General features: G+C 66.6%; 225 protein-coding genes, 4 tRNA genes, 1 other RNA gene and 2 pseudogenes (2 of these 232 running past the window's edge). 89 read left to right on the top strand and 143 right to left on the bottom strand.

The annotated features are described in order from the left end of the window. Together truA and ACZ45C_RS11260 are read right to left on the bottom strand one after the other, a co-directional pair. On the bottom strand, positions 1-16 hold the 5' portion of the coding sequence (gene truA / locus ACZ45C_RS11265) for a tRNA pseudouridine(38-40) synthase TruA (RefSeq protein WP_460562590.1). It extends 944 nt beyond the left edge of the window; the window shows 16 of its 960 coding nt (coding positions 1-16); it begins with the start codon at positions 14-16; its stop codon lies off the left edge, out of view. Beyond that, positions 13-480 carry a universal stress protein gene (locus ACZ45C_RS11260; protein WP_460562592.1) on the bottom strand — a complete coding sequence of 156 codons (468 nt, stop codon included), beginning with the start codon at positions 478-480 and terminating at the stop codon, positions 13-15. Before ACZ45C_RS11260 ends, truA begins: the two co-directional genes overlap by 4 nt. Before the next feature lie 871 nt (positions 481-1351). Here ACZ45C_RS11260 and rdfA point away from each other — a divergent pair. Then, complete coding sequence (gene rdfA / locus ACZ45C_RS11255; protein WP_460562594.1) at positions 1352-1963, top strand: rod-determining factor RdfA; 612 nt, start codon at positions 1352-1354, stop codon at positions 1961-1963. A gap of 155 nt (positions 1964-2118) precedes the next feature. Beyond that, entirely contained in the window at positions 2119-4077 is a 1959-nt protein-coding gene (locus ACZ45C_RS11250) for an archaea-specific SMC-related protein (RefSeq protein ID WP_460562596.1), read from the top strand. Positions 4078-4158: 81 nt separating this feature from the next. Here ACZ45C_RS11250 and ACZ45C_RS11245 read toward each other — a convergent pair whose 3' ends face one another. Beyond that, positions 4159-6675 (bottom strand): heavy metal translocating P-type ATPase, encoded by a 2517-nt coding sequence (locus ACZ45C_RS11245; protein WP_460562598.1) that lies wholly within the window; start codon positions 6673-6675, stop codon positions 4159-4161. A 72-nt stretch (positions 6676-6747) separates the two neighbouring features. After that, on the bottom strand, positions 6748-7506 hold the full coding sequence (locus ACZ45C_RS11240) for a helix-turn-helix domain-containing protein (protein WP_460562600.1): 759 nt from the start codon (positions 7504-7506) through the stop codon (positions 6748-6750). Between the two features lie 252 nt (positions 7507-7758). Between ACZ45C_RS11240 and ACZ45C_RS11235 the strand changes: the two genes are divergently transcribed. Beyond that, positions 7759-8526, top strand: a complete 768-nt coding sequence (locus ACZ45C_RS11235; protein ID WP_460562602.1) for an IclR family transcriptional regulator — start codon at positions 7759-7761, stop codon at positions 8524-8526. Between the two features lie 392 nt (positions 8527-8918). Here ACZ45C_RS11235 and ddh read toward each other — a convergent pair whose 3' ends face one another. Continuing rightward, positions 8919-9857 (bottom strand): D-2-hydroxyacid dehydrogenase, encoded by a 939-nt coding sequence (gene ddh, locus ACZ45C_RS11230; protein ID WP_460562604.1) that lies wholly within the window; start codon positions 9855-9857, stop codon positions 8919-8921. A 158-nt stretch (positions 9858-10015) separates the two neighbouring features. Here ddh and ACZ45C_RS11225 point away from each other — a divergent pair, with 158 nt between their 5' ends. From ACZ45C_RS11225 to ACZ45C_RS11215, 3 genes are all read left to right on the top strand, one after another. Continuing rightward, positions 10016-11626, top strand: coding sequence for a thiamine pyrophosphate-requiring protein (locus ACZ45C_RS11225; protein ID WP_460562606.1), 1611 nt, complete (start codon positions 10016-10018; stop codon positions 11624-11626). A gap of 129 nt (positions 11627-11755) precedes the next feature. Further along, positions 11756-14014: an NADP-dependent malic enzyme gene (locus ACZ45C_RS11220; RefSeq protein WP_460562608.1), complete on the top strand. Its 2259-nt coding sequence runs from the start codon at positions 11756-11758 to the stop codon at positions 14012-14014. Between the two features lie 220 nt (positions 14015-14234). Beyond that, entirely contained in the window at positions 14235-17198 is a 2964-nt protein-coding gene (locus ACZ45C_RS11215; protein WP_460562610.1) for an FAD-binding and (Fe-S)-binding domain-containing protein, read from the top strand. 244 nt (positions 17199-17442) lie between these two features. Here ACZ45C_RS11215 and ACZ45C_RS11210 read toward each other — a convergent pair whose 3' ends face one another. Both ACZ45C_RS11210 and ACZ45C_RS11205 read right to left on the bottom strand, forming a co-directional pair. After that, a complete protein-coding gene (locus ACZ45C_RS11210) occupies positions 17443-18648 on the bottom strand; it encodes a CaiB/BaiF CoA transferase family protein (RefSeq protein ID WP_460562612.1) in 1206 nt (401 codons plus the stop codon). After that, complete coding sequence (locus ACZ45C_RS11205; protein WP_460562614.1) at positions 18645-19427, bottom strand: enoyl-CoA hydratase/isomerase family protein; 783 nt, start codon at positions 19425-19427, stop codon at positions 18645-18647. Before ACZ45C_RS11205 ends, ACZ45C_RS11210 begins: the two co-directional genes overlap by 4 nt. A 109-nt stretch (positions 19428-19536) precedes the next feature. On the opposite strand from ACZ45C_RS11205, the gene ACZ45C_RS11200 reads away from it, so the two are divergent. Further along, positions 19537-20592, top strand: coding sequence for an isocitrate/isopropylmalate dehydrogenase family protein (locus ACZ45C_RS11200; RefSeq protein ID WP_460562616.1), 1056 nt, complete (start codon positions 19537-19539; stop codon positions 20590-20592). A gap of 279 nt (positions 20593-20871) precedes the next feature. Here the strand turns inward: ACZ45C_RS11200 and ACZ45C_RS11195 are convergent, their stop codons facing one another. After that, positions 20872-21303, bottom strand: a complete 432-nt coding sequence (locus ACZ45C_RS11195) for a universal stress protein (protein ID WP_460562618.1) — start codon at positions 21301-21303, stop codon at positions 20872-20874. Between the two features lie 50 nt (positions 21304-21353). On the opposite strand from ACZ45C_RS11195, the gene ACZ45C_RS11190 reads away from it, so the two are divergent. The 4 genes from ACZ45C_RS11190 to ACZ45C_RS11175 all read left to right on the top strand — a co-directional run bounded on the left by ACZ45C_RS11190 (position 21354) and on the right by ACZ45C_RS11175 (position 24949). Beyond that, positions 21354-21500, top strand: a complete 147-nt coding sequence (locus ACZ45C_RS11190; RefSeq protein ID WP_460562620.1) for a hypothetical protein — start codon at positions 21354-21356, stop codon at positions 21498-21500. Between the two features lie 124 nt (positions 21501-21624). Further along, positions 21625-22764 carry a Bug family tripartite tricarboxylate transporter substrate binding protein gene (locus ACZ45C_RS11185; protein ID WP_460562622.1) on the top strand — a complete coding sequence of 380 codons (1140 nt, stop codon included), beginning with the start codon at positions 21625-21627 and terminating at the stop codon, positions 22762-22764. A gap of 76 nt (positions 22765-22840) precedes the next feature. Continuing rightward, positions 22841-23449: a hypothetical protein gene (locus ACZ45C_RS11180; protein WP_460562624.1), complete on the top strand. Its 609-nt coding sequence runs from the start codon at positions 22841-22843 to the stop codon at positions 23447-23449. After that, positions 23450-24949: a tripartite tricarboxylate transporter permease gene (locus ACZ45C_RS11175; RefSeq protein ID WP_460562626.1), complete on the top strand. Its 1500-nt coding sequence runs from the start codon at positions 23450-23452 to the stop codon at positions 24947-24949. 446 nt (positions 24950-25395) lie between these two features. Here the strand turns inward: ACZ45C_RS11175 and ACZ45C_RS11170 are convergent, their stop codons facing one another. Further along, positions 25396-26226: an IS5 family transposase gene (locus ACZ45C_RS11170; RefSeq protein WP_460562628.1), complete on the bottom strand. Its 831-nt coding sequence runs from the start codon at positions 26224-26226 to the stop codon at positions 25396-25398. A 455-nt stretch (positions 26227-26681) separates the two neighbouring features. On the opposite strand from ACZ45C_RS11170, the gene ACZ45C_RS11165 reads away from it, so the two are divergent. Both ACZ45C_RS11165 and ACZ45C_RS11160 read left to right on the top strand, forming a co-directional pair. Continuing rightward, a complete protein-coding gene (locus tag ACZ45C_RS11165; protein WP_460562707.1) occupies positions 26682-27854 on the top strand; it encodes a thiolase family protein in 1173 nt (390 codons plus the stop codon). Then, on the top strand, positions 27851-28177 hold the full coding sequence (locus ACZ45C_RS11160; protein WP_460562630.1) for a Zn-ribbon domain-containing OB-fold protein: 327 nt from the start codon (positions 27851-27853) through the stop codon (positions 28175-28177). Before ACZ45C_RS11165 ends, ACZ45C_RS11160 begins: the two co-directional genes overlap by 4 nt. Positions 28178-28244: 67 nt before the next feature. Here ACZ45C_RS11160 and ACZ45C_RS11155 read toward each other — a convergent pair whose 3' ends face one another. Beyond that, positions 28245-28631, bottom strand: a complete 387-nt coding sequence (locus ACZ45C_RS11155) for a VOC family protein (protein ID WP_460562632.1) — start codon at positions 28629-28631, stop codon at positions 28245-28247. A 103-nt stretch (positions 28632-28734) separates the two neighbouring features. Between ACZ45C_RS11155 and ACZ45C_RS11150 the strand changes: the two genes are divergently transcribed. Further along, positions 28735-29718, top strand: coding sequence for an NADPH:quinone reductase (locus tag ACZ45C_RS11150; RefSeq protein WP_460562633.1), 984 nt, complete (start codon positions 28735-28737; stop codon positions 29716-29718). Positions 29719-29731: 13 nt separating this feature from the next. Here ACZ45C_RS11150 and ACZ45C_RS11145 read toward each other — a convergent pair whose 3' ends face one another. From ACZ45C_RS11145 to ACZ45C_RS11130, 4 genes are all read right to left on the bottom strand, one after another. After that, complete coding sequence (locus ACZ45C_RS11145; protein WP_460562634.1) at positions 29732-30988, bottom strand: CaiB/BaiF CoA transferase family protein; 1257 nt, start codon at positions 30986-30988, stop codon at positions 29732-29734. A gap of 55 nt (positions 30989-31043) precedes the next feature. Further along, entirely contained in the window at positions 31044-32315 is a 1272-nt protein-coding gene (locus tag ACZ45C_RS11140; RefSeq protein WP_460562635.1) for an MFS transporter, read from the bottom strand. A 106-nt stretch (positions 32316-32421) separates the two neighbouring features. Next, positions 32422-33183, bottom strand: a complete 762-nt coding sequence (locus ACZ45C_RS11135) for an IclR family transcriptional regulator (protein WP_460562636.1) — start codon at positions 33181-33183, stop codon at positions 32422-32424. Between the two features lie 425 nt (positions 33184-33608). Beyond that, on the bottom strand, positions 33609-34976 hold the full coding sequence (locus ACZ45C_RS11130) for a glycerate kinase type-2 family protein (protein WP_460562637.1): 1368 nt from the start codon (positions 34974-34976) through the stop codon (positions 33609-33611). A 157-nt stretch (positions 34977-35133) separates the two neighbouring features. Here ACZ45C_RS11130 and ACZ45C_RS11125 point away from each other — a divergent pair, with 157 nt between their 5' ends. Together ACZ45C_RS11125 and ACZ45C_RS11120 are read left to right on the top strand one after the other, a co-directional pair. After that, complete coding sequence (locus tag ACZ45C_RS11125) at positions 35134-36483, top strand: nickel pincer cofactor-dependent isomerase, group 22 (RefSeq protein WP_460562638.1); 1350 nt, start codon at positions 35134-35136, stop codon at positions 36481-36483. A 309-nt stretch (positions 36484-36792) separates the two neighbouring features. Then, positions 36793-37581, top strand: coding sequence for an SDR family oxidoreductase (locus ACZ45C_RS11120; RefSeq protein WP_460562639.1), 789 nt, complete (start codon positions 36793-36795; stop codon positions 37579-37581). A gap of 166 nt (positions 37582-37747) precedes the next feature. Here the strand turns inward: ACZ45C_RS11120 and ACZ45C_RS11115 are convergent, their stop codons facing one another. Then, positions 37748-38521 (bottom strand): enoyl-CoA hydratase/isomerase family protein, encoded by a 774-nt coding sequence (locus tag ACZ45C_RS11115; RefSeq protein ID WP_460562640.1) that lies wholly within the window; start codon positions 38519-38521, stop codon positions 37748-37750. 111 nt (positions 38522-38632) lie between these two features. Continuing rightward, the gene (locus tag ACZ45C_RS11110) at positions 38633-38854 is read right to left on the bottom strand and encodes a hypothetical protein (RefSeq protein ID WP_460562641.1); all 222 of its coding nucleotides are present in this window, start codon (positions 38852-38854) and stop codon (positions 38633-38635) included. Between the two features lie 120 nt (positions 38855-38974). On the opposite strand from ACZ45C_RS11110, the gene aroC reads away from it, so the two are divergent. Continuing rightward, positions 38975-40162 carry a chorismate synthase gene (aroC, locus tag ACZ45C_RS11105; protein ID WP_460562642.1) on the top strand — a complete coding sequence of 396 codons (1188 nt, stop codon included), beginning with the start codon at positions 38975-38977 and terminating at the stop codon, positions 40160-40162. Positions 40163-40226: 64 nt separating this feature from the next. Here aroC and ACZ45C_RS11100 read toward each other — a convergent pair whose 3' ends face one another. From ACZ45C_RS11100 to ACZ45C_RS11090, 3 genes are all read right to left on the bottom strand, one after another. Then, positions 40227-40436, bottom strand: a complete 210-nt coding sequence (locus ACZ45C_RS11100) for a hypothetical protein (RefSeq protein ID WP_460562643.1) — start codon at positions 40434-40436, stop codon at positions 40227-40229. Positions 40437-40487: 51 nt separating this feature from the next. Next, positions 40488-41357, bottom strand: coding sequence for a ZIP family metal transporter (locus ACZ45C_RS11095; protein WP_460562644.1), 870 nt, complete (start codon positions 41355-41357; stop codon positions 40488-40490). An 85-nt stretch (positions 41358-41442) separates the two neighbouring features. Then, the gene (locus ACZ45C_RS11090; RefSeq protein WP_460562645.1) at positions 41443-41988 is read right to left on the bottom strand and encodes a TIGR04206 family protein; all 546 of its coding nucleotides are present in this window, start codon (positions 41986-41988) and stop codon (positions 41443-41445) included. Between the two features lie 134 nt (positions 41989-42122). On the opposite strand from ACZ45C_RS11090, the gene aglM reads away from it, so the two are divergent. Next, the gene (gene aglM / locus ACZ45C_RS11085; protein ID WP_460562646.1) at positions 42123-43466 is read left to right on the top strand and encodes a UDP-glucose 6-dehydrogenase AglM; all 1344 of its coding nucleotides are present in this window, start codon (positions 42123-42125) and stop codon (positions 43464-43466) included. 67 nt (positions 43467-43533) lie between these two features. Then, positions 43534-44427: a DUF7847 domain-containing protein gene (locus tag ACZ45C_RS11080; RefSeq protein ID WP_460562647.1), complete on the top strand. Its 894-nt coding sequence runs from the start codon at positions 43534-43536 to the stop codon at positions 44425-44427. 91 nt (positions 44428-44518) lie between these two features. Here ACZ45C_RS11080 and ACZ45C_RS11075 read toward each other — a convergent pair whose 3' ends face one another. Then, positions 44519-45862: an alkaline phosphatase family protein gene (locus ACZ45C_RS11075; protein WP_460562648.1), complete on the bottom strand. Its 1344-nt coding sequence runs from the start codon at positions 45860-45862 to the stop codon at positions 44519-44521. A 212-nt stretch (positions 45863-46074) separates the two neighbouring features. On the opposite strand from ACZ45C_RS11075, the gene ACZ45C_RS11070 reads away from it, so the two are divergent. Beyond that, positions 46075-47046 carry a phosphoadenosine phosphosulfate reductase family protein gene (locus tag ACZ45C_RS11070; RefSeq protein WP_460562649.1) on the top strand — a complete coding sequence of 324 codons (972 nt, stop codon included), beginning with the start codon at positions 46075-46077 and terminating at the stop codon, positions 47044-47046. Between the two features lie 118 nt (positions 47047-47164). Then, entirely contained in the window at positions 47165-47665 is a 501-nt protein-coding gene (locus ACZ45C_RS11065) for a metal-dependent hydrolase (RefSeq protein ID WP_460562650.1), read from the top strand. Between the two features lie 102 nt (positions 47666-47767). Here ACZ45C_RS11065 and ACZ45C_RS11060 read toward each other — a convergent pair whose 3' ends face one another. Next, entirely contained in the window at positions 47768-48559 is a 792-nt protein-coding gene (locus ACZ45C_RS11060) for a PHP-associated domain-containing protein (RefSeq protein WP_460562651.1), read from the bottom strand. A gap of 148 nt (positions 48560-48707) precedes the next feature. Between ACZ45C_RS11060 and ACZ45C_RS11055 the strand changes: the two genes are divergently transcribed. Then, positions 48708-49004 (top strand): DUF7565 family protein, encoded by a 297-nt coding sequence (locus tag ACZ45C_RS11055; RefSeq protein ID WP_460562652.1) that lies wholly within the window; start codon positions 48708-48710, stop codon positions 49002-49004. Between the two features lie 19 nt (positions 49005-49023). Here ACZ45C_RS11055 and rocF read toward each other — a convergent pair whose 3' ends face one another. Beyond that, entirely contained in the window at positions 49024-49929 is a 906-nt protein-coding gene (gene rocF, locus ACZ45C_RS11050; RefSeq protein WP_460562653.1) for an arginase, read from the bottom strand. Positions 49930-49958: 29 nt separating this feature from the next. Here rocF and ACZ45C_RS11045 point away from each other — a divergent pair, with 29 nt between their 5' ends. From ACZ45C_RS11045 to ACZ45C_RS11035, 3 genes are all read left to right on the top strand, one after another. Further along, positions 49959-50081: a hypothetical protein gene (locus ACZ45C_RS11045; RefSeq protein WP_460562654.1), complete on the top strand. Its 123-nt coding sequence runs from the start codon at positions 49959-49961 to the stop codon at positions 50079-50081. After that, complete coding sequence (locus ACZ45C_RS11040) at positions 50078-50332, top strand: hypothetical protein (protein ID WP_460562655.1); 255 nt, start codon at positions 50078-50080, stop codon at positions 50330-50332. Before ACZ45C_RS11045 ends, ACZ45C_RS11040 begins: the two co-directional genes overlap by 4 nt. Before the next feature lie 67 nt (positions 50333-50399). Next, on the top strand, positions 50400-50933 hold the full coding sequence (locus ACZ45C_RS11035) for an Rrf2 family transcriptional regulator (protein WP_460562656.1): 534 nt from the start codon (positions 50400-50402) through the stop codon (positions 50931-50933). Between the two features lie 219 nt (positions 50934-51152). On the opposite strand, the gene ACZ45C_RS11030 is transcribed toward ACZ45C_RS11035, so the two are convergent. From ACZ45C_RS11030 to ACZ45C_RS11005, 6 genes are all read right to left on the bottom strand, one after another. Further along, positions 51153-52334 carry an NAD(P)/FAD-dependent oxidoreductase gene (locus ACZ45C_RS11030; protein ID WP_460562657.1) on the bottom strand — a complete coding sequence of 394 codons (1182 nt, stop codon included), beginning with the start codon at positions 52332-52334 and terminating at the stop codon, positions 51153-51155. A 58-nt stretch (positions 52335-52392) separates the two neighbouring features. Then, positions 52393-53235 (bottom strand): nucleoside phosphorylase, encoded by an 843-nt coding sequence (locus ACZ45C_RS11025; RefSeq protein WP_460562658.1) that lies wholly within the window; start codon positions 53233-53235, stop codon positions 52393-52395. Positions 53236-53366: 131 nt separating this feature from the next. Beyond that, a complete protein-coding gene (gene cdd / locus ACZ45C_RS11020) occupies positions 53367-53771 on the bottom strand; it encodes a cytidine deaminase (RefSeq protein ID WP_460562659.1) in 405 nt (134 codons plus the stop codon). A gap of 69 nt (positions 53772-53840) precedes the next feature. Further along, positions 53841-54449 (bottom strand): trimeric intracellular cation channel family protein, encoded by a 609-nt coding sequence (locus ACZ45C_RS11015; RefSeq protein ID WP_460562708.1) that lies wholly within the window; start codon positions 54447-54449, stop codon positions 53841-53843. A gap of 130 nt (positions 54450-54579) precedes the next feature. Further along, entirely contained in the window at positions 54580-55170 is a 591-nt protein-coding gene (locus ACZ45C_RS11010) for a GNAT family N-acetyltransferase (RefSeq protein ID WP_460562660.1), read from the bottom strand. A gap of 62 nt (positions 55171-55232) precedes the next feature. Then, on the bottom strand, positions 55233-56468 hold the full coding sequence (locus ACZ45C_RS11005; RefSeq protein ID WP_460562661.1) for a pyridoxal-phosphate dependent enzyme: 1236 nt from the start codon (positions 56466-56468) through the stop codon (positions 55233-55235). Positions 56469-56628: 160 nt separating this feature from the next. Between ACZ45C_RS11005 and ACZ45C_RS11000 the strand changes: the two genes are divergently transcribed. Then, positions 56629-57552: a Vms1/Ankzf1 family peptidyl-tRNA hydrolase gene (locus tag ACZ45C_RS11000; RefSeq protein WP_460562662.1), complete on the top strand. Its 924-nt coding sequence runs from the start codon at positions 56629-56631 to the stop codon at positions 57550-57552. Positions 57553-57607: 55 nt separating this feature from the next. Here ACZ45C_RS11000 and ACZ45C_RS10995 read toward each other — a convergent pair whose 3' ends face one another. From ACZ45C_RS10995 to ACZ45C_RS10985, 3 genes are read right to left on the bottom strand one after another with little or no spacing between them, the layout of a single operon-like run. Then, positions 57608-58003: a rhodanese-like domain-containing protein gene (locus ACZ45C_RS10995; RefSeq protein ID WP_460562663.1), complete on the bottom strand. Its 396-nt coding sequence runs from the start codon at positions 58001-58003 to the stop codon at positions 57608-57610. Beyond that, entirely contained in the window at positions 58003-58329 is a 327-nt protein-coding gene (locus ACZ45C_RS10990; protein ID WP_460562664.1) for a cupin domain-containing protein, read from the bottom strand. Before ACZ45C_RS10990 ends, ACZ45C_RS10995 begins: the two co-directional genes overlap by 1 nt. Positions 58330-58359: 30 nt before the next feature. Continuing rightward, complete coding sequence (locus ACZ45C_RS10985; protein ID WP_460562665.1) at positions 58360-59358, bottom strand: alpha/beta fold hydrolase; 999 nt, start codon at positions 59356-59358, stop codon at positions 58360-58362. A 329-nt stretch (positions 59359-59687) separates the two neighbouring features. On the opposite strand from ACZ45C_RS10985, the gene ACZ45C_RS10980 reads away from it, so the two are divergent. The 3 genes from ACZ45C_RS10980 (at position 59688) to ACZ45C_RS10970 (ending at position 62455) form a co-directional block, all read left to right on the top strand. Further along, positions 59688-61262, top strand: coding sequence for a sulfatase (locus tag ACZ45C_RS10980; protein ID WP_460562666.1), 1575 nt, complete (start codon positions 59688-59690; stop codon positions 61260-61262). Further along, a complete protein-coding gene (locus tag ACZ45C_RS10975) occupies positions 61262-61684 on the top strand; it encodes a GtrA family protein (protein WP_460562667.1) in 423 nt (140 codons plus the stop codon). Before ACZ45C_RS10980 ends, ACZ45C_RS10975 begins: the two co-directional genes overlap by 1 nt. A 63-nt stretch (positions 61685-61747) precedes the next feature. Continuing rightward, positions 61748-62455, top strand: coding sequence for a DUF2270 domain-containing protein (locus tag ACZ45C_RS10970; RefSeq protein ID WP_460562668.1), 708 nt, complete (start codon positions 61748-61750; stop codon positions 62453-62455). 49 nt (positions 62456-62504) lie between these two features. Here ACZ45C_RS10970 and ACZ45C_RS10965 read toward each other — a convergent pair whose 3' ends face one another. Beyond that, on the bottom strand, positions 62505-63206 hold the full coding sequence (locus ACZ45C_RS10965) for a TVP38/TMEM64 family protein (protein WP_460562669.1): 702 nt from the start codon (positions 63204-63206) through the stop codon (positions 62505-62507). A 160-nt stretch (positions 63207-63366) separates the two neighbouring features. Between ACZ45C_RS10965 and ACZ45C_RS10960 the strand changes: the two genes are divergently transcribed. Both ACZ45C_RS10960 and ACZ45C_RS10955 read left to right on the top strand, forming a co-directional pair. Next, positions 63367-63708, top strand: a complete 342-nt coding sequence (locus ACZ45C_RS10960) for a 4a-hydroxytetrahydrobiopterin dehydratase (protein ID WP_460562670.1) — start codon at positions 63367-63369, stop codon at positions 63706-63708. Positions 63709-63808: 100 nt separating this feature from the next. Continuing rightward, complete coding sequence (locus ACZ45C_RS10955; protein WP_460562671.1) at positions 63809-64291, top strand: hypothetical protein; 483 nt, start codon at positions 63809-63811, stop codon at positions 64289-64291. A 39-nt stretch (positions 64292-64330) separates the two neighbouring features. On the opposite strand, the gene ACZ45C_RS10950 is transcribed toward ACZ45C_RS10955, so the two are convergent. From ACZ45C_RS10950 to ACZ45C_RS10940, 3 genes are all read right to left on the bottom strand, one after another. Beyond that, complete coding sequence (locus ACZ45C_RS10950) at positions 64331-65269, bottom strand: ATPase (protein WP_460562672.1); 939 nt, start codon at positions 65267-65269, stop codon at positions 64331-64333. Next, the gene (locus tag ACZ45C_RS10945; RefSeq protein WP_460562673.1) at positions 65266-65589 is read right to left on the bottom strand and encodes a DUF5827 family protein; all 324 of its coding nucleotides are present in this window, start codon (positions 65587-65589) and stop codon (positions 65266-65268) included. Before ACZ45C_RS10945 ends, ACZ45C_RS10950 begins: the two co-directional genes overlap by 4 nt. 74 nt (positions 65590-65663) lie before the next feature. Further along, on the bottom strand, positions 65664-66815 hold the full coding sequence (locus ACZ45C_RS10940; RefSeq protein WP_460562674.1) for a KaiC domain-containing protein: 1152 nt from the start codon (positions 66813-66815) through the stop codon (positions 65664-65666). 168 nt (positions 66816-66983) lie between these two features. Here ACZ45C_RS10940 and ACZ45C_RS10935 point away from each other — a divergent pair, with 168 nt between their 5' ends. Both ACZ45C_RS10935 and ACZ45C_RS10930 read left to right on the top strand, forming a co-directional pair. Next, positions 66984-67808: an NAD(+)/NADH kinase gene (locus ACZ45C_RS10935; RefSeq protein ID WP_460562675.1), complete on the top strand. Its 825-nt coding sequence runs from the start codon at positions 66984-66986 to the stop codon at positions 67806-67808. Between the two features lie 52 nt (positions 67809-67860). Beyond that, the gene (locus tag ACZ45C_RS10930; RefSeq protein ID WP_460562676.1) at positions 67861-68544 is read left to right on the top strand and encodes a TVP38/TMEM64 family protein; all 684 of its coding nucleotides are present in this window, start codon (positions 67861-67863) and stop codon (positions 68542-68544) included. Positions 68545-68831: 287 nt separating this feature from the next. On the opposite strand, the gene ACZ45C_RS10925 is transcribed toward ACZ45C_RS10930, so the two are convergent. Continuing rightward, positions 68832-69521 carry a DUF4382 domain-containing protein gene (locus ACZ45C_RS10925; RefSeq protein ID WP_460562677.1) on the bottom strand — a complete coding sequence of 230 codons (690 nt, stop codon included), beginning with the start codon at positions 69519-69521 and terminating at the stop codon, positions 68832-68834. 1 nt (position 69522) lies between these two features. Further along, positions 69523-69834, bottom strand: coding sequence for a hypothetical protein (locus tag ACZ45C_RS10920; RefSeq protein ID WP_460562678.1), 312 nt, complete (start codon positions 69832-69834; stop codon positions 69523-69525). A gap of 358 nt (positions 69835-70192) precedes the next feature. Between ACZ45C_RS10920 and pth2 the strand changes: the two genes are divergently transcribed. From pth2 to ACZ45C_RS10905, 3 genes are all read left to right on the top strand, one after another. Continuing rightward, positions 70193-70531 (top strand): peptidyl-tRNA hydrolase Pth2, encoded by a 339-nt coding sequence (gene pth2, locus ACZ45C_RS10915; protein WP_460562679.1) that lies wholly within the window; start codon positions 70193-70195, stop codon positions 70529-70531. 3 nt (positions 70532-70534) lie between these two features. Further along, complete coding sequence (gene truD, locus ACZ45C_RS10910; protein ID WP_460562680.1) at positions 70535-72121, top strand: tRNA pseudouridine(13) synthase TruD; 1587 nt, start codon at positions 70535-70537, stop codon at positions 72119-72121. 172 nt (positions 72122-72293) lie between these two features. Next, positions 72294-72848 (top strand): GMP synthase subunit A, encoded by a 555-nt coding sequence (locus ACZ45C_RS10905; protein ID WP_460562681.1) that lies wholly within the window; start codon positions 72294-72296, stop codon positions 72846-72848. Between the two features lie 51 nt (positions 72849-72899). Here ACZ45C_RS10905 and ACZ45C_RS10900 read toward each other — a convergent pair whose 3' ends face one another. The 7 genes and pseudogenes from ACZ45C_RS10900 to ACZ45C_RS10870 all read right to left on the bottom strand — a co-directional run bounded on the left by ACZ45C_RS10900 (position 72900) and on the right by ACZ45C_RS10870 (position 75329). Further along, positions 72900-73343 carry a universal stress protein gene (locus ACZ45C_RS10900; RefSeq protein ID WP_460562682.1) on the bottom strand — a complete coding sequence of 148 codons (444 nt, stop codon included), beginning with the start codon at positions 73341-73343 and terminating at the stop codon, positions 72900-72902. Positions 73344-73399: 56 nt separating this feature from the next. Further along, positions 73400-73597 (bottom strand): HVO_0649 family zinc finger protein, encoded by a 198-nt coding sequence (locus ACZ45C_RS10895; protein ID WP_460562683.1) that lies wholly within the window; start codon positions 73595-73597, stop codon positions 73400-73402. Positions 73598-73735: 138 nt separating this feature from the next. Next, complete coding sequence (locus ACZ45C_RS10890) at positions 73736-74011, bottom strand: DUF3194 domain-containing protein (RefSeq protein WP_460562684.1); 276 nt, start codon at positions 74009-74011, stop codon at positions 73736-73738. 6 nt (positions 74012-74017) lie between these two features. Then, the gene (locus ACZ45C_RS10885) at positions 74018-74401 is read right to left on the bottom strand and encodes a prefoldin subunit beta (protein WP_460562709.1); all 384 of its coding nucleotides are present in this window, start codon (positions 74399-74401) and stop codon (positions 74018-74020) included. Between the two features lie 241 nt (positions 74402-74642). Beyond that, a pseudogene (locus ACZ45C_RS10880) lies at positions 74643-74888 on the bottom strand (KEOPS complex subunit Pcc1); the annotation flags it as partial. Positions 74889-74923: 35 nt separating this feature from the next. Beyond that, on the bottom strand, positions 74924-75058 hold the full coding sequence (locus tag ACZ45C_RS10875; protein WP_128904311.1) for a DNA-directed RNA polymerase subunit P: 135 nt from the start codon (positions 75056-75058) through the stop codon (positions 74924-74926). Positions 75059-75062: 4 nt separating this feature from the next. Next, complete coding sequence (locus tag ACZ45C_RS10870; protein WP_086220860.1) at positions 75063-75329, bottom strand: eL43 family ribosomal protein; 267 nt, start codon at positions 75327-75329, stop codon at positions 75063-75065. 159 nt (positions 75330-75488) lie between these two features. Here ACZ45C_RS10870 and ACZ45C_RS10865 point away from each other — a divergent pair, with 159 nt between their 5' ends. Then, on the top strand, positions 75489-76424 hold the full coding sequence (locus tag ACZ45C_RS10865) for a thiazole biosynthesis protein (protein ID WP_460562685.1): 936 nt from the start codon (positions 75489-75491) through the stop codon (positions 76422-76424). Positions 76425-76549: 125 nt separating this feature from the next. On the opposite strand, the gene ACZ45C_RS10860 is transcribed toward ACZ45C_RS10865, so the two are convergent. The 3 genes from ACZ45C_RS10860 to ACZ45C_RS10850 all read right to left on the bottom strand — a co-directional run bounded on the left by ACZ45C_RS10860 (position 76550) and on the right by ACZ45C_RS10850 (position 77795). After that, a complete protein-coding gene (locus ACZ45C_RS10860; protein ID WP_460562686.1) occupies positions 76550-77161 on the bottom strand; it encodes a translation initiation factor IF-2 subunit beta in 612 nt (203 codons plus the stop codon). A gap of 212 nt (positions 77162-77373) precedes the next feature. Next, a tRNA-Met gene (locus tag ACZ45C_RS10855) sits at positions 77374-77448 on the bottom strand. 125 nt (positions 77449-77573) lie between these two features. After that, on the bottom strand, positions 77574-77795 hold the full coding sequence (locus tag ACZ45C_RS10850; protein ID WP_460562687.1) for a hypothetical protein: 222 nt from the start codon (positions 77793-77795) through the stop codon (positions 77574-77576). Positions 77796-77918: 123 nt separating this feature from the next. Here ACZ45C_RS10850 and ACZ45C_RS10845 point away from each other — a divergent pair. After that, positions 77919-79531 (top strand): annotated as a pseudogene (locus ACZ45C_RS10845) (long-chain-fatty-acid--CoA ligase). On the opposite strand, the gene ftsY reads toward ACZ45C_RS10845, so the two are convergent. The 11 genes from ftsY to ACZ45C_RS10790 form a co-directional block, all read right to left on the bottom strand. Further along, complete coding sequence (gene ftsY / locus ACZ45C_RS10840; protein ID WP_460562688.1) at positions 79532-80638, bottom strand: signal recognition particle-docking protein FtsY; 1107 nt, start codon at positions 80636-80638, stop codon at positions 79532-79534. It lies immediately after the preceding pseudogene. 9 nt (positions 80639-80647) lie between these two features. Further along, a complete protein-coding gene (gene pfdA, locus ACZ45C_RS10835; RefSeq protein WP_460562710.1) occupies positions 80648-81112 on the bottom strand; it encodes a prefoldin subunit alpha in 465 nt (154 codons plus the stop codon). Beyond that, positions 81112-81288 (bottom strand): 50S ribosomal protein L18Ae, encoded by a 177-nt coding sequence (rpl18a, locus tag ACZ45C_RS10830; RefSeq protein ID WP_460562689.1) that lies wholly within the window; start codon positions 81286-81288, stop codon positions 81112-81114. Before rpl18a ends, pfdA begins: the two co-directional genes overlap by 1 nt. A 145-nt stretch (positions 81289-81433) precedes the next feature. Next, positions 81434-82099, bottom strand: coding sequence for a translation initiation factor IF-6 (locus ACZ45C_RS10825; protein ID WP_460562690.1), 666 nt, complete (start codon positions 82097-82099; stop codon positions 81434-81436). A 1-nt stretch (position 82100) separates the two neighbouring features. Continuing rightward, the gene (locus ACZ45C_RS10820) at positions 82101-82379 is read right to left on the bottom strand and encodes a 50S ribosomal protein L31e (protein ID WP_460562691.1); all 279 of its coding nucleotides are present in this window, start codon (positions 82377-82379) and stop codon (positions 82101-82103) included. Further along, entirely contained in the window at positions 82380-82532 is a 153-nt protein-coding gene (locus tag ACZ45C_RS10815; protein WP_004050128.1) for a 50S ribosomal protein L39e, read from the bottom strand. A 132-nt stretch (positions 82533-82664) separates the two neighbouring features. Next, the gene (locus ACZ45C_RS10810; RefSeq protein WP_460562692.1) at positions 82665-83783 is read right to left on the bottom strand and encodes a M20 family metallopeptidase; all 1119 of its coding nucleotides are present in this window, start codon (positions 83781-83783) and stop codon (positions 82665-82667) included. Further along, a complete protein-coding gene (locus tag ACZ45C_RS10805; protein ID WP_460562693.1) occupies positions 83780-84403 on the bottom strand; it encodes an NfeD family protein in 624 nt (207 codons plus the stop codon). The genes ACZ45C_RS10810 and ACZ45C_RS10805 overlap by 4 nt, the downstream gene beginning before the upstream one ends. A 115-nt stretch (positions 84404-84518) precedes the next feature. Further along, complete coding sequence (locus ACZ45C_RS10800) at positions 84519-84773, bottom strand: DUF7312 domain-containing protein (RefSeq protein WP_460562694.1); 255 nt, start codon at positions 84771-84773, stop codon at positions 84519-84521. A gap of 76 nt (positions 84774-84849) precedes the next feature. After that, a complete protein-coding gene (pyk, locus tag ACZ45C_RS10795; protein ID WP_460562695.1) occupies positions 84850-86607 on the bottom strand; it encodes a pyruvate kinase in 1758 nt (585 codons plus the stop codon). A 106-nt stretch (positions 86608-86713) separates the two neighbouring features. Further along, the gene (locus ACZ45C_RS10790; RefSeq protein ID WP_460562696.1) at positions 86714-87478 is read right to left on the bottom strand and encodes a 4-phosphopantoate--beta-alanine ligase; all 765 of its coding nucleotides are present in this window, start codon (positions 87476-87478) and stop codon (positions 86714-86716) included. Positions 87479-87580: 102 nt separating this feature from the next. Between ACZ45C_RS10790 and ACZ45C_RS10785 the strand changes: the two genes are divergently transcribed. Next, entirely contained in the window at positions 87581-87826 is a 246-nt protein-coding gene (locus ACZ45C_RS10785) for a hypothetical protein (RefSeq protein WP_460562697.1), read from the top strand. Between the two features lie 48 nt (positions 87827-87874). Here the strand turns inward: ACZ45C_RS10785 and ACZ45C_RS10780 are convergent, their stop codons facing one another. The 8 genes from ACZ45C_RS10780 to ACZ45C_RS10745 form a co-directional block, all read right to left on the bottom strand. Continuing rightward, entirely contained in the window at positions 87875-88345 is a 471-nt protein-coding gene (locus tag ACZ45C_RS10780; protein WP_460562698.1) for a universal stress protein, read from the bottom strand. 63 nt (positions 88346-88408) lie between these two features. Continuing rightward, positions 88409-89944 carry a TrkH family potassium uptake protein gene (locus tag ACZ45C_RS10775; RefSeq protein ID WP_460562699.1) on the bottom strand — a complete coding sequence of 512 codons (1536 nt, stop codon included), beginning with the start codon at positions 89942-89944 and terminating at the stop codon, positions 88409-88411. Between the two features lie 75 nt (positions 89945-90019). Continuing rightward, complete coding sequence (locus ACZ45C_RS10770; RefSeq protein ID WP_460562700.1) at positions 90020-91528, bottom strand: TrkH family potassium uptake protein; 1509 nt, start codon at positions 91526-91528, stop codon at positions 90020-90022. Positions 91529-91531: 3 nt separating this feature from the next. After that, complete coding sequence (gene trkA, locus ACZ45C_RS10765; protein ID WP_460562701.1) at positions 91532-92869, bottom strand: Trk system potassium transporter TrkA; 1338 nt, start codon at positions 92867-92869, stop codon at positions 91532-91534. Between the two features lie 74 nt (positions 92870-92943). Beyond that, positions 92944-93834: a mechanosensitive ion channel family protein gene (locus ACZ45C_RS10760; RefSeq protein ID WP_460562702.1), complete on the bottom strand. Its 891-nt coding sequence runs from the start codon at positions 93832-93834 to the stop codon at positions 92944-92946. Beyond that, on the bottom strand, positions 93834-94079 hold the full coding sequence (locus ACZ45C_RS10755) for a YhbY family RNA-binding protein (RefSeq protein WP_460562703.1): 246 nt from the start codon (positions 94077-94079) through the stop codon (positions 93834-93836). The genes ACZ45C_RS10760 and ACZ45C_RS10755 overlap by 1 nt, the downstream gene beginning before the upstream one ends. A gap of 548 nt (positions 94080-94627) precedes the next feature. After that, a complete protein-coding gene (locus ACZ45C_RS10750) occupies positions 94628-95329 on the bottom strand; it encodes an HD domain-containing protein (RefSeq protein ID WP_460559156.1) in 702 nt (233 codons plus the stop codon). A gap of 107 nt (positions 95330-95436) precedes the next feature. Continuing rightward, entirely contained in the window at positions 95437-96885 is a 1449-nt protein-coding gene (locus ACZ45C_RS10745) for a DUF7289 family protein (protein WP_460559146.1), read from the bottom strand. Between the two features lie 229 nt (positions 96886-97114). Here ACZ45C_RS10745 and ACZ45C_RS10740 point away from each other — a divergent pair, with 229 nt between their 5' ends. The 4 genes from ACZ45C_RS10740 (at position 97115) to ACZ45C_RS10725 (ending at position 101495) form a co-directional block, all read left to right on the top strand. Then, positions 97115-98065 carry a cation diffusion facilitator family transporter gene (locus ACZ45C_RS10740; RefSeq protein WP_460559144.1) on the top strand — a complete coding sequence of 317 codons (951 nt, stop codon included), beginning with the start codon at positions 97115-97117 and terminating at the stop codon, positions 98063-98065. 67 nt (positions 98066-98132) lie between these two features. Then, complete coding sequence (locus ACZ45C_RS10735; protein WP_460559142.1) at positions 98133-98816, top strand: YqjF family protein; 684 nt, start codon at positions 98133-98135, stop codon at positions 98814-98816. A 151-nt stretch (positions 98817-98967) separates the two neighbouring features. Then, on the top strand, positions 98968-99432 hold the full coding sequence (locus ACZ45C_RS10730) for a PH domain-containing protein (protein ID WP_460559140.1): 465 nt from the start codon (positions 98968-98970) through the stop codon (positions 99430-99432). Beyond that, positions 99429-101495, top strand: coding sequence for a PH domain-containing protein (locus tag ACZ45C_RS10725; RefSeq protein WP_464374318.1), 2067 nt, complete (start codon positions 99429-99431; stop codon positions 101493-101495). Before ACZ45C_RS10730 ends, ACZ45C_RS10725 begins: the two co-directional genes overlap by 4 nt. Before the next feature lie 36 nt (positions 101496-101531). On the opposite strand, the gene ACZ45C_RS10720 is transcribed toward ACZ45C_RS10725, so the two are convergent. Continuing rightward, positions 101532-102677, bottom strand: coding sequence for an acyl-CoA dehydrogenase family protein (locus tag ACZ45C_RS10720; RefSeq protein ID WP_460559136.1), 1146 nt, complete (start codon positions 102675-102677; stop codon positions 101532-101534). A gap of 190 nt (positions 102678-102867) precedes the next feature. Between ACZ45C_RS10720 and ACZ45C_RS10715 the strand changes: the two genes are divergently transcribed. Then, a complete protein-coding gene (locus ACZ45C_RS10715; protein ID WP_460559134.1) occupies positions 102868-103935 on the top strand; it encodes a phytoene/squalene synthase family protein in 1068 nt (355 codons plus the stop codon). 47 nt (positions 103936-103982) lie between these two features. On the opposite strand, the gene ACZ45C_RS10710 is transcribed toward ACZ45C_RS10715, so the two are convergent. The 3 genes from ACZ45C_RS10710 to guaB form a co-directional block, all read right to left on the bottom strand. Next, positions 103983-105941 carry a DEAD/DEAH box helicase gene (locus tag ACZ45C_RS10710; protein ID WP_460559132.1) on the bottom strand — a complete coding sequence of 653 codons (1959 nt, stop codon included), beginning with the start codon at positions 105939-105941 and terminating at the stop codon, positions 103983-103985. Positions 105942-106045: 104 nt separating this feature from the next. Further along, positions 106046-106630, bottom strand: a complete 585-nt coding sequence (locus ACZ45C_RS10705; protein WP_460559130.1) for a HalX domain-containing protein — start codon at positions 106628-106630, stop codon at positions 106046-106048. 128 nt (positions 106631-106758) lie between these two features. After that, positions 106759-108243, bottom strand: coding sequence for an IMP dehydrogenase (guaB, locus tag ACZ45C_RS10700; protein WP_460559128.1), 1485 nt, complete (start codon positions 108241-108243; stop codon positions 106759-106761). A gap of 308 nt (positions 108244-108551) precedes the next feature. Between guaB and ACZ45C_RS10695 the strand changes: the two genes are divergently transcribed. The 4 genes from ACZ45C_RS10695 to ACZ45C_RS10680 all read left to right on the top strand — a co-directional run bounded on the left by ACZ45C_RS10695 (position 108552) and on the right by ACZ45C_RS10680 (position 110393). Further along, positions 108552-108758, top strand: a complete 207-nt coding sequence (locus tag ACZ45C_RS10695) for a DUF8099 family protein (RefSeq protein WP_464374317.1) — start codon at positions 108552-108554, stop codon at positions 108756-108758. Beyond that, positions 108759-109787: a DUF5794 domain-containing protein gene (locus ACZ45C_RS10690; RefSeq protein ID WP_460559126.1), complete on the top strand. Its 1029-nt coding sequence runs from the start codon at positions 108759-108761 to the stop codon at positions 109785-109787. An 87-nt stretch (positions 109788-109874) separates the two neighbouring features. Further along, the gene (locus ACZ45C_RS10685; RefSeq protein ID WP_460559124.1) at positions 109875-110099 is read left to right on the top strand and encodes a DUF5795 family protein; all 225 of its coding nucleotides are present in this window, start codon (positions 109875-109877) and stop codon (positions 110097-110099) included. Positions 110100-110218: 119 nt separating this feature from the next. Next, positions 110219-110393 (top strand) — tRNA-Trp (locus ACZ45C_RS10680). A gap of 119 nt (positions 110394-110512) precedes the next feature. Here the strand turns inward: ACZ45C_RS10680 and ACZ45C_RS10675 are convergent. The 4 genes from ACZ45C_RS10675 to ACZ45C_RS10660 form a co-directional block, all read right to left on the bottom strand. Continuing rightward, the gene (locus ACZ45C_RS10675; RefSeq protein ID WP_460559122.1) at positions 110513-110698 is read right to left on the bottom strand and encodes a hypothetical protein; all 186 of its coding nucleotides are present in this window, start codon (positions 110696-110698) and stop codon (positions 110513-110515) included. Between the two features lie 59 nt (positions 110699-110757). Continuing rightward, the gene (locus ACZ45C_RS10670) at positions 110758-111969 is read right to left on the bottom strand and encodes an LEA/WHy family protein (protein ID WP_460559120.1); all 1212 of its coding nucleotides are present in this window, start codon (positions 111967-111969) and stop codon (positions 110758-110760) included. A 51-nt stretch (positions 111970-112020) separates the two neighbouring features. Further along, positions 112021-112218, bottom strand: coding sequence for a DUF5800 family protein (locus tag ACZ45C_RS10665; RefSeq protein ID WP_460559118.1), 198 nt, complete (start codon positions 112216-112218; stop codon positions 112021-112023). A gap of 116 nt (positions 112219-112334) precedes the next feature. Further along, complete coding sequence (locus tag ACZ45C_RS10660) at positions 112335-112517, bottom strand: DUF5786 family protein (protein ID WP_095635995.1); 183 nt, start codon at positions 112515-112517, stop codon at positions 112335-112337. 169 nt (positions 112518-112686) lie between these two features. Here ACZ45C_RS10660 and ACZ45C_RS10655 point away from each other — a divergent pair, with 169 nt between their 5' ends. Then, complete coding sequence (locus tag ACZ45C_RS10655; RefSeq protein WP_460559116.1) at positions 112687-113751, top strand: polymer-forming cytoskeletal protein; 1065 nt, start codon at positions 112687-112689, stop codon at positions 113749-113751. A 42-nt stretch (positions 113752-113793) separates the two neighbouring features. Here ACZ45C_RS10655 and purM read toward each other — a convergent pair whose 3' ends face one another. From purM to ACZ45C_RS10640, 3 genes are all read right to left on the bottom strand, one after another. Further along, complete coding sequence (purM, locus tag ACZ45C_RS10650) at positions 113794-114828, bottom strand: phosphoribosylformylglycinamidine cyclo-ligase (protein WP_460559114.1); 1035 nt, start codon at positions 114826-114828, stop codon at positions 113794-113796. A gap of 97 nt (positions 114829-114925) precedes the next feature. Continuing rightward, a complete protein-coding gene (locus ACZ45C_RS10645) occupies positions 114926-115594 on the bottom strand; it encodes a metalloprotease (RefSeq protein WP_460559112.1) in 669 nt (222 codons plus the stop codon). Then, positions 115591-117390: a TraB/GumN family protein gene (locus ACZ45C_RS10640; RefSeq protein WP_460559110.1), complete on the bottom strand. Its 1800-nt coding sequence runs from the start codon at positions 117388-117390 to the stop codon at positions 115591-115593. The genes ACZ45C_RS10645 and ACZ45C_RS10640 overlap by 4 nt, the downstream gene beginning before the upstream one ends. A gap of 119 nt (positions 117391-117509) precedes the next feature. Between ACZ45C_RS10640 and ACZ45C_RS10635 the strand changes: the two genes are divergently transcribed. The 3 genes from ACZ45C_RS10635 (at position 117510) to ACZ45C_RS10625 (ending at position 119353) form a co-directional block, all read left to right on the top strand. Next, entirely contained in the window at positions 117510-118253 is a 744-nt protein-coding gene (locus ACZ45C_RS10635) for an ArsR/SmtB family transcription factor (RefSeq protein WP_460559108.1), read from the top strand. A 93-nt stretch (positions 118254-118346) separates the two neighbouring features. Then, positions 118347-118799, top strand: coding sequence for a bifunctional nuclease family protein (locus tag ACZ45C_RS10630; protein WP_460559106.1), 453 nt, complete (start codon positions 118347-118349; stop codon positions 118797-118799). A 53-nt stretch (positions 118800-118852) separates the two neighbouring features. Beyond that, a complete protein-coding gene (locus ACZ45C_RS10625) occupies positions 118853-119353 on the top strand; it encodes an acyl-CoA thioesterase (protein ID WP_460559104.1) in 501 nt (166 codons plus the stop codon). Positions 119354-119374: 21 nt separating this feature from the next. Here the strand turns inward: ACZ45C_RS10625 and ACZ45C_RS10620 are convergent, their stop codons facing one another. From ACZ45C_RS10620 to ACZ45C_RS10580, 9 genes are all read right to left on the bottom strand, one after another. Continuing rightward, complete coding sequence (locus ACZ45C_RS10620; RefSeq protein WP_460559102.1) at positions 119375-119884, bottom strand: GIY-YIG nuclease family protein; 510 nt, start codon at positions 119882-119884, stop codon at positions 119375-119377. Beyond that, complete coding sequence (locus tag ACZ45C_RS10615) at positions 119881-120315, bottom strand: DUF393 domain-containing protein (RefSeq protein ID WP_460559100.1); 435 nt, start codon at positions 120313-120315, stop codon at positions 119881-119883. The genes ACZ45C_RS10620 and ACZ45C_RS10615 overlap by 4 nt, the downstream gene beginning before the upstream one ends. Positions 120316-120382: 67 nt before the next feature. Next, a complete protein-coding gene (locus ACZ45C_RS10610; RefSeq protein ID WP_460559098.1) occupies positions 120383-120667 on the bottom strand; it encodes a DUF7545 family protein in 285 nt (94 codons plus the stop codon). 56 nt (positions 120668-120723) lie between these two features. Next, entirely contained in the window at positions 120724-121836 is a 1113-nt protein-coding gene (locus tag ACZ45C_RS10605) for a metal ABC transporter permease (RefSeq protein ID WP_460559096.1), read from the bottom strand. Continuing rightward, a complete protein-coding gene (locus tag ACZ45C_RS10600) occupies positions 121836-122576 on the bottom strand; it encodes a metal ABC transporter ATP-binding protein (RefSeq protein ID WP_460559094.1) in 741 nt (246 codons plus the stop codon). The genes ACZ45C_RS10605 and ACZ45C_RS10600 overlap by 1 nt, the downstream gene beginning before the upstream one ends. Positions 122577-122745: 169 nt before the next feature. Next, the gene (locus ACZ45C_RS10595) at positions 122746-123780 is read right to left on the bottom strand and encodes a metal ABC transporter substrate-binding protein (protein WP_460559092.1); all 1035 of its coding nucleotides are present in this window, start codon (positions 123778-123780) and stop codon (positions 122746-122748) included. Between the two features lie 82 nt (positions 123781-123862). Beyond that, the gene (locus tag ACZ45C_RS10590) at positions 123863-124348 is read right to left on the bottom strand and encodes a YbaK/EbsC family protein (RefSeq protein ID WP_460559090.1); all 486 of its coding nucleotides are present in this window, start codon (positions 124346-124348) and stop codon (positions 123863-123865) included. 98 nt (positions 124349-124446) lie between these two features. Continuing rightward, entirely contained in the window at positions 124447-125172 is a 726-nt protein-coding gene (locus ACZ45C_RS10585) for a ribosome assembly factor SBDS (RefSeq protein ID WP_460559088.1), read from the bottom strand. A gap of 116 nt (positions 125173-125288) precedes the next feature. Beyond that, a complete protein-coding gene (locus ACZ45C_RS10580; RefSeq protein WP_460559086.1) occupies positions 125289-125489 on the bottom strand; it encodes a DUF7576 family protein in 201 nt (66 codons plus the stop codon). Between the two features lie 168 nt (positions 125490-125657). Between ACZ45C_RS10580 and ACZ45C_RS10575 the strand changes: the two genes are divergently transcribed. The 3 genes from ACZ45C_RS10575 (at position 125658) to ACZ45C_RS10565 (ending at position 127514) form a co-directional block, all read left to right on the top strand. After that, complete coding sequence (locus ACZ45C_RS10575; protein WP_460559084.1) at positions 125658-126050, top strand: YlbF/YmcA family competence regulator; 393 nt, start codon at positions 125658-125660, stop codon at positions 126048-126050. Positions 126051-126117: 67 nt separating this feature from the next. Then, on the top strand, positions 126118-126810 hold the full coding sequence (locus ACZ45C_RS10570; protein WP_460559082.1) for a MinD/ParA family ATP-binding protein: 693 nt from the start codon (positions 126118-126120) through the stop codon (positions 126808-126810). A 68-nt stretch (positions 126811-126878) separates the two neighbouring features. After that, complete coding sequence (locus ACZ45C_RS10565; RefSeq protein ID WP_460559080.1) at positions 126879-127514, top strand: RAD55 family ATPase; 636 nt, start codon at positions 126879-126881, stop codon at positions 127512-127514. Positions 127515-127595: 81 nt separating this feature from the next. Here the strand turns inward: ACZ45C_RS10565 and ACZ45C_RS10560 are convergent, their stop codons facing one another. Further along, entirely contained in the window at positions 127596-127856 is a 261-nt protein-coding gene (locus ACZ45C_RS10560) for a hypothetical protein (RefSeq protein ID WP_460559078.1), read from the bottom strand. Between the two features lie 59 nt (positions 127857-127915). Further along, positions 127916-128836, bottom strand: coding sequence for an FKBP-type peptidyl-prolyl cis-trans isomerase (locus ACZ45C_RS10555; protein ID WP_460559076.1), 921 nt, complete (start codon positions 128834-128836; stop codon positions 127916-127918). Between the two features lie 165 nt (positions 128837-129001). Here ACZ45C_RS10555 and cyaB point away from each other — a divergent pair, with 165 nt between their 5' ends. Beyond that, the gene (gene cyaB, locus ACZ45C_RS10550; RefSeq protein ID WP_460559074.1) at positions 129002-129595 is read left to right on the top strand and encodes a class IV adenylate cyclase; all 594 of its coding nucleotides are present in this window, start codon (positions 129002-129004) and stop codon (positions 129593-129595) included. Between the two features lie 21 nt (positions 129596-129616). Here cyaB and ACZ45C_RS10545 read toward each other — a convergent pair whose 3' ends face one another. Next, a complete protein-coding gene (locus ACZ45C_RS10545) occupies positions 129617-130147 on the bottom strand; it encodes a MaoC family dehydratase (protein ID WP_460559072.1) in 531 nt (176 codons plus the stop codon). A 149-nt stretch (positions 130148-130296) separates the two neighbouring features. Between ACZ45C_RS10545 and ACZ45C_RS10540 the strand changes: the two genes are divergently transcribed. Together ACZ45C_RS10540 and ACZ45C_RS10535 are read left to right on the top strand one after the other, a co-directional pair. Further along, complete coding sequence (locus ACZ45C_RS10540) at positions 130297-131166, top strand: HpcH/HpaI aldolase/citrate lyase family protein (protein ID WP_460559070.1); 870 nt, start codon at positions 130297-130299, stop codon at positions 131164-131166. A gap of 142 nt (positions 131167-131308) precedes the next feature. Continuing rightward, positions 131309-132562: a Glu/Leu/Phe/Val family dehydrogenase gene (locus tag ACZ45C_RS10535; RefSeq protein WP_460559068.1), complete on the top strand. Its 1254-nt coding sequence runs from the start codon at positions 131309-131311 to the stop codon at positions 132560-132562. Positions 132563-132593: 31 nt separating this feature from the next. On the opposite strand, the gene ACZ45C_RS10530 is transcribed toward ACZ45C_RS10535, so the two are convergent. Further along, entirely contained in the window at positions 132594-133307 is a 714-nt protein-coding gene (locus ACZ45C_RS10530; RefSeq protein ID WP_460559066.1) for a diphthine--ammonia ligase, read from the bottom strand. A 69-nt stretch (positions 133308-133376) separates the two neighbouring features. Next, the gene (locus ACZ45C_RS10525; protein WP_460559064.1) at positions 133377-133976 is read right to left on the bottom strand and encodes a hypothetical protein; all 600 of its coding nucleotides are present in this window, start codon (positions 133974-133976) and stop codon (positions 133377-133379) included. A 114-nt stretch (positions 133977-134090) separates the two neighbouring features. Here ACZ45C_RS10525 and ACZ45C_RS10520 point away from each other — a divergent pair, with 114 nt between their 5' ends. After that, positions 134091-134609: a halocyanin domain-containing protein gene (locus ACZ45C_RS10520; protein ID WP_460559062.1), complete on the top strand. Its 519-nt coding sequence runs from the start codon at positions 134091-134093 to the stop codon at positions 134607-134609. 70 nt (positions 134610-134679) lie between these two features. Here the strand turns inward: ACZ45C_RS10520 and ACZ45C_RS10515 are convergent, their stop codons facing one another. Then, positions 134680-135198: a hypothetical protein gene (locus tag ACZ45C_RS10515; RefSeq protein ID WP_460559060.1), complete on the bottom strand. Its 519-nt coding sequence runs from the start codon at positions 135196-135198 to the stop codon at positions 134680-134682. 174 nt (positions 135199-135372) lie between these two features. Between ACZ45C_RS10515 and ACZ45C_RS10510 the strand changes: the two genes are divergently transcribed. Together ACZ45C_RS10510 and ACZ45C_RS10505 are read left to right on the top strand one after the other, a co-directional pair. Next, the gene (locus ACZ45C_RS10510) at positions 135373-135648 is read left to right on the top strand and encodes a cytochrome C oxidase subunit IV family protein (protein WP_460559058.1); all 276 of its coding nucleotides are present in this window, start codon (positions 135373-135375) and stop codon (positions 135646-135648) included. A 105-nt stretch (positions 135649-135753) separates the two neighbouring features. Then, positions 135754-136503 carry a GNAT family N-acetyltransferase gene (locus tag ACZ45C_RS10505; RefSeq protein ID WP_460559056.1) on the top strand — a complete coding sequence of 250 codons (750 nt, stop codon included), beginning with the start codon at positions 135754-135756 and terminating at the stop codon, positions 136501-136503. A gap of 113 nt (positions 136504-136616) precedes the next feature. Here ACZ45C_RS10505 and ACZ45C_RS10500 read toward each other — a convergent pair whose 3' ends face one another. The 3 genes from ACZ45C_RS10500 to coxB all read right to left on the bottom strand — a co-directional run bounded on the left by ACZ45C_RS10500 (position 136617) and on the right by coxB (position 140167). Beyond that, complete coding sequence (locus tag ACZ45C_RS10500; protein WP_460559054.1) at positions 136617-136757, bottom strand: hypothetical protein; 141 nt, start codon at positions 136755-136757, stop codon at positions 136617-136619. Between the two features lie 144 nt (positions 136758-136901). After that, positions 136902-139400 carry a cbb3-type cytochrome c oxidase subunit I gene (locus ACZ45C_RS10495; protein WP_460559052.1) on the bottom strand — a complete coding sequence of 833 codons (2499 nt, stop codon included), beginning with the start codon at positions 139398-139400 and terminating at the stop codon, positions 136902-136904. Beyond that, positions 139397-140167, bottom strand: coding sequence for a cytochrome c oxidase subunit II (gene coxB, locus ACZ45C_RS10490; protein ID WP_460559050.1), 771 nt, complete (start codon positions 140165-140167; stop codon positions 139397-139399). Before coxB ends, ACZ45C_RS10495 begins: the two co-directional genes overlap by 4 nt. 191 nt (positions 140168-140358) lie before the next feature. Between coxB and ACZ45C_RS10485 the strand changes: the two genes are divergently transcribed. Further along, the gene (locus tag ACZ45C_RS10485) at positions 140359-140811 is read left to right on the top strand and encodes a hypothetical protein (RefSeq protein ID WP_460559048.1); all 453 of its coding nucleotides are present in this window, start codon (positions 140359-140361) and stop codon (positions 140809-140811) included. Positions 140812-140961: 150 nt separating this feature from the next. Here ACZ45C_RS10485 and ACZ45C_RS10480 read toward each other — a convergent pair whose 3' ends face one another. Next, positions 140962-141162 carry a VNG_1110C family protein gene (locus ACZ45C_RS10480; RefSeq protein ID WP_460559046.1) on the bottom strand — a complete coding sequence of 67 codons (201 nt, stop codon included), beginning with the start codon at positions 141160-141162 and terminating at the stop codon, positions 140962-140964. A gap of 170 nt (positions 141163-141332) precedes the next feature. Between ACZ45C_RS10480 and ACZ45C_RS10475 the strand changes: the two genes are divergently transcribed. After that, positions 141333-142442, top strand: a complete 1110-nt coding sequence (locus tag ACZ45C_RS10475; RefSeq protein WP_460559044.1) for an OBG GTPase family GTP-binding protein — start codon at positions 141333-141335, stop codon at positions 142440-142442. A 9-nt stretch (positions 142443-142451) separates the two neighbouring features. On the opposite strand, the gene ACZ45C_RS10470 is transcribed toward ACZ45C_RS10475, so the two are convergent. The 3 genes from ACZ45C_RS10470 to ACZ45C_RS10460 all read right to left on the bottom strand — a co-directional run bounded on the left by ACZ45C_RS10470 (position 142452) and on the right by ACZ45C_RS10460 (position 144735). Then, positions 142452-143402 carry a calcium/sodium antiporter gene (locus ACZ45C_RS10470; protein WP_460559042.1) on the bottom strand — a complete coding sequence of 317 codons (951 nt, stop codon included), beginning with the start codon at positions 143400-143402 and terminating at the stop codon, positions 142452-142454. A gap of 88 nt (positions 143403-143490) precedes the next feature. After that, positions 143491-143685, bottom strand: a complete 195-nt coding sequence (locus ACZ45C_RS10465) for a DUF7333 family protein (RefSeq protein ID WP_460559040.1) — start codon at positions 143683-143685, stop codon at positions 143491-143493. Between the two features lie 105 nt (positions 143686-143790). Further along, positions 143791-144735, bottom strand: a complete 945-nt coding sequence (locus ACZ45C_RS10460) for a PhzF family phenazine biosynthesis protein (protein ID WP_460559038.1) — start codon at positions 144733-144735, stop codon at positions 143791-143793. A gap of 122 nt (positions 144736-144857) precedes the next feature. Between ACZ45C_RS10460 and ACZ45C_RS10455 the strand changes: the two genes are divergently transcribed. Beyond that, positions 144858-146204, top strand: coding sequence for an alkaline phosphatase family protein (locus ACZ45C_RS10455; RefSeq protein ID WP_460559036.1), 1347 nt, complete (start codon positions 144858-144860; stop codon positions 146202-146204). Between the two features lie 59 nt (positions 146205-146263). Beyond that, positions 146264-146851 (top strand): DUF7097 family protein, encoded by a 588-nt coding sequence (locus tag ACZ45C_RS10450; protein ID WP_460559034.1) that lies wholly within the window; start codon positions 146264-146266, stop codon positions 146849-146851. A gap of 111 nt (positions 146852-146962) precedes the next feature. Here the strand turns inward: ACZ45C_RS10450 and ACZ45C_RS10445 are convergent, their stop codons facing one another. Then, positions 146963-147703 (bottom strand): hypothetical protein, encoded by a 741-nt coding sequence (locus tag ACZ45C_RS10445; protein ID WP_460559032.1) that lies wholly within the window; start codon positions 147701-147703, stop codon positions 146963-146965. A 292-nt stretch (positions 147704-147995) separates the two neighbouring features. Between ACZ45C_RS10445 and ACZ45C_RS10440 the strand changes: the two genes are divergently transcribed. From ACZ45C_RS10440 to gltB, 3 genes are all read left to right on the top strand, one after another. After that, positions 147996-151088: a PGF-CTERM sorting domain-containing protein gene (locus ACZ45C_RS10440; protein WP_460559030.1), complete on the top strand. Its 3093-nt coding sequence runs from the start codon at positions 147996-147998 to the stop codon at positions 151086-151088. Between the two features lie 120 nt (positions 151089-151208). Then, complete coding sequence (locus ACZ45C_RS10435; RefSeq protein WP_460559028.1) at positions 151209-151388, top strand: HEWD family protein; 180 nt, start codon at positions 151209-151211, stop codon at positions 151386-151388. Positions 151389-151732: 344 nt separating this feature from the next. Then, positions 151733-156412: a glutamate synthase large subunit gene (gene gltB / locus ACZ45C_RS10430; RefSeq protein WP_460559026.1), complete on the top strand. Its 4680-nt coding sequence runs from the start codon at positions 151733-151735 to the stop codon at positions 156410-156412. Positions 156413-156424: 12 nt separating this feature from the next. On the opposite strand, the gene ACZ45C_RS10425 is transcribed toward gltB, so the two are convergent. The 4 genes from ACZ45C_RS10425 to ACZ45C_RS10410 are packed head-to-tail and all read right to left on the bottom strand — an operon-like array spanning position 156425 to position 160911. Then, the gene (locus tag ACZ45C_RS10425; protein ID WP_460559024.1) at positions 156425-157285 is read right to left on the bottom strand and encodes an ABC transporter ATP-binding protein; all 861 of its coding nucleotides are present in this window, start codon (positions 157283-157285) and stop codon (positions 156425-156427) included. 2 nt (positions 157286-157287) lie between these two features. Continuing rightward, on the bottom strand, positions 157288-158508 hold the full coding sequence (locus ACZ45C_RS10420; protein ID WP_460559022.1) for a FecCD family ABC transporter permease: 1221 nt from the start codon (positions 158506-158508) through the stop codon (positions 157288-157290). Next, positions 158501-159769: an ABC transporter substrate-binding protein gene (locus ACZ45C_RS10415; RefSeq protein WP_460559020.1), complete on the bottom strand. Its 1269-nt coding sequence runs from the start codon at positions 159767-159769 to the stop codon at positions 158501-158503. Before ACZ45C_RS10415 ends, ACZ45C_RS10420 begins: the two co-directional genes overlap by 8 nt. Then, positions 159766-160911 (bottom strand): ABC transporter substrate-binding protein, encoded by a 1146-nt coding sequence (locus ACZ45C_RS10410; RefSeq protein WP_460559018.1) that lies wholly within the window; start codon positions 160909-160911, stop codon positions 159766-159768. Before ACZ45C_RS10410 ends, ACZ45C_RS10415 begins: the two co-directional genes overlap by 4 nt. Positions 160912-161037: 126 nt before the next feature. Here ACZ45C_RS10410 and ACZ45C_RS10405 point away from each other — a divergent pair, with 126 nt between their 5' ends. Both ACZ45C_RS10405 and ACZ45C_RS10400 read left to right on the top strand, forming a co-directional pair. Then, complete coding sequence (locus ACZ45C_RS10405) at positions 161038-161547, top strand: SRPBCC family protein (RefSeq protein ID WP_460559016.1); 510 nt, start codon at positions 161038-161040, stop codon at positions 161545-161547. 103 nt (positions 161548-161650) lie between these two features. Next, positions 161651-161722, top strand: a tRNA-Ala gene (locus ACZ45C_RS10400). 214 nt (positions 161723-161936) lie between these two features. On the opposite strand, the gene ACZ45C_RS10395 is transcribed toward ACZ45C_RS10400, so the two are convergent. From ACZ45C_RS10395 to ACZ45C_RS10385, 3 genes are read right to left on the bottom strand one after another with little or no spacing between them, the layout of a single operon-like run. Next, a complete protein-coding gene (locus ACZ45C_RS10395) occupies positions 161937-162182 on the bottom strand; it encodes a hypothetical protein (protein WP_460559014.1) in 246 nt (81 codons plus the stop codon). 24 nt (positions 162183-162206) lie between these two features. Then, positions 162207-162473: a type II toxin-antitoxin system HicB family antitoxin gene (locus tag ACZ45C_RS10390; protein ID WP_460559012.1), complete on the bottom strand. Its 267-nt coding sequence runs from the start codon at positions 162471-162473 to the stop codon at positions 162207-162209. Between the two features lie 56 nt (positions 162474-162529). After that, complete coding sequence (locus tag ACZ45C_RS10385) at positions 162530-162892, bottom strand: DUF5518 domain-containing protein (RefSeq protein WP_460559010.1); 363 nt, start codon at positions 162890-162892, stop codon at positions 162530-162532. 440 nt (positions 162893-163332) lie between these two features. Here ACZ45C_RS10385 and ACZ45C_RS10380 point away from each other — a divergent pair, with 440 nt between their 5' ends. After that, entirely contained in the window at positions 163333-163629 is a 297-nt protein-coding gene (locus ACZ45C_RS10380; RefSeq protein WP_460559008.1) for a hypothetical protein, read from the top strand. A 373-nt stretch (positions 163630-164002) separates the two neighbouring features. Here ACZ45C_RS10380 and ACZ45C_RS10375 read toward each other — a convergent pair whose 3' ends face one another. The 3 genes from ACZ45C_RS10375 to ACZ45C_RS10365 form a co-directional block, all read right to left on the bottom strand. Beyond that, positions 164003-165070: a type II glyceraldehyde-3-phosphate dehydrogenase gene (locus ACZ45C_RS10375; protein WP_460559004.1), complete on the bottom strand. Its 1068-nt coding sequence runs from the start codon at positions 165068-165070 to the stop codon at positions 164003-164005. A 140-nt stretch (positions 165071-165210) separates the two neighbouring features. Beyond that, a complete protein-coding gene (locus tag ACZ45C_RS10370; RefSeq protein ID WP_460559002.1) occupies positions 165211-166803 on the bottom strand; it encodes a tryptophan--tRNA ligase in 1593 nt (530 codons plus the stop codon). A gap of 71 nt (positions 166804-166874) precedes the next feature. Then, positions 166875-167171, bottom strand: a complete 297-nt coding sequence (locus ACZ45C_RS10365) for a hypothetical protein (RefSeq protein ID WP_460559000.1) — start codon at positions 167169-167171, stop codon at positions 166875-166877. A gap of 426 nt (positions 167172-167597) precedes the next feature. On the opposite strand from ACZ45C_RS10365, the gene ACZ45C_RS10360 reads away from it, so the two are divergent. Together ACZ45C_RS10360 and ACZ45C_RS10355 are read left to right on the top strand one after the other, a co-directional pair. Continuing rightward, the gene (locus ACZ45C_RS10360; protein ID WP_460558998.1) at positions 167598-167783 is read left to right on the top strand and encodes a hypothetical protein; all 186 of its coding nucleotides are present in this window, start codon (positions 167598-167600) and stop codon (positions 167781-167783) included. An 85-nt stretch (positions 167784-167868) separates the two neighbouring features. Next, positions 167869-170472, top strand: a complete 2604-nt coding sequence (locus ACZ45C_RS10355) for a PAS domain-containing sensor histidine kinase (RefSeq protein WP_460558996.1) — start codon at positions 167869-167871, stop codon at positions 170470-170472. Between the two features lie 40 nt (positions 170473-170512). On the opposite strand, the gene ACZ45C_RS10350 is transcribed toward ACZ45C_RS10355, so the two are convergent. After that, complete coding sequence (locus tag ACZ45C_RS10350; protein ID WP_460558994.1) at positions 170513-170911, bottom strand: OsmC family protein; 399 nt, start codon at positions 170909-170911, stop codon at positions 170513-170515. 132 nt (positions 170912-171043) lie between these two features. Between ACZ45C_RS10350 and ACZ45C_RS10345 the strand changes: the two genes are divergently transcribed. Continuing rightward, a complete protein-coding gene (locus tag ACZ45C_RS10345; protein WP_460558992.1) occupies positions 171044-171907 on the top strand; it encodes an aldo/keto reductase in 864 nt (287 codons plus the stop codon). Between the two features lie 16 nt (positions 171908-171923). Here the strand turns inward: ACZ45C_RS10345 and ACZ45C_RS10340 are convergent, their stop codons facing one another. Next, entirely contained in the window at positions 171924-173276 is a 1353-nt protein-coding gene (locus tag ACZ45C_RS10340; RefSeq protein WP_460558990.1) for an adenylosuccinate synthase, read from the bottom strand. Positions 173277-173618: 342 nt separating this feature from the next. Between ACZ45C_RS10340 and ACZ45C_RS10335 the strand changes: the two genes are divergently transcribed. Beyond that, positions 173619-173924: a hypothetical protein gene (locus ACZ45C_RS10335; protein ID WP_004595838.1), complete on the top strand. Its 306-nt coding sequence runs from the start codon at positions 173619-173621 to the stop codon at positions 173922-173924. A gap of 77 nt (positions 173925-174001) precedes the next feature. Here ACZ45C_RS10335 and ACZ45C_RS10330 read toward each other — a convergent pair whose 3' ends face one another. Further along, the gene (locus ACZ45C_RS10330; protein ID WP_460558988.1) at positions 174002-176227 is read right to left on the bottom strand and encodes a DUF7527 domain-containing protein; all 2226 of its coding nucleotides are present in this window, start codon (positions 176225-176227) and stop codon (positions 174002-174004) included. Positions 176228-176320: 93 nt separating this feature from the next. After that, positions 176321-176794 (bottom strand): NUDIX hydrolase, encoded by a 474-nt coding sequence (locus ACZ45C_RS10325; RefSeq protein WP_460558986.1) that lies wholly within the window; start codon positions 176792-176794, stop codon positions 176321-176323. Between the two features lie 89 nt (positions 176795-176883). Here ACZ45C_RS10325 and ACZ45C_RS10320 point away from each other — a divergent pair, with 89 nt between their 5' ends. Next, entirely contained in the window at positions 176884-177366 is a 483-nt protein-coding gene (locus ACZ45C_RS10320; protein ID WP_460558984.1) for a cupin domain-containing protein, read from the top strand. A 54-nt stretch (positions 177367-177420) separates the two neighbouring features. On the opposite strand, the gene ACZ45C_RS10315 is transcribed toward ACZ45C_RS10320, so the two are convergent. Next, positions 177421-178392, bottom strand: coding sequence for a transcription initiation factor IIB (locus ACZ45C_RS10315; RefSeq protein WP_460558982.1), 972 nt, complete (start codon positions 178390-178392; stop codon positions 177421-177423). A 314-nt stretch (positions 178393-178706) separates the two neighbouring features. On the opposite strand from ACZ45C_RS10315, the gene ACZ45C_RS10310 reads away from it, so the two are divergent. Both ACZ45C_RS10310 and ACZ45C_RS10305 read left to right on the top strand, forming a co-directional pair. Next, positions 178707-179888, top strand: a complete 1182-nt coding sequence (locus ACZ45C_RS10310) for a M24 family metallopeptidase (protein ID WP_460558980.1) — start codon at positions 178707-178709, stop codon at positions 179886-179888. A 112-nt stretch (positions 179889-180000) separates the two neighbouring features. Beyond that, positions 180001-181185, top strand: coding sequence for an MFS transporter (locus ACZ45C_RS10305; protein ID WP_460558978.1), 1185 nt, complete (start codon positions 180001-180003; stop codon positions 181183-181185). 35 nt (positions 181186-181220) lie between these two features. Here the strand turns inward: ACZ45C_RS10305 and ACZ45C_RS10300 are convergent, their stop codons facing one another. The 8 genes from ACZ45C_RS10300 to ACZ45C_RS10265 all read right to left on the bottom strand — a co-directional run bounded on the left by ACZ45C_RS10300 (position 181221) and on the right by ACZ45C_RS10265 (position 186476). Beyond that, positions 181221-181457: a hypothetical protein gene (locus ACZ45C_RS10300; protein WP_460558976.1), complete on the bottom strand. Its 237-nt coding sequence runs from the start codon at positions 181455-181457 to the stop codon at positions 181221-181223. 50 nt (positions 181458-181507) lie between these two features. Further along, positions 181508-182110 (bottom strand): CDP-alcohol phosphatidyltransferase family protein, encoded by a 603-nt coding sequence (locus ACZ45C_RS10295; protein WP_460558974.1) that lies wholly within the window; start codon positions 182108-182110, stop codon positions 181508-181510. Then, positions 182107-182703, bottom strand: a complete 597-nt coding sequence (locus ACZ45C_RS10290) for an adenylate kinase family protein (protein WP_460558972.1) — start codon at positions 182701-182703, stop codon at positions 182107-182109. The genes ACZ45C_RS10295 and ACZ45C_RS10290 overlap by 4 nt, the downstream gene beginning before the upstream one ends. Next, positions 182700-183794, bottom strand: coding sequence for a histidinol-phosphate transaminase (gene hisC, locus ACZ45C_RS10285; RefSeq protein WP_460558970.1), 1095 nt, complete (start codon positions 183792-183794; stop codon positions 182700-182702). Before hisC ends, ACZ45C_RS10290 begins: the two co-directional genes overlap by 4 nt. Positions 183795-183877: 83 nt before the next feature. After that, complete coding sequence (locus tag ACZ45C_RS10280) at positions 183878-184060, bottom strand: DUF7511 domain-containing protein (protein ID WP_460558968.1); 183 nt, start codon at positions 184058-184060, stop codon at positions 183878-183880. 125 nt (positions 184061-184185) lie between these two features. Then, positions 184186-185004, bottom strand: coding sequence for an imidazole glycerol phosphate synthase subunit HisF (gene hisF, locus ACZ45C_RS10275; protein ID WP_460558966.1), 819 nt, complete (start codon positions 185002-185004; stop codon positions 184186-184188). Between the two features lie 92 nt (positions 185005-185096). Next, positions 185097-186107 (bottom strand): glycosyltransferase, encoded by a 1011-nt coding sequence (locus ACZ45C_RS10270; RefSeq protein ID WP_460558964.1) that lies wholly within the window; start codon positions 186105-186107, stop codon positions 185097-185099. A 96-nt stretch (positions 186108-186203) separates the two neighbouring features. Further along, the gene (locus ACZ45C_RS10265) at positions 186204-186476 is read right to left on the bottom strand and encodes a MarR family transcriptional regulator (RefSeq protein WP_137784247.1); all 273 of its coding nucleotides are present in this window, start codon (positions 186474-186476) and stop codon (positions 186204-186206) included. A 226-nt stretch (positions 186477-186702) separates the two neighbouring features. Here ACZ45C_RS10265 and ACZ45C_RS10260 point away from each other — a divergent pair, with 226 nt between their 5' ends. Then, positions 186703-187473 (top strand): class I SAM-dependent methyltransferase, encoded by a 771-nt coding sequence (locus ACZ45C_RS10260; RefSeq protein ID WP_460558962.1) that lies wholly within the window; start codon positions 186703-186705, stop codon positions 187471-187473. Positions 187474-187517: 44 nt separating this feature from the next. On the opposite strand, the gene ACZ45C_RS10255 is transcribed toward ACZ45C_RS10260, so the two are convergent. From ACZ45C_RS10255 to ACZ45C_RS10245, 3 genes are all read right to left on the bottom strand, one after another. Continuing rightward, positions 187518-187943 (bottom strand): TRAM domain-containing protein, encoded by a 426-nt coding sequence (locus tag ACZ45C_RS10255; RefSeq protein WP_460558960.1) that lies wholly within the window; start codon positions 187941-187943, stop codon positions 187518-187520. Positions 187944-188052: 109 nt separating this feature from the next. After that, positions 188053-188364, bottom strand: an RNA gene (gene ffs / locus ACZ45C_RS10250) — signal recognition particle sRNA. A gap of 76 nt (positions 188365-188440) precedes the next feature. Continuing rightward, positions 188441-188854, bottom strand: a complete 414-nt coding sequence (locus tag ACZ45C_RS10245) for a DUF7548 family protein (RefSeq protein ID WP_460558958.1) — start codon at positions 188852-188854, stop codon at positions 188441-188443. A 102-nt stretch (positions 188855-188956) separates the two neighbouring features. On the opposite strand from ACZ45C_RS10245, the gene ACZ45C_RS10240 reads away from it, so the two are divergent. Continuing rightward, positions 188957-189415 carry a hypothetical protein gene (locus ACZ45C_RS10240; protein WP_460558956.1) on the top strand — a complete coding sequence of 153 codons (459 nt, stop codon included), beginning with the start codon at positions 188957-188959 and terminating at the stop codon, positions 189413-189415. A gap of 28 nt (positions 189416-189443) precedes the next feature. Here the strand turns inward: ACZ45C_RS10240 and ACZ45C_RS10235 are convergent, their stop codons facing one another. Then, the gene (locus ACZ45C_RS10235) at positions 189444-190469 is read right to left on the bottom strand and encodes an aldo/keto reductase (RefSeq protein ID WP_460558954.1); all 1026 of its coding nucleotides are present in this window, start codon (positions 190467-190469) and stop codon (positions 189444-189446) included. Between the two features lie 84 nt (positions 190470-190553). On the opposite strand from ACZ45C_RS10235, the gene ACZ45C_RS10230 reads away from it, so the two are divergent. Together ACZ45C_RS10230 and ACZ45C_RS10225 are read left to right on the top strand one after the other, a co-directional pair. Beyond that, positions 190554-191252, top strand: a complete 699-nt coding sequence (locus tag ACZ45C_RS10230; protein WP_460558952.1) for a haloacid dehalogenase type II — start codon at positions 190554-190556, stop codon at positions 191250-191252. 72 nt (positions 191253-191324) lie between these two features. Further along, entirely contained in the window at positions 191325-192065 is a 741-nt protein-coding gene (locus tag ACZ45C_RS10225) for an SDR family oxidoreductase (RefSeq protein ID WP_460558950.1), read from the top strand. A gap of 176 nt (positions 192066-192241) precedes the next feature. Here the strand turns inward: ACZ45C_RS10225 and ACZ45C_RS10220 are convergent, their stop codons facing one another. The 4 genes from ACZ45C_RS10220 to ACZ45C_RS10205 form a co-directional block, all read right to left on the bottom strand. Then, a complete protein-coding gene (locus tag ACZ45C_RS10220) occupies positions 192242-193414 on the bottom strand; it encodes a pyridoxal-phosphate-dependent aminotransferase family protein (RefSeq protein WP_460558948.1) in 1173 nt (390 codons plus the stop codon). An 88-nt stretch (positions 193415-193502) separates the two neighbouring features. Continuing rightward, on the bottom strand, positions 193503-195491 hold the full coding sequence (gene thrS / locus ACZ45C_RS10215) for a threonine--tRNA ligase (protein WP_460558946.1): 1989 nt from the start codon (positions 195489-195491) through the stop codon (positions 193503-193505). Between the two features lie 58 nt (positions 195492-195549). After that, positions 195550-195972, bottom strand: coding sequence for a CoA-binding protein (locus ACZ45C_RS10210; protein ID WP_460558944.1), 423 nt, complete (start codon positions 195970-195972; stop codon positions 195550-195552). 74 nt (positions 195973-196046) lie between these two features. Continuing rightward, a complete protein-coding gene (locus tag ACZ45C_RS10205; RefSeq protein WP_460558942.1) occupies positions 196047-196649 on the bottom strand; it encodes an RAD55 family ATPase in 603 nt (200 codons plus the stop codon). A gap of 210 nt (positions 196650-196859) precedes the next feature. Between ACZ45C_RS10205 and ACZ45C_RS10200 the strand changes: the two genes are divergently transcribed. Then, positions 196860-196934: transfer RNA gene (locus tag ACZ45C_RS10200), tRNA-Arg, on the top strand. Between the two features lie 70 nt (positions 196935-197004). On the opposite strand, the gene ACZ45C_RS10195 is transcribed toward ACZ45C_RS10200, so the two are convergent. After that, positions 197005-197535: a nicotinamide-nucleotide adenylyltransferase gene (locus tag ACZ45C_RS10195; RefSeq protein ID WP_460558940.1), complete on the bottom strand. Its 531-nt coding sequence runs from the start codon at positions 197533-197535 to the stop codon at positions 197005-197007. 170 nt (positions 197536-197705) lie between these two features. On the opposite strand from ACZ45C_RS10195, the gene lonB reads away from it, so the two are divergent. From lonB to ACZ45C_RS10180, 3 genes are all read left to right on the top strand, one after another. Then, positions 197706-199961: an ATP-dependent protease LonB gene (lonB, locus tag ACZ45C_RS10190; protein WP_460558938.1), complete on the top strand. Its 2256-nt coding sequence runs from the start codon at positions 197706-197708 to the stop codon at positions 199959-199961. Positions 199962-200008: 47 nt separating this feature from the next. Beyond that, the gene (locus ACZ45C_RS10185) at positions 200009-200791 is read left to right on the top strand and encodes a CBS domain-containing protein (RefSeq protein ID WP_460558936.1); all 783 of its coding nucleotides are present in this window, start codon (positions 200009-200011) and stop codon (positions 200789-200791) included. A 100-nt stretch (positions 200792-200891) separates the two neighbouring features. Beyond that, on the top strand, positions 200892-201125 hold the full coding sequence (locus ACZ45C_RS10180) for a hypothetical protein (RefSeq protein ID WP_460558934.1): 234 nt from the start codon (positions 200892-200894) through the stop codon (positions 201123-201125). A gap of 92 nt (positions 201126-201217) precedes the next feature. Here ACZ45C_RS10180 and ACZ45C_RS10175 read toward each other — a convergent pair whose 3' ends face one another. The 5 genes from ACZ45C_RS10175 to ACZ45C_RS10155 all read right to left on the bottom strand — a co-directional run bounded on the left by ACZ45C_RS10175 (position 201218) and on the right by ACZ45C_RS10155 (position 206194). Continuing rightward, positions 201218-201910 (bottom strand): MogA/MoaB family molybdenum cofactor biosynthesis protein, encoded by a 693-nt coding sequence (locus ACZ45C_RS10175; protein WP_460558932.1) that lies wholly within the window; start codon positions 201908-201910, stop codon positions 201218-201220. A gap of 75 nt (positions 201911-201985) precedes the next feature. Further along, complete coding sequence (locus ACZ45C_RS10170) at positions 201986-202402, bottom strand: DUF7124 domain-containing protein (RefSeq protein WP_460558930.1); 417 nt, start codon at positions 202400-202402, stop codon at positions 201986-201988. A 45-nt stretch (positions 202403-202447) separates the two neighbouring features. Further along, positions 202448-202657 carry a hypothetical protein gene (locus ACZ45C_RS10165; RefSeq protein ID WP_460559154.1) on the bottom strand — a complete coding sequence of 70 codons (210 nt, stop codon included), beginning with the start codon at positions 202655-202657 and terminating at the stop codon, positions 202448-202450. Positions 202658-202744: 87 nt separating this feature from the next. Continuing rightward, positions 202745-204901 (bottom strand): PAS domain S-box protein, encoded by a 2157-nt coding sequence (locus tag ACZ45C_RS10160; protein WP_460558928.1) that lies wholly within the window; start codon positions 204899-204901, stop codon positions 202745-202747. Between the two features lie 54 nt (positions 204902-204955). Next, positions 204956-206194: an NAD(P)/FAD-dependent oxidoreductase gene (locus tag ACZ45C_RS10155; RefSeq protein ID WP_460558926.1), complete on the bottom strand. Its 1239-nt coding sequence runs from the start codon at positions 206192-206194 to the stop codon at positions 204956-204958. Positions 206195-206409: 215 nt separating this feature from the next. Between ACZ45C_RS10155 and ACZ45C_RS10150 the strand changes: the two genes are divergently transcribed. Both ACZ45C_RS10150 and ACZ45C_RS10145 read left to right on the top strand, forming a co-directional pair. After that, entirely contained in the window at positions 206410-207006 is a 597-nt protein-coding gene (locus tag ACZ45C_RS10150) for a DUF6149 family protein (protein ID WP_460558924.1), read from the top strand. A 60-nt stretch (positions 207007-207066) separates the two neighbouring features. Next, positions 207067-208107, top strand: a complete 1041-nt coding sequence (locus ACZ45C_RS10145; protein ID WP_460558922.1) for an AI-2E family transporter — start codon at positions 207067-207069, stop codon at positions 208105-208107. 100 nt (positions 208108-208207) lie between these two features. On the opposite strand, the gene hpt is transcribed toward ACZ45C_RS10145, so the two are convergent. The 3 genes from hpt to ACZ45C_RS10130 form a co-directional block, all read right to left on the bottom strand. Next, on the bottom strand, positions 208208-208777 hold the full coding sequence (hpt, locus tag ACZ45C_RS10140) for a hypoxanthine/guanine phosphoribosyltransferase (protein WP_049982181.1): 570 nt from the start codon (positions 208775-208777) through the stop codon (positions 208208-208210). A gap of 96 nt (positions 208778-208873) precedes the next feature. Then, on the bottom strand, positions 208874-210313 hold the full coding sequence (gene cofH, locus ACZ45C_RS10135; protein WP_460558920.1) for a 7,8-didemethyl-8-hydroxy-5-deazariboflavin synthase subunit CofH: 1440 nt from the start codon (positions 210311-210313) through the stop codon (positions 208874-208876). A gap of 154 nt (positions 210314-210467) precedes the next feature. Next, positions 210468-211496, bottom strand: coding sequence for an HFX_2341 family transcriptional regulator (locus ACZ45C_RS10130; protein WP_460558918.1), 1029 nt, complete (start codon positions 211494-211496; stop codon positions 210468-210470). A 215-nt stretch (positions 211497-211711) separates the two neighbouring features. On the opposite strand from ACZ45C_RS10130, the gene ACZ45C_RS10125 reads away from it, so the two are divergent. Further along, positions 211712-214825 (top strand): right-handed parallel beta-helix repeat-containing protein, encoded by a 3114-nt coding sequence (locus tag ACZ45C_RS10125; RefSeq protein ID WP_464374316.1) that lies wholly within the window; start codon positions 211712-211714, stop codon positions 214823-214825. A gap of 56 nt (positions 214826-214881) precedes the next feature. Here ACZ45C_RS10125 and ACZ45C_RS10120 read toward each other — a convergent pair whose 3' ends face one another. The 3 genes in view from ACZ45C_RS10120 to ACZ45C_RS10110 are tightly spaced (each overlapping or abutting the next) and all read right to left on the bottom strand, a layout consistent with a single transcriptional unit that may run on beyond the window. Further along, positions 214882-216654: a Na(+)/H(+) antiporter subunit D gene (locus ACZ45C_RS10120; RefSeq protein ID WP_460558914.1), complete on the bottom strand. Its 1773-nt coding sequence runs from the start codon at positions 216652-216654 to the stop codon at positions 214882-214884. Next, complete coding sequence (locus tag ACZ45C_RS10115; protein ID WP_460558912.1) at positions 216651-218840, bottom strand: cation:proton antiporter; 2190 nt, start codon at positions 218838-218840, stop codon at positions 216651-216653. Before ACZ45C_RS10115 ends, ACZ45C_RS10120 begins: the two co-directional genes overlap by 4 nt. Continuing rightward, positions 218837-220080, bottom strand: the 3' portion of a protein-coding gene (locus ACZ45C_RS10110; protein WP_460558910.1) for a proton-conducting transporter transmembrane domain-containing protein. It continues 370 nt past the right edge of the window; the window shows 1244 of its 1614 coding nt (coding positions 371-1614); the start codon falls outside the window, past its right edge — the gene reads right to left on this strand; it ends in the stop codon at positions 218837-218839. Before ACZ45C_RS10110 ends, ACZ45C_RS10115 begins: the two co-directional genes overlap by 4 nt.

Genomic DNA, 220080 nt, shown 5'->3' with positions numbered 1-220080 from the left:
CTGACCCGTCGGTCACGTCGCGTCGTCCGAGCGTCCGGCCTCCGACTCGTCCGACCCGCGGATCGGCACGGTGACCACCGGCACCGGAGAGACGCGGACCACTTTCTCCGTGACGCTCCCCAAGAGCACGCGCTGAAGCCCCGTGCGCGTGTGGCTCGGCATCACGACGAGATCGGCACCGCTGTCGTCTATCGCGTTCTCGATCACATCGAGCGGCTCGCCGCGGATGACGTTCCCGACGACCTCGACGCCCGCCGCCTCCAACTCGCCCGTGACGGCCTCGACGCGCGCTTCCGCCGCGTCCTCGACGCGCTCGGCGAACGCGCCGGCCTGCGGGCCTCGCAGCGTCTGTGCCACGGTGTCGATAGCGCTCACGACGTGTACGGTCGCGTCGTAGCGCTCGGCGAGGCTCGCCGCGTGCGGGACCGCGTCGTTCGCCTCTCCGCCCGGCGCGACCGGGAGCAGGATGACATCGTACATACGCGACAGTCGTCTCGCCGGACGCAAAACGATACCGGCCGTGCTCACGCTCACGGACGGGGAGAAGCCACGAGGTCGACCGCGGGCCACTGACGCGAATTCAGACGAGTTCGAATACACCTATGTAAATTGGTAAGAATAGAAAAATAACGAATATTTGTTAGTATCGAACCGGCCGATCGACGCCGTGTACCCAGGGTCCCCGCCGCCGATTGGACGGGGCGATTGCCACGGTCTGGACACCGTAACCGAGATACCCGTGCGAGCCGCGCTCTCGGCGCTATCGCCCTCGTCGTCGAGGAACGTCGTAGTGAGGCGATCAACGGGCTGGGTGGCCAGAGGCGATCAACGGGCTGGGTGGCCAGAAACGTTCGTCGGATCCTGCGGACAGCTGGCCGTCGGTCCGTCGGGTCGATCAGTTCATCCCCCTCGTCATCTGAACTGAGCTCTGTCCTCACCGATCCGTTTTCGGCCTTGTACGGGGCTGTTACGCGAGACGGTCGATCGTCGAGCCGACTCGACAGATGATGTCTCGGGGTAGACTGTGTGCTCCGACCAGCGTCTCGCTGGAGAGTGATTCTGCGAACCCAACTGCACACGCGACGCCGAGACGACTAGAAACATATAATAAAAAGATATTGTATCTAAAACATAGACATTTGGCGAATAGTGCAACCGCCTGTGGCTCAGCATCAATCGCGGTGGAACATCTCGCCTTATACGCTCTGACCGAGATCGTCTACCAGTCGATAGACCGGAGAGGTCGATCATCGATCATGGTGGAATTCACCGTTTCACCGTTCATTCGTTGTGTAGGCGCCGGGTGTTGTTACACCGCTATTTTTGTAAAGCCGGGGCACCAAGTGGGGCTATGACCGATACGTCGTCGCGGCCGAACAGCAAGGTTGCGCGGGTGATCGAGGCGTACGACTTGGCCGGACTGGGCGCGCAGTTGGAACGGCAGTGGACGGGGGCGGACGGCGACCGGACGAGCCTGCGCGACCTTGCGGACGTGTTCAACCGCCGCGTCTTGGAGGCGGCGATGCGCGACGCCGGCTCGTCGGCGGTGGAGAGCGACGTCGCGAGCGCGTACGCGGCGCTGACGGACGAAGAGACCGGGAGCGCAGACCGGATGCGCAAGCGGCGCGACCTAGAGCAGGCCGGCATCGACGTCGACGCGGTCCTCGACGACTTCGTCACGCATCAGGCCGTTCACACGTATCTCACGAGCTACCGCGAGGCGGAGCTTCCCGACCGGTCCGAGGGCCGCGTGGACCGAAAGCTGGAGACGTTAGAACGCCTGCAGGGTCGGACCGCCGCCGTCACGGAGTCGACCGTCGAGTCGCTCGTCGAAGCCGGCGAACTGACCGATCACGACTACGAGCTCCTGATCGACGTGCGCGCGATCTGTCCGGACTGCGGATCCGACTACGCGGTCAGCGACCTGCTTCGCTCCGGCGGCTGTGACTGCGGAGAACCGTAATCGTGTGAACTCGCCGAACTGCGCCGCGTTGTCGATCTGTGCGGAACCGTCGATCTGTAGCGAAGTACGCGCCATTTCCGCGGCTGGCGACGTGACAGTTCGTGATCTTGTATTTACATAACAATTATATCTATCGCGCCGGTACCACTCTGGTAATGGAGTCGACGATGCTTTCGGAGTCGCCCGTCCGCGTTCATGCGAGCAACGTGGGAGGGATAGACGAGACCGAAGTCGAGATTCAGCCGGGGGTGACGGTCCTCAGCGGCCGAAACGCCACCAACCGAACGTCGTTCTTACAAGCTCTCATGGCCGGGCTCGGCAGCACACGCCCGTCGTTGAAGGGTGACGCGGCCGAGGGACGAGTCGAACTCACGGTCGGCGGCGAGACGTACACGCGAACGCTCACCCGTCAGGGCGACACGGTCGCGTTCGGCGGCGACCCGTACCTCGCCGATCCGGAACTCGCCGACCTGTTCGCGTTCCTCCTCGAGAACAACGAGTCGCGTCGCGCTGTCGCCCGCGGTGACGACCTCCGCGAGATCATCATGCGACCGGTCGATACCGATCAGATCGAAGCGGAGATCCGGGAACTGGAGGCCGAAAAAGACGACATCGACGATCAGATCGCCGATCTGGACCAACTCGAATCCACCCTGCCAGACCTCGAGACGAGACGCGCCGAAATCGACGCCGAACTCGAGGAGGCCCGCGCGGATCTCGCGGACGCGCAGGCGGCCATCGACGAACTCGATGCGGACCTCGAGGAGAGCCGCTCTCGGAAGGAGGAACTCGAAGACGCGTTCCAACGGGTCCGCGAGGCCCGCTCCGAGGTCGAGGATCTCACGTTCGAGATCGAGACCGAAGAGTCCACGCTGGCGGAGCTTCGGTCGGAGCGCGCCGATCTGGAGGCGACCCTCGAGGACTCGGAGCCGCCCGAAGAGGATCCGGAACGGATCGACGGCCGAATTGAGGAGCTTCGTGAGCGGAAGCGCGCGCTCGACGAGACGCTGAACGAACTCGGGAGCGTCATCAGTTTCAACGAGGAGATGCTGGAAGGCGACGGGCTCGACGTCGCCTTCGATCGCCGCTCGAACGGCGACACTCCCGATTCGGAGTCGGCGTCCGTCACAGACGAACTGCTCGGCTCCGAGGAGGTCGTGTGCTGGACCTGCGGGTCCGAGGTGGAGCGCGACCACATCGACGACACCGTTGACGCACTTCGGGACCTCCGGGGCGACAGGCTGGAGGAGCGAAACGATCTCCGAGACCGCATCTCCGATCTCACGTCGAAGCGGTCGACCCTCCGACAGCGACGGGCCGAGCGGCGGCGAGCCGAGGAGCGCCTCGAAGCGGTCGAAACGGAGATCGAGGACGTGACGGACCGGATTGAATCGCTCGAAGCCGAGCGCGAGGCCGCCGAAGCCCGCGTCGAAGAGCGCGAGGCCGAGACGGAGGACGTCGGAGCCGGCGAGTACGACGAGGTGATCGAGCGTCACCGTGAGGCCAACGAACTGGAACTGCGGGTCGACCGGCTGGAGTCGGACCTAGCGGACGTCGACGCGGAGATCGCCGAGACGGAGTCGAAGCTCGACGAGCGCGAGACGCTCCGCGAGCGGCGCGAGGCGGCGGCCGACGAACTGACCGACCTCCGCACGCGCGTGGACCGGATCGAGGCCGACGCCGTCGACGCGTTCAACGAGCACATGGCCGCGGTGTTGGACGTGCTCGGGTACGACAACATCGATCGGATCTGGATCGAGCGACGCGAGACGGAGGTCCGCGAGGGGCGGCGCAAAGTCTCTCAGGCGCGGTTCGACCTCCACGTCGTGCGGTCGGGCGACGACGGGAGCGCCTACCGCGACACCGTCGACCACCTCTCCGAGAGCGAACGCGAGGTGACGGGGCTCGTGTTCGCCCTGGCGGGGTACCTCGTTCACGACGTGTACGAGACGCTCCCGTTCATGGTGTTGGACTCCTTGGAGGCGATCGACTCGGACCGCATCGCCGCGATGGTGGAGTACCTCCGCGAGTACGCCGGCTATCTCGTCGTCGCGCTGCTGCCCGAGGACGCGGCGGCGATCGACGGCGGCCACCACACGGTCGAGTCGATCTGACGGGGTCGACCCGGCCGGCGCGTCCACCCGACCGTCGAACCGATCTGCGGTTGTCGGTGCGAGTGTCGATCCGTCGACAGCTCACTCGTACCGCTTCGGATCGATGCCGGACAGCCGCATCGCGTTGCCCGTGACCCCGAGGCTCATCCCCATGTCGCCGACGACGACCGCCATGGCGACGCTCACCAGTCCGAGCGGCACCCCGAGCGCTAGCAGGAACTTCACGGCGAGGCTGGCCCAGACGTTCTGACGGATGACGCCGTTTGCGGTGTGCGAGAGCGCGTAGAGGTACGGGAGTTTCCCTACATCGTCGCCCATCAACGCGATATCCGCGGTTTCGAGCGCGGTGTCGGTGCCCGCGGCACCCATCGCGACGGCGACGTCGGCGGTCGCCATCGCCGGCGCGTCGTTGATTCCGTCACCGACCATCGCGACCGCCCCGTACTCCGCCCGGAGCGCCTCCACCGCGTCGACCTTGTCCTCGGGCAGCAGACCGGCGCGGTGCTCGTCGATGCCCGTGCGCTCTGCGACCGCCCGCGCCGTCCCCTCGTTGTCGCCCGTGAGCATGACGACGCGCTCGACGCCGAGGTCGCGCAGCCGAGAGACCACGCGGGCCGCCTCCGGTCGCACTTCGTCGGCGACGGCGATAGCACCGAGGAACGCGGACTCGGTACCGACGAGCACCACCGTCTTGCCCTCCCGCTCGACCGCAGTGAGCGTCTCCGCGTCGAAGGTACCGGTCCGGGCGACGCTCGGGTCCGCGCCGTCGCTCGTCGCCGCAGCACCCTCCGCCGCATCCGGATCGTCCCGCGCACCCGCCGTCGTCGCCTCGCCGGCGACCTCGCCGCCGTCCGTCGCCGCACGGCCCCGTGCGAGATCGAACCCGAGATCCTCGAACAGCGCCGGCTTGCCGACGTAGTACGTCTCTCCGTCGACGACGGCGCGGACGCCCCTGCCGGTGAGGCTCTCGAACTCGGTTGCCTCCGGTCGGTCCACTCCGACCGCACGTCCCAGCGTGTCGGCGTCGTCGCCGTCGACACCGTCACCGTCGGCGGACTCGGCTCGCGCGAGGATCGCGGCGGCGATCGGGTGCTCACTGCGTCGTTCCACGGCGGCGGCGTATCGGAGGAGCGTCGCCTTATCGGTCCCGTCGGCGGGGATCACGTCGGTGACGGCGAGTTCGCCGCGCGTGAGCGTTCCCGTCTTGTCGAACGCGACGACGTCGACGTCGCCCATCGCCTCCAAGTGGTTGCCGCCCTTGATCAGTACGCCGTTCTTCGCGGCGCTCGTGATCCCGGAGACGACGGAGACGGGCGTCGAGATGACGAACGCGCAAGGGCAGGCGATGACGAGCAGGGTGAGCCCGCGGACGAACCACGTCCCCCAGTCGCCGACGAAGGTGATCCCGTACCCCGCGACCGAGACCGCGATCGGGTCGGTGATGAAGAGCGGTGGGAGCGCGGCCGTCGCGAGCGCGAGGGCGACCACGACGGGCGTGTAGTAGCCCGCAAAGCGGTCGACGAACCGCTCCGTCTCCGTGCGCTTCGCCTGTGCTCCCTGCACCATCTCGATGATCCGCGCGAGCGTCGAGTCGCCCGCCGTCGAGGTCACCTCGACCTCGAGGTACCCCTCGGCCGTGATGCTTCCGGCGAACACCTCGTCGCCGGTCGCCTTGTCCACGGGAACGCTCTCGCCAGTGATCGGCGACTGGTCGACGGCGCTCTCGCCCTCGACGACCGTCCCGTCGAGCGGGATCTTCTCGCCCGGCCGGACGATCACGGTCTCGCCGACCGCGACCTCGCTCGCGGAGACGGTCACCTCGTCGCCCTCACGGCGAACGGTCGCCTCGTCGGGCGACAGCTCCATCAGCTCGCGTAGCGAGTCGCGGGCGCGGTCCATCGCGTAGTCCTCCAGCAGCTCCGCGACGCTGAAAAGCACCGCGAGCGTCGCGGCCTCGACGAAATATCCGATACCGGTGGCCGCGACGATGGCCGTCCCCATCAGCAGGTCGATGTCGAGACTCCGGTTGCGCGCGGAGTAGTAGCCGTCGCGGATCACCGGCACGCCGCTGGCCGCGACCGCACCGAGGAACAGCGCGTCCGCGACCGTGATCGGCGCGCCGAGGACGCTCGCGACCGGGACGTTCCGCCCGGTCGCGACGAACTCGAAGACGAGCCCGAGCGCGACGAGCGCGGCCCCGACCCACGTCTTCTTGGCGCGCGTGCTCGTCCAGACCTCGGTGGGCGGCGCGACGGCGACGCCGCCAGCTCGGTCGTCGTCTCGGCCCCCGCCCTCACCGTTGGGAGTCTCCCCATTTTCCCGTCCGTCGGGTTCGCTCGTCTCCCGCTGGCCGTCCGTCACCTCGTAGCCCGCGCCCTCTATCGCGGCGACCACGGCCGTTTCGTCGGTGCGATCGGCGTCGTACGCCACCGTCGCGGTCCCGGCCGTCGGGTTGAGGTCGACTCCGACCACCCCCTCGACGCGGTCGAGCGCGCCGTCGACCTTCCGAGCGCACGACGGGCAGTCCATCTCCGGGACGGCGAGGCGAGCGGTCAGCTCTCGCCGCCCGCCCCCGTCTGCGTCCGAGTCGTCTGTCATTACCCGACGGTACGAGCGACACCACGGTAAGTCTTTATTGGAATATTCCAACTCCGTCTCTCTCGTCGATCGTCACACGCCGGCCGCCGCGTCCGTCAGTCGCTCCTCGGCGACGTACCGCTTCGCCAGTTCCTCTTCGGCGCGGCGGAGCCGGTAGGTGAGCGTCGAGCGCGGGACGCCGAGGTGATCGGCGAGTTCACCGACGTCGGTCTCGCGGGGCGTCTCGTAGTAGCCGTGTTCGACGGCGGCGCGGAGGGCTGCCTCCTGCTCTGGCGAGAGACCGGTGCCGGCGCTACCGGTACCGTCGGAGCCGCCGGCGTCGGTCGCGGAGGTGCTCCCGGTCTTGAGCAGTTCCGTGGTGGCGCAGTCGCCGACGGCGGCGCGGAGCGCGTCGAAGAACGCGCCCACGTCGCCCGTTCCGGAGTGGATGAGGCGCCACGTGTAGTGGCGACTCTCGTGTCGCGTCTCGAAGAGGACGCCTTCGCCGAGGTGCTCGCGAGCGATGTGCGGGACCGACGCACACCGCGGCGTGCGCTCCCAGTCGGAGTACAACACGAGCGTGTCGCCGTCGCGGTCGAGCACGCGCGTGGTCTGGGTCGCGCCGCAGTCGTCGGTCGCGAGGCAGTCCGCGTAGTAGTCGGCGTCGCGGAAGGCCGTCTCCAGATCGTCGAGCGCGGCCGGCGTGCCGGTCGCATGGTCCACCCGCCAGAGCCGGTCTGCGGTGGCGTGGAGGGACAGCGACCGAACCCGCGCGTCGGGGTGTCCGGCGAGCGCGTCGGCCACCCGATTACACCCGGGGCGGTATTCCAGCGCAAAGACGAGTTCTCGCATGTGCGACGGTACGCGCCCACGGGCATAATACGTGTCGACGAACGCCCGTGGCCGTCGATCGACACGACGACGCATGTCCGGCAACTCGTTCGGATATAGGAAACCCTGATACCGTCGAATCGGCATGGGTCGACGTCGAATCGGCGTGAGGCGACGTCGAATCGGCGTGGGCTAGTTCCGGACACGTCTGAGCCCACACTGTAGCGGTACCGGCCTCACAACCCTTATACCCGTCTTACGCGAAGTACGCGCATGAAGGCGGCAAAAACGAAGTCGGTCGGGGCGACGGGGACCTCGATGCGGATACTGACCGAGATCGCCGAGGCCGACGGGGGCGTCCCGATGGCGGAGCTGGTCGACCGGCTGGACCTGGCCAAGAGCACGGTGTACAAGCACCTGATCACGCTCGAAGAGCACGGTCTCGTGGTCAACCACGACACCGGCTACCGGCTCGGTCTCCGCTGCCTGGAACTCGGCGGTGGCGCTCGTCAGTACGACGGCGTGTTCGACGTGGCGAAACCGGAACTCGACAAGCTGGCCGAGGAAACCGGCGAGCTGGCGAATCTGATGTTCGAAGAGCAGGGAATGGGCGTCTACGTCTACACCGCTCGCGGCGACCAAGCGATCAACTTCGACAGCCGGCTCGGTCGACGCGCGTACCTCCACACGACGGCGCTCGGGAAGGCGCTCCTGGCCAGCCTCTCCGACGACCACGTCGACGAGATCGTCGACCGACACGGGCTCCCCGCTCGCACCGACGAGACGATCACCACGCGCTCAGACCTGTTCGAGGAACTCACGCAGATCCGCACGGAGGAGTTCGCGTACAACGAGGAGGAGCGACTCGGCGGCGTCGGCTGCGTCGGAACACCGCTCGACACGGGCGATCGCCGCAACGCCGCGATCAGCATCATGACGCCGATCAGCCGTCTGCGACCCGAATCGGCGCGCCGCGAATACACCGAGATCCTCAACCAGACGGCGAACGTCATCGAAGTCACCCTCGCGCACGGGCAGTGACCGCCGTCCAGATTACAATTACAAAAGTAGTAATGTAAGAGACGCACCCGGTCAGCGAGCATATAGTTCGATCATACGAAACTCATCGATGATCTACTCTGGGAGCGGTCGTCGTCGTGTCGTGTCCGGGTGGGCACGGACGGCCTCGCAGGCGTCGGAACCAGTGTAGACACACATCGATCTAGACACACATCGGTCCGCGGCGACGCGGGACACACGATCGATGACACTCGCGCACGACCGCTGGAAGCGTGTGGGTTGGGGCGACGGGACACTCTCATCGCAGTCGTCAGTGACGGGATGTGGGGGACGAAGAGAGTGCGGCGACGGCGATCCGACGGCAGCGCGAGTTGGCAGTTCAGTTCGTAATGACGAAACCAGTCGGTACGTGGTCAGGCGACGCGGTTCCGCAGGGTCTCTCCTATCTGGTATCGCTCGACGTTCTCGCTGACGAGGTCGGCGATGTCGAGGTGATAGCGGTTGGTGGCGGAGCCCTTGTGCGGCGAGATGATCACCTCCTCGAAGTCCCAGAGCGGCGAGTCGTCGGGGAGGGGTTCAGTCTCGAACACGTCGAGGCCGGCACCGGCGATGGCGTCTCGTTCGAGGGCGTCGACGAGGGCGCGCTCGTCGACGAGGGGGCCTCGGGCGACGTTGACGAGGTAGGCGTCGTCGCGCATCACGTCGAACTCGTCGTCGCCGATCAACCCCTCCGTCTCGGGTGTGTGCGGGAGGGCGAGCGCGACGAACCGGGCGTCCGCGATCGCGTCGTGGAGGTCCGCGGGGTCGAATATCTCCGAGACCCCCGGGACGGACTCGTCGGAGCGACGAACGCCCACCACGTCCATGCCGAGCGCGTCGGCCCGCTCCGCGATCCCCTGTCCGATAGTGCCGAGCCCGACGACGCAGAGCCGCTCGTTCTCCACGGTGAAGGGTCGCTCGTAGTCGGGCGTGTACCAGTTCCCCTCGTTCTGGTTGTCGCGGTACACGTGGAGGAGCCGCGCGAGCGACACCATGTACCCGATCGCGACCTCGCTGACGGTGGTGTCGTGGATCCCGGTGCTGTTCGTGAGGGGAACGCCGGCGGCCTCGTACGCCTCGGTGTCGAACTCGTCGTACCCCGCCCGGATGCAGTGGACCCATCCCGCGTCGAGGAACTCCGGCTTCGGGACGTACGTGGCGACCGCGTCGGTCTCGTCGTACGACTCGCCGTCGCCGACCAGATCGACGGGGATGTCGAGGTGATCGAACGCCTCGACGAACGCTTCGGGCGGAATGACGTTCTCGACGGATTCGTGGACGTACAGGTGATCGAGTCGTGCTCGCTCGGACATGGAGGCAACGTCGTCACAGTGGGTTATCAGTCCTTCGGGAGCCGGCAACATACCGTGAGGCTCACGACGAGGTGTGCGATCGGTACCGAAACGGCCACGACAGACACCTTTATCATCCCCCGTGATCCAGTTCTGTATATCCGCAAGAGAGACTAGTGATGAACGTAACTGAAGCAATTGCACACGCGCTGAAAGAGGAGGGTGTAGAGTACGTATTCGGTTTCCCGAGCAACCCGCTGTTCGACACCGGGGCCGCAGAAGAGGCCGGGCTGCGAACGATCATTACCCGCCAAGAGCGGACGGCCGTCCACATGGCCGACGCGATCGGGCGACTCACGTCCGGCAACGAGGTCGTCGCGTTCGCCTGCCAGCACGGACCGGGGACGGAGAACTCCATCGGTGCCGTCGCGCAGGCGTACGGCGAGTCCGCGCCGCTCGTGGCGATCCCGGCGGGATACGACCGAGCCAAGACCGACGTGGATCCGAAGTTCAACTCGCTCGTGAGCTACCAGAGCGTGAGCAAGACCTGCGAGCAGCTCACCGACCCCGACGCGGTCGGCGAGACGTTCCGCCGGGCCTTCACTGCGGCGCGGAACGGCCGCCCGCGCCCCGCGGTCGTCGAAGTTCCGAAGGACGTCTTCTGGGAGGACGCCCCCGAGGACTTCGAGTACATCCCGTCGAGCGCCAACCGCGCCGGCGTCGACCCCGACGCCGTGCCGGCCGTCGCCGACGAGCTCGTCGACGCAGAGAACCCCGTCATCTTCGCCGGGCAGGGCGTCCACTACGCAGAGGCGTTCGAGGAGCTGAAAGAACTCGCCGAGACGCTCGAAGCCCCCGTCGCGACGAGCCTGAACGGCAAGAGTTCCTTCCCGGAGAGCCACCCGCTCTCGCTCGGTGCCGGCAGCAAGAGCGAGCCCGGACAGCTCGCGCACTTCCTCGACGAGTGTGACGTCCTGTTCGGCGTCGGCTGCAGCTTCACCGAGACGGCCTACGGTATCACCGTCCCCGAGGGGAAGACCGTCATCCATTCGACGCTCGACCCCACCGACATCGACAAGGACGTCGACTCGGAGCTGGCGCTCGTGGGCGACGCGCAGATCGTCCTCGACGCGGTCGTCGACGCCGTCGACGAGCGCGTGGACGACGACCGCGGTCGCTTCGACGACGTCGCGGACGAGATCGCCGAGGTCAAAGCCGACTGGCTCGACGAGTGGGAGGGCAAACTCACGTCCGACGAGACCCCGATCAACCCCTACCGCGTGATCAACGAGATCACGAACGTGGTCGACCCCGAGGAGACGATCATCACGGCCGACGCCGGCAACCCGCGCGACTTCCTCGCGCCCTTCTACGAGACGGACGAACCGCTCTCGTACATCGGCTGGGGGAAGACGACGCAGCTCGGCTACGGGCTCGGGCTCGCGCTGGGCGCGAAGGTCCGGTTCCCGGAGAAGCTCTGTATCAACATCATGGGCGACGGTGCCATCGGGATGACCGGGCTGGACTTCGAGACGGCCGCCCGCGAGGACGCCCCGATATTGACCATCCACCTGAACAACTACGAGATGGCGTCGTACGACACCCCGTTCAGCGGCGACTTCGCCGACGTCGGCGAGGCGCTCGGCGGCTACGGCGAGCGCGTCGAGGACCCCGAAGAGGTCGCGCCGGCGCTCGAACGCGCCATCGAGAAGACCGAGGAGGGGACGCCCGCACTGCTCGAGTTCATCACCTCGAAGGAGACCGAACTCTCGCGTCCCGACCTCGACTGATCCGTCCGGGTAGTCGATGGCGGACTGATCCGCCTGGATAGTCGATGGCGGCCGCGGCTGTGAAATTTTTCGACCCTACCACCCGCGCGTTCCCCATAAATATATAAGCAGGTCTGACAACATGTCGGTATGACTCTGGAAGACGATTCACTGGAGTATCACGAGGCCGACCCGCCGGGAAAAATCGAGATCGCGACCACGAAACCGACGAACACGCAGCGTGACCTCTCGCTCGCGTATTCGCCCGGCGTAGCGGGTCCCTGCCGCAAGATCGCGGAGTCGCCGGAGAAGGCGTACGACTACACCGCGAAGGGGAACCTCGTCGGCGTCGTCTCGAACGGGTCGGCCGTCCTCGGTCTGGGTGACATCGGTGCCACGGCGTCGAAGCCCGTCATGGAGGGGAAAGGCGTGCTGTTCAAGCGGTTCGCCGACGTCGACGTGTTCGACATCGAACTCGACATCACGGACGTCGACGCCTTCTGTGAGACCGTCGCCGCGATGGAGCCGACCTTCGGCGGGATCAATCTCGAAGACATCAAGGCGCCCGAGTGCTTCGAGATCGAAGACCGGCTCCAAGACGAGATGGACATCCCCGTGTTCCACGACGACCAGCACGGCACCGCCATCATCAACGGTTCCGGGCTGATCAACGCGGCCGACATCGTCGACAAGGATCTCGGCGACATGAAGGTCGTGTTCTCCGGGGCCGGCGCGTCGGCGCTCGCGACCGCGCACTTTTACGTCTCGCTGGGCGTCGATCCCGACAACATCGTGCTCTGTGACTCGACCGGTATCATCACTGAGGAGCGAGCCGAGGCCGGCGACGTCAACGAGTACAAGCGGGTGTTCGCCCGGGACATCGAGGGCGGCGACCTCGCCGACGCGATGGAAGGCGCAGACGTGCTCGTCGGTCTCTCGGCCGGTGGCATCGTCTCGCAGGACATGGTCCGTTCGATGGCGGACGACCCGATCATCTTCGCGATGGCGAATCCGACCCCCGAGATCGGCTACGACGAAGGGAAGAACGCACGCGACGACACGGTGATCATGGCCACGGGCCGTTCGGACTACCCGAACCAGGTGAACAACGTCCTCGGGTTCCCGTTCATCTTCCGCGGCGCGCTCGACGTGCGCGCCTCGGAGATCAACGAGGAGATGAAAGTCGCCTGTGCCGAGGCGCTCGCGGAACTCGCCCGAAAGGACGTCCCCGACGCGGTGTTGAAGGCGTACGGCGACGAGCCGCTCCAGTTCGGTCCGGAGTACATCCTGCCGAAACCCGTCGACCCGCGCGTCCTCTTCGAGATCGCACCGGCCGTCGCCGAGGCGGCGATGGAGTCCGGCGCGGCGCGCGAGGAGGTCGACTTGGACGAGTACCGCAACGCCTTGGAGGCCCGCGTGGGCAAGTCCCGCGAGATGATGCGGATCGTCTTCAACAAGGCCAAACAGGACCCGAAACGCATCGCGCTCGCCGAGGGCGAAGACGAGAAGATGATCCGCGCGGCCTATCAGCTCTCCGAGCAGGGGATCGCAGAGCCCGTGCTGCTGGGCGATCAAGACGAGATCACGACGACGATCGACGATCTCGGACTCGACTACGAGCCGACGGTCAACGACCCGACGACGACCGAGTACGACGCCTACGCCGACCGGCTCCACGAACTCCGCAAGCGCAAGGGGATCACCCGGAGCGAGGCGGGCGAACTGGTCCGCACCAACACCAACTACCTCGGCAGCGTGATGGTCGACCAGAACGACGCGGACGCGCTGTTGACCGGACTGACGCATCACTACCCCTCGGCGCTCCGCCCGCCGCTCGAGGTCATCGGGACCGCGGACGACGCCGAGTACGTCTCCGGTGTCTACATGCTGACGATCGGAAACCGGGTCGTGTTCTTCGCGGACGTGACGGTGAACCGGGAGACGACCGCGGACGTGCTCGCCGAGACGACGCGACACACCGCGGACCTGGCGCGTCAGTTCAACGTCGACCCGCGGGCGGCGCTGCTCTCGTACTCCAACTTCGGGAGCGTCGAGGGGGCGGAGACGGAGGCGTCGCGGGACGCCGCGGCCATGCTCCGTGAGGACTCCGCGGTCGACTTCCCGGTCGACGGCGAGATGCAGGCCGACACGGCGCTCGTCGAGGAGATGCTCACCGACACCTACGAGTTCTCCGACCTCGACGAGCCCGCGAACGTCCTCGTGTTCCCGAACCTCGAATCCGGGAACATCGGGTACAAGCTGCTCCAGCGCCTCGGCGACGCCGAGGCGATCGGTCCGATGCTCGTCGGCATGGACGAGCCGGTCCACGTGCTCCAGCGCGGCGACGAGGTGAAAGACATCGTCAACCTCGCCGCCGTCGCCGTCGTCGACGCCCAGGAGCGCGAGTAGCCGGGCAGCGATCTACTACCCTGCGTTTGATCCACGATCCCGCGTTTGATCCACTACCCCGCGTTTTCGAACCGCCCTCACGCGCGTTCACGGGCAGTATTCGGTTTCCGTACGCGGCGGTCGCCGTCCGTCATGCAGCGTTCGTCCGATCGGCGAGGTCTGTTGACGCGTAACATTCATACCTCCGCCACACCGAGGGACGACAATACTACCGACACAAATGGCTTCCACAAACACACCTCCCGATCCATCTACAGATCCGCGAACGAACTACGATTACCGCAGCGAAGACGGCACCGACCCGGCGCTCGTTTCCGATCTCGACGGACTCGTCGACGGCGACGTACGATTCGACGAGTACTCGAAACAGATGTACGCGACGGACGCCTCGGCGTACGAAGTGACGCCCATCGGGGTCGTGTACCCGACCTCGACGGCGGACGTCGCGGCCGTGATGGAGCACTGCGCCGGAGAGGAGATTCCGGTACTGCCCCGCGGCGGGGGGACGAGCCTCGCCGGTCAGTCGGTCAACGAGGCGGTCGTCCTGGATTTCACACGGTACATGAGCGACGTGCTCGACGTCGATCCCGACGCTCGGCGGGCCCGAGCGATGACCGGGATCACGCTCGGCGAACTCAACCGGACGCTCGAACCGCACGACCTGAAGTTCGCCCCCGACCCGTCGACCGCCGACCGGAGCGCGCTCGGCGGCGCGATCGGGAACAACACGACCGGCGCGCACTCGCTGAAGTACGGCAAGACCGACGCCTACGTCGAGGAAGTCGAGGCGGTGTTGGCCGACGGGAGCGTCGAGACGTTCGGCGAGATCGCGGTGTCGGAGCTTCGCGAGGATGCGGACCCCGACGGTGAGCTCCTCGAACGGATCTACGCCGAGATCGTCCGCATCCTCGACGAGGAGGCCGACGAGATCGACGACCGGTACCCGGATCTCAAGCGGAACGTCTCGGGGTACAACCTCGACGTGCTGGTGGAGGAGTCCGACTCGGGGACGGTGAACCTCGCCAAGCTCCTCGTCGGCAGCGAGGGGACGCTGGCGATCGTCACCGAAGCCGAGATCAGCTTGGAGCCGATCCCGGAGACGAAAGGTGTCGGCCTGCTCACGTACCACAGCCTGATGGACGCGATGGAGGACGTGGGACCCATCCTCGAACACGACGCGGCGGCGGTCGAAGTGCTCGACGGCGTCCTCGTCGACCTCGCGCGCGACTTGGAGGAGTTCAAAGACGTCATCGGGCTGCTCCCGGACGAGACGGATTCGTTCCTGTTGATCGAGTTCTACGCCGACACCGAGGAGGAGGCCAAAGAGCGGGTCGACGACCTCCTCGACGACCGCGTCGGCGACCTGGCGTTCGACGGGATGGCGGCGTACGACGAGGAGACCCAAAAGAAGTTCTGGAAGATGCGGAAGGCCTCGACGCCGATATTACTCTCGCGGACCGGCGACGAGAAGCACATCGCGTTCATCGAGGACCTCGCGATCCCGCCAGAGCACCTCCCCGAGTACACGAAGGAGTTCAAACAGATCTTCGAGGACCACGACACGTTCGGGAGCTTCTACGCGCACGCCGGACCGGGCTGTATGCACGTCCGTCCGCTCATCAACACGAAGACGGCGGAGGGGACGGAGACGATGGAGTCCATCTCCGACGCCGCGACCGACCTCGCCGTGCGGCTCGGCGGGTCGGTGTCGGGCGAGCACGGCGACGGCCGCGCGCGGACCCAGTGGAACCGGAAGCTGTACGGCGACCGGCTGTGGAACGTGTTTCGGGACCTGAAGACGGCGTTCGACCCCGACTGGCTGCTCAATCCCGGAAGCGTCTGCGGGGACCACGACATGACGGAGAACCTCCGGTTCGGCGAGGAGTACGAGTTCGACGCCGGCTTCGAGCCCGCCCTGGAGTGGGAAAACGAGAACGGGTTCCAGGGGATGGCCGAGCTCTGTCACGGCTGCGGCGGCTGTCGCACCAGTCAGGACGGGGCCGGCGGCGTGATGTGTCCGACCTACCGGGCGTCACAAGAGGAGATCACGAGCACGCGCGGCCGGGCGAACCTCCTCCGTCAGGCGATGAGCGGCGACCTCGACGACGAGGAGCAGTTCGACACGGAGTTCATGCACGAGGTGTTAGACCTCTGTGTCGGCTGTAAGGGCTGTTCGATCGACTGCCCGAGCGAGGTGGACATGGCGAAGATGAAAGTCGAGGTCGAGAACGCTCATCACGAGAAACACGGCGCGGACCTCCGCTCGAAGCTGTTCGCCAACGTCGAGACGCTCTCGAAGTTGGGAAGCGCGACCGCACCCCTCTCGAACCTCGGGACCAAAATTCCGGGCGCGCGCGCGGTGATGGAGAAGACGCTCGGGATCGCCCGCGAGCGATCGCTCCCGACGTTCCACCGCGAGACGTTCGTCGACTGGTGGGCGGCCCGCGGCGGATCGGCGGTGAGCGAGGGGGCCGCGGAGCGCCGCGTCGTCCTCGTTCCCGACACGGTCACCAACTACAACAACCCCGACGCGGGGAAGGCGGCGGTCCGGGTGCTCGAAGCTGCGGGCGTCCACGTCGAGGTCGCGGAGGAGATCGCCGACAGCGGTCGGCCGGCCCACTCGAAGGGACTGTTGACTAAGGCGCGCGAAACCGCCGAAGCCAACGTCTCGGCGCTTACACCCCGCGTCGAAGACGGTCGCGACGTGGTCGTCGTCGAGCCCTCCGACGCCGTCATGTTCCAGTCGGACTACCTCGACCTGCTCTCGTCGGACGACGCGGCAGCGGTCGCCGCCAACACCTACGGCGTGTTGGAGTACGTCGACGTCAACCGACTCGACGAGGCGCTCGACGCCGACGGCGGCGCGGAGCGGCTCACGTACCACGGCCACTGCCACCAGAAGTCCGTGAAGAAGGACCACCACGCGGTCGGCGTGCTCCGCCGGACCGGATTCCGTGTGGACCCGCTCGACACGAGCTGCTGTGGGATGGCGGGAACGTTCGGCTACGAGGCCGAACACTACTCGATGAGTCAGGCGATCGGGTCGATGCTGTTCGATCGTATCGACGACAGCGACGGCGAGAGCGTCGTCGCGCCGGGCGCGTCCTGCCGGACGCAGATCGGCGACGAGTACGACGAGAAGCCGCCGCACCCGATCGAGAAGCTCGCCGACGCGCTCGCGTAGAGCGCGTCACGGCGAACGCGTCGATCCGAGAACACCGTTCGGTATGTAACTGAACGGTGAGCGGGACGGCTCGGTATAAATAAACGCGACTCTGGCAACTGCAGCCGCGCCGCTGATGACTTGTAACTGAGCGGCCGGACTTCGGAAGTGTCGTCGCGCGCGGTGCAATAGTACAGGCGGGCCGTCGCGGTTCCGCGGTCGCGATGTCATTTATAAACGAACGGCCGCAGACCGCGTCTCAGCCCTACTCGCCGCCGAACGCTCCGTCCGCGCGCCACTCGTCGAGCGTGGTCTGATCGCCGGCGACTTCGGCGAAGACGGACTCCGTGTGCTCGCCGAGCCGCGGCGCGGGCGAGCGCACGATGTCGTCGTGGTCGGGGAAGTTGACCGGGTGGCCCGGGAGGAGACACTCGCCCCAGTCGGGGTCGTCGTGTTCGACGACCAATTCGCGCGCGCGCGTCTGGTCGTAGTTGACGACGTCTTCCACGTCGTTGATCGGCCCGCACGGGAATCCGTAGTCGATGAGCCTGTCGAGCCAGTACTCGGTGGACTCCGTCTCGAACTCCTCTTGGATGATCCCGACGACGGTGTCGGCGTGCTCGAATCGATCGTCGTTCGTCGGATACTCGGCCAGTTCCTCGCGGCCGACGAGTTCGACGAAGTCGTCCCACCGGTCGTCGCTCGGAACGCCGGTGATGAGCGCGCCGTCTTCGGTCTCGAACCGCTGGTAGGGAACGAGCGTCTGATGGGAGGTCCCCTGCGGTCCGGGGACGGACCCGTCCATCGAGTAGGAGGTGAGGTACTCGTTCATCAGCGTCACGATAGAGTCGAACAGACCGACATCGAACTTGCCGGTGAACGACTCGGCGTCCGCGTCGCTGAGGTGTCCACGCTCGTAGAGCCGGGCGAGCAACCCGATGGCGGTGAACATCCCGGTCGTGAGGTCGCCGATCGCCTGTCCGACTTTGACCGGTTCGCCGCCCTCCGGTCCGGTGACGCTCATGATCCCGCCTTCCGCCTGTAGGATGAGGTCGAGGCCGGCCTGTTTCTTGCGCGGGCCGGTCTCGCCGTACCCCTTGATGCTGGCGTAGACGATCTCCGGGTTCCGCTCGGTCACGTCCTCGTAGCCGACGCCGAGTTTATCCGTGACGCCGTACCCGAAGTTCTCGATGAACACGTCGGCCTCCTCCAGAAGCGACAGCGCGGCCTCGGTGCCGGCGTCGGACTTGAGATCGAGCGTGACGGATCGTTTGTTCCGGTTGTTCGCCATGAAGTAGCCGGACTTCCCGTCGGGACCGACCCCCTGACTGCGGGCGGGGTCGCCCGTGCCCGGCCGTTCGATCTTCACGACGTCGGCTCCCATGTCGGCGAGCAGCGCGCCGCAGAAGGGGCCCGCGCGGTGGCCGGTCATCTCCACGACGGTGAGATCGGCGAGCGGTCCCCCCGTCATGCGTCGTTGAACTCGTCGACGAGCTGTTCCCGTTCGTCGGTCGCGAACTGCTCCCACCAGACGTCGGACTCGAACTCACGGTTCTCCTCGGCGCTCTCGGCGTCGACCGCGTAGTTGAACGCGCGCTTGGAGTTCTTCACCGCGGACCGACCCGTGTTCTGGATCGCGTCGACGATCTCGTCGACCGTCTCGTCGAGCTCCTCGCGCGGGACGGCGTGGTTGACGAGCCCGATCCGTTCGGCCTCGTCGGCCTCGATCATCCCGGCCGTGAAGACGAGTTCCTTCGCTTTCGCCTCGCCGACGAGTTCGACCGCGCGCCACGTGGAGTTGCCGGTCGGGATCTGTCCGATATCCGTCACCGGCACGCCGAATTTGGCGTCGTCGACCGAGATCCGCATGTCACAGTACATCGCGAAGATGAGCCCGCCGCCGACGCAGTAGCCGTTGACTTTCGCTATCACGGGCGCGTGACACTCGAACGGCTTGCGGTACATCTCGTAGAACAGTTCCTGGCGGTCCTTCTGTCGCGGATCGTGTTCCTCTGCCGTTCCCGCATATTGGGAGATGTCAGCACCCGCCGAGAACGCGTCGTCGCCTTCGCCCGTGATCACGACCACGTCGACGGACCGGTCGAGTTGAATCTCGTCGAACGCTCGGAGCAGATCCAGCATGACGGTGTCGTTGAGCGCGTTGTACACCTCGGGCCTGTGGAACTCGATCGTCGCCACGCCGTCCGTGACGTCGAGCGAGATACTCTCGTAGGCTGTCTCGCTTACCATGCACTTCCATACCATGAAGGTCGTAAAAAGGGTTGTGAGTCGCGACGGGAGGCGGGCAAAGCGTGACACGTACCAAAGTATTTACTACATGTGACCGAATTCCGAACGCATGTCGTACGAAATAGCGACGATACCAGGCGATGGTATCGGTCCGGAAGTCGTCGATGAAACCCTGCCACTGCTCCACGAAGCCGCGTCGAGACACGGTATCGACGTCGAGTTCACCGAGTACGATTGGGGAACGGAGCGATACCTCGACACGGGCGAGATGATGCCGGACGACGGGCTCGACCAGATCGTCGACGCGGATTCGATCCTGCTCGGCGCGGTCGGCCACCCGGACGTCCGTGACCACATCACGCTTCACGGCCTCCTCTTGCCGATCCGGAAGGGGTTCAACCAGCAGGTGTGCAAGCGTCCGTCGATCCTCTTCGAAGGCGTCGAGAGTCCGCTTCGCGGGTACGAGAGCGGCGACATCGATTTCGTCGTGTTCCGCGAGAACACCGAGGGTGAATACTCCGACGCGGGCGGACGTATCCACGAGGGGTTCGACCACGAGGTGGCCGTACAGAGCGCGGTACACACCCGAGAGGGGACGGAAACGATCGTCCGGGCGGCCTTCGAGGCGGCGACCGAGCGCGACGGACGCTTGGCGAGCATCACGAAGTCCAACGCGCAGGCGTTCAGTATGACGTTCTGGGACGACGTCGTCGAGGATGTCGCGCCGGACTATCCGGATGTCGAGGTCGAGTCCCTGCTCGTGGACGCGGCGAGCATGGATCTCGTTCGCCAACCGGAGGAGTTCGACGTGATCGTCGCCTCAAACCTGTTCGGTGACATCCTGACGGACATCGGTGCTATCGTCAGCGGCAGCATGGGGCTTGCCCCGTCCGGCAACATCAACGTCGACGACGAGTACCCCTCGATGTTCGAACCGGTCCACGGGAGCGCACCCGACATCGTCGGTCAGGGCGTCGCGAACCCGATGGCGACGGTGCTCTCCGCGGCCATGATGTTCGAAAACCTCGGCGAGGACGCCGTCAGTGACGCGCTCTGGAGCGCGGTCCGGGCGGTGCTCTCGGACGACGACGCTCCGGTGACGCCTGATCTCGGCGGCTCCGCCTCGACCGGCGAGGTCGTCGACGCGCTCGAAGAGCGGCTCTAAACGCCAATCTGCAGCGCGTCAGTCTGCCGTTTCGGACGCGTGTCGTCCGTTGTCACATTGGAGACGGGTCTGTTGTGACGAACTGTCGAGGTCACAGATCCGATCAGTGACGCGATCCGTATCCTCGTAGCACGCCCGCGAACACCGCGTCTAGCTGTCACGACGGCGATTTTGCCATCTAGCTGTCACAACGGTGCTTTCGTTTCGCTGTGACACGGATTCTGATCGGATCCACGATCGAACCAACCGGACTTACGGGTTCACGATCCGCTTGACGGCCTAGTCGGCGCGGATCGAGACGACGGGAACCTCGGAATCGAGCATCACGGTCTGGACCGTGCTGCCGAAGAGCGCCTTCCCGACGGGCGAGCGCTTGCGACCGGCGATGACGAGGTATCGGGCGTCGTTGGACTCCGCGTAGTTGACGACCTCGTCTGCCGGGTCGCCGAGGAGACCGACCGGCGACACGTCGACGGCGGACGATTCGTCGATCACCTCCTGTGCGATATCTTCGGCGATCTCGAGGATATCGTCGGTCGGAATAGTGTGACCGGTGTCGCTCACGCTCGTCCGTTCGAGGTCGATGAACTTCTGCCGTGTCAAGACGTGCACTACCTCGACGGGCTCGTCGAACGCCTCGCCGAGTTCGACTGCCTCTTCGACGATTGCCGGGGCCCGTTCTGACCGATCGACGGCTGCAACGATCACCATACAGCCTGTATTCAATCCTGTTATATAAAATATTCCACCCAGTCGCCTCCGTGACCGCCGCGGACGGTCCATTCGCGCGCGCGAATGAATTGACTACGCGTCACACCCGCATCAGACGAGCGGTGCCACACAACGTGATGCCCGCGTTCCCCGACCAGCCGCTCGCCGTGTTCACGTTGCTCGTCGAACTCGTGTAAGACAGCGGCAACGAGGGGAAACATTTATGATATTCCCATCTAATGTCATGGTTGGACACGGCAAAGGCAATCCCAAGAAGGCAGTTCCGGCCGATAAAACCAACTATCAAAACCACGTGACAAGATGACACAAGACATACCAGACGATACGGACGAATCGGGTTCAAACACGCGACGGCGGTTCCTGCAGGCGGTCGGTGCGACGTCGGCCGTTTCCCTCGCCGGCTGTTCCGGCAACGGTGGCGACGGCGGCGACGGTTCGGACGGAAGCGACGGTTCCGACGGTTCGGACGGAAGCGACGGTTCGGACGGCAGTGACGGCGGCGACGGAGGCGACGGATGGTCGCCGTCCGGAACCGTGCGCTACATCGTCCCGTACGACGAGGGTGGCGGAACGGACACGTACGCTCGCGGTATCCAGGAAGGGTTCCAGGAGGAACTCGGCGAGTCGCTGCAGATCGACAACATTCCGGGCGCCGGTGGCCTGAACGGCCTCGGTGAGCTGTACCGCGCAGACCCCGACGGACAGACCATCGCGGGCAACGCGGGCCCGCTCGAAGTCGCCCCGCAGCTGCTCAACGAGCCGAGCTTCGACATCCGCGATCTCACCGGACTCGGTGTGGTCGGGCAGTCGACGTGGACGCTCGTCGTGAACGAGGAGTACGAAGGCGAAGTCGAGAGCTTCGACGACGTTCTCGAGAAGTATGACAGCGGCGAGTGGTCGGAGATCGGCGTCCAGTCGTCCGGTAGCTCCCAGGACATTATCGTCCTGCTGTACAAGTACCAGTACGAAGACGAGGTCGGATGGAACTGGGAGAACCGCGTGCAGTACACCGGGACGGGACCGGTGGCACAGGCGGTCGCAAGCGGCGAGGTCCCGTGTGGTATCGGGACCGACGCCGGGACCCAGTCGGTCGTCAACACCGGCCGGATCTACCCCGTGACGACGTTCTACGGACCCGGTACCCAGGTCTACCCGGACATCGACTCCGTAACTGATCTCGGCTACCCGCAGATCGACTTCGTCGGCGGTGTCTGGCGTGGCATGTACGCGCCGCCGGAGACGCCGCAGGAGATCGTCGACTTCTACGCAGACACGCTGGAAGCTACGGTCGAGAACGAGGCGACCCAGGCGTGGAGCGACGAGACGGGGAACCCGGTCGTGTACGAAGGGCCAGACGTTGCCGAACAGAACTTCGAAGACGCCTTCTCGCAGTACGAAGAACTCGAGATTCTGGATCTGGTCAACGAGAACCAGCCCTGAACCGGTCGGCGATCCCAGCAGCGCGTCGTACTTAATTTATTTATACTTGGAGTTCCCCGGATGAGACACCACTGTCATGGTCAATTACTCAAAACAGCTTGAAAACATTACACCGGAACACGTACTGCTCGTAACGCTAATCGGGCTGTCCGTAGTATTTTACGTCGACCCGATACTCAAGGACTATCCCGACAACGCGACGATCTTCCCGCAGCTGATGGCACAGATCGTCGGTATCGGATCGTTCCTCCTGCTCATACAGAACTACCTTCCGGGACCGATCCAGCGGTTCGTCGGCGAGAGCGTCAGCATGACGGAATCGATTGAGGAGTCGAGCGCCGAGGATATCGAAGGAACCGTCGCGAATGCCGACCTAGAGGATGCAGATAGCGATGAGACCGCGGCCCAAGGAAAACCGGACCCGCTCCACGTGAAGTGGGGCGTGGACATCAACAACACCGTGATCATGATAGTCTTCTCAAGCGTGTACTTCGCGCTCGGATGGGCTGTCGGCTTCCTCTATGTCACTCCGCTTTTCGTCCTCGCGTACACCCTGTGGTTCCGGGTGAATCTGTACAAAAGCCTCATCCTCGCGGCGCTAGCAACGTTGATCGTGTACGGGTTCATCGTCTTCCTGCTCATGCCGTTCGATCAGGGAGCGTTGATATTCACGGGGGGACTCTAAATGGCGGTCGGAAGTCTCATTGAGGGCATTTCGATCGCGGCCAGTTGGCCCGTCATCGGCTGGATGGCCGCCGGTCTATTGGCTGGTATCGTACTGGGCGCGCTCCCGGGAATCGGTTCGCCCGTCGGAATGGCGATCGTACTTCCGCTCACCGTGCCACTCGAGGCGACGCCAGCGCTCATCCTCCTGATCTCCATTTACAGTGGTGCGATGTTCGGCGGGAGTATCGCGGCAATTTTGCTGAACGCGCCGGGAACTGAATCGGCAGCCGCGACGACGCTCGACGGCTATCCGATGGCGAAGAAGGGGCTCGCGAAGAACGCCCTCGCGATCGCGACGACCGCCTCCGCGCTGAACGGGTTCGTCGCCGCGATCCTGTTGGTCCTTATCTCACCGGTCCTCATCGAGGTAGTACTCTTATTCGGGTCGGTAGAGTACTTCCTGTTGGCGATACTTGGAATCTCGCTTATCACGATCGTCGCAGACGGATCGGTCATGAAGGGGATCGTGGCGGGCGCGTTCGGCTTCATGATCTCGACGATCGGCGTCGCGATCATGGCGCCGACTCCTCGCTACGCGTTCGGACAACTCGCGCTGTACGAGGGGCTCAACTTCGTCGCTGCCCTCATCGGCATGTTCGCCTTCGCGGAGATGATGAAACTCGCGGTCCAAGACCAGATCGCGGGGGACGCCGTCGGTATCACGGGGAGCATCACCGACGGGATCAAGACGGTGTTCCAGTACCCCAAGACGACGATCAAGGCAGGTATCATCGGGATGCTGATCGGCGCGGTCCCCGGCTCCGGCGCGACCACGTCGACGTTCGTCGCGTACGCCGAGGAGGCGCGCTCCTCGGCCGCCGACGGGATCTTCGGTGAGGGCGACCCGCGCGGGATCATCGCCCCCGAGGGCGCGAACAACCCGACCGTCAGTGGTTCGCTCGTCCCGACGCTCTCGTTCGGTATTCCCGGCAGCGGATCCACGGCGGTGCTTCTCGGCGGAATCCTGATGCACGGCCTCCAGCCCGGGCCGCAGCTGTTCGGCGAACAGCTCCACATCACGTACGCGATGTTCGTCTCGGTGTTCCTCGGCAACATCCTCATCCTCGCGGTCGGCTACTCGATCATTCCCTATGCGAGTGCGATCACGAAGATCGACACCGACATCATCATTCCGATGGTCATCGTGCTGTCGTTCATCGGGGCGTTCAGCCTCAACCGTAACTGGTTCGACGCCTTCGGTGTACTCGCGCTCGGAATCTTGGGCTACTACATGGTGAAGTACAATTACTCGGTGATCGCGTTCGTCCTCGGGATCGTTCTCGGGCCGATAGCCGAGGAGAACTTCTTCCGATCGTTACAGCTATCCGGCGGTGAGTACACAATCTTCGTGTCTCCAAGCCGGCCGCTCTCGCTCAGCATCTCGATCCTCATCATCGTGGTGCTGATCGGGCCGTTCGTCGGGCCATACGTGAGAGACGCGATAGACAACCTCCGGTAGCACGGCGCGAGCGGTATCGCTTCGGGGCAGTCGGCTCCGGGCATCTGACCGACTTCGGTTTTCTGATTCGACCGTACCGTGACACGCGGACGCCGTGTGGTGACGAGTCGAGGTCGGTCCGTGGTGGGGTACGATTTCTCGAAGCCGTACGTTTCACACTCCTTCTACGATCGGTGACGTCCCTGTATTGATTACAACCATAGAGAGAATCCGTCACCTGTTGCGGCCGTCACCAGACGAATCGTCCGCTGCTCGATCCCGTCACGACTTTTCGGCGTCTGTAACTATCCGGAACGTTAGTGAGTGACCAAACCGTCCAGTTGCCCGTCTGTAGAACGACAGTATCGCCACCGCTCGTATCTGCCGACAACTCATACATAGAACGTCGTTCTGCTCATAACGATATACAACAATCTGCTTTGTTGAATCCGATGACGGCGTCGGGGTCACTGTTTGAGAGCCTGTTCAAGGTTGTAGACTGCGGCGGTCACCACGAGTTCGCGGAACTCGCGGTACCAAGCGCGAGGGTGGACAGCGGGGCCGAATCGACGCTTGATGGCCGAAAAGGCGGTCTCGGCCATCCAGCGCTGGCCGTATAGCCCGCTGTCCAACCGTGCGTTGTGCGCGTGATCGTACGCAGCGAACAACCGATGACGCAGCAGGGGCCGGACGCCCTCTGATCGGAGGGCGTCCCGGAGAGATTGGTCGTCATAGCCTTTGTCACCGGCGAGACTCTCGATTTTCTCGGTGTTACGAAGGGCGACTCGACGGCCAGTTTGCGTGTCGTGAGGCCAGTGTGCCGAGCAGTGAATATCGAGAATGGCACACGAGTCTGTATCGACGAGCGCCGTCGTTTTGAGCGTGCGTATGTGGCGATCCGAGCGATGTTGGTAGTGTCTCGATGCCGTTTCGCGGTCGAAGAATGTGGCATCGATGGCACCGTGCGAGCCCGGATCGCAGATGTTCGCGGACTCACGAAGGAAGCCACGCCATATGGACATGGGCACCCTCTCAAACGACCGGTACAGCGTTGAGGGTGCGGGAAATGCCGTCCGCGACAGCTGTAACAGACCACGAACTCGATCCATTTCACTCGCCCAGTCCACGATTTCGCGGTACGTCGCATCCATGTGAACCCGCAAAAAGTGGAGCGTCACATGCTTCCAGCCGGGAAATCCGTGGCCAGTCGGATCACTTACCGCCGTTGGACTGGCGGCACAGCGCTTTTGAGCCAGCGACGCGGCTTGCTTAACGAAGCGGAAGAGTAGCTTGGACACATTCGACTCTTCCGCTTCGCTACTGCCTTCAGAGCGACGCTATCCCCTCGTCTTCTGCGGATTCAACAGAGCACAACAATCCATACAGACTCGACCACATCTGTATAAATCACGATCGACACGTAACGTTCTCGTACGACATCTCTGACGTATGTATATAATCAAGTGGCTTCGGTAGTAACTATTAACGAACACCAGAGGCGGACTGTCCGTAGTGTTACGGCGGTATCCGGCGCTATCGTGTGGCTGCCAAGTGACGCGATCGTAAACAACGATACGAATCCCACCGATCGCGTTTTCCACGTCTCCAAGGGCGGCGTGCGCTGTGATTCCGTGCGTAGCGTCCACACGGCACACGTCTTGACGCCGTCCACAGGTGGGACGAACAATACTTATATACATACTTGGTTGCTACCCTCGTACACACGATGACTGCCCAGCACCGGGACACCGGGATGCCAGATGCATCGCCGGCTCTCGACGACCCCCCGGCCATCGCCGGCGTCGGTATGACGGAGTTCGCGAGCGCAGACGACCGCTCCCTCATCGACCTCCTCCTCGCGGCCGCCGAACGCGCGCTCGCCGACGCCGAACGCGACGCGTCGGCGATCGATTCGGTCCACGTAGGAAACATGGCCGCAGAGGCGTTCAACGAGCGTTCCGGGCTCGCCAACGCGCTCACCGGAAGCCTCGGTCTGACCGATGTCACGGCTCGCCGGATCGAAAACACCAGTGCGAGCGGTGCGAGCGCCGTCCAGAGCGCGTTCGAGGCGGTCGCGGGCGGCCACAGCGCGTGTGCGCTGGCCGTCGGTGGCGAGAAGATGTCGAGTGCGGACACCGCGACGGCGACCGAAATCATCAGCCGGATCACGCACGACCGCGAGTACGAACAGGGCGTCACCTTACCGTCGTTCGGCGGTCTCGCGGCGGCCGCGTACCTCGACACGTACGACGCGGACCGACGCGACCTCGCGCGGATATCGGTGAAGAACCACGCCAATGCCGTTGAAAACGACTACGCGCAGTTCAGAAAACGGATCGACGTCGACGACGTGCTCGACTCGCCGGCGGTCGCCTCGCCCCTGCGGCTCTACGACTGCTGTCCGACGAGCGACGGTGCCGCCGCGGTGCTTATCACGGCCGAGCCGACGGCCGACGCGGTGACCGTGTCGGCCTGCGAGAGCGCGACGGGCACCCACGCGGTCGCCGACCGAACTGATCCACTCGAGATCGAGAGCGTCCGGATCGCCGGCGAGCACGCGTACGAGACCGCGGGATTCGGCCCGGGAGCGATCGACGTCGCGTGCATCCACGACGCGTTCAGCATCCTCGAATGGCTGGAGATGGAGGAACTGGGACTCGCGCCGGAGGGGGAGGCGTGGCGTCTCACCCGCGACGGGCAGACCGCACTCGATGGAGCGCTCCCCGTCAATCCCGGCGGCGGACTCAAAGCCCGGGGACACCCGCTGGGTGCCACCGGTGTCTCGCAGGTCGTCGAACTCGTCTGGCAGCTACGGGGCGACCTCCCCGACGCACGCGCGGTCGACGGCGCGGAACGCGGACTGGCCGTGAACGTCGCCGGATTCGGAAACAACGCCGTCTGCACCCTCTTGGAGGCGGACGCATGACACGGCTGCTGGAGTGTCGCGACTGCGGCCACCGCACCTACTACGAGAAGCGCCGCTGTCTGGAGTGCGGCGGGTCGGCGTTCGACCGCGTCGACGCGGGCCGCGGCGAGCTCCGTTCCGTGACGACGGTTCACGTCACGCCCGACGGCGTCCGCGAGCCGAACCGACTCGGCCTCGCGTCGTTCCCCGGCGGTGCGAACGTTATCGCACAGCTCGACGAGGACCTCGCTATCGGCGACGCGGTCCGGTTGGAGGGCGGTCACGACCTCCGCGTCACGGACGACGGGGCGCTGCGAGGGGCTCGTCTCGTCGCCGCGGAGTGACGCGGTTGCCTTGCCGTACTCCGGCTCTCCGACGCCGCTGAGGCGCGGTGAAAGGAATTCGTTCGAACTATTCTGTGTCGTACCGCGCGAGTTCCACGAGGTTCCCGTCCGGATCCCGAACGTACACCGACTCCATGCGGCCGCGAGCGCCGACCTTCTCGACGGGCCCGTGGACGATCGCCACTCCGTACTCGCGCAGTTCGCGCCGGAGTTCGTCGACGGCGTCGTCGACGAGCAGACAGAAATCGCCGCTTCCCGCCGTCGGCTCCGTCGCGTGAGGCGTGTACTCGTCGCCCGCCGGATGGAGGTTGATCTTCTGATCGCCGAACGACACCGCTCGTCGACCACCGTCGAAGGTATCCGGAGCCCCGCCGAGGACGGTCGCGTAGAAGTGGACCGCCCGTTCGACGTCTGTGACGGTCAACACGAGGTGGTCGAGCCCGCTGACATGCATGATGTATGCTTGGGAGACACAACCAAAAAGCCACCCATCGGAAATTCGGTTCGATCGCCGCCGATACCGCAACCCTTTGGTCACTGTTCGCATACTAGAGGGCATGCGCGCCGTTCGCTACCACGAGCACGGAGACGAGAGCGTATTGACGCTAGAAACCGTCGACAGGCCGGAACCCGGACCGGGAGAGGCACTGGTCGGGATCGAGGCCGCGAGCGTGAACCCGATCGACACGTACGTCCGCGAGGGGAACGTGCGTCCGCCTTCCGGGTTACCGCACGTCGGCGGGTCGGATCTCGCCGGTGTCGTCGAGTCCGTCGGTGAGGGCGTGACGGCGGTCGAGCCGGGAGACCGCGTGTTCGCGACGGGGCTCGGGCTGTTCTCGCCGGGCACGTACGCGGAGTACACGGTCGCGCCGGTCGAGCAACTCGCGCCGCTCTCGGAAGCCGTCTCGTTCGAGGAGGGCGCGGCCGCGGCGATGGCGTTTTCGACCGCCTGGCGCGCGCTCGTGACGCGCGGCGACCTCCGACTCGGCGACGTTGCGCTCGTTCACGGCGCGTCTGGTGGGGTCGGCCACGCTGCGGTACAGATCGCGGCGGCGGCGGGCGCGACCGTCGTCGGCACGGCCCGCGAGGGCGATCCCGCGGCGTTCGCGCGGTCGCTCGGGGCCGACGCGGTCGTCGACTATCGGAGCGATGATCTCGCCGGGGAAATCGACGCGGCGCTTGACGGCCGCGGCGTCGACGTGGTGTTCGAACCGCACGCCGACGCGCATCTCGACGCGAACCTCGACTGCCTCTCGCGCGGCGGGCGGATCGTCGTCATCGGCGAGGAGGGACCGATCACGCTGGACGGCGGCCTGCCGATGGCGGCAAAGCAGGCCGACGCGGACCTGCGATTCATGTCGATCGTGGCCTCGGCCGACGATCAGGCCGCGATCCTCGAACGAGTCGGCGATCGGCTCGCAGACGGTACGTTCTCCGTCGAAATCGACTCTATTTTCGGGCTCGACGCGGTCCCGGAGGCGCTCGACCGGCTGTCGGTCTCAGGTACGCTCGGAAAAGTGGTTCTCGACACGACACTCTGACCGGCCGCGCCTCTCAGGGCTCCGGAATCACGTCGTTTTCGACCAGTTCCTCGATGCGGTCGTCGTCGTAGCCGACCGCCTGAAGCACGCGGACGGTGTCTTCACCGAGCAGCGGCGGGGCCTTGTCGAACCCGGCGTCGGCATCCGAGTAGTTGAGCGGGTGTTCGATGACCGGAATTTCGCCGGCTGCGGGGTGGTCGATCGAGTCGACGACGCCACGAGCGTTCACCTGCTCGTTGTCGAGCGCCTCGTCGACGTCGAAGACGGGACCGACCGGGAGCCCGCGGTCCTCGGCGAGCAGTTTGACCCACTCGTCTGTCGTCTTCGTTTCGAGGACGCCGGACAGCTCCGTCTCCAGCTCGTCCATGTTGTTCACGCGTGCGGAGTTCGTCTCGAACCGGTCGTCCGTCGCGAGGTCCTCGCGGCCGATGCCGGCACAGAACTCCTCCCAGAGCTTCTGGTTGCCGCAGGCGACGTTGAGGTAGCCGTCCGCCGTCGAGTACATCTGGTAGGGTGCGAGTACCGGGTCTTTCGTGCCCATCCGCGAGGTCTCCTCGCCGACGAAGCTCTTGCCCGCCTGCTTCGTGAGCCACGGAAGCGCGGCGTCGAGCATCCCCAACTCGACGCGCTCGCCCTCGCCGGTCCGCTCGCGGTTGTACAGCGACGTGACGATGCCGAACGCCGACCACATCGCGGTGATCAGGTCAGTCTGCGGGAGCCCGACCTTCGCAGGCGGCGCGTCAGGATACCCGGTGACGTTCATCATGCCGCTCATTCCCTGGACGAGCAGGTCGTACCCCGGGCGGTCGCTCCACGGTCCCGTCTCGCCGAACGCCGAGATCGAGCAGTAGACGAGGTCGTCGTTGTGCTCTTGGAGCGTCTCGTAGTCGACGCCGAGCCGAGCGGCGGTCCCCGGACGGAAGTTCTCCACGACCACGTCGGCCTCGGCCACGAGGTCGTACAGCGCCTGAATCCCCTCGTCTTTCTTCAGATTCAGTTCGATGCTCTGCTTGCCGTAGTTGACCGTCCAGAAGTACGGCGACTCGCCCTCGTCGGCCGCGGCCCGTCCGGGGCCCTCGTAGTCGTCGACGTTGACGAACGGGGGTCCCGAGTACCGGCTGTCGTCGCCCACGCCGGGGCGCTCGACTTTGATCACTTCCGCGCCCTGATTGGCCAACATCATCGTCGCGAAGCCGCCGGTGACGAACGTAGTCAGGTCGACCACGACAATCTCCTCTAGTAAACGCCGTTGCTTGTCGTTTGAGCTCACATTCGATAGTTCGCAGACGACGTGATAAATGTTGGGAGCGGCGTTCGGAGCGCGTCTACACCCGCCGCAACGCGACCACGGTGAGCGCTCCGAGCCCGGCGACGCCACCGAGGACGGCGAACAGCACGGCGCTGGTCGAGTTCGTGAGAACGAACCCGGCGAGCGACGCGCCGAGCGCTCCCACGCCAAACATCGCGAGGTACGTGAACCCGTAGGAGAGCCCCTGTACGTCGTCCGGTGCCTCCTCAGCGACGACGACTTGGTAGACCGGTGCGGTCCCGTAGACGAAGAAGCCGAGCAGCAGACAGATACCGATGAGCGGGACGGTTCCCGCCTCGCGGACGATCGGGAACGCCAGCGCGAGCACGGCCAGCGCCGTGAAAAACCCGAGGAACGCCGTGAGGCTCGGGACGCGATCGGTCAGTCGACCGCCGACGTACTGACCGCCGATGCCGACGGTCAACAGCGCGGTGTACACGTACTGAGAGGGCTGGACGGTCCGCCCGAGCAGTTCGACGGGAGCCAGCGCGGGCGACTCGGCGAGCACGTCGGGGAGGAACGTCAACAGTCCGCGGTAGTACACCCCGTACAGTAGCACCGCGACGAACGCGACGGTGAACGCCGCGCCGAACAGCGCTCGAGAGGACGTGGCCATCTGGCGGAGTTCGCCGACGATCGACCCCGAGGTCTCCTCCGGGTCGTCTCCGTGCGGATCGGATTTATCGGCGTCAGTGGACGGCCCGTCTTCGTTCGCCGCCATACCGTCGTCGTCTCCGCCGACGTCGAACTCGATCTGCGTTCCGGCCACACCGACGAGCACCGCGACGACCGAGAGTACGCCGGCCGCGAGCCGCCAGTCGACGAACATCAGCATCAGCGCCGTGAGGAGCGGCCCGAACGCGGTCCCGACGTTTCCGCCCACGCCGTGGTACGCGAACACGGTCCCGCGGGCGTCGGCCGTCCGGCTGATGAGTGAGAGGCCCGCGGGGTGATAGACGCTCGCGAAACATCCCCACAACAGCACGGCGGCCCCGAGCGTGATCGGTCCCCGTGCGAGCGCGACGACCCCGAATCCGACTCCCATCCCGACGACGGCCGCCGAGATCAACCGCCGCGCGTCGAGGCGGTCAGAGAGCACACCGCTCACCGGCGCGCCGACGCCGATGACGCCGTATCCGACGCTCACAACCGCACCGATGACCGCGGCAGATACGCCGAACTCCGCCATCCAGAGGCCGACGAAGAGCGGAATCGAGAGTTCGTACGTGTGAAAAAGCCCGTGAGCGAGGGCGGTGAACTGCACGAGCGCGCGGTCGTTTTCGTTCATTGATCGAATGACCACCGAGCAAGTAAATAAAATTTAGGGCACCGTCAAGAAGTCCGGTGGCTCCGGCTTCGATATCTCGTCTCCGACTCTCCACCTCACCCTCGACTCACACCGAGTGTTCGATGTACAGTTCCAGCTCGTTCACCGCACCCAGGATCCGCTCCGGAAGCACCTCGGTGAACCGTTCGTCCGTGATGCGACTCGCCGGGCCGGCGACGCTCAGCGCGCCGATCACCTCGCCGTCGGCCGTGACGGGCGCGCCGACCGCGTGAACGCCCGCCGTCGTCTCCTGTCGGTTGAACGCGTACCCGCGGTCGCGGACCCGTTCGAGTTCGTCGAAGAGTTCTTCGCGGGTGACGCTGTCGCCGTGGACACCGTCGAGTCCGCGAGCGTCGACGATCGACTCGACGCGGTCTCGGTCGTAGTTCGCGAGGATCGCCTTTCCGGCCGCGCTCGTGTGGAGCGGTCCCCGCTTTCCCACGTGTGCTCCGGTCTGGACCGCGCTCTGACCCACTTCCGTGTAGAGGTACACGCGCTGGCCGTTCTCCTCGACGAGGAACTGCGCGCGCTCTCCTGTCTCGTCGGCGAGCGCGTCGACCTTTTCCTTGATCATCGGATACGCCGTTACGCGCCGCTGGATCTGCCCGCCGACGGTGAGGAACTGGAGGCCGAGCGAGTACACGTCGCCGTCGTGAACGACGTACCCGTGTTTCTTGAGCGTCGTGAGGTGTCGGTGAACCGTGCTCGGAGCTAATTCGAGATGCTCGGATAATTCGGCGATCGTCATTCCGTCCGAGCCGCGAAGCGATTCGACGACCTGTAGCGACGTCTCAGTCGTTTTTGCGACCGATTTGAGCGTGTTTTCCATACAACCGATACCACCGCATAACACTTAACTTCCCGGTAACTCGGAGAGTACGTAATAATTTTCCGAGATACCTGCGTGTGACGCCCACAATTCATCCATAATAACCCGCTGATCCGAATATGAAGAATATACTTGCCGAGACACTGGTCGCAGACGACGAGATATCCACTCGGCAACTCCCGGATCCGACACCAGTGCGGGCCCGACCGCCTGATCCGGAGGCTCATTACATAGATACGATTGTAATGGTCTCGTCGGTTTCACCGCCGCCTCTCACGAGCGTGTCGCGACCCGGTCGAACGCTGCGTGAACCACTGAGGTGCTCACGGTACGTTTCGATACACGGGATTACTCTCGGTGTAGTGAGAATCGTGTTTGACGGCTCACCGCGTGCGGCCGACGCGGTGTTCGATCGGGTCGATGACTTACTCGGGTACGACAAGCACCCTGAGATCGTTAACGTTGGTCCCGGTCGCCCCCGATATCAGGAGCGCGTCGCGTGCTTCGAGGAACGGGTACACGTCGTTGTCGGCGAGCGCGACGGTGGCCGCGCGCTCGTCTTCGCTGTCCGCGATCGTTTCGGCGGTGACGAGCGCTCCCGCGGCGTCCGTCGCGCCGTCGATGCCGTCGGTGTCGACCGCACCGAGGACGACGCTGTCGGGGAGATCGAGCGCAGCGCTCACTGCGAATTCCTGGTTCGGCCCTCCAGTCCCGTCACCTCGAACCGTCACCGTCGTCTCGCCGCCCGACAGGATCACCGCCGGCGGTTCGACCGGGTTTCCGGTGATCTGCGCCTCCTCCGCGAGCGCGACGTGCGTCTTCGCGGCCTCGCGAGCCTCGCCGCGGACCGATCGCGAGAGGATGAGCGACTCGTAGCCGGCGTCGTCGCACGAACTGGCCGCGGCCGAGAGCGCGGTGAATCCGTCGGCGAGGACGTGCACGGAGACGCGGTCGAGTGCCACCGACGCGGCGTCATCCGACTCCGTCTGATCGGTCTCGTTCGATTTCGATTCGAGATGCTCGATGACCACGCGCGGCGCGTCGACGTCGTAGTCGTCGAGGACGTCGAGGGCGTCACCGGCTGTCGTCGGATTCGGCGATACCGGTCCGCTCGCGACGACGGCTGGGTCGTCCGAGGTGACGTCGCTGAACACGAGGCCGATCGCCGTCGCCGGCGCGAGCGCGGCGGCCAGACCGCCGCCTTTCACGTCCGAGACGGCGCGCCGGACCGTGTTGATCGCCTCGATCGGTGCCCCGCTGCGGAGCAGCGAGTCGGTGAGATCGGAGAGCGCGTCGAGGCCGATGTCGTCGCTCGGGGCGGTGAGGAGGGCGCTGCCGCCGCCGGTGACCGCGACGAGCGCGAGCGTGTCCGCGTCGCACTCGCGGGCGCGGTCGAGGAGCCGGCGGGTACCGGTCACGTTCGACTCGCTCGGAAGCGGGTGGGTCCCCTCGATCATCTCGACGGCCCCCGCCGGAGCCGGGTCGTCCGTGACGACGATCCCGCCGTCGATGTGGTCTCCGAGTTGATCGTCCAGTGCGGCCGCGACCCGACCGGCGGCGTTACCGCCGCCGAACACGAGGATCTCGTCGTACGCCGAGAGGTCGACGGTCCGATCGGCGACCCGGAGCGTCTCACCGTCGAGCGTCACGTCTGCCGCGATCACCGACCGCGGGTGCGCCGCGTCGATGCCGGCCTCGAGCGCGTCGAGCGCGACGCGGCGAGGCGCGCTCGTCCCCCCGTGTCCGCCTCCTTCGGTGTCTCTGTCGTCGCCGACGTCGTCGCGGTCGAACATACGAGCCCTTCCGCGGGTCCCCTCATAAACGTTGACCCTCGTACGAGTGTCGCCGTCCGACGCGGCTGCGCCGTCTCCTTCGAACGAACGGCGGACGGAAGCCGGTGTCGCGGGTGCGTCCCCCCACGCTTATGTCGGCCGAGTCGGAGGCGTACGCATGGACACACTCGACGACCTCGTCGTGCCCGAGGCGACCGTCCTCGAAGCGTGCGGCGACACGCCGCTGCCGGAGTTCGGACTGATAGAGCGCGTCTGGGAGACCGATCCCGTTCCGGGCGACCGCGTCGAGTCGACCGCGGCCGAGGCGGTCGAGTCGCTCGACTTCGACGGCGTCCCCGAGGGAGGCGAGGTGGCCGTCGGAGCGGGCAGTCGCGGTATCGCCAACCTGCCGGCGATCGTGCGCGGCGTCGTCGGTGCGATCCGCGACGCGGGATACGACCCGTTCGTGTTTCCGGCGATGGGCAGCCACGGCGGCGCGACCGGCGAGGGACAACAGGAGATGCTCGAATCCCTCGGCGTCACGGAGGCCGCGATCGGCTGCGAGATACGGTCGAGCATGGAGGTGGTCCGCGTCGGCGAGACCGAAGACCGCGGCGTCCCCGTGTACGCGGACGCGAACGCCGCCGCGGCCGACGCGATCGTGCCCGTCAATCGGGTGAAGCCGCACACCGACTACGACGGACCCGTCGAGAGCGGCCTCTCGAAGATGCTCGTGATCGGCATGGGGAAACAGCGCGGCGCGAAGACCGCACACGAGTGGGCAATCGACTGGAGCTTCCGGAACATGATCCCGGAGATCACGGGGAAACTGCTCGACGAACTGCCGGTCGCGGGCGGCGTCGCTATCGTGGAAGACCAGTTCGACGACACGACGCTTATCGAGGGAGTCCCGCCGTCCGGCTTTCTGGACCGCGAGGCCGAGCTGCTGGAGCGCGCCTACGACCTCCTGCCGACCGTCCCGTTCGACGACGTGGACGTGCTGGTCCTCGACCGGCAGGGAAAAGACGTCAGCGGGCAGGGCATGGACACGAACGTGATCGGCCGACGACCGTTCGCGATCAACGAGCCCGCGCCCGACCTACCCGACATCAAGCGCATCTTCGTGCGGGGGCTGACAGAGACCACCCACGGGAACGCGATGGGGATGGGATCCGCGGACTTCGTCCACCGTGACCTCGCCGCCGAACTCGACAGTTCGACCTCGCTCATCAACGCGATCACGGCGAGCACGACGCGCGGGGTTCGGCTCCCGCCAGTCGTCGAAACCGATCGCGCCGGGCTCGTCGCGTCGCTGTCGACGGTCGGCGTCGTCGATCCGGACACGGTTCGGGTGCTCCGGGCCACGGACACGATGCGGCTCGACCGGCTGTACGCGTCGCCTGCGCTCGTCGACGCCGCCCGTGATCGCTCGGATCTGCGGGTCGTCGGCGAGCCGACGCCGATCGATTTCGACGGCGGGGCGTTCGCGGCACCGACCCCACACGAGACGAGCGACGCCGGTCGGTGAGCGGGCCGGTCCGCTCCGAGACGCTGTCCGGACCGATCGGCTGTGGCCCGACTCCTGAGAATATATCAGAACAAAATATAGATACAATATCTTATATTTTGGAGTATGATGCCTATGGCCGCAATCCGGACCCCGATTCGGTCAATCCGCCGTGCGGTCGCGACCGCTGGCCGTGACGGTTCCCGAACCGTCTGTGCGTGTGTGTCTGTATGACTGCTATCACGCCGTCGTGTCTGCGACGACAGTTCACGGGGCCGATTTGCCTGTATGGAAACGCTTTCCCACGCAACTCCGGATGTGTGAGGTGACATGGATCTAGCTATCGAGGGCAACGCGGCGCTCGTCACCGCGTCGTCGAGCGGACTCGGAAAGGCGTCGGCGAAGGCGCTCGCTCGCGAAGGGGCAAACGTCGTGATCAACGGGCGCGACGAGGACCGGCTCGACGACGCGCTCGACGAGATCGAGGCCGTCGCGTCGGGAGAGGTCGTCGCACAGCCCGGCGATCTGACGAATCCCGACGACATCGAGACGCTCGTCGAGACGACCGTCGACGAGTTCGGCACCATCGATCACCTCGTCACCAGCGCCGGTGGTCCGCCGTCGGGGGCGTTCCTCGACACTGACGACGACGACTGGGAGGACGCCTACGAGCTACTGGTGATGAGCGTCGTGCGGCTCGCGCGCGAGGCCCAGCCGTATCTCAGCGAAGGCGACGGCGGCACGATCGTCACCATCACGTCGAGCAGCGTCAAGGAAGCGATCGACAGTCTCGTGTTGTCGAACTCCGTCCGGATGGGCGTCATCGGCCTCGAAAAGACGCTCTCGAAGGAGTTCGCGCCCGAGGTGCGAGCGAACGCCGTCCTCCCCGGGTCACACGAGACCTCCCGGATCGAGAACCTCGTCAACGCCGCGCTCGAACGCGGCGAGTACGACACCTACGAGGAGGGGCTCGACGAGTGGGCACAGAATCCCCTCGAACGCGTCGGCGACCCGATGGAACTCGGCAACACCGTCGCGTTCCTCTCCTCGCCGAAGTCCGGATACGTCAACGGTGCCGCCCTGCCCATCGACGGCGGCTCGACGCAGTCGAACCTCTAGGAGGCGCGACCGCTCCGGACCGGGCGTCGCCCCGGACTGGCTTTTCACACCGGCCGCGAACGGTCGGAGACGATACGGCCGAACACCGGTCGAACCGTCCATCGAATGTTGTTACAAAAATCTTATTCTTCCACAAAATTATCAGATTTTATATTGTAATCGCCGATCACTCGAACGCGGCGTCGCGTTTCTCCAAGAACGCCTGCATCCCCTCGCGCTGATCGTGCGTGCCGAACAGCCCGGCACACGTGCGACGCTCCAAGGCGAGCCCCGTCGCCGCGGGGCCGTCACCGGCCGCGTTCAGCGCCTCCTTCGCGGCGCGAATCGCCGTCGCCGACTGCGACGCCAGCGTCTCCGCTAACTCGTCGACCCGGTCGTCGAGCGCGTCGTCGGCGACGACCTCGCCGACGAGCCCACACTCGGCAGCCGTATCGGCGTCGATCCGCTCGCCGAGGAAGATCAGGCGACGCGCCGTCTCGTCGCCGACGAGCGCGGGAAGCCGCTGGGTGCCGCCCCACCCCGGGATGATTCCGAGGTCGATCTCGGTCTGTCCGAAGACGGCGCTCTCGTCGGCGATTCGGAGATCACAGGCGAGCGCGAGTTCGCAGCCGCCCCCGAGCGCGTAGCCGTCGACCGCGGCGATCACGGGCGCGGGGAACGACTCGATCGCGTCGGCGACGCGGTGGCCGAGTTCGGCGTACGCCTGCGCCTCCGGCGTCGACAGGTCGACCATGTACGAGATGTCCGCGCCCGCGATAAACGCCTTCTCGCCCGCGCCGGCCAGCACGACCGCCCGCGCGTCGGCGGCCGCGGCCTCCGTGAGCCCCTCTTCGATCGCTTCGAGCGTGTCGACGGTGAGGGCGTTGAGCTGTTCCGGGCGGTCGACGGTGATCCTCGCCACGTCGTCGTCGATGTCGAGCGTGATCGTGTCCCACGTCATATCCGTCTCTCACGGAGGAGCGTGAAAACCGTTCGCCACCGGAGTCGCGGGGCGGCGAGGGTGCTCTCGACCGGCTCCCGCGTCGCACTCGTATCTCGTCTCGGAGCGAGTTCAGATCTCCTCGCGGCTGTCGATCTCGCTGTAGATGAACCACGCGGCCGTGTACGCGCCGATGAACAGCAGATAGCCGAACACGAGGCCGACGAGCTGTCGTGACCCGAGTCCGCCGGGGAGCGTCCGCCCGAGTATCGTCAGCGCGACGGCGAACACGACGAGCGAGAACAGTCCCGAGAGGGCGTACACGCCCAGGTCGGAGGTGAGTCGATTGCGCACGACTCGGTGAACGGAGTCGACCGATAAACAGTCACCGGTCGCTCGCCGACGGTCGTGTGAACCCCTTCACTGCGCTTTGCGGATTGCAACCCATATATGCCCCCGGGCACACGTGGGGGTATGAACGGGAACCGGTTCGGTCGGCTCTTCCAGCTGACCACCTACGGCGAGAGCCACGGCGACGCGATGGGCGTGACGGTCTCGGGCGTGCCCGCGGGCGTCGAGCTCAACGAAGAGGCGATTCAGGCGCAGCTCGACCGGCGAAAGCCGGGACAGTCGATGATCACGACCTCTCGGGGCGAGCCCGACGAGGTCGTCGTCAACTCCGGCGTGCAAGACGGCTACACCACCGGCACGCCAATCGGCATGGTGATCCAGAACAAGGACGCCCGCTCCGGCAAGTACGAACCGTACGTCACCGCGCCGCGCCCCTCGCACGGCGATTACACCTACTCCGCGAAGTTCGGTACGCGCAACTGGGGCGGCGGCGGGCGCTCCTCCGCGCGCGAGACCGTGAACTGGGTCGCCGCCGGCGCGGTCGCAGAACAGGTCCTCGACGCCTCCGAGTACGACGTGGAGATCAAAGCCCACGTCAACCGCATCGGCGACGTCGAGGCCGACGACGTGAGCTTCGATCAGATCCTCGCGGAGTCGGAAGCGAACGACGTGCGGTGTGCCGACCCCGAGGCGGCCGCCGAGATGCAGAAGCTGATCGAGGAGTACCAGGAGGCAGGCGACTCGATCGGCGGTTCCATCTACTTCGAGTGTCGGGGCGTCCCGCGTGGACTCGGCGCGCCGCGCTTCGACGGCTTCCCGTCCCGACTCGGACAGGCGATGTTCTCCATCCCCGCGACCACCGCCGTCGAGTTCGGTCTCGGGACGGAGTCTGTCGACGTGACCGGCAGCGACCGCAACGAGGACTGGACGTTCGACGACGGCGAGTCGTTCGAGCACGTCGAAAGCGAGGAAGGCGACCCCGTCCCAGTCGGCAACGACCACGGTGGGCTTCAGGGCGGGATCACGACGGGCGAGCCCATCTACGGCGAGGCGACGTGGCACGCGCCCACCTCGATCCCGAAAAAGCAGCGCTCCGCCGACTGGGAGACTGGCGAGGAGAAGGAGGTCCAAGTCGTCGGCCGCCACGACCCAGTGCTCCCGCCGCGGGCCGTTCCCGTCGTCGAAGCGATGCTGTACTGCACCGTGCTCGACTTCATGCTGCTCGCCGGCCGGATCAACCCCGACCGCGTCGACGGTCGCCCGGGCGAGTACGACACCGACTACCACCCGAGCAGTCCGGACAACGAGTAGCGACGGGCAGTCCGCGTCGCCCCGGCAGCGGTCGGCGTCACCGCCGACCGGGCACCCCTCTCGGCTACTCTTCTGCCGACCACTCGCAGGCGGTCCCCGCGGTCAGGTCGTTCTCCTCGACGTGTGCCGAGAGGCAGGCGTAGTTGCAGAAGTACGTTGGCGAACCGCAGTCGTCCTCGCAGTCGCGCACGCAGATCGGATCGTGGTCGAAGATCCGCGAGCCGCAGTAGGCGCACGTCTCGTCGGCCGCGGGCGTCGCCACAGTCGTGGACATGCGTGTCGCCACGCCTCGGGATGAGGAAAGCGTTTCGCGGCCGTACGCTCCTCAGATCGCGATGACCGCGTCGACGACGACGAGGAGTACGAACCCGACGAGAAAGGCCGCAGTCGCCGCGTCGGCGTGACCGTGGCCGTGCGAGGAGGGGATCAGCTCCCGGAACACGACCGCGAGCATCGCGCCCGCGGCGAACCCTGAAGCGACGGGGAACAGGCCGGTCGCGACCGAGACGAGCACGAAACCGAAGGCGGAGGCGACCACTTGCGGCACGACCCCGGAGAGCATCGTGTACCAGATCACGCGCAGGTTCGACATCCCGGTCTCCGCCATCGGCACCGCGAACGCGAACCCGTCGGGGACGTTCTGGAGCCCGATCACGACTGCCAGCACCAGGGCCACCTCCTCCAGTCCCGAGGCGAACGCGACGCCGATCGCCAGCCCCTCCGGCGCGTTGTGGAGGGTGATCGCGCCGCCGATGAGCAGCGCCTTCCGCAGCGTGGTCTCTCGGTCCGGATCCGCCGTGGTTCCATCGCCGGCGTCCACCGCGGCGGATGGGCCGCCCGCGTCGGGTGCGACGGCCGGATCGCCGACGCCCGCCGCGTCGCTCTCGGTCGCGCCCCCCTCGGGTCGCCACGCGCGGTACTGCGCGTGGAGGTGCGGGATCGCGTAGTTGCCGGCGAGGAGCCCCACGCCGCCGACGAGCAGGCCGGCCATCACCGCGACGAGCGTCCCCTCCTCCATTCCCGGGATGATCAGCCCGAAGACGCTGGCGGCGACCATCAGCCCGGCCGCGAGTCCGAGCGCGGCGTCGTAGACGCGGTGAGTGACGCGATCGCGCACGAACACGGGTAGCGCGCCGATCCCCGTCGCGACGCCTGCGACGCCGCTGACGGCAATCACGCCGGCGAGGTCGGTCATGTCCGCCGCTTGTGCGGCATCGGGTTTAAAACCGCTACCACGGCAACGACCCGTCCGCGTTACGTCTCGTCGCTCGCCGGCCGCGTCACGCCTCGACGATCCCGCGAAGGTCTCGGCCGTACGCGGCGACGGCGACGGCCGCGGTCGCGAGCGCGCCGACCGGGACCACGGTGAGCAGTCCCACCGTCGTCCCGACGCCGAATCGCAGCGCGAGACCGACCGACACCCAGAGCGACGCGCCCGCGGCGAGCGCGAGGAGTCCGCCGGTGACGCGTCGGTCCTCACGCCCGAGCGCGACCCCGGAGAGCGCGCTCCCCGCGGCGAGGAGGTGAAACCCTATCGCGAGCGGCCACGCGCGGATCGACGGCGGGAGCGACGAGAACGCCCGCGGCTGGTCGAGGAAGTAGCGCCACACCGGATAGCCGCCGACGCCGCCGGAACCGCCGATACCGCCGGCCGACCCGGTGGCGTTGAGGAATCCCCAGAGGCTCACGATCGTGAGGTCCTCGCCCGGAAGTACGGCCATCGGGACCGCGAGGAGGGTGACGGTGAAGAGCGCACCCGCGAGCGACCCGCGCGCACGGAGGCGACCGCCGACGGATCGGTCGGATCGCGACGAATCCGCGGTCATGTCCCCATTCAGGTGTCGGCGGATAAGTATGGTCCGGAGTGGACCCGCTTCGGGAGTTCGGTGCGGGGGCACACCGACTCCGCTCTCCCGCGAGACGCGCAACGCTCTTTGTCTCTGGGGGCGGCTCATCCGGTATGCGAGTCACCGTCGTCGGCAGCGGTTACGTCGGAACCACCCTCGCGGCCTGTCTCGCGGACGCGGGTCACGACGTGACTGCGGTCGACATCGACCCGGACGTGGTCGCGGCGCTAAACGACGGCCGCGCGGCGATCCACGAGCCGGGCCTCGACGACCTGCTGGCCGAACACGCGGGCGACCGCCTCCGGGCCACCGCCGAGTACGACGGCGTGCCCGACGCCGACGTGACGTTCCTGGCGATCGGCACCCCCTCGAATGAAGACGGCAGCATCGATCTCGCCGGACTCACCGCGGCCGCCGAGATGACCGGCGAGGCGATCGCGGAGGAGTCCGAAGGCGATCCCGATCGCGAGGCGACCGGGCGTCACCTCGTGGTGGTCAAGAGCACGGTCACGCCGCCGGGAGTCACCGAGATCGCAGCGGCGCTTCGCGCGGGAGCGGGCGACGCCGCCGATCGCGTCGAGTTGGCGACCAATCCCGAGTTCCTCCGTGAGGGCTCCGCAGTCGCCGACTTCCAACAGCCCGACAAACTCGTGTTCGGGGCCGAGTCCGCGTGGGCCGCCGACCGACTAGACGCTCTGTACGAACCGCTCGTGGCCGCGACCGACGGCGACGTGCCGATCGTCCGGACGGACCCCGAGACGGCCGTGATGATCAAGTACGCCAACAACGCCTTCCTCGCCGCGAAAATATCGCTCGTGAACGATCTCGGGAACATCTGCAAGCGGTTCGGGATCGACGCCTACGAGGTGGCCGACGCGATCGGACTCGACGACCGGATCGGAGCGAAGTTCCTGCGCTCGGGGGTCGGCTGGGGGGGGAGCTGCTTCCCCAAAGACGTCGACGCCATCCGCGCGGCGGCTCGCGAGGCGGGCTACGAGCCCGCGCTGCTCGACGCGGCCGTCACGGTGAACGACGGCCAGCCGGAGCGTATGCTCGACCTCCTCGACGACCGCGCGACCGTCGCCGGCGAGCGCGTCGCGGTGCTCGGGCTCGCGTTCAAACCCGGGACCGACGACGTGCGCAACTCCCGAGCGATTCCCGCTATCGACGGCTTGCGGGCTCGCGACGCCGACGTCGTCGGCTACGACCCCGTCGCGGGCGAGAACATGCGGGAGCACTTCGAAGCGGGGGAGATCGAGTACGCCGATTCGGCCGCGGCCGCGCTCGACGGGGCGGTCGCCGCGCTCGTCGTCACCGACTGGGACGAGTTCGCGGCGCTCGACGACGAGTTCGACGCGATGACGGCCGCACCGGGCTCGGACGATCCGGTCGTGGTCGACGGGCGGAGGGTGATCGAGCGCCGCGAGGGGATCGCGTACGAGGGGCTGACTTGGTAGGTCGTCGGAGGAGACGCATCGGTCGCTTCCCTCCGGTTTTATATATTAGCGTTCTGTGTCGCCACGTATGGCGGCCCTCCAATCGCTGCGTCCCGCAGTCGGTGGCATCGCTCGCAACCCGATACTCGTCGTCGTCGCGGCGCTGTTCGCCGTCGCACAGCTTCCGAGCCTTTTCGTGCCGCCCTCGCGGCCGGTGCTCTCTTTCGCCGTCTCGATCACGATGTTCGGGGTGTTCGTCCTCCTCCTCCCCTTCGCGCAGGGCGGCTTCCTGGGTATGGCCGACGAGGCGGTCGCCGGGCGGACTCGGCTCGGAACCTTCGTCAGCGTCGGGAAGGAACACTACGTCTCCCTGCTGCTCGGATACCTCGTGCTCCTCGCGTTGAACTTCGCGTTCGGCTTCCTCGCCTTCTTCGGAGGCATGGCCGTCCTCCTCGGTGGCGCGTACACCTCGACGGGGAGCGCGGAGGCCGGGAACACGGTGTCGACGGGGGCGGGCGCGGGCGGTGCCGCGACGGGAACGGGCGGATTCGGTGCCGACCCCGCCGTCCTCGCCGCCGCTGCGCTCGTCGGAGTCGGACTCCTGCTCGTGTACTTCCTCGTGACGTTCTTCGTGCAGTTTTACGCGCACGCGGTCGTCCTCGATGGGACCGATCTGGTCGCCGGGTTCCGCCGCAGCGCCGGACTCGTCCGGCACAATCTGCTCGGCGTCTTCGGGTACACCGTGCTCCTCCTCGTCGGCGGGACCGTCTTCGGCGGCATCGCCGCGGTCTCGTCGACCGTCGCGGCGCTGGCGTTCGGCGGCGGGACGCCGGGCAGCCCGGTGGCCGAGCTGCTCCCGACGCTGTCGCCCGTGATCGCCGTCGTCGGCGTCTTGGTGTATCTCGTCGTCGTCGGGCTCATCGGGGCGTTCTACGGGACCTACTCGGTCGCGTTCTACCGGTCGATCTCGGAATCGGGGTAGCGGTCGCGTCGGTGCGAACGGGACGGTCTGGCGAGACCGGACGCTTGACCGCCGACAGCGACGCGACGGGTATCGGACTCGCTCGCGCCGGCTACGCCAGTAGGCTCTCGCCGTCGAGCGCGTCGTCGACGTCGACGTCCATGAGATCGAGGATCGTCGGCGTCACGTCGAAGAGGTTCGCGTCCGCGATATCGAGGTCGGACTCGGTCGCGTACAGAAGCGAGTTCTCGAACTTGTGCATCCCGTTACGAGGGCCTTCGGTGAAGACGGCCGGTTTCCCGGAGAAGCCAGACTTGAGGTCGAAGCCGTCAGCGGGAATGACGACGAGGTCGGGCGCGATCCCGTCGTGGTCGCCGTCGAAGACGGTCTCGCCTTTCACGATCCGCTTGCAGACCCGTCGGCCGTCCGGCCCGGTGAGCGACTCGAGATCGTCGATGAGTTCCTCGCGCGTCGCCTCGTACTCGGACTGGGGGACCGATCCGTTCGGCTCGCGTCCCTCCAGATTGAGGTAAAACCGGCCGGGGATCAGGGAGTAGGCGCGGGCGTCGTCGCCGATGTCCGCGAGCGCGTCGTGGTCGTCGCCGTCGTAGGTGAGCCACCCCTCCTCGGCGAGGAACTGGTTGCAGTTCACCTCCCACTCGAGTCGAGTGAAGCCGTGGTCGGAGGCGACGAGCAGGGTGGTATCGTCGTCGAGCGAGTCGCGGATTTCGCCGATGTACTCGTCGAGCGTCCGGTAGAACTCCAGGAACTCTGCTTTGTACTCGCCGTCGGTCGCGTAGTCGCCGAACAGGAAGTGGTTCACCCGGTCGGTGCTCATGAAGACGCCGAAAAACAGGTCCCAGTCGTCCTCGGCGAGGTAGTGCGAGAAGGCCTCGTAGCGGGCGTCGAGGGTCTCGTGAGCGTTCTCGATGAACGCCGTCTTGTCGTCGTCGTGCCCGAGTTTGGCGTTGACGTCGATCCGGTAGCCGAGCCCGTCGAGTACCTCGCGGACGGACTCGTCGCTCGACGCGGACTCGAGGTCGGGCGAGAGGAATCCGGACACCTGTCGCTGGATCCGCGTCGAGGGAGGGAACGTGACCGGGACGTTGAGCACGGTCGCGTCGCGACCCGCGTCGGTGACGCGGTCCCACAGTCGGGTGGCCTTCACGTGTTGCCCCATCGGTACGTACGTTTCGTAGGAGTCGACCTCACGGTCTTGAAAGCCGTACACCCCCGTTTCGCCGGGGTTGACGCCGGTTGTGAGGCTGGGCCAGCACGCGCTCGACTCCGGCGGAACGATGCTCTCCAATCGCCCCGCCGAGCCCGTCTCGGCGATGTCAGTCAGGTTCTCGAAGACGTCGGGGTGATCCTCGACGAGGTCGAGCGGTACGCCGTCGATCCCGAGGAAGACGACCCGCTCGTCGTCGTCGCCCCGGATCCGATCGAACAGTCCCATACTCGAAACTCCGCTTCCGCCGACATATCGCTTGTGTTCTGGCGATTCACGCCGCGTCGCCGGCGATCCGGCAGTAACGGCCGGAGACTCGGAGCAGCAGCGAACGCCGCCGCCGACCCGGAGCCGTGGCGACTCCCGCCGTCGTCACAGTCGAGTGGCAATCGCGGCCGATTCAGAAGGCCTATTCACCTCGGCGGAGAGATATACGGCGTATGAGCGATGACTTCCCGGCGAGCGTCGACGTCGACTACGCGGACGGCGAGGGTGAGGACCCGTCTGACTACCCGTCTCTGCAGCACAAAATCGAGAAGGCGATCGAGGTCACGCGCCGCGGGTTAGAGCAGTACGACAACCCGGCCGTGATGTGGACGGGCGGGAAGGACTCCACGCTGACGCTGTACTTCATCAACCAAGTGGCCGAGGAGTACGGCTACGAGAAGCCGACCGCGGTGTTCATCGACCACTACCAACACTTCGACGACATCACGGACTTCGTCGAGCACTGGGCCGACGAGTGGGATATCGAGCTGGTGTACGCGCGCAACGACGACGTGGGCGCGTACGTCGACGAGCACGGGTTAGAGCCGGGCGACGACATTCCCGTCGACGCGCTCTCCGAGCACAACCAGCACCACATCCGCGAGATTCTGGAGTTCGAGGAGGAGACGTTCCCGTTCCTGCTCGACACCTATGTGGGCAACCACCTGCTGAAGACGGTCGCGCTCAACGACGCTTTAGAAGAGTACGACATCGACGGCGTGATCTCGGGAGTTCGCTGGGACGAACAGGAGGCCCGCGCCGACGAGACGTTCTTCTCGCCGCGACACGACCCCGACCTGTTCCCGCCGCACGACCGCATCCAGCCCATCCTGCAGTTCGCCGAGGCCGACGTGTGGGAGGCGTTCTGGGGGTACGTGGTGCCGGACACCGTCGAGGCGTTCCCGGACGAGGGGTACGTCCCGCAGGCCGACGACGACCTGCCGGAGGGCGTCACGCAGGAAGACATCCCTATCTCGCCGAAGTACTTCGCCGGGTTCCGCTCGCTCGGCAGCGAAGTCAGCACGGAGAAGACGACCGAGGAGCCCGCGTGGCTCCAGAACCTCGAAGACACGACCGAACGCGCCGGCCGCGCCCAGGACAAAGAAGACCTGATGGAGCGCCTGCGCGACCTCGGCTACATGTAACTTCGCGATCGAGTCGAGACACGTCACCGGTGGGCGGGACCGGCCACGACCGCCGACGTGACCGCCCCTGACGGATCCGATCCGGTGGCTTCACTTACGGTCCCGCCGACCGCGGGATATGAACAAACGCGGCCACGTTCTCAACGCCCTCTTGCTCGCGCTCGGACTCGGAGTCGTTATCGAACCCGGACTCGACGCGGCCACGGTACGGACCACCGCCCAGATCACCGTTCCGATCGTGTTGGGCGCGCTGTTCCCCGACGTCGACACCGCCTTCGGTCGCCACCGCAAAACGCTCCACAGCCTGCCCGTCCTCGGGATTTTCCTCGCGTATCCGCTCGTCTTCGGGAACCTCCAGTACGTCTGGATCGGCGTGGTGACACACTACGTGCTCGACGTGGTCGGGAGCAGGCGCGGCATCGCGCTGTTCCACCCGCTGTCGGACGCGGAGTACGGACTGCCGTCGGGCGTGACGACGAGCAGCAAGTACGCCGACCTCGTCACCGTGATCGTCACCGCGGTCGAACTCGCGATCTTCTGGGCGCTCCACACCTACGTGGTCACCCTCGATCTCGATCTGTCGGCCGCCTCCGAGGCCGCGGCCGGGCTCGGACTCTGATCGATCGAATCGGTCCATCGGTCGAAGTGGCTCCCCAGTCGAAGTGACTCCCCAGTCGAAGTAACTCACCGACGACGAGCGTTCCGGGTCGCCCAACCTACCTCATTTCGGGCGGTAATCGGACAGCGTGCCGGAGTAGACGCTCACGTCGGTGAACCGTCCCTCGTAGGCGACGTTCGTCGGGAGCGTCGGCTCGTCTCCGGACAGGAACAGTCGGTCGAGTTTCTCCCACGTGTTCTCGTACGCGAGGTGCGCGAACTCGACGAACCCGCGGAGCTGATGTGCCGCTCCGCCGCGGTGCACCACCGTCCGCGACAGCCCGGTGCGGAAGGCGTCGACGATATCGTCAACGCCGTCGAGGGCCGCCTCGAACTCGGTCCACGCCTCGCCGACAGTGCCGCGCAGGTGGGCGTACGACGAGCCGAACCCCGGCTGGCCCGTCGCCTCTGCGATCCGCCGAGTTCGCGCGTTCTGATGCGGGAGCAGCTTCGTGTTGTACGTCTCCACCGCGGCGAGCCTGTCGGCGTGGGCGGCGATCTCCGGCCGGGTGAGCGAGATGGTCGCGAACCCGGGATGCGGAACGAGCACGGCCGCGTCCTGTCTCTCGAACTCGGCCATCGCCGCCTCGAAGGTGATGTAATCGGGGACGGGCTCGGATAAGCCGATCGCGAGGACGTGTCGGCGGTTCCCCCAGTCGCCGGTGAACACCTCCCTCGCGGGAACGACGGTGAGGTCGTCGTCGGAGTACCGAGCCGCGCGGTCTCGGATCGTCGGCAGGCGGGTGAAGTGCGGCGCGTACACGAGCGCGTCGATCCCTCGCTCCTTCGCGAGGGTCGCGACGTCGTCGTCGAGCACCTTCACGTGTGCGTCGACGCGCGTTCTCGGTCTGGTCACGAGTGAAGGATGAGTATCACCGAGCAAAGGCGTATCGTTCGACGGCCATCCGATGCCGACCGCGCCGCGGTCGCGTCCGCCGCCGACGAGGGCGGTAGCCAGCCGTCGGGGGAAACGGTTAATCCCCCTCGGCGGCGACCACATGGGTATGCCCCGCTGGACGTGCGGCATCGACGGCTGCGACGCCGCCTTCGACGACGTGGAATCGGCCATCGTCCACCAGACGAACGGCCACCAGCGCCACGAGTGTAAGGTGTGCGGAACGATCGTCCCCGACGGCTACTTCGCGATCCGACACGTGTTCGACGAGCACACCCGCGCCGAGTTCGTCCGAGCGTACGACGCCGATTCCGCTGCCGTCCGCCGCCGCGAGGAGATCAAACGCGACATCGAAGGAGAGGCCGATCTCCAGAGCGTCATCGAGCAGTTGGACCACACGAAGTGAGTCGACCCGTTTCCGACGCTCACAGCACCCGCTTTCCGAACGCGCTCGCCGCGAGTTCCGTCGCGAGCGCAGCCGTCTCGTTGTGCTGATCGAGCGTGGGATTCACCTCGACGAGTTCCATCGACCGGAGGGAATCCGTCTCGTCGACGATCTCCATCGCGCTGTGGGCCTCTCGGTAGGTGACGCCGCCGCGGACGGGCGTCCCCACTCCGGGAGCCTCGTTGGGGTCGAGCCAGTCGAGATCGAGGCTGACGTGGACCCCGTCGACGCCCGCGGCGGCCGTCGCCATCGCCTCCTCGGCGACGTCCGTGATCCCTCGTTCGTCGATGTCGGACATCGTGTAAACCGAGAACTCGCGCTCGCGGAGGAGGTCAGCCTCCGCGCCGTCGACGGAGCGCAGCCCGACGAGCGCGACGTTCTCCGGCGAGAGGCGGGGCGCGTTCGCCCACTCGATGTCGGCGAACGCGCCGATCCCGAGCGCGGCCGCGAGCGGCATCCCGTGAACGTTCCCCGAGGGCGTTGTCTCCGGCGTGTTGAGGTCGGCGTGAGCGTCGAACCACACCGCGCCGATATCGGCGTCTCGCGCCGATCCGACGAGCGAACCGATCGCGATCGAGTGGTCGCCGCCGAGCGCGAGCGGCACGTTTCCGGCGGCGAGCGTTTCGCTCACCTCCTCGGCGAGGCGGCTGCAGACGTCCGCCGTCTCGCGAAGGAACTTCGCGTTCCACTCGCTCGGGGCGTCCGCGTCCGGGTCTCGCTCCTCTGCGCGCGGAACCGCGAGATCCCCGGCGTCGACCGGTTCGACCCCCGCGCTCGCCAACTGGTCGGCGAGTCCGGCGTACCGGATGGCGGACGGTCCCATGTCGACGCCGCGTCGGTTCGCGCCGTAGTCGGTCGGCGCGCCGATGATCCTGACTGTAGACATACCCACACGCGGGACGTGCCGCCGCTTGAATGGCCGGGTTCGACGGGCGAAACGAGGTCGCCGAGAGCGCGATCGTCGACGTGGCGACCGTCGAGTCCGGTCTCACCGAACCGCCCATCGTTTTCATTCTGCGCGCCGAACTCGGAGTATGAGCGATTCCGGAGGGAGTTCCGCCGACCCCGGTCCCGCCGAGTTCGACCCGACCGATATCGATCCGTCGACTATCACCCCGATAGCGGGGCTGATCGTCGTCGCGTTCACCGGGGCCGTGATCGGACTCGTCGGGGCCGCGGCGTCGCTGTTCGCCGCTGACCTCGGACTGGCGCTCGTCGGCGTCGGCGTCGTGGTCGCGCTGTCGAGTCCGATCGCGTACCTCCGGCTCCGCAGACGGCGGAAACGCTAGTGCAGCGTACGGGTTTTTATAACGGGGTTCCATCGCATTTAAGCGGGACCGACCTGTATTCGCTCGTATGTCATCGATCGAACTCACGTCGAGTCAGAAGAGCATCCTCTCGGCTCTCATCAACCTGTACGGGGAACAGGAAGACGCCGTCAAGGGCGAAGCGATCGCCGAGGAGGTCGACCGTAACCCTGGGACGATCCGCAACCAGATGCAGAGCCTGAAAGCCCTCCAGCTGGTCGAGGGTGTACCGGGACCGAAAGGCGGCTACAAGCCCACTTCGAACGCGTACGAGGCGCTCGACATCCAGCGGATGGACGAGCCCGCAGACGTACCGATCTTCCACGAGGGCGAGGAGCTGACCGGCGTCAACGTCGACGGGATCGACCTCTCCAGCGTCCACCACCCGGAGCTGTGTCGCGCCGAGATCCACGTGCAGGGATCCGTCCGCGAGTTCCACGACGGCGACTCCGTCACCGTCGGCCCGACGCCGCTCTCGAAGCTCGTCATCGACGGCACCGTCGACGGGAAAGACGACACGGCGAATATCCTCATCCTCCGCATCGACGACATGCGCGCGCCGGACGAGCCCGCCGAACACTGATCGCGGAGCGAGACATCTCCCTGCCGAACGCGACTCCAAGTTCATCGACCGCACGCGTGTGAGCACGCGTTGAGACCCTCTCGTTTCGGCAGTTCCAGACGCACAGCGCATGCTCGTCGTTCGCCGACGAACCCGTCGCTCGTCCGCTTCCGTGAACGCACACGCCGCAAAAAGTCGGCCCGCGTCGCGCGGTCTGCCGCTCGCGTTATTTCCTTCCGATCACATGTCGCCGAACGCGCTGACGCCGCGTCCGGTCGAGGAGACCTTGGCGATCCAGCGCGTGGCGATGGCCTTCTTGAGGAGCTTCGCGGGCGTGCCGCCGAACGTCTTTATCGGCATCCCCATCACGTCGTGTGCGACGGCCTCCTCGCCGACGGAGATGACGGTGCCTTTGTCCTCGTGGGTCCACGACTTGAGGGGCGCGCCGCGGGCGGCGCGCGCGAGGTTCTCGCCGGCGACCTCTGCGGCCTGCCAGGCGGCCTGCGCGGTCGGCGGGGCCACGTCGTCGTCGCCCTGCTCGACTAACGCGGTGTCGCCGATGGCGAACACGCGGTCGTCGCTGGTGGTGAAATCGGAGCCGGCGTGGACGCGGTGTGACCGCTCGTCCTTCTCGACGTCGACGTCTTCGATCTCCGGCTGCCCGGTGATGCCGCCGGTCCAGATCAGCACGTCGTACCCCAGTTCCTCGGGCTCTTCGTCCTCGCCGCCGCCGAGGTAGACGGCGTCCTCGTCGGCCTTCGAGATGAAGTCGCCGGTGAGGATCTCGATGTCGGCGTCTTCGATCCGCTGACGGAGAGCGCCCTGGATCTGCGGGTCGTTGCCGGGGAAGATCTCGTCGAGTCCCTCGACCAGTTTGATCTCTATCGGCGCGCGGTGTTTATCGCGGTACTCGGCGATCTCGCCGGCGGTCTGGATGCCCGAGAGACCCGCACCGCCGACGATGACTTCGACCGGATCGGAACGCGTCGCCTCCGCGGCGGCCGAGCGGACGTCCTCGTGGATCGCCTTCGCGTCGTCGAGGCCCTTCAGCTGGTGGGCGTTCTCTTCTAGTCCCTCGATGCCGAAGAAGGCCGTCGTCGAGCCGACGGCCAGGAGGAGGTAATCGTAGTCGACCGTCGTTCCGTCGTCGGTTTCGACGACGCGCTCGTCGACGTCGACGTCGACGACGCGGCCCTGCACGAACTCCGACTCGGGCGATTTGATCTCGTCGACCGGGATCGAGATCTTGTCTTCGACCGCAGGGGTGCGGATCGCGCGGTGGACCTCGTGGAGCACGAGGTGGTAGTCGTGTTCCGAGATCCACGTGAGTTCGGCCTCGCCCTCGCCGACCTCGTCCTCGAACGCCTTCACCGCGCCTGCGCCGGCGTACCCGGACCCGACGACGACGATCTGTGTAGTCATGCCCGCCAGTCCGGCGCGCGCGGGTAAAGTCGCTTTGGAACGGTCGCGATTCGATCGACTACAGCGAAAGTCCGGCGTGCCAGCGGTCCGCGCCGGCCTCGCGTTTGACCGCGTCCATGCGCGCGAGGAGTTTCACCGCGAGACTCGCGGTCTCGGCCGCGCGCGACTCGCCCTCGGTCCGGAACTCGCCGGTGATCCGGTTGGCGTAGACGGAGCAGACCGCGCCCGCGCGGAGCCCGTAGACGCTCGCGATAGTGAGGATCGCCGACGCCTCCATCTCGATGTTCTTCACGTTCGCGTCCCGCAGCTCCGCGACCAGCGTGTCCGAGCCGGCCGCCTCGAACCCCTCGAAGCCGGGGCGGCCCTGTCCGGCGTAAAAGGAATCGGCACTCATCGTGACGCCGGTGTGATACTCGTGCCCGAGCCGCTCGGCGGCGGCGACGAGCGCGGAGACGACCTCGCCGTCGGCCGCGGCCGGGTAGTCCTCCCGGACGTACTCGTCGCTCGTCCCCTCCTGTCTGACCGCGCCGGTCGTGATAACGAGGTCTCCGACCTCCATGCCCGGCTGGATCGCGCCGCACGAGCCGACGCGAACGAAGGTATCGACGCCGACGCGCGCGAGTTCCTCGACGGCGATGGCGGCGGAGGGCGAGCCGATCCCGGTGGACGTCACGGATATCGATGTGCCGTCGTAGCTGCCGGTCGCGGTGCGGTACTCGCGGTGGCGTGCGACCTCCTCGGCCTCGTCCCACAGCGCGGTTATCTTGTCGACGCGTTCGGGGTTGCCCGGGAGGAGGACGGCGTCGGCGACGTCGTCCGGTCCCACCTCGACGTGGTACTGCACCTCGTCGGCGGGATCGTCGCTGTCGCCGGTCGCGTCCGCGGCGGTCTCGTCGGTCATGTCCTCGACCTTCGGAGAGGCGTTTAAAAGCAGTTCCGCCTCGCATGGCGACTGAAACGGCTGGTTGGGATTGGTACGCGATCGGTCGCGGCTCGTCACGGCTCGTCGCCGGAGCGCTGATCTCTCGTCTGTCAGGCCTCCCGCGCGTCGTCGAGCGTTCCCTCGTGTATCGTGTTCGGCAGCAGCTCGCCGAGGGCGTACTCGCTGGTCTCGCCGTCGCCCTCGTCACAGACGACGACGAGGTCGGCGGCGGCGAACTCGGTGAGCGTCTGTCGGCACATCCCGCAGGGCGTGACGCCGTCGCGAACCCCGGAGGAGACGGCGATCCGATCGAACTCTCGGTGGCCGTTCTTCACCGCCTCCGCGACGGCGACCTCCTCGGCGTGGAGGCTGTTGGAGTAGTTGGCGTTCTCGATGTTACAGCCCGTATACACGGCGCCGTCGGCGGTCCGAAGCGCGGCACCGACGCGGTACTCTGAGTACGGGACGTGCGCGTCGCGGAGCGCGTCGCGGGCGGCCGCGATCAGGTCGTCCATGTGGTGGTGAGTCGGGCGGTACGGCGATAACTCTGCCGTCCGTCGGCGGACGGGAGCCGATCGAGTAGGTCACCGGCTCGCGAGCCCCAACGCCTGTATCGTCGGGAGTTCCCAGCCGTACGCGACCGCGGCCAGCCGCGTCCCGACGGTCACCGCCGCACACGCCGCGGCGGCGGTGCTCCCCGGAAGCCCGGCGGCTGCCACGAGCCAGTACGCCCCGCCGCCCAACACCGCGCAGCTCGCGTAGAAGTCGTCGAAGAGGATGAACGGGGACCGGTCGAGGAGGATATCGGCGAACGCGCCGCCGCCGACCGCGTTGATCGTCGCGACGGCGACGACGCCAAACGCCGACACGCCAGCGCCGGTCGCGACGATCGCCCCGGTCGTGGCGAACGCGCCGAGGCCGATCGCGTCCGAGACGACCGTTATCGGATGGGTGTCCGGCGACGCGAGCACGACGCGCAGTGCGACCGCGAAGCCGACGCCGAGCAGTCCGATCCCGATCTCGATCGGCGACTGCAACGCCAGCGGCACGCGCGTCACGAGGAGGTCGCGCGTGACGCCCCCGACGAACGCCATGGCGAGCCCGACGACCGCGACGCCGAACAGGTCGAACTCCTCGCGGATCGCCTTGGTCGATCCGACGAGCGCGAACGCGATCAGGCCGATCGTGTTCATCACGGCGAACGGGTCGCCGAACAGCACCGCGGTGAGATCCGTCGTCACTGGCCGTAGCTCCGGGGACCGGCGTATTGAAGGCTGTGTTCGGCGTCGGCGGGGACGGTCGGCTGTCGCGACCCCGCCCGCCTCACCGACCGGTGTCGTACTTGTAGGTGGCCGAGTCGGGGTCGATCCCGAAGTCCTCCGGCGACTCCACCGCGTCGTCGTCCGCGGTGTCTGCCGGCTCGGCGGCCTTGAACGCCTCCCGGAACCGGTCCGGCATCTCGAAGTCCTCGACCGGGAGTCGCAGGCCGACGACCCCGCCGCCGAGGAACTCCCGCTTCTCCGTCAGCCGGTCGGAGAGCGCGGGCGGGAGTTCGTCGGTGTCGACGCGCTCGAAGCCGAACTGCGTCAGGTACTCGGGCTGGTCGGTGAGCACGTACACCGTCTCGAACCCCTCGGCGTCGGCGGTGTCGACGAGCCGCTCGACCACGTGCGCGCCGACGCCGCGGCCGCGCCACTCGGGGAGCACGCCGATACCCGTGAGTTCGATCCGGTCCGCCTCGTCGTCGTCACCGCGGTGGAGCCGGAGTCGACCGAACCCCGCGCGGTCGCCCGAGTCCTGATCGACCGCGATCACGTAGTCCCGCGATCGGAAGGCCACGTCGTCGAGTCCGAGCCGCTCGATCGCGTCCAGTAACCACGCCTCGTCACGGTTCTTGGCGTCGCGGACGTACATACTCGAACGTATGCGGGATGACGTAAAAACGGTTCCCCGCGCCGGCCCGCGCCGATCGGTACTTAAATTCCCTGGCCCATCAGGTGGCTGCGTAACACGTCCGGTGTCTTGAGTCCCGCGTCGCTGTTGACGAGGACGACCGTCTCCGTTCCGTCGAAGAACCCGTCCTCGGCGAGCGCCCACGCGCCGGCGGGCGCGGCACCGCCGGTCGCGCCCATCTCCATCACCTCGTTCTGGGCGACCGCCACCGCGCTCGCGAGCACATCCTCGTCTTCGACGGCGACCGCCGTCCCGCCGCTCTCCCGGACCGCCTCGACCGCGGCCGCCCCGCCAGCCGGGTCGGCGATCTCCAGCTCGCCGCAGATCGTGTCGGGCGTCTCCCACGGTTCCGGCTCGTCGAGGTCGCGCTCGATCGCGGCCGCGATCGGCGCGCAGCCGGCCGCCTGCGCGGCGACTATCTTCGGGACTCCGTCGATCGCGCCGACCCGCTCCAGCTCGCGGAATCCCTTGTACACGCCGGCGAGAACCTCGCCGGTACCGGTCGGGACGACGACGACGTCGGGGGCCTCGCCGAGGTCCGCGACGAGTTCGAACGCGAGCGTCTTCACCCCGTCGTGGCGGTACGGCGTCGCGAACTCGCCGAGGTCGGTGTACTCCGTCTCCAGCTGGTCGTCGACCGCCCCTGCGGCGTCCGGGAACCGCCCGCCGACCACGCGCATGTCGCCGCCGTGGACGTTCGTCATCGCCTTGTTCGAGAACGCGCAGCGCGAGGGGACGAACGCGTACGACCGGAGATCCGCTCGGCCCGCGTACGCCGCCATCGACTGCCCGGCGTTCCCGGGGCTCGCGCACGCGAGCGGCTCCACGTCCGCGCCCGCTGCCGCCCGCCCCGCGACGGCGGTGAGCGCGACGGAGAGCCCGCGGTCGAGCACGGTGCCGGTGGGATTCCGTCCCTCGTCTTTGACGTACACCGCGCCGACGTCGAGCTCGTCGGCGAGCCGCTCGGTCGGTACGAGCGGCGTCGCTCCCTCGCCCGCCGAGAGCGCCTCGTCGGCCGGGAACGGGAGCAGGGCGTCGAAGCGCCAGTGGCCGCGACCGACTCCGTCGGGGCCGTCGCGCGCCGCCGCCAGCAGCGTCTCGGGGTCGACCGCGTCATAGTCGTAGGCGGGGTCGAGCCCCCGCGCCTGCTCGTCGTCCGGAACGGTCGTCGGGTCGGCCGTCTCGTGGACGCGTCCCGACGCGCGGCTCTCCAGCCCGCGGAACGCGCTCGTGGTCTCGGTCGGCTCCGTCGGATCCATACGCGCCCTTTCCACGGCGTCGACTAATCGCTTCCCTCTCGGCGGTGCGGCGCCGCGGGGACGCCCCCGGCCGGAACCGCGCGAGCGCGGTCGAGACTCCGCTCGGTGCGTCGCCCCTGACGGACGCACCTTTTAGGTCGTCGGGCGTCCCGAACTCGGTATGATAGACCGGCTGCTCGGTCGCGCCGAGCTCAAAGAGCGGATCGCGGAGCTCGAAGAGGCGAACCGCCACCTCGAACGCCGCGCCGAGGCCGAAGAGGAGCGGCGCTCCGACGCCGTCGCCGACCGCCAGCGCGCCGAAGAGCGCGTCAACGAACTCGAACACCGGATCGAATCGCTGGAAGAGCGGTTGGAGCGAACCGGCGGAGACGAGGCCGCCGTCGACTTCCGGCGCGTGAGCGACGCTCGCGGCGCGCGCCTCGACGACGCGCTCGACCGGCTCCGCGCGGTGGAAAGCGACGACCGCGAGGGGCTCCTCACGGCGTTCGTCCCCGACGGTAACGCCGTCCCGGAGAGCGTCTCAGACTGGTTCGGGGACCGGACCGCGCTGGTGCGGCGGGCCGCCCCGGCCGTGGTGCTCGCCGACGACACGGGCGCGGTGAGCGCCGCGATCACGCCGCCCATCGAGCCGGCGGCCTTCGACCGGTGGGACGACCGGTTCCGGCTGGAACCGCCGTGGTTCCGACCGACCGGGCGAGTCGTCTTCGCGGTGGTCCGCTCCGACACCTTCGGGCTCGGCGTGTACGAGGACGGCGAGCGCGTCGACTTCGAGGGGTTCACCTCCGAGGTGAAGTCGGCACACTCGAAGGGAGGGTTCTCTCAGGGTCGGTTCGAGCGCCGCCGCGAAGGTCAGATCGACGAGCACCTCGACGACGCGACCGACGCGATCGCGGCGCACGCGGACGGGAGTGCAAACGGCGCACGCGACGTCGACCGAGTCGTCGTCGTCGGCGAACGAAGCGTCCTCGGTCGGGTCCGCGAGCACGCCGACGTCACCGACGTCTCCGACGCGACGGGAAGTCCGAAAGAGGCTCTCGAAGACGCGTTCCGCGATTTCTGGACCGCGCGGGTCCACGCGATCTGAACGCGTTTGGCGGGAAAAGGACGCTCCGGGCGGGTGAGAAGGCGCGTTTAGCGAGTCAGAAGGGCGCGTCGGGGCCCTCGTCGGTGCCGTCACCACGAGTGTCGTCGTCGGTGTCCTCGCTCGACGTGGCGACGAGTTCGCCGCCGCTTCCCTCCCAGGCCTCGATCCCGCCGCGGAGGCTCTCGACGCGCGCGTCCTGCGCGTCGGCGTAGCTCCCGATCAGCCGTGCGGCCTGCTGGCTGGCGATCCCGTGGGGACAGACGGTGACGATACGCGATGCGCCCGCGAGCTCCGCGATCCGGGTCGACAGCTCCGGGAAGGGGAGACACTCGCTGCCGGGGATGTGTCCCCGGTCGAACGCCCGCCGGTCGCGGATGTCGACTATCCGGGTCTCCCGCCGCTCGGCCTCGGGCAGCGAGGCGAGGTCGTCGGGGTCGATCTCGGCAACCATCAGGGGAGCGGACAGAGGCTCGCCGTGACCACGGCGCGCTCATCGGTCTCGTTTCGGAGCCCGTGTGCGACGCCGCGTTCGTTCGAGACCACCGCGGGGGCCGCGAGTGGTTCGGCGTCGTCACCCCGGATCACGGTCGGTTCTCCTTCGATCACGTGGAAGACGTTCGTCGCGTCGGCATGTTCGTGCGGGTCGATCGCGGCGTCTGGGCCGAGGACGAACGCCTTCACGAGCACGTCGTCGGTGACGACCAACTCGGCCGTCTGGACCGCGCCCGGCTCCGGACGCAAGTCGTCGACGGCGTCGGCGTATCGGTCAAGCGTCATGGCCGTCAGTCTGCGGCGACGACACCTAAATCATTCGCGCGCGCCGGGCGGCAGCGGGTCGGCGTGGTCGGCGATCGCCTCGGCGACGCGGTGCGGCTCCTCGTGGACGACCCAGTGGGTCGCCGTCTCCAGCGTGAGGAGCCGGCCGTCGGCGCAGTGCTCGACGCTCCGCCCAGCCATCCGTCTAGCGAGAAACCGGTCGTTCGCGCCCCAGATCACGAGCGTCGGGACCTCGACCGCGGTCCGTTCGGGCGAGGGGCGCTCGCGGGCGATCGCCCGGTACCAGTTCACCATCGCCTCGAACGCGCCGTCGCGGCCCCACGCCCGGCGGTACCGCCTGAAGTCCTCGTCGTCGAAGGTACCGGGCGAACTCGACTCGCGGAGACCGCGCACGGCGAGCCGCCAGTTCCCGGCGCGGGCGACGGCCTCGGGCACCCTCGGAAGCTGGAACGCGAGGACGTACCAGCTCTTGAGCCGCTGGTCCCACGAGCCGCGAAGCTCGCGCTCGAAGACGGTCGGGTGCGGGACGTTGACCGCGACGAACTCCGAGACGCGCTCGGCGTGGTGGAGCGCGATCCACCACCCGACGGCTGCGCCCCAGTCGTGGCCGGCGACCGCCGCGGTCTCGCGCCCGTACGCGTCAATGAGTCCGACGATGTCTCGGGCGAGTTCACCGATCCGGTACTGGCGAACGGTGGGCGGCTTCTCGGAGCAGTTGTACCCGCGCTGGTCCGGGACGACGACTCGGTAGCCCGCGTTCGCGAGCGTCGCGAGCGTCTCGTGCCACCCGTACCAGAACTCGGGGAACCCGTGCAGCAAGACGAGGAGCTTCCCGTCTTCGGGCCCGGCCTCGACGGCGTGAAGCCGGACGCCGTTCGTCTCCACAGCGCGCGACTCGCCGGGGACCCCGTCCGGAATCTCGTCCCGCGGGACCGCCTCGTCGAGGGCGTCGACGCCGCCGACGCGGGAGTCGTCGCCGACGCGGGAGTCTTCGCCCCCGTCGCTCGGTTCGGTTCCGGGTTTTCGCATACCCGATCGTCGGCCGCCAGCGGCAAATAGCTACGTTCGGCCCCGGACCGTCCCCGTCCGTGCAATCGAAATCCTCAAGCCGCTGGCAGCCGCTCCTCCGGGTAGACCAGCGATTCTGACGCTCGGCCCGGATGGGGAGGGGACGCCGCCCGCCGCGGTGGAAACAGACCGCGACGGATCGGTACGAGACGGATCGGAGGAGATCGAACGCGCCTGGCGTAGATCGGACCGGCTCAGCCGGCCGTTCGAACCGGATCGACTCAGATCCGCGGACGCTCATTCGGATCGCCCGATGTCTCGGCGGCGTCGGAACGCGCAGATCGCACATCATGGCATCGAACACGTCATCACCGGACGGGACAGCACCGGACGAAACGAACGGCTCGGTACCCGACGCCACCTCCGACGACGCGCGATCGGAGTCGGAAACTGCGCCCACGGAAGCGCCCGGATCGGAACCGGCCACGACGGACATCTCGAACGTTCTGCTCGTCACGATCGACTCGCTCCGGTCGGACGCGATCGCGCCGTACGACCCCGATCGCCACTCACCGGTTTTACAGAGCCTCGCCGACGGCGGCACCGTGTTCGACCACGCCTTCGCGACCGGCAACTGGACGCCCTTCTCGTTCCCCTCAATACTCGCTTCCGAGCCCGTCTTCGCACGCAACGGCGACATCGGCGTCCGGGGTGCCGAGACGCTCGCGTCGGTGCTCTCCGACGCCGGGTTCGCGACCGGGGGCTTCAACGCCGCGAACGGATTTCTCACCTCTCACTGGGGGTATCCGGAGGGGTTCGACGAGTTCGAGCCGTTCGTCACGAGCGTCGGCTCCAGTCGGTACAGCCGGTACCTCGCGGCGCACCCGACCGTCGAGGCGTGGATCCAACTCGCGACCTCGCCGATTCGGCGGCTCGGATCGAAGCTCCGCGGCGACAGCGACGACCGCCCGTTCCTCGACGCCTCTCGGATGTTCGACGTGGAAGACGCCGCGACGGAGTTCATCGACGACACCGATGACCAGTTCTTCCTGTGGGTCCACTACATGGACACCCACACGCCGTACGTGCCCGCGCCGCGGTACATCCGAGAGGTGTCCGACGGGCTCGTGGGGACACACCGCATGCTGCACGCGCACACCCGGACGAGCCTCGGCTGGGAGGTCGGCGAGCGAACGCTCAGCGAGCTGCGGACGCTGTATCAGGCGACGGTGCGACAGGTCGACGCCAGCGTCGGGCGGTTGCTCGACGCCCTCGACGCGGCCGGCATCGCCGACGAGACCGCGATTGTCGTCGCGGGCGACCACGGCGAGGAGTTCCAAGAACACGGCCACCTCGCACACTACCCCAAGCTGTACGACGAGCTGATCTCCGTCCCCCTCATCGTGAACGCCCCCGGTGCGGACGGCGGGCGGCGCGTCACGGAGCACGTCGGGCTCGACGCCATCCCGCCGACCGTGGCCGACCTCTTGGACGTCGACGCGCCGGCCGACTGGCGCGGCGAGTCGGTCGCGCCGAGCGTCCGCGGCGAGGGAGACCCCGACGGCGACCCGGTCGTCTCTGTGACGGTGCGGGGCGAGGAGGTGACCGAACAGCCGATCCCGCGGTCGATGGCCGACGGCGACCTACTCGTCAGCGTGCGCGACGCCGAGTGGACGTACATCGAGAACGTAGACGAGGACACGGTAGAGCTGTATCACCGACCGTCCGACCCCACACAGCAGACGGACCTGTCCACCGATCCGAGCGACGAACAGCGGGCAGTCATCGAGCGCTTCGCGCCGGTCGCCGCCGAACACGCCGCGGAACTCCGGGACCGCGAGGCGGAGGCCGCGGCGGCGGGCGACGACGGAGACGAGGTCGACGCCGACCTCGAGGCCCGACTCGGGGCGCTCGGGTATCGGTGATGTTACGGGCGATCCTCCGCGACCTCACGAGCGGACCGATCGCCGTCCAACTCCGTCGGTTCGTCGTCGTCGGCGCGGTCACGGCCGGCATCCAGATGGCCCTCCTGTGGGCGTTCGTCGACGCCGGGGGACTGAACTACCTGATCGGTGCGACGATCGCCATCGAGATCACGATCGTGTTGTCGTACGTGTTCAACAACGCGTGGACGTTTCGGGCGAGCCAGAACACGGGGGCCTCCGAGTACCTCACCGGGCTTCTCAAGACCAACCTCGTGCGCGGCACCGCGATCCCAATCCAGCTCGCCGTGCTCTTCGCGCTCGTCGAGTGGGCCGGAATCATGTATCTCTTCGGGAACGCCGTCGCCATCCTCGTCAGCGGAATCTACCGCTTCGTCCTCGATTCCCTCTGGACGTGGGGATAACGCCCCGTACCGTCTCGGTGCGCGGCACGCACGTTTACGAGTCTGGTGGCCGTACGAGACTGCATGTCGGACTCGACCGCGGACTTCGATCCGGAAGCGCCGGAGGAGCGCGAGGTGGCGGGCGAGGCGGCGGGCGATCGCTCCGATTTCCTCGCGCTCATGGGGCACACGTACCGCGGCGAACTGGGACGGACGACGTCGTGGCGGACCCGGATCGATCGGACGACGAACTGGGCCGTCGTGTTGGTGGCGACGCTTCTCACCTGGGCCTTCTCGGGAGGCTCGCGGCCGCACTACGTCCTGCTCGTCGGGGTCGCGATGGTGACCGTGTTCCTGGGAATCGAGGCCCGCCGCTACCGCGTGTACGACATCTGGCGCTCTCGAGTGCGGCTGCTCGAAGAGAACGTGTTCGCGAACGCGCTGGATCCAGAGGGCGTCAAGCAGCGCAACTGGCGCGAACTTCTCAGCGAGGACCTCCGCGAGCCGACGGTGAAAACGCCCCTGATCGAGGCGGTGTCGCGCCGGCTTCAGCGCGTCTACTTCGCGCTGATCTCCGTGCTGATCGGGTCGTGGGTCGTCAGGCTGACGGTGTTCGCGGAGTCGTCGACCGGTGTGGTCGAGACGGCGACGGTGGGACAGCTGTCGGGCGGCGTCGTTCTCGCGAGCGTCGCGTTGTACTACGCCGTCGCGCTCGGGCTCACGTTCTGGCCGGGACGCCGGCGAGCCAAGGGAGAACTGCAGTCGCGCTCCGGCAGAGACGAGTGGAAGTGACCGCTAGCGAGAGGATCCGTCGGCCGACGGGACGGTCCGGTCGGACCGGTCAAAACGGGAGCCGCGGTTCGAGGCGCGCGACGAGGTCCCGCACGGTCTCCTGTTTGTAATAGCCGATGACGGAGGCGAGGACGACGAGCGCGATGAGCACGAGCGCCAATCGGAACCGCCCGACTGCCAGTTGACCGCCGGCGTACACGGTGATCACGTACGCCGGCAGGCGGCCGACGCTGATGACGGCGATGAACGTCCGGAGCCGCCACTTGGTGAGTCCGCTCAGGAAACAGATCGCGTCGTCGGGGAGTCCGGGGATCACGACGAACGCGAACAGCCCAGGGAGTCCCACGGTGTCGACGAAGCCGTCGAACCGGTCGATCACGTCCTCGTGGAGCACGTCCTCGACGAACGAACGGCCGTAGCGCTTGGCGAGCGAGAAGGCGACGGCGCTGCCGATCAGGACGCCGGTGAGGCTGTAGACGGTGCCCGCGACGGGACCGAAGAGGTACCCCGCGACGAGCGCGACGACCTGCCCCGGGATCGGAGCGACGACAACCTGGAGCGCCTGTATCAGGATAAATACGAGCGGGGCGAGCACCCCGAACTGACGGAGCCACGTGCGGAGCGCCTCTTGGTTTGTGAGGAACGTCGCGTACTCGCGGACGAACAGGTAGAGGGCGAGGAACCCGACCGCGACTCCGATCAGCGCGAGGAGTCCTCGACGACGGTCCGACGCCGAGGCGAAGAGTTGCATCCACGGTACCCACCGTCACGGGTCGTCTTGAAACTTGCCAAACGGAGAGTGGTGAACAGGTAGATCGCGACCGCGTGGTGGCAGATCGCGACCGCGTGGTAGCAGTATCACACCCGCCGCGTGCGGAAGGTACAAGCCGCTCGTCGCCCAACCATGTCCCATGTCATCGCCGCTCGCGGACGAGCCGGTTGAACCGCCCGAGGAGGGAGCCGAACCGCTGTCCGAGTCGGCGCGCGCCGAGTATCTCGACGCGCTCGGCGACGCGTGGGAGGTCGTCGACGGCCACCACCTCGAAGCGACGTACGAGTTCGACGACTTCGCGGCGGCGCTCGCGTTCACGAACGAGATCGGCGAACTCGCCGAGGCGGAGTGGCACCACCCCGACATCCACCTCTCGTGGGGGGAAGTCGGCGTCGAGATGTGGAGCCACGACATCGACGGGCTCGCCAAGTCCGACTTCGTGATGGCGGCGCGGATGGATCGGATATACGCGGACGAGTGACCTCGGCGGCGCACACGCCGTCGCTGTCGCGTCCGGCCGCGGCATATGAGAGCGGTGACAACGGACGGGTTTAAAACCCTCCCGGCGAAACTGGAGTGCAATGAGTGCGAACGTCTTTCTGGTCCCGATCGATCCAGAGAACTTCGATCGAACGGTCCGGTCCGCGGTCGATCTCACTGAGTACGACGACCACCCCGACGCTCTGAACGACGTCGACGAAGTCCGCCTGTGGGCCGTCGACGACGACAGCGGCAACGGTTCGACGTTCGATCGGATGGAGTCCGGCGACCTCCTGTTGTTCTACCACGACGACGAGTACGTCGCGACCGGCCGCGTCGGCACGACGTTCGCGGACGACGACCGCTGGGTCAGCGGCACGTTCTGGACCGCGTTCCCGACGACCCGCGTGTACACCGTCACCGACTTCGCGTCCGTTGCCGCCCCCAAGCGCGCCGTCAACGCGCTATTCGACTACTCCAAGTCGTACACCCCCGGATTCATGCGCGTCGCGGACAGCCGGGTGACCGCGGATCTCTCGTCGATCGAATCAGCGATAGACCACTACACGAAGCGGAACGCGTAACGCGAGTCGTCCACGACCGCGGCTCGATTCTTCGAGCGTTCACACCGCCTCGAACAGCGCCTCGTAGGCCGACGCGTACGCCGACGCCACTCTGTTCGGATCGCCGTGTTCCTCGCCGCCGAGCGCCGGCAGGTCGACGGTCGCGAGCGCATCGATCATCTCCGTCACCGCCCCCGTGTGCTCCTCGCGCGTCCCCTCGCGAGGACTCCCCGACGCCACAGCCCGGGCCTTCGCGTATCGGTCCCCGGCGAAGATTCTCGCTCGGCCGGGATCGACGACCGCGACCGCGTCGGGGGCGGGCCCGTCGAGCGGGAGGGGGCCGGCGATGTCCGCGTACGACTCGACGACGACGGGGACGCCGTCCGCTGCGGTCGCCGCGACCCGCTCCGCGAGGCGATCGAAGGCCGGGAGGTACGCGGCCGCCATCACGTCGTTGAACTCGGCCACGCTCTCGACGCGGGTCGCGTCCGCGATCGGGAGCCGGTTCGCGAGTCCGTCCGGGAGGAGTCCCGCCGACTCGGCGGCCCCGTTGACGACGAACTGGGAGTCCGCCTCGCGCGGGGCGCCGTCTGGTGTACGGTCGGTCGCCGCGGGCTCGGTCACCCGGTCGCAGAGGAACGTGCGGTCGGCGTCGCCGAGCATCCCGGTCCGTCCGGGCGTCGGCCGCCACAGCCGGTGGACCGGGTTGATCGATTCGGGCGTGATCACGGCGGGACCGTCCGCGAGCGGTCGCGTGCTCGCGGCGGCGAGCCGGCGGGCGTCTTTCCCGTAGAGCCGCCCTGACTCCGTGGCGATCCGGTAGTCGTCGTGATCGAACCAGTGATCGTTGCCGGCGCGGGGCTTGACGCCGACGGCGTCGCCGACTCGGTCGGCGAGCGCGCGCACGAGGCCGGTCGAGAACGTCGTCTTGCCCGCGTCGACGCGCGCACCGCCCGCGACGAGCAGTATCGGCGCGCCGTCGGTTCGCTCCCCGTTCACGACCCGGCGGACGCGTCGTCGTCTGTCATCGATCCGGAAGACGACTCGGCGGCGACCGGATCGAGGCCGTAGTACCCGGGACCGTCCTCGGCCAGCGGCTCGGCGATCACCATGTCGTCGGCGTGGCTCATCACCCACGGGATCGCCCAGTCGATCAGCACCGCTTCGGTGTCCGGGTCGACGTCGGCGTCCGGCTCCAGCCCTTGGAGGAGCCGGCCGATCTCCGGAATCGTATACATGAGGTCGGGATCGAACAGCTCCGCGGGCTCGTAGAACTCACACGGGAACGTCTCTTCGAACGACTCCTTCGGTTCGGGCATGCGCGGGGTTACGCCCGCGGCGCCGTAAACGGTGCCGATACGTCGGCGGCGAGCCACGAGCCGCGTGCGCCGCGTCAGAAGATGTTCGCCTGATCGTACACGGAGATGCCGCCGTCCGTGATGTCATACGGCTTCGTCTCTCGGGAGTGGTTCGCGTCGCGGATCTTCTGAATCTCGACCGCGAGGCGGGTCTCGCGGGAGTCCGATCCCCGGACGTACTGCAACACGAACACCGCGTCGGTCAGGTACTCGACGATACCGTGGCGGGAGGCGTACGGCGACTCCTCGCTCGCCTCGGAGGTGAGAAGCGTCGTCACGCCGGCCTCCTTCAGCGACCGGGTGAACCCGAACACCTCAGATCGGCGCTTCGACGGGTGATCGTACATCATCTCCAGCAGGGACACGGAGTCGAGCACCAGCCGATCGGCGTCGAACTTGGCGATGAGCCTGGTGAGGTCGTTCCGGATGGACGCGAGCGAGTTTGCCATCTCGATCGGGTCGATGGCGACGACCGCGAGCCGGCCGTCGTCCGCGTGCTCCTCGAAGGACCACCCCTTCTCGGCCGCCGTCGACAGGATCGACTCGCGAGTCTGTTCGAGGGTGATGTACACCCCCTTGCCGTCGGCCTCGAGCGTCTCGTTGAGAAACTGGAGCGCAAACGTCGTCTTTCCGGTTCCCGCACCCCCGATCACCGAGATCAGTGACCGGGCCGGAACCCCGCCGAGGATCATCTCGTCGAGTCCCTCGATCCCCACGTCGACCCGCGGGATCGCCGACTCGAACTCGTCCGGGTCAACGTCGAACTCCGCGGGATCGGACGCGTCTCTCGCACCCGAGCTGCTCCTCTCGCCCGGTCCGCCCGCACCGCCTTCGCCGTCATCGAAGTTCGCGAATCCGAACTCGTCGTCCGGCGAGGGTGCAGTCCCCCTGTACCCGCCGAACGGGTCCGCATCTTCCTCCTCGTCTCCGTCCGCCTTCTGCACCCCGCCGAACGGGTCCGCGTCTCCCCCCTCGTCTCCGTCCGCCTTCCGGACTCCGCCGAACGGATCGTCTTCGCCTTTCGGACCCCCTCTGTCCGCGTCGCGATCGGACGTCCCCTCAGACCGGGTTTCACCGCCGTCGCTGTCAGATCCCCCGTCTCCGGCGTCGGCGGGATCGTCGTCGCTGTCGGACTCTCCGTCGAGATCGCGGAGCGCGCGCTCGAACCAGTCGTCCTCCTCGCTCATCGTTCCAGTCGGCCGTGAGGGGTCGACATGTGACGAGCAACGAGGGCGGGCGGCTTGAAACTTTCCGGGAACGCCGAGTCATCCGACGAGTCGGTACGCGACGGGGAGTGAGCCGCAGCGGCGAGCGATGTCCGCACCCTTTTGTCCGCTCGGGGGAATAGGTGGCGCATGGATGTGGGCATCGTGGCGCGAAAGGGGAGCGAGCGGGCGGTCGCGGTCGCCGCCGATCTCAGAGACGCGGTCGCCGCGACCGGGGCGTCCGTCTGGGTCGACACGGAGACCGCGGACGCGCTCGGGACGGGGACCGGTCGGTCGGTCGAGGCGCTCGCCGACTGTGATCTCGCCGTCGCCGTCGGCGGCGACGGGACGTTCCTCTTCGCCGCGCGCAACGCCGGCGACACGCCGATCGTCGGGATCAACCTCGGCGAGGTGGGGTTCCTCAACGCGGTGTCCCCCTCGAACGCCACCGAGGCGGTCCTCGACGAGGTAGCGGCGTTCGGCCGGGACGAGATGGACGTTCGCGAGGTGCCGCGGCTCGCCGCCCGGTCGGGCGGCTGGACCTCGGTTCCCGCGGCGAACGAGATCGTGGTCCAGGGCGAACGCCGCGGACCGGGAGCCGGGATCGACTACGCCGTCCACGTCGACGGCGCTCGGTACTCGGGCGGCCACGCGGACGGCCTCCTCGTCGCCACGCCGACCGGCTCGACCGCCTACAACCTCTCCGAGCGGGGCCCGCTCGTCCACCCGAGCGTGAGCGGCCTCGTCGTCACCGAGATGGTCGCCGACGAGGGGATGCCGCCGCTCGTGACCGACATCGATTCGACGGTCACCGTGTCGGTGGAAGGCGTCGACGAGACCGTCGTCGTCAGCGACGGCCGAAACGCGACCGCCCTCGACGCGCCCGCCGAGGTGACCGTCGAGCGGACGACCCCACCGATGCGGATCGCGGGGCCGCCGTCGGACTTCTTCGAGGCGCTCGGCAAGCTCTCGTGAGCCCGGCGAGCGAGCCACAAAGCGTTTATCGTCCGGACGGAGACCACACCTCGTGACTCGTCGGTCCGCCGTCGCCGGATACGCTCTCGCCACCGTCGCGGTCGCGGCCGCCGTCGCCGTCGCGTGGATCGCGTCGCCGTCGGCGGTCACCGGACCGCTGACCCGGCTGGCGGACCGACCGCTGTGGTTCGCCGTCGCGCTCGTGGGCCTCGCCGCGGTCCGACCGGTTCTAGCGTGGCCGACGACGCTGCTCTCGGCCGCGGCCGGCTTCGGCTACGGGTGGCTCGGTGTGCCGGTCGGCGTCGCGCTCGTGACGGCGACCGCGCTGCCGCCGTACGGGCTCTCTCGCACCGGCTGGACGAGCGCCCCCGGCGGCGGTCGCGTGGCGGGCGCGATCGCCCGCGTCTGTGACGCCGGCGAGAATCTCACCGCGGTCGCGGGGAGCGTGCGCACAGTGGCCGCGGCGCGGTTGCTTCCGCTGCCCTCCGACGCCGTCTCACTGGGTGCCGGCGTCTCTGGCGTGCCGCTCCGCCCCTTCCTGCTCGGCACCGCGATCGGCGAACTGCCGTGGGTGCTCCTCGGCGTCGCCGTCGGAGCCTCGCTTGACCGGCTGGCCGCCGGCGACCTCTCGGTCGTCGATCCGGCCGCGCTCGTCGCGATGGCGAGCGTGGGAGTGCTGCTGCTCGCCGGTCCGGTGTATCGAACGCTCAACGAAGAGCCCGCGGCGACGGCGTAACCGTCGCGAGCGTGACGACCGCGCGTCGAACTGGCGGGTCGTCGCGGGTCTGATGGGACGGTCGACCGTCTGACGCAGCGGCCTGCGTCTCGGTCGAACCGAATCGTGTGCCTCCGATCGGGACCGATGCGAGCGTGCATTCCCCCGGTCCCCAGATCCCGGGACCGCTCCCAGCCCTAACCCCGAAGCCGCTCTCGAACCGGGCCACGCGGTGGCCCGAACGAACGCGACTTCAACGGGGGACCGAGGGTTTGCACGCCGTTCCCGCTAGCTCCGTACCGTTGTCGTTAGCTGTCTCCGTCGTCGCCGTCGGTCTCGTCGCCGTAGGAGACTTCGATCCCGCTCGGCACGGGACGGAGGAGGTACGAGCCGGTGCCGCGGCGGACGGGCGCGAAGTCCGCGGTAAAGCCCGTCCGCGTGTTCTCGCGCACCTCGAACTGTTGGTTGAACGTGAGCGGGGCGCTCCCCGGCCGATCGACGGTCGCCTCGTCGCCGCCGGAGAGCGTCCCCTCCACGTTCGAGACGTCGAGCTGGAGGAACTGGTAGGTGCCGACCGACAGCTCTCGCTCGTCGATGAGCTGCGTCTCGCCGCCCTGTAGCCGGACGAGATCCGCCTCCTGCGGCTCGTCGAACTCCAGGTACTCGCGGCCGGACGGTTCGGTTCCGTCGCCTCCGTCGTCCGTCTGATTCTCGTTTCCGTCGTCTGTACTGTCCGCGTCGTCACCACTCGCGTCGTCGGTCTGGGTTCCGGAAGCGCCGCTTTCCGCCCCCTCGGGACCGAGCCAGATCCCCTCGATGGTGACCACGAGCGACTCGAAGTCGCCGATGTCCGCCGGTTGGTCGGTCACTCGGGTCGCTAACGTCCCGGTCGCCGTACCGACACAGCCGGCGAGGCCGACGGTCGCGAGCGCGGCGGCACCGGTAGTCTGCAGATAGCGTCGCCTTCCGAGCGCGCAGTCGGTGGATCGGTCGGACACGCTAGGATCCTCCGTTCTCGGGAGCCGCGTCGCCGGCAACGTCGCTCACGGCGTCACCGAGAGTGTCGATGTCGCCGGAGAGGAAGTCGGTGACGTCCCCGAGGATATCACCGACGAAGTCGGGAGCCGGACTCGGCAGTTCGCTCGGCGGGCCGGCGTCCGCGCTCTCCGCCACTCCGTCCCCGGGCCCGTCGTTGGAAGCGAGCCCGTCGTCGGGGCCGGGTGCTGCGGAGACGGCACCGGCCGCCACACCGGCTCCGATCAGCACCGTCACGACGAGCGCCGCGATCAGCGTCGTTCGGTCAGCGTTCATGGGTGCCTCCAGATCGGAGCGCTACCGACTTCAATACCGTAATCCGTTCAACCGATTTTCGCCCAGTTAACTCGGTTTATCGGCTCGGAAGCGGGTCATCGCGGCGAACTCGCGGATCGGACACGAGTGGATTCCCTGCGGTCGCGTCGAACGCAGAGCGTCCCGTCGACGATCGCGCCGATCCCCGCTTCGCACGTCCCCCGGTTCGTGTGGCACGCCGACCGGGCGGGCGTTCGGCGTCGTCCCGTACGACCTGCTCGTCGAGTGAGCCGAAACCCTCGGATCGGCCGAGATATCCCCACTCCGGGAGCGCGGTCGAGAGACAAGCGCTAAACCCACGGCGGCGGTGCGAACGGGTATGAAACAGGCGATCGTCGCTCGGACGGACATCGGCATGGGCCAGGGGAAACTCGCCGCCCAGGTCGCGCACGCGTCGCTGTCGGCGTACCAGGACGCCGGCAGACGCGCCCGCAAGAAGTGGCAGGGAGAGGGACAGAAGAAGGTCGTGCTCAAGGGTGACTCCGAGAGTCAGCTGTTCGCGCTGGCCGACAAGGCCGACACGGAGGGACTACCGTACGCGATCGTCCGCGACGCCGGCCACACGCAACTGGAGCCCGGAACCGTCACCGCGCTCGCGGTCGGGCCGGGCCGGGACGAACTGGTCGACCGCGTGACCGGCGACCTCTCGCTGTACTGACCGATGGAGGACCAGCACTCGGGCGACGACGCCTCGTCGATCGACCGCCGCGAGGGCCACCCGATCGAGCGCGCGGTCGGCATGGACTACTACGTCAGCGCCGGAGACGGGATCGGGGGGCGGCTCCGCGAGTCGCCAGACGACTTCCGCGTGCGGGAACTGGAGGCGTTCGAGCCGGAGCCGCTCGACGCCGACCCCGGAAGCTATCCCGAACTCGTGGTCCGGGTCACCCTCCGCAACTGGGACACGAACGACTTCGCGCGACGCGTCTCCAACGCGCTTCAGATCAGTCGCGAACGGGTCTCGTGGGCGGGGACGAAGGACAAGCGCGCCGTCACGACCCAGTTGTTCACGCTCCGCGGCGTCGACCCTGCGGACCTCCCCGAGATTCGCGGCGCGGAGATCGACGTCCTCGGACGCGCCGGCCGCGGGCTCACCTTCGGCGATCTCGCCGGCAACGCCTTCGATATCCGCGTCGCCGACGCGGTCGAAGACGCCCCCGAACGAGTGACTGACGTGGTTCGGGAACTCCGGGCGTTCGCGGACGGCGACGGGCACGACGGCGCGGGCACCGAAGCCGACGCCACGGCGGGGTCGCCTGACGACGACGCGCTCGTCGACGGCGCGTCCGTCGGCGTCCCCAACTACTTCGGCCAGCAGCGGTTCGGAAGCAGGCGACCCGTCACTCACCGCGTCGGACTCGCGATCGTTCGGAACGACCCGCGCGAGGCGGTCCGGCTGTACGCCGGAAACCCGGCTCCGGCGGAGCCGGACGACACGCGAGCCGCTCGCGGTCGAGTCGACGCCGCGTTCGGCGTCGGCGACGCGGGGGGCGACGCAACCGGCGAGACTTCGAACGAGACCGATGCCAGCGGGGAGATCGCGAGCGGAACCGATGGCGGAGACGACAGAGCCGAGGACACGGGCGACGGAGACTGGGCGGCCTGTCTCGATGAAATCCCGCGGAAGCTCCGGTTCGAGCGCTCGATGATCCACCGGCTCGCGGACCGGGACGTCTCCCCCGACGCTCCGCGCGATCACGGCGACTGGTGGCACGCGCTGGAGGCCGTCCCGTCGAACCTCCAGCGGCTGTTCGTCAACGCCGCGCAGTCGGCCCTGTTCAACCGGATCGTGAGCGAGCGTCTCCGGCGGGGGATACCCTTCGACCGCCCCGTCGCCGGCGACGTGGTCTGTTTCGCCGACCTCGACGCCCCCGACGAGCTGTACGCGCCCGACGCGGACCGGCTCCAGCGCGTCGACGCCGACCGCGTGTCCGTGGTCACCCGACACTGCGAACGCGGGCGGGCGTTCGTCACCGCGCCCCTCGTCGGCACCGACACCGAACTCGGCGACGGAGAGCCCGGAGCGATCGAGCACGAGGTGCTCGACGACGCCGGCATCGAACCCGCTGACTTCGACCTGCCGGGGGACTTCGACTCGGCCGGGACGCGGCGGGCGGTCCTCCTCCGCTCCGACCTCGACGTGACGATGGACGACGGCGACCCGCGGTTCGCGTTCGCGCTCCCGAGCGGGTCGTACGCGACCGTGCTGCTCCGCGAGTTCACGAAGGCCGGCCCGCTCGACGAGTGAGACCGGGCACTCCCGCCCGGCGCTGTGCCGGCGGATCGATCGAGAGCGCGTCCGACGTACGAGCAACATCGATCCATGGATTCGCATCGAATGAAGATCTGCGTGCCGCAAACGAACACGGTTCTGTGGCCCGTTCCGAGTCGTTTTTGTGCGCGAGTCCGCAATCGACGGCATGACTCGGATCGTCGTCATCGACCTCCACGGCCAGTTCACGCACCTCGAACGGCGCGCGCTCCGCGACCTCGGCGTCGACACCGAGATCGTCTCGGCCGACGCGCCGGCCGAGGAGGTGGACGCCGACGGGATCGTCCTCTCCGGCGGCCCCGACATGGACCGCGTCGGCAACGCGCCCGACTACCTCGACCTCGACGTGCCCGTCTTCGGGATCTGTCTCGGGATGCAGCTGATCGCGACGGAGCGGGGCGGCGCGGTCGGCGGCGGCGACTACGGCGGGTACGCCGACGTCGACGTGGAGATCGTTGACGACGGGGACCCGCTCGTGGGATCGCTCGCGCCCGAGACCCGAGTATGGGCCTCACACGCCGACGAGGTGAAGGAACTGCCCGACGGATTCGTCCGGACCGCCACCTCCGACGTCTGTGGCATCGAGGCGATGGCGGACGTCGAATCGGATCACTACGGCGTTCAGTGGCATCCCGAGGTCGCTCACACCGAGCGCGGCGAAGAGGTCTTCGAGAACTTCGTGGCTATCTGCGGGTCGGAGTAGCGCGCACGCCGCGTCCGGTCCGTCGAGGGCGACCGCCTCGGAATTAGCGCATCAGGCGTCGGCACGGGCCGCGTCTCTCCTCCGCACCGTCAACACCGGTACGTCGCTGTGACGCACGACCCGCTCGGCGACGGAGCCGGCGGAGAGAAATCGCCCGATTCCGGTCCGGCCGTGCGTCCCCATCACGATCAGATCGACGCCGTACTCGCCCGCGGCCTCGAGGATCTCCTCGTGTGCTCGACCGCGCCGGAGGTGGCGCTCGACGGGGACGTTCCGCTCACCGCCGGCTTCGGCGACCGCGTCGAGCGCGCGTTCGCCGCGGGCCTCCTCGCGCTCGACGACCGTGTCCCACTCGGTGGCTCCCGCGACCGATTCGTCGACGACGAACAGCGCGTGCAGCCGCGCGTCGGCGAGGACGGCGAGGTTGCAGGCGTGATCGACGGCGGCGTCGCTCCCGGGACTCCCGTCGGTCGGACAGCAGATCGCGTCGTACATTCACGCGCTCCGCGCCGAGCGAACGATCTGGGTCGGGCGGTCGCGTTCCGCGGGCGTCACAACCGGTATCGGTGGACGTGTTCGGTGCCGCAGCTCGGACACTCCCGGCGGTACTCGACGGTCGCACCCGTGGTCGCCGCCTCCCATTCCCCCTCGTCGTCGACGCGTCCGCACTCCTCACAGACGTGCGGACGTCCGTCGAGGCGCGCCCGGAGGCGATCGAAGGCCGAGGTTCCGCCGTAGCTTGATGACATGTGATACCAGTACACAATGACACGATTAATAATTAACGGTGGTGAGACACACGATAGCCGCCGCTCACGGTCAGTCGTCTACCGGGAGGCAATCGACCGCGGCCGTCGGTCCGCGACGGCCGGGTCACCCCGAACGGCTCACTCCGCGAAGAGTCGGTCGACCGCCTCGCCGGCGGTCTCAGCGGCTTCGCGGGCGACCGCGTCGGGGTCGGGGTCGGCATCGTCGGGCACGTTGAGGTACACGTCGACGTCGAGGACGCCCTCCTCGAACGTGACGGTGACGTCGAGGTCGGTCACCGTCGACTGGTCGTAGTGTTTGAAGACGACCCCCTCGGCCGCCTCGGCCGCGGCGTTGACGACGGCCGCGTCGCTCGGATCGTCGGCCGAACGCTCACCGCTCGATTCGTCGCTCATCGCCGCTTACGCGCCGCCAGCGCCCGGACCGCCCGGACCCATGGGGCCGCCGCCAGCGCCGCCCTGGAGCATCTGCTGAAGTTCGCCCTGCAGGTCGTCGAACTGCTCTTCGACGCGCTCCTCCTGTTTCTGGAGCTGCTCGACGCGCACTTCGAGCGAGTCGACCTTGTTCTCGAGGTCCGCGCGGGCGGACTCGTAGTCGGTCTCGACGAGGACTTCGCCGATCTCGCGGTACATTCCGGCGTCCTCGTCGACGTCCTCGAGAGCGTCGAGCGCGGTCTTCGACTCGTTGAGCGCCGACTGCGCCTGCTCTTTCTGCTCGGCGACCTGCTGTGCGGTCTCTTGAAGCTCCTGTAGCTCCTCGATCTTCTCCTGTGCCTCGGGCGGCATGTTCCCTTGCATAGGCGGAACGTGGCGGCCCGGACGGAAAAACCCCCGACTTCTCTACCGACGAAGGATATCGGCTCTAGAGGACGTGAGGCGGAGTTTGAGGGGCGAATTGGGTGTGGGTAGAAGTGGCTCAGTCCCGTTCTGCGTAATTACTGGGATCGTCACCACTGGGTTCGTCATCACCGGGGACATCACCGCTGAGGTCGGTATCACTCGGCGGTGACACCGACCCGTGTTGCGCCCGCGACGTACTGACCCGCTCTGCGACCGCGACGAGCCGCGACCAGCTGTTGATCCCGGCGCGGAGCGCGACGAGGTCGTCGGCGACGACGCGGACCCGAACCGCGTCGCCGTCGCGGTCGACCGTCGCGGCCGAGCGGTCGTCGTCGATCTCGCCGATCTCAGGCGCGAGCGCGTCGCCGACGAGTCGAGCGCGTCGCTCGGAGCGATAGGTGAACGAGAGAATCGCTTCGTGCGGGCGGGCCATCGAGGAGGTCGTCACGGTCGCAGCGGGTCCGCCGCCTACTCGACGGTGACTTCCTTCACGTCGCCGCCGCGCTCCTTCAGGAGGACGCGGTGGCCACAGTACGGACAGCGCACGCCGCCGTACTCGTCGAGAGTGACGTCGCGCTTACAGCGGGAGCACTTGTAACTCATCTACCTACTCCTCGTCGGCGAGTGCGGCGCGGATGGACCGCCGAACGGTGCGGCCACCGGGCGTCTCGGGGCGGTAGGCCCCGCCGGTGAACGTCTCGCCCGTCTCCTCGTTGACCCAGATACCCGTGCCCTTGCGCGTGACGTCGTCGCCGTCGACGGTCGCGTTGCGCATCTCCTCTTCGATGTCCTGAACCCGCTTGCGGGAGACTCGGCCGTAGCGAGCGCCGAATCGGCCCGCACTCCCGGTGCTTCGTGCCTTGTCCTCAGCCATAGTGAGTGCGACTACCGCCAGCGCGGGTAAAAAGGCTACGAGTTGGGGACGTGGGGCGACACTCAAGCAGATTCGAGCGCCGGTCCCGCCGGCCGGGAAGACGCCGGTCGCGGCGTCGACCGTAACGACTATTACAACTTAGTAATATCACTTAGTTGTATGCACGGATACGACGGCTTCGCGGACGTGAGCGAGACGGACGTAACGCAAGCGATCGGCACCGAGTGGACCGACGGCTTCCTCGATTTCACCGAGTCGGAGGTCATCATCCTCGGCGGCGGCCCGTCCGGGTTGATGGCCGCGAAAGAGCTGGCCGAGCGGGGCGTGAAGGTGATGGTAGTCGAGAAGAACAACTACCTCGGCGGCGGGTTCTGGCTCGGTGGCTTCCTGATGAACACCGTGACGGTCCGCGACCCGGCACAGGAGGTCTTAGAGGACCTCGACGTCGACTACGAGCCGGTCGAGGACGTCGACGGACTCTACACGGCGGCCGGTCCCGAGGCCTGTTCGGGACTCATCAAGGCGGCCTGCGACGCCGGCGCGCGCGTCCAGAACATGACGGAGTTCACGGACCTCGTGATCCGCGAGGACCACGAGGTCGGAGGGATCGTGATGAACTGGACGCCGGTGCACGCGCTCCCGCGCGAGATCACCTGCGTCGATCCCATCGCGGTCGAGTCCGACCTCGTGATCGACGCGACCGGCCACGACGCGGTCGCTATCAGCAAACTCGACGAGCGCGGCGTGCTCTCCGCGCCCGGGATCGAACACGCGAAGGAACACAACACCGGGATGGACCAGACCGACGACGGGCAGTACGGCGCGCCCGGTCACGACTCGCCCGGCCACGACTCGATGTGGGTCGGCGAGAGCGAGGACGCCGTCGTCGAGCACACCGGCGTCGTCCACGACGGCCTGATCGCCTCGGGGATGGCGGTCGCGACCGCTCACGGGCTCCCGCGGATGGGGCCGACCTTCGGCGCGATGCTCGTCTCCGGCAAGAAGGCCGCTCAGAGCGCCCTCGACGAGCTCGGCGTCAACGAGCCCGAGGTCAGCCTCTCCGCGGGAAGCGAGCCGGCTCCCGCTGACGACTGATCCGCCACCTGTCGAGGACGCAGCCGGGAGCGCGGTCTCGGCGACGTCGCCGGAGAGGCCGGAGCTCGGTGACCTTTCGGCGGCCGTTTCATCGAACGGCGATTCGGAGAAAGCGGTTGATCGACTCAGTTCTCGCGGCGGGCGAACGCGAGGTTTCCGGAGACGTTCTTGATGTAGGCTTTGACCGTCTCACCCTCCTGTGCGCCGGGGACGAAGACCGTGTACTCGCCGCGCTCTGCGACCCCGTCGCCCTTGCGGCCGGTGCCGACGATCTCGAGTTCGTACGTCTTGCCCGACTCGATGGCCTCCTCCTGCCGACTTGTGTTCTGCGTGTTCTGTTTCGCGACCGGTCGGAACGCCCCGCAGGCCTCACAGCGGAGCATGGGCGTGCGGTTTTCGGTCTCCAGCCGCGTGTCGGGGAGTCCACACTCCGAACAGGTGACGAACGACTCGATGTACGAGTCGATCGCGGCCTGGAAGTCGCGCTCGCGGAAGTTCCCGCTGTAGCGGGCGCGGCCGTCCTCGTACTGTCCGGCGGTACCGAGCTCCTGCTGGATCTTCGAGTGGACGTGCTCGGGGTCGCGGCTCAACGCGTCCGCGATGGCAGAGAGGTTCGTCAGACGCGTGAACGCGCCGTCCTTCTGCGCCTCCGGGTCGGGCACCGACAGCCGCTCGTCGGACCCGCCCAGATCCGGCACTTCCTCCATCGCGCGGTCGAGGCTCGATTCGTAGTCCATACGCGAGTGGACGACCGCGCGACGGAAATCGCTTCCGGGTTCGGAGCGAGGACGAACGCCGGGTACCCAAAAGAACACGGGAGCGACACGACGGTGACGGGCCCGAACGCATCGCTTCGAGCGTGGCGTTCGTCTTCGAATCTTCTCCGGGCTATCTCGTCAACGCTGTTCACGCCTCGCTGCGCTCGGCGTTCACGGCCGTCGACAGAAGATAGCGGGAGGTAGATTTGAACTACCGATCTCCGGGTTATGAGCCCGGCGGAATCTCCTGGCTATCCCATCCCGCTATCGTAGCAAACTCGCGTGCGACTGTTAAGGGTTCTGATCCCGTCGCCCGTGTGCGATTCGTCCACGATACGTTTATATATCGAATCGCGAGCCGAAGAGCACCTCACCCGGCGTCCCCGCCGTCTCACTCGTCGTCGTCCGCGGCGGCCGCGTACCGGCGGCGGAACCAGATCGTCGCGATACTCCCGACCGCGAACGTCAGTGGAAGGACGGCCTCGGCCGGGTCACCGGAGAGCAGTCGCGGGGCCGTTATCCCCGCCATCAATGCGAACAACAGTCCCAACAGCCCCGCGATCGGCTCCAGGTATCCGTCGGTGATCGGCGTCCGACCGGAGTCGTCGCTCATACCGTGTCCGTCGTCGCCGATCCGGTAAAACCCCACGGCGACAGACGGGAATTGACGGTTGCCGTCCCTCCCGACTTGCAGCGGCCGCAAACACTATCATGAATCATAAATAGTGATAGATCGATGCGAAAACCGTTACTCACGACGGACTTTCTCGATCGGGCGAGACGACACTACGCTGACGAGGAGGCCGTGCTCGCGGTCGACGGAACGCGGTACACGTACGCCGAACTCGGCGGCCGCGCAGACCGATTTTCTGCCGCGCTACGGGACAGGGGAATCGAGAAGGGCGACCGCGTCGCGGTGTTGGATCCCAACACGCACTACCACCTCGAAGCCGCGTACGGGGCGATGCAAGTCGGCGCGGTCCACACGCCGCTCAACTACCGGCTCACGCCCGACGACTTCGCGTACATGCTCTCCGATGCGGGCGTCGACGCGATCTACGCCGACGCCGAGTACGCGGCGAACGTCGAGGCCGTCCGCGAGGAAGTTCCCACGGAGACGTTCCTCACGAACGACGCCGACGCGGTCGAGGGCGACTGGGAGTCGTTCGACGAGGCGCTCGCGGACGCGGACCCGGACGGCTACGACCGGCCGGAGATGGACGAGGACGACGTGATCACGATCAACTACACCTCTGGAACCACGGGCGACCGAAGGGCGTCTGTCGCACCCACCGCGCCGAGACGCTGCACGCGTATCTCATCACCGTCCACCAGGAGATCACCGACGACGACGTCTACCTCTGGACGCTCCCGATGTTCCACGTCAACGGCTGGGGGCACATCTACGCGATCACGGGGATGGGCGCACGGCACGTCTGCACCCGCGGCGTCGACGTCGCGGACGCGTTCGATCGGATCCGCACCGAGGACGTGTCGTACTTCTGTGCGGCACCGACCGTTCTCAACATGCTCGGCGACCATCACGCCGAGCACGGCGGGGCGACGACCGGCGAGAACCCGGTACGGGTCGCGACCGCCGGTGCCGCTCCGCCTGAGGCGACGATCCGAACCGTCGAATCGGAGTTCGGCTGGGAACTCAAACACGTGTACGGCGCGACGGAGACCGGGCCGCTCGTGACGTCGGACGCCAAACGACACTACGAGAGCGACTCGGACGACCGGTTCGCGGTGAAGAAGACACAGGGGATCGGCTATCTGGGTACCGACGTTCGGGTCGTCGACGAGAACGGCGACGACGTGGCCCCCGACGGAGAGACGATAGGCGAGGTCGTCGTCCGCGGCAACCAGGTGATGGACCGCTATTGGGAGAAGCCCGAGGCCACCGCGGCGGCGTTCTCAGAGCGACTCGAGGGGTACTACCACATGGGCGATCTGGCCGTTATCGACGAGGACGGGTTCATCTCCATTCAAGATCGGAAAAAGGACATCATCATCTCCGGCGGCGAGAACATCTCCTCCATCGAGCTGGAGGACACGCTCTTCGAACACGATGTCGTCGCCGACGTGGCGGTCATCCCCGCGCCCGACGAGCGGTGGGGCGAGACCCCGAAGGCGTTCGTCGTCCCCGAGAACGGCGATCTCGACGACCCGGGCGCGACGACCGAGGAACTCACGGCGTTCGTCCGCGAGCGCGTCGCCGACTACAAGACGCCCGGCGAGGTCGAGTTCGTCGCGGAGCTACCGACGACCGCGACGGGGAAGATCCAGAAGTACGAGCTGCGCGAGCGAGAGTGGGACGACCAAGACCGGATGGTCGGGGAGGGGTAGCTACTCCTCGCCGAGCAGGCTCTCGACGAGTTCCTCCGGGTCGAACAGGGTGATATCGTCGTACCCCTGTCCGGTACCGAGAAAGAGGATCGGCTTCCCGGTGACGTACGCCACGGAGATGGCAGCGCCGCCGGAGGAGTCGGCGTCTGCCTTCGTGAGGATCGCGCCGTCGATCTCGGCGGCGTCGTTGAACTCCTTCGCGCGGTTGACCGCGTCCTGCCCGGCGACGGCCTCGTCGACGAACAGCGTCATGTCGGGGTCGACGACGCGGTCGATCTTCTCCAGTTGCGCCATCAGGTCGTCGCTCGTGTGAAGCCGGCCGGCCGTGTCGCCGAGGACGACGTCGACGTCGTTGGCCTCGGCGTACTCGACGCCGTCGTAGATGACGGCCGCGGGGTCGCCGCCCTGGTCGTGGGCGATCAGCTCGCGGTCCAGTCGGTCGGCGTGCTCTGCGATCTGTTCGTTCGCGCCGGCCCGGTAGGTGTCGCCGTTGGCGAGCACCGAAGAGTAGCCCCGCTCGTCGAGCCACTCGGAGAGCTTCGCGATGCTCGTCGTCTTCCCGACGCCGTTGACGCCGGTGAAGACGATGGTGACGGGTTTCTCGGCCTCGGCGATCCGCTCTTCGAAGTCGAACTGACCGACGGCGATCACGTCGAGAAGGGCGTCGTGAAGCGCCGACTCCACGAGTTCTCCCGTCGTATCTACCTGTTTGCGCGACTCACCGAGCATCGTCTCGCGGACGGTGTCGAGGATTTGCTCCGCGACGCTCATCTCCACGTCGCTCTCTAAGAGAGCCATTTCGAGGTCCCACAGCGGCTCTTCGAGGTCCTCCTCCTCGATGATGATCCGGCCGGTCGCGAACGCCTTCGCGCGCTGGAACGTGCTCGGGTCGGCGTCGCCCGCGTCGTCGCCGGCGTCTGTCTCAGGGGTCACGACGGAATCGCCGGCTCCGTCCGCGTCGCTGTCAGCGGCCGGAGCGTCCGCGGAGGACGCGGCGTCGCTCTCGTCCGCGTCTGCGTCGTCGCGCTCGTCGGACCCATCGACGTCGGCGTTCTCCTCGACGTCTTTCCGGAACCCGGAGAGCTTGTCTTTCAGTCCGTCGAACACGGTTCGTCGTTACTCCTCGTCGTCTGCCGCCTGCTGCAGCTGCTCCATCTGTTGTTGCTGCTGTTGTTGCATCTGCTGTTGCATCTGCTGGGCCTGCTGTTCGAGTTCGTCGCTCTCGGATTCGAGTTCGTCGATCTCCGCCTGCGTCTCCTCGATCCGGTCGTCGAGCGACTCCTGCTTACGGCGGAGCACGTCGACTGCGTCGGTCTGGTTCTGCTCCGCGGAGTAGTTGCCGCCGAGCGAGACGATGATCTCGTCGATATCCTGGACCTCTGCGCGGACGTACGCGCCGCCGCCGAGCGGGACCTGCACCGTCGCGCCCGTCTCGAGCGTCTCGATCGCCTCGACCGCGTCGTCGATGTCGGTCTTCTCTTCTCGGTAGTCGGCGATCTCGGATTCGAGCGCCTCGATCTCCTCGTCGAGCGCCTGCAGTTCCTGCGAGAGCTGCTGGAGCTGCTGTTGACCGCCGCCCATCATGCCGCGGACACCTCCTCGATCTCGATCTGCGAGCGCTTGCGGTTGTGCTGGCTCCCGACCGTCGTGTATACGCGCTCGCGAGCGAGCGACTCGTTTTCCGCTTCGATCTCCTTCGTGAACGGCTGGTCGCCGTCTCGACTCTGGAACCGTCCACTCACCGTGTAGGTACTCATGTTCACCGATCCGGCAGGGACAGGGAAGTATCTTCCTAAAACCGGAGACGCGACAGAGACACCGAAACCGACACAGAGGCCCCTCTCAGGCACTCACGAGGCGCGTGTGGAGAGAACCGCTCTGGCCGGGAGATGACCGAAACGGTCAGTCGATGAATCCGAGAGTCTCTTCGATCCGACCGAGCTCCGGCCCAGTCGTCTCCTCGCCGACGACGTAGCCGCGGTCGTTGGCGACGAGTCCCGAGCCGATGAGCGGTGCGCCGTAGTTGATCGTTCCCAGGTCGGCGCGCACGTCGAGCGCGTCCTCGACCGCCTGCAGCTCGGACTCGGTCGACTGGGGGTGACAGAGCACGCCGGTGTTGTTCGCGACAGCGGCGGTGCCGACGGTCCGGACGTCGCCGAGGTCGCCGCGGACCACGGGTACGTCGAGCGTGTCCCTGATCGCTACGACCGCCTCGCGTGAGAGGTCCGGGTGAACGTACGCGCCGTAGTCGTTCGCGAGGATCACGTTCCCGGCGGCGTTGATCTCGCCGGGGAGTTCCGCGACCGCGCGGTCGGCGGCCTCGGCGATCCGCGAGCGTTCGCGGTCGGTCGCGCGCGGCGAGACGAGGACGCCGCTCTCGTTTCCGACCGCAAGCGAACCGACCGTGTTGGCTCCGCCGACGGTCGTACGGAGGGGGTCGGCCCCGAGTTCCTCGCCGAGCGCGTCGGCGAGTTCCTCGTCGGCGTCCGGTCTGACCAACAAGAGGTCGTCGGCGACGCGGGCGAACACTCCGACGTACGACGAGCCGGTGAAAGTCGCCCGTAACACGCTATTCGGCGTACTCGGCTTCGACGACGGGCTCGCCGTCCTCGACGAACCGGGCCGAGCGGACGCGGATCTTGCTCGGCGGGTTCTGTCGACCGTTGGCCCAGACGGCCTCGTTGACCGACGTGTCGAGCACGACGTCTTCCTCGTCGACGGAGAAGTGTTTCGCGAGGTGCTCGCGGACGATCTTCATGGCGAAGTCGGCGCGCTCCTGTACGGGCTTGTCCTTGGCGTCGCGGAGCGGGACGGTGACGACACGCTCCTCGAAATCACTCGTCGACATTTACTCGTCCAGGTCGTTTCGACGCCAGTTGCGCCGCTTGGGGTTTCGCGTGACGTTCATGTCGGTCTTCATCATGACCCACGCGGGGACGCGGGTGTTCTGGCGCTCCGCCTTCGCCAGACGCTTCTTTTGAGCCTTCGATTTGTCTCCCATAGTGCTCCCCAGTTCCCGCGGGGCGCATAAAACCCCTTCCATACCGCGTCGATCGGGGGCGTCACGTCGCCGCCCCGGGCTGGCGGCTCACAGCGCGCGACGTCGTTCTCTCGCGCCGCGCGACGGCGAGATTCACACCGTCCGCTCGCAGATCCCGCGATAGAGCTGTCGGCACCGCTCCAGCACGTCGATCCCGACGCTCTCCGCGTCGGTGTGCGCCTCACCGGGCTCGGCGGCTCCACCGACGAGACACGCCGTGCCCGCGTCGGCGAGCCAGCCGGCGTCGGTCGCGTGCGGCTTCACGACGTGGTCCGGCGCGTCGAGGCCGCGGTCGTCGTGCACCTCGCGGGCGACGGCGAGCGCGGCGTCAGCGAACTCAGCGTCGTCGCAGGCCATCGGCGGGAGGTCCTGATCGACTCTCCACTCCACGTCGGACACGGCCTCCTCGACTCGCCCGAGGTCGGCCCGGTCGCCCGGGACCGTCCGCTCGTCGATCGTGACGGTACAGCGCTCCGGGATCACGTTCCACGTCTCGCCGCCCTCCACGACCGTCACCGCGAGCGAGCCCGTGACCGACTCGCCGAAGACGGTCGCGGCCGGCGCGGCCAGATCGCGGACGACGTCGATCGCGTCGCTCGCCAGATAGACCGCGTTCTCCCCGGCCTCCGGCTCCGAGGCGTGCGCCGCGGTCCCGCGGGCGACGAGCGTCGACGCTCGACGACCCTTGTGCGCGACGGCGACGTCGGTGACGCCCGGCGCGGAGTACCCCGTCGACCCCTCGGCGACGACCGCGCGGTCCGGGGCGAACCCCTCGTCTATCGCGTGTCGCGCGCCCGTTCCGCCCGCCTCTTCCCCGACGAACGAGGCGAACGCCAGCGTCCGACCCGCCGGCGGGATCGCGTCTCGGAACGCCAGCATGCAGCCCGCGAGCGCGCCCTTCATGTCCGCCGTGCCGCGGCCGCAGAGCCGTCCGTCGCGTCGCTCGACGACGTACTCGCCCTCGTCCGTCGTCTGCCGATCGGCGGGCGGAACCACGTCGTGGTGCCCGACGAGCGCGAGCGTGTCGCCGTCCGACGCGTCGGTCTGTCCCGGTGGTTCCCTGTACGCGAGCACGTTTCCGACGGCGTCGCGCTCGACGAGCGCGTCCGTCTCCTCGCGGAGCCACGCCTCGATCGCGTCGCCGGCGGCGGTCTCGTCCACGTGCGAGGGTATCGCGACCAGTCGCTCGGCCAGGTCGACGAGTTCGCTCATTCGCGTTCGGTCTCCGACTCGGTTTCACGGTCGGCCTCCGTCGCGGATTCGCCGTCGGTCTCCGATTCCGCCTCCTTCCGGGCGCGGTCGGCAGCCAGTTCCCTGTCGATGTCGTCTTCCACGTATCCCATCGACTCCACGGTGACCACGTTGCCGCCGCCGGGATCGACCACCATCACCTCCTCGCCCTCCTCGATCGTCCCTTCGATGGCGCGGGCGGAGTAGTACGGGTTGAACCCCCCCTCCGAGAGTTTCACTTCGCCGCCCGCGGTCGTGACCGCCTCGGTGACGGTGCCGGTCTTCCCCTTCAGCGAGTCGCTGTCGCTCGTCTGCTGTTGGCCCTTGCCGCCGTACAAGTCGAACTCGTGGTAGCCGTAGAAGGCGGCGGTACCGAAGGCGAGCGTCAAAAGCGCCATGAGGAGCGTGAGCCCCGCCCCCGCGACGCCGACGGCCGCGAGGAGGAGCCCGCCGAGTCCGGCCCCGATGAGCGCGATACCGACGACGATGAAGTTCGCCCCCGGCGCGACCGCTTCCGCCATCGAGAGCAACAGCCCCGCCGTCAACAACAGGAGAGGGAGAGTCTCCGGGGCCAGCAATCCCGACTGCGCGAGCACGTCCATGTCCGGACGTACGGCTGCGTCGGTATAAGTGGTGGTGCGGCTGTCTGGCCGGGTGACAGCGCGCGGTGAGGGGGTGCGCGGTGAGGGAGTGGCGATACCGGACTCGATCGCGGCGTCAGAAGCCGAACACGAAGATGCCGACGGTGAGCGCGACACCGAGCGCGACGAAGACGGCGTGTTCGGCTTCGATCGATCCGGGTTCGATTGGCTCGTCCGCTGGCGTGTGCGTGTCCTCGGTGACGCCGTCAGGCCCGACCTCGTCGACGGAGAACCGCCACTGGCTCTCGTCCGCGTCCGCTTCCCCACTACTGTCGTCGCGCGTCTCGTTCGCGCGGCTCCGAACGTCGTCGTCTCGGTCCTCGCTGCTCATACGTGAGGTACGCGGGTCGACGCTAAAGGACTGGCGGGAGGTGCGGTGACGTTCGCTTCCACGCGCTCCGGGTTCCCTACCGATTCTGCGCGGCCGCGATCACGTCGCCGTCGTAGACGACGCCGCGCTCGCCGTCGACGGTGATCGTCGTGCCGTCGGCGACGCGGTCCGGCAGTGTCGCGCCCGAGACCATCGGCACGCCGAGTTCGCGAGCGACCACCGCCGGGTAGCCGGTCATCCCCTCGCGGGCGTCGATGATACCGGCGAGCGCGTCGAGATCGCCGCTGAACTCGTCTTCGAATCCGGGACCGAGCGCGACGATCGACCCGTCGGGGACCCCGTCGAGGTCGCCGTCGTCGACGCGGTACACGGGGCCAGCCGCGTGCCCGGTGACCACCGCTTTCCCGGTCACCAGCGTCTCGGCCGCGACGTGGACCTTGAGCGTGTTCGTCGTGTTCGTTCCCTCGAACTCGGTCAACATTCCAGAGAGGACGACGAGCGTGTCGCCAGACTCGGCACCGCCGGTGTCGAGCGCGGCGTCGACCGCGTTATCGAGGATAGTCTCCATGTCGTGAGCGTACTCGGTCAACACCGGGCGAACACCCCACGAGAGCGCGAGCTGGCGTCGGACGCGGTCGTTCGGCGTGGTCGCAACCACGGGGACCCCGGGTCGGAACATCGCGGTCTTACGCGCCGTGAAGCCGGACTCCGAGACCGCGACGACCGTCGACGCGCCGATGTCGCGCGCGAGGTAGCGGGCGGACCGCGCCAGCGCCTCGGTTCGCGAGCCCTCGTCAGCCGTCGGCACGCGCTGTTCGCGCGTCTCCGCGTACTCGTCGCTGGCCTCGACCCGCCGGACGATCCGGTCCATCGTCTCGACCACGTTGACCGGGGCGTCGCCGATAGCGGTCTCGCCCGAGAGCATCACCGCGTCCGTCCCGTCGAGGACCGCGTTCGCGACGTCCGACGCCTCGGCACGGGTCGGCCGCCGCGAGGCGACCATCGAGTCGAGCATCTCGGTCGCGGTGATCACGGGGACGCCGTCGTTGACGCACGTCCGGATGATCCGCTTTTGGATCACGGGCACGTCTTCGAGCGGGCACTCCACGCCGAGATCACCGCGGGCGACCATCACGCCGTCGGCGGCGTCGACGATTCCCTCGAGGTTCTCGACCGCACCCGCGCGTTCGATCTTGGCGACGATCGGGATGTCGCCGCCGCCGCGCGCCTCCAGCTCGTCTGCGATCTCGTACACGTCGTCACCGTTGCGCACGAACGAGGCCGCGACGAAGTCGGCGTCCGTCCGCGCCGCGAGGTCGAGTTCGGCCTCGTCTTCGGGCGTGATCAGGTCGACGTCGATGGCGACGCCGGGGAGGTTCACGCCCTTCCGAGAGCCGAGCTTTCCCCCGGAGACGACGTCGGCGACGACGGCCTCGCCGTCGACGCGCTCGACGCGGCACTCGATCCGGCCGTCGTCGAGAAGGACCGTATCTCCCGGCCCCGCGGCCGCGATCGAGTGGGTGAGCCCGACGCGGTCAGGGGTAGCGTCGTCCCCCTCGACGAACGTCACCGTAGAGCCCTCGGCGATCGAGATCGGCTCGTCGATCTCGGCGGTTCGGACCTCCGGACCCTTCAGGTCGACCATCACCGCGAGCGGGTCGTCGATCTCGCCGTCCACGGCGCGGGCACGCTCGATCACGGTCTCGCGGTGGTCAGTCGTCCCGTGGCTGGCGTTCAATCGGACGACGGACATCCCCGCCGCGGCGAGGTCGCGGATCGTGTCCCGGTCGTCCGAGGCGGGACCGATCGTACAGACGATCTTGGCGTTTCGCATACCGCTCGGTTCGGCGCAGCTCGGGAAAAAGCCACACGGTTGCGTCGGGTCCGAGTGAACGTTCGTGACAGACCGTGACAGAGTACGCCGCGACGGCCGAAACTCATCAGGCGCCGTCGCCGGCGTCGAACGTCCCGTCTCGAATCGCCGCCTCCGCGGCCGCGAGCGCCTCGTCCGCGTCGAAGCCCTCGACTACCGCCCGTAACTCCGCGTCGTCCGCGTCGGCGAGGTAGCGAGCGTGCGCCGTGACGTTCGGCACGGCTCGGATCAGGTTGTCGATGATCGGCACGCTCGCGGTTCGCGGCGACCGGCTCCCGGGGTTGAGATCGATCACGATCTCGGTCTTGCCCATCGCGTCGAGCGCCGCCGCGCGGTCGCCGTCTTCCAAGGGGACGACGACGACGTCCGCCGCCTCGATCCCGTCGGCGTCGACGATACCGCGGGCGTGTGACAGTCCGGGGATCTCGCCGTCACCGGTGAGTCCCTTCACCGCCTCCGCGCCGTGGTCGCGGAGGTGACCGGCGATCCGCCGGACCCGATCGTCGGTGTGATTGAAGAGGTTCACTTCCAGGTCGGCGTCGACCGCCTCGGCGAGTTCGACCGTCTCCGCCGGCGCGAGCGCCGCGACGTTCCCGTTCACCGAGATCACCGGGCGGTTCGCGGCGAGGAGCGCGGCGGCGGCGGCGCGAGCGGCGTTGTCCGCGCTCTGAAGCGTTCGCTCGCCGAGGAGGTAATCGAACGCTTCTCCCCGTCCCTGCGCGATGAGCCCCTGTTTCGAGGTGATGCCCTTCTCGACGCCCGCCTCGATCCGGTGACGCGTCACGAGCGACGCGTATCGCGGGTGATCCTCGGGAACGTCCGTCTCGCTCATGCCCGTCGTTGTCGGCGTGTCGATTAAAGCGCCGCGTTCCCGGCCGACGCGGACGCCGCTACCGGAGCAAAAGTTAATGTGATACGACACGAACAGTCGACGATGTCAGACCGTACCGGCACGTACACGGTGGTGGAACCGTGCAACGACCACGGAACGACGACGCTCCGCGAGCACCCGCGGAACAGCACCGTTCACGTCGTCGAATACGGGGACTCGGAGGTGGAGTCCGCGCTCTCCGATCTCGACGCCGGTACGGTCGTCAGGGTCGAACTCGAACGCGAGGGCCGCCGCGGGAACGCGTGGCGCGCCGAGGCGGCGCGGCCGGTGAGCGCGGATCCCGCCTGAAGACCGCCGTCGGGAGGCGACTGAGCCCTCGCCGCACGCCGCCCGGCGTTACGAGTCGGTGCCGGGGAGCGCGACGACCGGCACGTCGGCGTTCGTCACGAGTTTGAGCGACAGATCTCCGGAGAGTAACTGCATGATCCGGTTGCCGCCGCGCGAGCGGTAGACGATCGCCGTCGCGTCGACCGCGTCGGCGGCCGCGAAGATCTCCGCGGCCACGTCGCGGCCGTATGCCGTGTGGTCGTCGGCGTCCGGAAACACCGTTCGGACGGCGGCGTACGACTCCTCGGCCAGCGTCTCCGACTGCTCGACGGGCGTCTTGTCCGGGACGCCCTCGCCCTTCTCGACGACGTGGAGCGCAGTCACACGCGCCGGGCCGTACGGTTCGAGCGACCGCGCGGTCGCCAGCGCGTCGTCCTCGTTGGCGACCGGGAGCAGGACGTGGCCGAGCAGGTCCGCGTCGCCAGTGGGAGGCGCGTCGTCGCGGTCGGCCGTGTCGCCGGCATCGTCGGGATCGGTCATACCGCGACTTCGACGCCCCGGCTTAAGAAGGTGGGCGGAGGTGAGTCGAGCGCCGGCGCCCGCTCACCGGTCGTCGATCCCGGCGACGAACAGCGCGAGCACCGGGACGATCTCCAGTCGACCGATCCACATCAGCCCGATCATCACTATCTTCGTCGTGTTCGGCAGGAACTCGTAGCTCCCGAAGGGGCCGAGCGGCCCGAGCCCCGGCCCGATGTTCCCGATAGTCGCGAGCGAGGCGGCGAACGCCTCGGTCCCGGTGAGCGCCTCGCCCACGCGCGCCGTATCCAGTTCGATGAACACGGCGGCGAGTGCGAAGATGAGGACGTACAACAGCGTGAACACGAATATACCGCGGATCACGCCCTCGTCGACGACCTCGCCACCGAGCCGAACCGGCTTGACCACGTCCGGGTTCGCCGTCGTGTACAGCTCGCGGTACAGCGCCTTCACCACGATCAACCACCGGATCACCTTGATCCCGCCGCCGGTCGACCCCGCTGACCCGCCGACGAACATCACGAAGAGCAGGAAAAAGCGGGTCTGTTGGTCCCACTGCGCGAAATCAGCGGTGGCGAACCCCGTCGAGTTCATCAGCGAGGCGACCTGGAAGACGCCCTGTCTGAGCGCGTTCTCGGTCACGCCCCCCGTTATCCCGCCGATCTCCGTGGCCGGCGCGCCGCCGGCGAACAGCCCGACCGCGAGCACGCCCGCGAACGCGGTCACCAGTCCGAGGTACGTCCGGAACTCGGTGTTCTCGAGCATCCGACGCGGCTCGTCGCGCAGGAGGTACCAGAACAGCGCGAAGTTCACGCCCGCGATCACCATGAACGGGACGAAGACCCACTGCACGATGGGCGAGAACGCCGCGATGCTCTCCGCCTGCGGCGAGAAGCCGCCGGTCGGCAGCGTCGAGAGACCGTGAGCGATCGCGTTGTACAGATTCATCTCCGGAGCGAGCGGCGTGAGTCCCAACCCGAACAGGATCGCGATCAACACGACCGTGAACCCGGCGTAGATGAGCCAGAGCGCGCGCGCCGTCTCGGCGATCCGCGGCGTGAGCTTCTGGAGTCCCGGTCCCGGAGCCTCCGATTTCATCAGCTGTGCGCCGTTGACCGCGAGTTGCGGTAAGATTGCGACCATCAGCACGATGATCCCCATCCCGCCGAGCCACTGCGTGAGCTGCCGCCACAACAACAGAGCGTGTGAATGTCGATCGAAGCTGATCTCCGCGGTCGCCGTCGCGCCCGTCGTCGTGAATCCGGACATCGACTCGAACAGGGCGTTGATCGGGTGACCGAGCGCCGATCCCGTCCCGTACCCCGCGATGACGTACGGTATCGCACCGACTACCGCCGCCATGAGCCACGCGAGCGAGACGACGGCGAGCGCGTCCCGCGGGCTGAGATCCGGCTCGTCGTCGAGCCGTTCGAGCCCGGCGCCGATCGCGACCGCGACTCCCATGGAAATCGCGAACGTGGCGACGTCCTCGCGGTAGATCAGCGCCACGACGAGCGGCACGCTCATCGACGCCGAGAGGTACTTCACGATGCTCCCGGTGTAGCTGAGCGTCGCCCGCGCGTCGACAGTTCGTGTCACGTGTTCGTCGCTCCCCCGTCGATATCCGTCGTAGCTCTCCGGTGAGGCAAGAACCCGTCGATACCACCGGTGGCGTCACGACGTCCAGAACGATTTCGTGAACAACACCAACACCGGGATGATCTCGATCCGTCCGATCCACATCAAGACGATCATGGCGGCCCGCGTCGAGACGGGAAACGAGGCGTACGTGCCGTACGGTCCCGCCGCACCGAAGGCGGGACCGATGTTGAGGAACGTCGACGCGGCCGCGCCCATCGCCTCGAACTCGTTCACCGGGGCGCCGACCCGTTCGGCGTCGACGACGACGAACACAGTGAACAGGAAGAATATCACGACACTCAACAGGACGTACGCGTAGATGTCTCGAATCGTCTCCTCGTCGACCGGCGTGCCGGAGTTGCGGACCGGTCGGACCGACTCGGGGTGAATGCTCGTGAACAGGTCGCGTTTGAACGCCTTCAGGGCGACCATCCAGCGCAGGGACTTGATCGAACACGTCGTCGACCCGACCATCCCGCCGAGGAACATCCCCATGAACAGCATGTGTTTCGCGCCTGGTGCCCACAGATCGAAGTCGGCGCTCGCGTACCCGGTCGTCGTCACCATCGAGACGACGTTGAACACGGCGTGACGGACGGTCGCCTCGTCGCCGAGGGCGGTGCCGGGATCGAACCCGAGAACGAGGGCGACGATCGCCGCGAACACGGCCATCGAACCGAGGTAGAAGTGGAACTCGTCGTTTCTCAACAGGCGCATCGGATCGCCGTTGATCGCGAAGTACAGCAGCACGAAGCTCGTCGACCCGACGATCATGAACGGAATGACGGCCCACTGGATCGCGGGGTGAAACGCCCCGACTGAGAGCGGCTCCGGCGAGAATCCCGCGGTCGACACCGACGTGAACGCGTGTGCGATCGCGTTGTACAGGTCCATCTGCGGGTCGACCGCGAGTCCGAGAGCGAAGTAGGTGGCGGCGGCCAGAAGCGTCAGTCCGACGTAGAGCCCCCAGATGAGCCGAGCGGTCTGGCTTATCTTCGGCGTGAGCTTGCTCACGTCCCGCGTCTGCGTCTCGGACTCCATCAGCTGTGCGCCACCGACGCCGATCTCAGAGAGCACGGCCGTCGCCAGGACGAGGATTCCGAGCCCCCCGAGCCACTGGAGCACCTGCCGCCACATCATCACGCCCCGAGGGTGAACGTCGAAGTCGACGAGCACCGTCGCACCCGTCGTCGTCAGCCCGCTCATCGACTCGAACATGGCGTTCACGGGGTTCGCGAGGACGCCAGTTCCGGCGACGAAAAAGGGGATCGCGCCGACCGCAGCCACCAAGAACCAGATCGACGCGACCGCCAGAAACGCCTCGCGCGGGCCGAGGTCGGCCTCGTGGTCGCGCAGGGATCGGAATCCCGCGCCGGCGGCGAGGGCGACGCCGACGGCGACGAGGAACGGGACCGCCGACTCCCGGTAGTAGAGAGCGACCAAGAGCGGAAACGCGAGCGGTACGGTCAGATACGTGAGGACGTCACCGATGAGACCCGCGCTCGCCCGCCATCGCACCCTGATCCGCGTCCGTTGCGTCATCGGTCAGGCCATCGAGGCGAGTTCCGTGGTGAACGCGGTCTCAACGAGCACGATGACGTGGTCCCCCGGCTGGAGGACGGTGTCTCCCCGGGGCGTGACGTGTCGTCCGTCACGGACGATCGCGCCGATGACGAACTTGGCGTCGATCTCCGCAACCAGTTCGCGGATCGGGCGACCGACGAGAGAGCACCCCTCGTCGAGTTCGAGTTCCAGGACCTCCGCCTGGTCGTTCTCGAGGACGGCGATGTTCTCGGCGACGCTCTCGAAGGTGAACCGTATGATCTCCTCCGCGGTCACCGTCCGCGGATTGATCGCCACGTCGATGCCGATCTCCTCGAAGACGGTGACGTAGTCGGCGCTGTCGACCACGCTCACGACGCGGTCGACGCCGAGACGCTTGGCCAACACCGCAGCCAGCAGGTTGCGCTCGTCGGAGTCGAGCGCGGTGACGACGATGTCGGCCTCGTCGACGTGCTCGCGCGACAGGAACTCCGTGTCCGTCGCGTCGTGTTCCATCACGACGGTGTCCGGAAGCTGCTCTGCGATCCACCGCGCGCGCTCTCCGTCCTGTTCGATGAGCCGCGAGGGAAGGCCGCGCTCTTCGAGAACCCGTGCGGTCTGATAGCCGATCTCACTACCGCCGACGATGACGATCTCGTCGGTGTCGTTCGGGGTGGTGGTCGGTGCGATGTCGTTCGCGAACGCCTGAACGCTCTCGGGACTCCCGACGACGACCGCCCGGTCGCCCGGACAGATCCGCGTGTCGCCGCGGGGGATCTCTATTTCTCCGTCGCGGAAGATGCCGACGAAGGTTAGCGATTCGAAGCGGTCGGCCTCTGCGACCGTCTGGTCGGCCACCGGGCTCTCCGCGTCGATCTCGAACTCGGCCATCTGAACCAGACCGCCCGAAAACGGATCGACGTCGATCGCAGCCGGCAGGCCGATGACACGGACGATGTTCTCCGCGGTAAGGAGATCCGTACAGACGAGAAAATCGACGCCGAAGGCGGTCTCGTCGCGCTCCCACGTCTTCAGGTACGACGTGCTTTTCACCCGGGCTATCGTGAAGGAGTCACCGAAGGTTTTCGCGGTTCCACAGGCGACGAGGTTCGTCCGGTCGTCGTCCGTGCAGGCGATGAGCATGTCGGCGTCGGCGACGTCGGCCCGTTCTTGAACCGACGAGTCGGTGCCGTCGCCCGTGATCGTGAGCACGTCGTACTGGTACTTGAGATCCTCCGTGCGGTCGGCGTCGCAGTCGATGACGACGACGTCGTGGTCCGACGCCAGGCTGGCCGCGGTGCTCGTCCCGACCTCGCCGGCCCCGATGATGACCACGTGCATGCCAGAGACGAGTTACCCGAGACTCAAGTTCGTTACTATCGGTGCCACCCCGATACGACGCGGAGCGAACTCGATCAGTTCCCGCCGAACGCGCTCGGCTCCTCCCACGAGTTCCGTCCCGAGACGGTGCGCTGCGGGAACGGGATCGAGATGCCCTCCTCGTCGAATCGCTCTTTGACCGATTTCACGTAATCGGCTCGAGCCTTCACGAAGTCCGCGCGAGAAGGGTCGTCGATCCAGATCCGCGACTGCAGCCCGACGTACGAGTCCGCGAGTTCTGTCAGCCGCACCGACGGGGCGGGGTCGTCCAGAATGGCCTCGCTCCGTTCGGCCTCCTCGACGATGATCTCGGTCGCCTTGTCGATGTCGTCTTCGTAATCGATGCCGAAGACGAACTTCAGTCGGAGCGTCTTCTTCGCGACGGGGTTTTTGATAACGTCGCCCGTGAGCACGTGGTTCGGTACCGTCAGAAGCTCGTTGTCGAACGTCCTGACGCGAGTGACCCGTAGCGAGATGTCTTCGACGACGCCCGAGTTCCCCTGCCACTCGATCCAGTCGCCGATTCGGAACGGCTTGTCGGTGAAGATGAACACGCCCGCGACGAAGTTCTTGAGCACGTCCTGCAGCGCGAACCCGATAGCGAGCGTCGCCGCCGCCCCGATCGTCGCCAGCGACTGCAGGAAGTCGCCGTAGCCGGCCGCACCGAACGCGATCGTTATCCCGGCGAAGAACACGACGAAGGCCAGAAGCTTCTGGATCGGCTTCCGCGCGTGGTCGTCGAGACCGCGGCGGTCGAACACCCGCACTGACAGCGGTATGATCGCGATCTTAAACGCCACGTACACGGCTGCGAGCACGCCGAAGAACGTTATTGCGTCAACGGCCGTGGCCGTGAACGGGCCGAAGTACGGATTCAACGCGCCGCTGATCGCGACGACGGGCTCCGTCGAAGCCGCAGCGGCCATCAGTGGAGCACCGCCGTGTTTCCGCGCGTCTCGATCAGGTCCGCGTCGACCGCGTCGGCCAGTTCGGACGCGAGCTCGTCCGTCGTCGTCCCGCCCCGAGCGGCGCGGAGGAACTTCACCTTGACGAGCGTGCGGTCGTCGAGTTGGTCTGCGAGTTCGTCGACGACCGCGTCGACGCCGTGTTTCCCGACCCAGACGGTGACGTCGAGGTCGTGTGCGTCCTTTCGAAGCTGTTGATCGCTCATACGGACGGCACACGCCCGCGCCCATTGAAGCTTGAGGTTCGAGCCGGAGGTACTTGAGGTTCGAGCCGGAGGTACTTGAGGTTCGAGCCGGAGGTACTTGAGGTTCGAGCCGGAGGTACTTGAGGTTCGAGCCGGAGGTACTTGAGGTTCGAGCCGGAGGTACTTGAGGTTCGAGCCGGAGGTACTTGAGGTTCGAGCCGGAGGTACTTGAGGTTCGAGCCGGAGGTACTTGAGGTTCGAGCCGGAGGTACTTGAGGTTCGAGCCGGAGGTACTTGAGGTTCGAGCCGGAGGTACTTGAGGTTCGAGCCGGAGGTACTTGAGGTTCGAGCCGGAGGTACTTGAGGTTCGAGCCGGAGGTACTTGAGGTTCGAGCCGGAGGTACTTGAGGTTCGAGCCGGAGGTACTTGAGGTTCGAGCCGGAGGTACTTGAGGTTCGAGCCGGAGGTACTTGAGGTTCGAGCCGGAGGTACTTGAGGTTCGAGCCGGAGGTACTTGAGGTTCGAGCCGGAGGTACGACGATCGGGAGCCGCAATACGCCGCCGACTCCTCAGCGGCTGGTGACGCCGTCGGAGTCCATCCGCGAGACCTCCTCTTCGAGCCATTCGCACAGCCACTTCACGCGTTTTATTCGCCGGTGTGCGATGCTCTCGGCGCTGTCGGAGACGACGCGTTCGGTGTGATCGTGTGCCCGCTGCAGGACGCGATCGACCATCTTCGCGGCGTCCATGTGCGTGCGAGACTCGTATCCCATCCGCAACAGCATCAGGACGGCACCGTTCGCGCCCACTTTGTCGAGCACGTCGGCTTCGATCAGACACCGGCTCTCCAGGGGGACGTCGTCGAGGTCGCCCGTGTACGAGTGGTCGACGACCGCGCCGCACACCTCGTCGACGAACGACTCCGGGTAGTTGCCGCGGCTCGTGAGGTACTCGCGGGCGACGCGTGCGCCGGCCTCGGCGTGGACGTCTTGGTCGACCTCCAACTTCGCCACGTCGTGGAACACCGCCGCGACGCGGACCACGTCGACGTCGGCCTCCTCGGATTCGGCGATCTCGGTCGCGAGATCGACGACGTTGAGGATGTGGTTGAACCGGTAGTCGGCCGAGTGCCACGGGTACCACCGCATACGACCGCCGTCCTCCTCGCTTTCGACGCTGGCTGCGAGGTAGTCTCTCACAAACGCCTTCATCTCCTCGAAGTCCTCGTCGCTCACCTCCGTCTCCTTAATCTCGACGCCCACGGGGACCACCTCGAACGAAAAGCTCATGATTCATTACCGTAACCGAGGAGCGTTTCGTTCTTAGGCGTTACGACGGTGCCACGACGGCGGCCCGCCCGCTATTATCTCGGAAAAAGTTAGTCGAACTCGACCTCGACGACGTTCTCGCTCACGTGGAGATAGGTGATCGGGTTCTGTCCGGTACCGCCGGTGATCGTGATTTCCATCTCGGCGAGATCTGTGTCGTACTCAAGTTGCGGATTTCCGCGAGTTTCGAGTGAGTTCGTTACGAACGCACCTCGAAGCGTGGGATTTCCCCTTGTCTCTACGTCTGCGTTCGGCGCGTAAACGATCGCCTCGATCGTCGGGTTTCCATCGCCGCCGCTACCGTCGAGAAACCCTTCGGCGACGTAGAACTGTGTCCGATCGGCGTCGATCGAATCTTCTTCGGTGCCGACAAACGGATCTCCCTGAAGGTCCAGTGAACCGTTGATGTAGTAGGTGACACTGTTGTCGCTGTCATCGACAATGGTGAGATTATTACTTCCAATATTGAAATCGCCATCGACGACGACTGTGACATCTCCATCTGTCGTGTCGAAATCAAGATCGTCGTTGACAGTTGGATCGTTATCAAAGTAGTATGTCCCAGGACCGATTGTACCACATCCATCAAATCCGTCCGTATTCACACAGGATTCGTCGCTGTTGTCGTTGTCATCTGACGCCAATTCAACCATATCTGCAATGTGTGCATTTGGGGAGGGTACGGTCACGTCTTCTTTGTACTGAGTTTCGCTCAATTCCTTATCTGATCCACCTTTATGGCTGTATCCTCCTACGGTGGTCACAGACAATGGTCGGTCGAACGTCACCTCGTCCGGCACGACCAAGCGTGCGACGGTCGTTTGGTTGGCGTCGTACTTGGTCACCGAGCCGTCGGCGCGCTGGCTGAAGAACTCGTACCAGCCCTCGTAGTAGTCGCTCTGGACCTCCACGACGACGGTCCCGTTTTCGAGCGGGTTCCGCGTGGCGGTGACCGCGTCCGGATCGCCCGCGGACCGGCTGACGGTTCCGGTTCCGCGCTGCGGCGTTTGCTCCGTTCCGGTCAGCCGCACGATCGGGAACGTGAGCGTGGTCCCTCGGTAGTGGTACTCCGGCGGCGAGATCATCCGTCCGTAGCCGTTCGAAGACGTCCAGACGCCTCCGCCCTGGAGCGCGACGGTGCGCTCCTCCCCGACGTACTCCAGCGTGCCTATCGAGTCGTTGTACACCGTCGTCTCTCCGTCGGTGCCGTTTTCGATCCGCACCTCGACGTGCCCCGCGCTCTCGTTCAGCCGGAGCTGTCCGCCGTCGACGGATCCGAGGTCGAACCGCCGTGCGTCCGTCTCGCCGAGCGCGACGAGGCTGGACTGCGAGGAGAGCTGCGACATCCCGTTTTCCACGCCCGACGATCGGGCTTCGTCGGTGATGAGTCCGAGCGCGACGCTCCCCGTCGCCACCGTGGCCGTCACGGCGGCGACGGTGATCCCCAGCAGGAGCACGACGCCGATCACCTCGCTCTGGCCGCGCTCGCTGCGGTTCATACGGACACGTCCGTCGCCAACGCATTTAAAATATCACCGCCAGTCCTCAGCGTTGATACGCGGGAGGAGGCGAACCGGTGGCAGCATCGAAGGCGAACCGGTGGCAGCATCGAGGGAGACGCGCTCGTGAGCGGCGAGCGCGTCAGTCGGAGAACGCACCGTCACCCGTCGGCGTTTCCGAAACGCCAGTCACGAGGTTATTAAACGCGGCCGCCGACGGTTCGGACGTATGTGGCGTCCCGGTCCCGGGAGCGAGAAGGCGCGGTTCCGGCGAGCCGCGGCGGTGAACGTCCTCGGGAACGTGGCCAAGATCCTCGTCGAGGGCGCGGCCGGTCTCACCTTCGGGAGCGTCGCGCTCGTCGCCGACGCCGCCCACTCGGTCGCGGACCTCGTCGCGAGCGCCGTCGTCCTCGTCTGGGGGGGCGCGCGGTACGACGACCCGGACGAGACCCATCCGCACGGTCACCAGCGGATCGAACCGCTGACTGCTCTGTTCGTCGGTGCGACGATCGTGATCCTCGGGCTCCTCCTGTTACGCGAGTCGGTCTCGGGGCTTCTCGGTCCCGCGGACGTCGCTGCGAGCCCGATCTTGGTCGCAGCGCTGCTGTTCGCGGTGGCCGACATGTACCTCCTCTACTGGTACACCGAGCGCGTGAACGCGTCGCTGGGATCCACGGCGCTGACCGCTCTCTCGGCCGACTGTCTCAACGACATCTACACGACGATCGCGGCGCTGGTCGGCATCTTCGGCGTCTTCCTCGGATTTCCGGTTCTCGACCCGATCGCCGGGGCGCTCGTCAGCCTCCTCGTCGTGTATCAGGGGATCGAGATCGGTCGCGAGAACGTGACGTACCTGGTCGGTGCCGCGCCGCCGGACGCCGACCGCGACCGCGTCATCGCGGCGCTGCACGACCACGCGGCGGTCGAAGGCGTCCACGACCTCACCGTGTACTACGACGGGACCGACCTGGAGGTCGAAGTCCACGTCGAAGTCGATGGGTCGATGACGCTCCGAGAGGCACACGACGTCGAGACCGAACTCGTCAGAGGGCTCCGCGCGCTCGACGACGTGGGCGACGTCCACGTCCACCTCGACCCGTCCGGACTCGGAGAATGGAAAGACGCCGAGGAGTCGACGGTCGGACCGCCGAGCGGACCGTCCGGCGGCGGTCCGTTTTAACCCTAGACGGTCCACCGAGTCGCCCGTCCGCCGTACCGCCTTTGTCCGTCGAGCACCGACGATCGGTATGGCCGCTCCTCGCTGGCTGGAGATGACGTGGCGCGACGGGCTGTTCTGCCACTGGGCGGTCGACCCCGCCGTCGTCGAGGAGACGCTGCCGCCGGGGCTCTCGGTCGCGGCGTACGACGGCGACGCCTACCTCGGCGTCGTCGCGTTCGTGATGGACGACATCCGCCCGCGGGGGTCGCCGATCGGGCTCTCGTTTCCGGAGTTGAACCTCCGAACCTACGTCGAGGGACCTGCGGGACCGGGAGTCTACTTCTACAATCTGGACGCCGACGATCGGCTCGGCGTCGCGGTCGCGCGGCGGCTGTTCGCGCTGCCGTACTACCTGGCGGAGATGACGGCGCGCCGCGACGGCGAGACGATTCGGTTCACCAGCCGTCGGGTCCACCGCGACGCCCCGCCCGCCCGTTTCGACGCGACCTATGGACCGACGGGGGACGCGTACGTGCCGGACCCGGACTCGCGCGACGCCTTCCTCGTCGAGAACTACCGGTTTTACGCGGCCGGCCGAGAACTGTACGTCGGCGAGATCGCTCACGAGCCGTGGACGCTTCGCGACGCGACCGTCGAGCGACGAGCGAACACGCTGTTCGCGGCGAACGGCTTCGAGCGCCCCGACGGCGAGCCGATCGCACACGTCGCCGACCCGATCGACGTGACGGCCGACCGCATCCGTCCGGTCTGATCGGAGACGCACACCCGCGAACGGTCGCGAACGGCCGCGAACGGCCGCGGGCCGCACCGCTTCGCGCCGCCGCGTACCGACGGCCGGGACTTATAATCCGTCGTCGACAACCCTGGGGTATGACTCTCCGACGCGCGACGGGGGCGGACCGATGACCGCTCAGTCGCTTCATTCCCGCATACGGATCGTGTGGATCCTCCGCGCTGCGCTCCTCGCCGTGTTACTCTCCCTCCCGTTCGCCGCCGCGGCGTATCTGGGGTACCTGCCCAGGTGGTCGCCGGTCGCGGCTGGCGGGGTCGCGCTCGTCGTCGGCGTCGCACACGCCGTGTTGAAGTACCGTCGATGGAGCTACGAGATCCGCGAGGACGCGCTGTACCTCGACCGCGGCGTGATCACGCAGGTCCGGACCACCGTCCCGCTGGTGCGGATCCAGCACGTCGACTCGCGCCGCGGCCCCGTCGAACGCGGCGTCGGTCTCGCATCCTGTGTGGTGTACACCGCCGGTTCACGGGGGGCAGACGTGCGTATTCCGGGACTGACGCCCGACGGAGCGAGCGACCTCCGCGAGGAACTGAAGCGGCTCGCGATCCGCGCCGACGGGGAGGACGCGGTGTGAAGCTCGCGCCCCAGTCGATCCCGTACCGCGCGCTTCAGAAGGTATCGGGATTCGTCGTCGTCGCCTTCTTCGTCGTGAACAGCAACGACTGGGGGCTCCCGCTCGCGATCGGAGTCGCCGGTGCGATGCTCCTCGCCGCCTTCAGCTACGAGACGGCGTACTACCGCCGGTTCGATTACGAACTCACCGCCGACACGCTCGACATCGCTTCGGGTGTGATCTCGCGTCGGGAGCGAGAGATCCCCTACCGACGGATCCAGAACGTCGACGTGAGCCAGAGCGTGATCCAGCGGGCGATCGGGATCGCGGCCGTCGACCTGGAGACGGCCGGCGGATCGAGCACCGAGGGATCGATCCGGTTCGTCACCCCGGACGAGGCGACGAGAATCCGGCGCGAAGTCCAGCGTCGCAAGAGCGGATCGGGCGACAAACGCGGCGCGGGCGCTGACGCCGACGGAACCGCCACCACCGGTACGGCCGACGCGGCGGTCGAGAACGCCGAGGCGGAGCTGTTCGCCATTTCGCCGAAAGAGCTGGCGCTCGTCGGCGCGTTGTCGTTCGACGGCCGCCTGATCGGCCTGTTGGCGTTCCTGAGCTCTGGATCGTTCCCCGTGCTCTCGGGGTTCCTCCCGGAGGCCGACGCCGCGGCGCTTACCGCGACCGCGCTCGTCGCCGTCGGCGGACTGTTCCTCGTGTCGTGGGTGCTCGGCGCGGGCGTCGCGTTCTCGAACTACTACGGCTTCCGACTCTCTCGCGCCGGCGACGAACTGCGGTACGAGCGCGGTCTCTTTCGCCGGTACAGCGGGTCGATACCGACGGAGAAGGTCCAGACGCTCACGATCTCGGACAACCCGGCGAAGCGCGCGCTCGGCTACGCGAGCCTCTCCATCGAGACCGCCGGCTACGCGCCGGGACAGAGCGGCGATCAGGGGAGCCAGTCGGCGGTCCCGATCGCCGCGACAGAGCGCGTCTACCGTCTCGCGCGCGAGGTGGAGTCGTTCGGCGATCCGAGCTTCGAGCGGCCACCGAAGCGGATCCGCTGGCGGTACGTGGTCCGGTACGCGATGGCGGTCGGAGTTCTCACCGGAATCGCGTTCGCTATCGACTGGTATCTTGCCGCTGACCTGCCGTGGTTCGGTCCCCTCGCCCTCCTCCTCGCCGTGCCGCCCGCCGCCCACCTCAAGTGGAAACACCGCGGCTACTGGGTCGGAGAGGACCACCTTCTCACGCGGAACGGGTTCTGGAGCCGCACGGTGGCCGTCGTCCCGTACTACCGGATCCAGAACGTCATCGACAGTCGCACCGTGTTCCAGCGCCGGTGGGGCGTGGCGACGATCGTCGCCGACACTGCCGGGTCAAGTTCACTCACCGGTGACGAGGCCGCCGCCATCGATATCGCGGTCGACGAGGCAAGCGACCTCCGTGAGACGCTTCGCGAGCGGCTCCACGCGGCCGTGGCGGCGCGCCGGCGTGGGCGAAGCGGGTTCGAGTGGATCGAACGTGAACGCGGAGACGAGAAGCCCGGAAGCGACGCGGGCACAGACGCTGGCGCGGGCACGGGCAACGGGGACACCGACAGCGATGCAGTCACGGACAACGAGAACACCGAAGGTGATGCAGTCACAGACAACGAGAACGCCGACGGTGATGTCGTCGGAGACGCCACGGACGCCGCCGCCGAGCCTCCGGACGACGGCGTGATCCGACCCGACTTCGCGGGGAGCGATCGCGATTATTCCGAGCCGGCAGAGCGCGTCGACACCGGCGACTACGCGGTCGATCGGTTCCCGTCGGACGCCGACGTGGCACACCGGAACGAGAGCGACAACGACCGCGACACCGGCGACGACGCTGGCGGCACCGATGGCGATGCTCCCAGCGACGCCGACGACAGTAGCGACGCCGACGACAGTAGCGACGCCGACGACAGTAGCGACGCCGACGACAGTAGCGACGCCGACGACAGTAGCGACGCCGACGACAGTAGCGACGCCGACGACAGTAGCGACGCCGACGACAGTAGCGACGACAGCAACACCGACCACGACGGGCCCGGCCGGTAACTGTCAGAACCTCCCGCTGAACGACCCGACGGCGGCCTACTCGTCGAGCAGCCGCTGGGCGATCGTGTTCCGCAGCACTTCGCTCGTCCCCTCGTATATCTCGGAGAGCTTCGCGTCCCGGTAGAAGCGCTCTGCCGGGAAATCCTTCGTGTAGCCGTAGCCGCCGTGGATCTGAATCCCCTCGTTGGCGACTTCGCGGGCGATCTCCGAGGCGTACAGCTTCGCCTGTGCGGCCTCCTTCACGAACGACTCGTCGCGCATCTTCAGGTCAGCCGCCTCGTGCATCAACAGCTCCGCGGCGCGTGCTTTCGTGTCCATGTCGGCGAGTTTGTGCTGGATCGCTTGGAAGTCGGCGATCGGTCTGTCGAACTGCTCGCGCTCTTTCGCGTACGAGGTCGCCTCGTCGAGCGCGGCACGGGCGATGCCGACGGAGCGTGCGGCGATGGTGATACGGCCCCCGTTCAGCGTCTGCAGCGCCTGCACGAATCCCTCGCCCTCCTCGCCGAGGAGCCGGCGTTCGGGGAGCCACATGTCGTCGAATCGCAGCTCAGCGGTGGGACATCCCTTGTCGCCGAGCTTCTCCTCCGTCCCCTCAACGACGAAACCCTCGTCTGCGTCGGGGCGGACGACGAACGCGGAGATCCCGTCTCGGCCGGCGTCCGGGTCCGTCTTCGCGAAGAGGACAACCGTGTCGGCGACGGAGCCGTTCGAGATCCACAGCTTCCCGCCGTTCACGACGTAGCCGTCGCCGTCGCGCTCCGCCGTCGTAGACATGGAGGACACGTCCGACCCGGATTCCGCCTCCGAGAGCGCGAACGCGCCGATGTCGTCGCCCGCAGCGAGCGACGTGAGGTACTTCTCTTTCTGAGGCCCGTCGCCGAACTCGTATATTGTGGTTCCGGCGAGAGAGGTGTGAGCGGCGACGACAGTTCCGAGTCCGCCGGAGCCGCGGGCGATCTCCGCGAGCCCGAGCACGTAGCTGTGGTAATCGAGGCCCGCTCCGCCGTACTCCACGGGAAACGGCATTCCCATGAGTCCGAGGTCGGCCATTTCACTCACCAGATCCGCGGGGAACTCGTCGGTCGCGTCGATCTCGGCGGCCCGCGGGACGACCTCCTCGTCGACGAACGACGCGACGGTGTCGCGGATCTGCCGCTGCTCCGCGGAGAACGTGAACTCCATGGCGATCGCTTCCCGCACGCCGACTTAGCCGTTTCTACACGGTTGTTCACGGGACTCCGTCAGACGCCGGCTCATCGAGCGGGAGACTCGCCAGCTATCCGGCGGTGTGACGGGCCGCCCGTCCGACGGGCACCCGCTGCGCCGTTCCACGAGGCTTTTTATGCGTTGTGACGTAAGAACGCATACCTGAATGAGCGGACGAGCACACGGCCCGGTCGAACCCGACCTCTCGTGGTGTCACGAGGCGGTTCAGGGCGTCTCCCGAACTTTCGCGCTGACCGTCGATGTGTTGGAGGAGCCGATGGCCTCGCAGATCTGTGTGGGGTATCTCCTCTGTCGGGTCGCCGACACCGTCGAGGACGCGGGACACATCCCGCCTGCCGCCCAGAGCGACGTTCTGCGGACGTACCGCCGCGCGATCGACCCCGACAGCGACGTCGACATCGCGGCCTTCCGCGAGGCGGTCGACGAGTGGCTTCCGGCCCCCGACGACCGCAACGACGACTGGGAGGTCGTCGCCGAAGCCCCGACGATCGTGGCGACGTTCGAGGAACTCGACCCAGAGGCTCGCGCCGCGATCGTTCCCCCCGTCGTCGAGATGGTCGACGGGATGGCGATGTTCGTAGACCGCCACGCCACCGAGGGCGGGCTCCGTATCGACGACCGCGACGAGCTAGAGCAGTACTGCTACTACGCCGCCGGCACCGTCGGCAATCTCATCACGAATCTCCTCACCCGCGGCGACGTCACCGAGGACCGCGCGCGGCGACTCCGCGACACCGCCGAGGAGTTCGGCCTCCTCCTGCAGCTCGTGAACGTCTCGAAGGACGTGTACGACGACTACACCGAGGAGAACAACGTCTACCTCCCCGCGGAGTGGCTCGCCGACGAGGGGGTCGACCAAGAGCGGGTCGTCCACCCGGCGAACAGGGAGTCGTCCGCCCGCGTCGTCGACCGGACCGCCGACTTCGCTCGCTCGTTCCTCGACGACGCGCAGGCGTACTTGGAGACGATGCCGCTCTCGAACGGGAACACGATGGAGGCGTGGACGGTTCCGTATCTGCTGGCCGTGGGAACCCTCCGCGAACTCAGTTCCCGCCCGGAAGACGCCCTCACCGAAACCGGCGTGAAGATATCCAGACAGGAGGTGTTCGCCGTGATGTCAGTCGCCGGCGAAGTGGGCCGTGACTCGCTGGCCGACCTCCGGAAGACGATCGCCCGAACCCCGTTTCACAGGGCTATCGAACCGGCGGACTGACCAGCCGTAACCCCCGTCCATTCTGCGGTTCGTTTCGGCGCGAACTCTCACAGCCGCGAGCGCGCTCGCGGCACCGACGGTACGCTGACGCCGACCGTGTCCGCGAGCGCCTCTGCCGCGCTCAACAGCCACTCCGCGCGTTCGATTCGTGAGTCGAGATCGCCCGGGCCGATCCGATAGGCCTCGACGAGTTCCTCTGCGGTCGCGCCGCCGATCCACTCGTCGAGGATGCGAGCCGTCTTCACCGACTCCAACCACTCCTCGAAGTCGCCCGTCTCGTGCATTCCCGTAGTCAACGCCCCGGCATTCGCTCGTGCGAACCGGTACATCTCTGCGCGTTCCTCGTTGCCGAGGTAGGTGTCTTGCATGTCCGGCGTGTCGCAGATCAGTTCGAAGGCGGTGAGCGTCCTCGCGTCCGACATGGCCGCGGCGGTCCGGAGGCCGTCGACGATCCGCTCGCCCGTCTCCGGTCGCACGTACTGCTTCGAGGTCGTCTCGCCGACCGGCGTGGCGACCAGTCGGTAGTCGCCGACGCCGCCCGCGGTCTCCCGACGTACCATCTCGGCCGAGACAAGATCGTCGACGGCGGCCGCGACCGCGTCCGCCAGCCCGCCGGCACCCGCCTCGCGAGCGTAGAACGTCCCCTCGAACACGTCAAGGATCTCCGATTCGGTCTCGGCGAATCCGGTCGCGATCGCCGAGAGGACGTGCGTCCGCAGCGAGGCCGGATCCGCGAGCGTCGATTCGACGGCCTCCGGCTCGCCCTCGATATACCGCTCGACGAGGTCGTCTCTGGTGTCCGGATCCCCGACGAGTACGGCCTCGCCGTGTGGATCGAGCCCGGGGCGGCCGGCTCGTCCGCACATCTGGTGTACTTCGAGAGTCGGAAGCCATTCCATCGCCGACCCGGAGTAGCGTTTCTGATCGCGAACGACCACGCGCCGCGCCGGGACGTTGACTCCCGCCGCGAGCGTCGGTGTGGCACAGATACAGGCCAGTTTGCGGTCTCGGAACGCAGATTCGACCACGGCGCGGTGACCGGACCGCAGACCGGCGTGGTGGAACGCGACGCCCGACCGGAGGCAGTCGGCGAGCTGGCGGCCGGTCACCGTGCCATCGACCGCGGCGGCCTCGTCGCCGACAGCGGCCGCGGTCGCCTCGATCCCCATCCGCTCTGCGAGCCCGTCCGCGGCGAGCCGCTGTGCCAGCGACGCCGCCTCCGCCCGCGACCGCACGAACGCGAGACACTGCCCTCCCTCGTCGACCGTGTCGCCGACGAGCGCGGCCGTGACGTCGGTGTCGGCGTGGTCGCCGCGTCCGCCCTCGCGAGCGGATTCATCGATCGGGACCTCGCGGGCCGTTCCGTCGTCGAATGCGATCGACTCGCCGACGGCCACACCGGTACGGAGGTCGACCGGTCGCCAGTCGGACTCGACGAGAGTCGCGTCCAGCCACGCCGCGATCGCCTCCGGATTGTCGACGGTCGCCGAGAGCGCGACGACCTGTATGTCCGGATTCTTCCGACGGAGCGTCGCGAGCGTCACTTCGAGAGTCGGCCCGCGACGTTCCGCATCGAGGAGGTGGACCTCGTCGACGACCACGCACGCCAGTTCGTCGACCCACGACGCGCCGTTCCGGATCGCTGAGTCGACCTTCTCGCTCGTCGCCACGACGATGTCGTTGCCCGCGAGATCCCCTTCCGACGCTGCGAAGTCACCGGTAGAGATACCGACGTCGAGTCCGGGCAGCGCCGCGAACGACTCGTACTTCTCGCGGGCGAGCGCGCGGAGCGGACAGACGTACAACCCCGGACCATCCGCCGTCAACAGGCCGAGCTGTGCGATGAAGGTCTTTCCGGAGGCGGTCGGGATTGCGGCGACGACGTTCGATCCTTCACAGACCCCGGCGTCGACAGCCGCCGCTTGCGGCGGGTACAGCTCTCGGATCCCCCGCTCGACGAAGTGGTCGGTGTGCGACGCCGAAAGCGGGAGATCCCGAACACGCATTGGATCGCTGATTCGGCGGCGTCGTATTTAAACAGTCGCCGCAGATATCTGTCTCCGCGAGACGCCGTCTCGCCGCCAGAAATCACCGACTTTCGTTCGACCGTTCACTCTTCTACGTCGAACTCGGAGAACAGCCGCTCGAAATCGTCGTCTTCGGTCACCGCTTCCAGTGAATTGTCCGCCTTTGCTCGGAGCTCTTCGATCCGCTCCGTCAGATTCTGGTACTCCTCGTTGTCGGCCAGCTCCGTGGCGCTCTTTTCGGTTTCTAGTATCGCTTTCTTCGAGGTCAACGAGAACAGTTCCTGAACGTCCGTGTCGTACTCGCCGCGGCGCAACAGCCCGTCGACAGTCTCGCGGAGGGTGTCGCTCGTGACCGGCTTCACGAGGTAGTCGTCGAACCCCATCTTCAGGATATCGAAGTCCGGCTCGACAGCCGTAACCATCGCGACGCGGCAGTCGATACCGCGCTCTCTGACGGCCGAGAGCACCTCGTCGCCGGAGAGCCCGGGCATTCGTCTATCGAGCAGGATCGCGTCCACGTCGTCGTCGGCCTCGTCGATCTGGTCGAGCGCCTCCTGTCCACCGTACGCGGTCAAGACGCGGTACTCGTCGCCGAGCCACGCGGCGTACAGGTCGGCCAAGTCGGGTTCGTCCTCGACCACGAGGACGAGCGGCGGTTGCTCACTCATGATTGACCGGAGCGACGAGGTGTTCGCTCACAGGATTCGTCTCTGCGCGGACTATATTAAAATACCTTTTCTGGTCTGCGTCGCCGCTTTCGCCTCCCGGCGTCCGGCGGGATCGGTCCCCGCCCGGCTCACTCGTTCGGGCTGTAGTTCGGGGCCTCGTCGGTGATCATCACGTCGTGCGGATGGCCCTCGGTCTGGCCGGCGCTGGAGACGCGAACGAACTCGGCCCGCTCGTGGAGCCCGGGGACGGTCTCCGCGCCCACGTATCCCATCCCTGAGCGCATGCCGCCGGTGAGCTGGTGAAGCTCGGAGGCGAGGCTGCCCTTGTACGGCGTCGCGGCCTCGACGCCCTCCGGGACGAACTCCTCGTCCTCGCTTTCCTCTTTGAGGTAGCGGTCGCCGCCGCCGGACTTCATCGCGCCGACGGAGCCCATCCCGCGGTACTGCTTGTACTTTTTCCCCTGCATCGTGATGACGCGCCCCGGTGCCTCGTCGGTACCGGCGAAGTACGAACCGAGCATGACCGCGTTCGCGCCCGCGGCGAGCGCCTTGATGGCGTCGCCGGAGTAGCGAATTCCACCGTCGGCGATAACCGGAACGTCGTGTTCGGAGGCGACATCCGCGACCTCGGACACGGCCGTCATCTGCGGCATCCCCGCACCGCTCACGACGCGCGTCGTACAGATCGACCCCGGTCCGATACCAACCTTCAGTCCGTCGGCGAAGTCGATCGCGGCCTCGGCGGCCTCGCGCGTCCCGACGTTCCCGACGACGACGTCGGCGTCGACCGTCTCTTTGATCGCTCTCGCCGAGTCGAGCACGTTGAGGTTGTGGGCGTGCGCGCAGTCGATGAAGATAACGTCGACGTCGGCCTCGTCGGCCGCGACCGCGCGCTCCTCCTCGAACGGACCGACGGCGACGCCGGCGAGCAGTCGTCCGTCGTCGTCGCGGGCCGCCTCCTCGTGTTCGCGCCGCTGTAAGATTCCCTGCATCGTGACGAGCCCGACGAGCCTGTCGTCGTCGACTATCGGGACGCGCTCGATCTTGTGATCGTACATCAGCTCCAGCGCCTCGCGGGCGTCGACATCCTCTGGCGCGGTGATGACCTCGTCGGTCATCGCCTCGCGGACCGCGTCGTCCTCACCGACCTCCAAGTACGGACGGATGTCAGTCCCCGAGATGATCCCGAGCACGGTGTCGTCGTCGTCGATGACCGGCGCGCCGGAGACTCCCTCTTTCTCCATCAGCTCATCGGCCTCGCGGACGGTGTTGTCGGGCGAGACGGTCACGACGTCCTCGCGTCGAATGACGAGTTCGTGGGCGCGCTTGATGCGCTCGACCTCCGCGGCCGTCTCCTCGACGGTCATGTTGCGGTGGAGGACGCCGAGCCCGCCCTCGCGGGCCATCGCGATCGCGAGATCGCTCTCGGTGACGGTGTCCATCGCCGCCGAGAGGACCGGGACGGTGATTTCGACGTTCTTCGAGACGCGCGCGGAGAGGTCGGCGTCGTCGGGCTCGACTCGGCTCTCTTTGGGTCGAAGAAGCACGTCGTCGAACGTCAGCGCCTCTGGAACGTCAAGCTTCACAGAGAATTGGCCAGAATCTGTCGCCATATAAACCGTCGTGAGCCCCCGATAAAAAGCGTTGCGAGTCAGCACAGACGTGCACGTCGTTGTCATCCAAACTCACAAATGATACACAAATGTGGATCAACGAGCGCACGATCGTGAATCCACCGCTCGTGGCCTCGAACGTATCGGCCATGTATCGGCCGAGCGCTGCTCCGGCGTGGTTCCGTCGCCGTAACCGGGGATTTTTAGGCGTATCCATATGTTCTATATAAAGAACGTCCACACATCCGCAATCGTGTGCGGGTACATATCACACAACCTTTAACGCGACCGAAACGCGTATACCGTGTATGGACTCCGACAGTCCCGTGACCACGCGCACCGCCGGCCGGCCGATCTGTGATCTCGGCATCGGCTTTACAGCCGGCAATACGCGCAAATGGTTTACAGGGGCTCGTCGGGCCGCTCGCGGATTCGACTCCGTTTGCCGGGCCCTCGGCTATCGCGGGTCGTCCGCTTCCCACCGCCACCCCCCCGGTCAGGGATATCTGCCCTGAATGAGCGTCTCACGTCATCCTGTCGCCCTCCGCCTAGAGCGGAGAGTCGGCAGCGCGACGAAGCTGCTCGCGACCGTGATGGTGCTCCCGCTCGTCGACGGGATCTTCCCGGCCCTCGTCGTCGCCGGCGTCATGGGGACGGCGACCGGCATCGTCGAGACCGGAATCCTGATATTCGGCGGATCGGCGACCGCGGCCGTGATACTCGCCGAGATGGACGGGGACCGCAAGCAGATGGTCTCGTCGGTGCTGTTGATCGGCGCGGTCATCGTTCCGCTCGCCGCGGTCGAGGCCGCGTTCGCACCCACCTTTCGGGGATTCCTGAACCTCCCCGTCTTCGAGCGGTTCGCCGGACTCGTTATCCTCACGATCGCAGCCAAGACGGCGAGTTCCGAGATCGGCGAACACCTGCCGAGCCCCGGCGTCATCATCGCGCTCGGACTCGTCGCGAGCTTCGAGCCCGCCGGCTTCGCGATCGAGACCTCGCCGGAGTACGTGGTCAACGGGGCCGCCGCGGCCGGCGTCGGCGTCGCGTTCGCGCTGACGATCGCGGTTTTGTCCCCGCATCTCCGCGGTCGCGTCGATATCGACCGATTCCGGTTCGGGTCCGCGGTCGCGCTCGGCGTGCTCGCGTTACCGATCCTGCTCGGTCCGTTCGACCTCATGCAGACCGACGCGCCGATCGCGCTCGCCGTGCTCGCCGTGACCGCCCTGTTCGCGTACGATCCGAACGCCGGCCCGTCCGCGGAGCCCGGTGCCGACCCCGACCGGCCGGGAGACGCGCCAGCGAACGGTGCGTCGCCCGACGGAGATGCGTCCGCGTCCGACGATGCGATTGCGGACAGCGACGACGCGGACGGGTTGGAGCCGACGGATCCGCCGCTCGACGCCCCGCCGGCCGAACCCGGACACATCGTCGACGACGACGTGGCGGTCCTCGCGAACGGCGGCGAGCCGTCGGAGACCGACGAGGAGTCCGACGGAACGGATCCGTTCGCGGAGGACGATTCGCGCGCGCCCTGGCTGTAGGTCGACGGTCGGAGCGGAGGGCCGCTACTCGGCCGTCCGATCTGCGCGTGTCGCCGGTGTTTAGGTGCTCCGTCGCGTACGCCGGGTATGTCAAACCGCGTCGTGCAGGGGCGGATGGTGACGCCCGAGAAGCTGGCGGAGCTAGTCGAAGGCGAGTCGGTGTTAGAGGCGGAATCCATCACGGACGCCGACCGCGACTGCCCGGAGTGCGGCGGCGACGTCATCTCGGTCGGATACATGCCGAGCGTGACCGAGTTCATAACCGGGTTCAAGTGCCAGGAGTGTGACTGGAGCGACGACGATCGGGAGTGACGGCCGAGACGATCGGCACGTTCGCCGACGGGGATTCGTCGCGCTCGCGTCCCTCGATCGGCCGCGATCGAAACCCCTTTATCCGCGTTTCGGCAAGCAACTGATGCGAGATCACGCGTGGGGCTGTGGCCAAGCCAGGCATGGCGACTGACTCCAGAGGCCCGCGCCCGGGACGACACTCCAGACTGATATACCGAGCGGCCGACTGATCATCGGTCGCGTTGACGACCCTCTGGAGTTCCGAGGCGCACCGGAGATATCAGTCGATCGGGGGTTCAAATCCCTCCGGCCCCACTATCTCGCTTTCTACTCATCGAGAGATATCTGTGAATCTCAACAGCTACTGAGTAGTGAAAAGAGGTGAGACAAGTGAGTTGTCTCGGCTGATAAGCGTATGCACCCTCGGTCTACGGTCAATTATCGAACCGCACCGACCACTCGATGAACTTCTCGAAGCCGAAGAAGACGGTCACAAAGACGACCGCGAAGACGAACCATCGGACCACGTCGAACTGGCCGGTGAACGCCAAGACGTTGAAGATGTACGAGATGGACGCGCCGACGAACCCAGCTACGTACAGTCGCCTTCGGGGATCCATAGTGTATCGTACAAACGTCGAGAATATAACACTACTGCTCGCTCCACACGATTCACCGCTTAAAGCGGCAGCACGTCGCCGTCGTCGGACTGATTTTCGTCGTCGGTCGTATTGTCCCCGTCACTCGTCGTTTCGTCGTCCGTCGTGTCGGTCGTCGAGTCGTCGCTGGTGCTGCCGGAATCGCTGTCGCTGGTGTCGTCCCCGCCGTCAGTGGTGTCTCCGCTGTCGTCGGATTCGCCGTCCTCACTGGTCTCGGAGTCGTCACCGCCTGCGTCGTCCGTGTCGGAATCGCGCACGTCCTCGCCCTCGTCGAACATGTCCGTTTTCATCGTCTCCTCGTAGGTGAGTTCGTCCATCGGGACGGTGATCTCGTCGCCGGACGGGAGTTCGATCACGGCGTAAAACTCGATTCGGAGGTCGCTCACTTGATGGCCGTTGACCTCCTCGTCGAGGTGGGTCACCCACCACTCGTCGAGCCGCTGGTTCTCCAGAGCGGCGGTGAGACCGATCGTCTCGGTGCTGTACGAGGAGATGGCGTACTCCTCGTCGGTCTGACCGCCTCCCATCTCGACGCCGTTCATGGTGACATCGTAGCCGATCTCCGAGATAACGTACGGTTCGAGGTTGGGGTTGTACACGACGAACTCCATGTCGATCGGCGTCTCGGCCTCGCTCACCGACCCCCACTGTCCCCGCGTCTCGTTGACGTAGAGGACCGGGTCGTCGGTCAGTGCGCTGTCTGCGTTCACCGGCCGCGTCTCCTCGGAGTTGAACGCGCCGAGGATGTCGGTCTGGACTTCACGCTCTCGGGTGAAATCCACGCCCCGTCCGAGCCGCTCCGAGGTGACGGTCGCGTCGATACCCACCGTCGTCTGCTCTCCGTTCCGAACGTGACTGACCCACCACGACGGAATCGCGTCGTTTCGGAGGGCGGTGTCGAGTTCCAGCGTGGAGTTTCCGGTCCCGAGTTGCACTCCCTCCCGGCCGCCCTGAGCCATCTCGATTCCGTTCATCGAGACCGTGTAGTCCACGGACACGCCGTCGAGTCCGACTCCGACGGGATTCGGATTCGAGACGACCAGATCCGTCTCGATCGCGGTCGTCTCGTTCGTGACGTCTCCGAACGTGTTGTCGATCGTCGCGACGCTCGGCACACCGAGAACGCCGACGGCAAATGCTCCGCCGACGGCGGCGACGACGATGAGGAGCCCGACGAGACCGGTCCTGATCTTCGAACTCGTGAGCGCGGACACGATGCTGCCCGGGTTCATACCCGCTCAAATCGACCGGCGCCTAAAACCGTACCGTCTCGGGCGGTCTGATCACAGCACGTCGCCGATCCGCACGGGCTCGCCGTCGAGCTCGGGACTTTCGGCGACGATCTGCAGGACCTCGTGGTCGGTGACGTCGCGGTACCCCTTGCCGGTCGCCTCCTCGATCAGGTCCTTCTCCAGTTCGAACTCGGTTCCCTGGTAAACGACATTGACGCCGTCTCTGGTGAACGTGAGGTCGGTGCTCATGGCGTGGTGTACTCTTCGACCGAATAAAAGGGACGTGACACGTGGTGCGGCGCTTCGGAACCGATATGTCGAATGTATCTCGGCTCGGACGAGTGTGCCGAATGCAGTCCGACGAACTACTCGTCGTCCGCGTCGTCTTTCATCTCCGAGAGACGACCGACGAGGTCGTCGGTTGACGCGCCGCCCTCGATGGAGACCTCGCCGTCGTGGTCGTTTTCGTGGACGTTGACCGCGCCGTCGTCGTCAGTGTCGACGTCCTGGTCTTTCTGTTCGCTCTCGTCGTACGATCCGAATCCCATACGTCACAGTTCTTCGCGACCCTGAAAAGGATGGTGACCCTGTGGTACCTCGAGAGTGAACACCACGCAGACGTGTTCCGCGATTGCCCGTCTTCGTCGCTGTCCCACGCCGTCCGACGTCCGTCTGACGTCCCCCACGGTTTATACGGGCGGAGAGAGTTCTCCCGGTGTGTCGCTGCGAGGAGGCGGTCCAGTAGACGAACTCGCGGTCCCGTCGGAGACCACCGTCGAGGAACACGACCTCGTCACCGACGGCGACGTGCTCGTCGGGAGTCAGTCGACGGTGGAGTTCGGGCTTCGCGGACGCAACGTCGCACTCGGGGAGCGCGTGAGCGTCGGGAGCGACATCGAGGCGGAAGGCGACTGCCGGCTCGACACCTGGTGTTCCGTCGACGGAAACGTGCTCGTCGGCGAGGACGCGTACATCGGCGAGCGGGTGACCGTCACCGGCCGGTTGATGGTCTCCGGTGACCTCGACATCGGCGACGACGTGACGATCGAGGACGGGTTCGAGGCGAACGGGTGGATCGTCATCCGGAACCCCGTTCCCACGCTCGTCTTCTACTTCATCGTCCTCTCACAGCTCCTGCGGATCGGCGAGACCGACGCGGCGGACGAGCTCGCGACGGCGCTCGCCGACGGCGACGACGTTCGCGATCCGCTTCTCGTTCCGCGCGGTGCCGAGATATCGGACGACGCGTGGCGCGTCTCCACGCCGGCAACCGTCGGAGACGACTGTCGGCTTCACGGGAACATCCGTGCCGAGTCGATCCGCATCGGCGAGCGAAACGAGGTGTTCGGTTCCCTGCGCGCACGCGATGACATCGGAGTCGGGACGGACACGGTCATCCACGGCGACGTCACCTCCCGGGGCGGGACGGTCACCGTCGAGGCCGGCGCGCGGGTGCTCGGAGACGTTTCCGCCGGAGACCTGACCGTACACGAGGACGCCGAGATAGACGGCACGCTCCGCGCCCGCGGCGAAATGAAGCTCGTCCAAGAGATCGATCGGGAGCGGTCGAGCGGTCCGTCGGGCGAGCCGGGCGACGCAGAGACGAGTGACTCGGGAGCGGGCGACGCGGAGACGGGTAGTGGGGCCGGATCTGAGAACGACGGGCGCGCTGGCGAAAGCGATGTCGAGAGCGACGGTGACGACCGTGACGCGGACGAGTCGACGCCGACGACCACCGAGGACACGGAATCGGCGGCGGACGCCGACGCGGAAGCGACGTAACCGAGCACCGGGCGAAAGAGCGCGCCGCGGCTACCGACTGACTTACAGCTCTAGCTCGCGGATCGACACGTGTCCCTCGCCGTCGTCGACGTGGCCGATCACGCGCCCGTCGGTCGCCGCGGCCAGCGCGTCGGCGTCGTCGGCGTCGACGGCGGCGACGAAGCCGGTTCCCATGTTGAACGTCCGGTGCATCTCCTCGTCCGTGACGTTCCCTTCCGACTGAACGAACTCGAAGACAGGCTGGGGATCGAAGGGGTCGGTGACGACGTACCGGTTGTCGCCGAGCCGTTCGAGGTTCGTCCAGCCGCCGCCGGTGATGTGGGCGGCGCCGTGAACGCCGTGGTCGCGCATCGGGTCGAGCAGGTCGGTGTAGATTCTGGTGGGTTCGAGCAGCGCCTCGCCGAGGGTGTCGTACCCGTCGAACGGACAGGGGTCGTCGTACGCGTGCTCGCGCGTCGCGGCTTCGCGAGCGAGCGTGAGTCCGTTCGAGTGGATACCGGAGGAACGCCAGCCGACGAGGGCGTCTCCCGGCCGTGCGGAGCCGTCGAACACCCCGTCTTTCGGCGCGAGTCCGGCGCAGGTGCCAGCCAAGTCGAGCCCTTTGATCACGTCCGGCATCACCGCGGTCTCTCCCCCGACGAGCGCCATGTCAGCCAACTCTGCGCCGCGAGAGAGCCCCTCACCGACCTGCTCGGCGAAGCGCTCGTCGGGCTCTTCGACCGCGAGGTAGTCGACGAAGGCGACGGGCCGCACGCCGGCGGCGACGAGGTCGTTGACGTTCATGGCGATGCAGTCGATCCCGATCGTCGAGTAGTCGCCGAGCGCCTCGGCGACGAGCAGTTTCGTCCCGACGCCGTCGGTCGCGAGCGCGAGGTAGCGGTCGCCGATGTCGAGTAGCCCGGCGTAGTCACTGTCGGTCCCCTCTCCCGCTTCGCCGACGCCGACGCCGCCGCCGACAGCGCCGACCAGCGCCGCGGTCGCGGCCTCGCTCGCGTCGATGTCGACGCCGGCGTCGGCGTAGGTGAGTTCGTCGTCGGCTGCGGTGTCGTCTTTGTCCGGATCGTCGCCCTCGGTCATGTGTGTCGAGGGACGCCCGCGGAGCAAAAGCGCACCGTTCCCGACGGGAGCGAGACGTCCACGAGACGCGCGCGAGATGCGGCCGTGGCGCAGCGGCTCAGAACGGCCCGCCGAAACCGAGTCCGCCGACGAACACCAGTCCGACGGCGAGCAGGACGGAGGGAACGAACGCGACGACCCAGACCGGCTTGCTCCACCCGATCACGGTCTTCCCGTCGAGGGGACCGTAGGGGATCAGGTTGAACGCGGCGAGGAAGACGTTGATCGCCACCCCGCGCGCGCCGATGAGCGAGAGGATCGGGCTTCCGAGGGCGCCGCCGGCGGCCATCGCCGGGAGGAAGACGAGCGCCAGAAGGAGGTTCACGACCGGTCCTGCGAGCGCGATGTGGCCGTGCTCGCGCGGTGTCAGCCGTCCGCGGTGGTGGACCGCGCCGGGCGCGGCGAAGATGAACCCCAGAAGCGAACTCATCACGGCGAGAAACAGCATGCTGGTATCAGCGCGGAACTCGGCGACCTGATCGTAGCGAACCGCGACGACCTTGTGCGCCAGCTCGTGGAGGAGGAACGCGACACCCGCGGTCGAGAGCGCGACCGCGAGCGGCGCGACCACGCCCGCGTCGACGATCCGTCCGAGTCCGGCCGACCCGCCGGCGAAGAAGAACATGAACGCGACGCCGAGCGCGAGCCACGCCACGAGCAGGTCGCGCAGTTCGGTTCCGCTAAAGTACAGCCCGGCGATCCGCCGGCCCTGTGGAGTGCCGCTCATGTTCCCCCCGTGACCGCGTTCCCGATCAGTTCGGCACCGCGTCTGGCGCCCTCGATCATCAGCCGGCTCACCTCGTCGACGCCGCCCACCTCCGCGCCGAACATCGCGGGGATGACGTACACGGCGAAGAGGAAGCTCGCGACGATGCTGCCGACGTTCGTCATCGCGACGATAATGATGAGCCGGAAGAGAGGCACGTCGAGCATCGCCGAGACGAGGTCGCTCGGCGAGAGAGACTCGTCCGAGAGCAGGTCGTTGAGCGTCCCGATGTCACCGACGTTCACCGTCAGGCTCCGGAGTTCGACGTAGCCGGTGAACCAGCCCGGGGCGAGCATCGGGTTGATCGAGGTCATCCACGCGACGGCACCACCGACGCCGGCGGACAGCCAGCGCGCGCCGGCGATCTTGGCGAACGCGAACGCGAAGACGCCGTTGATCAGGAACCACGCGCCGAACAGCCGGAAGAGGAAGGCATTCTCGACGCCGGCGAGCGCGAGCAGGACGAAGAAGGCCACGAACCCGATCGTGATCCCGTACCCGACAAGCTTCTTCCACGGGAAGCCCCGGCCGCCTTCGCGGCCGACGAGGTCCGCCATCGGCGGGAGCGTCGACGGGTCCGCGAGGTACCCTTCGATCCCGGCCCGGTGCCCCGCGCCGACGACAGCGACCACGTCGTGGCCTGCGTCGCGGAGGGCGACGAGCCGGTGGGCGATGAACGCGTCGCGCTCGTCGATGAGCGCCTCCGCGCCGCCCGGCGAGAACTGGCGGAACTCCTCCATCATCATGGTCACCACGTCGGCGTCGGTGAGGTCCTCGACGTCGAGCCCCTCGATCCCGTCGTGTTCCGAATCGCTTCCGCCGCGTCCGGACAGACTGAGCAACCCCGCCACGACAACGCCGAGCGTGAGCCCGAACGCGATCCCGAGGCCGAGGCTACCGATCGCGGTCACGGTGAACCCGCCGAGATACGTCGCAACGAACCCGTCCGCGAGGCCGAGCGCCGCGACGGCGATCCCCGACCCGACGCCGAGCGCGCTCGCCGCGTAGAGCCGCCCGTCCGGCGAGAGACCGACCTTTCCGACCTGATCGACGGCGACGCCGACCGCCACCGCGACGAGCACCCCGCCGGTGACGCTCGTTAACAGCGCGTCTGAGATCCCGAGCGCGCCGCCGAACAGGCCGATGATCGGCCCGGCGAGGAGCCCGACGAACAGCCCGACGACGACGCCGACGATCCGAGGGTCTGTGATACCGAACGCCAACCCGCCGACCATTCGGAGCTTCTCCGTGATCGACATCCGCGCCCAGAACCGCTGGATCGTCGTCTGGATGTCGCGATCGACGAGCGCAACGTCGATCCCGAGCCCCTCCGCGACGTCTATCGCCGCGCGCATGTCGGCACCCGGTTCGATGTCGAAGCGGTCGCCGAGTTGCGTCTGCACGTACGACAACATCCAGTACGCGAGAAACTGGAAGACGGTGTTCCCCTTCAACAGATCGCCGGCGTCCAGGTCGTCCGGCGTCTCGCCCTGCATCTGGCGGTATCGCCCCTCGTCGAGTTCGACGGCGACGACGTCGGGGCGCTCTCGCTCGATCGTCTCTTCGACCTCGTCGACGGAGCGCTCGGAGACGTGGGCGGTCCCGACGACCGTCACCGAACCCGCCGACTCCCCGGACGGAGCCGCGGCCGATCCCGACACCGGATCGGTCGACGGATCCGGCGACGCGTCTGCCGGGGAGTCGCTCGCCGTCGGGGCCGACGGGTGACCCTCGGCGTCCCCTGGCGTCTCTGTCATTGCCCCGTCCTTCTCCGTCACCGCGTTTAGGGTTTGTGAGTCGGTAGTGGGGCGGAGTCGGCGCGGTCGCTCCGTCACCGATCCAACAAATTTGTATTCTCACGGGGGAAGGTGTGCGTATGTCCCGGCTGTTGCCCTCCCTGCCGGACCGGACCCCGGACGACCGGAAGCCGCGCGTGGTCGGCGTCAACGATGAGGATGCGGACGCTCTCATCGCCGCGCTCGGCTCTGAGACCGCCCGCGAGATCCTCACGCGACTCCACGACGACCCGGCGACGAAATCGGAACTCGCGGCCGCCGTCGACACCTCGCTCCAGAACGTCCAGTATCACCTCGGGAAACTCGACGACGCCGACCTCGTCGACGTGGTCGACACGACCTACTCAGAGAAGGGCCGAGAGATGGACGTGTACGCCGCCGCCGACGAGCCGCTCGTGCTGTTCGCCGGCGGAGGCGAGTCGTCGAGTGGGATCAAGACCGCGCTCACGCGCCTGTTCGGCGGCTACGGGATCATCGGACTGGCGGCGTTCGCGGTACAGCGCGTTCTCTCCGTGGCAGGCCCGACCGTGCGCGTGTCGAGGACGACGTCGGGTGGCGACGGCGCGGGGACGGCCGGAACCGACGGCGGCGATGCGGGTGCGACGGACGGTGACGACGGCGGGGGAGCAGCCGACGGCCCGTCGATAGAAAGCGAAACCGGATCCGGTGGCGGGGACGGAATCGACGGGACCGTCGAGTACGTCGCCGACCCGCTCGCGGACTACGCGGTCTCGGCTCTGGAGCCCGGCGTCGTCTTCTTCGCCGGTGCCGCGCTCGTGTTCACCGTCGCGTGGGCGTACTGGTACTGGAGTGCGAACCGATGAGGTGTACTGGAGTGTGAACCGCGGAGGCCGGAGTGAACGCGACCGCCCGTCGCCGTGGGATAGGTATTCATGTCGTCGCCACGACGATCCGGTATGCCACACGAAGCCGAGGTCGTCGGCGTCGGGACCGGTTCCGCGCCCGGCGGCGACGTACCGGCGGTCATCCTCTCCGTTCGCGGTGACTACCTCCCGATCTTCGTCAGCGCCGATCAGGCGCAGTCGATCGGGACGGCGCTGGAGGGCGAGCCGTTCGACCGACCGCTCACTCACGACCTCCTCGTGGACGTCCTCACCGAGTTCGGCGGCGCGATAGACCGCGTCCGGATCGACGATCTCCGCGACGGGACGTTCTACGCCAAGGTCGACGCCGAACGCTACGAGGACGGCGAGCCGGAGCGGTTCGTCTTCGACGCCCGCCCCTCCGACGCGCTCGCGCTCGCCGTCCGGATCGACTGCCCTATCGTCGTCTCCGACCCGGTGATCGACGAGGCGGGCCGTCCGTCCGATTCCGTGCAGTTCGACGACGGCTCTCACGACGGACGCTGAGACGCCGGACGCGAAGTCCGGAGATTCAAGTCGCGGCCAGACCGACCCGACGCATGGACGAGACGGGAACCGACCCCGGGACCGCGACGGTCGCCGAGTCGTACACGGAGATGACGGAGATGCTGCTGCCGAACGACACGAACAACCTCGGGCGCGCGCTCGGTGGCGCGGTCCTCCACTGGATGGACATCTGTGGGGGGATAGCGGGGATGCGATTTTCGAGCCGAGAGGTCGTCACTGCCTCGATGGACCACGTGGACTTCATCGGGCCGATCGAGATGGGCGAGGTGGCCGTGATCGAGGGATACGTGTTCAACACCGGCCGCACCAGTCTCGACGTGAAAGTCGACGTGCACGCCGAAGACCCCCTCAAGGGCGAGGAGCGGCCGACGACGACATCGTTTTTCACGTTCGTCGCGCTCGGCGACGACGGCAGTCCGACGCACGTGCCAGACGTGACCGCGCCGACGCCGGAAGAGCAGGCGCTACGCGACGACGCGATAGAGGGACGACGCGAGCAGCTCCGCGCGGTGACCGAACGCTACGACCTGTGAGCCGCCCGCGGCGAGCCGCGGTCACTCTTCAGGCTCACTCCCGGCGACGACATCGACGCGCCCGCCGAGTCCCGGCGTGACCGACGCGTGCGCGTCGCGGACCAGTGCCGCGGGGTCCGTCTCCGCCTCGGAACCGTCTCCGAGCGCAGCGAGGTGGTCCGGGCAGTCGCAGTCGGACGACCCGAACCCGCCGACCGGTCCCGGAGGCAACTGCGCCGCGACCGCACACTCCGCGTCGACGCCGACGCTGCGGACGACGCGGTCGATCCGCGCGTCATCGCGGGTGAGCAGGTAGTCGACGTGCCAGTGGCGCACGTCGTGGTCCCCCCGCGCGGTCCGGCGGTGGCGGTCGACGCGGGCGAACCCGCCCGCGCCGAGCGCGCTCCCCGTGTACGCGTACGTACCGGCGGGGAGTCGGTGCTCGCCGAGCGCGCCGACCTCGATCGTCGCCGGACTCGAAAGATCGACGAGGAGCGTGTACGTCCCGCCGTCGTCGGGGTCGGCGCGCTCTCCGTCCGATCCCCCGCTCACGACAGCGCCTCCGGCGGCTCGCTCGCGGCCGGTCGGAGGTCGTCGACGCGGTCGCTCGCCTCGTCAGTGAGGGGATAGGTGTCGTGGACGTCGTCGGGGTCGCGGCCGCGGCCCGAGAGGGTGCCGACCGCGCCGGCGATCCGGTCGTAGTTGTCGCGGACGAGCCCGCCGACGATACCGGGTGTTCCCGCGCGCGCGGCGAGTTCCTCTGCGGCGGCGCGACCGGCGTACACCCGTCGCTCCGTCGGGTCGACGAGCACCATCGCGAAGGGCCGCGATCCGAACTGCGCGTCGAGGAACGGGCCGACCGGATCGGCCGCCCACGGCACCGCGACGACGCCGTCCAGCCGCCGGAGCGCCAGCGCCGCGACGGAGCAGTACGGACAGTCGCCGTCGAAGATCAACACCGGCGCGTCCGAGTCGGTGGTCATGCGGAAACGTACGGGGCGAACCGGCTTAAACGGCCGGTCGGAGCGGTGTGAAATCGCGCGGAAGAAGTCAGTGCGAGTGGCCGAGCGCGTCTTCGAGCGACTGTCCGAACCGCTCTTCGAACAGGTCCGCCGCGGTCTCTTCCATCTCCGCGATGTCGTCCGGGACCTCGCCTTCGCTGTGGTGGACGATGACGTGGGCCTGCTGAGCCATCGCCTGCACGACGACGTCACTGACGACTCGCGTCGACTCCTCGCCCTGTTCGCTGAGCACGTCGACGAGGCCCGCGGGCAGTTCGAACGACTCTTCGTTGCCGTCGGGACCGGTGAGCGTGTAGGATTCCGTCTCTCCCATACCACTCCCTCGCGGTCGTGACATAAGGGTCTGTGGAAAGGGACCCGTCGAGCCGATCAGCCGTGTGTGGAGATCGCCGTCACCGAGAAGCCGGAGGCGGCGATGCTAACCAGATAGACGGCGATCGCCGTGACGACGATCGATCCGCCGGAGGGGAGCCCGAGGCCGAGAGAGACGGCGAACCCGCCGATGACCGACAACTGTCCGACTATCACGGAGAGGTACATCGTCTCCCGGAAGCTCCTCGCGAGCTGTGAGGCGGCCGCGACGGGGACGACGAGCATCGCCGCGACGAGGATGACGCCGAGCACCTGCATCGCGCCGACGACGACGACGGCCGTCAACACCACGAGGAGCGTGTTGTAGCCGGTCACGTTCAGCTGTGCGACCCGCGCCGCCTGTTCGTCGAAGGTGATGAAGAGCAGCTGTTTGTACGTCAGCGCGACGCCCGCGACGACGAGGACGGACAGCGCGCTCATGAGCCGCGCACCCTCCACCGTGACCACCGCGAGGTTGCCGAACAGGTATCCCTCGATGTTGATCGCTGTGAGGCCGCGGCCGTAGCTCACGATCAGCGTCCCGACGGCGAAGCTCCCGCTGAGCATGATCGCGATGGGCACGTCGCCGTACGCGTCGGTGTGGGCCGTGAGCCACTGGACCGCCACCGCGCCGAGGACGGCGACGACGAGCGCGACGAGGAGGAGCGACCCGTCCCAGCCGGTCGACGCGTTGACGAGGATGCCGATCGCGACGCCCGCGAACGCCGTGTGCGCGAGCGTCTCGCCGATCAACGCCATCTCCCGGTGGACGAGGAAGGAGCCGACGAGCGGCGCGACGACGCCCACGAGAACGCCCGTCGCCATCGACTGCCACATGACGGGATGGCGGAACACGTTCGTTCCGAGGGTCGCGTCCATCCCGCGTCCGACCGACCGAAACGCGGCGTACAGATCGCTCGCGACCGGGAGTTCCTGTGCCCAGTAGAGAAGCACGAATCCGAGCATCACGAGCGCGAGCGCCGCAGTGCAGCCGATCCCGACGAGTTCGGCGGTGCGACGCCGACTCCGCGTCGGAGGCGAGACGGTCGCGGTCGGATCGTCGCCGTCGACGGTCCGGTCGCTCTCGGTGGGGGCGTCTCCGCCGTCGTCACGGGAGTTGTCGCCGGCCATCAGTGATGGTGGTGGACGACCTGTCCGGTCGCGCCGTACGCCTCCGCGAGCGCGTCGCTCTCGACGAACGACTCGGTGTCGCCGTGGTGGTAGATCTCGGTGTTGATACAGGCGATGCGACTCGCTCGGTCGGTGACGACGCCGATGTCGTGCTCGATGAGGATGATGGTGATCCCGTCGTCGTTGAGGTCGTCGAGCAGGGCGTAGAAGGCGTCTCGCGACTCCGCGTCGACGCCGACGGTCGGCTCGTCGAGCGCGAGGAGGTCGGCGTCGCTCGCGAGCGCCCGAGCGATGTACGCCCGCTGTTTCTGTCCGCCCGACAGCTCCGTGAGCAGGCGGTCCGAGAGGTCACGGATCCCGACCGTCGCGAGCGCGTCGTCGACGGCGGCCCGGTCGGCGTCGGTGAGGCGACCGAACCCGGCGTGCGCGAACCGCCCCATCGTGACGCACTCGCGGACCGTGACCGGCATGGCCCCGCCGCGGCTCGTCGCCTTCTGTGAGACGTAGCCGATGCGGCCGCCGTCGTCGAACTCGTCGACCGGCCGACCGAACAGCGAGACCGACCCCTCGTCGGGGATGTGGAGCCCCAACATGAGGTGCAACAGCGTGGTCTTTCCGGAGCCGTTCGGTCCCACGAGACCGAGGAAATCGCCCCGTTCGACCGTTAGGGAGACGTCTCTCACGGCGACGGTGTCGCCGTAGGAGAACGTCACGCCGTCCAGATCGACGATTGCGGTCACTGCGTGTGACGTACCTGCGTCGGCCGCACGTTTAGCTCTTTTACTCCACGCGCCGTTGGCCCCGAGCCGACGCACGCGACGCGAGGCGGGACGCGGAACGGGAGTCGATCGCACGAGGGTCGATCGCACGAGGGCCGGTCGCGACGACGGCTCACTGCGTGACCACGGCTCACTGTGCGCCGAACGCCCGCTCGAAGGCGGGGAGGTTGATCTCCGTCATCTGTTCGAGGTAGCCGTAGCCGGCCTCGTTCCACTCGCGAGTCGTGCCGCCGGCCGGCGAGACCGCCGCCATCTCCGTCGCGTCGCTGTTCTCGACGACCGTCTCCGCGAGGGTGGTCGAGCCGAACCGGTCGTAGAGGATCGTGTCGATCCCCTCACGGTCGACGATCTCGATGGTGTCTGCGATCTCGGACTGGGTCGGTTCGTTCTGGGGCGAGACGCCGACCGGCGAGTGGAGCCGGAAGCCGTAGCGGTCCTCCAGGTACTGAAACGAGTTGTGGCCGGCGATGACCGCCACGTCGCGCTCGGCGGTCTCGACGAGCGACTCGAAGGCGGCGTCGATCTCGTCGAGTTCCGCGGTGTAGGCCTCGGCGTTGTCGGCGTAGACCTCGGCGTTGTCGGGGTCGGCGTCGCCGAGACCGGCGGCGATCGTCTCGACGATCGCGGTCGATCTGACCGGGTCGACCCAGACGTGCGGGTCGGACTGGCGATCGCCGTCGCTGTTGTCACCCTCGTCGTGGTCGTCCGTCGACTCCGTGCGCTCCCCCTCGTCGTGGCCGTGATCCCACGCGAGCAGATCCCCCTCCAGCCCGGCCAACCCGTCTATCACCGCGACGGAGTCGTAGTCAGCGTCGAGCGTCGACGCGAGGTCCTGTGCCCACGCGAACTCGGGGTGGTCGAGGTAGACGAACGCGTCGGTCGCCGCGACGTCGGCGGCGAGCGTCCCGCCGGGCTCCCAGCCGTGACCGAGTCGACCGACCTCGACCGGGTCCTCGAAGGCGGCGCGGTCGCCGGCGATCCGGTTCGTCCAGTCAGTGAGCGTGAAGAACGCGGTGTAGCCGCCGGCGAACGTTTCGGTACCGCCGCCGTCCGTATCGCCGGAACCGCCCCGACCGGCGTCCGAACAGCCCGCGAGCGACGCGGCCGCTCCGGCGGCCACCAGCCCCGATCCGCGCTTCAGAACCGACCGCCGTGAGTGCTCCATACCGGATCGAAGAACGGGTTAACAGAAAAGAATTGTTATTTCACAAAATAGAGTTAATAAATGGGGGATCACATCGCTCGACTCACTCCGTGAGGTCGACGACGGTCGCTTCGGTGCGGTCGGCGAGCGTCTCCGGATCGATCGCGAACACCGCACTCGGGGTCCCCGCAGCGCCGTAGACGGTATCGTACTCCGTGAGCGTCGGATCGAAGACGGTCGGAATCGCCGTGTCGTGACACAGCGGCGGGACGCCGCCGATGCTCCAGCCGACGAACTCCCGGATCTGGTCCGGATCCGCCATCGACGCCGACGACGCGCCGAATCTCTCCGCGACCGCGTCGAGGTCGAGCCGGTTCGCGCCGCTCGTGATGGCGGCGACCAGTCCGTCTTCGGGCCCGTCAGGGGACAGCGACACGACGATGGTGGAGGCGATCGCCGCCGCGTCACAGCCGACGGCGTCGGCCGCCGCGGCCGCGGTCTTCGTCCCCGCGTCGAACTCCAACACGTCGATGTCGACGTCGTACCGGTTCCGTGCCCTGTCAGCGAACTCGGCCGCGCGCTCGTGCATGGAGAATGATGTGAAACGGGAGCCGGCATCAACCCCTCGACTACGGCATCCGTGTCGGCTGGCGGCCGCGCGTTCCAGCCGGTCTCGACCGTCGTCTCTCAGCGCGTCCGAATGTCGTCTTTGTCCTTGAGCACGCGCGCGTCGCCCTCGCCGGAGGTGACCTCGTTGACGAGGTCGTACAGGTCGTTTTGGAGCCCCGCCGGGAACGTGAGCACGCCCACCCACGAGCCGTCGTTCTGCCACTCCTCGCGTTCGAGATCGCCGAACTCGCGGATCTGGGCCTGTCCGGAGCCCGCGTAGTCGGCCGGGAGCTGGACCGCCATCGTCACCTCCTCGAACCGAATCGGGATCACGGGGCGCAGCGCGTCGAGAGCGTCGTCGACTTGGTTCTCCACCGGTTCCATCGGGTCCACTTGGAACCCCGCCTCCTCCAGCGCCCGCTCGATCCGATCCGGGGGGTGCGGAGAGTCGTCCATCTGCGGGTTGACCGCGTTGCGCGTGATGGTGGTGACGAGCTGGTTGTGCTTCCGTTCGACCATCTCCTCGCGCTGTTCCGCCGTGATCTGGATCTCCCCGCGCTCGACGACCTCGGGGATGATCTCTAGGGGGACGGTCGTGCCGAAGACGGTTTTTAGATCCTCTTCCGCCGGCCTATCGCCGCGAGAGGCGTTTTCGAAGACGTCCTCGGCGGCGATGACGTCCTCCAAGTCACCGTCGAACTCGCCGCGTTTCATCGCCAGCGCGGCGTCCGGGTCGATCAGAACCTCGAACCGTTCACCGTGCGACTCCAGTCGGGCCGTCACGGCCTCGTCGAGCGATATCATACCGCCACTATCACCCCCGTCGTGAAAAATCCTCCCGCGGCGCGTCGCCGCCGTCGCCGAAGCGGAGATCGGCGTCGCGCGTCCGGCGGAGATCCGACCCTCGCTGATCCGGCGGGTCAGTTCTCCGCGGACGGGCGCTCGTCCGTCCACTCGTCGCGACACGGCTGCGAACAGAAGTGTCGGTGAGTCACGTCGCCGCCATCGACCCACGTGACGGTTCGTCGGCCGACGCCGAGGGCCGGCCCCCCACACGAGACGCAACGCGGCGCGGACTCCTCGTCGACGTCCCCCTCGAGATCGGAAGTCGGATCTACCATTGGCGGTGAGAGTGGCTCCGGGCACTTGAATCCGCGAAGGGCGGCAGTTCTGGCCGGGGTGTTCACTCGAGAGCCGGCGTCGACCGCAGCTGTCTGCAGGCCGGACCGGGGAAGGCCCGCGACCCCCGACGCCGGCAGGTTGAAACCGTTCCGCACCAACTCCCGTACATGAGCGTCGAACAGGCGGCTGTCGACGAAGGGGACTCGGTCGAGCAGCTCGGACGCGAACTGGGCGAACGGATCGCACAGACGCCCGAGTACGAGCGCTTCGAGGACGCGAGAGAGGCGGTGCAACGCGACGAGGACGTCCAAGCGAAGATCGACGAGTTCGAGCAGATCCGCTCGGAGTTCATGCACGCCCGAGAGACGGGACAGGCGACGAACAGCGGCCTCCAGCGGGTACAGGAGGCACAGGACGAACTCCACTCGATGCCCGTAATGAGCGAGTTCCTCGACGCGCAAGAAGAACTGACGGACACGCTCGAAGCGGTCAACGAGGCGATCTCCGACCCGCTCGCCGTCGACTTCGGTGGCGAGGCGGGCGGCTGCTGTCAGGACTGATAGGGATCACAGTCACCGACGGCTACGGTCTGTACTTCTTATATCGGATGCCGACTCACGCCCCGCCGTGATAGCTGTGGCCGGCGGGAAGGGCGGAAGCGGAAAGACGACCACGACCGTCGGGCTCGCGCGGGCGCTGTCCCGGCGTGGGGCGTCCGTCGTCGCGGCCGACGCCGACTGGGACCTCCCGAACCTGGCGGGGCTGGCAGCGGAGACGAGATCGGAGGAACCGCCGCGGTCGACCACCTCGTCGTCCGCCGCTCAGCCAACGATCACCGAGGCGCCCAGTGCGGACGGTCAGATCCGTCCGAATCGTTCGAGACCGGTCGTTCTCGCGCCTCCGAGGTCGCCGGACGGTGTCCGCGCCGACGCCGCGTTCGCGTCGCTCGACGCCGCGGTGCCCCCGACGATGCCGACGCTCCTCGACTGTCCGGTCGGCGCGTCGCCTGACGTCGCCGCACCGCTTCGTGCGGCGGACCGGTGTCTCCTCGTGACGCCGCTCCGTCGGCCCGCGCTCCGCGACGCGGTCAAAACGGCGGCGATCGCGCGTCGGCTCGGCTGTCCACCGATCGGCGTCGTCGCCGTGCGAGCCGCGTCGGTTCCGGAGGGCGTCGGCGACCTCTTCGACTGTCCGGTCCTCGGACGCATTCCCCAAGCGAACGCGGAGCCGCTCTCGGACCCGGCGGTGCAGTCGGGGTACGACGACCTCGCGCGGCGGCTCGTTCGGCGTGACATCGCCTCGGACTGGCGCGTCGCGTGAGCGCGCGTTCGGAGGGCGACGCGGTGGGTCACCGACAGAGCCAAAGCCCCGGAGCGGGCAGCGATCGTATGGAGACGCTTCCGACCGGGATCTCGGTGCTGGACAGGGAGTTCGGCGGCGGGCTCCCGAGCGGTAGTGTCGTCGTCCTGACGGCGGATCCCGCGAGTCAGTCGGAACTGATCATCGATCGGCTCTCTCGCGTTCGGGAGTGCCGGTATCTCACGACCGTTCGTTCACCGGAGGCCGTGGAGGACGGGCTGACGCGTGACACGGGATCTACGGGGGACGAAGAGGAGGGCGTCGTCGTAAGCGCCGTCGACGAGGCGGATCCGATCGAAGACGCGCTCGCGGTCGCCGATGGCCTCCCGGAGCGGGGAACCCTCGTGGTCGATTCCGTCGGCCCGTTCGAGGCCGGTGACCGGAACAGCTATCGCGCATTCCTCAACGGCGTCCGTCGGCGGGTCGTCGATGCGGGCGGAATCGCCGTGTTACACGCGCTGAAGGGGAAGACGGACGGGCGTAACCGGACCGTGACGGAGCAGATCGCCGACATCGTCTTCGACCTCCGAACCACGGTGACGGGCACGGAGATCGCGAACCGGCTCATCGTGCCGAAGTTCCGCGGGGGCGCGGCCCTCGAAGAGCCGCTGAAACTGAAACTCACCGATTCGGTCACCGTGGACACGAGCCGAGATATCGCTTGAAGCGGCGTCTCGGTCGCCGTCAGTTGTCACGCGACCCTGTCGAACTTCCGGCAGCACGCGACCCCGTCGAACCTCCGACAGTCACACGACCGCGCTGACGACGAGAACGACGGCTCCGGCCGCGACCGCCGCTATCGCCCAGTTGCGCGGGCGGTCGAGCGATCCGTACGGGCCGCCCTTCCGCGAGAAGAGGTACGTCGCGTAGACGGCGAGCGGCGCGAGCGTCGGGAGCGTCGCGAGGTCGGCGACGCCGACGACGCCGGACAGCAGCGCGAGAGCGACGGTCGTCGCCCCGGCACTCGCGGCGACGAGGACGTCTTCGCGGGCGCGTTCGAGTTCCATGTCACTCAGTGGGTGAACCGGCGTTCAAAAGGAATCGGTTCGAGACACGGACGACGGCGTTACGCGTCGTCGATCTCGTCTGCGATCTCGTCGGCGTCGACGTCGACGTCTTCGAGCGCCTCCTCGATGTCGCCGGCATCGGCTCCGCCCATGCCGCCCATCATGCCGCCGAGTCCGCCCATGCCGCCGCCCTCGATGACCTCCTCGACGACGACGCGGTCGAGGTCCAGACGGCTCATCAGATCCTGTGCGATCTGCTGTTTCTGGAACATCCACTGCTGGTTCATCTGCATCGCCTGCGTCGCCGTCACGTAGAGGACGTCCTTCTCGACCTCCTCTGTCTCGACGACTTCCTCGCCGTCGTCGTCTTCGGTGACGCTCTCTTCCTCCTCGGTGACCGTCTCGATGCGGACCTCGGGCGCGTCCTGCAGGTACATGCCGAGCATGCCGGCCGCCTGCTGTTCGCGATCGTCGATCGCTTCGAGGATCTCGTACTCGTACTCGAGGTCCTCGCCGGCGAGCGGGTGGTTGAAGTCGACGCGCGCGCGGCCGCCGATGATCGTTTCGAGGTAGCCCTGCTGGCCGTCGATCTGGACCTGCGCGCCGGGGTAGCGGCTGTCCTCGGGGATCTTGTCGGCCTTCACCGTCTCGACCTCGTCGGGGTCGTACGCGCCGAAGGCGTCGTCGGCGGGGACGTCGACGGTCCCTTCGTCACCGACTGACGCGCCCTCGAACTCCTCCTCGACGGCCGGGAACACGTGGCCGGCACCGAGCGCGATGACGCGCGGCTCGAACTCGTGTTCGTCCGTGTCGATCTCCGCCTCCTCGGCGATCGACTCGTCGGTGGTGTCGATGACGCGGTCGTCGTCCGCGGTTCGGATAGTGTACGCGACTCGTACGAAATCGCCGTCTTCCAGTCCGGCGGTCTCGGTCTCGGCGTCGGCGTCCTCGGCCGCGTCCGCTTGCTCCTGATCGCTCATACCCGCAAGGTCACCTGTTACACCCTTAAGGCGCACGGTTCGACCCGGCGACGCCGGTGTTCGCGTCCTTCCCTCTGCCGTGGGGGCTGTACGCGGGAGAAGCGACCTCGGGAGACGGAGCCCGCTCCCGCGGCGCTTAACACCGCCCCCGCCGGACGCACGGGCATGTACGAGGTCGAGATCAAGGTGCCGGCGGACGTCGACACCGTTAGGGAGCGACTGCGTCGAGCCGACGCCGACCGCGTCGACGCTCGCCGCCAGCGCGACGTGTACTACGACGCCCCGCACCGCGACTTCGCCCGGACCGACGAGGCGCTTCGACTCCGTCGAGAGACGCCGCTTTCGGCGTCGCGAGCCGGGGCGACTGGGTCCGGTTCGGATAGCGAGGAAGACGCCACCGAGACGACGAAACTGACCTACAAGGGCCCGCTCGTCGACGAGGAATCGAAGACTCGCGTCGAACACGAGACGGGCGTCGACGACGACGAGGCCGCCGCGGGAATCTTCGCCGGGCTCGGATTCGAGCCCGCAGCGACCGTCGAGAAACGCCGCGAGTTCTGGCGGTTCGAGGGGTACACGGTCACGCTCGACCGCGTCGACGGCCTCGGCGAGTTCGTCGAGATCGAACGCGAGGTCGAAACCGAGTCCGCCGTCGCGTCGGCGCGTGACGCGGCGTTCGACGTGCTCGCCACGCTCGGGCTCGACGGCGCCGAACAGGTCAGAACCTCGTACCTCGGTCTGCTGCTGGCGGAGGAGTGAACCGACGGCGTCTGTGGCACCTCACTGGTCGGCGTCGTCCGCGCGGCCGCCGTCGTCCGCGCGGCCGCCGTCAACGCCTTCCCGGTCGCCGTCCGCGAGAGATCGCTTCTTCGAGAGCACCGTCCGGTCGAACGCACAGACGAGGGTGTCGTCGCCGTCATCGACGGTGAACGCCTCGACCCGCATGGTGACGATCCCGCGCTCGCCGTCGCTCGTCTCGCTCGCGTCCGTCACGGTCGAGCGCGCGCGGAGCGTGTCGCCGTGGAACACCGGGTTCGGATGCTCGACGTCGTCGTACGAGAGGTTCGCGACGATCGTCCCGTCGGTCGTCTCCGGGATGGACAGCCCGACCGCGAGCGACATGGTGTACAGCCCGTTGACCACGCGCTCGCCGAACTGCGTGTCGCCGGCGAAGTCGGCGTCGAGGTGGAGCGGCTGTCGGTTCATCGTCATGTCGCAGAACCGCTGGTTGTCGCTCTCGCTCACCGTTCGTCGAGTCGCGTGCTCGATCGTCTCGCCGACCGTGAACTCCTCGTAGTAGCGTCCGGGCATAGAGGATAATCTCGCTCCGCGTGCAAATCGGTACCGTTCGTCGGGGTATCGGGTCGCCACCGCGTCGATGCGTGTCGGGTCGCCATCGTGTCGATGCGTGTCGGGTCGCCATCGCGTCGATTTATGTCCGTGCGAAGCGATCTCCCGGCATGCCTCGACGAAGTCTCCTGTTTTCTCCCGGAGACCGTCCGGATCTCATGCGAAAGGCGCCGGATTCGGACGCGGACGTGATCTGCTTCGACCTCGAAGACGCCGTCGCCCCCGCACGGAAAGACGAGGCGCGAAGCGCTGTCTCCTCGGTGCTCGCGGACCCCTCGTTCGCTCCCGACGCGGAGGTGTGCGTGCGGCTGACGGCGACGGACCCGGACGCGGATCTCGACGCGGTGGGAGGTACGACCGCGCGAACCGGCGGCGGCGAACGCGACTCCCCGATCGACGCGGTCATGCTCCCGAAAGTCGAGTCGGCCGCGCGCGTCGACGCCGTCGCGACGCTGTGTGCGGAACGCGGGATCGAGTCGGCGGTGTTCGCGCTCGTCGAGACCGCGGCCGGCGTGCTCTCCGCACGCGAGATCGCCGCCGCCGCGCCGACGACGGCGCTCGCCTTCGGCGCCGAGGACCTCGCGGCCGATATCGGCGCGAGCCGTACCGACGAGGGGACGGAAGTCCTGTACGCCCGCGAGCACGTCGTGCTCGCGGCGAGCGCCGGCGGAGTCGACGCGCTCGATACGGTGTACACCGACTTCGAGGACACCGAGGGGCTCCGACGGGACGCCGAGTTCGCGTTCTCGCTGGGTTACGACGGGAAGCTGGCGATCCACCCGGCGCAGATACAACCGATAATGGAGGCGTTCACGCCCGACGGCGAGGACGTCGAGTGGGCGAAGGCGGTGCTCGACGCCCGCGACGAGGCGGACGAACGAGACCGCGGCACGTTTCGAGTCGACGGAGAGATGATCGACGCGCCGCTCATCGCGCGGGCAGAGAAGATCCTCGAACGGGCGGCGGACACGGATCGGTGAGTGCGTCCCAGTGAGTTCCCTGTTGTCACCGACCGCGAGTGACGAAGTCGCGGATTTCTCGGAGTCCGTCCCGCGGCGTATCGCCGCTACACGTTTTGGGCTGTTCGCCACAACTAAATCTACCGCCGGGAGACGTGACCGTATGCCTGACCAGGCCAACCCATTCGAGAGCTTACAAGAACAGGTGGACGACGCCGCCGCGTCGCTCGACGCGCCGCCGGGCGTCATCGAGCGCCTGAAGAACCCCGAGCGGGTGCTGGAGACGAACCTGACGTTCGAACTCGACGACGGGTCACTCGAGACGGTACGGGCGTATCGGTCGCAGTACAACGGTGACAGAGGACCGTACAAGGGCGGCATCCGGTATCATCCGAACGTCACCCGCGACGAGGTGAAAGCGCTCTCCGGGTGGATGGCCTACAAGTGTGCGATCGTCGGGATCCCGTACGGCGGCGGGAAAGGCGGCATCGCGATCGACCCGGCCGACTACTCAGAGGCCGAACTGGAGCGGCTGACGCGCGCGTTCGCGACGGAACTTCGACCGCTCATCGGCGAGGACCGCGACATTCCCGCGCCGGACGTCAACACCGGCCAGCGGGAGATGAACTGGATCAAAGACACCTACGAGACGCTGGAGAACACCACCGCGCCGGGCGTCATCACCGGGAAGGCGCTCGACTCCGGCGGCAGCGAGGGACGCGTCGAGGCGACCGGGCGCTCGGTCGCGCTGTCCGCCCGCGAGGCGTTCGACTGGCTCGACCGCGACCTCGACGGCGCGACGGTCGCCGTGCAGGGATACGGGAACGCGGGGTCCGTCGCCGCGGCGCTGCTCGCCGACCTCGGTGCTCGAATCGTCGCCGTCTCCGACTCCTCCGGAGGGGTCTACGATTCGGACGGCTTCGATCCGAGCGACGTGAAGGCCCACAAGGCCGACACCGGATCCGTGTCCGGGTACGGCGACACCGAGGCGATCACGAACGACGAGTTGCTCACGCTCGACGTCGACGTGTTGGTCCCGGCGGCCCTCGAGAACGCGATCGACGAGTCCCTCGCTCGCGAGGTCGACGCCCACCTGATCGTCGAGGCGGCCAACGGCCCGCTCACGCCCGACGCGGACGACGTACTCACTGACAGCGGTATTCACGTCATCCCGGACATCCTCGCGAACGCGGGCGGCGTCACCGTCTCGTACTTCGAGTGGGTACAGAACCGCCAGCGATTCAGCTGGACGGAAGAGCGTGTCAACGAGGAGCTCGAACGCGTGATAGTCGAGGCGTTCGACGACCTCGTCGACGCCTACGAGTCGAACGACGCGGCGAACCTCCGGACCGCCGCGTACATAGTCGCCATCGAGCGGATCGTGAGCGCGTACGATCAGGCGGGCAGTTGGCCCTAGGCCGGTCGCACGCACCACGCGGGTCTCGCGGTCACTCCAGCCGAGCGTTTCGAACCGTCAGGTGTCCCCGGTCGCCCTCCCAGACCGCGTCCGTCTCCATCGCTATCCGGCGGTCCATGTGCGGCCCGTCGACGACGTACGTCTCGAACTCGCCGCCCTCCCCGAGCGGGTGGACGCCGTACTCCGCGCGGAGGTCGAGCAGTTCGTCGAGCGCGCCCGCGTCGTAGCGTCGCCCGAGCCAGGACTCGTCGAGTCCGTACGCCGCGACCTGCACGATCCGGATATCGAAGCCCGCGTCGAACATCGCCTCGGCGAGGTCGACGGGGTCTTCCCGCCACAGCGGCGCGAACAGATCGATCCCGAGCCGATCGCACATCTCCCGGATCCGACTCGTCTGAAATTCGCTTTCGACCGCGCCGGCGGTGACTCCGGCGAGGTCGAACTCGCCGTCCGCGGCCGTCTCGCGGAGCGCCGCCTCCATCGGCTCCAGTTCGGCGTCGCCCTGTGCGCCCGCGTCGTCCACGTCGTCCGCGCCGAAGTCCTCCGGAGAGACCTCGACGAGGTCGACGCCGACGCTCTCTGCCGCGAGTCCGGCGAGCTCGGTCGCCGGCGTGTGGTACATGTACGAGTCGCCCGCGGGATGGACCGTCAGGAGCCGCGAAACGTCGAGATCCTCTTGGAGGGCGCGATACAGCGCCCACGAGGAGTCTTTCCCGCCCGAAAACAGGCTCACCCAGTCGCTCATGCGTGACCACGGCGGGAGAGGCATAAAGCGGCGACGGTCCGTCCGCGCCGGCGACGGCGGGCACGCCGTTCACTCCGAGTCGTCCGGGTCGATCACGTCGTCATCGACCCGGCCGAGACTGTCCGCGAGTCGAGAGTCGCGGGGGACCGCCTCGAAGAACGCGCCGGACCCGAACGGGGCGTCGGCGTTGATCGAGACGAATCCGAGGTCGGACGGCTCGCCGTCGAGACCCGTGAGAAACGCGACGGTTCGGACGGCAGGCACGTCGTCGACGCGGCCGGAAACGTCGACGGACGCGTACAACCCCCTGTGAGTCGCGACGTGATAGACGCACGCGGGGGTCGGCGCGAAACACAGGAGGAAGTGCGCGCCCGGTTCGGTGCGCCGGAGTTTCGGGCGGATCGCGTGGGTCGAATCCGCGTGGAAGTACCGCTCCATCCGCCGGTACTGTCGGAGCACCTCGTTCGCGCCGGTCGCGCGTCGCACCGCCGCGTCCCCTTTAAGTTCGACGACGTGATCGACGCGCTCCGGCGTGCGGAGACGAACGTACACGTCGGCGACCCCGCGACGACCGTCGGCGTCGTACGGCTCTTCCAACCGGATCTCGGGATCCTCATAGACCGCCGTGTAGTGGTCGACGACGCGCGTCGCTAGTTCGTCCTCCCGCATGAACGGACGGGCGTACCGCCGTCGAATAAACCCGCCGCTATAAACGGACAGCGCGGTCCCGAGTCCGGATAACAGTCAAGGGGTTTGTATGCTCTCGTCCCCTATTGATCGGCGATGCCCGAGAGACTATCCAGACGACGGTACGTCGCCGGAACCGGAGCCGTACTGACGCTCGGCACCCTCGCCGGGTGCTCCGGCGGCGGTGGTGACGGTGGCGACGGAGAGAGCGGATCCGACGGGGGATCGGGCGCGGAGGCGCTTGACGACGTTCCGAGCGCGATAGACGAGTACCTCTCCGACGCGCGCCTTTACGAGGGGACCATCCTCGATTACACGGGCGAAGACGAAGTGACCGTCAGCGTCGGCGCGGGGGAAGTCGGATACGCGTTCGACCCCGCGGCGATCCGCATCGACGCGGGAACGACCGTCGTCTGGGAGTGGAGCGGTCAGGGCGGCGCACACAACGTCCAGTCTGCGGACGACTCCGACACCGACTTCGACAGCGGCAGCGCGGTGACCGAGGAGGGGACCACCTTCGAGCAGACGTTCGAGAGCGCCGGCGTCCAACTGTACTACTGTCTGCCACACCAGACGAGCGGGATGCTCGGCGGAATCGACGTCGTCGAGGGGTGAGGGCTCGAACGCCAGTCGGTCGAGAATCGAACGAGATCACCGCACGCACCGCGCTCCGTCCGGCGGAGCGTTAGGGGAGGTGAGACCACCGAACGTCGACGATCCGGTCGTGCTCGCTCGTGACGGTCGAACGGGCGAGGTGGTCGTTGGCGTTGATGCCTGCGTCGGCCAGTCGCGAGAGCGCCTCCTCCAGGGTTCGATCCGACCGAGTGATCGACGAGTCGCGAACGTACGGCGCGTCGATCGGCTCCGAACGGTCGTTCTCCGTCTGTATCTGATCGGTGAGATCGCGTCCGATCGCGTGTGGTGGCTGGTGGAATCGCCAATCGCCGATCCGCAAGAAGAGCCAGACGTCGCCGTGTATGGAGTGGTATTCCCCGGTGACGTGGGAGGGATCGTGGGCGACGACACGAGCGATCACGTCCGTCTTCGTCCGATACAGCGCGTCCTTGCGCGCGGAACGGACGTTGCTCTCGGTGACGTCGCCGCGGTCATACGCGGCGGTCGCCTCGTCTGCGAGTTGCTTTGCGGCCTTGTTGACGACGTACAGCGATTCCAGCAGATCGTCCGTCGGTTCGAGCGCGTCCACGGTGTGGTCCGGTCGGAGGTCTGTGACCGACGGGTGGTCGGTGCGTCGCGTAAATATGCGTTTCGGGGCGCGTTTTCGGTCCGCATCTGACGGAGGCAGGAAGCGATCGACACCGCCGAGACGGGTCTCGGATGGTTAATTCTTTAAGCACACGGACGAAGGGGAATCCAAGCAATGTCGTCCGATTCCCTCAAACTGTACTCGGCGATATACGTCGCGCTCCTGATCGCGGCGGCGCTGAACTTCGTTCTCTTCGAGGCCGACTTCCTCAACTTCACGTACGCGCAGGCGCTCGGCGGGACGCTGGTGATCGCGACGGTGAAGACGCTCCTCATCGTCGCGTACTTCCAACACCTCCGGTGGGAGAACCGCTCTCTGACCTACGTGATGACGCTCGCGCTCGCACTCACGATGCTCCTGATGGCGGCGGCGACGTACTCCATCTCGTAGTCGGCGTCTTGTGCGGTGTGAGTCGTTCGCAAACGCGGAGATTCCCGAACGAGAGATTTGACACGTTCGGGCGTGTTTTTTGTAGTCGCGGGAGAATGTCGCATCATGGAACTGCGAGCTGCGACGACCGACGACATCGATGCCATCCGACAGGTCGCCCGTGAGTCACTCGTTGCCTCCTACGAGCACGCGGTCGACCGAGCGCTCCTCGAAGAGGCGGTCGACGAGTGGTACGACCCGTCCGACCTCGACGACGACATCGACGACGACGAGACGGTGTGTCCCGTCGCCGTCGTTGACGGCGAGGTGGTCGGGTTCGCCGAGAGCTACGTGATCGGTCGGCGCGAACGAGTCGGCGAAATCGACTGGCTGCACGTCCATCCGGACCACCGCGGGTCGGGGATCGGCTCCGCGCTGTTGGCGTTCGTCGAGTCGGAACTCAAAGATGCGGACGTCGACCGCATCGAGGCGCGCGTGCTCGCCACCAACGAGGCTGGTACCGTGTTCTACGAGTCAGAGGGATACGAACTGGTTGACGAACGTGCCGTCGAGATCGGTCAAGAAACCTTCGAGGAGCGAGGCTACCGGAAACAGCTCAGCAGGCTGACCGGCATCTCCGAGGGCGTCGTCGAGACGGACGACGGCGAGCGCCTCTACGTCGCCTTCGACGAGAGCGAGCGTGGATCGCTCGCGCCGTTTTATGTCGCGTACACCGACCCGGACAGAGAACAGCGGTACGGCTACTTCTGTGGCGACTGCGAGGGGACGAACATCGCTATCGACACGATGGACCGGATGGAGTGTGCAGACTGCGGGAACCGCCGCAAACCCTCCCGGTGGGACGCGGCGTACTGACACGTCGCCCGTATCGCAGGTTCCGCCGGCGTGAACTCTTCTCGGCGTCCTCTCGTCGGCGATTTCGTCTTGAGGCCGCGTCGCTGGCGGCCCGTCACCGAGGTGTTCCGCAGCTACTCACCGTTGTGCGGACCGTCACCGCGCCATCGGCGGTACAGTAGATACGCGATCCCGAGACCGAGTCCCCACGATCCGACCCCGAGCACCGCGAACGCGACGCCCCACAGGAACTCACCGGTCGGAACTCCGAACATACCGCCTCTCGGCGTTTGCGCCACATAAACGCACCGAGCACTCGCCGCGTCCGAGTGACTCTCCCAGCACGAGTCGCGTTTCGCGAGACACGCTAGCGAACTGCAGAACGGAGATCGGCACCGACGTTCGAAGGGGCGATCCCCTCAGAAGAGGTAGAACAGCGGGAAGATGAACACCCAGACGATGTCGACGAAGTGCCAATAGAGTCCGAAGTACTCGATCGGGCGTTCGTCTTCCATGTAATGGCCCTGATACGCCCTGTAGAACAGGAAGATGGCGATCAGGAGACCACCGACAACGTGAATCCCGTGGAGTCCCGTCGTCACGTAGTAGATCGACGCCTGGATCGGGTCACCGTGGGAGTTCTGTGCGATGGTGACGCCCACGTCGAATATCTCGTGGTGCCACTCCCACAGCTTGATCGCCAAGAAGGCGAATCCGAGCGCGATGGTCGCTCCGAGCGACGCGAGCAGCCCCTGCCGGCTCTTCCGGTGGGCCGCTACCAGCGCGAGGATGACGGTGAACGACGAGGTGAGCAGCACGAACGTGTTGATCAGCCCCGGCAGCGACTCGGTCAGCGGCGACCACGTGCGCCAGCCGGCGTTGTAGCGGACGAAGATCGCCGCCGACAGGAACGCGCCGAAGACGATCACGTCGGACGCGAGGAAGAACCACATGCCCAGTTTGACCTTCTCGACGCCGTTGAACGGCCACCGCTCAGCGAACTCGGTGGGCGGCGCGTAGAAGTCTTCGAGCCCCCACTTCACTCCGCTCCCGATGAGACCTACGAGCCCCACGACGGTGAGGATCGGGTAGACGGGGTTGGAGATGGTCACGGTCGTCGACGCGAGCGACTCGCCGAGTTCGAAGACGACGTTGTCGTGGAACCCGGAGAGTCCGAGGAACAGCACCCCGAGCGCGAACGAGAGCGCGAGCGGCCAGATGCTCGCGTGGCTCGGGTGTTTGTCCCAGTACGGATACTCGTTGATGTGCGCCGAGTGACTGTCGCCGCCGTCCGTGGCGACGTCGCCGCTGTCGTCGGTTTTCACTGCCGGGCCGCCGTCGGGCACGTAGTCTTTGACGAACTCCAGTTTCCCGGACGCGTACGAGGGGCGGTTCGACCAGTTTTCAAGCGGCGGCGGCGACGGTACCGCCCACTCCGCGGTCCGTGAGTAGTCCCACGGATTGGGGCCGGCGTCGGGGCCGGAGACGAACGACTTCGCGAAGTTGTAGAACATGATGAAAAAGGAGAACCCGAGCAGGAACGCGCCGATCGTCCCGATCTGGTGGTAAATCTGGAACGCGGGGTTGTACTCGAAGACGCGGCGGGGAGTCTCCCAGCCGAGGAACATCGAGAAGTACACCGCGTTGAACCCGATGAAGAACAGCACGAAGTGGATCTTTCCGAGGAGTTCGTCGTACATCTTCCCGGTCATCTTCGGGAACCAGTAGTACGCCGCGCCGAACAGCGCCGTCGCGCCCCCGAACATCACGTAGTGGAAGTGCGCGACCACCCAGTAGGTGCCGCGGAATTCGTAGTCGAGCACGATAGCGCCGAGGAAGACGCCGGTGATACCTCCGAGGATGAACAGCAGCAGTGCGCCGAAAGCGAAGAGGAACGGCGTCGTGAATTGAATCCGCCCCTTGATCAGCGTGTAGATGAGCGAGAAGACGACCAGATCGAAGGGGAGTGAGATGCCGATGGTCGTCGCCATCATCAACGTCTTGATCTCGAGATTGATCGTCGTCAGGAACATGTGGTGCATCCACACGAGGAACGACTGGACCGAGATCAGGCAGATTGAGATGATCACCCACTTCCGGCCGACGAGCCGACGTCCAGAGAACGTCTGGAACAGCTCTAACATCGCTCCGAGCGCCGGGAAGAAGACGATGTACACTTCCGGGTGACCGAAGAACCAGAACAGGTGGCCCCACAGGAGAGATCCTCCCTCAGTCGCGGAGAAGTAGACGCTCCCGAGCACGCGGTCGGACGCGAGGATGAGGCCGACGGCGAGCAGCGCCGCGAACGCGAACAGCATCATCCACACCGTCGCCAGCATCGACCAGGTGAACATCGGCATATCCATGATACCCATCCCCTCTGCGCGGGAGTGATGGATCGAGGTGAGGAAGTTCACCGTCGACGCGGTGACACCGATGACGAACATCGCGAGCGCGAGCACCGCGCCGGTCGATCCGATGCTCGGCGTGTACATCGGTATGTTGAGCGGTGCGTACATCGTCCAGCCGGCGTTCAGTGTGCCGCCCTGGAAGAAGCTGATCCCGAGGAGGATACCCGAGAACAGATACATCCAGTACGAGAGCGCGTTCAGTCGCGGGAACGCGAGGTCGTCCGCGCCGATCTGTAACGGCACGAAGTAGTTCGCGAATCCGAACCCGAACGGCGAGAGGAACCAGAACACCATTATCAGCCCGTGGGCGGTGACCGCTTCGTTGTACGCGAGCCCGGAGAGCACCTGATTCGCCGGGTCCCACAGCTGCACTCGGATGAGCAGCGCGAGAACGCCACCGAAGAGCAGGAAGAACAGGGCCGTGATCGTGTACAGGATTCCGATGTCCTTGTGGTTCGTCGTAACGAGCCACCGTTTCACCGACGTCGTCGGCGGAAGCTCACTCATGCGGGGACACCTCCGGCGGCAGCGCCGCCGATGTTGGAACTGTTCTCGGTGCCGTTTTCACTCCCGGTTCCCGCGTACCACTCTTCCCACTCGTCTTGCGGAATCACGGTTATCTGTCCCTTCATCGCAGAGTGCCCCGAGCCGCAGAGTTCGAAGCACTCGACCATGTACGTCGCTTCGCCGCCCTGCGCTTCGACCTCCTCAGAACTCACGGAGAACCAGTTGCTACTGGTCTCTCCGGGGATAGCGTCCGATTTTATTCGCAACTCTGAGGAGCCGAAGTTGTGCCACACGTCTCTAGACGTCACCTCGATGTCGATCCGCTGGTCGGCCGGAACGATCATCTCGCCGGTCTCGGTGTGGCCGTTCGGATACTCGTACTCCCAGCCGAACTGGTACCCCTCGACGAGGATCTCGATGTCGCCCTCGTCGCCAGTGTCCGGTCCCTCTTCGACGTAGAGGAGGATCCCGTACGCGTACACGACGAGACTGATGACGACGATGGCACTCAGACCGAAGGAGAGGAAGAGTTTCTTTGCTTTCGGACCGCCCTGTCCCGTCGGAAGCTCGCCGACGACCGGCGCGTCGAAGTCGTCTTTCGGCTCCCCGCCGTCGTCGCGGTACTTGTACACGTTCCACAGCGTGTACGAGATGACAATCGTACCGATAAGGGTGCCCAGCGCGAGGAAGACGAAGAAGATCTCGTCGAACACCTCCGCCTGTGCGCGCCAGCCGGTTCCCTGTTGCAGTATCACTGTATCTATCATGTTCGTCTGTCTGCTCTTGTACCCTCCTTGGCGATGGCACACTTAGCTCTTGTGTAGCAAGTCGGAGGCCCTCTCGTCTCGCGTTTGATATCTCGTGTGACGCGTCGGTGAGAGACGTCCGCCGCTCCCGAAACCGAACGTGTCGAAGGCTATTTGTACGCGCGAACGGACGGAACAACAACGAACTCACCATGGTCTCACTCACGCTTTTGAGCACGGCACTGATGGGGCTGCTCGTCGTGGCCACGTTCGTCGCCGTGGCCCGGATCGGCGCGCAACGAACGGCCCCCGGAGCGGACGAACAAGATCGGTACGCCGCGGTCACCGAAACGCTGAGCGACATCGCCGGGACGCCGGTCGTCTGGGCGATCGGATTCATCACCGTCACCGTCGGTATGGGTGCGGTGACGCTGCTCGCCGTCGGCAATTTCGGAATTCCAGAGGCGCTCGCCGGCACCCTCCTCTCGCTTGTGTACGCCGCCGTCGGACTGCTCTTGGTCGGATTCGTCTTCCTCGGCGCATACTTCGGCGCCCGCGGCCGTGGGCTCGGAAACGCACACGGAGTTGCGGCCGGGTCGTTCGCGACCGGGCTGGTGTTCCTCGTCGTCATCTCGATTCAGCTTCTCGTCGGTATCGTCGGCTGACTGCGGGACGCCACCGGCCGCAGCCGGTGGAGGCAGATCGACGGACACTTCGCGCCGATCGAGCGGCGTCGTGTCGTCGGATTCCCATCGAGACCCCGGTGTCTCGACACGATGGTTCCGGATCCGGAACGAACGGCTATGGGTGAGGACTCACGTGACGGCCACGCCGTTCCGCGCGAGGTAGTCGCTCGCCGCCTTGATTTCGACGGGGCTACCGATGATACGAGAGCACCCGTTCGATTCGACAACGGTCACGGTGAAGCGCTCGTGAATCCGGTCGCGAAGACCGTCGAGCGCGTGACACGGAAGGACGATCTGCGTGCTGTCACGGAGGCTCGACGGATCGGGCATTCGGTGTACAGGCAGATCAGACGGAGCGAATATAACTGTGTCGAAGCGTCGACACGATGGGCGACACCGATTGACGCGATCGGTCGAGACGACCGCTGCCACGTGGGCGACCCGCAGTCCGGCAGTCAGAAAGAACACCTTTAACGAGCCGAGCGGCCGACGGTACACCAATGGGACTGGAGGAAGAGATCGAGGACCTCCGCGAGGAGATCGCCGGGACGCCCTACAACAAGTCCACCGAGGCACACATCGGGCGACTGAAGGCGAAACTCGCGGAGAAAAAGGAGAAACTGGAAAACCAGTCCTCCGCCGGCGGCGGACACGGCTACGCCGTCGAGAAGCACGGCGACGCCACGGTCGCGCTCGTCGGGTTCCCGAGCGTTGGCAAATCGACGCTCATCAACGCCCTCACCAACGCCGACAGCGAGGTCGGTTCCTACGAGTTCACGACGCTCGACGTCAATCCGGGGATGCTGATGTACCGCGGTGCGAACATCCAGATCCTCGACGTGCCGGGGCTGATCGAAGGGGCGGCGGGCGGACGCGGGGGCGGGAAGGAGGTGCTCTCCGTCGTCCGAACCGCGGACCTGGTCGTGTACGTCCTCTCCGTCTTCGAGATCGAACAGTACGACCGTCTGAGCGAGGAGCTGTACAACACGAACATCCGGCTCGACACCGAGCCGCCGAACATCAACATTCGGAAGACGCACAAAGACGGCATCGGGGTGACGATGAGCGACGACGTGAGCCTCGCCGAGGACACCGTCAAGCAGGTGCTCCGCGAGTACGGCTACGTCAACGCCAAGGTGACGATCCCCCACGACCTCACGATCGACGAACTCGTCGACGCCGTGATGGACAACCGAGAGTACCTCCCCTCGATGGTCACCGTGAACAAGGCCGACCTCATCGACAAGGACTACCTCCCGACGGTCAAGCGGGAACTCCGCGAGCGCGACCTCGATCCCGACGACGTCATCTTCATCTCGGCCGAGGAGAACCTCGGGTTAGACGGGCTCAAAGAACGACTCTGGGAGGAACTCGGGCTCATTCGGATCTACATGGACAAGCCCGGTCGCGGCGTCGATTACGAGGAACCGCTGGTCCTCTTCGAGGGCGACACCGTCGGCGACGCCTGCGAGAAGATCGGCGGCGAATTCGACGAGCGATTCAAGTTCGCGCGCGTCTCGGGACCGAGCGCCAAACACGACGACCAGCAGGTCGGAAAGGGCCACGAACTGGCCGACGAGGACGTGCTTCGGATCGTCGCGCGAAAGTGACGCCCGGCACTACGGCAGTAACAGAAAAATAAACACCAGATAGCCGGCGACGAGGACGGCGCCGTCGAGTCGGGAAACTCGCTCGTGGCGGTACATCAACCCGACGACCAGTCCGGTGAACGCGAGGAGCGCGGGAAGCTCGAACTCGCGCACGCCGGGGCTCACGCTGATCGGCGTGACGAGCGCGACGATACCGATGACGGCGAGCACGTTGTAGATGTTCGATCCGACGACGTTGCCGACGCTGAATTCCGCTTCTCCACGGATGGCGGCGACGACGCTCGCAGCCAGTTCCGGCAGTGAAGTGCCGAGCGCAAGCACCGTGAGTCCGATGAACAGGTCGGAGAAGCCGGCGGCTGCCAGCAGCGACTGCCCGCCGGTGATGAGCCAGCGGGACCCGAGGACGAGCGCGACGAGCCCGCCGGCGACCGCGGCGACGTCTCGCAGCCTCGCGTCGGGCATCACCTCGCGCTCGGCGTCCGTGATCGTCGATTGCGTCTCGCGGATTCGACGCATGATCACGGCGGTGAACGCGACGAGCGTCGCGAGGAGCACGATCCCGTCGAGCGCGCCGATACGCCCGTCCCAGCCCAGTCCGGCGAGCAACAGCGCGGCGAGCACCATGAACGGGACGTGTCGCCGCAACACGGTGTCCGAGATGTCCAGCGGACGGATCAGCGCGGAGACCCCGAGCACGAGTCCGATGTTCGCGACGTTCGAACCGACGATCGCTCCCAGTCCCGTGTCCGTCGACACCGTGATAGCCCCCAGAAGCGAGACGAACAGCTCTGGGGTGGTGGTCGCGAACGCGACGACGGTGACGCCGACGGTCGACGCCTTCAGGCCGAGCGCCAACGCGAGGTCACTCGCACCCCGAACGAGCAGCTCAGCACCGATGTACAGGAGAGCGGCACCGCCGGCGAGCAACAGGAGTTCGATCAGCGGCGGGCCGGGTGACACGGCTCTGCGTTCTCGGCGATGTTCAAAAAGCGTCGCGGTTCCGGTTCTGATCTCGGGATGACGGGTCCGTTTCCGAAGGCGAGTCGACTTACACCCGCGTCGCGCGGAACTGTCTGTGTTTCACGCCGATGGCGAACGCGACGGCTCCGAACACGAGCATCGAGGGCACGACCATCATCAGCGTCGTCTGGAGCGGCATCATCCCGGCTCCGATCAGGCCGCCGGCTCCGATCGCGACGATCAGTATCAGCAGCGCGGCCGCGCGTGGCAGGTCGAAGTCCATACGCCCGGTACGGCCTGCGCGACCCTAAGCGTTCGGCCAGTGTCTCCCATGTTTCCGTATCGCAGAGGGACACAGAACCGAGTCGGCGCCGACACACGGTGGCGCTCAGGCTTCGATGATCCCATCTCCGTCGCCGTCGTCCGCTGGCAGCCGGAGATCGATCTCCGCGGAGACCGCGGCCGTCCCACCGATACAGACATCGTCGTCGTCGAGACGGGTCCGGACATGCCCCGGCCGATCGAGAAAGTGTCCCTGTTCGAACCGCAGTTCGTCGGGGAACTCGCCGTCGAAGGCTTCTACGGCCCGGAGATACCCGGTGACGGCACCGCTCGCGGTTCCCGTCACCGGGTCTTCGTCGATCCCGACCGCCGGCGCGAACGCTCGCCCGTGCACGGTCGACTCGGCCTCCAGCGTGTCGAAGGTGAACGCGTACACGCCCGCCACGTCGAACTCGTCCGAGAGGGCCTCGATCGCGGTCGCGTCCGGGTCGGCCTCGCCGAGTCGCTGAAGGAAGTTCACGGGAACGACGAGCCACGGGAGTCCCGTCGACGCGACGGCGGGTGGAAGATCTGCACCGATGTCGGCGAGCGCCGCCGGGTCGACGCCGAGCGCGTCTCCGAGGCAGTTCGCGTCGAGCCGATCCGGGCTGATCACGTCGACGGTCGGGGGGTTCTGTCGCATCCAGACCGTTCCGTCATCGTCGATCCGAACAGCGAGATCGCCGGCGTTCGTCCGGACGGTTCGCTCGCCCGCGTCGACCGTACCATCCGCGTACAGCGCGGCGTAGCTCGCGACGGTCGCGTGGCCGCACAGATCCACCTCGGCCGAGGGAGTGAAATAGCGGATCCGCTCGTCGATCTCCGCACCGTCCCCCTCGTCGCTCTCGTCGGCCGCAGAGAGAAACGCGGTCTCGGAGGCGCCGAACTCCGCGGCGATCTGCGCCATGCGATCGTCGCTCAGCCCCGTCGCCTCCGGCACGACCCCGGCGACGTTCCCGGCCAGCGGTTCGTCCGTGAATGCGTCGACGAACAGCGCGCGTCGCGTCTCCATGGAGGCATCTCGACGGCCGACCTGAAAAGGGTCCCGAGGAACGGTCGAACGGAGCCCATCGACAGCTGTCGGCGTCGGCGACCGATGTGAACCCTTTTGCCCTCCACGACGGATGAGATGGTATGGGCCTCTTCGACCGGCTGCGAGGGAACGACACCCCGCGAGTGGCGTTCCTCGGGATCGACGGCCTCCCGCACGGTCTCATCGCAGACAATCCGGACACGTTCCCGACGCTGTCGGCGATAGCCAACGACGGCGACGGTGGACAGATCGACAGCACCGTACCGCCCGATTCGAGCGCGTGCTGGCCGGTACTCACAAGCGGCGTCAACCCCGGTGAGACCGGTGTGTACGGGTTTCAAGACCGCGAGATCGGCTCGTACGACACGTACGTTCCGATGGGTCGTGACGTGCAGGCAACCCGGGTGTGGGACCGTGCCACCGAATCCGGGCTCGACGCGACGGTGATGAACGTCCCGGTCACCTTCCCGCCACAGCGAACGGTCCAGCGGATGGTCTCCGGCTACCTTTCGCCCGATATCGACGCGGCCGCCCACCCCGACGAACTCCGAAAGCATCTCTCGGAGAGCGGCTACCGACTCTCCGTCAACGCGAAGCTCGGGCACAGAGCCGATAAGACCGACTTCATCGAGCACGCCCGCGAGACCCTCGATGCTCGCTACGAGGCCTTCTCACACTACCTCGGCGAGGACGACTGGGACCTGTTCTTCGGCGTGTTCACCGCCCCAGACCGTATGAACCACTTCCTGTGGAGTGACTACGCCGACGGCGGACCGTATCGCGACGACTTCCTCTCGTTTTACGCCACGCTCGACGACTACATCGGCACGATCCGCGAGCGGCTCCCGGACGACGTCACCCTCGTTGTCGGGTCCACACACGGGTTTACGCGACTGCGCTATGACGTGTACTGCAACGAGTGGCTCGAACGGGAGGGGTGGCTCTCGTACGCGAGCGACGCGCACGACTCGCTCGCCGACATCGACGGTGACGCCCGAGCGTACTCGCTCGTTCCCGGCCGATTCTACCTCAACCTAGAGGGTCGCGAACCGACGGGAGCCGTTCCCGAGTCCGAATACGAGACGGTCCGCGCCGAACTTCAATCGGCGCTCAAGGCGTGGGAGGGCCCGAACGGAAAGCCCGTCGCGAAGCGCGTCGTCGAGCGGGAGACCGTGTTTCGCGGCGACCACGACGAGATCGCGCCCGACCTCGTCGTCATCCCGAACGAAGGGTTCGACCTCAAATCCGGCTTCCGCCCTCACGACGACATGTTCGATCCCGACGGCCCGCGGACGGGCATGCACACGTTCGAGGACGCCGGACTGTTCATCGACCATCCGGACGCGAAAGTCGAAGACGCGGACCTACTCGACATCGCGCCGACCCTCCTCCGACTGCTCAACGTCGAGTACGGTCGAACGGACCTCGACGGGGCGAGCCTCGTCTAGCGAACCGGTCTTCTTGGGGTCGGACTTGGTTTGAAGTGTACCGACGCGCACCCTCAGCTATGGAACACACGCCTGACGGAACTCCCGTCGGCGTCGACGATCCGTACGCGGTCGCCGGCGTCTGCGATCATCTCACCGACGACGGTCGCTGTCGCTTCGCGTTGGCTCGACCGGGGGACGATCCCACGTTTGCCGCGGACAGACGTACGGACGGCTACGCGTGTCACGTCGGCGCAGACGGGGACTGGAAGGCCTGCTCGCACTACCGATCGACGACCGACGGGCGAGAGTGCCGACGGTGCGGACTGGCGGAGCATCGACTGTCACACGACGACGCACGTCCGCTCGTCGAAGAACACCATCTGTCGTACGGACACGGTCGGCCCAACGGAGACGCGCCGGCGGGAGACGAAAACAATTCGGACGACGCAGATGTCGGACCTCACGAGATCACCGTCGCACTCTGCCGCTGGTGTCACACGAAGGTCCACCGTTCGTTCGCGCGGATCGACGACGACGCGAGCCCGGATACCGAGGCGATCGCGGAACTGGAGGGTCGTCGAAGCAAGACTCGGTCGGAGTCGGCCTTCGAGACAGCGGGCGAGCGTCGCAGCCGGAGCGCCCGAGATGACGGAACGGACGGCTGAACGCGAACTCAGAGAACCGTACCAGACTCCCGACAGAACCCAGATGGCGGCTGTGAGCGGATCTTACAGAGAACCAAGGAGAATCCCCGCTTCAGAGCGGGGGTGAATCCGTCACTCGTCCGGTTTCGGACGGATCAGGTTTGCGAGGGAGACGAGCAGTCCGAGGAACCATCCGAGCGGGATCGAGATCCCGACCCACATCAGGACGTATCCCAGTCCGGGGATGCCCCACTGCGCGCCGAACGTCTCTAGGTCGAACGCCTCGCGGAGCGTCTCGTTGATCCCGCCGACGGCGAGGAACGTGTCGAGTATCCACCGCGCGAGTTCGTAGCTCGGATCGAGCACGATGTCGGAAATAGCCGGGGTAAGCAGTGCGGCGACGACCGGCGGGAGGAAGATCGCGGTCATCGCGAATGGGTACGCGAGGAGGACGCTCACGTACCGCCCGCCTACCTTCGAGAAGCCGGCAGCGAGCCCGGCGGAGATGACGGCGACGACGCTTGCACCTCCGATCCCAAGCATCACGTCGGTCGGGAGCTGTAGGTGTGCGATGAGCGTGAGCGAGCCCCAGACTACCGCAGCAACGAGGACCGCGCCGGCAACGCCGAACCGGGCGACTGCGGAATCGAGTTTCGCAGCGTAGTATCGCGTGGCGAACCCGACGAGCAGGAGGGGGTACGCGATCGCGACGAGCGGTGCACCGAGGATGGCCCAGAGATTATATCCGATGGTCTGTGTGGTCGTCTCCGGCTTCCACTTTCCCAGCACCGTGCTCGGATCCAGTTGTCTGGGGAAGACAACTTCCATCCACGTCTCGTGGAGACGGACCACGTCAAGGAGGAGCGCTTCCACCAGTCCTGTTTGTCCTCGGCGTTCCATTTGGAACACCTCGCACACGGGACACCGTGAACTTTGTGCCTTCGCCCGGCCATGAGACGTTGACGTGAAGTGACCGTCCGAACAATCGAGTCGGTTATTTCTGTCGGGCGAAGCTTTCTCATCCGTAACTGATATATAAATTATCGCGCCGAGTTGAACTATCCCGCGACGTGAGACTTCGGTTACGTAGTGGGCTCGTGATGTCGTGCCAATTTTCGGCACAAGAGTCCCTTAGCTGCAGGTCCGGTCGCTGTGGACGAACACGATGGACCGGACAAGTTCACCTCGGTACGTGCCGCTTGCTATAGCAGCAGTGTTGGTTATGATTGTGGCAGTTGGATTCATTGGTGTCGGAGAGGTCTCAGCTGAATCAGACTATTCGTATAGTACAGAAATAAACAAAACGGGTGATCCTGAAAATGTATATCCATATAGTGATTCCCAAAATACCACTAATATATCTATTAAGTATGATGTGGTCGATGAAAATAGTGAGATCAAATTGTATATCGACATATCTGAATTAGATTTGGAAAATGTTAATCTCTCAGATGCAAGAATTTCTGAAATCTATATGTCTGGAGGTAATGTAACACGAATTAATGATACGAGTGAAGAGGATACACGAGTGTTGTCAATTACACTAGAACCAGATAGTATCTCTGGTGAAATTAAAATACAAAAAATTGGGATCTCCGGAATCAACTCTTCCAGAGTAACTGGAGTTAATCAGATACAATATCATCTGGGAGTAACGAGCAATGACAGTAGTTATCAGACGATCTCGGAAAGCGGTAATACATATACTTCGTCTAAATTTAAGATAGCAGCTGGCTCATTAAGCGTAGTTGATCAGGCTACAGGCTCAACATATTTTTCAAGCAGTACCAGAACGAAGCCGGGCGTCACAATAAGTAACCCAGACGCAAATGTTGATTCTACGATAATAATAACTCGTGGAACAAAACAAATGAGAATTGAAGGAGCGGAATCATATTCTGCAAGCTACTTAGATGGATCACGAAATATAACATTAGAATCTAATTTTGGTGGAGTAATGAACGCCTTCTTGATTCCAACAGAGAATGTTGAAATTATTGAACAAGATGGCAGTGAGTATCTTGCGGAATCATCAATAAACTCCGCGCTACATTATGATGATTTTCATAGTTTCTTAGGTAGTGTCAGATTTAATAATCAAACATTCGAATCAAAAATAGAATCTGAAATAATCATTGCAGAATCTGAACTTAGAGATGGGCAAGACGAAAATACACCATATATTATTTCCCTTCATCCAGTAACAACCACTGGGAAAATAAAACACGACATAATCTATGGCTATTCAGATGTTCTTACAGGCGTAAACAACAATAGCAAGTTATACATTAGAAACAAAACTGGAAAAAATAACACTATTTGGCATAGTAATCAGTTTGCGGCAAGTATCCGACTGGCAAGAGGATACTCTGAAGGCAGCAATATTGAATTAACTGATACACAAATTCTATCTAATACTGATGTACATTCGGGATTTGTTGAAAATGGTGTTTCAGATGGGAGCATAATCTCAGTATTAGAAGAATTTGATCGGAACAAAAATGGTAATTTAGCTACAGACAACTATTTCTCGGCAAACTATTCAAATAGCACTATATATGGCGGTCAGACCATCGGGTTTGATACTGAAACAGAAACTTCAGAAAATATTGAATTAAATAGAATTGATGGTAATAATTCCTCAATTATAACTAGTTTGGGAACCCATATAAATAATTCAACAAATGTTGCATTTAACACATCTAATCTGGAATCTGGTGAATATTACTTAACTGGTGGCGAATTTGAACCAAGCACCACTTTCGAAATTGTCGAATATTCCGAACAATTTGTGAATATAAGTAGTGCGAATGACGGTATCTCTCTTGGAGGCAATTTTCGCTCTTTTATTCACCATAACACTCCTCATATTAATGTCTCATTTTTAGACGTAGAATCCAATTCTACTGTCGCAACTGTCGAACTCGCAACTCCCAACGAGGGCGTGACACCGGTACAATTCAACACCTACGCCGCGAGAAACGCATCTCTGAGCGACGAACTGGTCACCGTTGGTCCGGGGGCGACGGTCGAGTCTGTGGACGTGGCAGCGGACAACGAATCTTTCTCATCGGGGGCATACGAGATCGCGGTTCGGTCCGAGTACGATGCGGTCACGACGACAAACGAGACCCGAATAACGCTTCAGAACCGTTCGACTGAGGAGATAACGGCGTACACAACCGACCAGTTCGGCCCCTCTGAGTTCAACTCCGTCAGCGCGATCAGAGAGGCGATCGACACCGAGGCGATAGCGTCATCGTCGTCGATCCGGGCGACCGATACGGTCGTATACGCGGTGAACGCGTCGGGGCTCGCCGGACTACCGGCCGCGAGAAACGCTCCTCTCAGGACCGGCCGCGACCTTGCGGCACTCGGCGGCCTCCAGTTCGGTGTGACGCCGACCGAACCGTCACTCGCGACGGCCGCGACGACTGACAACATCGGAATCACGCCCGAGAATTCGTCCGTGTATCTCGACGATCACGGCCTATACCTCGTCGCCGAGGGTAACGAGGCGCTCGGAGTCGACGACGCGCCAGCAGACGGGGAATCGTTTACCGCCGCGTTCCGCGTCACAGACGATACCTTGCGGGACGCCACGAGCGATCCGGACGACGACCACGTCGTCTCGACGACGCTGACGTTCGAGATCGAGGACGACGATACGCGGAGCGACGGCGATGACGAATCTGTCGGAGGAAGCGCCGGAGCGGGTGGTGGCGGTGGAGGTAGTGCTGGTGGGGGAGGCGGAGGAGGCAGTGGGGGCGGAGGCGGTGGAGGCGGTGGCCTATCAGGAGGGAGTAGTGGCGCAGCGGGCATCGACAGTGGAAGCGGCGGCAGCACGCTGTCGGCCGGCCGGAGCGACGCGTGGCCGTCCGACGGAGTCACCGAGGGTGACCTTCCCTCTCGAAACGGGATCCGGTTTGGCACTCGCCCAGCGGCGGATATGCTGACAGCGTCGATGTCGCCTCCACTGACGGCTTCGCTCGTCATGTCGGAGACTGAATCCGGGATCCTCACCGAGAGGGGACAATCGCGTTCCGACGCCGTCGTGGACGGTCAAGGTGGGATGGTGACCGGCGGCGACGTGGCACCGAAGTCCGGCAGGACGACCGACCCGACGAGACGCACCGCGACGCCGACTTACGAGAACGCACCGATTCGGGCGACAGCGGAAGATGTTCCGGGATTCGGCCCGCTCGCGGCAGTCGTCGCGTTCGTCTTGGCAGGCGTATTCGCAGTGCGCCGACGGTGATTTGGAACGCATTTGGGACGTGAGTGCCTCGGTCTATTCGGTCTGCAACGCTCCCGTGTAGTGACTGACGTCATCCGAGACAGCGGTATCCTTTTGCTGGATCGGTGCGTTCTCTCAGGTATGAGCGTCACCATCACGCCGCCGCGAAAGCGCGAGTGCGAGCTGTGCGGCCGCGAGGAGCGGTGGGACGACGATCTCGATGGCTGGCAGATTGCCGGTGAAACCGGCAACGTGTACTGCATCCACGAGTGGGATATCAACGGATCGTTCACTCCGCTAGAGAAATCAAACCTGTCATAGTTGCGATCGGAGATGGTTCGCTGACATCGACGGTGAAGTGAAATGGTGACAGGGGTATCTGACGCGTGTGAGAATCGATTGGTTGCATTGCTGATCTCTGATCGGTGTTCGTCTCGACAGTTTTCATTCCGGAATCGATGTCCTCTTTGGAATTATTTGTAGATAGTATATCCGTAAATACTTGGGATATATTCACTTTTCTGCCGGGATATTCATCAATCGCCTTTTGTTGAGTATAGTATAATACCCTGATGGATTATTACATTATATTCCCTAATGTGTGTACAATGATTCCTACACCTATCAGGGTCATATCTTTAACCGACACTCTGTGAGTAGAGGACATGACCGAGCCACGTAGTAATACCCGGGGGGTGTCCGATGCGGATCCCGCGGGCCACACTGGGGGACTCGCGGCAGTATCGGACAACCGATCGAACTGCGGTATCGGCGGTATCGTCGACTTGGAGGGAACGCCGAATCACGAAACCGTCACCGACGCGATCGAGCTGTTGGAGAATCTCGAACACCGGGGAACGACCGGTGCAGAGAAGAACACGGGTGACGGTGCCGGTATCATGGTCGCGCGTCCGGACGCGTTCTTCCGTGAGGTGGTCGACGCGAACCTCCCCGAAGAGTACGCAGTCGGATCGGTGTTCATGCCGACCGAACCGAGCGTGCAGGCCGAAATCCACGACATCATCGCGGAGGTGTTCTCCGTCTACGGGCTGGAGGTGCTCGCGTGGCGCTCCGTTCCGACCGACAACGCGGACCTCGGCGAGACCGCGCTCGACTCGGAACCGGAGGTCGCACAGCTGTTCGCCGCTCCGGTCGAAGGCGCGGGTCTCGCGGAACGGTTCACGGACGAAACGGATCGAGACGAGGATGTCGACCCCGAGATACTCGGCTTCGACCGCGCGCTGTATGCCGCCCGCCGCGAGATCGAGAACGCCGTCTCCGACGTCGACGGTGCCGGACGCTTCTACGTCTGCTCGCTCGACCGCCAACGCGTCGTGTACAAGGGGCTGTTGAAGGGATCTCAACTCGCCGGCTACTACCCCGACCTCACGGACGAGCGCTTCGCGAGTCACGTGGCGCTGGTCCACGCGCGGTTCTCGACGAACACGCTCGGCGCGTGGCACCTCGCGCACCCGTACCGAAACATCGTCCACAATGGGGAGTTCAACACGATCCGCGGGAACGTCAACTGGATGCGCGCCCGCGAGAACGACTTGGATCACCCGGCGTTCGGGGCGGAACTCGACACGATCAAGCCGGTGATCGACGATCCCAATCAGTCCGACACCGCGAGCGTCGACAACGCGGTCGAACTGCTCTTGCAGGCCGGCCGCGACCTGCCGCACACCCTCCGGATGCTCATTCCCGAGGCGTTCCGCGACGACGACCTGATGGACGCAGCTCGTACGGAATTCTACGACTATCACGCCTCGCTCGTCGAGCCGTGGGACGGTCCCGCCCTGGTCATCGGGTTCGACGGAGACCGCGTCGCCGGCGTCCTCGACCGGAACGGGCTCCGCCCCTGCCGGTACGAGGTCACCGAGGACGACAGGCTGATCGTCGGCAGCGAGGTCGGAGCGCTCCCCACCGACCCCTCGGAGGTGACCCGTCGCGGGCGGCTCCAACCCGGCGAGATCTTCGTCGCCGACCCGGAAGAAGGACGGATCGTCCCGGACGACGAGGTGTTCGACGAACTCACGGACGAGAAGTACGGCGAGTGGGTCGACGAGCGACAGGTCGACCTCGACGCCGTGGCCGCCTCCGTCGACACCGACGGCGACGGCCGCGGAGCGACTCATTCCGACGATAGCACCGACGACGCCGGTGTGAAACCCACCGTTCGCGCTCATCAGGCGGCGTTCGGCTACACGACAGACTCGCTGAACCACCTGGTCGAGCCCATGGCGGAGAAGGGGAAGGATCCGGTCGGATCGATGGGAGACGACACGCCGCTTTCGGTGCTCACGGACGTCGACCGTCCGCTTTTCACCTACTTCAAACAGCTGTTCGCGCAGGTGTCGAACCCGCCGATCGACTACATTCGCGAGGAACTCGTCACTTCGCTGGAAACTCGGATGGGCAACCAGCGGAACCTGCTCGACGAGACGCCCGATCACGCCCAACAGATCGTCTCCGACTCGCCGATACTCACCGACGCCGAGACGGCCGCACTGAAGAACCTCTCCGGTGAACCTCTCGACGACGACGGCGACGGTCCCGCGTTCACGTCGACGGTCGTCGACACAACTTACGGCCGCGACGGCTCGCTCGTCGACGCCGTGACTCGTATTCGGGAGGACGCCGCCGCGGCGATTCGCTCGGGCGCGGACGTCGTCGTCCTCTCTGACCGCGCCGTCGGACCGGACCGGCTCGCGGTGCCGAGTCTGCTGGCGACCGGCGCGGTGCACCACCATCTGGTCCGGAACGGCCTCCGAAACCGGGCGGCGGTCGTCGTCGAGTCCGGCGAACCGCACGAGGTCCATCACATCGCGACGCTCGTCGGCTACGGCGCGGACGCGATCGACCCGTACCTCGCGTACGAGTCCATCGCCGACGTCGTCGCCGGGCCGGACGGTGCCGACGAGGAGGAATCGCTCGCGGCCTATCGCGGCGCGTTAGAGGACGGCCTCTTGAAGACGATGGCGAAGATGGGCATCTCGACGATGGAGTCGTATCAGGGCGCCCAGATATTCGAGGCGGTCGGACTTGACTCGGCGTTCATCGCCGAGTACTTCGAGGGGACCGAGATCCGCACCGAAGGGATCGGAATCGAGCAGATCGAAGACGACCTCCGGACTCGCCACGCGATGGCGTTCGGTGCCGATCCGGAACTGGAGACCATCGGCGAGTACGAACACCGCTCGTCGGGCGTGAAACACGGCTGGAACCCGCAGACGGTCGGCACGCTCCAGCAGGCGGTCCGCGGGGGCGACTACGAGCAGTACCGGGAGTTCGCGGAGCTGGTGAACGATCAGAGCGAGAAGCTGCAGTCGCTCCGCGGGCTCCTCGAGTTCGAGTCAGACCGCGATCCGGTTCCAGTCGAGGAGGTCGAGCCGGTCGAGTCGATCGTCGAGCGCTTCTCGACGGCCGCGATGAGTCTCGGGAGCATCTCGCCGGAGGCGCACGAGAACAACGCCATGGCGATGAACCGTCTCGGCGCGAAATCGAACACCGGCGAAGGCGGCGAACCGCCTGAGCGCTTCGACACTGAAAAGGAGTGTAACGTCAAGCAGGTCGCCTCCGGCCGCTTCGGCGTCACCTCCGAGTACCTCGCGAGCGCCGACGAGTTGCAGATCAAGATGGCCCAGGGGTCGAAGCCGGGCGAGGGGGGGCACCTCCCGGGTGAGAAGGTCAACGAGATGATCGCGCACGTCCGGTGTTCCACGCCGGGCGTCGGGCTCATCTCGCCACCCCCGCAACACGATATCTACTCGATCGAGGACCTCAAACAGCTCATCTTCGACCTGAAGGCCGCGAACCCAGAGGCCGACGTCAACGTGAAGCTCGTCTCCGAGGCCGGAATCGGCACCATCGCTGCCGGCGTCGCGAAGGCGAACGCCGACGTGGTCCACATCTCGGGTCACGACGGCGGGACCGGTGCCTCTCCGAAGACGTCGATCAAGAACGCGGGGCTTCCGTGGGAGCTCGGACTCGCCGAGGCGAACCAGATGCTCCGCGCGACCGGCCTCCGCGACCGAATTCGTGTGACGGCCGACGGCGGGCTCAAGACCGGCCGCGACGTCGCCGTCGCGGCCGCGCTCGGTGCCGAAGAGTACGTGTTCGGCACGGCCTCGCTCGTCACCTCCGGCTGCGTGATGGCCCGTCAGTGTCACGAGAACACCTGTCCGGTCGGCGTCGCGACCCAGCGCGAGGATCTCCGAAAGCGGTTCCCCGGCCAGCCGGACCACGTCATCAACTACATGACGTTCATCGCGCAGGAACTCCGCGAGATCATGGCCGAACTCGGATACACCGACGTGGAGGAGTTCATCGGGCGGCCGGATCTGTTGACCCAGCGCGAGACCGACCACGAGAAGGCGAAGCACCTCGATCTCTCTGCGGTCATCGCCGACCCCGCGGGCGACGCGCGGACGAAGACCCGCGAACAGACGGACGCCGAGATCGAGGCGCTGCTCGACTGGGACCTCATCGACGAGGCGGCACCGGCCATCGAGGACGGCGCGCCCGTCGCGCTCACCCGCGACGTCGAGAACGTCGACCGGGCGATCGGGGCGACGCTCTCGAACCGTGTCGTCTCCGCCCACGGCGGCGAGGGGCTCCCGGACGACACGATCTCGTGTCGGTTCGACGGCTACGCGGGACAGAGCTTCGGCGCGTTCCTCGCGCCGGGCATCACGCTGGAACTGACCGGTGCCGCGAACGACTACGTCGGCAAGGGGCTCTCGGGCGGCCGCCTCGTGATCAACACGCCCGAGAAGGCGGGCTACGACCCGACCGAGAACGTCGTCGCCGGGAACGTCTGTCTGTACGGGGCCACCTCCGGCGAGGTGTACGTCAACGGCGTCGCCGGCGAGCGGTTCGGCGTCCGCAACTCAGGCGTCAAAGCCGTCGTCGAAGGCGTCGGCGACCACGGCTGTGAGTACATGACCGGCGGGGTCGTCGCCGTGCTCGGCGACACCGGGCGGAACTTCGCGGCCGGGATGTCCGGCGGCGTCGCCTACGTGTACGACCCCGACGATCGGTTCGCCGACCGCGTGAACAGAGGGATGATCTCGGTCTCGCGGACGCTCGACGAGTCGGACGAACAGATGCTCCGTCGGCTCGTGGAGAATCACCGAGCGTACACCGGAAGCGACCGCGCGGCCGAACTGCTCAACGACTGGAGCGCGGCCCTCGACGACTTCGTCCGTGTCTTCCCGGACGCCTACGCCGACGTCATCGCGGAGGGCAGAGGCGAAGACGTGCGCGAGGAACCACCGGAGCCGGCCGACGCCGTGCCCGGTTCGGCGGCCGACGCGACCGGACAGGCGTCGAGCGACGACTGAGCCGTCGACGGGTCACCGAACCGGATGACGCGGACGCACGAGCGGACCGTCGGGGTCGTCGGCATCGACGCTCGCGACCACGTCGAAGACGTCTGCTAACAGCTCCTCGGTGACCACTTTCGTCGGCGGGCCCCAGTCGTACACCGCGCCATCCTGCATCGCGATGAGGTTGTCCGCGAAGCGGGCGGCCTGTGCGATGTCGTGGAGCACGAGCGCGACGGTCACGTCTGCCTCTTCGTTCAGTTCGCGGATGACTTCCATCACGCGGAGTTGGTGGTGCAAGTCGAGGTACGTCGTCGGCTCGTCCAAGAGGAGTACGTCGGTGTCCTGTGCGAGCGTCATCGCGATCCACGCGAGCTGTTTTTGCCCGCCGGAGAGGTCGCTCACGGGCGCGTCGCGCAGGTGGTCGATCCCCGCGAGACCGATCGCTCGGTCGACCGCCTCGTCGTCCGCCTCGGTCACCGCGTCGAAGAAGCCGCGATGGGGGTACCGCCCGTGGTAGACCAGGTCTTCGACCGTCGCGGAGCCCGGGGCGTCGTTCTCCTGTGAGAGCAGGCCGACCTCGCGGGCGAATTCTTTCGGACCGTGGCTCGCGAGATCCTCGCCATCGAGAAGGACCCGTCCCGCGTCCGGTTCCAACTGCTTCGCCAGCGCCTTCAACAGCGTCGATTTCCCGGAGCCGTTCGGACCGACGAGCGCGGTCACCTCGCCCGCGGGCACGTCGATCCGATCGGTCTCGACGACCGGCTCGTCGGTCGTCGGATAGCCGAGCGAGAGGTCCTCGCCGTGAAGGGCGGCGGCGTCGGTGGCATTGGACTCGTCGACGAGGTCGTCGGTATCGTCGCCAGCGTCGTCGGCGTGTGACTCGGACATACTCACAGGTCCCCCAGCTGGTCCTGTCGGCGCATCAGGTACAGGAAGTACGGGCCGCCGACCAGTCCGGTGACGATACCGACGGGGATCTGGACGGGGTCCATCGCGAGCCGCGCGCCGACGTCGGCACCGACGAGGAGCGCCGGACCGACGAACGCGCAGCCGACTATCAACTGACGGTAGTCCGAGCCGACGAGCGTCCGCACCATGTGCGGGACGATGAGTCCGACGAATCCGACGATGCCCGCGACGGCGATGGCGGCCGCGGCCGCGAGGATGGCGACGCCCGAGAGTGCGAAGCGGACGCGCTCGACCGACATGCCGAGCGACCGCGCGGTGCGCTCGCCGAGCAGGAGCACGTTGAGCTGTCGCGATCCGGCGAGTGCGAAGCCGAGGGCGAGGACGGTCCACGGGAGCGCCAGCCGGACCTGCTCCCAGTCGGTGCCGGTGAGCGATCCGGTCGTCCAGGCGATGGCCGACTGGACGACGCCGAGGTCGTCGGCGAAGAAGAACAGCCCCGTCTGGAGCGACTGGAAGACGGTGCCGACGATCACGCCGGCGAGCACAAGCCGCACGGGCGACGTCCCGCCCTTCCACGCGATGGCGTACACGACCAGGAACGCGACGGTGCCGCCGAGCGCGGCGAATATCGGGAGGAACGCGCTCATGCCCGAGAAAACCACGAGCGTGAGCAGGATGGCGAGCCCCGCCCCCGAAGAGACGCCGAGGATGTACGGGCTCGCGAGTTCGTTGCGCGTCACCGCCTGAAAGATCGCTCCCGAAATCGCGAGGTTGGCTCCCACGAGCACCGCGACGAGCACCCGCGGCAGCCGAACGGTCCAGACGATGAGCGTCGGATGGGCGAGCGCCACGTCGGTCGCCCACCCGAACTGCGCCGCGAGGAGGCCGCCGAGCGTCTCGCCGAGGAAGAATTCCGCGAGCAGTCCGGGGTGCCCCCACACCGCCGGGTCGACGACGGCGCGCCACGCCTCCACGGCGGTCATCGAGTACGTCCCGAAGCTTACCTGGATCAGGCCGCCGATGCCGACGACGGCGAGGCTCGCGACCACGACCGGAACGAGCGTCCCGTCGACCCCCGAAAATAGCGACGCCAGCCGATCACGAGCCGGTCTCGCCCGGGCGGTCTCGACGTGGTCGGTCGCGTCCGAGTCGGCGGGAGATCCGCCCGACCCGCTCGGCGAACCCGAGGGAGACTCAGACATCGCCGCGAATCACCTCGGCGACGCGGTCTCTGTCGAACAGCCGCTCGTCTTCGGGAATCTCCGGGTACGGTCCGCCCGCGTACTCGGACCACTCGCCGAACTGATCGGGGAACAGCTGCTTCGCGGTCATCTCGCTCTGGAACAGGGTGATTATCGGGCCCTGCATCGGGACACCGGAGGCGTAGACCCTCCCTTCGGCGACCGCCGTGATCTCGGACCCGATCGGGTGCTCGGAAAGCGCCTCGCGCGCGTCCGAAACCGAGTAGTGCGAGGCGAGCCCGTACGGGTGCAAGAGCACGTCGGGGTCGAACGTCAACATCGCCTCGTAGTCGTACGTGGTCTCGAAGGTGATCTCCTCGCCGGCGAAGGCGTCTTCGACGCCGAACGGCCGGACGTGAGCGGTCGCGTACCCCGACGCGTTCGCCGCGGTCGGATAGAACGTCCCGTCGATGAAGATGGCCATCGCGACCGTCGGCCGGTCGTCGGCGGGCGGAAGATCGGCTTCGATCGTCGCCAAGAGGTCCTCGTAGACGGCCGCGAGCGCCTCGTACCTCGCGTCGGCGCGGAAGACCGCGGCGACGCGTTCCGCGACCTCCCAGACGGTGTAGTACGCGTACGCATCTTCCCACGCGGCCGGCGGGTCGCCGTGTCTGCGGCTGTAGTTGTTGCCGAACCACGGGCCGACGGCGTCGCCGATCGCCTCCACGTCGTCGCGCGCCCACCCGTCGAAGGAGGTGACGAGCGCCGGGTCGATCAGGTGGAGGTCCGAGTCGAGTTCGTACAACAGCTCGGAGTCGACGTTCACTCCCGCGTTTCCCGAGTTGAGCTGCGCGAGTCCGTCCCAGTCCGGATCGACGCCGTCGAGACGCTCGTAGTAGGCCGACAGCGACTCTCCGCCGACCGCTGCGTCGAACCCGAGGGAGGTGATCGCGTCGGCGTTGCCGTACGCGACCGCGATATCGGCCGAGAGCAGGTCGTAGACCGCGACGCGCTCCGGAACCGACTCGAAGCTCACGTCACCCACCGGTGCGAGCGACGCGGTCCACGCGTCGGCGGTGTCACCTCCCGCGTCGTCGCCGTCACTCGTGCCGCCGTCGGGCGCGTCGACGGCCGAGTCGGACGCGTTCGACGATCCGACCGACGGTTCGTCGCTGGCGTCGCCGGCACAACCGGCAAGCAGTCCGGTCGCGGCGGCCGCACCGGTTCCCGCGACGAGGAGCCGGCGGCGCGTCGGCGTCCGCTCGGACGGGTCGTCGCTCACGACTCCCCCGCGACGATCGCCGCCAGTTCGTCGCGGTCGAACAGTTCGCCGGAGAACGTATCGGGGAATATCTCGGTGGCGGCGCGTTCGAGAGAGAACAGGTGCTGAATGGGGCCCTGGTAGATGGGGCCGCCGCGGAACACCCGATCGTTCTGCACGGCGGTCAGCTCGCTCGCCACCTCGTGATCGCGCATGAACGCGAGGACGGTGTCGGCGAACTCGTCGGCGGTCTTGTCTTCGTGGCCGCGAACGAGTATCACGTCGGGGTCGACCTCCAGCATGGTCTCGTAATCGATCCGCCCGCGGTCGGTCGTGGAGAGCCCGCTGATTCCCGTGTCCGCGAGCGCGTCGGCGATCCCGAGGTCGCGGAACTGCTTTTTGTTCGTACCCCGATCGGAGAGGCGGTACGGAGAGAACCGCTCCGGCTCGTCGCCGTCGCCGAACGTGAGGAGGGCGTTCGGCCGCCGATCGGCCGGCGGGAGATCGGCGTGGATCGCGGCGATCACGTCGTCGTGAAACGCGCGGAACGCCTCGTAGCGCTCGCGTTCTTTGAAGACCTCGGCGACGGTCTCGAAGGCCTCATACAGGGTGTAATAGCGGTAGTCGTGCCACGCGTCGGTCCGACGGAAAACGGTGTTTCCGAGGAACGGAGCCACGTTGGTCGCGACTTCGTCGACGGCGTCTGCTTCCAGCCCGAACGCCGAGTTGTTGATCAGCCACTGCGGGTCCGTGAGATGGACGTCAGCGTCCAGTTCGTAGTAGATCTCGGTGTCGATACCGCCCTCGCCGAGCACTTCGGTGAGTCCCTCTGTATCGACGGAGACGCCGGGGAGTTCGTCGTACGCGTCGACGTGGTAGCGCGGCACGTTACCGACGGCCACGAGCCCGTCTCCGTGGCCGAGCGCGACGCCCATATCGGCGTACCCCGGGAAGTAGGTGAGCCAGCGCTCGGGGACGGCGCGGAACGCGACCTCACCGACGGGCTCCATGGAGACCGTGTGCGTGATCGCAACGGAACCGTCGCCGGTGTCTCCGCTTTCACCAGTTTGGCCGCTACCGGCCGAACAGCCCGCGATCGACGCCGTCAGGGCCCCTGCACTGGTCGTGAGTACACTGCGTCTCGATACGCGATCGTAGATCATATTGTTTTGGCCACCCTAAACGAATAAAGTCCCGTCGATTTTTAGGCCGGCCTAAGTATGGATCGCACGGTGCGGATCCGCGCTCGTGACGGGCGGATTTAACAGCGTGCGCCACCAGTCTGGAGTGTGGACGAACTCGTCGTGCGGACGACCGTGTACGCCGATCCACACGAGGTGTACGAGTTCCTGCTCGATTTTCCGCGGTACGTCCACTACACGGAGTACCTCCGTGACGTGCGGACCACGGCGGGCGACGGAGGTCCGGGAACCCGCTACGCGCTGACGTTCGCGTGGTGGAAGCTCACGTACACCGCCCACTCGGAGGTGACCGATGTCGAACCGCCGGAGCGGATCGATTGGCAGATCACGAAGGACATCGACGCTGGCGGCTGCTGGCGCGTCACGCCGAGCGAGGAATCCTGCGTGGTCGCGCTCGAAGTCGAGTTCGATCCCGACTCGGCCAGCGCCGACGCGCTCGACTTGCCCCGACTCGTCTCGTTCGACTGGGTGCTCAAGAAAGCGATCCCGCTCATCCGCACTGAGGCCGAGCGCGTCGTCCAGCGCGCCGTTCGGGATCTGGAGGGTTCGACCCGTGACGTGGACCTCGAGGTGTACGTGGACTCCGAACGGATCTGATCCGGGCGGCTGGAGAGTTTCGACCCTGAATGGAACGGTCTGCGCGTCATCACCGAGTCGAAGGCCTTAATATATTCACCGGGGAACGAACGAGTGCGTACGAGGGCTCGTAGATCAGTGGTAGATCATCCCCCTGGCACGGGGAAGGCCCGGGGTTCAAATCCCCGCGAGTCCACTCACTTCGTTCGTTCCCTCGCGTGGTCCCGTTCGCTCCGCTCACGGGACCCCCGCGAGTCCATTCCGATTCCTCCGCCGTACCGATTGTTCCTAAACGCGTAGTAGACTCCCTCTACCGCGTAGTAACAGCAAAAACCCGATCCGGGACCCTCCCCCCAGAGAATGGATTTGCTTCGGGGTCCGAAGGCGGGTCGCCGCAGTCGTACGATTCTCTAAGGTGAGAGCCGATGACCGCGTCCGAGGATGCGGTTCTCGACCCGGTCTGCTGCGAGTTTTGTGGACTTCCGATCGACGAGGGAGAGCGCGAGCAGTGTCCCGCACTCGATGACGGGAGGTGTCGGCCGTGATCCGCCTCGACCGCAGCTCCCACACCGAGCGAGAGTGCTGCCGGCGTCAGCGTCGATGCGAACTCCACGCTCCGCGTCGAGATTGAGATGGTGAACGACCTCGACTGGCATATCGACGCGCGGATCGTCGGCGGCTCACGCCGTCTTGTCAGCGCTGTCGAGCCAGGGCACGTCAGGCACGCCAACCTCATCCGACTCATCCGGATCGAGGCCCCACTCCTCCAGGTCCTCGTTGGTGATGATCTTGCCGGCTTCGCCAGTGTGGACAGCGACCGCCTCGTCGAGCATCTCCAGTGCCTCCTCCCGAGTATCGCCGCACGAGACGACGCCGAAATCCTCGTCGATCGCCGACCAACCGCCCTCGTCCTCCTCGATCAGGCGGATCTCGCGGCCAGTGCTCATGGAGGGTAGGAGTAGTCAACCCGGAATAAGCGTTCTGTCGCTCCTCGAACTCGCCGTTAGTCGCCGAGCACGCCGCCTATCGCCCCGGCCAGTGCCGAGTCGACGGCGAGTAGGAGGGTCACGAAGAGCCCCACGACGAGGACGCCGGCTCCGCCGAGCAGGCTCCCGACCGGTCCGCCGACGAGTCCGACGAGCCCGCCGAGCACCGCCAGCGTCAGCGTGACAACGACCCCGCCGACCGAGCCCGCGAGCAGGCCGTGCCACAGGCCGGACCCGAGTCCGCCGCCGGCGACATAGCCGGCCACGAATCCCCCGATCAACCCCGCTCCGACGTGACCGACGATCGGAGCGAACGTCGCGAGCAGCCCGGCGACGATCATCACGACGAACCCGTAGCCGACCGCGCGCCAGTTGGTCATACAGTCACTCCACGGGGCGAGCACAAAAGCCTCTCGCGGTCCGGCGGCCGGCGCGTCAACGCTCTCCGGGCTCACCGCCGACGTCGACAGCGACGCCTCGACGACGGTTTATGACGGTTCGACTCGGAGGGGCGGTATGCACTCCGGACGGAGCACCCCGCCGACGAGCGTGCGAACCGGCTCCGTCCCGACGTCGCGTGACGGGACCACCGAAGCCGAGGCGCGGCCACCGACACGGTCGTGTGGGAACCGGTCAGGCACGACCGGCTCCGTTCTGTTGCCCTCGGAATTGCCGCCGTTATCGCTGCCGTGATCGCCGCCGCGTCCGACGAGGGGGCGGCCGGGCTGCCTCTGACCCTCCTGACTGCATCCGTCAGCCTCCTGTTTCTCGCGCTCGCGGCGCGGCTGTGACTCAAGTACCGCCACCGCGTATCACGAGTATGGACAGACGGAGGCTGGTGAGGGAGCTGGCGGATACGTTCGGTGGAACTCCGGAAGCGAGGCGAACCGTCGCCCGCGCGGCGATCGATCTCGCTGACTCCGAGCAACCCTCCCGTGATCGCGGACACGCACTCACCGCCTCCGAGGTGATCGCGAACCTCGAGGACGCTCCAGACGGGATGTCGCTCGTCGATCGCTGGAACTGGTGGATCGGGGCACTCGACGTCGCGTACGGCGGCTACAGCTACTTTGCGGTCCGCGTCGTCACAGATGACGACGGCGCGTCTCATCGATAGTCGGGACGACCGACTTGCCGGAGTTCCCACCGCCGTGAGACCGCTTCGATGCGACCACTTTCAGTTTCACTCCGCGGATGGCTCGCTTATAGGGGCACTGCGGCCGTCACAAGAGATATGAGCGCGAGCAGCCATCATCGACCGCGGTACGCGACGGCGACGCGAGTGGATGTCACCGATTGTCAAACGGATCGGATCGTCGACCGGCTCCGAGCCAATCGCGTTCGCGGGAGCGAGGTCCACCTTGAGCGGCGCGGCGGGCGAACGTTTCTCGTGACGACGCCGACGGCGTAGATCCGACGGGCGAGACGGCGAGCAGAAACCGACGGCGCTGTGCCGCCGTAGCGACTTCCTTTTGGAACTGGACTCGGATTCAGTCGTCTGCCGTCATCGGTGCCTGAACGGAGCCCCCGTCGGCGAGGAGGCTGTCGAATCCCACACCGAGGACCTCGTTCGTCCGCGCGACGGACTCCGAACGGGACACGTCCGTCGCGATAGTTCGGATCGCGTCGACGTTCTCGGGGACCACGTCGGCCTCCTGATGGACGTTCTGGAACAGATACAGGTCTCGCCCCTCGACGCTCACCGATTTCTCCCAGACGCAGTTCTCCCAGATATCGCCTCGCGGACGCCCCAGATCGGAGGCGTAGTCTTTGAGCGTTCCGGCACCGTCGATCCCGGCTTGCTCGGGTATCTGGAACACACGAGACTGCTCTGAAAGCAGGTCTCGGACGGCCTCGGCCGATGTTTCCGTGTCGAGAGTGACGTTGACGCTGTGGGTGTGCATCGCGGTCATGGGTGCTTTGAGGGCGGCGGTGTCGATGTCGATGTCTGGCAGAATCTCGTTGACGTCCGGCCCGTGGTGTGACGGAATCGTCGTTGGGTCCGGGATCACGTCGTTTATCGGACCGCGGTCGGTCTCGCTCGGGTCACCCCCACGTCGGACGAGCGTGACGCGTGATTTTTCGACACCGAACTCCTCGTCGAGCGGCGCGAGAATGCGTGACAGCCCGGTGGAATTACAGGACACGACGCGAAGAGAGTCGGCACCGACGACCTCGTCGCCGCTCGCGCGGGCGTTGAACGAGGCGTCGGCGATGTCCGCGTCCTCGCCACCCTGGTACACGGCGGGAGTGTCGTGTGCCTCGTAGACGGGCTGGTTCCGCTCTCCGATCCCCGACGGGGCACAGTCGACTATCACGTCGACCGCGTCGAGCAGGTTTGCGAGCGTCCCCGAGACGGTGAGCCCGGCCGCCTCGAACTCGTCGACGCGATCGTCTATCGCGGCGTACAGATCGTACCCCCGTCGGATCGCCGCTTCCGCACCGTAGTCGGGGCTCGTTTTCGTCACGCCGACGAGTTCCATGTCGGGTTGGGCCGCGACCGCGTCTGCGACCCGCTTGCCGATCGTGCCGTACCCGTTGACGCCCACGCGTGTCATACCTCCTATTCGAGCGCGGCCCCGCATAATGTTTTCGAGAACCGCAAATTGAAATTAACTACGCCGTGAGTAATCCGTCAGTTAATTCGACGCCGATCTGCAGCGGACGTAAACAATTCAATTTCGAAATCGAGTATTGTCTAGTGTTCGCCACCGGTTCCGCGCCGGTCCGAGTCGAGGTCGATGTCGAGGTCGTCGAGCAGTGCCTCCGCCTCCGCTCGCTTCTCTTGGTGATCTTCGAGGAACTCGCGCATGAGTTCGGCGGCCTGCTCCTTGCAGCCGCCACAGAGTCGCTCGCCGTTGACGCACTCGGAGTACACCTCCTTCGTCAGCTCGTCGTCGTCGCCTGCGAGGAGGTAGGCGTACAGCTCGTATACGGGGCACTCGTCGGCCTCGCCGCCGAGTTCGCGCTGTTCGGCGGCGGTGTCTCGTCCTCCTGTGGTCGCCGCCCGGACCTTCTCGTAGCCCTCGTCGGGGTCGTCCAGAAGCGAGATATGACTCGCCGGGACCGACGAGGACATCTTCCCGCCGGTGAGCCCGGTCATGAACCGGTGGTAGATGGAGGAGGGCTGCCGGAAGCCGAATCCGCCGTGGTCGATCTCGATCTCGCGCGCCAGCGACTCGGCCTCGCTCCGGGTGAGATCGAACGCGTCGACGTGGCCCTCGAAGACGCGCTTCTCGCCGTCGACGGCCTCGATCAGCGCCTCGAACGCCTCGTCGGTGGCGTTGCGGTCGAAAAAGCGGACGCGGGGACGGAGCGGTTCCTTACCGCCCGCGCGGAGTTTGTCGAGGGTACCGGCTTTCGCGTCGCTGACTGATTCCGGCGGCTCGTACTCCGCGAGCCACGCGGCGGCGTCCTCACAGCGAACGTCGGCCCCGCCGTCGTCTACCTCGGCGTCGCTGCCGTCCGCGAGCGCGTCGTAGGCGGCCCGGACCAGCTGTCGCTCGTCGTCGTCGAGTTCGAAACTCGCGAACGCCTCGGTCACCTTGAAGTAGCGCACGCGAGTCGCCAGGTCGCGAGTGAGCCGGACGTGCGGGTCCTGGTCGGGGCCGACCGGGATCACGGTCGGCTTCGGCTCGTCGACGAGCTGGGGGTAGAGGATGTCGGCGGTCTGCGTGACGACGCTCTGCATGTGCGAGATGTTCGTCTCGCCGTCGAAGCCGTATATCGCCTCGAACTCCGAGAAGTTCGCCTTCGAGCCGAGTTCGAACCCCAGATCTTGGACCGCGCGGTTGTCCGACTGACGGTAGAGTTCTCCGTCCTCGGCGTCGAATCCGAGCGCCAGGAGCGACAACAGGTAGTTGCGGGCGTGCTCGTCGATCTCGTCCCACGACATCCCTCGCGCGGAGTGCGCCTCCAGATCGGCGATCAGTCCGAAGGCGTCCGCGCCCTGCTTTTGATGCCAGATGATCTCATCGAACACGAGCTTGTGGCCGATGTGCGGATCGCCCGTGGGCATGAACCCCGACAGCGCCGCGAACGGCTCGTCGTTCGCCATCGCCTCCGCGACCGCGTCGTACTCGCGGTGTCCGAAGATGACGCCGCGGCGCATCAGGTAGTGCGGGTCGATCACGTCGCCGGCGACGTCGTCGAACGCCTCGATGCCGAACTCCGCGAACAGGTCCGCGTAGTCGCCGACCGACGCCGAGCCCCACGGATCGAGCGCGACGTCCTCGGTCGGCTCGCCGTCCGCGCGCTCGGTTCCGCCGTCACCGCGGGTGTCCTCGTCCATACGTCCCCTCCCGTCGGTCGACGCAAAAACCGTTCGTTTGCGAGAGACCGCTCGACGAGGGGATCGACGGCTCACGAGCGCAGCGCCGTGATCTGCGCGGCGACCCGAGCGGCCGTCACCGCACAGACCGCCCACCATCCGCACGCGAGAACTACCGCAGCGACGATGGACCACTCGCGGGCGACGCCCCAGAACGGGTATAGCGCCGCCGGGTCCACGGCCCCCGAACCGATCTCCGCCACCAAGTCGTCGGTTACCCCCATCGCAGCGGTTCCGGCGATGTCGCCGCGAAGTGCGACGACCGCAAGCGGGACGAGGCCGATGAGCGGCGGGACCGTCCCCCCCAACAGGACGAGCACACACCCCACTGTCCGCCCGAAACGACCGAAGCGTCCGAGCGCACCGCCGGCCGTCCGGTTCCCCGAGCGCGTCCGCCGGGACGGTTTCGGGCGGTGATCGGACGCCTCCGATCGGTTCGATTCACCTCGCCGGTTACCGTCGGCTCCCCCTCGTGACCGTCGCGCCCGCGGGTGGCACCCCCGCCGACTCCGATCGGCCGTCGGCTCCCGACCGGTCGTGCGTTGCTGGCCCACCGCCCGCCGCCGGCCGATCGCCCGTCGTCCGTCGGTGCCCCGTTGCCGTCGCATGGCGACCGTGGCCGCGGCATCGCCCCTAAACGTGCGGACCGGCGAGTCGTGACTTCCCGTTGCAGACGGGCGGTCAGTGACGACCGTCGGCGGCCAGTGAGGCAGTGCGACGCGTGTCCTTTTATAAGATCGTCTCGTACCTCGCGTGTGATCCCTCGGAAGCCGAACTATCGGACGCTCCGACTCCTGTGTGCGAACGGAGCCGGCATGGTCGGATTCCTTCTCGCGTACGTCGTCGGTCGGGACTTCGTGCTCGCGCTCGTCGCGGGTGGCGTCGTCGCCGCAGTCGGATACGCCGCCTCTAGCGTCGTGGTCTCGTACGCCGGCGGGTGATCCGAGCGGGCTCGAGTCCGGACGTATCGCCGTCGGGGAGATATATGCGAACGATTATCATTTCGAGTCTCATAGACACTATCGAATGACGGAACGAGACGAGGGGGTGTCGGTGGGAGACATGTCGGCGTCAAGCGCCACGATCGACGTCCTCGTGGTGGCCGCTGACGTGGACGCGGCAGACGCGACCGCGACGGCGATCGGCCGACGCGACGATCGGTTCGCGGTCACGGCGGTGGCGGGCCCGGACGAGGCGTTGCACGCGCTCGACTGCGAGCCGTTCGAGTGCGTCGTCAGCAGGTACGACCTCTCAGAAGGCCACGGGGTAGACCTGCTCGACGCGGTCCGCGACCGACACGGCGACGTGCCGTTCGTACTTCTCGTCGAGGACGGATCGGCGACCGTCGCGAGCGAGGCCGTCTCTGCCGGGGTCGACGAGTACGTTCCGAAGGGGGGATTCTCGGACCCGTTCGAAACGCTCGCGTCTCGAATCGACGACGCCGTGTCACGAGCACGCACCGAGCAACGGCTCGCCGACCACCTCGATCGGATGACGGACGCCTTCTGCGGGCTGGACGACGACTGGCGGCTGACGTATCTCAACGACCACGCGACAGACCTCCTCGACCGAGACGCGGAAGAACTCCTCGGCCGGCGGATCTGGGACTGTTTTCGGGGGCTCGACGGGACGGCGCTCGAATCGGAACTCCGCTCCGCGATGGTGACGGGAGAGCCGACGACCGTCGAGTACCACGCCGACCTGATCGACGCGGATCTCGAGATCGACCTGTACCCCTCCGTGACCGGTCTGTCGGCGTATTTTCGGGATATAACCGAGCGGAAAGAGCGCGAACGAGAGCTGCGGGAGCTGTCCGACCGCCTCCGGCTCGCCGTCGAGGGCGCCGACGTCGGCGTCTGGGACTGGGACCTCCGTACAGACGAGGTGCGGTTCGACGACCGGTGGGCGGAGATGTTGGATCACGATCCGTCGGAGATCACGTTCGACCTCTCGGAGTGGGAGGACCGCGTCCACCCCGACGACCTCGATTCCGTGTGGGCGGCGCTTGAGGCGCATTTCGACGGGGAGACCGAGTACTACCAGTTCGATCACCGGTTGCGCTCGAATCACGGTGACTGGCTGTGGATCCGCGATCGCGGACGGGTCGTCGAGCGCGACGACGACGGGGAGCCGGTGCGCGCCGTCGGAATCCACCTCGACGTGACCGAGGAGAAGGCACGCGAACGCGCGCTGGAACGGTATCGACGACTGATAGACGAGCTTCCCGAAGGCGTCTGTGAGTACGACGCGGACGGGAGGTTCACCGTGGTCAACGACTACGTCGCGTCGACCCACGGCGTGTCCCCCGTGGAACTCACCGGCCGACCGAGCCCGCTGGTGGACCGAATACGCGAGACGGCGGACGGGGATCCGTTCACCGAACTCGTCGAGGGGGCCCGCGAAACCCTGTCGGGAACGGTCGAACTCGACCTCCCGGACCGATCGGGAGCGATCGTGGACTTCGAGCTGCAGCGCCTCCTCATCGACGGCGAGTTCGACGGGGTTCTCGGCATCTCCCGCGACGTGACCGACGAGCGCCGCCGCCAGCGGCGGCTCGAACGGACCTCGGCGCGGCTTGAGGCGCTGTATGAGGGCTCTCCAGACATGATAGACATCCACGACGAAGCGGGGCAGATCGTCGACGCGAACCGGGCGATGCTCGCCGAACTCAGCTACGGCCGCGAGGACATCGTCGAACTCGCGGTCTGGGACATAGACGAACAGATGGACCGAACGGAGGCGTTCGATGTCTGGGACGGGCTGGAGACCGGCGAGACGGTCCGGCTGGAGACGACGTTTCGCCGGGCCGACGGCACGTCGCTCCCCGTCGAAGTTCACGTCCGCCGCATCGACGTGCAGGGGGAGTCGCGGTTCCTCGCCAGCAGCCGCGACATCTCCGATCGGAAGGCGTACGAACGGCGGATCGAACGAGAGAACGAACGCCTGAATGAGTTCGCCAGTATCGTCTCACACGACCTCCGTAACCCGCTCAACGTTCTCTCCGGGTACCTGCACCTCGCCATGGAGACAGGTAACGACGACTACTACGAGCGGTGCGAGCGCGCGCTCGACGAGATGGAACGGCTGATCGAGGACGTGCTCACGCTCGCGCGACAGGGCGACGCGGTCGACGACGTGGAGGCGATCGATCTCCGCGAGCTGGCGACCCGCTACGCCGAAGACGAATTCAGTCCGGTCGACGTCCCCGACGGGTCGACAGACGGAGACGTCGCTCTCCCGGACGGGGTCTCGACGGACGGCGAACCCGACGCCGGATCCGGCGTGTCGATAGATGTCGCGGTCGAGGCCGACCAAGCGCTGTTCGCGGACGCCGGTCGACTCAAACGACTCCTCGGGAACTTGCTGCGGAACGCGGCCGAACACGGCGGGTCCCGAGTCGTCATCGACGACCTCCCGGACGGATTTTACGTCGCCGACGACGGACCGGGGATCCCCGACGACCGTCTCGACGCCGTGTTCGAGAGCGGGTACTCGACATCGGAGACGGGAACCGGATTCGGGCTCGCGATCGTCGAGAGCATCGCCGAGGCGCACGGGTGGGAGGTGACGCTGACGGCATCGGAGTCGGGCGGCGCTCGGTTCGAGTTCACCGGCGTGGATCGACCGTAGTCTCGTCCGCAAAAACGGGAGTGCAGGGCGCGTCCGACGTTCAGAACGCGTTCGGGTAGACGCTGATGTCCGCGTGGAGTCCCTCTCGCAGGGCGCTGTGGACGTGACAGATCCCCTCGGCGCGCTCGGCGACGTCGGCGGCCGTCTCGTCGTCGAGGTCGGCCTCGACGTGGACGTCGAACGCGATGGCCTCGAGATCGTCGTCGTCGTCGAGGTCGGCGCTGGCGTCGATCTGTACCTTTCCGAGGTCGTCTTCGCCCCGCTGGCTGCCCCCGACGCGGAATGCGGGGAGATAACAGGAGGCGTACGTCGCGACGAGCGCAGCGTTCGGGTTTGGCCCCGTCTCGTCGGTCGCGTCGATCTGCAAGTCGAAGTCTCCGACCTGGCTCGTGCAGGCGTACCCGTCCTCGGAGACGGTGGTGGTCTCGATGTCTGCCATAGTCGGGTTAGCGTTCGGTCGCGGCCGAATAAAGGTTGCCGACATCGGCACGAGGCGGCGTCCCATCTCGGGCGTCGTCGCGTCCCTTCCGTTACCCCCACGGCTTTTTGCGTGGCGCGCCTCGATCCGACGATGGCTCCCCAGATCCGAAACGCGAGCGACACGTTCGAGTTCGACGACGGCGCGACCGTCAACCGCCTCGGTTTCGGCGCGATGCGACTCACCGGCGCGGACATCGTCGGCGCCCCCGACGACGAGGCGGCGGCGAAGCGCGTCCTCCGGCGCGCGGTCGAGTCGGGCGTCGACTTCGTCGATACCGCGGATTCCTACGGTCCGGGCGTCTCCGAGCGGCTGATCGGCGAGGAGATCGCCGACGATTCCGACGTGCTCGTGGCGTCGAAAGCCGGGCTGCTCCGCAACCGCGAGGGCGACTGGCTCCCCCGCGGCGATCCCGACTTCCTCAAAAACCAGGTGCTGTGCAGTCTCGACCGGCTCGGCGTCGACACGATCGATCTGTATCAGTACCACCGCCCCGACCCCGACGCCGACTTCGAGGCGTCCGTTCACGCCTTCGCCGAAATGAAAGACGCCGGCCAGATCGACCGGATCGGCCTCTCGAACGTTTCCGTCGAGCAGCTTGAGACCGCGCTCGACATCGTCGACGTCGCCACCGTGCAGAACCGCTACGACGTGGGGAACCGCGACGAGGAGGCCGTCCTTCGGGCCTGCGAGAGCCGCGGGATCGGGTTCATCCCGTGGGGACCGATGTACGCGGTCGACGAAGACGAGGCCGGATCCGTGCTCGACTCGGTCGCCGAGCGACGCGACGCGACTCCACACCAAGTCGCGCTCACGTGGCTGCTCCGGCGCTCCGAGGTGACGCTGCCGATCCCCGGCACCTCCAGCGTCGATCACCTCGACTCGAACCTCGAAGCCGCGCGGCTGGAACTGACGGACGAGGACCTGAGAGAACTGAACGACATCGATCCGCGGTAGGTCGGACCCTCTCGGACTACTCGTCGAACGGATTCGTCAGTTCGACCGTCTCCTCGCGGTCGGGGCCGACGCCGACTGCGTACACCGGCGTCTCGATCTCGTCGGCGACGAACGCGAGGTACTCTCGGGCCGCCTCGGGCAGCGCGTCGTACCCCTCCTCGGCGACCGCGGCCGAGTCGAACGCGTCCCACGTGTCGAGCGTCTCGTAGACCGGTTCACAGCGCTCCCACCGGTCGGTCGTCGTGGGTACCGTGTCCAGTTCGTCCCCGTCGAGCTCGTAGGCCGTACACACCTTCAGCTCGTCGAGCCCGGCGAGCACGTCCACGTGGTTGACGGCGACGCCCGTGAACCCGGAGACGCGCGCGGCGTGGCGGAGCATGGGGAGGTCGAGCCAGCCGATCCGCCGCGGGCGGCCGGTGACCGTCCCGAACTCGCCGCCCTTCTCGCGGATGTCGTCGGCGAGCGCCTCCTCGTCGGCGTCGCCGTCGAGTTCGGTCGGGAGCGGTCCGGAGCCGACCCGCGAGAGGTACGCCTTTACAATGCCGACGACCTCGCCGTCTCCGACCGTGGTGACGCCGAGTCCGGAGCCGACGGCCGCCCCGCCCGCAGTCGGGTTCGACGAGGTGACGAACGGGTAGTTGCCGTGATCGACGTCGATGTGGGTCCCCTGTGCGCCCTCGAAGAGGATCTCATCGCCGGCGGCGTGGCGTCGATTGAGGAAATCCGAGCAGTTGACCGTCATCCCCTCGTCGTCGAGCCGCTCACCGATGCGTTTGAACTCCTCGTGGAGTGCGTCGACGTCGAACGCCTCGGCGCGATCGTCACTAGAGAGGTCGAGCCCGTACACGTCCTCGACGACTGCGCGCTTCTGCGGTACGGCGTACGCCAGCTTCTCGCGGAGCACGTCGGGGTCGAGCAGGTCGGCGACGCGGATTCCCCGGCGGCCGGCCTTGTCCTCGTAGGTGGGGCCGATGCCGCGACCGGTCGTGCCGACCTCGTCGCCGGCGTCGTCGTCGGCTTTGACCTCCTCTTCGATCCCGTCCAGCACGCGGTGGTACGGCATGATGACGTGCGCGCGCCGGGCCACCCGCACGTCGGGGTCGAGCCCGCGCTCGCGCAGGTCGTCGATCTCGGTGAACAGCGTCCGCGGATTGACGACACAGCCGTTTCCGAGGATGCCGACCGTCCCCCGGACCGCGCCGCTCGGTACGAGCGAAAGCTTGTACTCCGTGCCGCCCTCGACGACGGTGTGGCCGGCGTTGTCGCCGCCCTGATAACGGACTACGACGTCCGCGTCCCCTCCCCACCGGTCGACGAGCGCGCCCTTGCCCTCGTCACCCAGCTGGGAGCCGACGATGGTGAGTGTCATACGACCGCTGTGTTCCCTGCGGGGGGTAAAACCGATTACGGTCCACGGACGAAAACGAGGCACGAACGTGGATCGCTCGCGCCGTTCGATCGAAGTTCTGTGGCTGTTCGTGTACGAATCCCGTCGCTGTCGCGTCCACCGCGCTCGACGCACCTCTCGACGCGTCGCGGAGATTCTGCGGTCGACGACGGGTATCCGCCCTCATTTGCGTCGTCTCATACGCGCTTTGTGGTTCCGCGATCGAACACGTTAACTCCCCCCACGTCAAACGGCGGATCGAGCGATTGGGCGCGGCTCCCGACAGCAACTTTTAAACGGGGGCATGACAAGTTAACATGTGCCATGATAGATCGACTAGAGAAGGAGGTAGACATGCTGGAACGACACCTCCAGGTCCTGCGAATGGTCATCGAAAACGAACCGATCGGCATCGTCAAGATGTCGAACGAGACGGGCTACCCGCACCACAAGGTTCGCTACTCGCTCCGCGTGCTCGAAGAGGAGAACCTCATCGAACCGTCCAGTCAGGGCGCGATCACGACCGAACGGACCCACGAGTTCGTCGATGAACTCGACGAGAAGCTCGACGAGACGGTCGAGAAGCTCGGCTCCATGCGTATCGACGACGCCGCCGAACTGGAAAACTGAACTGACTGTCGCGTACTGTCCCGATTGCTGCGTCACCACGAATTTCGCCTCCGTCTCCAATTTCGATTCTGCGCCACTCAGAGGTCGGGAACCGTCATGTGGAAGCCGCCGTCGCGGGCCTCGACGAGACAGAGGTGATACCCTCGCTTGCGCGAGAGCTTCACGAAGCTCGCCCGCTTCGACCGGCTGAACAGCCCGCCGCCGACGGCGTCGCTCGCCGTCTCTAACGCGCCCGGCTCGAAGAAGCTCTCCGTCACCGCGAACGCCGCCGCGAACGAGTCGTTCGACTCCGCGATGTCTCGACCGTTCGAGACGAGCGACTCCAGCGTCCCCTCCGCGGTCGGGTCGCGGCTGTCGTTGAGGTCGGCGACGAAGAGCGGATTGCCCATCCGATCGCGCAAGACGAGGTCGAACGGTCGCTGTTCGCGGGTCTCTTCTCCGCCCTCGCGGATCGCAATCGACGCCGAGCCGCCGATCTCGGCGCGGTCGATCTCGGGGAGCGCGTCGTACAGGTCGCGGAGCACACTCTGGCTGCCGGTCTCGCTCACCTCAAACGGGAGATCCTCGACGAGCCACCGCGTGAACCCGTACTCGATGGTATCCCGCAGGAACTCCTCGTAGGGCCGACCCTCGACGGCGAGCCCGTCGGTCTCGAAGCTCGTGTGGTGTTCGATCCGGAGGTTCTCCCGGAGTGCGTCCCGTTCGACCGCGCCGTCGTGTGCGTCTTCGAGCGTCGCTCCGCCCTTTGAGTCGTATCGGACGAAGAGGTTCGTCCCCTCGCGGGCCTCGGCCGCCGTCAGGCTCCGATCGCTCTCCGGGAGCCGGTCGCGCACGGACGACAGCTCCTCGCGGAGCCGGTCGCGCTCCTCACGGAGCGTCGACATCTCGGATTCGAGCCTGTCGATCTCGTCGGCGAACTCGTCCCGTTCGCCCGCGATCTCATCTCGCTCTGCCGCGAGCCTGTCGCGTTCCGCCTCCAGCGACTCTCGGGCCTCGTTCGCCGTTTCGAGTGCCGACTCGAGTTCGTCGATCCGCGCCGTCGACCGCTCCGCTGACTGTCCGGCCGATCCGCGGCTCGACGAGCGCTGTGCCACCGCGGCGCGGTTCGAACTCCTCTGCTCTGTCGACCGCGGCTCGACGGATCTCTCCTGATCGCCGTTCGTCGCGCCCGACTCGCGCCCGCGGTTCGGTGGCGGGCTCGCCTGCTCCGGGTCGAGCGCCGGGATCGACTTCTGCTCGCGCCACTGTTCCTCCTCTGAGAAGACGTCTTCGTCTCCCGGCGAGGTGGATTCGCCGGTATCCGACGCGGTCCGGTCGCCGCGGTCCGGTTCGGTCTCGGATCGGTCCGGTTCGGTCTCGGATCGGTCCGGTTCGGTCTCGGATCGGTCCGGACGCCGTGCCGGTTCCGAATCAGAGGCCGCCGCACCACGGGGCGAGTCTTCGGTTCGGTCGGAGTCGCTCTCGGGACCGTCGCGGGTGCCATCGGTGTCGGCGGCGGTGTCAGCATCGTCGCCGCCGTCGTCGGTGCCCACGTCCGCGTCTGCGTCCGCCGTCGCGTCGCCGTCAGACGGGTCGGGGACGACGGGATCGGGGGTCGAGCCGTCCGAGTCCGCCGCTGATCGCCCGGCCGCGTCGTCGTCGTCCGACCGCCCTTCACTCGACCCGCTCGGTTCCCCTCCGGCCGCCGCCGATCCGGACGCCGTCGCCTCGTCGTCTGGCGCGTCGTCTGTCGGGCCGGCTGCCGTCTCGTCCGACGCGTCGTCGCCGGTCGGCAGGTCCCGGACGTCGAGATCGACCTCGTAGACGGTGTATATCCCCACCTCGTCGTCGGCCAGCGCGAAGGCGTCGTCGCCGGTTTCGAGCCGGCGCGAGTTGCCCACGTACGCCGCGGCCATCGACTCCCCGGCGGTGTAGGTGACGTAGTAGTCGCCCGAGAGCACGTTCTCCGACAGTTCGACGTAGCCGGTGAAACCGCCCTGTGAGAGCTTGCGGTCGGCCTCCGAGAGCGACGTGTCGTTCGTGTAGTACTGCGCCCGCGGCTCGCCGCCCCGCTCCTGCATGGCAAACAGGACCGGCAGAACCTCGTGAGGTGCCTCGTAGACGGTCCCGGACGCGTCCGCGAATCCGTCGAGATCGCCGTCAGCGACGCCGACCACGCGGCCCTCGAACACGAACAGCCACGCCATGCCGTCGGTCGCCGCGCCGGAGAACCCCTGATCGACGAGACGCGCCAGTCCGGCGAATCCGTCCGAGAACTCGCGGGCGTCCCATTCGGTGATCTCCGCTCTTCGCTGTGCGTCCATTCTTGGACGTACGTCGCCCGCTGTGACCCATATAGCTTCCGGACCGTGAGACGCTCGTCTGACACCTGATCGCGGTGGACCACCCCGCAGGCGCTACGCGTCGGTCACGGTCGCGATCGCCTCCCGGCCGAGGTCGACCACGTCGCGCTGGAGGTCGCCCGCCGCCAGTTCCTCGGCGGTGTACCAGCGCCAGCCGTCGGCGTCGACCTCGCCGTCGCCGCGCGGTGCGATCTCCCGCGAGTCGACGCGAGCGAAGTAGAGATGATCGACGTGCTGGTGTCCCACGGACCCGTCCTCGTGGACGTTGATGTCGTGGAGCATCAGGTGCGCGGGCTCCGGGATCCCGCGGGTGTTGGGTCCCGCGACTGACGACTCGGTCGCGACCAGGTCGGCCGCGAGCCCCGTCTCTTCGCGCACCTCTCGCAGCGCGGCCTCGTGCGGCAGTTCGTCGCGGTCGACGTGCCCGCCGGGCGGAAGCCGAACGCCGAGCCGCTCGTGTTCGTGGAGCGCGGTGGCACCGTCGTTGACGACGTACGTCGTCGCCGTGAAGTGGCGCGTGGTTTCCATACGCCGGCTTGGTCGGACGACCCTTCGCGGTTTCGGCTCGACCTCGACCCGTGCGAAGACCTTTGTCGCCACTGCGTGAGAGCCAGTCCATGCCACCGATCAACGCGGCGGACGTTCCATGGGCCGAGTCGACCGACGGCCCGGAAACGTGGAAGCGAAAACGGCTCGGGGACGCGGCCGGCGGCGAACGGCTCGGCTGTAGCCTCTACGAGCTGCCGCCCGGCGAGCGCTCGTGGCCGTACCACTATCACGCGGCGAACGAGGAGGCGCTGTACGTCCTCGCGGGCGAGGGCCGTCTTCGACTCGCCGGCGAGAGCCATCTGCTACGGCCGGACGACTACGTCGCGCTCCCGGCCGGGGAGTCGGGCGCACACCGCGTGATCAACGACGGCGACGCGCCGCTTCGGTACCTCGCCGTCTCGACGATGCGGGAACCGGACGTAACCGTGTATCCCGACTCCGAGAAGTTCGGCGTGTACGTCGGCGCGCCGCCGGGCGGTCGGAGAGCGCGCACGCTAGAGGGATACTACCCGATCGACGCAAACACGGACTACTGGGACGGCGAGGAGTGAGCCGAGCGGTGACACGAGACGAGAGGGCGTGAAACGACCGGACGGGCTCACCGCTCAGTTCAGCGCGACGCCGTCTTCGGCCTCCAGAAGCTCGTGGTAGCGGTTCCGGATGGTGACCTCGCTGATGTTCGCCACGTTGCTGACGTCGCTTTGAGTCACCTTCTCGTTGACCAGGAGGGAGGCGGCGTACACGGCGGCGGCGGCGAGACCGACCGGGGACTTCCCCGAGTGGATACCCTCCGCCTTCGCGGTTTCGAGCAGCGAGCGGGCTCGGCGCTCGGCCTCGTCGGAGAGCCCGAGGTCGGAGGCGAACCGCGGCACGTAGCTCTCGGGGTCGGCGGGCTGGATCTCCAGTTTCAGTTCGCGGACGACGTAGCGGTAGGTGCGGGCGATCTCGTCTTTCTCGACCCGCGAGACGGCCGCGATCTCGTCGAGGCTGCGCGGCGTGCCGGCCTGCCGTGCGGCGGCGTACAGCGACGCGGTCGAGACGCCCTCGATGGAGCGGCCGGGAAGTAGGTCCTCGTCGAGCGCGCGGCGGTAGATGACGGAGGCCGTCTCGCGGACGTTATCGGGGAGTCCGAGCGCGCTGGCCATGCGGTCGATCTCGCCGAGCGCCTGCTTGAGGTTGCGCTCTTTCGAGTCGCGCGTGCGGAACCGCTCGTTCCACGTGCGGAGCCGCTGCATCTTCTCGCGCTGGCGGCTCGACAGCGACTTCCCGTAGGCGTCTTTGTCCTGCCAGCCGATGTTCGTCGAGAGCCCCTTGTCGTGCATCATGTTCGTCGTCGGAGCTCCGACCCGCGACTTGTTGTCCTTCTCTTTGGAGTCGAACGCGCGCCACTCCGGCCCGCGGTCGATCTCGTCTTCCTCGACGACGAGCCCGCAGTCGACACACACCGTCTCGCCGTGTTCCGTGTCGGTCGCGAGCTGGCCGCCACACTCCGGGCAGCGTAGCTCCTCGTCGGCCGATTCGGTTTCCGACTCGTCGCGTACCTGCTCCGTCGTATACGTTCGAACGTTTTCGCTCATTGGGTTGTGTCAGGTGGAGGGAACGAGGGGACCGAGAAGCGCGTCTCGGTTGGTTGTCCTCACACGTGGATACGGCTCCGAGACACGTAAACCTTTGGCCAATTCTTCACCTCCGATAACACGCCGTAGAACACGCCGAACGACTCGTTTATGCCGATTTTTTGTGCGCCAAACAGTCGGTATACACCGACCGTCGATCGCGGGACGCGAGCCGGAGTGTAGTATATATGCGTTTCGCGATTTCGAGGCGCGTCTGACGCTCCCCCGAGGCCCGGCAGGGCAACCGATTTTACCCTCGGCCGAGCACCGGGCGTATGAACCGCACGCGACTCGACGCCCGCCTCGCAGACCTCGACACGGACGGATATCTGCTCGACGCCGACCAAGACGACGCCAACCAGCTGTACCTCTCTGGGTTCACCGGTCCCGACCCGTTCGTGACGCTGTACGTCGACGGGGCCGTCCACCTTCTCGTATCGGGGCTGGAGTACGGCCGCGCGCGGTCCGAATCGGCGGCCGACACGGTCGAGCGTCACGCCGACTACGACTACGAGTACGGCGGCCGCGAGGCGCGCGCCGACATGTACGCCGCCTTCGTCCGCGACAAGGGCGCGGAATCGGTGTCGATGCCGCCGCGCGCGCCCGTCGGCACCGCGGACGCGCTCCGCGACCGCGGGATCGACGTCGCCGTCGACGGCGACGACCGGCTCGGCGACGTCCGCGCGGTGAAGACCGACGAGGAGGTCGACGCGATCCGAGAGGCCCAGCGCGCCAACGAGGCGGCGATGCGGGCCGCGGAGGACCTCCTCGCCGAGGCGGACGTGGCGGGTGATGACGCTCCCGCCGCCGGCGGCGAGGCTGGGACGCTCCTCCACGAGGGAGAGCCTCTCACGAGCGAGCGCGTCGCCGAGGAGATAGAGGTGACGCTGCTCCGCCACGGCTGTGCGCTCGACGAGACGATCGTCGCCGGCGGCGCGCAGGCGGCCGACCCCCACGACCGCGGCTCCGGCCCGCTTCGCGCGAACGAGGCGATCATCGTCGACGTCTTCCCGCGATCGAAGGCGACGAAGTACAACGCGGACATGACCCGGACGTTCTGCGTCGGCGAGCCGCCGGCTGCGCTCCGCGAGTGGTACGACCTCACCGAGCGCGCGCTCGCGGCCGCGCTCGACGCCGTCGAACCCGGTGCCACCGGAGCGGACGTGCACGCCGCGGCCTGCGAGGTGTACGAGGAAGCCGGCGAGCCGACGTTCCGAACCGATCCCGAGACGGAGACCGGGTTCATCCACTCGACGGGCCACGGGATCGGTCTCGACGTTCACGAGTCCCCTCGGCTCGCGAGCGGCGGCGGCGAGCTGGAGTCCGGCCACATTATCACCGTCGAACCCGGCCTCTACGACCCCGACGTGGGCGGCGTCCGGATCGAGGACCTCGTCGTCGTCACAGACGACGGGTACGAGAACTGCACCGACTACCCGATCGAGTTCGTCGTCTGACCGGCCCGTCGAGGCGGCCCATTGCCGGGACAGGCGATCGGACGCGCCGCCGAGACCCGGCTCCGCCGGCCGCGATCGGAACCGGTTTTCGGCGGGCCGTCGCACGTCGACCGTGAACTGGCGGTACAAACACACGGCGCTCGCGCTCTGTACGCTCGCGTTCACCGCGACGATGGTCGCACGGCTGGTCATCAGCCCGCTCGTTCCGGACATCACGTCGCGGTTCGGCGTGACGAACGCGACCGTCGGGCTCGCGCTCTCGGGGATGTGGCTCGCGTACGCGTTCGCGCAGTTCCCCTCCGGTCTCCTCGGGGACCGCTACGGCGAGCGGCGAGTCATCCTGACGGCCGTCGGTGCCACCGCCGTCGCCTCGGTGCTGATCGCGGTCGCGCCGTCGGTCCACGTGTTCGCGCTGTTCACCGTGGTGCTCGGCGCGGGAGCGGGCCTCCACTACTCGGTGGCGACCACCTTCCTCACGCGCCAGTTCGACGACATCGGACGCGCCATCGGGGTTCACGTCGCCGGGGGACCGATAGCCGGGCTCGCCGCGCCACCCCTCGCCGCCCTCGTCGGGTCTCGGTACGGCTGGCGAGCGGGGATCCTCCTCGGAGCCGCCGTCGCCGTGCCGGTGTTCGCGCTGTTCGCGTGGCGGGTCCATCCCACGCCGGCGGTCCGTCCCGACCAGTCCGTCGGTGACCGGATCGCGCTCGGCCCCCTCCGCGAACTCCTCTCGCGGCCGTCGATCCGGTACACGACCGCGCTCGCGACGATGGGCGCGTTCTCGTGGCAGGCCACCGCCTCCTTCCTCCCGACGTTCCTCGAAGTGGGGGCCGGGCTGTCGGCGGCGCTGTCGGCGCTTCTGTTCTCGCTGTACTTCGTCGTCCACGGGGGAACGCAGCCGGTGACGGGGTCGCTGTCGGACCGGACCGGCCGCGACGCGACCGCGATGGTGACGATGGGGTCCGGCGTCGTCGGCTACGGGCTGCTCGTCGCGACCGCGCGCTTCGGCCTCGGACTCCCCACGACGGTCGTCGCGGTCGGCTTCGTCGGCGTCGCGATGTCGTGGGGGGCACCGGTCCAGTCGCGGTTCATGGATCTCCTTTCGGACGCCGAACGCGGCGCGGGGTTCGGACTCGTCAGGACCGTCTACATGACGCTCGGCGCGTCCGGCAGCGTCGTCGTCGGATTCGTCTCCGACGCCGCCGGATGGGCGCTCGCGTTCGGCTTGCTCGCCTGTGTGATGGCGCTCGCGTTGAGCGCGCTCGTGGTGAACCGACTGCTCGGCGGGCGGTACTGATGGAGACGGAGACGCCGCATGGGGCCCTGTGAGCCCTAGAGCGTGTCGTCTTCGAGGCTGCCGGGATCCTGTGCGGTGTCGAACATGTTGTTCTCCGCGCCGTCGAGCATCTCGTCGCGGGGGTCGTCGTCGACGACGCTCACGTTGTACGCCTCGATGCCCGAGGCGATGAGATCCTCCGCGGCCTGCTCTTCGGAGACGAACTCCTGATCTGCGAGCTGTTGGAACTCCGCGTAGACGTCGTCCGAGAGATTGAGTTCGAAGGTGGGCATATCCCCCCGTTCCGGCCGGATACCTTTAAATATTCCCTCGGCGGGGGATGTCACAGACCTCGCCACGCGCCGAGGAACCGCTGGACGGCCGTCAGGTGTCCAACGGCGGCGAACAGCGCGAGCAGGAGGCCGACGACGGAGTGGTTCGCGACGATCGGTGCGGGGTATATCGCGGCGACGAGCCCGACGACCCCCATCAGCGCGAGGCGATCGGCGCGGCCGAGCAGGCCGCCGTACTCGCGGCCGATGCCGACCGCCTGTATCTGGGTCCCCATGTACGAGGTCATCAGGACGCCGGTCACGGCCAGGAATCCCAACGCGTAGGCGTCGACGCCCGCGGTGAACCCCGCGATGATCGCGATGTCGGCGTAGCGGTCGAGCGCGTGATCGAGGAGGTCGCCGCCGTCGGAGGCGACGTCGAGCCGGCGCGCGAGCGCGCCGTCGACGAGGTCGAGCCACCCGTTGAGGAAAACGCAGACGGCACCGGCGACGTAGAACGTCTCGGTCCCGACCGCGAACGCGCCGCCGGCGGCCATCGCGACGACGAACGCGAGGACGCTCACCTGATCGGGCGAGAGACCCAACTTCGCGGCCGCGGTCACCCACGGGCCGAGCAGCCGGTCCGCGACCGATCGGTACCGATCGAGCGTCATCTGTCGGCCGGCCCCCCGGGCTCGAGGTACTCCATGAAGTCCACGGTGCCCGCGCTCGGCTCGCGGTCGCCCTCCGCGACCGCGCGGACCGCCGCGGCGACGGACTCCGGATCGGCGTCGGTCGTGTCGATCTCGTAGACGGACTCCGCGCCGTGTTCGGCGACAGCCTCCGAGAGGACCACGTCGAGCGCCTCGCTCTCGGCGTTCTCTTCTGCGGTCGCCGCCGACTCGCCGCGCTCGCGGAGCCGGGATTCGATCGTCTCGGGGTGACAGCGCAACACGACGACGCGGTCGGCGTCGAACCGGTGTGCCAGGTGGGAGTCGAGCACGCCGGACCAGTTGCCGAGGTGCTCGCGGACCGCCTCGATGTCGGCGACGAGCGTGTCGCGCTCGGCGTCGCGCTCGGTCCACAGGTCGTCGTCGCCTTTGATCCGGTCGTTGAGGTGGGTCACGTCGTACTCGTCGTCGAGCAGCGCCGTCGCCGTCGACTTTCCGGTACCCGGGGTACCGGTGACGGCGACGCGGTCGACCGGGCCGCGGTCGCCGTCGGTATCCCCATCGGCACCCTCGTCCGCGGAGTCGTCTCCGCTCACGCGCGAACACCGAGGTCGAGATCGGCGAGGATCTGGTTGAGCGTCTCGACCGCCTCGCGCGTCTCCGCGCGGGTGCCCGTCGAGATCCGGACGTGTTCGGGGAGCCCGAACGAGGTGCAGTCGCGGACGATCACGCCGCGCTCCTGTGCCGCGTCGGCGACGCGCTCGGCGTCGCCGACGCGCGAGAGCACGAAGTTCCCCGCGGAGTCGACGGTCGGCGCGTCGAGTTCGGCAGCGATGTACTCGCGCGCCCACCGCGCCGTGTCGACCGACTCGGCGACGTGCTCCTCGTCGTCGAGCGCGGCGATAGCGGCCCGGCACGCCAGTTCGCTCGCGGCGAACGGCGTGTTGACGCGGGCGTACGCCTCGCCCCATTCCTCGGGGACGACGGAGTAGCCGATGCGGAGCCCGGCGAGCCCGTACGCCTTCGAGAACGTGCGGAGTACGGCCACGTCGTCGCGCTCGTCGACGAGCGGGATCGCGCTGTCGGTCTCGGCGAACTCCCCGTACGCCTCGTCGACGACGACGAGCGTCTCCGGCGCGGTCGCGTCCGCGACGGTCTCGATCGCCGCGAGCGACATCGTCGACCCCGTGGGGTTGTGCGGCGAGGTGACGTAGACGATCCGCTCGCCGCCGTAGGCGGAGAGGACGGTCTCCGCGTCTTGGGCGAACCCGTCGGCCGGGTCCAGCTCGTACTCCGCGACCTCGCCGTGGTGATACCGCGCGGACATCGCGTAGTAGGCGAAGCCCGGACTCGGGACGAGCACCTCGTCTCCGGGCGACAGCGTCGCCCGCGAGAGGTAGTCGATGGAGCCGTCCGCACCCGGCGAGACCCACACCTGCTCGGGCGCGACGTCCCACTTCTCGGCGAGCTTGGCGGTCAGGTCCGTGTGCGACGACTTCGGGTACTGGTGGACGCGGTCGGCGTGTTCGCGGATCGCCTCGACAGCCGCCGGGCTCGGACCGTGCGGATTCTCGTTGGAGGAGAGCTTGATCAGGTCGTCGGGGTCGAGCCCGCGGTCGCGGGCCACCTCCTCGACGCCCCGGCCGGGCACGTACGGCGAGTGATCGGAGAGATCCCGTGGGTGCATGGGGACGTATCCGGGCGGGCCGCTCTTAAGGATGGCCGAACGAGTCAGGCGGGACGGTCCGTCGTCGCCGCCGGAACGCGTGTCTACCGCCACTCCGAGCGCGGAACGCAGTCGGACTCGCTGACCGTGATCCAGCGGGTCGTCCGGTCGTCGGGGTCGCGCTCTCGCTCGAAGAACGTCACCTCTCCGTCGGCGTCGGCGTCGTCGGTCCGCTTGCAGACGAGCTCCGGAGGCTCGGCACGCACGCGCGTCGGTGACGTGGACATACGTACCAATTTGATCGGGATCGCATAATAACTGTTGGTTTCAGACCGAACAAACGAGAACAACGACGAATTCTCTCCGATATCACTACTACGCCTCGAGTACCATATCGGTTCTTTTCGGTGGGCTACAGCCGGACCGGAACGCCGCGTTCGTCGAGGTACGCCTTCGTCTCCTCGATCGAGTAGTCGCCGAAGTGGAAGATCGAGGCGGCGAGGCCGGCGTCGGCGTTCGCCTCGGTGAACACCTCGTACATGTCCTCGGGGCCGCCGCAGCCCGAGGAGGCGATGAGAGGGGTCGAGACGGCCTCGCCGACCGCCTTCATGAGGGGGATGTCGTAGCCGTCCTTCGTCCCGTCCATGTCGATGGAGTTGACGAAGAGCTCGCCCGCGCCGCGCTCCTCGGCCTCCGTCGCCCACGAGACGGCGTCGACGCCGGTTCCCTCGCGGCCGCCTTTCTTCGTGCACTCGAACCACACCGTCTCGCCGTCGTCGTCCTCGTAGAAGTGCTCGCCGGCGTCGTCGTACCGCCGCCGCGCGTCGACGGAGATGACGATACACTGAGAGCCGAACGCCGCCGCGCCCTCCTCGATGAGTTCGGGACGCTCTAAGGCGCCGGTGGTGATCGAGACCTTGTCCGCGCCGGCCCGCAGCGTCTCCCTGATGTCGGCTTTCGTCCGAATGCCGCCGCCGACCGTCAGCGGGATGAAACACTCGTCGGCGACCGCGTTCACCACGTCGAGCATCGTCTCTCGCCCCTCCGCGCTCGCGGTGATGTCGAGGAAGACGAACTCGTCCGCACCCGCGGCGTTGTACTTCTTCGCCAACTCGACCGGGTCGCCGGTGTACTCCAGGTTCTCGAAGTTGACGCCCGTGTACACCGCCGCGTTTCCGTCGTCGTCGAGGTCGACGTCGATGCAGGGGATGATACGCTTCGTGAGTCCCATCTGTTGGCGGACGTTGACGACGCCCGGGGTTAAATGCGCGGGGACCGCCGGCCGCGGCTCGCGAAGGGAATCGCCGGCCGTCGTCGGCCTCGTCAGCGGTCGGCGTCGCGGATGTCGTACCGCGCGACGGCGCGGTCGGCGCGAGTCGAGATTCCGTTCGGGTTGCGGGTCGGGCTCCGGTCGCGACGGCGGGCGACGAGTCCGTCGGAACCCCCCCCGGTGAGTCCGACGAGCACGTCTCGACCGGTGGCGGCCCATCGCGACGGAGTCGACTCGCCGCGCACGACCTCGCGTGCGACGGTGACCGCGTCCGTCAGCGCGTGTGAGCCCGCTCGCGCGAGCACGGTCGGACGCACCCCGTAATTCTTACAGAGCCGGTACGAGAGCGCGCGGTACTTCCACCCCCACTCGCGGGCCGTCCGTCCCCCGTCGGCGGCCGTCGGACTCGGTAGCCGCTCGACCGCCGCGAGGTCCTCGCGCCACGCCACGTCGCGGTCCATCCGCGCGAGTCGGTGCGCGGCGTCGCGAGCGCCGCCGGTGCGTAGGTACTCGTCGAAGCCGTCGAGATCGCGGAGTGTCTCGCTCCGGAAGACGACGTTACCGCTCTCGAAGTACGTCACGTCGCGTCCCGCGATTGTCCGCCGTTCGGGGGCGTCCGTCGGCTTCGCGGGAGCGTCGGGTGACTCCGCGGCGTCGGCGGAGGCGCTCTCCTCCCCGCCCGTGGTGATCGCCGTCGCGTCGGACGCCATCGCGTCCGCGGCCACCGGCGTCACCGGCCCCGTCACCACGTCGGCCTCGTCGAGCCCGCTGTGAACGCCGTCGATCCAGGACTCGCCGATCCGGTGATCGTAATCCACGACGGCGATCGCGTCGCCGGTAGCGACTTCGACACCCGCGTTGCGGGCGACGTTGACCGTTCGATCGGATATCTCGACCAGCACGTCGACGTCGTCTCGATCGCGTACCATCCCGGTGGTGCCGTCCGCCGAGGGACCGTTGGCGACGATCACCTCCGCCTCGGGCGCGTGTGCCGCCAGCGCGTCGAGGCAGCCGGCTAACCGATCCCGACCGTTGAGGGTCGGTACGACGACCGAGAGATCCATACCAGCCGTTGTCGGGCGGAGAATAAAAAGGGCTCCGTGCGAGGCCGTCGGAACCGGTCCCTCGCGGTAAGCGACAGCGCGTCCGTGTGGGAGCGTTTAGACGGTGAGGTAGTACACCTGCTTGCGTGCGTCCTTGAAGCTGTACCGAGAGTCGACGAGACCTTCCTCTTCGAGCCGGTTAAGCGCGTACCGGACGGTCCGGTCGGGCAGGAGCGACTCCTCGGCGAGTCCGCCCTGCGAGAGCGGTGCGTCGCCCTCCAGAACCTTCGCGACCAGCTTGGCACTGGGCGGGAGTTCACGAAGGCGGTCGCGATACTCGGACTCCGAAAGGCGGTCCTGGTCGGCGGTCTCCGCGTGACTGGTACTCATGTCTTTTATGAGGAGTCTACCTAGTGGTAAAGGTTAGCTACATATAGGGGAATTCGATTGGAATAATATAATGTGTTAATATCACCTCTCAGCACAGAAACAATCATGAACGATTAATATAGTATTCGGGGAGCGGTGATCTCCAACGACGCAGGTACCACGGGACCCGCGAATCGTCGCTCGCATCCAGTACGGTTTTGTCGGTCGGGGATTCAGTACGGACAACGTGAAGGGACAGGACTGGTACCAAGCCGACGAGGTCGCAGAAGAGTACGAGGACGTGCGATTCTCCGGTGGCGGTGAACTCATCGACCGGCGCGAGAAAGCGGCGGTTCTCTCCGCTCTCGGGCCGATCGAGGAGGGTCACCGCGTGCTGGAGGTCGCCTGCGGCACCGGGCGGTTCACGACGATGCTCGCGGACCGCGGGGCCGACATCGTGGGCCTCGACATCTCTCGGGAGATGCTCGAACAGGGCCGCGCGAAGGCCGCGAAGGGCGGTCTCTCCGACACCGTCGAGTTCGTTCGCGGCGACGCCTCCCGGCTCCCGTTTCCGGACGACTACTTCGATACGGTGGTCGCGATGCGGTTTTTCCACCTGATGGACGACCCCGCGCCGTTTCTCGCGGAACTGTGTCGGGTCAGCGCCGATCAGGTGTTTTTCGACACGTTCAACGGCCGGAGCCTCCGGACGCTGTACACGTGGCTGCTTCCGATGGGGTCACGGCTCTACTCGGAGGGACAGGTCGCCGCCATGCTGCGCGAGGCGGGACTCACGCTCGCCGACGAGTCGCACGACTTCGTGCTCCCGTACGGCTTCTACCGCGAACTCCCCGGCCCCATCGCGAAGCCGTTCCGAGCCCTCGACACGCTCGTCGGCAACACCATCCCCGGCGATTACATCGCATCGGTGTCCTACTGGGACGCGAGAGTCCCGCTCGGGGGGGGTCGAGAAGAGAACGGTTTGGCGGACGACGGCGCGGCAGACGCCGACAGCTGACTGTCCGCCGCTCGCCGACCGGCTTGCGAGCCGATCGATCACCGCTACACCGCGTCGTCGACGACTTCACCGACCGCGAAGTTCGATTTCACTTCCGTCACCTCGATTTTCACGCGCTCGCCGACTTCCGTGTCAGGAACGATGATGACGTACCCCCGCTCGACTCTGGCGATTCCGTCGCCCTGCTTACCGAGGTCTTCGATCTCGACGTACCGCATCTCGCCGGGCTCGACTGGCGGCTGCGGGCCGTCATCCGATCGAGACGCAGAGATATCGGTACCGCCGTCGCGGTCGGCCGCCGCGGCGGTCTCGTCGGATTCGGACCGAGAGATGAGCGCGACGCGGTACGTCTCGCCCGGCTCCAGCGACCCGGTCTCGACCTCGCGACGCGGCACGTCGACCACGTACTCGCCGTCTTCCTCGCGAACGTCGGCGCTGAACAGACAGAGGAGCTTCTCCGAAATTTCCATAGTAGACTCCATCGGAACGTCGAGACGGACCAGTATAGATGTACCGCTGGCGACGCGTTTCGTCTCCCCGAGGCGCCGCTGTGTCCGACCCGATACAATCGCGTATGAATGGCGGACAAGCGGGGTGGCCCGGCGTTCCGCCACGGGGTGTCCCGGTTGCCTTCTCCACCCCGCGACCCGACGAGCGACGGGCGTTCGGCGGTGGGCTGCTCGCTTCCGCGCCTGACCCGGTGTCGCCGACGAACCGCGACGGACCGCTCCTGCGAGCGGGCGCCACGGACCGCTGTCCCCGGCGGACGAGGCTTCCACGTTGGCTCTCGGGGCCCGTGCCGGTCTGACCGGACGCGCCCGCTGTTCGGTCCCCGCTAAAGACTACCTCACGGGTGATGAGCGGGGCCTAACCGCCCGACCTAGTCCACTTCTGGCTACACGGCTCCACCTTAAGGGCCTTTCGTTCGGCGGATATCTCGAGGTGTCCGGTGGAGATCGGCGAACGGCTACGCCAACAGTTCGCGGGCGTACGCCGCGGCGGCCACCGGTATCGGAACGGAGAGCGCGACGACGGCTCGCGCGTGCCACACCAGCCAGAGGTTGTCCCGGAACAGGGTGCTGGGCTCGATGGCGAGCGCCCACGCCGCCGCGCTTGCGGTGGTCGCGACCCCGAGCATCACTGCGACCCCGGCGAGCGTTCCCGGATCGAGGTTCCCCCGCTCGACGGACCCAACGACGACCGCACTCACGAGCGCGAACAGCACGATCCCGGCACCGCCGACGGTCCCGGACGCGTAGTAGGCGGCGAGCTGCTCTGCGGAGCCCGATCCCGACAGGATCGCGTACGGCGCGGCGAGCGCGAGCACGGTGGCGACGGCGGCGGCGATCGCCGTTCTGCGGGCGATTGCTCGAAGATCCATGTCGAACGGTCCGGTCGGCACGGCGGTAAAAGGTCCGGATCGGCCTCGCGATCGTCGTCCGCGACCCGCACCGTTTTGCGTCGGCGGCGCGGATCGCCGCGCATGAGCCTCGACGTCGAACCACCGGACCCGCCAGAACTCGCCGCCGTCGACCCGAACGAGTACGAGGACGCTGAGGTCTCGGGCGGCGAGTACCGTCGCGACGAACTGGAGGCGTTCCTCCGCGAGGGCGCGTGGGACGCGGCGTTCGATGAGTGGGCCGTCGGCAGCGACATGGACGAGTCGGACTGGCGGATCGCGCTCGACCTCGAGTTGGTCTCCCGGTTCGACTTCTTCTGGGACGACTTCGCCGACCGCGTCGGCTACCACGCGCCCGGGATCCCCGAAGACTGGAAGGAGCGCGACCTCCATCCCGACCTCGACTCGTGGGGAACGGTCTCCGCGATCAACGCCGGGCTCACGGAACTCGGACAGATCGTCTGTGAGACACTCAAAGCGGACTACATCGACTGGGAAGCGGAGTTCGACGCGCCCGACGATCTGCCGGATTTCGGCGAGTGACCGCGACGCGTCGAGGGTTTTCTCCCGTCTAGTGTCCCCAGAGGTTCCCGTCGGGGTCGTATCGCGCGTCCATGATCCGGTCCCACTGCGCGTCCGAGAGCGCGAGATCCGTCGCCGCGACGTTCTCCGCGAGTTGGTCCGGGGTACGCGCGCCGACGATGGGGACGCACGTGAACTCGTCCCACTCGGTGAGCCACGCGAGCGCGACCTGCGCCGGCGTCGCGTCGAGTTCGTCCGCGACCTCGCGGACCGCGTCGAGCACCTTCCAGCCGCGCTCGGAGAGGTAGAAGCGCTCGAACCGGTCGTCGAGGCTCGCGCGCGAGCCGTCCGGCGCGATCACCTGCTCGGGGTCGTCCGGATCCGCACGCTCGTATTTCCCGGTGAGGAACCCGCCGGCTAGCGGGGAGTACGGACAGACGGCGATGTCCTGGTCGATACAGACGTCGAGGTACTCTTGGACATCCTCGTAGTACCCGGCGTGGTGGAGCGGCTGGACCACGTCGAAGTCCGCGTAGCCGTTGACGTCTGCGGTCCACAGCGCCTTGGTCAGCTGCCACGCCGCCATCGTCGACGCCCCCAAGTGATGGACTTTCCCCGCCGAAACCAGCTCGTCGAGGGTGCGCATCGTCTCCTCGATCGGCGTCTCCTCGTCGAAGCGGTGAATGTAGTAGACGTCGAGGTAGTCGGTGTCGAGCCGGTCGAGGGTCCCGTCGACCTGCGCCCGAATGTGCTTGCGCCCCAGTCCGGAGTCGTTCGGTCCCGGTTCACCGCGCCCGTCGAACGGGAAGTACACCTTCGAGGCGATCACGTAGTCCTCGCGCTCGCGCTCTCCGAGCCACTCGCCGATGTACTTCTCGCTTTTGCCGTTCGGCGTCCCGTACACGTTCGCCGTGTCGATGAAGTTGATCCCGTGGTCCGCCGCCGCGTCGAGGAGTTCGTGGGCCTCCTCGCGGCCGGTCTCCACGACGCCGTTCGTCTCGCGACCGAACCGCCACGTTCCGAAGCAGAGTTCGGAGACGGACAGTCCCGTGTTTCCGAGCCGTCGATAGTCCATACACGAGGCTCACGTCCGCGAGTTATAAATCGTGGCGACAGCGGCGGACGTCACGGTTATCATGTGGGGCGCGGTAGCGTGTACATGGAGTACGAATCCATCTCGACCGTGACGGTCGACTCGTACAGCACGCTCGTAGATATCGGGTCACAGGAAGCGGTGCTCGAAGCCCACGTCGACGGACTGGAGGACGCGGAGGCCGTCTCGCAACTGTGGCGTGCGCAGTATCTCCAGTACTCGATGATCGCGAACGACATCGACGCTTACGAGCCGTTCTGGGACCTCATCGGCCAAGGGCTCCGCTACGCCCTCGAAGCGAACGGGTACGACGTACCAGAGGATACCCGCGACGAGATCCGACGCGTCGTGTACGAGGAGGAACTGTCCATCTTCGACGACGTCAAAGAAGGAATAGAACGGGTCACCGACGCGGGCTATGAAGTGTACATCATCTCGAACGGCTCCCCCGAGATGTTGGACCACTTGGTCGCGGCCGCCGACATCGGCGACATCGTGACCGACGCGATCAGTGCACACGAGGTTGAGACGTACAAGCCGGACGCGGCGATCTACGAACACGCGGCCGAGCGGACGGACACCCCCATCGAGGAGGTGCTGCACGCCTCCGGCGGCGGGATGCGCGACGTGTGGGGCGCGAAACACGCCGGAATGTCGACGGCTTGGGTCTCCCGCCCCGGAAAGGAACTCCCGACCGAAGAGCTGGGTCCCGAACCGGACATCGTCATCGAGGACTTCCACGATCTGGCCGACCGACTGGAGTAACTCTCGATCGCGGGCACGGGTGTCGGGGGCGACGGCGCTGTTTTTATACCCGCGATGCGTGACCGTTCGCACATGACGACGCTCGACGACGCGGCGGTCTTGGTGACTGGCGCGAGCTCGGGGATCGGGGAAGCGACCGCACACGCGCTCGCGGAGCGCGGCGCGAACGTCGCCCTGCTGGCCCGTCGCGAAGCGGAGCTCGAATCGATCGCCGATCAACTGGAGGAGACGTACGACGCACGGACTCTCGTCGTTCCCGGAGACATCCGGGATCCGGCGACCTCGGCGGCCGCGATCGAGGCCGTCGTCGAGGCGTTCGGCGGCCTCGACGTGGTCGTCTCAAACGCCGGGATCGGCCGCGGCGGCGACGTGGAGACGATGACGGACGAGGCGTACACGGCGATGCAGGAGACCAACGTCGACGGGACGTTCTTTCTCACACGAGAGGCGATCCCGCACCTGAAAACGAGCGAGGGATCGCTCGTCGTCGTCGGGAGCTTCGCCGGGAAGTTCCCCCGTCCGTTCAATCCCGTCTACGCCGCGACCAAGTGGTGGGTGCGCGGGTTCGCCCACAGCGTCGCGGCACAGGTCGGCGACGAGGGCGTCGCCGTGAGCGTGATCAACCCCTCGGAGGTCCGCACCGAATTCGGGAGCGAAGACGGCGAGCCCTTCGAGGAGCGGTTCGAACCGGGATCCGTGACGGAGCCCGAAGAGATAGCCGATGCGATCGCCTTCGCGGCGTCGCGTCCGGGGTCGACCGCCCAGGAGATCGACCTCTACCGCCGGGATAAGTACGCGGACACGCTGCGATAACTCACTCCCGAATCGGTGCGCCACACTCCGGACAGGCGTCTCGATCACACGAGACGGCCAGATCGCACTCGGGGCAGAACCGTCGGTCGCAGGCAGAGTCGCCCATGCTCGAATCGAACGCGTTTCACCGATAAATAGTTCAGGTCGGGCGGCCCGAATCGCGCGCTCGGAGCGGGCTACTCCTCGTGTCCCTGTGCGGCGAGCGCGTCCTCCAGTGCGGCCAGCACGTACTCGACGTTCTTCGGGCGCGCGGAGTGACCCATACAGCCGATCCGCCAGATGTCGCCGGCGAGGTCACCGAGCCCGGACGCGATCTCCAAGTCGTACTCGGCGAGCAGGTGATCGATGACCGCGGCGTCGTCGACGCCGTCGGGGACCCGCACGGCGTTCAGGCTCGGGAGCCAGTACTCGTCGGGGGCGTTCATCTCCAAGCCGAGTTCCCGTAACCCCGACTTCAACTCGCCGGCGACCTCGCGATGACGCGTCCACCGCGCCTCGATGCCTTCCTCGGCGACCAGTCGGAGCGCCTCGCGGAGCGCGTACACGTTCGTGATCGGCGCGGTGTGGTGATACGAGCGCTCGTCGCCCCAGTATCCCTCAAGCAGCGTGAGGTCGAGATACCACGACTTGGGCGGCTCCTCGCGGTCGAGCACCTTGTCCATCGCGCGGTCGTTGAGCGTGAGCGGGCTCGCGCCGGGGGGACACGAGAGGCACTTCTGCGGGCCGGCGTAGGCGACGTCGACGTCCCAGTCGTCGACCCGCAGTTCGACGCCGCCCAGAGACGTGACGGAGTCGGCGACCACCAGCGCGTCGTGTGCGTGTGCGATGTCGGTCAGTTCCGGAACGTTCGGCTGGAGCACCCCCGTCGAGGTCTCGGCGTGGACGAACCCGAACACGTCCGGCTGGTGCTCGTCGAACGCGCGCTCGACGTCGACGGGGTCGAGCGGTTCTCCCCACGGCGCGTCGACCGTGACCACCGTGCCACCTGCGCGCTCGGCCATCGACCGCATCCGGCCGCCGAAGTAGCCGTTCGTCGGAACCAACATCGTGTCACCGGGTTCGACGAGGTTTCCGATCGCGGCCTCCATCGACGCCGACCCGGTGCCGGATACGGGGATCGTCCACCGGTTGTCCGTCCGGAACGTGTACCGGAGCAGCTCCTGTACCTCGTCCATGATTTCGATGAACGCCGGATCGAGGTGGCCGACGAGCGGCGTGCTCATCGCCCGAAGCACCCGCGGATGGACGTCGCTCGGGCCGGGCCCCATCAGCGTTCGGTCCGGCGGCGTCAGCTCGTCGACCGCGGGCGCGGCCTCGATCGAGCGGTCGATCTGCGGCGTTTCGCTCATACCGGATCTCGCGGCGGTGACCGTCAAAAGTTCAGCGGAACGAGCGTTCGTGTGCCACGCCGGACCACGGGAGAGAGGCGAGACGGCGCTACGCCGCGTCGACGAAGTCCGGCTCCGTCCGCTTCCCGTCGCGCTCGTCGACGAGGTGATCGACGAAGGTGTCGAGGTCGACGTCGCCGCGCTGATTCTCGAAGCGGTCGCGCACGGAGACGGTTCCCGCCTCCTGCTCGTCGTCGCCGACGATCACCATGTACGGGAGCCGGTCGTCGTGACCCGCGCGGATCTTGCGGCCGACCGTCCAATCGCGGTCCTCGACTTCGACGCGGAATCCGGCGTCCTCCAGCTCGTTTTTCACGCGGTGAGCGTACCCCAACGTCCCGTCGGAGACGGGGAGGATGCGGACCTGCTCGGGCGCGAGCCACAGCGGGAAGTCGCCGTCGAAGTGCTCGATGAGCACCATGAAGAACCGCTCGTAGCTGCCGTACAGCGCCCGGTGGATCATCACCGGCTGGTGCTCCTCGTTGTCCTCGCCGGTGTAGGTGAGATCGAACCGCTCGGGCATGTTGAAGTCGAGCTGGACGGTCGGACCGTCCCAGACGCGACCCAGGGCGTCCTCGAAGCCGAAGTCGATCTTCGGACCGTAGAAGGCGCCGTCTCCCGGCTCGACGTCGTAGTCGTAGCCGCCCGACTCCAACACGTCGCGGAGTTGGTCTTCCGCCGACTCCCAGATCTCGTCGCCGCCGACGAATTTGTCCGGACGCGTCGCCAGCGCGACCTCGACCTCCAGATCGAGCGTCTCGACGACCTCGAAGATCATCTCGATCACCGACTCGATCTCCTGACGGATCTGATCGGGACGGGCGAACAGGTGGCCGTCGTCGATGGTGAACGACCACACCCGAGAGAGCCCGGAGAGTTCGCCGCGCTGCTCCTTGCGATAGACCTTCCCGTTCTCGAAGTAGCGCTGCGGGAGATCGCGGTACGACCACGACTGCTGGTCGAAGATGGTCGCGTGGCCCGGACAGTTCATCGGCTTGAGGCCGTACTCCTCGTCGTTCACGTCGAGGAGGAACATGTCGTCTTTGTAGTTCTCGTAGTGGCCCGACTGCTTCCACAGTTCTGTCCGGAACACGTGCGGCGTCTCGACCTCCTCGTAGCCGTGCTCGCGGTTCAGTTCGTTCGCGAAGTTCGACAGCTCGCGGAGCACCGTCTTTCCCGGCGGGTGATACAACGGGAGCCCCGGACCGGTCACCGTCGGGATCGAAAAGAGATTCATCTCTTGGCCGATCTTCCGGTGGTCGCGCTCTTTGGCCTGCTCGCGCATCTCCAAGTGCTCTTCGAGGGCCGACTGGGAGGCGAACGCCGTACCGTACACCCGCGTGAGGGTATCGTTGTCCTCGTCGCCGCGCCAGTAGGCGGCCGACACCTCCAGTAAGGCGGCCGCGCCGATCTCGCCGGTCGACTCGACGTGCGGCCCCTGACAGAGGTCCCGCCAGCCGTCCTGCACGTAGAAGGTGACCTCCTCGTCGTCGGCCTCCTCTCCGAGGATCTGCCGCTTGTACTCGTTGTCGGCGTAGATATCCATGGCATCCTCGCGGGACCGCACCTCGCGCTCGATGTCGTAGTCGGCCGCGATGATCTCGTCCATCTCGGCTTCGATCGCGTCGAGGTCGTTCTCGTCGAGGTCGACGTCGGTCACGTCGTAGTAGAATCCCTCGTCGGTCGGTGGACCGATGGTGAGCGTCGCCTCGGGGTGGAGCCGCTGGAGCGCCTGTGCGAACACGTGGGCGGCGGAGTGGCGGAGCACCGTGAGGTACTCGTCGGACTGGTCCGTGACGATCTCGATCTGCGCGCCGTCGTGAACCGCGGCGTGCTTTTCGACGAGCTCGCCGTCGATCTTCCCCGCCACGGTGTCGCGGCCGAGTCCGGGGCCGATCTCGTAGGCGACGTCTTCGACGGTCGCTCCGGCCGGAACGTCGAGTTCTGATCCGTCCGGGAGGACGACCGTCACCGCGGCCGCTTCGTCGGCCTCCGCATCGGTCTCGCTCATATCTCTCCGAAGCCGGACGAGCGGCATAAGTGTGTTCGATCCGCGGTTCCGTCCGGTCGATCGCGGCGCGATATCCGTCTTTCGATCAGCCCCGCAACCGCTCGTGTTCGACTTTCATACAGCGGTCCTGCACCACGTCGATCCCGTCGGACTCCGCCTCGGCCGCGGCCTCGTCGTGGCTGATTCCGAGCTGAAGCCAGAGCGTGCCGGCGTCGCCCCGTGTCGCGTGGCGATCGCGGACGGCGGTGACGACGTCCGGAACCTCCTCGCTCGGACGGAACACGTCGACGACGTCGATCTCGACCTCGACGTCTGCGAGCGCGTCGTACGCGGTCTCGCCCAGAACCTCGTCGGCGTACGGGTTCACCGGAATCACGCGATAACCCCGTCGCTGGAGGTACGCCGGAACGTCGTGGGCGGCTTTACCGGGCGTCGTCGAACAGCCGACGACGGCGATCGTGTCGGCATCGAACACGCGGTCTAGAGCGTCGTCGTCAGTGATCGGCATACCACGGGATACGCGCCGGCGAACCGTAAATCATCCCCCGTCTCGATCCGTCGATCTGACAACCGAACCGCGTCTCAGGCCAATCGGATCTCGGCCTCGTCGTCCTCCGAGAGCGTGATGACGCCGTCGAAGAGCTGTTTGATCGTGTTCATCGCTTGTTCGTCGTGCGCGGTAGAGTCGATGCTGAACAGGCCGAGTCCGTTCACGCTCTGGATCCGCCCGGTGAACACGTGGAGAAACCGGAACACGGTCTGTAAGTCCGAGTACATCAACAGCGTCGACAGCGAGTGGACCATCACCCGGTTTCGGTCGATGCCGCGGTCGCCGAATGCCTGTAGAAACTCGGAGAGTTTGATACCGATGCCCGTCATGTCGACCGGCGACGACGCGTATTTGATCCGATCTGACTCCCCCGGGTCGCTGACGCCCTGTTGGCGGGTCACGCAGTCGACGACGGCGACAGGTTTGCCTTCGTAGGGCGTCCGCTTCGCGTAATCTTTCAGGACGCGCTCTCCCCCGTCTTTCGTCGTGACGATGATGGCACCGTCGCCGTGGTCCGTTCCGTCTGCCAGCATGTCGAGCATCAGCGACCGCTTGCCGCTCAACGGTGGTCCCGTCAAAAGGAGATTCGTGCCGAGTTCCACCTCCTCTTCGAAGTGCGGCCTGAGGTCATACATGGTGGTACCTCGGGGACAGCTGCAGAAATTCGGGCCGCTCGTTCGGCTGTGACGCCGTACGACCAATACACATCTAGCTACAGAAACAATACCCAGTACGAATAATATTCTTTTTGATCGCCTGCTGTGGCCGGAGCTGTCGATACCGCTCGTCTCGGATCCACGCAAAATCGCGGGACTTAACACCACCACAGAAAATACCAGACGTACGGGCGCTTAGCTCAGTCTGGATAGAGTGCTTGGCTTCGGACCAAGCTGTCGCGGGTTCAAATCCTGCAGCGCCCATGGTTTTGCGATACCCACACGAGAGAGTAACGAGACGCGAGGAGTCTCGGGCCACTTGGCTCCCAGCGGTTCATTCGTCCGACGGTTCCGCGCCGTTCGAATCGGTTTCTGCGATCCGCCGGATCCGCTCGACGCCGCCGATCTCCTCGATGACGTTGACGACGGATTCGGGAACGAGCGTCTCCCAGTCGCGGCCGTGGATCATGCGCTCGCGGAGTTCGGTCCCCTCCAGCACGTCGCGGCGGAACATCGGTGACTGACGGACTTCGACGCCGGCCTCCTCGAACAGTCGAACGACGAGGGGGTTGTTCGAGTAGGCAACGTCGAACCGCGGGGTCATGCTCTGAACGTGGCTCACCCACACGGAGTTCCGGTCGAGATCCTCGATGGGGACGACGTAGGTCGTGACCGGGAGATCTTCGACCGCCTTCGTCACCATCATCACGCGCTCACCGGCCGTGAACGGGTTCCGGGTGGTGTGGGAGTCGCCGGCGGAACCGATCCCCAAGACGAGTTCGTCGACCTCCGCCGCGATCTCCTCGACCATGTGGTGGTGGCCGTCGTGAAACGGCTGATACCGTCCGATATAGAACCCGCGCATGGATCGATATACTGCGGCCCTTGTTTATAAACCCCGTGAGAACACGTTGTACGCGTTTTCGGGCTCAAAAACGCACTAACGTGGCGATCTACTGATTCCATTCTATCGACCGGCGGGGAGAAAGTATATCAGTTGCCGACTCTTCGTTTTCCGTAGCGACACTCGATTCTATGAGCAACGAAAAGGACACGAACGACCCGACAACCGGGGACGACGAGGGACGGGAAGACACCGATTCCGTGCCCTCAGATCCGACGGGGAACGGCGACGACGCCCCGCGGAACCCCGGTGACTCCGGGTCAGCGCCGGACGACTCCGCCGAGTCGACGAGCGGCGACTCCGGTGACGACTCGGAGGAGGTCTGGGACGACACGGTCGTCATCGAAAACGATCCGAGTACCGACGGCGTCGGGGCAGGACAAGAGGAATCAAACGGGGCTGCCGCCGACGACACCGAACCGAGCGAAGGCGGCGGCATCGACGAGCTCGGCAGCACGGTCGAGGTCGAGGGTGCCGAGATCGACGATGACCCCGACGAGGACGACCTGTTGGGCGGGCTCAATATCGACACGACGGCGGAACTTGAGATCCCCGACCGCCTCGTCGATCAGGTGATCGGACAGGAGCACGCCCGCGACGTGATCATCAAGGCGGCCAAACAGCGCCGCCACGTGATGATGATCGGCTCGCCCGGGACGGGGAAGTCGATGCTCGCGAAGGCGATGTCCGAGCTGCTCCCGAAAGAGGAGTTACAGGACGTCCTCGTCTATCACAACCCGGAGGACGGCAACAAGCCGAAGGTCCGGACGGTCCCGGCCGGGAAGGGCGACCAGATCGTGGAAGCGCACCGTGAGGAGGCGCGCAAGCGCAACCAGATGCGGTCGCTTCTCATGTGGATCATCATCGCCGTCGTGTTGGGCTACGCGCTCATCATCGTCGGCCAGATCCTCGTCGGCATCATCGCGGCCGGGGTCGTCTACCTCGTCTTCCGCTACCTGAACCGCGGCTCCGACGCGATGATCCCGAATCTGCTCGTGAACAACGGGGACACGCAGACCGCGCCGTTCCGCGACTCGACGGGTGCACACGCCGGCGCGCTGCTCGGCGACGTTCGCCACGACCCGTTCCAGTCCGGCGGGATGGAGACGCCGAGCCACGATCGCGTCGAGGCCGGTGCGATCCACAAGGCGAACAAGGGCGTGCTGTTCATCGACGAGATCAACACGCTCGATATTCGGAGCCAGCAGCACCTCATGACAGCGATCCAAGAGGGCGAGTTCTCGATCACGGGCCAGTCCGAGCGCTCCTCGGGCGCGATGGTCCAGACCGAGCCCGTCCCGACCGACTTCGTCATGATCGCGGCGGGGAACCTCGACGCGATGGAGAACATGCACCCGGCGCTGCGCTCGCGGATCAAGGGGTACGGCTACGAGGTGTACATGGAGGACACCATCGAGGACACCCCGGAGATGCGACGGAAGTACGTCCGCTTCATCGCCCAAGAGGTCGCGAAGGACGGTCGCCTACCGGAGTTCACGGCCGAGGCCGTCGAGGAGGTCATCCTCGAAGCCAAGCGCCGCTCCGGCCGGAAGGGCCACCTCACCCTCCTGTTCCGCAACCTCGGCGGGCTCGTCCGTGTCGCCGGCGATATCGCCCGCGGCGAGGACGCCGAGTTGACCACCCGCGAGCACGTGCTGTCCGCGAAGGGGCGCTCGCGCTCCATCGAACAGCAGCTCGCGGACGACTTCATCGAGCGCCGGAAGGACTACGAGCTGCAGGTCTCCGACGGCTACGTCGTCGGCCGCGTCAACGGCCTCGCGGTGATGGGTGAAGACTCCGGAATCATGCTCCCGGTGATGGCAGAGGTCGCGCCCTCGCAGGGGCCCGGCGAGGTCATCGCCACGGGTCAGTTGAAGGAGATGGCACAGGAGTCGGTCTCGAACGTCTCCGCGATCATCAAGAAGTTCTCCGACGAAAACATCTCGGAGATGGACATCCACATCCAGTTCGTGCAGGCGGGCCAGCAGGGCGTCGACGGCGACTCCGCGTCGATCACGGTCGCGACCGCCGTGATAAGCGCGCTGGAGGACGTCGGCGTCGATCAGAGCCTCGCGATGACCGGGTCGCTGTCGGTGCGGGGAGACGTGCTTCCCGTCGGCGGCGTCACCCACAAGATCGAGGCGGCCGCGAAGGCCGGCTGCACTCGGGTCATCATCCCCGCGGCCAACGAGCAGGACGTGATGATCGAAGACGAGTACGAGGACATGATTGAGATCATCCCGGTGAGCCACATCAGCGAGGTCCTCGACATCGCCTTGGAGGGCGAAGCCGAGAAGGACTCGCTCGTCTCTCGACTCAAGTCGATCACCGGCTCGGCGCTCAAGGAGGGCAACGTCTCTGGCCCCTCCAGTCCGAGTCCGCAGTGACGAGGTAGCGCCTCCCTTTTTAACCCACGAGGGCCTTACTCTCGCCGATGAGCGGCAAACCGACCGTCGACGAGTACATGACCCGCGACGTCGAGACGGTGAGTCCGGACGAGACCGTCGGGACGGTCGCGCGCCGTATGGCCGAGAGCGACGGACACAACGGGTTCCCGGTCACGCAGGGTCGGACCGTCGAGGGGTTCGTCTCGGCCGCCGACCTCCTCTTGGCCGATGACGACGCGCCCGTGTTCACGGTGATGTCCGACGACCTCATCGTCGCGCACCCGAACATGAAGGTGACCGACGCCGCCCGCGTCATCCTCCGGTCCGGTATCCAGCGGCTTCCCGTGGTCGACGACGCCGACAACCTCGTGGGGATCATCTCAAACACGGATGTCGTCCGATCGCAGATCGAGCGAGCGACGCCGAGCAAGGTGGGGAAGCTGATGCGCACGCTCGAACAGATCCACGGCGTCGCGCTCACGGAAGAGCGTCGCGAGGTGCGGCTCACCGACCTGACGCCGACGCAGGCGCGGGTGTACGCCGACGAACTCGAGGGACGAAAGTACGAACTGGAACGCGGGCTCGCGGAACCCCTCGTCGTCATCGACAACGACGGAACGTTGCACCTCGCCGACGGCCATCATCGAGTGATGGCCGCTCACGAGAACGGGATCGAGACGATGGACGCGTACGTCATCGTCCCGAACGTGCGGATCGATCTCGGAATGGCCAAAACCGCGAAAAAAGAGGGTCTCGACGACATCACAGACATCGAGATCGTCGACTACGCTCGCCACCCGCTCGTGGAGACGACGAAACGACTCCAGTAGACGGATGCCCCGACGCCGCGGAGTCTGACACGCAACGCCCGAACAGCGGCCGGTGAGAGCCGACGGTAGGTTTTTGTCGTCTCGGAGAGAACGATATGGTATGAAAGCCAGAGTCAAAAGCGCGATGTCGAGGGCGAAGTGCGCGGCCATCGGCGCGGCAGTCGGAGCCGCGGTCGGCGGACTGGTGAGTCGCAACGCGGCGAGCACCGGTGGGGCTCTCGGCGGTCTCGCCGGCGCGACGCTGGCGGACGTTCGGTCCGACCCGGACGGACTGTTCGCTGCGCTCAGGTCCGACGAGGCCGACGAAGTCGACGCAGACGCCGCGGCTGAGTAGCGCACCCGACAGTCGTCGGTACCGCCGCTCATTTTTTGTGCCTGACGGGCCGCTCGTATCGACGGACGTGGCAGTCAGCGAGTCTCGGAGCCCTACTGTGTCTCTGAGGCGCCTTCGTCGGTTCCGTCTCTTTCGTCGGTTCCGTCGCTTTCGTGTTCGTCCGTCCCATTACTTCCGTCCTCGCGTCCGCGACCAGCGAGTCCGACGAGGTGTCCGATCTCCGGGAGGAGTATCTCGTTGACGCCGAGTCTGACCGCGTTCTCGGAGCCGGGAAGACAGAACACCGGCGTTCCTTCGGTGATTCCTGCGGTGGCCCGCGACCCGATCGTCCGCGTGCCGATCTCCTCGTACGAGAGCCGGCGGAACAGTTCCCCGAACCCGGAGAGCGTCTTCGCGAAGAGCGGTCGGACCGCTTCCGGGGTCACGTCGTCGGGGGTGACGCCGGTCCCACCGGTGGTGACGACGGCGTCTGTGTCCTTTCGGCGGGCAAGCCGATCGACCGTTCCCTGCACGCTGTCGTACTCGTCCGGGACGAGTTCGCGAACGACGACCTCGTGGCCGGCCTCTTCAAACGCCGTCACGACGTACTCGCCGGAGGTGTCGCCCGAATCGAGCGATCTGGACGAGGAGACGGTCATCACCGCGATCGACACGGTCTCGACGTCGTGGTCGTGATGGTCGTCGTGGTCGTGATCGTCGTCGTGGTCGTGATCGTCGTCGTGGTCGTGATCGTCGTCGTGGTCGTGATCGTCGTCGTGGTGACCGTGGGAGCCGCTGTCGCTCATATCACACGGTTCGCCGCGGACGCCCAAAACACCCCGCGTATCGGCGGGCAGTGTTCCGCGAAGAACCCCGCTCGGCTACGGCCAGTCGTCGCGCGAGGGCGACTCGGCCGGCTCCTCATCGGGATCGTCGTTCGTCAGGGTCCATCCCGCCGCCTCCGCGGCGGTCTCGACGTGGAGGAACTCCCACCCGGTCGACTCGGCGAGCGCCTCGTCCTCCTCGTCGACGCCGACGAACACGTGCCGGTCAGTGTCGAACTGCTGGGCGATGTTCTCCAGACTCTCTTCGACGCCGCGGGGCCCGGAAAAGAAATCCTGACGCACGCGGTGCTTGCGGGTGAAATTCGTGACGACGTACGTGGGTTTCTCGCTGACGACCCCGACGTACTCCGTCCACTGTCGGGCGTTGTTGAACACGGCGTTCGGGTCCGCGAGGACCTTCAGCGCCTCTAGTTCGAACGCCAGCGTCATGTCCGTAGATCCGCCACTGTCCATGGTCCGAGTTTCTCGCGGCGGGCGAAAACAACTTCGCTTCGGCGGTCAGCGCGCGCGGATCTGGTAGTAGTCCGTGAACTTCACCACGTCGCCGTCGTCGAGATCGCCGAGAGCTTGCCCGGTCTGCGGTCGACCGGCCAGCTCTCTGACCGCGACCTGTGCGTCTTCGTCGAGTTCGTCGAAGTGGCGAACCCGCGTATCGTCCGGAATGAGGCCGACGCGTCGGATCCGGATCCGTTTGTCTGTATTGCACATTGTCACACGCTAACACACATCATAGATGGTGATAAATATTTCGCCGACAGATCGGTTCGCGCGCCCGCAGTCACGGATCGCCGTCGATCACACCGGCCGCGGGAGTGTGACGATCACAACCGTCCCCCTCGGATCTGCGTCCTCGACCCGTGCCGACCCGCCCGACTGCTGGACGACCCAGTAGACGAGCCACAGGCCGAGACCGCTCCCGTGGTACAGGGCGTCGACGGCTTCGCCCGTCTCAAGCACCTCTCGGTTCATCTCGGACAGTCCCGGTCCGTCGTCGGTGACGACGATCTCAACCGCGTCCTCGGTCGTCTGGACCGTGGCCTCGACGGTCGGCGCGTCCCGGTCGTGATGGACGACCGCATTCCGGAACAGTTCGTCGACGGCGCGGCTGAGCCACGTCGTCGCCGACGCGGTCGCCGGCCCGTCCGGAGTCGACACCGACACCGACGCCTCGGGGAACTCGCTCGCGACCGCCTCTGCAATTTCCTCGACGATACGCGTGACGTCGAGGGGTTCAGTCTCCGGCGGATCGCTCAACACCTCGGTGATGTGATGCGCCTTTTCGCTCGTCGACAGCAGCGCAGCGGCCCGGTCGACCACGTCGTCGGCCGCGTTCGCGACCGCCGGATCGTCCCACTCGGCGAGTTGTTTCGCCCGCCCGCGAACCACCGTCATCGCGTTCCGGAGGTTGTGCTGAAGCACGCGATCGACGACGCGGAGTTGGTGAGCGCGGTTCTCGGAGTCCGTTACGTCCCGCAGCACGCCGACGACGCCGTCGACCGAGGAAGCTCCGTCTTCTGCGTGCCCTAGCGGATAGTATCGGGCGTCGAAGCGCCGCGTTCCCCGAGCCGGATGGGTTCGCGTCGTGCGGTACTCGACCGTCTGCCCCGAGAGGGCTCGTCGGACCTGACGGTTCACGTCGGGGTACTGCTCGTCGTCGACGACATCTGCGAGGGTGAGATCGGAGATGTCCATCTCCGCGCCGATCCCGTGATACGACCGGTACTGCTCGTTCGCGAACAGGAACTGTCCGTTGCGGTCGATAGCTGCGATTAGGTCGGTCGCCCCCTCGACGGCACGCTCGTACCGCGTCAGGTCGGTTTCACGGCGCTTGAGTTCGGTGACGTCGTGACAGATCGCGAACGTCCCCGTCAGTTCGCCGTCGCCGTCGTAGTACGGGTACCGTTGGGTTCTGAACGTCGCGTCTCGGCCGCTCTCAGGGAACGTCGGCGACACCTCGTACTCTGCGGGCCCTTCGGTCTCCAGAACCTCTCGGCGTCGATCGGCGATCTCGACGGCCGTCTCCTCGTCCATGAAGGCAGTCTCGTCTGCCCCGTACAGGTCTTCGCGAGGCACGCCGGCGAACTCGCTCACCGCCTCGTTAAGCAGGACGAACTCGCCGTCGCGGTTCTGCAACAGGATCGGGTCGGCGAGCCGTTCGACGACATCTCGGTACTGCTTCAATCGACCTTCCGCCGCCTTCCGATCCGTGATATCCGTCTGGATGGCGACGAATCGAGAAACGCCTCCGTCGCCGTCGAACACCGGCGCGATTGTCTGGTGGGCGTGGTACAGCGTGCCGTCTTTCTTCCGATCGACGATCTCCTCTTCCCACACACCGCCCGATCGGATCGTCTCCCACAGAGAGTCGAAGTAGTCGGGCGGCATCTCATCGGAGTTGAGGATCGCCGGCGTCTCTCCCACGGCTTCCTCTGGCTCGTAGCCGGTGTGTTCGCTAAACGCGGGGTTGACGTACTCGATTGTGCCGTCGGTGTCTGTGACGTAGATCGCGTGTCCGGCGTGTTCGATCAGGTTTCGGTACGTCCGGAAATCGCGACCTCGGTCGGGATCGGTACACTCGCGAAAGACCCCGGTGTACACGGGTCCGTCTCCGGGGTCGTGTTCGTGAAACCGCGCCGAAAACGACTGTACCGTGCCGTCGCTCGCTCCGAGCGGGATCGCAACGTCTCCCCCATCAACGAGCCGAGGAGGAGTCGCGAGCCGTTCGCGGAGCGAGCGTGCCCGGGGAACATCTTCAGGAATCAGCGATCCCAGACGCCGACCGAGGAGGTCCGACGCGTCGTACCCCAGAGTTCGTTCTGCGGCCGGATTCGCGTACGTCACCGCACCGTCCGCATCGACCGAGAGGATCGGATCTGTGCTCCCTTCGAGAAACGACGTACAGAATCCCTCGCTTGGAGACTCTGATCGGTCGTCAGGAGCGCCGCGAGACATGGTATACAGCGGATACGTCGTCCGAACGGGAAAAGGTACCTGACCGACGCCGTGCTACTGTTCGGTCGTCGGTGCGAGGTCGTCGACGGAGAATCCGGGCTCCATGAGCAGATCCGTCTGTCCACTCACGTCGCGCCCCTCACGCATCAACTGCTTGAACGCCGACTGCGGTGAGAGGTCACCGATGAGAACGCCGCCGACGACCTTGCCGTCCTTGAGCGCCACGCGCCGCCACTCGTTGTCGTCGGTCGTCGCCTCGGCCGACTCGTCACCGAGCGTCGGGTGACCGAAGGAGAGGAACGGGAAGTCGAAGTGGGTGATCGAGTACGAGGAGACCCACTCGAACTCCTCGGAGCCGTACTCGACCATGTTTCGAGCGGCGATCGTCCCCTGTTCCTTGGCCGACCCCCACGAGCCGTTCTTCGCCTGTTCGCCGAGGATGAGATCGTTGAACGTAGTGATGTCGCCGGCCGCGAACACGTTGTCGACGGTGGTGCGCATGTGCTCGTCGACGACGATCCCGTTTTCGGTCCCGATCGGTGTCGACTCGACGAGTTCGGTGTTGAAGTTGAGTCCGATGGCGACGCCGGCGAAGTCACACTCGTAGCGCTCGCCGTTCGGATCGACGGCCGCCTCGACGTGCCCGTTTTCGTCGGTCTCGAAGCGGTCTACGCCGGAGTCGAAGACGGGTTCGACGCCCCGCTCCCGCATCGCGTCATGCATGATGTCCGCGCCCTCCTTCGAAAGGGCGTAGCGCCACCACGCGTCCCCACGCATGAGGTACTTCGCCTCTACGTCCTGTGCACCGCAGATGGCGGCGAAGTCGATGCCGAGCAGTCCGGCACCGACGATGACCGCCTGCTCCGCGTCTTCGACGCTCTCTTTGATGTTCCGGGCGTCCTGGAACGTCCAGAAGTGGTGAATCCCATCGGCGTCGGCGTTCTCGACGGGGAGCTGTTGGGGCGTTCCGCCGACGGCCAAAAGGAGCGAGTCGTACTCGAACGTCTCGCCCTCGTGGGTGTGGACGGCGTCCGCTTCCACGTCGATATCGACGACGACGGTGTTGAGTCGAAGGTCGACGTCGTGGTCGTCGTACCAGGACTCTTGGTGAATCGAGATCGGCGCTTCGGGGAGTTTGCCCTTCGCGTACTCCTTGATCAGAATCCGGTTGTAGAGGGACTCTCCCTCGTCGGTGAGAACCGTGATCTCGGCGTCGGGCGCTTCCTCGCGGAGCGTCTCGGCCGCGGACGCACCCGCGATACCGTCGCCGATGATCACGTACGAATCACTCATACGCGGGCGTTCGGATTCATGGTTAATGTGGGTTGTCATCCGCGCTGGCAGCCGTGACACACCACCGCTCACGCGGTGGTCGACGAAACGATTGGTCAGTTCGACGCCGCCGACACGCTCGGAGAATCACGGAGACGAGCGTCGAGTCGGAGACGCAGCCGGGATTCGGCTCGCAGACGCCACAGATTCAAGACCGTCGCGTCCCAACGGACGGTATGAAGATCCGGCAGAACATCCGTCACTGGGCGGCGAAAAAGGCGTTGACGACGCCGGTGATCGGTGACGTCGCGAACGACAAGCTCGTCGACCTCCACACGAGCATCTTCCTCAACAAGGCCGACGAGGACCGCCGGGAGGAGCGCCGCGACCACCTCGACGGGTTCTTCGACGCGACGATGGTCGCGTACGTGGCGGCCTTGGAGACGGGATTCACCGAGGCCGAAGCCCGCGAGATCACGCACGTGCAGGCCAACTTCGACTTCTTCAACCACGGCTGGACGGAGATGATGGAGATACCGGCCGACGAGTTGGAGGCTCACTACCGGCGCTACGAGGAGTTCTTCACCGACCACGAGATCACGATCGACGACCCGCTCGGCGCGTTTCGGCCGGCTGCCGGCGTCCCGGAGGCCCCGGAGACCCCGGAGCGGCTCGAAACCGCGGAGTACGAGAACGCGCTCGCCGGCTTCGCGGACGACGTGTACGTCGAGACCGACGAGGGCGAGACCGTCGTCGGCGGTGAAACCGAAGAGCCGGACGAGGTCGACCCGAGCGCCGCACCGGGGCTCGACGAGGACGAAGCGAGCGCCTGACTGTAGCCCGCGCTCCCGGCTGCGGCCACGTTTATATCGCGGCAGCGAGACGGAACGGGTATGAACCGCGGCCAGTCGTTTCTCCTGTTGCTCATCGGCTCCGTCGCGATTTTGACGATATTCGTCATCCTCCCGTTCGTCGAGTACGTCATCGCGTCGGCTATCCTCGCGTATATCCTCTTTCCGTTCCACGTCCGCCTCTCGCGGTGGCTCCGATCGCTCCTGTCGCGCCGGATTCGAGCCTCGCTCGCGCGTCGGCTCGGGAACATGCTCTCCGCGCTGGGACTCATTCTCACCGCCATCGTGTCGGTCATCCTTCCGGTCGCGTACATCTCGTGGGTGTTCGCCCGTGACTTAGCCGACATCGCGCGGGGAAACTCCGACATCGACGTGGTCGCGATCGAAGCCGAGATCGAGACGTTGACCGGACAAGAGATCGACGTCGGCGAACTGCTCACGATGGGCGGTCAACTCCTCATCGATTCGCTGTTCGGCGGAGTGAGCGGGATCGTCACGACCGGGCTCCGCGCGTCTGTCGGACTCTCTCTGGCGCTGTTTCTCGTTTACTACACGCTCATCGACGGACCGATGTTCGTGCGCTGGCTTCGCTCGACGAGCCCGCTGCCACAGCACGTCACGTCCGATCTCGTCGACCGCGTCGACTCGATGACTCGCGGAGTCGTGATCGGTCACATCGTCGTGGCGCTGTTACAGGCGGTCGTCGCCGGCATCGGACTCTGGGCCGCCGGGATCCCGGACGTCGTCTTCTGGACGTTCGTCATGGCCGTGCTCGCGCTCGTTCCGCTCGTCGGCGCGTTCTTCGTCTGGGGGCCGGCAGCGGCGTACCTCGTCGCTATCGACCAAGTGACCGCGGGCGTGTTCCTCGCCGTGTACGGTGTGCTCGTCATCGCCATGGTCGACAACTACGCGCGGCCGCTCGTCATCGACCAGCAGGCGCACCTCAACCCGGCGGTCATCCTGCTCGGGGTGTTCGGCGGGATCTACTCCATCGGCTTCACCGGGCTGTTCGTCGGCCCGATCGTCATCGGCGTGCTCGCCGCGACGCTCGAAACGTTCCGCGAGGACTACGACGCAATCTGACGGTTCCCGAGCGGTGTCCGCTTCGAGACCGCTCGTCGCACGGCCGGTCGGGAAATAGAACGCGGTGTCGAGGTGGACGGCTCGCTCTCCGCGACCGCGGCTACTCGTCGCCCTGCGCGTCGACGATCACGACCTCGCCGTCCTCGACGGTGACGTTGATGAGCGTCTTCACGTTGTAGTCGGTGTCGTCGAGTTCGTTCTCGCCCGCCTTCTTGATCACGGCGACGACGTCGACGACGTCCGCGCCGACCTCGTCGGTGAGCGCGTCTAAGATAGCCTTCATCGTGCCGCCGGTCGAGAGCACGTCGTCTAAGACGAGCACGCGGTCGCCCTCCTCGACGTCGTTGATGTACATCTCCGATTCGGAGTATCCGGTCTCCTGAAACAGCGGTACCTCGCCGTCGAGGCCGTACTGGCGCTTACGGATGACGACGAGCGGGATGTCGGTCATGAGAGAGAGCGCAGTGGAGATGTGAATTCCCATCGCGGCGGGCGTGACGATCTTGTCGACGTTCTCCAGCTCCGCCTTCCGGATGATCCGGATGACGATCTCCCGGAGCAGCTCCGGTTCGAGCATCGGAACGCCGTCGCTGATCGGGTGGACGAAGTACTGGTACTCGCCTTTCTCGATGATCGGCGCGTCGAGGAGCGACTGCCGCAACTGGTCCATGTCGCGGGTACTCGGGGCGGTTAATAAAGCGTGGCGATTAGTCGCCCTCGTGGGAGGCGATGGCAGGCATCGACGCGAGAGCGATCGGCGGTCCGTTCAGTCGTCGGCTCCGGCCGATTCGACGTCTGGTCCGGTTCCGGGCGACGATCGGTCCGACAGCAGCGGCGTGCCGTCGGCCCGCGGGCCGAGTCGCGGCCCGTGCGGACCGTCCCCGGGATCGATCCGCCGCCGAGTCCGGTAGTCCGTCGAGCGCTCCACCGGCGTCCGACCGATCGCCGTGATCATCTCGACGTAGTCGTCGAACGAGCGGTGCTCGCCGTACTCGCCGCCGGCCCGCTTCGTGATCTCCTCGGAGAGGATCGTCCCCATGAAGTCGTCGGCACCGCAGTTGAGCAGCTTGAGTCCGTGAGCGTCGCCGGATTTTACCCACGACGCCTGTACGTGGTCGACGTTGTCGAGGAACAGGCGCGCGACTGCGACGAGCAGTTCGTCTTCGGCTCGCGACGCCCCGCCGTCGACGACGCCGTGCCGGTAGAGTGGCGTGTTCTGATGGATGAACGAGAGGGGAACGAACTCGGTGATACCCCCCGTCCGGTCCTGCAGATCGCGGATCACCTGCAGGTGCTCGGCGCGGTGTTCGACCGTCTCGACGTGGCCGTACATCATCGTCGAAGTCACGTCGAGGCCGGCCGCCACCGCCCCCTCTATCGCCGCCACCCAGTCGTCGGTGCCGATTTTCCCCGGACAGATCACGTCGCGGACCTCGTCGACGAGGATCTCCGCGGCGGTGCCCGGCGCGGAGTCGAGCCCTGCGGCGGAGAGTTCGCGGTAGACGCTCTCGTAGGTCCACTCGGTGCCCCGCTTCGCGTGGTACGCCTCTTCCGGCGTCATCGAGTGGACGTGGATCCCCCCGACGGACATCGCCTCGATCTGTTCGAGGTAGGTTCCGGGGTCGGTGGCGTATCGATCCGGGGGCTTGTAGTTCACCTCGCTCGCGGGATCGTCGTGTGCGGCGAGGATCTCGTGGTGTTCCTCGTTCAGCGCCAGCGCGGGGTGGAGGCCGGAGACTGAACACACCTCGTAGACGCCCATGTCGAGTGCGTCCTCGACGATCGTCCTCGACTCCGCTGGAGTCTTGGTGAAGCCTTGGTGCTCCGCGTCGCTGTCGGCCTCGAAGGCGTGTGCGGTGTCCTTGAAGTTACAGAACAGACAGCCCGTGTTGCAGGCGGTGGTGACGTTGTTGTTGAGGTTCGCGACGAACGTCACCTCGTCGCCCACTTCCTCGCGTCGACGCCGGTCGGCGGCCTCCAACACGGCCTCTTTGCGAACCGGGTCGATCCCGTCTCGGTCCGTCCCCGTCGCGAGCAGTTCGACCGCATCGTCGACCGCGAGCCGCGTTCCGTCTCGGGCCTTCGCGAGCGCGTTCTCGAACGACTGGTCGGTCGCGGGGACGGCGAAGTCGAAATCGCCGTCGATGGCGGCGGCTCCGCGGTTGTCGCCGCCGGTCGTCGCATCGGAGTCGCCCGCCGAAGTCATCCCGTAACCGTCCCGGCCCCACGAATAAAAAGCGGGCGGTCACGGTACCCCCGCGGACCGAGGCGAGAGCCGCCGCCGGCGGCGGGCGTCGCTGTTGCCGCCGCGCAGGCGACGAGCGAGCGTGGTCGACGTGGCTCGTGGCCTCAACCGGAGATCACGCCAGATCGCGGTCCTCGTCGGCGTGCGCGCGGACCCACAGTTCGCCGATTCGCGAGAGCGTCGTCCGGTAGGATTTCCCGCGCTCCTCGCGCTCGATGTACCCCTTTCCGCCGGGGCCGAGGCGGTCGACGTTGTATATCACCTTCGAGCGGAACGAGTCGGTGTACTCCTCGTTGAGGTCGTCCGCCAACGTCTCGGCCAGTTCTGAGACGGACGCGAACTCCCCGTGCTCGCCAAGCGTGAACAAGACGAGTTCCTCGAAGGGTTTGACGTTCTGGAAGGAGGCGACGGGTAGCTCGATGACGTGGCTGTCGCCGATGCGCTTCGCCCCGATTGTCGTGCCGCGCTCGTCGAACTCGGAGAGCAGGTCCGTCGTCGTCGCGAGCCGGTCCGCGATGCGGTCGGCGTCGACGCCGCTGCCCCCGACAGCGTCGTCCGCGTTGTCCGTACTCTCGACGCTCCCCCCACCGTCGCCGTCCGCCAGTTCCTGAAGCAGATCGCGGTTCGCCCGCAACTCCTCAGCGAGTTCGGTTTCGAGGTACTTCTCGGGGGCGGTGTAGTAGGTGTGGATCCGGTCGCGGTCGTCCTGTCTCTCGACCATGATCGAATGGGCGGCGGTCGCGAACGCGAACGAGACCGGACGCGGCATCGAACAGAGGTTCACCCACACCTCTCGGTCGTCGCCGCTCTCGCCGTCTGCGATCGCGTCGCCGTCGTCAGCGATGCTCGCGTCATCCGAATCCGCACCGCCATCAAGCTCCGCGTTGATCAGGTCGAAGGCGCGTTCGAAGGCGGCGTCGTAGTCGTACACGTCGGTCAGTCGCTCGCGGACGGTCTCCGCGCCGAGCAGGTTTGTGAAGTCCTGTTCGAGCTTCCGCGCGATGTTCCGCGAGTACTCGACGTTGGCCTCGCTGCCGACCGTCCCCTCCAAGAGGATCACCCGGTCGACGTCGAACTGGTCCCGGATGAGCGGGGCGATCATGCGGTCGTAATCGAAGCCGACCGGCACGACGTGTGTCTGCATACGGAGACGGAGGGGACGCATTTAAATAAAGCCGGCTCTGTCGAACGCCGTTCTAGCTGAGACCGTCAGGTTCGGATGCGGCGCCATTTCGGATCGAAAGTCGCCGTCGGCAGATGAGCACGGCGAGTGGTGACTCGGTCCCGAGACGGTTCCTCGCAACCCAACGACTAAGTCGTCTACCCGCTAAACCGAATCGTATTCACAGAGAGATCGCTGTGTGTGGCACTCGGCTCCGGTGGGCGGCGATGCTCCTCGTGGGCGTCGCACTCCTCGGAGCCGTCACGGCTGCGCCGGCTACCGCCGCGGCCCCAGAGGTCACCTTCGTCGAGTCCACAATCGAGACTGACACGACCTGGACGCCCGAAGACGGACCGTACCGGGTCATCCGATCCGTCGAAATCGAACCGGGCGCGACGCTCACGATCGAACCAGGTACGGACGTGCAGCTCGCGGAGGGCGTTACGCTCACCGTCAGCGGCTCGCTACGGGCCGGCGGTACGGCAGCCCGTCCGGTGACGATCGGACGGACTGCGGGGGCGGAACCGGACCGACGGTGGGAGAGCATCCGCTACAACGGGACGGACAACTCGCGGCTCGCGCTTCGAAACACCACGCTGCGGGGAGGAACCACCGGAATCGCCGCCGCGAGCGGAGCTGGTGAAGTCCGCCTCACCGACTCGACGCTCCGGGACTTCACGGCGGCGGGCGTCGGCGTCACAGACGCGACGCCGACGGCACCGAAGATCGCCCTCGTAGAGTCGACGATCCGCGATGTCACCGGACACGCGATCGACGTGACCCCGTCGAACGGGGTGACGGAACGCGTCGAACTCACCGCTTCCAACCCGACGCGGACCGAAACGACGCGGAACACGCTCGCGCTCGATCCGGGCGCCGGCGTTTCGACGGACACGCTCCGGCTACGGTACCCCGCCGGTAGCTCAGTTCAGAACGTCAGTGCCGACACGCTCGACCGGATCGGGCTCGACGAGGACCGCGACGGTGACGTCGACCGGTCGCTCAGTGAGGCGGTCACCGGCGTTACGGTCGATGGAAGACAGGTCGATATTTCGCTCTCGCGAACGGTCCGGATCTCCAGTCGTGACCGGCTCCTCGTCGAGTACGGCGGCGTCGTAAACCCGCGCACTCGAGGCGTCTATCCCGTCGACGTGAGCCTCCTCGACGGCGGAGTGCCACAGCTCTCCGACGGCGCTCGGGCGGCATACGTCGTCGGTGAGGACACGGTACCCGCGGCGTCCCAGTCGACGGCGTCGACGCGCGTCAGCGGCCTCACTGTCGCCGGTTCGACGATCCGGGACGTCGAGGGCGCAGGCGTCTTCGCCGCCGCCGACACGGTCACGGGCGTTCGGATCGCCGGGACGCGGATGGCGGACGTCGGAGGAGACGGTATCGCCGTGCGGGCCGACCAGAGTGAACTCCACGTCCGCGACACCGACCTCACCGTCACCGACGCGGGCGTGGAAGTCGCCGCCCGCACGCAGACGTCGGTCCGTGCGATCGGAAATCGGATAACCCAGTCGACGAGCGGGATTCGGATCCGACAGTCAGAGCGGCGCGAGCGCGTCTCGACGCACGTGACGCTTCGGTCGAACACCTTCGCGGACAACGCCCGAAGCGGCGTCGACGTCCGTTCGACGACGAGTCAGGGTGAACTCCGCATTGTGAACAACACCGCTCGTGGGAACGGACAGGACGGACTGCACCTGGGCACTTGGGCCGTCCGTACGGGCCGGATCGCAGGGAACGACGTGCGCGGAAACGGCGACGACGGGATCGCGATCGAGAGCAGCGTCGTGAGCGACTTCGTGGTGTCGGACAACGACGTCGTCGCGAGCGACGCCGCGGGGATCGCCGTCCGAACGCGGGGGGGAGCCCACAACCTCTCGATCGTCGAGAACACCGTCGCCGACAGCGGGGGACACGGCGTCGTCGTGACGACCGATCTGCTTGTCAACGCCGTCGAGGTCGCGGACAACCGCCTCGCGAATAACGGCGGCGCCGGGCTCCTCGCGTCGAGTCCGGTCACCCACAACGGGACGCTCGACGTGACCGAGAACGTCGTCGCCGCGAACGCGTACGGGATCGTGACTCGCGGCGTGATCGACGTCACGGTCCAGCGCAACGACATCGTGTTCAACACGAACGCCCACGTCGACCCGGTCGCGATCGACGACGTCGCCCCCGGTACGGGCGTCTACGTGGCCGAGGGCGACCGGGGAGCGATCCTCGACGACAACGGGTCCGTGGCACAGCTCGAAGACCGCGTCGCGGACTCGACACTGCGTCGCCAGATCACATTCGCGCGGCTCTGGGGTGGCGACGCCGTCGTCGTGCTTCGGACCGACGGCGTCAGTCACACCCGGGCGGCGGAGTCGGGTGCGCTCGACATCCGGCGCGTCACCGACGCGCTCCCGAGCGCCATCGGGCTCACCGACGCCGAGTCCACGGACACGGGTATCGAGATCGTCGACAACGACATCTACGGCCAGCAGCGCGGCCTGACAGTCGACGTTGAGCCGCTTATCGCCGCGAACGTCTCCGCCCGGTTCGTGACCGACGCGGTCCGTACCGTCGACGCGGAGTCGAACTACTGGGGGGCCGACACCGGCCCCTACCACGGATCGATCCTCCCGGAGGGGGACGGCGACAGCGTCGTGACCGCGGCCGGCTGGGTCGACTTTGTCCCGTTCAGCGAGACCCCGAGCGGTCAGCGCTACGTCCGCCCGACGCCGCGACTCGACGCGCCCGAGCGCGTGGCCCCCGCGACCCGGTTTGAGGTTTCGGGCGCGAACTCGACGGTCGATACGGGACGAGTCGGACGGTATCACTTCCGCACTAACGGGGTGGGGACGCCGCCCCAGTCGACGGCGACGCGCCAGATAGAGATGCCCGACGAACGCCTCACGGTGGAACTCGGAGTCGAGACTACCCTCGGTATCGACGGCGCGGAGACGGCGACGGCCGTGGTCGAGACGTCGCCGTCCGAGTCGGCTCCTCCCGACGCATCCACGCCGGAATCAGAGACACTGCTCTCGGCGCTCGGGTCGCCGTTGGGAGTTCTCGGTGCCATCAGCTACCTCCTAGCGTTGTTGCTCGGCGGCCACGGGATGATCCGGACGCTCGCGAGACAGCGCCCCGCGCTCGACGGCCGGCGGGTTCAGGCGCTCGCGCTCGCCGGCGTGGCGATCTGGCTCGCTGCTGGTGCGCTCGGATCGCCGCCTCTCGTGACGCTTGGGATCGTAGCGGCGCTGCTCTGGGCGGGACTCACCGGGATATCCTATCTCGCGGTGCGTCGGCTCGCACTGTAAGCGTCGAGTTCTATCAACCAGAAAGGTGCCGCGAGCGTCGACTGCTGTCCGTTGAGTTAACTCAACACGAACACGAACAGCGCGACGCCGGCCGCGACGGTCAAGAAGAGGACGCTTCGACCGATTCCGGTGCGTATCTCGGTGTCGACGCCGGCTCGCGCGAGCGCCTCTCGCGGGTTCATCGCAGTCCACTCGATCATGCCGACGAGTTCCATCACCGCGCGGTCGACGGCGGCCCACAGTTCGGTGACCCCCCAGATCGACGCGCGCCCGAGGTAGAACATCGCCGGATACGTCACCGCGTCGACGTCGGGCATGCGGTGGGCGAGCCAGCCGAGCGGCCGCTTCAGTGTAAAGAAGCCGACGAAGCCGGCGACCAGCAGCGCAGCGCTCTCGATGAGGTGACTCTGGCTGTACGGCTTGAAGTACACCTCGTCGCTCAAGATGAGGTCTGTGAACGGCATCACCTCGATCAGCTGGGTGTAGAAGACCCCGAAGTAGATGCACGCGCCCGCAGCGAGCACCATCCCGGCCGTCTGGAACGGCGTGGCGTCCCTCGGCGACAGCGTCGCCGAGCCGTGGAAGAACACGTAGTAGCCGAGTTTGATGAACGACATGAACGTTCCCACGCCGCCGAGCACGAGCAACCACCAGAGCAGGCCGCTGTCCAGAAGCAGCGTGACGTTGTGGACCTCGTGGGCGGAGTCGAGCACCATTCCCTTCGAGATGAATCCGTTGAACCCGGGCACGGCCGTAATCGAGGCCGCACCGACGAGGTACACGAGGAACGTGACCGGCATCTCGCGCCAGAGTCCGCCCATGTCGCGGATGTCTTCGACGCCGGTCCGGTAGATCACGACGCCGACGGCCATGAACAGCAGGCTCTTGTAGAGCACGTTGTTGAACAGGTGTGCGAACCCGCCGGTGATCGCGAACTCGCCGACGTACGTCGCGAGCCCGAATCCGGCGAGCATGTAACCGAGCTGCGCCTGAATGTGGTACGACAGCAAGCGGCGCGGATCGTACTGGAGCAGCGCGAAGAAGGCCCCGTAGACGGCCATGATCCCACCGAGGTACGCTAACCACATACCGCCCTCGGGGAACGCGCGGTACATCACGTACGCCGCGGTCTTCGTCGTGAACACCGAGAGGAACACCGACGCCGCGACGTGCGGGCGCGGGTAGGTGTCCGGCAGCCACGTGTGCAGGAAGATGAACCCGCAGTTGATCCCGATGCCGATCGCCGCGAGCAGCGTCGCGGCGGGGTGGATCCCGGTCGTCGCCGAGAACAGGAACGTCTCGGCGTTGGCGAAGTGAACGACGACCGCGCCGAGCAGGAACGTCCCGCCGATCCCGTGGAACAGCGCGTAGCGGTAGCCCGCCCGCACCGCTGCGCCCCCGTACTGCCACACCAGCAGGGTACTGGTGACTGCCATCAGCTCCCAGAAGAAGATCAGGGTGAGCCAGTCGCCGGCGTAGATCGTTCCCACGGTCGAGGAGACGTAGATCAGCGCGAACGCGGTCACCCACGTGGGCGCCTCCGTGCCGTACGCGTACAGCACCGCCGCCGTCGCGAGGAAGCCGACGACGACGCCCATCAGCAGCGAGAACTGGTCGACGTTGAAGAAGACGACGTCGAAGCCGAACAGCTGCGTCGCGAGGTGCGCGCCGGTGCCGCCGTCGCCGAGCAGCACGGCTTGGACGAACGTGAACGCCGTCGCCAGCGCGGCCGCGGCGTGTCCCGCGCGACGCGGGAGCGCGAGCACCGCGAGCGCGGCGAACGCGAGCAGCACGTACGGCGGGATCACCGTCAGGAGGTCGGCGGTCATGGCCGCGCCACCTCCTCGGGGAGCCGCGTGTCGACGATGAGTTCGATCAGCTCCAGAAAGCCCATCTCGTAGGGGATCACGCCGAGTAACACCGCGAGACTCATCGCGGTGAGGATCGGTCCGAGCGTGAACCACGTCGACTCGCGGCCGAGGAGGGCCGCGACGCCGTCGATCCGGTCCCAGCCGCCCGGCGGCGGTCCACCGTGGTGACCGTGGTCGTCGTGGTCGGCTTCATCGTCGCCGTGATCGGCCCCGTGACTGTCGTCTGCGGTGTCATCGACGCGAGTTTCGTCGGCGGAGTCGTCAGCGCGAGTCTCGTCGTCCGTCTCGTCGCGCTCGGCCGCGTCGCCGTCTGCGACCCGTCCCACGCCGAACGGCACGTCGACGTCAGAGGGGCGCTGATCGACCGCGTAATCTCCCGTGTCGACGCGCTCGGCCGGCTCGGAGAAGTCGCGCTCGCTCGTGTCGAAGTCCGGCCGGACGACGCCCTCCTCGTCCGTGGGGAGGTCGTCCATCTCCGCGTCGGGGATGTCGGAGTCGTCGGGGACGCCGGCGTCGTCGGCCGACGCCCCGTCGTCGCTTCCCGCGCGGTCGACGACCTCGTCGACAGCCTCGGGGTCGGCGTCCTCGTCTTCGTCCGCGTCGTCCTCGTCTTCCGGGCGGCCGCCGTCGGTGGCCGCGTCGTCGGCTGCGCGTCCCCCGCCGGTGGCCGCGTCGTCCGCTGTGCGGCCACCATCCGTCGCCGTCAGCGTCGACCGCGACTCCCCGCCCATCCGGAAGTCGACGAGCGGCTTCGCGTCGTGGGCGTCTTCGGATTCGAAGAAGGCAGTGTAGATCACCGGCCAGAAGTACGCGATGTTGAGCACGCCGGAGAGCAGCAGCGCTCCGACGAGGTAGTAGGCGACCGGCGTCAGTTCCATTCCCATCCGGATCCCGCCGATCAGCATGTAGTACTTACTGACGAAGCCGGCGAGAAGCGGGATTCCGGCCATCCCGAGCGAGGCGACGGTGAAGGCCCCCATCGTCAGGGGCATCCGCTTGCCGATCCCCGCCATCTCCGAGATGTAGTCGGTGTGTGTCGACACGTGGATGTTCCCCGCACAGAAGAACAGGGTGAGCTTCATGAACGCGTGCGCCGGGATGTGCAAGAGCGCGCCGACGAGCCCGTACCAGCCGAACAGTCCGAGCCCGAGGATGATGTAGCTGAGTTGGCTCACCGTCGAGTACGCGAGCCGCTGTTTCAGGTGGTCCTTGCGCAGGGCGATGAAACTCGCCGCGGTCAGCGTGACCGCGCCGATGGTCGAGAGCACGAGCCCGGCGGAGAAGCCGAGCGGTAAGGAGAGGTCGAAGACCAGTTCGGGACCGAACACGTCGAGGACGACGCGCGAGACCCCGAACGCCCCGGACTTGACGACCGCGACCGCGTGGAGTAGGCCGGAGACGGGCGTCGGCGCGACCATCGCCTCGGGCAGCCACTGGTGGAGCGGCATGATGCCGGCCTTCACGCCGAACCCGACGGCCAAGAGGAAGAAGGCGAGCATCGCGAGGCCGGGGTCGGCGTTCGCGAGTTCCTCGATGCCGCCGGCGGTGAAGGAGACGTTGCCGGCGATGAGATAGACGAGAGCGGTGCCGGCGAGCACGAACACGCCGCCACCGAACATCGTGTACGCGAGGTACTTCCGACCCGCCGAGCGCGCCTCGTCGGTCTCGTCGTGTGCGACGAGCGGGTACGTCGCGATCGACAGCAGTTCGTAGAACACGAAGATCGTCACGAGGTTGCCCGCGAACGCGATCCCCATCGTCGCAGACAGCGAGACGGCGAACGCGGCGAAGTATCGCGTCTGGTTCGTCTCGTCGTTACCGCGCATGTAGCCGATGCTGTAAAACGAGGTGACGATCCACAGCCCGCTGGCGAGGAACGCGAACAGCATCCCGAGCGCGTCGGCGCGCAGGACGAACTCGATGCCGCCGGGTAAGAACGCTCCGAGCGACCACTCGAAGACCGCTCCGTCGAGGACGGCCGGCAGCATCGAGGCGACGATCCCGAACTTCGCGAACGCCGCCGCGATCGTCCACCCCTCGCGGACGTTCGGCGAACGGTACGACGCGACGACAAAGAATGCCGCGACGAACGAGACGAGGACAGCCAGTAGGGGTCGTAGATCCTGAATTGGAACGTCAGTCATGCGAACACCTCCGTGAGGAACGGATCGAACCACTCCGCGAGACCGAAGCCGGCGAAGCCGAGCGCGACCGCGACGAGCGTCGCGGCGACGAGCGCTGCGAGCGACGCGGAGGGCACACGGTCCGGCACGCCCGGCACCGTCGGGGCACCGTCGACGGGCGAGACGGGTCGCGGACCCGCGGTTTCGCGTGCGTCGCCGTCACTGCGGCCGGCGGCGTCGCCCTCGTTTTTCCCCCCGTCGGCGACGGCGGGCTCGCCGTGGTCGCCGGGCAGTCCGACGCCGGCGAAGTAGAACCGCTCTAGCAGCCGGGCGACGTACGACAGCGTGAACAGCGTGCTGACGAAGATCACGGCCGCGATGCCGATGCCGGCCGCGCCGCCGCCGCCGAGGCTCGACTCGACCGCGCCGACGCCGATGTACCACTTACCGAGGAACCCCACCGACGGCGGGATTCCGACGAGCGCGAGAGCGAGCACGGCGATCGACCCGGCGGTGAACGGCGCCGCTCTGGCGACGCTCGCGAGGTCCTCCAACCGGCGGGCTCCGTAGCCGAACGCGAGCAGACCGACGCCGAGGAACAGCCCGAACTTGAGCAGACCGTGTCCGATGAGGTGGACGGCCGCGCCGAGCAGCGCGGTCTCGTTGGCGAGCGCGATGGCCGCCACGATCATCCCGAACTGCGCCACCGAGGAGTACGCGAACATCCGCTTGAGGTCGGACTGCATCGCCGCGAGGACCGACCCCGCGAGGATCGACGCGCCGGAGACCACGAGCATCGCGGTCGTGATCGCGTCGCTCGCCGCGAGGAACTCGACGGTGAACACGGTGTAGCTCACGCGGATCAGTGCGTACGCGCTCGCCGTCGATACGAGCGCCGCGACGATCGCCGTGACTGCGTCCGGCGCGCGCTGATAGGCGTCCGGCTGCCACGCGTGAATCGGGAACACCGCGATCTTCAGCCCGAGCCCGGCGACGATGAGCGCGTAGCTCGCTCGAACGAGGGGGTCGCCGTATCCCACCTGTGCGAGCTGCGCCTGCATGTCGAGCATGTTCAGCGTCCCCGTCGCGAGGAACGCGTAGCCGACGCCGAGTAAGTACAGCGAGGCACCGACGGTCCCCACGACGAGGTACTTGAGCGAGGCGTACGCGCTCGCTCCGGACCGGTCGGCCGCGATGAGCGCGTACGTCGAGATCCCGACGATCTCCAAGAACACGAACATGTTGAACAGGTCGCCCGTGA

This window comes from Halorubrum pallidum, from assembly GCF_055380345.1.
Note: the sequence above shows the minus strand (reverse complement) of the source record. Positions and strands in the feature narration are given on the sequence as shown.

Excerpts from the sequence above, each read along its gene's own strand:
- ACZ45C_RS11260 (WP_460562592.1), bottom strand. The coding sequence starts at position 480 with ATGTACGATGTCATCCTGCTCCCGGTCGCGCCGGGCGGAGAGGCGAAC.
- rdfA (WP_460562594.1), top strand. The coding sequence starts at position 1,352 with ATGACCGATACGTCGTCGCGGCCGAACAGCAAGGTTGCGCGGGTGATC.
- ACZ45C_RS11250 (WP_460562596.1), top strand. The coding sequence starts at position 2,119 with ATGGAGTCGACGATGCTTTCGGAGTCGCCCGTCCGCGTTCATGCGAGC.
- ACZ45C_RS11245 (WP_460562598.1), bottom strand. The coding sequence starts at position 6,675 with ATGACAGACGACTCGGACGCAGACGGGGGCGGGCGGCGAGAGCTGACC.
- ACZ45C_RS11240 (WP_460562600.1), bottom strand. The coding sequence starts at position 7,506 with ATGCGAGAACTCGTCTTTGCGCTGGAATACCGCCCCGGGTGTAATCGG.
- ACZ45C_RS11235 (WP_460562602.1), top strand. The coding sequence starts at position 7,759 with ATGAAGGCGGCAAAAACGAAGTCGGTCGGGGCGACGGGGACCTCGATG.
- ddh (WP_460562604.1), bottom strand. The coding sequence starts at position 9,857 with ATGTCCGAGCGAGCACGACTCGATCACCTGTACGTCCACGAATCCGTC.
- ACZ45C_RS11225 (WP_460562606.1), top strand. The coding sequence starts at position 10,016 with ATGAACGTAACTGAAGCAATTGCACACGCGCTGAAAGAGGAGGGTGTA.
- ACZ45C_RS11220 (WP_460562608.1), top strand. The coding sequence starts at position 11,756 with ATGACTCTGGAAGACGATTCACTGGAGTATCACGAGGCCGACCCGCCG.
- ACZ45C_RS11215 (WP_460562610.1), top strand. The coding sequence starts at position 14,235 with ATGGCTTCCACAAACACACCTCCCGATCCATCTACAGATCCGCGAACG.
- ACZ45C_RS11210 (WP_460562612.1), bottom strand. The coding sequence starts at position 18,648 with ATGACGGGGGGACCGCTCGCCGATCTCACCGTCGTGGAGATGACCGGC.
- ACZ45C_RS11205 (WP_460562614.1), bottom strand. The coding sequence starts at position 19,427 with ATGGTAAGCGAGACAGCCTACGAGAGTATCTCGCTCGACGTCACGGAC.
- ACZ45C_RS11200 (WP_460562616.1), top strand. The coding sequence starts at position 19,537 with ATGTCGTACGAAATAGCGACGATACCAGGCGATGGTATCGGTCCGGAA.
- ACZ45C_RS11195 (WP_460562618.1), bottom strand. The coding sequence starts at position 21,303 with ATGGTGATCGTTGCAGCCGTCGATCGGTCAGAACGGGCCCCGGCAATC.
- ACZ45C_RS11185 (WP_460562622.1), top strand. The coding sequence starts at position 21,625 with ATGACACAAGACATACCAGACGATACGGACGAATCGGGTTCAAACACG.
- ACZ45C_RS11180 (WP_460562624.1), top strand. The coding sequence starts at position 22,841 with ATGGTCAATTACTCAAAACAGCTTGAAAACATTACACCGGAACACGTA.
- ACZ45C_RS11175 (WP_460562626.1), top strand. The coding sequence starts at position 23,450 with ATGGCGGTCGGAAGTCTCATTGAGGGCATTTCGATCGCGGCCAGTTGG.
- ACZ45C_RS11165 (WP_460562707.1), top strand. The coding sequence starts at position 26,682 with ATGCCAGATGCATCGCCGGCTCTCGACGACCCCCCGGCCATCGCCGGC.
- ACZ45C_RS11160 (WP_460562630.1), top strand. The coding sequence starts at position 27,851 with ATGACACGGCTGCTGGAGTGTCGCGACTGCGGCCACCGCACCTACTAC.
- ACZ45C_RS11155 (WP_460562632.1), bottom strand. The coding sequence starts at position 28,631 with ATGCATGTCAGCGGGCTCGACCACCTCGTGTTGACCGTCACAGACGTC.
- ACZ45C_RS11150 (WP_460562633.1), top strand. The coding sequence starts at position 28,735 with ATGCGCGCCGTTCGCTACCACGAGCACGGAGACGAGAGCGTATTGACG.
- ACZ45C_RS11140 (WP_460562635.1), bottom strand. The coding sequence starts at position 32,315 with ATGAACGAAAACGACCGCGCGCTCGTGCAGTTCACCGCCCTCGCTCAC.
- ACZ45C_RS11135 (WP_460562636.1), bottom strand. The coding sequence starts at position 33,183 with ATGGAAAACACGCTCAAATCGGTCGCAAAAACGACTGAGACGTCGCTA.
- ACZ45C_RS11130 (WP_460562637.1), bottom strand. The coding sequence starts at position 34,976 with ATGTTCGACCGCGACGACGTCGGCGACGACAGAGACACCGAAGGAGGC.
- ACZ45C_RS11125 (WP_460562638.1), top strand. The coding sequence starts at position 35,134 with ATGGACACACTCGACGACCTCGTCGTGCCCGAGGCGACCGTCCTCGAA.
- ACZ45C_RS11120 (WP_460562639.1), top strand. The coding sequence starts at position 36,793 with ATGGATCTAGCTATCGAGGGCAACGCGGCGCTCGTCACCGCGTCGTCG.
- ACZ45C_RS11115 (WP_460562640.1), bottom strand. The coding sequence starts at position 38,521 with ATGACGTGGGACACGATCACGCTCGACATCGACGACGACGTGGCGAGG.
- aroC (WP_460562642.1), top strand. The coding sequence starts at position 38,975 with ATGAACGGGAACCGGTTCGGTCGGCTCTTCCAGCTGACCACCTACGGC.
- ACZ45C_RS11100 (WP_460562643.1), bottom strand. The coding sequence starts at position 40,436 with ATGTCCACGACTGTGGCGACGCCCGCGGCCGACGAGACGTGCGCCTAC.
- ACZ45C_RS11095 (WP_460562644.1), bottom strand. The coding sequence starts at position 41,357 with ATGACCGACCTCGCCGGCGTGATTGCCGTCAGCGGCGTCGCAGGCGTC.
- ACZ45C_RS11090 (WP_460562645.1), bottom strand. The coding sequence starts at position 41,988 with ATGACCGCGGATTCGTCGCGATCCGACCGATCCGTCGGCGGTCGCCTC.
- aglM (WP_460562646.1), top strand. The coding sequence starts at position 42,123 with ATGCGAGTCACCGTCGTCGGCAGCGGTTACGTCGGAACCACCCTCGCG.
- ACZ45C_RS11080 (WP_460562647.1), top strand. The coding sequence starts at position 43,534 with ATGGCGGCCCTCCAATCGCTGCGTCCCGCAGTCGGTGGCATCGCTCGC.
- ACZ45C_RS11075 (WP_460562648.1), bottom strand. The coding sequence starts at position 45,862 with ATGGGACTGTTCGATCGGATCCGGGGCGACGACGACGAGCGGGTCGTC.
- ACZ45C_RS11070 (WP_460562649.1), top strand. The coding sequence starts at position 46,075 with ATGAGCGATGACTTCCCGGCGAGCGTCGACGTCGACTACGCGGACGGC.
- ACZ45C_RS11065 (WP_460562650.1), top strand. The coding sequence starts at position 47,165 with ATGAACAAACGCGGCCACGTTCTCAACGCCCTCTTGCTCGCGCTCGGA.
- ACZ45C_RS11055 (WP_460562652.1), top strand. The coding sequence starts at position 48,708 with ATGCCCCGCTGGACGTGCGGCATCGACGGCTGCGACGCCGCCTTCGAC.
- rocF (WP_460562653.1), bottom strand. The coding sequence starts at position 49,929 with ATGTCTACAGTCAGGATCATCGGCGCGCCGACCGACTACGGCGCGAAC.
- ACZ45C_RS11045 (WP_460562654.1), top strand. The coding sequence starts at position 49,959 with ATGGCCGGGTTCGACGGGCGAAACGAGGTCGCCGAGAGCGCGATCGTC.
- ACZ45C_RS11040 (WP_460562655.1), top strand. The coding sequence starts at position 50,078 with ATGAGCGATTCCGGAGGGAGTTCCGCCGACCCCGGTCCCGCCGAGTTC.
- ACZ45C_RS11035 (WP_460562656.1), top strand. The coding sequence starts at position 50,400 with ATGTCATCGATCGAACTCACGTCGAGTCAGAAGAGCATCCTCTCGGCT.
- ACZ45C_RS11030 (WP_460562657.1), bottom strand. The coding sequence starts at position 52,334 with ATGACTACACAGATCGTCGTCGTCGGGTCCGGGTACGCCGGCGCAGGC.
- ACZ45C_RS11025 (WP_460562658.1), bottom strand. The coding sequence starts at position 53,235 with ATGACCGACGAGACCGCCGCGGACGCGACCGGCGACAGCGACGATCCC.
- cdd (WP_460562659.1), bottom strand. The coding sequence starts at position 53,771 with ATGGACGACCTGATCGCGGCCGCCCGCGACGCGCTCCGCGACGCGCAC.
- ACZ45C_RS11015 (WP_460562708.1), bottom strand. The coding sequence starts at position 54,449 with ATGAACACGATCGGCCTGATCGCGTTCGCGCTCGTCGGATCGACCAAG.
- ACZ45C_RS11010 (WP_460562660.1), bottom strand. The coding sequence starts at position 55,170 with ATGTACGTCCGCGACGCCAAGAACCGTGACGAGGCGTGGTTACTGGAC.
- ACZ45C_RS11005 (WP_460562661.1), bottom strand. The coding sequence starts at position 56,468 with ATGGATCCGACGGAGCCGACCGAGACCACGAGCGCGTTCCGCGGGCTG.
- ACZ45C_RS11000 (WP_460562662.1), top strand. The coding sequence starts at position 56,629 with ATGATAGACCGGCTGCTCGGTCGCGCCGAGCTCAAAGAGCGGATCGCG.
- ACZ45C_RS10995 (WP_460562663.1), bottom strand. The coding sequence starts at position 58,003 with ATGGTTGCCGAGATCGACCCCGACGACCTCGCCTCGCTGCCCGAGGCC.
- ACZ45C_RS10990 (WP_460562664.1), bottom strand. The coding sequence starts at position 58,329 with ATGACGCTTGACCGATACGCCGACGCCGTCGACGACTTGCGTCCGGAG.
- ACZ45C_RS10985 (WP_460562665.1), bottom strand. The coding sequence starts at position 59,358 with ATGCGAAAACCCGGAACCGAACCGAGCGACGGGGGCGAAGACTCCCGC.
- ACZ45C_RS10980 (WP_460562666.1), top strand. The coding sequence starts at position 59,688 with ATGGCATCGAACACGTCATCACCGGACGGGACAGCACCGGACGAAACG.
- ACZ45C_RS10975 (WP_460562667.1), top strand. The coding sequence starts at position 61,262 with ATGTTACGGGCGATCCTCCGCGACCTCACGAGCGGACCGATCGCCGTC.
- ACZ45C_RS10970 (WP_460562668.1), top strand. The coding sequence starts at position 61,748 with ATGTCGGACTCGACCGCGGACTTCGATCCGGAAGCGCCGGAGGAGCGC.
- ACZ45C_RS10965 (WP_460562669.1), bottom strand. The coding sequence starts at position 63,206 with ATGCAACTCTTCGCCTCGGCGTCGGACCGTCGTCGAGGACTCCTCGCG.
- ACZ45C_RS10960 (WP_460562670.1), top strand. The coding sequence starts at position 63,367 with ATGTCATCGCCGCTCGCGGACGAGCCGGTTGAACCGCCCGAGGAGGGA.
- ACZ45C_RS10955 (WP_460562671.1), top strand. The coding sequence starts at position 63,809 with ATGAGTGCGAACGTCTTTCTGGTCCCGATCGATCCAGAGAACTTCGAT.
- ACZ45C_RS10945 (WP_460562673.1), bottom strand. The coding sequence starts at position 65,589 with ATGCCCGAACCGAAGGAGTCGTTCGAAGAGACGTTCCCGTGTGAGTTC.
- ACZ45C_RS10940 (WP_460562674.1), bottom strand. The coding sequence starts at position 66,815 with ATGAGCGAGGAGGACGACTGGTTCGAGCGCGCGCTCCGCGATCTCGAC.
- ACZ45C_RS10935 (WP_460562675.1), top strand. The coding sequence starts at position 66,984 with ATGGATGTGGGCATCGTGGCGCGAAAGGGGAGCGAGCGGGCGGTCGCG.
- ACZ45C_RS10920 (WP_460562678.1), bottom strand. The coding sequence starts at position 69,834 with ATGAACGCTGACCGAACGACGCTGATCGCGGCGCTCGTCGTGACGGTG.
- pth2 (WP_460562679.1), top strand. The coding sequence starts at position 70,193 with ATGAAACAGGCGATCGTCGCTCGGACGGACATCGGCATGGGCCAGGGG.
- truD (WP_460562680.1), top strand. The coding sequence starts at position 70,535 with ATGGAGGACCAGCACTCGGGCGACGACGCCTCGTCGATCGACCGCCGC.
- ACZ45C_RS10905 (WP_460562681.1), top strand. The coding sequence starts at position 72,294 with ATGACTCGGATCGTCGTCATCGACCTCCACGGCCAGTTCACGCACCTC.
- ACZ45C_RS10900 (WP_460562682.1), bottom strand. The coding sequence starts at position 73,343 with ATGTACGACGCGATCTGCTGTCCGACCGACGGGAGTCCCGGGAGCGAC.
- ACZ45C_RS10895 (WP_460562683.1), bottom strand. The coding sequence starts at position 73,597 with ATGTCATCAAGCTACGGCGGAACCTCGGCCTTCGATCGCCTCCGGGCG.
- ACZ45C_RS10890 (WP_460562684.1), bottom strand. The coding sequence starts at position 74,011 with ATGAGCGACGAATCGAGCGGTGAGCGTTCGGCCGACGATCCGAGCGAC.
- ACZ45C_RS10885 (WP_460562709.1), bottom strand. The coding sequence starts at position 74,401 with ATGCCGCCCGAGGCACAGGAGAAGATCGAGGAGCTACAGGAGCTTCAA.
- ACZ45C_RS10875 (WP_128904311.1), bottom strand. The coding sequence starts at position 75,058 with ATGAGTTACAAGTGCTCCCGCTGTAAGCGCGACGTCACTCTCGACGAG.
- ACZ45C_RS10870 (WP_086220860.1), bottom strand. The coding sequence starts at position 75,329 with ATGGCTGAGGACAAGGCACGAAGCACCGGGAGTGCGGGCCGATTCGGC.
- ACZ45C_RS10865 (WP_460562685.1), top strand. The coding sequence starts at position 75,489 with ATGCACGGATACGACGGCTTCGCGGACGTGAGCGAGACGGACGTAACG.
- ACZ45C_RS10860 (WP_460562686.1), bottom strand. The coding sequence starts at position 77,161 with ATGGACTACGAATCGAGCCTCGACCGCGCGATGGAGGAAGTGCCGGAT.
- ACZ45C_RS10850 (WP_460562687.1), bottom strand. The coding sequence starts at position 77,795 with ATGAGCGACGACTCCGGTCGGACGCCGATCACCGACGGATACCTGGAG.
- pfdA (WP_460562710.1), bottom strand. The coding sequence starts at position 81,112 with ATGGGCGGCGGTCAACAGCAGCTCCAGCAGCTCTCGCAGGAACTGCAG.
- rpl18a (WP_460562689.1), bottom strand. The coding sequence starts at position 81,288 with ATGAGTACCTACACGGTGAGTGGACGGTTCCAGAGTCGAGACGGCGAC.
- ACZ45C_RS10820 (WP_460562691.1), bottom strand. The coding sequence starts at position 82,379 with ATGTCGACGAGTGATTTCGAGGAGCGTGTCGTCACCGTCCCGCTCCGC.
- ACZ45C_RS10815 (WP_004050128.1), bottom strand. The coding sequence starts at position 82,532 with ATGGGAGACAAATCGAAGGCTCAAAAGAAGCGTCTGGCGAAGGCGGAG.
- ACZ45C_RS10810 (WP_460562692.1), bottom strand. The coding sequence starts at position 83,783 with ATGAGCGAACTCGTCGACCTGGCCGAGCGACTGGTCGCGATACCCTCG.
- ACZ45C_RS10805 (WP_460562693.1), bottom strand. The coding sequence starts at position 84,403 with ATGGACGTGCTCGCGCAGTCGGGATTGCTGGCCCCGGAGACTCTCCCT.
- ACZ45C_RS10800 (WP_460562694.1), bottom strand. The coding sequence starts at position 84,773 with ATGAGCAGCGAGGACCGAGACGACGACGTTCGGAGCCGCGCGAACGAG.
- pyk (WP_460562695.1), bottom strand. The coding sequence starts at position 86,607 with ATGCGAAACGCCAAGATCGTCTGTACGATCGGTCCCGCCTCGGACGAC.
- ACZ45C_RS10790 (WP_460562696.1), bottom strand. The coding sequence starts at position 87,478 with ATGAGCGAGACGGACGTTCCCGAGGATCACCCGCGATACGCGTCGCTC.
- ACZ45C_RS10785 (WP_460562697.1), top strand. The coding sequence starts at position 87,581 with ATGTCAGACCGTACCGGCACGTACACGGTGGTGGAACCGTGCAACGAC.
- ACZ45C_RS10780 (WP_460562698.1), bottom strand. The coding sequence starts at position 88,345 with ATGACCGATCCCGACGATGCCGGCGACACGGCCGACCGCGACGACGCG.
- ACZ45C_RS10770 (WP_460562700.1), bottom strand. The coding sequence starts at position 91,528 with ATGACGCAACGGACGCGGATCAGGGTGCGATGGCGGGCGAGCGCGGGT.
- trkA (WP_460562701.1), bottom strand. The coding sequence starts at position 92,869 with ATGCACGTGGTCATCATCGGGGCCGGCGAGGTCGGGACGAGCACCGCG.
- ACZ45C_RS10760 (WP_460562702.1), bottom strand. The coding sequence starts at position 93,834 with ATGGCCGCTGCGGCTTCGACGGAGCCCGTCGTCGCGATCAGCGGCGCG.
- ACZ45C_RS10755 (WP_460562703.1), bottom strand. The coding sequence starts at position 94,079 with ATGAGCGATCAACAGCTTCGAAAGGACGCACACGACCTCGACGTCACC.
- ACZ45C_RS10745 (WP_460559146.1), bottom strand. The coding sequence starts at position 96,885 with ATGAACCGCAGCGAGCGCGGCCAGAGCGAGGTGATCGGCGTCGTGCTC.
- ACZ45C_RS10740 (WP_460559144.1), top strand. The coding sequence starts at position 97,115 with ATGTGGCGTCCCGGTCCCGGGAGCGAGAAGGCGCGGTTCCGGCGAGCC.
- ACZ45C_RS10735 (WP_460559142.1), top strand. The coding sequence starts at position 98,133 with ATGGCCGCTCCTCGCTGGCTGGAGATGACGTGGCGCGACGGGCTGTTC.
- ACZ45C_RS10730 (WP_460559140.1), top strand. The coding sequence starts at position 98,968 with ATGACCGCTCAGTCGCTTCATTCCCGCATACGGATCGTGTGGATCCTC.
- ACZ45C_RS10720 (WP_460559136.1), bottom strand. The coding sequence starts at position 102,677 with ATGGAGTTCACGTTCTCCGCGGAGCAGCGGCAGATCCGCGACACCGTC.
- ACZ45C_RS10715 (WP_460559134.1), top strand. The coding sequence starts at position 102,868 with ATGAGCGGACGAGCACACGGCCCGGTCGAACCCGACCTCTCGTGGTGT.
- ACZ45C_RS10710 (WP_460559132.1), bottom strand. The coding sequence starts at position 105,941 with ATGCGTGTTCGGGATCTCCCGCTTTCGGCGTCGCACACCGACCACTTC.
- ACZ45C_RS10705 (WP_460559130.1), bottom strand. The coding sequence starts at position 106,630 with ATGAGTGAGCAACCGCCGCTCGTCCTCGTGGTCGAGGACGAACCCGAC.
- guaB (WP_460559128.1), bottom strand. The coding sequence starts at position 108,243 with ATGGCGACAGATTCTGGCCAATTCTCTGTGAAGCTTGACGTTCCAGAG.
- ACZ45C_RS10695 (WP_464374317.1), top strand. The coding sequence starts at position 108,552 with ATGGACTCCGACAGTCCCGTGACCACGCGCACCGCCGGCCGGCCGATC.
- ACZ45C_RS10690 (WP_460559126.1), top strand. The coding sequence starts at position 108,759 with ATGAGCGTCTCACGTCATCCTGTCGCCCTCCGCCTAGAGCGGAGAGTC.
- ACZ45C_RS10685 (WP_460559124.1), top strand. The coding sequence starts at position 109,875 with ATGTCAAACCGCGTCGTGCAGGGGCGGATGGTGACGCCCGAGAAGCTG.
- ACZ45C_RS10675 (WP_460559122.1), bottom strand. The coding sequence starts at position 110,698 with ATGGATCCCCGAAGGCGACTGTACGTAGCTGGGTTCGTCGGCGCGTCC.
- ACZ45C_RS10670 (WP_460559120.1), bottom strand. The coding sequence starts at position 111,969 with ATGAACCCGGGCAGCATCGTGTCCGCGCTCACGAGTTCGAAGATCAGG.
- ACZ45C_RS10665 (WP_460559118.1), bottom strand. The coding sequence starts at position 112,218 with ATGAGCACCGACCTCACGTTCACCAGAGACGGCGTCAATGTCGTTTAC.
- ACZ45C_RS10660 (WP_095635995.1), bottom strand. The coding sequence starts at position 112,517 with ATGGGATTCGGATCGTACGACGAGAGCGAACAGAAAGACCAGGACGTC.
- purM (WP_460559114.1), bottom strand. The coding sequence starts at position 114,828 with ATGACCGAGGGCGACGATCCGGACAAAGACGACACCGCAGCCGACGAC.
- ACZ45C_RS10645 (WP_460559112.1), bottom strand. The coding sequence starts at position 115,594 with ATGAGCGGCACTCCACAGGGCCGGCGGATCGCCGGGCTGTACTTTAGC.
- ACZ45C_RS10640 (WP_460559110.1), bottom strand. The coding sequence starts at position 117,390 with ATGACAGAGACGCCAGGGGACGCCGAGGGTCACCCGTCGGCCCCGACG.
- ACZ45C_RS10635 (WP_460559108.1), top strand. The coding sequence starts at position 117,510 with ATGTCCCGGCTGTTGCCCTCCCTGCCGGACCGGACCCCGGACGACCGG.
- ACZ45C_RS10630 (WP_460559106.1), top strand. The coding sequence starts at position 118,347 with ATGCCACACGAAGCCGAGGTCGTCGGCGTCGGGACCGGTTCCGCGCCC.
- ACZ45C_RS10625 (WP_460559104.1), top strand. The coding sequence starts at position 118,853 with ATGGACGAGACGGGAACCGACCCCGGGACCGCGACGGTCGCCGAGTCG.
- ACZ45C_RS10615 (WP_460559100.1), bottom strand. The coding sequence starts at position 120,315 with ATGACCACCGACTCGGACGCGCCGGTGTTGATCTTCGACGGCGACTGT.
- ACZ45C_RS10610 (WP_460559098.1), bottom strand. The coding sequence starts at position 120,667 with ATGGGAGAGACGGAATCCTACACGCTCACCGGTCCCGACGGCAACGAA.
- ACZ45C_RS10605 (WP_460559096.1), bottom strand. The coding sequence starts at position 121,836 with ATGGCCGGCGACAACTCCCGTGACGACGGCGGAGACGCCCCCACCGAG.
- ACZ45C_RS10595 (WP_460559092.1), bottom strand. The coding sequence starts at position 123,780 with ATGGAGCACTCACGGCGGTCGGTTCTGAAGCGCGGATCGGGGCTGGTG.
- ACZ45C_RS10590 (WP_460559090.1), bottom strand. The coding sequence starts at position 124,348 with ATGCACGAGCGCGCGGCCGAGTTCGCTGACAGGGCACGGAACCGGTAC.
- ACZ45C_RS10585 (WP_460559088.1), bottom strand. The coding sequence starts at position 125,172 with ATGATATCGCTCGACGAGGCCGTGACGGCCCGACTGGAGTCGCACGGT.
- ACZ45C_RS10580 (WP_460559086.1), bottom strand. The coding sequence starts at position 125,489 with ATGGTAGATCCGACTTCCGATCTCGAGGGGGACGTCGACGAGGAGTCC.
- ACZ45C_RS10575 (WP_460559084.1), top strand. The coding sequence starts at position 125,658 with ATGAGCGTCGAACAGGCGGCTGTCGACGAAGGGGACTCGGTCGAGCAG.
- ACZ45C_RS10565 (WP_460559080.1), top strand. The coding sequence starts at position 126,879 with ATGGAGACGCTTCCGACCGGGATCTCGGTGCTGGACAGGGAGTTCGGC.
- ACZ45C_RS10560 (WP_460559078.1), bottom strand. The coding sequence starts at position 127,856 with ATGGAACTCGAACGCGCCCGCGAAGACGTCCTCGTCGCCGCGAGTGCC.
- ACZ45C_RS10555 (WP_460559076.1), bottom strand. The coding sequence starts at position 128,836 with ATGAGCGATCAGGAGCAAGCGGACGCGGCCGAGGACGCCGACGCCGAG.
- cyaB (WP_460559074.1), top strand. The coding sequence starts at position 129,002 with ATGTACGAGGTCGAGATCAAGGTGCCGGCGGACGTCGACACCGTTAGG.
- ACZ45C_RS10545 (WP_460559072.1), bottom strand. The coding sequence starts at position 130,147 with ATGCCCGGACGCTACTACGAGGAGTTCACGGTCGGCGAGACGATCGAG.
- ACZ45C_RS10540 (WP_460559070.1), top strand. The coding sequence starts at position 130,297 with ATGCCTCGACGAAGTCTCCTGTTTTCTCCCGGAGACCGTCCGGATCTC.
- ACZ45C_RS10535 (WP_460559068.1), top strand. The coding sequence starts at position 131,309 with ATGCCTGACCAGGCCAACCCATTCGAGAGCTTACAAGAACAGGTGGAC.
- ACZ45C_RS10530 (WP_460559066.1), bottom strand. The coding sequence starts at position 133,307 with ATGAGCGACTGGGTGAGCCTGTTTTCGGGCGGGAAAGACTCCTCGTGG.
- ACZ45C_RS10525 (WP_460559064.1), bottom strand. The coding sequence starts at position 133,976 with ATGCGGGAGGACGAACTAGCGACGCGCGTCGTCGACCACTACACGGCG.
- ACZ45C_RS10520 (WP_460559062.1), top strand. The coding sequence starts at position 134,091 with ATGCCCGAGAGACTATCCAGACGACGGTACGTCGCCGGAACCGGAGCC.
- ACZ45C_RS10510 (WP_460559058.1), top strand. The coding sequence starts at position 135,373 with ATGTCGTCCGATTCCCTCAAACTGTACTCGGCGATATACGTCGCGCTC.
- ACZ45C_RS10505 (WP_460559056.1), top strand. The coding sequence starts at position 135,754 with ATGGAACTGCGAGCTGCGACGACCGACGACATCGATGCCATCCGACAG.
- ACZ45C_RS10500 (WP_460559054.1), bottom strand. The coding sequence starts at position 136,757 with ATGTTCGGAGTTCCGACCGGTGAGTTCCTGTGGGGCGTCGCGTTCGCG.
- ACZ45C_RS10495 (WP_460559052.1), bottom strand. The coding sequence starts at position 139,400 with ATGAGTGAGCTTCCGCCGACGACGTCGGTGAAACGGTGGCTCGTTACG.
- coxB (WP_460559050.1), bottom strand. The coding sequence starts at position 140,167 with ATGATAGATACAGTGATACTGCAACAGGGAACCGGCTGGCGCGCACAG.
- ACZ45C_RS10485 (WP_460559048.1), top strand. The coding sequence starts at position 140,359 with ATGGTCTCACTCACGCTTTTGAGCACGGCACTGATGGGGCTGCTCGTC.
- ACZ45C_RS10480 (WP_460559046.1), bottom strand. The coding sequence starts at position 141,162 with ATGCCCGATCCGTCGAGCCTCCGTGACAGCACGCAGATCGTCCTTCCG.
- ACZ45C_RS10475 (WP_460559044.1), top strand. The coding sequence starts at position 141,333 with ATGGGACTGGAGGAAGAGATCGAGGACCTCCGCGAGGAGATCGCCGGG.
- ACZ45C_RS10465 (WP_460559040.1), bottom strand. The coding sequence starts at position 143,685 with ATGGACTTCGACCTGCCACGCGCGGCCGCGCTGCTGATACTGATCGTC.
- ACZ45C_RS10460 (WP_460559038.1), bottom strand. The coding sequence starts at position 144,735 with ATGGAGACGCGACGCGCGCTGTTCGTCGACGCATTCACGGACGAACCG.
- ACZ45C_RS10455 (WP_460559036.1), top strand. The coding sequence starts at position 144,858 with ATGGGCCTCTTCGACCGGCTGCGAGGGAACGACACCCCGCGAGTGGCG.
- ACZ45C_RS10450 (WP_460559034.1), top strand. The coding sequence starts at position 146,264 with ATGGAACACACGCCTGACGGAACTCCCGTCGGCGTCGACGATCCGTAC.
- ACZ45C_RS10440 (WP_460559030.1), top strand. The coding sequence starts at position 147,996 with ATGGACCGGACAAGTTCACCTCGGTACGTGCCGCTTGCTATAGCAGCA.
- ACZ45C_RS10435 (WP_460559028.1), top strand. The coding sequence starts at position 151,209 with ATGAGCGTCACCATCACGCCGCCGCGAAAGCGCGAGTGCGAGCTGTGC.
- gltB (WP_460559026.1), top strand. The coding sequence starts at position 151,733 with ATGACCGAGCCACGTAGTAATACCCGGGGGGTGTCCGATGCGGATCCC.
- ACZ45C_RS10425 (WP_460559024.1), bottom strand. The coding sequence starts at position 157,285 with ATGTCCGAGTCACACGCCGACGACGCTGGCGACGATACCGACGACCTC.
- ACZ45C_RS10420 (WP_460559022.1), bottom strand. The coding sequence starts at position 158,508 with ATGTCTGAGTCTCCCTCGGGTTCGCCGAGCGGGTCGGGCGGATCTCCC.
- ACZ45C_RS10410 (WP_460559018.1), bottom strand. The coding sequence starts at position 160,911 with ATGATCTACGATCGCGTATCGAGACGCAGTGTACTCACGACCAGTGCA.
- ACZ45C_RS10395 (WP_460559014.1), bottom strand. The coding sequence starts at position 162,182 with ATGCCAGTCGAGGTCGTTCACCATCTCAATCTCGACGCGGAGCGTGGA.
- ACZ45C_RS10390 (WP_460559012.1), bottom strand. The coding sequence starts at position 162,473 with ATGAGCACTGGCCGCGAGATCCGCCTGATCGAGGAGGACGAGGGCGGT.
- ACZ45C_RS10385 (WP_460559010.1), bottom strand. The coding sequence starts at position 162,892 with ATGACCAACTGGCGCGCGGTCGGCTACGGGTTCGTCGTGATGATCGTC.
- ACZ45C_RS10380 (WP_460559008.1), top strand. The coding sequence starts at position 163,333 with ATGGACAGACGGAGGCTGGTGAGGGAGCTGGCGGATACGTTCGGTGGA.
- ACZ45C_RS10375 (WP_460559004.1), bottom strand. The coding sequence starts at position 165,070 with ATGACACGCGTGGGCGTCAACGGGTACGGCACGATCGGCAAGCGGGTC.
- ACZ45C_RS10370 (WP_460559002.1), bottom strand. The coding sequence starts at position 166,803 with ATGGACGAGGACACCCGCGGTGACGGCGGAACCGAGCGCGCGGACGGC.
- ACZ45C_RS10355 (WP_460558996.1), top strand. The coding sequence starts at position 167,869 with ATGACGGAACGAGACGAGGGGGTGTCGGTGGGAGACATGTCGGCGTCA.
- ACZ45C_RS10350 (WP_460558994.1), bottom strand. The coding sequence starts at position 170,911 with ATGGCAGACATCGAGACCACCACCGTCTCCGAGGACGGGTACGCCTGC.
- ACZ45C_RS10345 (WP_460558992.1), top strand. The coding sequence starts at position 171,044 with ATGGCTCCCCAGATCCGAAACGCGAGCGACACGTTCGAGTTCGACGAC.
- ACZ45C_RS10340 (WP_460558990.1), bottom strand. The coding sequence starts at position 173,276 with ATGACACTCACCATCGTCGGCTCCCAGCTGGGTGACGAGGGCAAGGGC.
- ACZ45C_RS10335 (WP_004595838.1), top strand. The coding sequence starts at position 173,619 with ATGATAGATCGACTAGAGAAGGAGGTAGACATGCTGGAACGACACCTC.
- ACZ45C_RS10330 (WP_460558988.1), bottom strand. The coding sequence starts at position 176,227 with ATGGACGCACAGCGAAGAGCGGAGATCACCGAATGGGACGCCCGCGAG.
- ACZ45C_RS10325 (WP_460558986.1), bottom strand. The coding sequence starts at position 176,794 with ATGGAAACCACGCGCCACTTCACGGCGACGACGTACGTCGTCAACGAC.
- ACZ45C_RS10320 (WP_460558984.1), top strand. The coding sequence starts at position 176,884 with ATGCCACCGATCAACGCGGCGGACGTTCCATGGGCCGAGTCGACCGAC.
- ACZ45C_RS10315 (WP_460558982.1), bottom strand. The coding sequence starts at position 178,392 with ATGAGCGAAAACGTTCGAACGTATACGACGGAGCAGGTACGCGACGAG.
- ACZ45C_RS10310 (WP_460558980.1), top strand. The coding sequence starts at position 178,707 with ATGAACCGCACGCGACTCGACGCCCGCCTCGCAGACCTCGACACGGAC.
- ACZ45C_RS10300 (WP_460558976.1), bottom strand. The coding sequence starts at position 181,457 with ATGCCCACCTTCGAACTCAATCTCTCGGACGACGTCTACGCGGAGTTC.
- ACZ45C_RS10295 (WP_460558974.1), bottom strand. The coding sequence starts at position 182,110 with ATGACGCTCGATCGGTACCGATCGGTCGCGGACCGGCTGCTCGGCCCG.
- hisC (WP_460558970.1), bottom strand. The coding sequence starts at position 183,794 with ATGCACCCACGGGATCTCTCCGATCACTCGCCGTACGTGCCCGGCCGG.
- ACZ45C_RS10280 (WP_460558968.1), bottom strand. The coding sequence starts at position 184,060 with ATGTCCACGTCACCGACGCGCGTGCGTGCCGAGCCTCCGGAGCTCGTC.
- hisF (WP_460558966.1), bottom strand. The coding sequence starts at position 185,004 with ATGGGACTCACGAAGCGTATCATCCCCTGCATCGACGTCGACCTCGAC.
- ACZ45C_RS10270 (WP_460558964.1), bottom strand. The coding sequence starts at position 186,107 with ATGGATCTCTCGGTCGTCGTACCGACCCTCAACGGTCGGGATCGGTTA.
- ACZ45C_RS10265 (WP_137784247.1), bottom strand. The coding sequence starts at position 186,476 with ATGAGTACCAGTCACGCGGAGACCGCCGACCAGGACCGCCTTTCGGAG.
- ACZ45C_RS10255 (WP_460558960.1), bottom strand. The coding sequence starts at position 187,943 with ATGGAAATTTCGGAGAAGCTCCTCTGTCTGTTCAGCGCCGACGTTCGC.
- ACZ45C_RS10245 (WP_460558958.1), bottom strand. The coding sequence starts at position 188,854 with ATGGATCTTCGAGCAATCGCCCGCAGAACGGCGATCGCCGCCGCCGTC.
- ACZ45C_RS10240 (WP_460558956.1), top strand. The coding sequence starts at position 188,957 with ATGAGCCTCGACGTCGAACCACCGGACCCGCCAGAACTCGCCGCCGTC.
- ACZ45C_RS10235 (WP_460558954.1), bottom strand. The coding sequence starts at position 190,469 with ATGGACTATCGACGGCTCGGAAACACGGGACTGTCCGTCTCCGAACTC.
- ACZ45C_RS10230 (WP_460558952.1), top strand. The coding sequence starts at position 190,554 with ATGGAGTACGAATCCATCTCGACCGTGACGGTCGACTCGTACAGCACG.
- ACZ45C_RS10225 (WP_460558950.1), top strand. The coding sequence starts at position 191,325 with ATGACGACGCTCGACGACGCGGCGGTCTTGGTGACTGGCGCGAGCTCG.
- ACZ45C_RS10220 (WP_460558948.1), bottom strand. The coding sequence starts at position 193,414 with ATGAGCGAAACGCCGCAGATCGACCGCTCGATCGAGGCCGCGCCCGCG.
- thrS (WP_460558946.1), bottom strand. The coding sequence starts at position 195,491 with ATGCCGCTCGTCCGGCTTCGGAGAGATATGAGCGAGACCGATGCGGAG.
- ACZ45C_RS10210 (WP_460558944.1), bottom strand. The coding sequence starts at position 195,972 with ATGCCGATCACTGACGACGACGCTCTAGACCGCGTGTTCGATGCCGAC.
- ACZ45C_RS10205 (WP_460558942.1), bottom strand. The coding sequence starts at position 196,649 with ATGTATGACCTCAGGCCGCACTTCGAAGAGGAGGTGGAACTCGGCACG.
- ACZ45C_RS10195 (WP_460558940.1), bottom strand. The coding sequence starts at position 197,535 with ATGCGCGGGTTCTATATCGGACGGTATCAGCCGTTTCACGACGGCCAC.
- lonB (WP_460558938.1), top strand. The coding sequence starts at position 197,706 with ATGAGCAACGAAAAGGACACGAACGACCCGACAACCGGGGACGACGAG.
- ACZ45C_RS10185 (WP_460558936.1), top strand. The coding sequence starts at position 200,009 with ATGAGCGGCAAACCGACCGTCGACGAGTACATGACCCGCGACGTCGAG.
- ACZ45C_RS10180 (WP_460558934.1), top strand. The coding sequence starts at position 200,892 with ATGAAAGCCAGAGTCAAAAGCGCGATGTCGAGGGCGAAGTGCGCGGCC.
- ACZ45C_RS10175 (WP_460558932.1), bottom strand. The coding sequence starts at position 201,910 with ATGAGCGACAGCGGCTCCCACGGTCACCACGACGACGATCACGACCAC.
- ACZ45C_RS10170 (WP_460558930.1), bottom strand. The coding sequence starts at position 202,402 with ATGGACAGTGGCGGATCTACGGACATGACGCTGGCGTTCGAACTAGAG.
- ACZ45C_RS10165 (WP_460559154.1), bottom strand. The coding sequence starts at position 202,657 with ATGTGCAATACAGACAAACGGATCCGGATCCGACGCGTCGGCCTCATT.
- ACZ45C_RS10160 (WP_460558928.1), bottom strand. The coding sequence starts at position 204,901 with ATGTCTCGCGGCGCTCCTGACGACCGATCAGAGTCTCCAAGCGAGGGA.
- ACZ45C_RS10155 (WP_460558926.1), bottom strand. The coding sequence starts at position 206,194 with ATGAGTGATTCGTACGTGATCATCGGCGACGGTATCGCGGGTGCGTCC.
- ACZ45C_RS10150 (WP_460558924.1), top strand. The coding sequence starts at position 206,410 with ATGAAGATCCGGCAGAACATCCGTCACTGGGCGGCGAAAAAGGCGTTG.
- ACZ45C_RS10145 (WP_460558922.1), top strand. The coding sequence starts at position 207,067 with ATGAACCGCGGCCAGTCGTTTCTCCTGTTGCTCATCGGCTCCGTCGCG.
- hpt (WP_049982181.1), bottom strand. The coding sequence starts at position 208,777 with ATGGACCAGTTGCGGCAGTCGCTCCTCGACGCGCCGATCATCGAGAAA.
- cofH (WP_460558920.1), bottom strand. The coding sequence starts at position 210,313 with ATGACTTCGGCGGGCGACTCCGATGCGACGACCGGCGGCGACAACCGC.
- ACZ45C_RS10130 (WP_460558918.1), bottom strand. The coding sequence starts at position 211,496 with ATGCAGACACACGTCGTGCCGGTCGGCTTCGATTACGACCGCATGATC.
- ACZ45C_RS10120 (WP_460558914.1), bottom strand. The coding sequence starts at position 216,654 with ATGACCGCCGACCTCCTGACGGTGATCCCGCCGTACGTGCTGCTCGCG.
- ACZ45C_RS10115 (WP_460558912.1), bottom strand. The coding sequence starts at position 218,840 with ATGACTGACGTTCCAATTCAGGATCTACGACCCCTACTGGCTGTCCTC.